216 protein-coding genes, 1 tRNA gene, 1 other RNA gene and 3 pseudogenes (2 of these 221 only partly in view) are annotated in these 224842 nt (G+C 68.1%); 130 read left to right on the top strand and 91 right to left on the bottom strand.

The window, feature by feature from the left end; all coding sequences use genetic code 11:
• Positions 1 to 1435, bottom strand: the 5' portion of a protein-coding gene (gene lnt / locus Q0938_RS04430; RefSeq protein ID WP_299359569.1) for an apolipoprotein N-acyltransferase. It extends 161 nt beyond the left edge of the window; 1435 of the gene's 1596 nt are visible here — the first part of the coding sequence; its start codon is at positions 1433 to 1435; its stop codon lies beyond the left edge, outside the window.
• A 14-nt stretch (positions 1436 to 1449) separates the two neighbouring features.
• On the bottom strand, positions 1450 to 3594 hold the full coding sequence (locus tag Q0938_RS04425) for a DEAD/DEAH box helicase (RefSeq protein ID WP_299359566.1): 2145 nt from the start codon (positions 3592 to 3594) through the stop codon (positions 1450 to 1452).
• Between the two features lie 258 nt (positions 3595 to 3852).
• On the opposite strand from Q0938_RS04425, the gene Q0938_RS04420 reads away from it, so the two are divergent.
• Both Q0938_RS04420 and Q0938_RS04415 read left to right on the top strand, forming a co-directional pair.
• Positions 3853 to 5742 carry a sodium:proton antiporter gene (locus Q0938_RS04420; protein WP_299359564.1) on the top strand — a complete coding sequence of 630 codons (1890 nt, stop codon included), beginning with the start codon at positions 3853 to 3855 and terminating at the stop codon, positions 5740 to 5742.
• 104 nt (positions 5743 to 5846) lie between these two features.
• The gene (locus tag Q0938_RS04415) at positions 5847 to 6293 is read left to right on the top strand and encodes an SRPBCC family protein (RefSeq protein WP_299359562.1); all 447 of its coding nucleotides are present in this window, start codon (positions 5847 to 5849) and stop codon (positions 6291 to 6293) included.
• Positions 6294 to 6320: 27 nt separating this feature from the next.
• On the opposite strand, the gene Q0938_RS04410 is transcribed toward Q0938_RS04415, so the two are convergent.
• Positions 6321 to 7190: a prephenate dehydratase gene (locus tag Q0938_RS04410; RefSeq protein ID WP_299359559.1), complete on the bottom strand. Its 870-nt coding sequence runs from the start codon at positions 7188 to 7190 to the stop codon at positions 6321 to 6323.
• 136 nt (positions 7191 to 7326) lie between these two features.
• Here Q0938_RS04410 and Q0938_RS04405 point away from each other — a divergent pair, with 136 nt between their 5' ends.
• The 6 genes from Q0938_RS04405 (at position 7327) to Q0938_RS04380 (ending at position 15176) form a co-directional block, all read left to right on the top strand.
• Positions 7327 to 7869 (top strand): cytochrome c family protein, encoded by a 543-nt coding sequence (locus Q0938_RS04405; protein WP_299359557.1) that lies wholly within the window; start codon positions 7327 to 7329, stop codon positions 7867 to 7869.
• 145 nt (positions 7870 to 8014) lie between these two features.
• On the top strand, positions 8015 to 9928 hold the full coding sequence (locus Q0938_RS04400) for an extracellular solute-binding protein (RefSeq protein ID WP_299359555.1): 1914 nt from the start codon (positions 8015 to 8017) through the stop codon (positions 9926 to 9928).
• 44 nt (positions 9929 to 9972) lie between these two features.
• Complete coding sequence (locus Q0938_RS04395; protein ID WP_299359553.1) at positions 9973 to 11049, top strand: microcin C ABC transporter permease YejB; 1077 nt, start codon at positions 9973 to 9975, stop codon at positions 11047 to 11049.
• Positions 11046 to 12149 (top strand): ABC transporter permease, encoded by a 1104-nt coding sequence (locus tag Q0938_RS04390; RefSeq protein WP_299359551.1) that lies wholly within the window; start codon positions 11046 to 11048, stop codon positions 12147 to 12149. Before Q0938_RS04395 ends, Q0938_RS04390 begins: the two co-directional genes overlap by 4 nt.
• Complete coding sequence (locus Q0938_RS04385; protein WP_299359549.1) at positions 12146 to 13930, top strand: ABC transporter ATP-binding protein; 1785 nt, start codon at positions 12146 to 12148, stop codon at positions 13928 to 13930. The genes Q0938_RS04390 and Q0938_RS04385 overlap by 4 nt, the downstream gene beginning before the upstream one ends.
• Positions 13931 to 13949: 19 nt before the next feature.
• The gene (locus tag Q0938_RS04380) at positions 13950 to 15176 is read left to right on the top strand and encodes a glycosyltransferase (protein ID WP_299359547.1); all 1227 of its coding nucleotides are present in this window, start codon (positions 13950 to 13952) and stop codon (positions 15174 to 15176) included.
• Positions 15177 to 15193: 17 nt separating this feature from the next.
• Here the strand turns inward: Q0938_RS04380 and Q0938_RS04375 are convergent, their stop codons facing one another.
• On the bottom strand, positions 15194 to 16897 hold the full coding sequence (locus tag Q0938_RS04375; RefSeq protein WP_299359544.1) for a peptide ABC transporter substrate-binding protein: 1704 nt from the start codon (positions 16895 to 16897) through the stop codon (positions 15194 to 15196).
• Positions 16898 to 17102: 205 nt separating this feature from the next.
• On the opposite strand from Q0938_RS04375, the gene Q0938_RS04370 reads away from it, so the two are divergent.
• Positions 17103 to 17783, top strand: coding sequence for a TRAP transporter small permease subunit (locus Q0938_RS04370; protein WP_299359542.1), 681 nt, complete (start codon positions 17103 to 17105; stop codon positions 17781 to 17783).
• 2 nt (positions 17784 to 17785) lie between these two features.
• Positions 17786 to 19726, top strand: a complete 1941-nt coding sequence (locus Q0938_RS04365) for a TRAP transporter large permease subunit (RefSeq protein WP_299359615.1) — start codon at positions 17786 to 17788, stop codon at positions 19724 to 19726.
• Positions 19727 to 19831: 105 nt separating this feature from the next.
• Here Q0938_RS04365 and Q0938_RS04360 read toward each other — a convergent pair whose 3' ends face one another.
• Complete coding sequence (locus Q0938_RS04360; protein ID WP_299359540.1) at positions 19832 to 20956, bottom strand: TRAP transporter substrate-binding protein; 1125 nt, start codon at positions 20954 to 20956, stop codon at positions 19832 to 19834.
• A gap of 262 nt (positions 20957 to 21218) precedes the next feature.
• Here Q0938_RS04360 and Q0938_RS04355 point away from each other — a divergent pair, with 262 nt between their 5' ends.
• The 4 genes from Q0938_RS04355 (at position 21219) to Q0938_RS04340 (ending at position 24711) form a co-directional block, all read left to right on the top strand.
• Positions 21219 to 22088 (top strand): ABC transporter permease, encoded by an 870-nt coding sequence (locus tag Q0938_RS04355; protein WP_299359538.1) that lies wholly within the window; start codon positions 21219 to 21221, stop codon positions 22086 to 22088.
• Positions 22085 to 22903: an ABC transporter permease gene (locus Q0938_RS04350; RefSeq protein ID WP_299359536.1), complete on the top strand. Its 819-nt coding sequence runs from the start codon at positions 22085 to 22087 to the stop codon at positions 22901 to 22903. Before Q0938_RS04355 ends, Q0938_RS04350 begins: the two co-directional genes overlap by 4 nt.
• A gap of 95 nt (positions 22904 to 22998) precedes the next feature.
• Positions 22999 to 24096, top strand: coding sequence for an ABC transporter ATP-binding protein (locus tag Q0938_RS04345; RefSeq protein ID WP_299359612.1), 1098 nt, complete (start codon positions 22999 to 23001; stop codon positions 24094 to 24096).
• A 36-nt stretch (positions 24097 to 24132) separates the two neighbouring features.
• Positions 24133 to 24711, top strand: a complete 579-nt coding sequence (locus Q0938_RS04340) for a DUF4202 domain-containing protein (protein ID WP_299359533.1) — start codon at positions 24133 to 24135, stop codon at positions 24709 to 24711.
• 10 nt (positions 24712 to 24721) lie between these two features.
• On the opposite strand, the gene Q0938_RS04335 is transcribed toward Q0938_RS04340, so the two are convergent.
• From Q0938_RS04335 to radA, 9 genes and pseudogenes are all read right to left on the bottom strand, one after another.
• On the bottom strand, positions 24722 to 25720 hold the full coding sequence (locus Q0938_RS04335) for a LysR family transcriptional regulator (RefSeq protein WP_299359530.1): 999 nt from the start codon (positions 25718 to 25720) through the stop codon (positions 24722 to 24724).
• A 2-nt stretch (positions 25721 to 25722) separates the two neighbouring features.
• A complete protein-coding gene (locus tag Q0938_RS04330) occupies positions 25723 to 26250 on the bottom strand; it encodes an Lrp/AsnC family transcriptional regulator (RefSeq protein ID WP_299359527.1) in 528 nt (175 codons plus the stop codon).
• A gap of 93 nt (positions 26251 to 26343) precedes the next feature.
• The gene (locus tag Q0938_RS04325; protein ID WP_299359524.1) at positions 26344 to 26697 is read right to left on the bottom strand and encodes a DUF1850 domain-containing protein; all 354 of its coding nucleotides are present in this window, start codon (positions 26695 to 26697) and stop codon (positions 26344 to 26346) included.
• A complete protein-coding gene (locus Q0938_RS04320; RefSeq protein ID WP_299359521.1) occupies positions 26694 to 28829 on the bottom strand; it encodes a TRAP transporter permease in 2136 nt (711 codons plus the stop codon). Before Q0938_RS04320 ends, Q0938_RS04325 begins: the two co-directional genes overlap by 4 nt.
• 154 nt (positions 28830 to 28983) lie before the next feature.
• Entirely contained in the window at positions 28984 to 29940 is a 957-nt protein-coding gene (locus Q0938_RS04315; RefSeq protein WP_299359518.1) for a TAXI family TRAP transporter solute-binding subunit, read from the bottom strand.
• Positions 29941 to 30114: 174 nt separating this feature from the next.
• Positions 30115 to 30831 carry a VIT1/CCC1 transporter family protein gene (locus Q0938_RS04310; RefSeq protein ID WP_299359515.1) on the bottom strand — a complete coding sequence of 239 codons (717 nt, stop codon included), beginning with the start codon at positions 30829 to 30831 and terminating at the stop codon, positions 30115 to 30117.
• Between the two features lie 222 nt (positions 30832 to 31053).
• Positions 31054 to 32502 (bottom strand): annotated as a pseudogene (purF, locus tag Q0938_RS04305) (amidophosphoribosyltransferase); the annotation flags it as partial.
• Between the two features lie 118 nt (positions 32503 to 32620).
• The gene (locus tag Q0938_RS04300) at positions 32621 to 33280 is read right to left on the bottom strand and encodes a CvpA family protein (RefSeq protein WP_299359510.1); all 660 of its coding nucleotides are present in this window, start codon (positions 33278 to 33280) and stop codon (positions 32621 to 32623) included.
• A gap of 41 nt (positions 33281 to 33321) precedes the next feature.
• Complete coding sequence (gene radA, locus Q0938_RS04295; protein ID WP_299359508.1) at positions 33322 to 34686, bottom strand: DNA repair protein RadA; 1365 nt, start codon at positions 34684 to 34686, stop codon at positions 33322 to 33324.
• 88 nt (positions 34687 to 34774) lie between these two features.
• Between radA and Q0938_RS04290 the strand changes: the two genes are divergently transcribed.
• The 6 genes from Q0938_RS04290 (at position 34775) to Q0938_RS04265 (ending at position 39489) form a co-directional block, all read left to right on the top strand.
• Positions 34775 to 34918, top strand: coding sequence for a hypothetical protein (locus tag Q0938_RS04290; RefSeq protein WP_299359505.1), 144 nt, complete (start codon positions 34775 to 34777; stop codon positions 34916 to 34918).
• Complete coding sequence (locus tag Q0938_RS04285; RefSeq protein ID WP_299359503.1) at positions 34905 to 36083, top strand: FAD/NAD(P)-binding oxidoreductase; 1179 nt, start codon at positions 34905 to 34907, stop codon at positions 36081 to 36083. Before Q0938_RS04290 ends, Q0938_RS04285 begins: the two co-directional genes overlap by 14 nt.
• Before the next feature lie 93 nt (positions 36084 to 36176).
• Positions 36177 to 36908, top strand: a complete 732-nt coding sequence (locus Q0938_RS04280) for a sulfite exporter TauE/SafE family protein (protein WP_299359501.1) — start codon at positions 36177 to 36179, stop codon at positions 36906 to 36908.
• Between the two features lie 115 nt (positions 36909 to 37023).
• On the top strand, positions 37024 to 38322 hold the full coding sequence (locus Q0938_RS04275) for a lipoprotein-releasing ABC transporter permease subunit (RefSeq protein ID WP_299359500.1): 1299 nt from the start codon (positions 37024 to 37026) through the stop codon (positions 38320 to 38322).
• Positions 38315 to 38998: an ABC transporter ATP-binding protein gene (locus tag Q0938_RS04270; protein WP_299359498.1), complete on the top strand. Its 684-nt coding sequence runs from the start codon at positions 38315 to 38317 to the stop codon at positions 38996 to 38998. The genes Q0938_RS04275 and Q0938_RS04270 overlap by 8 nt, the downstream gene beginning before the upstream one ends.
• Positions 38995 to 39489, top strand: coding sequence for a phosphatase PAP2 family protein (locus Q0938_RS04265; RefSeq protein ID WP_299359495.1), 495 nt, complete (start codon positions 38995 to 38997; stop codon positions 39487 to 39489). The genes Q0938_RS04270 and Q0938_RS04265 overlap by 4 nt, the downstream gene beginning before the upstream one ends.
• Before the next feature lie 39 nt (positions 39490 to 39528).
• Here the strand turns inward: Q0938_RS04265 and Q0938_RS04260 are convergent, their stop codons facing one another.
• Positions 39529 to 39807, bottom strand: a complete 279-nt coding sequence (locus tag Q0938_RS04260) for a hypothetical protein (RefSeq protein ID WP_299359493.1) — start codon at positions 39805 to 39807, stop codon at positions 39529 to 39531.
• 165 nt (positions 39808 to 39972) lie between these two features.
• On the opposite strand from Q0938_RS04260, the gene Q0938_RS04255 reads away from it, so the two are divergent.
• Positions 39973 to 40377 (top strand): c-type cytochrome, encoded by a 405-nt coding sequence (locus Q0938_RS04255; protein ID WP_299359490.1) that lies wholly within the window; start codon positions 39973 to 39975, stop codon positions 40375 to 40377.
• 33 nt (positions 40378 to 40410) lie between these two features.
• Here Q0938_RS04255 and Q0938_RS04250 read toward each other — a convergent pair whose 3' ends face one another.
• The gene (locus Q0938_RS04250) at positions 40411 to 42693 is read right to left on the bottom strand and encodes an adenosylcobalamin-dependent ribonucleoside-diphosphate reductase (RefSeq protein WP_299359487.1); all 2283 of its coding nucleotides are present in this window, start codon (positions 42691 to 42693) and stop codon (positions 40411 to 40413) included.
• Positions 42694 to 42891: 198 nt separating this feature from the next.
• Here Q0938_RS04250 and Q0938_RS04245 point away from each other — a divergent pair, with 198 nt between their 5' ends.
• Entirely contained in the window at positions 42892 to 43245 is a 354-nt protein-coding gene (locus tag Q0938_RS04245) for a hypothetical protein (RefSeq protein WP_299359484.1), read from the top strand.
• On the opposite strand, the gene Q0938_RS04240 is transcribed toward Q0938_RS04245, so the two are convergent.
• The 3 genes from Q0938_RS04240 to thrS form a co-directional block, all read right to left on the bottom strand.
• Positions 43229 to 44725, bottom strand: a complete 1497-nt coding sequence (locus Q0938_RS04240) for a class I adenylate-forming enzyme family protein (protein ID WP_299359481.1) — start codon at positions 44723 to 44725, stop codon at positions 43229 to 43231. The two genes, Q0938_RS04245 and Q0938_RS04240, sit on opposite strands and share 17 nt — an antisense overlap.
• A 180-nt stretch (positions 44726 to 44905) precedes the next feature.
• Positions 44906 to 45112 carry a cold-shock protein gene (locus Q0938_RS04235; RefSeq protein ID WP_299359479.1) on the bottom strand — a complete coding sequence of 69 codons (207 nt, stop codon included), beginning with the start codon at positions 45110 to 45112 and terminating at the stop codon, positions 44906 to 44908.
• Positions 45113 to 45322: 210 nt separating this feature from the next.
• Complete coding sequence (gene thrS / locus Q0938_RS04230) at positions 45323 to 47272, bottom strand: threonine--tRNA ligase (protein ID WP_299359476.1); 1950 nt, start codon at positions 47270 to 47272, stop codon at positions 45323 to 45325.
• A gap of 156 nt (positions 47273 to 47428) precedes the next feature.
• Between thrS and Q0938_RS04225 the strand changes: the two genes are divergently transcribed.
• From Q0938_RS04225 to Q0938_RS04185, 9 genes are all read left to right on the top strand, one after another.
• Entirely contained in the window at positions 47429 to 48196 is a 768-nt protein-coding gene (locus Q0938_RS04225) for an alpha/beta fold hydrolase (RefSeq protein WP_299359474.1), read from the top strand.
• Between the two features lie 33 nt (positions 48197 to 48229).
• Positions 48230 to 49390 carry an isovaleryl-CoA dehydrogenase gene (locus Q0938_RS04220; protein ID WP_299359472.1) on the top strand — a complete coding sequence of 387 codons (1161 nt, stop codon included), beginning with the start codon at positions 48230 to 48232 and terminating at the stop codon, positions 49388 to 49390.
• 107 nt (positions 49391 to 49497) lie between these two features.
• Positions 49498 to 49902 (top strand): DUF1622 domain-containing protein, encoded by a 405-nt coding sequence (locus Q0938_RS04215; protein ID WP_299359470.1) that lies wholly within the window; start codon positions 49498 to 49500, stop codon positions 49900 to 49902.
• 72 nt (positions 49903 to 49974) lie between these two features.
• On the top strand, positions 49975 to 51537 hold the full coding sequence (locus tag Q0938_RS04210) for an AMP-binding protein (protein WP_299359467.1): 1563 nt from the start codon (positions 49975 to 49977) through the stop codon (positions 51535 to 51537).
• On the top strand, positions 51534 to 53138 hold the full coding sequence (locus Q0938_RS04205; RefSeq protein WP_299359464.1) for a carboxyl transferase domain-containing protein: 1605 nt from the start codon (positions 51534 to 51536) through the stop codon (positions 53136 to 53138). The genes Q0938_RS04210 and Q0938_RS04205 overlap by 4 nt, the downstream gene beginning before the upstream one ends.
• A 218-nt stretch (positions 53139 to 53356) precedes the next feature.
• Positions 53357 to 55279 carry an acetyl/propionyl/methylcrotonyl-CoA carboxylase subunit alpha gene (locus Q0938_RS04200; RefSeq protein ID WP_299359462.1) on the top strand — a complete coding sequence of 641 codons (1923 nt, stop codon included), beginning with the start codon at positions 53357 to 53359 and terminating at the stop codon, positions 55277 to 55279.
• On the top strand, positions 55276 to 55995 hold the full coding sequence (locus Q0938_RS04195) for a glutathione S-transferase family protein (RefSeq protein WP_299359459.1): 720 nt from the start codon (positions 55276 to 55278) through the stop codon (positions 55993 to 55995). Before Q0938_RS04200 ends, Q0938_RS04195 begins: the two co-directional genes overlap by 4 nt.
• A complete protein-coding gene (locus Q0938_RS04190; protein ID WP_299359457.1) occupies positions 55988 to 56851 on the top strand; it encodes a hydroxymethylglutaryl-CoA lyase in 864 nt (287 codons plus the stop codon). The genes Q0938_RS04195 and Q0938_RS04190 overlap by 8 nt, the downstream gene beginning before the upstream one ends.
• A gap of 11 nt (positions 56852 to 56862) precedes the next feature.
• Positions 56863 to 57648 (top strand): crotonase/enoyl-CoA hydratase family protein, encoded by a 786-nt coding sequence (locus Q0938_RS04185; RefSeq protein ID WP_299359455.1) that lies wholly within the window; start codon positions 56863 to 56865, stop codon positions 57646 to 57648.
• Positions 57649 to 57664: 16 nt separating this feature from the next.
• On the opposite strand, the gene Q0938_RS04180 is transcribed toward Q0938_RS04185, so the two are convergent.
• Complete coding sequence (locus Q0938_RS04180; protein WP_299359452.1) at positions 57665 to 58366, bottom strand: DUF599 domain-containing protein; 702 nt, start codon at positions 58364 to 58366, stop codon at positions 57665 to 57667.
• 86 nt (positions 58367 to 58452) lie between these two features.
• Here Q0938_RS04180 and Q0938_RS04175 point away from each other — a divergent pair, with 86 nt between their 5' ends.
• The 6 genes from Q0938_RS04175 to Q0938_RS04150 all read left to right on the top strand — a co-directional run bounded on the left by Q0938_RS04175 (position 58453) and on the right by Q0938_RS04150 (position 63711).
• The gene (locus Q0938_RS04175) at positions 58453 to 58692 is read left to right on the top strand and encodes a DUF465 domain-containing protein (protein WP_299359450.1); all 240 of its coding nucleotides are present in this window, start codon (positions 58453 to 58455) and stop codon (positions 58690 to 58692) included.
• Entirely contained in the window at positions 58692 to 60146 is a 1455-nt protein-coding gene (locus Q0938_RS04170) for an FAD-linked oxidase C-terminal domain-containing protein (protein ID WP_299359447.1), read from the top strand. Before Q0938_RS04175 ends, Q0938_RS04170 begins: the two co-directional genes overlap by 1 nt.
• Positions 60136 to 61245: an FAD-binding protein gene (locus Q0938_RS04165; protein ID WP_299359444.1), complete on the top strand. Its 1110-nt coding sequence runs from the start codon at positions 60136 to 60138 to the stop codon at positions 61243 to 61245. Before Q0938_RS04170 ends, Q0938_RS04165 begins: the two co-directional genes overlap by 11 nt.
• A gap of 1 nt (position 61246) precedes the next feature.
• Positions 61247 to 62617, top strand: coding sequence for a glycolate oxidase subunit GlcF (glcF, locus tag Q0938_RS04160; RefSeq protein WP_299359442.1), 1371 nt, complete (start codon positions 61247 to 61249; stop codon positions 62615 to 62617).
• Positions 62614 to 63036 (top strand): VOC family protein, encoded by a 423-nt coding sequence (locus Q0938_RS04155; protein ID WP_299359440.1) that lies wholly within the window; start codon positions 62614 to 62616, stop codon positions 63034 to 63036. The genes glcF and Q0938_RS04155 overlap by 4 nt, the downstream gene beginning before the upstream one ends.
• A 189-nt stretch (positions 63037 to 63225) precedes the next feature.
• Positions 63226 to 63711: an Hsp20 family protein gene (locus Q0938_RS04150; protein ID WP_299359437.1), complete on the top strand. Its 486-nt coding sequence runs from the start codon at positions 63226 to 63228 to the stop codon at positions 63709 to 63711.
• A gap of 76 nt (positions 63712 to 63787) precedes the next feature.
• Here the strand turns inward: Q0938_RS04150 and Q0938_RS04145 are convergent, their stop codons facing one another.
• Genes Q0938_RS04145 through Q0938_RS04130 form a run of 4 tightly spaced genes read right to left on the bottom strand, consistent with a single transcriptional unit; the run spans position 63788 to position 67166 of the window.
• Positions 63788 to 64312: a thioesterase family protein gene (locus tag Q0938_RS04145; protein WP_299359434.1), complete on the bottom strand. Its 525-nt coding sequence runs from the start codon at positions 64310 to 64312 to the stop codon at positions 63788 to 63790.
• Positions 64309 to 64908, bottom strand: a complete 600-nt coding sequence (recR, locus tag Q0938_RS04140; RefSeq protein ID WP_299359432.1) for a recombination mediator RecR — start codon at positions 64906 to 64908, stop codon at positions 64309 to 64311. Before recR ends, Q0938_RS04145 begins: the two co-directional genes overlap by 4 nt.
• Positions 64909 to 64924: 16 nt before the next feature.
• Complete coding sequence (locus tag Q0938_RS04135) at positions 64925 to 65269, bottom strand: YbaB/EbfC family nucleoid-associated protein (RefSeq protein ID WP_299359429.1); 345 nt, start codon at positions 65267 to 65269, stop codon at positions 64925 to 64927.
• A gap of 4 nt (positions 65270 to 65273) precedes the next feature.
• Positions 65274 to 67166 (bottom strand): DNA polymerase III subunit gamma/tau, encoded by a 1893-nt coding sequence (locus tag Q0938_RS04130; RefSeq protein WP_299359427.1) that lies wholly within the window; start codon positions 67164 to 67166, stop codon positions 65274 to 65276.
• A gap of 114 nt (positions 67167 to 67280) precedes the next feature.
• Between Q0938_RS04130 and nudC the strand changes: the two genes are divergently transcribed.
• Positions 67281 to 68261 carry an NAD(+) diphosphatase gene (nudC, locus tag Q0938_RS04125; protein ID WP_299359425.1) on the top strand — a complete coding sequence of 327 codons (981 nt, stop codon included), beginning with the start codon at positions 67281 to 67283 and terminating at the stop codon, positions 68259 to 68261.
• A 43-nt stretch (positions 68262 to 68304) separates the two neighbouring features.
• Here nudC and Q0938_RS04120 read toward each other — a convergent pair whose 3' ends face one another.
• Together Q0938_RS04120 and ffs are read right to left on the bottom strand one after the other, a co-directional pair.
• A complete protein-coding gene (locus tag Q0938_RS04120; RefSeq protein WP_299359423.1) occupies positions 68305 to 68697 on the bottom strand; it encodes a DUF202 domain-containing protein in 393 nt (130 codons plus the stop codon).
• 382 nt (positions 68698 to 69079) lie between these two features.
• An RNA gene (gene ffs / locus Q0938_RS04115) (signal recognition particle sRNA small type) lies at positions 69080 to 69178 on the bottom strand.
• Positions 69179 to 69507: 329 nt separating this feature from the next.
• On the opposite strand from ffs, the gene argS reads away from it, so the two are divergent.
• From argS to Q0938_RS04095, 4 genes are all read left to right on the top strand, one after another.
• Entirely contained in the window at positions 69508 to 71253 is a 1746-nt protein-coding gene (argS, locus tag Q0938_RS04110) for an arginine--tRNA ligase (RefSeq protein WP_299359421.1), read from the top strand.
• Positions 71254 to 71332: 79 nt separating this feature from the next.
• Positions 71333 to 72556, top strand: a complete 1224-nt coding sequence (locus Q0938_RS04105) for an SPOR domain-containing protein (protein ID WP_299359419.1) — start codon at positions 71333 to 71335, stop codon at positions 72554 to 72556.
• A 98-nt stretch (positions 72557 to 72654) separates the two neighbouring features.
• Complete coding sequence (gene nagZ / locus Q0938_RS04100) at positions 72655 to 73626, top strand: beta-N-acetylhexosaminidase (RefSeq protein WP_299359609.1); 972 nt, start codon at positions 72655 to 72657, stop codon at positions 73624 to 73626.
• 31 nt (positions 73627 to 73657) lie between these two features.
• Positions 73658 to 74059 (top strand): group III truncated hemoglobin, encoded by a 402-nt coding sequence (locus tag Q0938_RS04095; RefSeq protein ID WP_299359417.1) that lies wholly within the window; start codon positions 73658 to 73660, stop codon positions 74057 to 74059.
• 78 nt (positions 74060 to 74137) lie between these two features.
• On the opposite strand, the gene Q0938_RS04090 is transcribed toward Q0938_RS04095, so the two are convergent.
• From Q0938_RS04090 to Q0938_RS04080, 3 genes are all read right to left on the bottom strand, one after another.
• Positions 74138 to 74854, bottom strand: coding sequence for a M48 family metallopeptidase (locus Q0938_RS04090; protein ID WP_299359413.1), 717 nt, complete (start codon positions 74852 to 74854; stop codon positions 74138 to 74140).
• 292 nt (positions 74855 to 75146) lie between these two features.
• Positions 75147 to 76328: a VWA domain-containing protein gene (locus Q0938_RS04085; protein ID WP_299359410.1), complete on the bottom strand. Its 1182-nt coding sequence runs from the start codon at positions 76326 to 76328 to the stop codon at positions 75147 to 75149.
• Between the two features lies 1 nt (position 76329).
• On the bottom strand, positions 76330 to 76500 hold the full coding sequence (locus Q0938_RS04080; protein ID WP_299359408.1) for a hypothetical protein: 171 nt from the start codon (positions 76498 to 76500) through the stop codon (positions 76330 to 76332).
• 379 nt (positions 76501 to 76879) lie between these two features.
• Here Q0938_RS04080 and Q0938_RS04075 point away from each other — a divergent pair, with 379 nt between their 5' ends.
• Positions 76880 to 78004, top strand: a complete 1125-nt coding sequence (locus tag Q0938_RS04075; RefSeq protein ID WP_299359406.1) for a Ppx/GppA phosphatase family protein — start codon at positions 76880 to 76882, stop codon at positions 78002 to 78004.
• A complete protein-coding gene (locus Q0938_RS04070; protein ID WP_299359404.1) occupies positions 78004 to 78768 on the top strand; it encodes an RlmE family RNA methyltransferase in 765 nt (254 codons plus the stop codon). Before Q0938_RS04075 ends, Q0938_RS04070 begins: the two co-directional genes overlap by 1 nt.
• 128 nt (positions 78769 to 78896) lie before the next feature.
• On the opposite strand, the gene miaA is transcribed toward Q0938_RS04070, so the two are convergent.
• The gene (gene miaA / locus Q0938_RS04065; protein ID WP_299359402.1) at positions 78897 to 79793 is read right to left on the bottom strand and encodes a tRNA (adenosine(37)-N6)-dimethylallyltransferase MiaA; all 897 of its coding nucleotides are present in this window, start codon (positions 79791 to 79793) and stop codon (positions 78897 to 78899) included.
• A 91-nt stretch (positions 79794 to 79884) separates the two neighbouring features.
• On the opposite strand from miaA, the gene pyrH reads away from it, so the two are divergent.
• The 14 genes from pyrH to lpxB all read left to right on the top strand — a co-directional run bounded on the left by pyrH (position 79885) and on the right by lpxB (position 93492).
• Entirely contained in the window at positions 79885 to 80616 is a 732-nt protein-coding gene (gene pyrH / locus Q0938_RS04060; protein ID WP_299359401.1) for a UMP kinase, read from the top strand.
• 58 nt (positions 80617 to 80674) lie between these two features.
• Positions 80675 to 81574, top strand: coding sequence for an MBL fold metallo-hydrolase (locus Q0938_RS04055; RefSeq protein ID WP_299359400.1), 900 nt, complete (start codon positions 80675 to 80677; stop codon positions 81572 to 81574).
• A 126-nt stretch (positions 81575 to 81700) separates the two neighbouring features.
• On the top strand, positions 81701 to 82264 hold the full coding sequence (frr, locus tag Q0938_RS04050; protein ID WP_299359399.1) for a ribosome recycling factor: 564 nt from the start codon (positions 81701 to 81703) through the stop codon (positions 82262 to 82264).
• Between the two features lie 4 nt (positions 82265 to 82268).
• A complete protein-coding gene (uppS, locus tag Q0938_RS04045; protein WP_299359397.1) occupies positions 82269 to 83009 on the top strand; it encodes a polyprenyl diphosphate synthase in 741 nt (246 codons plus the stop codon).
• Positions 83006 to 83845 carry a phosphatidate cytidylyltransferase gene (locus tag Q0938_RS04040; RefSeq protein WP_299359395.1) on the top strand — a complete coding sequence of 280 codons (840 nt, stop codon included), beginning with the start codon at positions 83006 to 83008 and terminating at the stop codon, positions 83843 to 83845. The genes uppS and Q0938_RS04040 overlap by 4 nt, the downstream gene beginning before the upstream one ends.
• A gap of 1 nt (position 83846) precedes the next feature.
• A complete protein-coding gene (dxr, locus tag Q0938_RS04035) occupies positions 83847 to 85031 on the top strand; it encodes a 1-deoxy-D-xylulose-5-phosphate reductoisomerase (RefSeq protein WP_299359393.1) in 1185 nt (394 codons plus the stop codon).
• Positions 85028 to 86356, top strand: coding sequence for an RIP metalloprotease RseP (rseP, locus tag Q0938_RS04030; RefSeq protein WP_299359391.1), 1329 nt, complete (start codon positions 85028 to 85030; stop codon positions 86354 to 86356). The genes dxr and rseP overlap by 4 nt, the downstream gene beginning before the upstream one ends.
• A 97-nt stretch (positions 86357 to 86453) precedes the next feature.
• Entirely contained in the window at positions 86454 to 88790 is a 2337-nt protein-coding gene (gene bamA, locus Q0938_RS04025; RefSeq protein WP_299359389.1) for an outer membrane protein assembly factor BamA, read from the top strand.
• On the top strand, positions 88790 to 89536 hold the full coding sequence (locus tag Q0938_RS04020) for an OmpH family outer membrane protein (RefSeq protein WP_299359387.1): 747 nt from the start codon (positions 88790 to 88792) through the stop codon (positions 89534 to 89536). Before bamA ends, Q0938_RS04020 begins: the two co-directional genes overlap by 1 nt.
• Positions 89537 to 89550: 14 nt before the next feature.
• Positions 89551 to 90204, top strand: a complete 654-nt coding sequence (locus Q0938_RS04015; protein WP_299359385.1) for a nicotinate-nucleotide adenylyltransferase — start codon at positions 89551 to 89553, stop codon at positions 90202 to 90204.
• 26 nt (positions 90205 to 90230) lie between these two features.
• Complete coding sequence (gene fabZ, locus Q0938_RS04010) at positions 90231 to 90710, top strand: 3-hydroxyacyl-ACP dehydratase FabZ (protein ID WP_299359383.1); 480 nt, start codon at positions 90231 to 90233, stop codon at positions 90708 to 90710.
• On the top strand, positions 90703 to 91506 hold the full coding sequence (gene lpxA / locus Q0938_RS04005; RefSeq protein WP_299359381.1) for an acyl-ACP--UDP-N-acetylglucosamine O-acyltransferase: 804 nt from the start codon (positions 90703 to 90705) through the stop codon (positions 91504 to 91506). Before fabZ ends, lpxA begins: the two co-directional genes overlap by 8 nt.
• Positions 91499 to 92299, top strand: a complete 801-nt coding sequence (gene lpxI / locus Q0938_RS04000) for a UDP-2,3-diacylglucosamine diphosphatase LpxI (RefSeq protein WP_299359379.1) — start codon at positions 91499 to 91501, stop codon at positions 92297 to 92299. The genes lpxA and lpxI overlap by 8 nt, the downstream gene beginning before the upstream one ends.
• On the top strand, positions 92296 to 93492 hold the full coding sequence (gene lpxB / locus Q0938_RS03995; RefSeq protein WP_299359377.1) for a lipid-A-disaccharide synthase: 1197 nt from the start codon (positions 92296 to 92298) through the stop codon (positions 93490 to 93492). Before lpxI ends, lpxB begins: the two co-directional genes overlap by 4 nt.
• A 27-nt stretch (positions 93493 to 93519) precedes the next feature.
• Here the strand turns inward: lpxB and Q0938_RS03990 are convergent, their stop codons facing one another.
• The 3 genes from Q0938_RS03990 to Q0938_RS03980 form a co-directional block, all read right to left on the bottom strand.
• Complete coding sequence (locus Q0938_RS03990) at positions 93520 to 94278, bottom strand: sulfite exporter TauE/SafE family protein (protein WP_299359375.1); 759 nt, start codon at positions 94276 to 94278, stop codon at positions 93520 to 93522.
• A 112-nt stretch (positions 94279 to 94390) separates the two neighbouring features.
• The gene (locus Q0938_RS03985; protein ID WP_299359373.1) at positions 94391 to 95494 is read right to left on the bottom strand and encodes an AI-2E family transporter; all 1104 of its coding nucleotides are present in this window, start codon (positions 95492 to 95494) and stop codon (positions 94391 to 94393) included.
• A 209-nt stretch (positions 95495 to 95703) separates the two neighbouring features.
• Positions 95704 to 98274: a cation:proton antiporter gene (locus Q0938_RS03980; RefSeq protein ID WP_299359371.1), complete on the bottom strand. Its 2571-nt coding sequence runs from the start codon at positions 98272 to 98274 to the stop codon at positions 95704 to 95706.
• Positions 98275 to 98469: 195 nt separating this feature from the next.
• On the opposite strand from Q0938_RS03980, the gene Q0938_RS03975 reads away from it, so the two are divergent.
• Positions 98470 to 99765 carry a universal stress protein gene (locus Q0938_RS03975; RefSeq protein ID WP_299359369.1) on the top strand — a complete coding sequence of 432 codons (1296 nt, stop codon included), beginning with the start codon at positions 98470 to 98472 and terminating at the stop codon, positions 99763 to 99765.
• Between the two features lie 48 nt (positions 99766 to 99813).
• Here the strand turns inward: Q0938_RS03975 and Q0938_RS03970 are convergent, their stop codons facing one another.
• The 5 genes from Q0938_RS03970 to Q0938_RS03950 form a co-directional block, all read right to left on the bottom strand.
• Positions 99814 to 102003, bottom strand: a complete 2190-nt coding sequence (locus tag Q0938_RS03970) for a 3-hydroxyacyl-CoA dehydrogenase NAD-binding domain-containing protein (protein WP_299359364.1) — start codon at positions 102001 to 102003, stop codon at positions 99814 to 99816.
• Positions 102004 to 102014: 11 nt separating this feature from the next.
• Positions 102015 to 103226 carry an acetyl-CoA C-acetyltransferase gene (locus Q0938_RS03965; protein ID WP_299359361.1) on the bottom strand — a complete coding sequence of 404 codons (1212 nt, stop codon included), beginning with the start codon at positions 103224 to 103226 and terminating at the stop codon, positions 102015 to 102017.
• Between the two features lie 10 nt (positions 103227 to 103236).
• Positions 103237 to 103863 (bottom strand): glutathione S-transferase family protein, encoded by a 627-nt coding sequence (locus Q0938_RS03960; RefSeq protein ID WP_299359359.1) that lies wholly within the window; start codon positions 103861 to 103863, stop codon positions 103237 to 103239.
• 159 nt (positions 103864 to 104022) lie between these two features.
• Positions 104023 to 105798 carry an acyl-CoA dehydrogenase C-terminal domain-containing protein gene (locus Q0938_RS03955; RefSeq protein WP_299359357.1) on the bottom strand — a complete coding sequence of 592 codons (1776 nt, stop codon included), beginning with the start codon at positions 105796 to 105798 and terminating at the stop codon, positions 104023 to 104025.
• A 332-nt stretch (positions 105799 to 106130) separates the two neighbouring features.
• Positions 106131 to 106532: a MerR family DNA-binding transcriptional regulator gene (locus Q0938_RS03950; RefSeq protein WP_299359355.1), complete on the bottom strand. Its 402-nt coding sequence runs from the start codon at positions 106530 to 106532 to the stop codon at positions 106131 to 106133.
• Positions 106533 to 106680: 148 nt separating this feature from the next.
• Here Q0938_RS03950 and Q0938_RS03945 point away from each other — a divergent pair, with 148 nt between their 5' ends.
• The 3 genes from Q0938_RS03945 to Q0938_RS03935 are packed head-to-tail and all read left to right on the top strand — an operon-like array spanning position 106681 to position 108923.
• Entirely contained in the window at positions 106681 to 107106 is a 426-nt protein-coding gene (locus Q0938_RS03945) for a PaaI family thioesterase (RefSeq protein ID WP_299359353.1), read from the top strand.
• Position 107107: 1 nt separating this feature from the next.
• Positions 107108 to 107611, top strand: coding sequence for a PaaI family thioesterase (locus Q0938_RS03940; protein ID WP_299359351.1), 504 nt, complete (start codon positions 107108 to 107110; stop codon positions 107609 to 107611).
• A gap of 37 nt (positions 107612 to 107648) precedes the next feature.
• Positions 107649 to 108923 carry an MATE family efflux transporter gene (locus Q0938_RS03935; RefSeq protein ID WP_299359349.1) on the top strand — a complete coding sequence of 425 codons (1275 nt, stop codon included), beginning with the start codon at positions 107649 to 107651 and terminating at the stop codon, positions 108921 to 108923.
• Between the two features lie 70 nt (positions 108924 to 108993).
• On the opposite strand, the gene Q0938_RS03930 is transcribed toward Q0938_RS03935, so the two are convergent.
• A complete protein-coding gene (locus tag Q0938_RS03930) occupies positions 108994 to 109308 on the bottom strand; it encodes a DUF1476 domain-containing protein (protein WP_299359347.1) in 315 nt (104 codons plus the stop codon).
• Positions 109309 to 109439: 131 nt separating this feature from the next.
• Between Q0938_RS03930 and purC the strand changes: the two genes are divergently transcribed.
• The 7 genes from purC to Q0938_RS03895 all read left to right on the top strand — a co-directional run bounded on the left by purC (position 109440) and on the right by Q0938_RS03895 (position 116305).
• Entirely contained in the window at positions 109440 to 110198 is a 759-nt protein-coding gene (gene purC, locus Q0938_RS03925) for a phosphoribosylaminoimidazolesuccinocarboxamide synthase (RefSeq protein ID WP_299359345.1), read from the top strand.
• Between the two features lie 8 nt (positions 110199 to 110206).
• The gene (gene purS, locus Q0938_RS03920; protein WP_299359343.1) at positions 110207 to 110446 is read left to right on the top strand and encodes a phosphoribosylformylglycinamidine synthase subunit PurS; all 240 of its coding nucleotides are present in this window, start codon (positions 110207 to 110209) and stop codon (positions 110444 to 110446) included.
• Positions 110443 to 111204, top strand: a complete 762-nt coding sequence (locus Q0938_RS03915; RefSeq protein WP_299359341.1) for a class I SAM-dependent methyltransferase — start codon at positions 110443 to 110445, stop codon at positions 111202 to 111204. The genes purS and Q0938_RS03915 overlap by 4 nt, the downstream gene beginning before the upstream one ends.
• Complete coding sequence (fdhD, locus tag Q0938_RS03910; protein ID WP_299359339.1) at positions 111201 to 112052, top strand: formate dehydrogenase accessory sulfurtransferase FdhD; 852 nt, start codon at positions 111201 to 111203, stop codon at positions 112050 to 112052. The genes Q0938_RS03915 and fdhD overlap by 4 nt, the downstream gene beginning before the upstream one ends.
• 126 nt (positions 112053 to 112178) lie before the next feature.
• Positions 112179 to 114449, top strand: coding sequence for a ribonuclease R (gene rnr, locus Q0938_RS03905; protein WP_299359337.1), 2271 nt, complete (start codon positions 112179 to 112181; stop codon positions 114447 to 114449).
• 142 nt (positions 114450 to 114591) lie between these two features.
• Positions 114592 to 115884 (top strand): crotonyl-CoA carboxylase/reductase, encoded by a 1293-nt coding sequence (gene ccrA, locus Q0938_RS03900; RefSeq protein WP_299359335.1) that lies wholly within the window; start codon positions 114592 to 114594, stop codon positions 115882 to 115884.
• 214 nt (positions 115885 to 116098) lie between these two features.
• The gene (locus Q0938_RS03895) at positions 116099 to 116305 is read left to right on the top strand and encodes a cold-shock protein (RefSeq protein ID WP_299359333.1); all 207 of its coding nucleotides are present in this window, start codon (positions 116099 to 116101) and stop codon (positions 116303 to 116305) included.
• 287 nt (positions 116306 to 116592) lie between these two features.
• Here Q0938_RS03895 and Q0938_RS03890 read toward each other — a convergent pair whose 3' ends face one another.
• Positions 116593 to 116928, bottom strand: a complete 336-nt coding sequence (locus Q0938_RS03890) for a hypothetical protein (protein WP_299359331.1) — start codon at positions 116926 to 116928, stop codon at positions 116593 to 116595.
• A 264-nt stretch (positions 116929 to 117192) separates the two neighbouring features.
• Between Q0938_RS03890 and Q0938_RS03885 the strand changes: the two genes are divergently transcribed.
• Positions 117193 to 118740, top strand: a complete 1548-nt coding sequence (locus tag Q0938_RS03885) for an AAA family ATPase (protein WP_299359329.1) — start codon at positions 117193 to 117195, stop codon at positions 118738 to 118740.
• A gap of 18 nt (positions 118741 to 118758) precedes the next feature.
• On the opposite strand, the gene Q0938_RS03880 is transcribed toward Q0938_RS03885, so the two are convergent.
• The 3 genes from Q0938_RS03880 to Q0938_RS03870 form a co-directional block, all read right to left on the bottom strand.
• Complete coding sequence (locus tag Q0938_RS03880) at positions 118759 to 119187, bottom strand: SUF system Fe-S cluster assembly protein (protein ID WP_299359327.1); 429 nt, start codon at positions 119185 to 119187, stop codon at positions 118759 to 118761.
• 111 nt (positions 119188 to 119298) lie between these two features.
• Positions 119299 to 120048, bottom strand: coding sequence for a MipA/OmpV family protein (locus Q0938_RS03875; RefSeq protein WP_299359326.1), 750 nt, complete (start codon positions 120046 to 120048; stop codon positions 119299 to 119301).
• A 150-nt stretch (positions 120049 to 120198) separates the two neighbouring features.
• The gene (locus Q0938_RS03870) at positions 120199 to 122061 is read right to left on the bottom strand and encodes an ABC-F family ATP-binding cassette domain-containing protein (RefSeq protein ID WP_299359324.1); all 1863 of its coding nucleotides are present in this window, start codon (positions 122059 to 122061) and stop codon (positions 120199 to 120201) included.
• 191 nt (positions 122062 to 122252) lie between these two features.
• Here Q0938_RS03870 and ndk point away from each other — a divergent pair, with 191 nt between their 5' ends.
• From ndk to Q0938_RS03850, 4 genes are all read left to right on the top strand, one after another.
• Positions 122253 to 122675 (top strand): nucleoside-diphosphate kinase, encoded by a 423-nt coding sequence (ndk, locus tag Q0938_RS03865; protein WP_299359322.1) that lies wholly within the window; start codon positions 122253 to 122255, stop codon positions 122673 to 122675.
• A 127-nt stretch (positions 122676 to 122802) separates the two neighbouring features.
• Complete coding sequence (gene fabD, locus Q0938_RS03860) at positions 122803 to 123732, top strand: ACP S-malonyltransferase (RefSeq protein WP_299359320.1); 930 nt, start codon at positions 122803 to 122805, stop codon at positions 123730 to 123732.
• Between the two features lie 57 nt (positions 123733 to 123789).
• The gene (fabG, locus tag Q0938_RS03855) at positions 123790 to 124527 is read left to right on the top strand and encodes a 3-oxoacyl-ACP reductase FabG (protein WP_299359318.1); all 738 of its coding nucleotides are present in this window, start codon (positions 123790 to 123792) and stop codon (positions 124525 to 124527) included.
• A 158-nt stretch (positions 124528 to 124685) separates the two neighbouring features.
• Positions 124686 to 124922 (top strand): acyl carrier protein, encoded by a 237-nt coding sequence (locus Q0938_RS03850; protein ID WP_299359316.1) that lies wholly within the window; start codon positions 124686 to 124688, stop codon positions 124920 to 124922.
• Between the two features lie 168 nt (positions 124923 to 125090).
• Here the strand turns inward: Q0938_RS03850 and Q0938_RS03845 are convergent, their stop codons facing one another.
• The 4 genes from Q0938_RS03845 to Q0938_RS03830 are packed head-to-tail and all read right to left on the bottom strand — an operon-like array spanning position 125091 to position 129663.
• A complete protein-coding gene (locus tag Q0938_RS03845; RefSeq protein WP_299359314.1) occupies positions 125091 to 126176 on the bottom strand; it encodes a BMP family ABC transporter substrate-binding protein in 1086 nt (361 codons plus the stop codon).
• A 16-nt stretch (positions 126177 to 126192) separates the two neighbouring features.
• Positions 126193 to 127077: an ABC transporter permease gene (locus Q0938_RS03840; protein WP_299359312.1), complete on the bottom strand. Its 885-nt coding sequence runs from the start codon at positions 127075 to 127077 to the stop codon at positions 126193 to 126195.
• The gene (locus tag Q0938_RS03835) at positions 127074 to 128153 is read right to left on the bottom strand and encodes an ABC transporter permease (RefSeq protein WP_299359310.1); all 1080 of its coding nucleotides are present in this window, start codon (positions 128151 to 128153) and stop codon (positions 127074 to 127076) included. Before Q0938_RS03835 ends, Q0938_RS03840 begins: the two co-directional genes overlap by 4 nt.
• On the bottom strand, positions 128137 to 129663 hold the full coding sequence (locus tag Q0938_RS03830) for an ABC transporter ATP-binding protein (RefSeq protein ID WP_299359308.1): 1527 nt from the start codon (positions 129661 to 129663) through the stop codon (positions 128137 to 128139). The genes Q0938_RS03835 and Q0938_RS03830 overlap by 17 nt, the downstream gene beginning before the upstream one ends.
• An 89-nt stretch (positions 129664 to 129752) precedes the next feature.
• On the opposite strand from Q0938_RS03830, the gene dnaE reads away from it, so the two are divergent.
• Positions 129753 to 133229, top strand: a complete 3477-nt coding sequence (gene dnaE / locus Q0938_RS03825) for a DNA polymerase III subunit alpha (protein WP_299359306.1) — start codon at positions 129753 to 129755, stop codon at positions 133227 to 133229.
• Positions 133230 to 133384: 155 nt separating this feature from the next.
• Positions 133385 to 133633: a DUF333 domain-containing protein gene (locus tag Q0938_RS03820; RefSeq protein WP_299359304.1), complete on the top strand. Its 249-nt coding sequence runs from the start codon at positions 133385 to 133387 to the stop codon at positions 133631 to 133633.
• 55 nt (positions 133634 to 133688) lie between these two features.
• Here Q0938_RS03820 and ilvC read toward each other — a convergent pair whose 3' ends face one another.
• Positions 133689 to 134711 (bottom strand): ketol-acid reductoisomerase, encoded by a 1023-nt coding sequence (gene ilvC / locus Q0938_RS03815; protein ID WP_299359302.1) that lies wholly within the window; start codon positions 134709 to 134711, stop codon positions 133689 to 133691.
• A 126-nt stretch (positions 134712 to 134837) separates the two neighbouring features.
• Between ilvC and Q0938_RS03810 the strand changes: the two genes are divergently transcribed.
• Positions 134838 to 135293 carry an Lrp/AsnC family transcriptional regulator gene (locus Q0938_RS03810; protein ID WP_299359300.1) on the top strand — a complete coding sequence of 152 codons (456 nt, stop codon included), beginning with the start codon at positions 134838 to 134840 and terminating at the stop codon, positions 135291 to 135293.
• On the top strand, positions 135290 to 135760 hold the full coding sequence (locus Q0938_RS03805) for an Lrp/AsnC family transcriptional regulator (RefSeq protein ID WP_299359297.1): 471 nt from the start codon (positions 135290 to 135292) through the stop codon (positions 135758 to 135760). The genes Q0938_RS03810 and Q0938_RS03805 overlap by 4 nt, the downstream gene beginning before the upstream one ends.
• A 133-nt stretch (positions 135761 to 135893) precedes the next feature.
• Here Q0938_RS03805 and Q0938_RS03800 read toward each other — a convergent pair whose 3' ends face one another.
• From Q0938_RS03800 to Q0938_RS03790, 3 genes are read right to left on the bottom strand one after another with little or no spacing between them, the layout of a single operon-like run.
• Complete coding sequence (locus Q0938_RS03800; protein WP_299359295.1) at positions 135894 to 137084, bottom strand: UbiH/UbiF family hydroxylase; 1191 nt, start codon at positions 137082 to 137084, stop codon at positions 135894 to 135896.
• A gap of 5 nt (positions 137085 to 137089) precedes the next feature.
• Positions 137090 to 137341 (bottom strand): hypothetical protein, encoded by a 252-nt coding sequence (locus tag Q0938_RS03795; RefSeq protein WP_299359293.1) that lies wholly within the window; start codon positions 137339 to 137341, stop codon positions 137090 to 137092.
• Positions 137342 to 137373: 32 nt separating this feature from the next.
• A complete protein-coding gene (locus Q0938_RS03790; RefSeq protein WP_299359291.1) occupies positions 137374 to 138084 on the bottom strand; it encodes a pyrimidine 5'-nucleotidase in 711 nt (236 codons plus the stop codon).
• A gap of 66 nt (positions 138085 to 138150) precedes the next feature.
• Between Q0938_RS03790 and Q0938_RS03785 the strand changes: the two genes are divergently transcribed.
• The 4 genes from Q0938_RS03785 (at position 138151) to Q0938_RS03770 (ending at position 140944) form a co-directional block, all read left to right on the top strand.
• Entirely contained in the window at positions 138151 to 138798 is a 648-nt protein-coding gene (locus Q0938_RS03785; protein WP_299359289.1) for a GntR family transcriptional regulator, read from the top strand.
• Positions 138798 to 139421, top strand: a complete 624-nt coding sequence (locus Q0938_RS03780) for a DNA-3-methyladenine glycosylase 2 family protein (protein ID WP_299359287.1) — start codon at positions 138798 to 138800, stop codon at positions 139419 to 139421. The genes Q0938_RS03785 and Q0938_RS03780 overlap by 1 nt, the downstream gene beginning before the upstream one ends.
• A gap of 59 nt (positions 139422 to 139480) precedes the next feature.
• Entirely contained in the window at positions 139481 to 140137 is a 657-nt protein-coding gene (locus tag Q0938_RS03775; RefSeq protein ID WP_299359286.1) for an alpha/beta fold hydrolase, read from the top strand.
• Positions 140138 to 140341: 204 nt separating this feature from the next.
• Positions 140342 to 140944 (top strand): HNH endonuclease, encoded by a 603-nt coding sequence (locus Q0938_RS03770; protein WP_299359284.1) that lies wholly within the window; start codon positions 140342 to 140344, stop codon positions 140942 to 140944.
• A gap of 39 nt (positions 140945 to 140983) precedes the next feature.
• Here Q0938_RS03770 and Q0938_RS03765 read toward each other — a convergent pair whose 3' ends face one another.
• The gene (locus tag Q0938_RS03765) at positions 140984 to 141166 is read right to left on the bottom strand and encodes a hypothetical protein (RefSeq protein ID WP_299359282.1); all 183 of its coding nucleotides are present in this window, start codon (positions 141164 to 141166) and stop codon (positions 140984 to 140986) included.
• Positions 141167 to 141280: 114 nt separating this feature from the next.
• On the opposite strand from Q0938_RS03765, the gene Q0938_RS03760 reads away from it, so the two are divergent.
• From Q0938_RS03760 to glmM, 7 genes are all read left to right on the top strand, one after another.
• Positions 141281 to 142360, top strand: coding sequence for a PA0069 family radical SAM protein (locus tag Q0938_RS03760; protein ID WP_299359280.1), 1080 nt, complete (start codon positions 141281 to 141283; stop codon positions 142358 to 142360).
• Between the two features lie 93 nt (positions 142361 to 142453).
• Positions 142454 to 143242, top strand: a complete 789-nt coding sequence (xth, locus tag Q0938_RS03755; protein WP_299359278.1) for an exodeoxyribonuclease III — start codon at positions 142454 to 142456, stop codon at positions 143240 to 143242.
• An 82-nt stretch (positions 143243 to 143324) separates the two neighbouring features.
• The gene (locus tag Q0938_RS03750; RefSeq protein ID WP_299359276.1) at positions 143325 to 145874 is read left to right on the top strand and encodes a putative PEP-binding protein; all 2550 of its coding nucleotides are present in this window, start codon (positions 143325 to 143327) and stop codon (positions 145872 to 145874) included.
• Between the two features lie 206 nt (positions 145875 to 146080).
• Positions 146081 to 146614 carry a cell wall hydrolase gene (locus Q0938_RS03745; RefSeq protein WP_299359274.1) on the top strand — a complete coding sequence of 178 codons (534 nt, stop codon included), beginning with the start codon at positions 146081 to 146083 and terminating at the stop codon, positions 146612 to 146614.
• 107 nt (positions 146615 to 146721) lie between these two features.
• On the top strand, positions 146722 to 147540 hold the full coding sequence (locus tag Q0938_RS03740) for a dihydroneopterin aldolase (protein ID WP_299359272.1): 819 nt from the start codon (positions 146722 to 146724) through the stop codon (positions 147538 to 147540).
• 53 nt (positions 147541 to 147593) lie between these two features.
• Positions 147594 to 148583 (top strand): dihydropteroate synthase, encoded by a 990-nt coding sequence (folP, locus tag Q0938_RS03735; protein WP_299359270.1) that lies wholly within the window; start codon positions 147594 to 147596, stop codon positions 148581 to 148583.
• A complete protein-coding gene (gene glmM, locus Q0938_RS03730) occupies positions 148580 to 149923 on the top strand; it encodes a phosphoglucosamine mutase (RefSeq protein WP_299359268.1) in 1344 nt (447 codons plus the stop codon). Before folP ends, glmM begins: the two co-directional genes overlap by 4 nt.
• A 29-nt stretch (positions 149924 to 149952) precedes the next feature.
• Here glmM and Q0938_RS03725 read toward each other — a convergent pair whose 3' ends face one another.
• The gene (locus tag Q0938_RS03725) at positions 149953 to 151098 is read right to left on the bottom strand and encodes an FAD-dependent oxidoreductase (protein ID WP_299359266.1); all 1146 of its coding nucleotides are present in this window, start codon (positions 151096 to 151098) and stop codon (positions 149953 to 149955) included.
• A 12-nt stretch (positions 151099 to 151110) separates the two neighbouring features.
• Positions 151111 to 151533 carry an RNA polymerase-binding protein DksA gene (gene dksA / locus Q0938_RS03720; RefSeq protein ID WP_299359264.1) on the bottom strand — a complete coding sequence of 141 codons (423 nt, stop codon included), beginning with the start codon at positions 151531 to 151533 and terminating at the stop codon, positions 151111 to 151113.
• A gap of 160 nt (positions 151534 to 151693) precedes the next feature.
• Here dksA and Q0938_RS03715 point away from each other — a divergent pair, with 160 nt between their 5' ends.
• Positions 151694 to 152536: a MoxR family ATPase gene (locus Q0938_RS03715; RefSeq protein WP_299359262.1), complete on the top strand. Its 843-nt coding sequence runs from the start codon at positions 151694 to 151696 to the stop codon at positions 152534 to 152536.
• A 60-nt stretch (positions 152537 to 152596) separates the two neighbouring features.
• Here the strand turns inward: Q0938_RS03715 and Q0938_RS03710 are convergent, their stop codons facing one another.
• The 5 genes from Q0938_RS03710 to pyrC all read right to left on the bottom strand — a co-directional run bounded on the left by Q0938_RS03710 (position 152597) and on the right by pyrC (position 157942).
• Positions 152597 to 153079, bottom strand: coding sequence for a lytic transglycosylase domain-containing protein (locus Q0938_RS03710; RefSeq protein ID WP_299359607.1), 483 nt, complete (start codon positions 153077 to 153079; stop codon positions 152597 to 152599).
• A 235-nt stretch (positions 153080 to 153314) separates the two neighbouring features.
• Positions 153315 to 154490, bottom strand: a complete 1176-nt coding sequence (locus tag Q0938_RS03705) for a multidrug effflux MFS transporter (RefSeq protein ID WP_299359605.1) — start codon at positions 154488 to 154490, stop codon at positions 153315 to 153317.
• Positions 154491 to 154614: 124 nt separating this feature from the next.
• Entirely contained in the window at positions 154615 to 156108 is a 1494-nt protein-coding gene (locus Q0938_RS03700) for a replicative DNA helicase (RefSeq protein ID WP_299359260.1), read from the bottom strand.
• Positions 156109 to 156230: 122 nt separating this feature from the next.
• Positions 156231 to 156902 carry an orotate phosphoribosyltransferase gene (locus Q0938_RS03695; protein ID WP_299359258.1) on the bottom strand — a complete coding sequence of 224 codons (672 nt, stop codon included), beginning with the start codon at positions 156900 to 156902 and terminating at the stop codon, positions 156231 to 156233.
• Positions 156899 to 157942: a dihydroorotase gene (gene pyrC / locus Q0938_RS03690; protein WP_299359252.1), complete on the bottom strand. Its 1044-nt coding sequence runs from the start codon at positions 157940 to 157942 to the stop codon at positions 156899 to 156901. The genes Q0938_RS03695 and pyrC overlap by 4 nt, the downstream gene beginning before the upstream one ends.
• A gap of 150 nt (positions 157943 to 158092) precedes the next feature.
• On the opposite strand from pyrC, the gene Q0938_RS03685 reads away from it, so the two are divergent.
• Positions 158093 to 158398: an antibiotic ABC transporter gene (locus tag Q0938_RS03685; protein ID WP_299359250.1), complete on the top strand. Its 306-nt coding sequence runs from the start codon at positions 158093 to 158095 to the stop codon at positions 158396 to 158398.
• Positions 158399 to 158510: 112 nt separating this feature from the next.
• Here the strand turns inward: Q0938_RS03685 and gap are convergent, their stop codons facing one another.
• The 5 genes from gap to Q0938_RS03660 all read right to left on the bottom strand — a co-directional run bounded on the left by gap (position 158511) and on the right by Q0938_RS03660 (position 163105).
• Positions 158511 to 159512, bottom strand: a complete 1002-nt coding sequence (gene gap, locus Q0938_RS03680; RefSeq protein WP_299359247.1) for a type I glyceraldehyde-3-phosphate dehydrogenase — start codon at positions 159510 to 159512, stop codon at positions 158511 to 158513.
• Between the two features lie 72 nt (positions 159513 to 159584).
• Positions 159585 to 159728 carry a hypothetical protein gene (locus tag Q0938_RS03675; protein WP_299359245.1) on the bottom strand — a complete coding sequence of 48 codons (144 nt, stop codon included), beginning with the start codon at positions 159726 to 159728 and terminating at the stop codon, positions 159585 to 159587.
• Positions 159729 to 159812: 84 nt separating this feature from the next.
• A complete protein-coding gene (gene purB, locus Q0938_RS03670; RefSeq protein WP_299359243.1) occupies positions 159813 to 161123 on the bottom strand; it encodes an adenylosuccinate lyase in 1311 nt (436 codons plus the stop codon).
• A gap of 180 nt (positions 161124 to 161303) precedes the next feature.
• Positions 161304 to 162710: a type I glutamate--ammonia ligase gene (gene glnA, locus Q0938_RS03665; protein WP_299359240.1), complete on the bottom strand. Its 1407-nt coding sequence runs from the start codon at positions 162708 to 162710 to the stop codon at positions 161304 to 161306.
• A gap of 56 nt (positions 162711 to 162766) precedes the next feature.
• On the bottom strand, positions 162767 to 163105 hold the full coding sequence (locus Q0938_RS03660) for a P-II family nitrogen regulator (protein WP_299359238.1): 339 nt from the start codon (positions 163103 to 163105) through the stop codon (positions 162767 to 162769).
• Between the two features lie 144 nt (positions 163106 to 163249).
• On the opposite strand from Q0938_RS03660, the gene Q0938_RS03655 reads away from it, so the two are divergent.
• The 3 genes from Q0938_RS03655 (at position 163250) to tig (ending at position 166470) form a co-directional block, all read left to right on the top strand.
• Positions 163250 to 164857, top strand: a complete 1608-nt coding sequence (locus Q0938_RS03655; RefSeq protein ID WP_299359236.1) for an NAD(P)H-hydrate dehydratase — start codon at positions 163250 to 163252, stop codon at positions 164855 to 164857.
• A 46-nt stretch (positions 164858 to 164903) separates the two neighbouring features.
• Positions 164904 to 164988: transfer RNA gene (locus Q0938_RS03650), tRNA-Leu, on the top strand.
• 147 nt (positions 164989 to 165135) lie between these two features.
• The gene (gene tig / locus Q0938_RS03645; RefSeq protein ID WP_299359235.1) at positions 165136 to 166470 is read left to right on the top strand and encodes a trigger factor; all 1335 of its coding nucleotides are present in this window, start codon (positions 165136 to 165138) and stop codon (positions 166468 to 166470) included.
• A 105-nt stretch (positions 166471 to 166575) separates the two neighbouring features.
• On the opposite strand, the gene Q0938_RS03640 is transcribed toward tig, so the two are convergent.
• The 5 genes from Q0938_RS03640 to rpsF all read right to left on the bottom strand — a co-directional run bounded on the left by Q0938_RS03640 (position 166576) and on the right by rpsF (position 170191).
• On the bottom strand, positions 166576 to 167661 hold the full coding sequence (locus Q0938_RS03640; RefSeq protein ID WP_299359234.1) for a YihY/virulence factor BrkB family protein: 1086 nt from the start codon (positions 167659 to 167661) through the stop codon (positions 166576 to 166578).
• A 105-nt stretch (positions 167662 to 167766) separates the two neighbouring features.
• A complete protein-coding gene (locus Q0938_RS03635) occupies positions 167767 to 168615 on the bottom strand; it encodes a hypothetical protein (protein ID WP_299359232.1) in 849 nt (282 codons plus the stop codon).
• A gap of 246 nt (positions 168616 to 168861) precedes the next feature.
• Positions 168862 to 169464 (bottom strand): 50S ribosomal protein L9, encoded by a 603-nt coding sequence (rplI, locus tag Q0938_RS03630; RefSeq protein WP_299359230.1) that lies wholly within the window; start codon positions 169462 to 169464, stop codon positions 168862 to 168864.
• Between the two features lie 10 nt (positions 169465 to 169474).
• Positions 169475 to 169702: a 30S ribosomal protein S18 gene (gene rpsR, locus Q0938_RS03625; RefSeq protein WP_025061827.1), complete on the bottom strand. Its 228-nt coding sequence runs from the start codon at positions 169700 to 169702 to the stop codon at positions 169475 to 169477.
• 18 nt (positions 169703 to 169720) lie between these two features.
• Positions 169721 to 170191, bottom strand: a complete 471-nt coding sequence (gene rpsF, locus Q0938_RS03620) for a 30S ribosomal protein S6 (RefSeq protein WP_299359215.1) — start codon at positions 170189 to 170191, stop codon at positions 169721 to 169723.
• A gap of 248 nt (positions 170192 to 170439) precedes the next feature.
• On the opposite strand from rpsF, the gene Q0938_RS03615 reads away from it, so the two are divergent.
• Complete coding sequence (locus Q0938_RS03615; protein ID WP_299359213.1) at positions 170440 to 171255, top strand: YceI family protein; 816 nt, start codon at positions 170440 to 170442, stop codon at positions 171253 to 171255.
• A gap of 70 nt (positions 171256 to 171325) precedes the next feature.
• Here Q0938_RS03615 and Q0938_RS03610 read toward each other — a convergent pair whose 3' ends face one another.
• A complete protein-coding gene (locus tag Q0938_RS03610; protein WP_299359211.1) occupies positions 171326 to 172660 on the bottom strand; it encodes a cytochrome-c peroxidase in 1335 nt (444 codons plus the stop codon).
• Positions 172661 to 172806: 146 nt separating this feature from the next.
• Here Q0938_RS03610 and prfA point away from each other — a divergent pair, with 146 nt between their 5' ends.
• The 3 genes from prfA (at position 172807) to Q0938_RS03595 (ending at position 175966) form a co-directional block, all read left to right on the top strand.
• Positions 172807 to 173862, top strand: a complete 1056-nt coding sequence (gene prfA, locus Q0938_RS03605) for a peptide chain release factor 1 (protein ID WP_299359209.1) — start codon at positions 172807 to 172809, stop codon at positions 173860 to 173862.
• Complete coding sequence (gene prmC, locus Q0938_RS03600) at positions 173859 to 174689, top strand: peptide chain release factor N(5)-glutamine methyltransferase (protein ID WP_299359207.1); 831 nt, start codon at positions 173859 to 173861, stop codon at positions 174687 to 174689. Before prfA ends, prmC begins: the two co-directional genes overlap by 4 nt.
• Before the next feature lie 245 nt (positions 174690 to 174934).
• Positions 174935 to 175966: a DUF4167 domain-containing protein gene (locus Q0938_RS03595; RefSeq protein ID WP_299359205.1), complete on the top strand. Its 1032-nt coding sequence runs from the start codon at positions 174935 to 174937 to the stop codon at positions 175964 to 175966.
• A 23-nt stretch (positions 175967 to 175989) separates the two neighbouring features.
• Here Q0938_RS03595 and rsmA read toward each other — a convergent pair whose 3' ends face one another.
• From rsmA to lptF, 6 genes are read right to left on the bottom strand one after another with little or no spacing between them, the layout of a single operon-like run.
• The gene (gene rsmA, locus Q0938_RS03590; protein ID WP_299359203.1) at positions 175990 to 176844 is read right to left on the bottom strand and encodes a 16S rRNA (adenine(1518)-N(6)/adenine(1519)-N(6))-dimethyltransferase RsmA; all 855 of its coding nucleotides are present in this window, start codon (positions 176842 to 176844) and stop codon (positions 175990 to 175992) included.
• Positions 176841 to 177812, bottom strand: coding sequence for a 4-hydroxythreonine-4-phosphate dehydrogenase PdxA (gene pdxA / locus Q0938_RS03585; protein WP_299359200.1), 972 nt, complete (start codon positions 177810 to 177812; stop codon positions 176841 to 176843). Before pdxA ends, rsmA begins: the two co-directional genes overlap by 4 nt.
• A 30-nt stretch (positions 177813 to 177842) precedes the next feature.
• The gene (locus tag Q0938_RS03580) at positions 177843 to 179108 is read right to left on the bottom strand and encodes a peptidylprolyl isomerase (protein ID WP_299359198.1); all 1266 of its coding nucleotides are present in this window, start codon (positions 179106 to 179108) and stop codon (positions 177843 to 177845) included.
• A gap of 29 nt (positions 179109 to 179137) precedes the next feature.
• Entirely contained in the window at positions 179138 to 181471 is a 2334-nt protein-coding gene (lptD, locus tag Q0938_RS03575; RefSeq protein WP_299359196.1) for an LPS assembly protein LptD, read from the bottom strand.
• Positions 181468 to 182664 carry an LPS export ABC transporter permease LptG gene (gene lptG / locus Q0938_RS03570; RefSeq protein ID WP_299359194.1) on the bottom strand — a complete coding sequence of 399 codons (1197 nt, stop codon included), beginning with the start codon at positions 182662 to 182664 and terminating at the stop codon, positions 181468 to 181470. The genes lptD and lptG overlap by 4 nt, the downstream gene beginning before the upstream one ends.
• On the bottom strand, positions 182661 to 183812 hold the full coding sequence (gene lptF, locus Q0938_RS03565) for an LPS export ABC transporter permease LptF (RefSeq protein ID WP_299359192.1): 1152 nt from the start codon (positions 183810 to 183812) through the stop codon (positions 182661 to 182663). Before lptF ends, lptG begins: the two co-directional genes overlap by 4 nt.
• Positions 183813 to 183952: 140 nt before the next feature.
• On the opposite strand from lptF, the gene Q0938_RS03560 reads away from it, so the two are divergent.
• Complete coding sequence (locus Q0938_RS03560) at positions 183953 to 185734, top strand: leucyl aminopeptidase (RefSeq protein WP_299359191.1); 1782 nt, start codon at positions 183953 to 183955, stop codon at positions 185732 to 185734.
• Between the two features lie 4 nt (positions 185735 to 185738).
• Positions 185739 to 186221, top strand: coding sequence for a DNA polymerase III subunit chi (locus tag Q0938_RS03555; RefSeq protein WP_299359188.1), 483 nt, complete (start codon positions 185739 to 185741; stop codon positions 186219 to 186221).
• A gap of 22 nt (positions 186222 to 186243) precedes the next feature.
• Here the strand turns inward: Q0938_RS03555 and Q0938_RS03550 are convergent, their stop codons facing one another.
• Positions 186244 to 186822, bottom strand: a complete 579-nt coding sequence (locus Q0938_RS03550) for a TIGR02281 family clan AA aspartic protease (RefSeq protein WP_299359186.1) — start codon at positions 186820 to 186822, stop codon at positions 186244 to 186246.
• A gap of 203 nt (positions 186823 to 187025) precedes the next feature.
• On the opposite strand from Q0938_RS03550, the pseudogene Q0938_RS19355 reads away from it, so the two are divergent.
• From Q0938_RS19355 to Q0938_RS03530, 4 genes and pseudogenes are all read left to right on the top strand, one after another.
• A pseudogene (locus Q0938_RS19355) lies at positions 187026 to 187184 on the top strand (twin-arginine translocase TatA/TatE family subunit); the annotation flags it as partial.
• A gap of 178 nt (positions 187185 to 187362) precedes the next feature.
• A complete protein-coding gene (tatB, locus tag Q0938_RS03540; protein ID WP_299359182.1) occupies positions 187363 to 187893 on the top strand; it encodes a Sec-independent protein translocase protein TatB in 531 nt (176 codons plus the stop codon).
• A complete protein-coding gene (gene tatC / locus Q0938_RS03535; protein WP_299359180.1) occupies positions 187894 to 188742 on the top strand; it encodes a twin-arginine translocase subunit TatC in 849 nt (282 codons plus the stop codon).
• Positions 188735 to 189583 (top strand): ATP-binding protein, encoded by an 849-nt coding sequence (locus Q0938_RS03530; protein WP_299359178.1) that lies wholly within the window; start codon positions 188735 to 188737, stop codon positions 189581 to 189583. The genes tatC and Q0938_RS03530 overlap by 8 nt, the downstream gene beginning before the upstream one ends.
• Before the next feature lie 131 nt (positions 189584 to 189714).
• Here the strand turns inward: Q0938_RS03530 and dprA are convergent, their stop codons facing one another.
• A complete protein-coding gene (dprA, locus tag Q0938_RS03525) occupies positions 189715 to 190959 on the bottom strand; it encodes a DNA-processing protein DprA (protein ID WP_299359176.1) in 1245 nt (414 codons plus the stop codon).
• A gap of 82 nt (positions 190960 to 191041) precedes the next feature.
• On the bottom strand, positions 191042 to 192460 hold the full coding sequence (gene tldD / locus Q0938_RS03520) for a metalloprotease TldD (protein WP_299359174.1): 1419 nt from the start codon (positions 192458 to 192460) through the stop codon (positions 191042 to 191044).
• A gap of 187 nt (positions 192461 to 192647) precedes the next feature.
• Between tldD and coxB the strand changes: the two genes are divergently transcribed.
• The 11 genes from coxB (at position 192648) to Q0938_RS03465 (ending at position 202197) form a co-directional block, all read left to right on the top strand.
• Entirely contained in the window at positions 192648 to 193493 is an 846-nt protein-coding gene (gene coxB / locus Q0938_RS03515) for a cytochrome c oxidase subunit II (RefSeq protein ID WP_299359603.1), read from the top strand.
• An 18-nt stretch (positions 193494 to 193511) separates the two neighbouring features.
• On the top strand, positions 193512 to 194429 hold the full coding sequence (gene cyoE / locus Q0938_RS03510) for a heme o synthase (RefSeq protein WP_299359172.1): 918 nt from the start codon (positions 193512 to 193514) through the stop codon (positions 194427 to 194429).
• A complete protein-coding gene (locus Q0938_RS03505) occupies positions 194429 to 194695 on the top strand; it encodes a hypothetical protein (RefSeq protein ID WP_299359168.1) in 267 nt (88 codons plus the stop codon). Before cyoE ends, Q0938_RS03505 begins: the two co-directional genes overlap by 1 nt.
• The gene (locus Q0938_RS03500; RefSeq protein WP_299359166.1) at positions 194692 to 195273 is read left to right on the top strand and encodes a cytochrome c oxidase assembly protein; all 582 of its coding nucleotides are present in this window, start codon (positions 194692 to 194694) and stop codon (positions 195271 to 195273) included. The genes Q0938_RS03505 and Q0938_RS03500 overlap by 4 nt, the downstream gene beginning before the upstream one ends.
• Before the next feature lie 29 nt (positions 195274 to 195302).
• Positions 195303 to 196124, top strand: a complete 822-nt coding sequence (locus Q0938_RS03495) for a cytochrome c oxidase subunit 3 (protein ID WP_299359164.1) — start codon at positions 195303 to 195305, stop codon at positions 196122 to 196124.
• A gap of 136 nt (positions 196125 to 196260) precedes the next feature.
• The gene (locus Q0938_RS03490) at positions 196261 to 196932 is read left to right on the top strand and encodes an SURF1 family protein (RefSeq protein WP_299359162.1); all 672 of its coding nucleotides are present in this window, start codon (positions 196261 to 196263) and stop codon (positions 196930 to 196932) included.
• A 25-nt stretch (positions 196933 to 196957) separates the two neighbouring features.
• Positions 196958 to 198346, top strand: coding sequence for a threonine synthase (thrC, locus tag Q0938_RS03485; RefSeq protein WP_299359160.1), 1389 nt, complete (start codon positions 196958 to 196960; stop codon positions 198344 to 198346).
• Entirely contained in the window at positions 198343 to 199608 is a 1266-nt protein-coding gene (locus Q0938_RS03480) for a pitrilysin family protein (protein WP_299359158.1), read from the top strand. Before thrC ends, Q0938_RS03480 begins: the two co-directional genes overlap by 4 nt.
• Positions 199608 to 200189 (top strand): GNAT family protein, encoded by a 582-nt coding sequence (locus Q0938_RS03475; RefSeq protein ID WP_299359156.1) that lies wholly within the window; start codon positions 199608 to 199610, stop codon positions 200187 to 200189. The genes Q0938_RS03480 and Q0938_RS03475 overlap by 1 nt, the downstream gene beginning before the upstream one ends.
• Positions 200190 to 200242: 53 nt before the next feature.
• A complete protein-coding gene (locus tag Q0938_RS03470) occupies positions 200243 to 201637 on the top strand; it encodes an FAD-binding oxidoreductase (RefSeq protein WP_299359154.1) in 1395 nt (464 codons plus the stop codon).
• A 110-nt stretch (positions 201638 to 201747) separates the two neighbouring features.
• Positions 201748 to 202197, top strand: a complete 450-nt coding sequence (locus Q0938_RS03465) for a PACE efflux transporter (RefSeq protein ID WP_299359152.1) — start codon at positions 201748 to 201750, stop codon at positions 202195 to 202197.
• On the opposite strand, the gene Q0938_RS03460 is transcribed toward Q0938_RS03465, so the two are convergent.
• A complete protein-coding gene (locus tag Q0938_RS03460) occupies positions 202198 to 202752 on the bottom strand; it encodes an adenine phosphoribosyltransferase (RefSeq protein WP_299359150.1) in 555 nt (184 codons plus the stop codon). It abuts the gene before it with no gap.
• Positions 202749 to 203345 carry a flavin reductase family protein gene (locus tag Q0938_RS03455; RefSeq protein ID WP_299359148.1) on the bottom strand — a complete coding sequence of 199 codons (597 nt, stop codon included), beginning with the start codon at positions 203343 to 203345 and terminating at the stop codon, positions 202749 to 202751. The genes Q0938_RS03460 and Q0938_RS03455 overlap by 4 nt, the downstream gene beginning before the upstream one ends.
• Positions 203346 to 203489: 144 nt before the next feature.
• Between Q0938_RS03455 and Q0938_RS03450 the strand changes: the two genes are divergently transcribed.
• Both Q0938_RS03450 and Q0938_RS03445 read left to right on the top strand, forming a co-directional pair.
• Positions 203490 to 204086 (top strand): GNAT family N-acetyltransferase, encoded by a 597-nt coding sequence (locus Q0938_RS03450; RefSeq protein WP_299359147.1) that lies wholly within the window; start codon positions 203490 to 203492, stop codon positions 204084 to 204086.
• The gene (locus Q0938_RS03445) at positions 204064 to 204870 is read left to right on the top strand and encodes an EcsC family protein (RefSeq protein WP_299359146.1); all 807 of its coding nucleotides are present in this window, start codon (positions 204064 to 204066) and stop codon (positions 204868 to 204870) included. The genes Q0938_RS03450 and Q0938_RS03445 overlap by 23 nt, the downstream gene beginning before the upstream one ends.
• A gap of 32 nt (positions 204871 to 204902) precedes the next feature.
• Here the strand turns inward: Q0938_RS03445 and Q0938_RS03440 are convergent, their stop codons facing one another.
• A complete protein-coding gene (locus tag Q0938_RS03440) occupies positions 204903 to 205565 on the bottom strand; it encodes a DUF1523 family protein (protein WP_299359145.1) in 663 nt (220 codons plus the stop codon).
• A 173-nt stretch (positions 205566 to 205738) separates the two neighbouring features.
• On the opposite strand from Q0938_RS03440, the pseudogene Q0938_RS03435 reads away from it, so the two are divergent.
• Positions 205739 to 207009 (top strand): annotated as a pseudogene (locus Q0938_RS03435) (acetylornithine deacetylase/succinyl-diaminopimelate desuccinylase family protein).
• Positions 207010 to 207034: 25 nt separating this feature from the next.
• On the opposite strand, the gene Q0938_RS03430 reads toward Q0938_RS03435, so the two are convergent.
• A complete protein-coding gene (locus tag Q0938_RS03430) occupies positions 207035 to 207271 on the bottom strand; it encodes a SlyX family protein (RefSeq protein WP_299359143.1) in 237 nt (78 codons plus the stop codon).
• A 47-nt stretch (positions 207272 to 207318) separates the two neighbouring features.
• Here Q0938_RS03430 and hisS point away from each other — a divergent pair, with 47 nt between their 5' ends.
• The 4 genes from hisS (at position 207319) to Q0938_RS03410 (ending at position 210941) form a co-directional block, all read left to right on the top strand.
• Positions 207319 to 208815, top strand: coding sequence for a histidine--tRNA ligase (gene hisS / locus Q0938_RS03425; protein WP_299359141.1), 1497 nt, complete (start codon positions 207319 to 207321; stop codon positions 208813 to 208815).
• Entirely contained in the window at positions 208812 to 209882 is a 1071-nt protein-coding gene (locus Q0938_RS03420) for an ATP phosphoribosyltransferase regulatory subunit (RefSeq protein WP_299359139.1), read from the top strand. The genes hisS and Q0938_RS03420 overlap by 4 nt, the downstream gene beginning before the upstream one ends.
• Positions 209876 to 210556: an ATP phosphoribosyltransferase gene (gene hisG / locus Q0938_RS03415; protein WP_299359137.1), complete on the top strand. Its 681-nt coding sequence runs from the start codon at positions 209876 to 209878 to the stop codon at positions 210554 to 210556. Before Q0938_RS03420 ends, hisG begins: the two co-directional genes overlap by 7 nt.
• Positions 210557 to 210671: 115 nt before the next feature.
• On the top strand, positions 210672 to 210941 hold the full coding sequence (locus Q0938_RS03410) for a DUF2171 domain-containing protein (protein WP_299359135.1): 270 nt from the start codon (positions 210672 to 210674) through the stop codon (positions 210939 to 210941).
• 125 nt (positions 210942 to 211066) lie between these two features.
• Here the strand turns inward: Q0938_RS03410 and ftsY are convergent, their stop codons facing one another.
• The 3 genes from ftsY to Q0938_RS03395 all read right to left on the bottom strand — a co-directional run bounded on the left by ftsY (position 211067) and on the right by Q0938_RS03395 (position 213796).
• Entirely contained in the window at positions 211067 to 212287 is a 1221-nt protein-coding gene (gene ftsY / locus Q0938_RS03405; RefSeq protein WP_299359133.1) for a signal recognition particle-docking protein FtsY, read from the bottom strand.
• A gap of 229 nt (positions 212288 to 212516) precedes the next feature.
• Complete coding sequence (locus tag Q0938_RS03400) at positions 212517 to 213446, bottom strand: class I fructose-bisphosphate aldolase (protein ID WP_299359131.1); 930 nt, start codon at positions 213444 to 213446, stop codon at positions 212517 to 212519.
• A gap of 161 nt (positions 213447 to 213607) precedes the next feature.
• Positions 213608 to 213796, bottom strand: a complete 189-nt coding sequence (locus tag Q0938_RS03395; protein ID WP_299359129.1) for a heavy-metal-associated domain-containing protein — start codon at positions 213794 to 213796, stop codon at positions 213608 to 213610.
• 54 nt (positions 213797 to 213850) lie between these two features.
• On the opposite strand from Q0938_RS03395, the gene lepA reads away from it, so the two are divergent.
• From lepA to Q0938_RS03370, 5 genes are all read left to right on the top strand, one after another.
• On the top strand, positions 213851 to 215650 hold the full coding sequence (gene lepA / locus Q0938_RS03390; protein WP_299359127.1) for a translation elongation factor 4: 1800 nt from the start codon (positions 213851 to 213853) through the stop codon (positions 215648 to 215650).
• An 11-nt stretch (positions 215651 to 215661) separates the two neighbouring features.
• The gene (locus tag Q0938_RS03385) at positions 215662 to 216534 is read left to right on the top strand and encodes a DUF6602 domain-containing protein (protein ID WP_299359125.1); all 873 of its coding nucleotides are present in this window, start codon (positions 215662 to 215664) and stop codon (positions 216532 to 216534) included.
• 164 nt (positions 216535 to 216698) lie between these two features.
• Positions 216699 to 217013, top strand: coding sequence for a TraR/DksA C4-type zinc finger protein (locus tag Q0938_RS03380; RefSeq protein WP_299359123.1), 315 nt, complete (start codon positions 216699 to 216701; stop codon positions 217011 to 217013).
• Between the two features lie 132 nt (positions 217014 to 217145).
• The gene (locus tag Q0938_RS03375) at positions 217146 to 217688 is read left to right on the top strand and encodes a cytochrome b/b6 domain-containing protein (RefSeq protein ID WP_299359121.1); all 543 of its coding nucleotides are present in this window, start codon (positions 217146 to 217148) and stop codon (positions 217686 to 217688) included.
• A gap of 67 nt (positions 217689 to 217755) precedes the next feature.
• Complete coding sequence (locus Q0938_RS03370) at positions 217756 to 217965, top strand: hypothetical protein (protein WP_299359119.1); 210 nt, start codon at positions 217756 to 217758, stop codon at positions 217963 to 217965.
• Between the two features lie 54 nt (positions 217966 to 218019).
• Here Q0938_RS03370 and Q0938_RS03365 read toward each other — a convergent pair whose 3' ends face one another.
• Entirely contained in the window at positions 218020 to 218796 is a 777-nt protein-coding gene (locus Q0938_RS03365) for an alpha/beta fold hydrolase (RefSeq protein WP_299359117.1), read from the bottom strand.
• 112 nt (positions 218797 to 218908) lie between these two features.
• On the opposite strand from Q0938_RS03365, the gene Q0938_RS03360 reads away from it, so the two are divergent.
• On the top strand, positions 218909 to 219286 hold the full coding sequence (locus tag Q0938_RS03360; RefSeq protein WP_299359115.1) for a hypothetical protein: 378 nt from the start codon (positions 218909 to 218911) through the stop codon (positions 219284 to 219286).
• A gap of 60 nt (positions 219287 to 219346) precedes the next feature.
• Here the strand turns inward: Q0938_RS03360 and glyA are convergent, their stop codons facing one another.
• On the bottom strand, positions 219347 to 220630 hold the full coding sequence (gene glyA / locus Q0938_RS03355; RefSeq protein WP_299359113.1) for a serine hydroxymethyltransferase: 1284 nt from the start codon (positions 220628 to 220630) through the stop codon (positions 219347 to 219349).
• A 136-nt stretch (positions 220631 to 220766) separates the two neighbouring features.
• Here glyA and Q0938_RS03350 point away from each other — a divergent pair, with 136 nt between their 5' ends.
• Both Q0938_RS03350 and Q0938_RS03345 read left to right on the top strand, forming a co-directional pair.
• The gene (locus Q0938_RS03350) at positions 220767 to 221519 is read left to right on the top strand and encodes an NAD kinase (RefSeq protein ID WP_299359111.1); all 753 of its coding nucleotides are present in this window, start codon (positions 220767 to 220769) and stop codon (positions 221517 to 221519) included.
• Between the two features lie 72 nt (positions 221520 to 221591).
• Positions 221592 to 223190, top strand: coding sequence for a peptide chain release factor 3 (locus Q0938_RS03345; protein ID WP_299359109.1), 1599 nt, complete (start codon positions 221592 to 221594; stop codon positions 223188 to 223190).
• 38 nt (positions 223191 to 223228) lie between these two features.
• Here the strand turns inward: Q0938_RS03345 and Q0938_RS03340 are convergent, their stop codons facing one another.
• The 3 genes from Q0938_RS03340 to Q0938_RS03330 form a co-directional block, all read right to left on the bottom strand.
• The gene (locus Q0938_RS03340) at positions 223229 to 223531 is read right to left on the bottom strand and encodes a helix-turn-helix transcriptional regulator (RefSeq protein WP_299359107.1); all 303 of its coding nucleotides are present in this window, start codon (positions 223529 to 223531) and stop codon (positions 223229 to 223231) included.
• A gap of 86 nt (positions 223532 to 223617) precedes the next feature.
• Complete coding sequence (locus Q0938_RS03335; RefSeq protein ID WP_299359105.1) at positions 223618 to 224541, bottom strand: NAD(P)/FAD-dependent oxidoreductase; 924 nt, start codon at positions 224539 to 224541, stop codon at positions 223618 to 223620.
• Positions 224538 to 224842, bottom strand: the final stretch of a protein-coding gene (locus tag Q0938_RS03330) for a membrane dipeptidase (RefSeq protein WP_299359104.1). Its footprint extends 814 nt past the window's final position; only the last 305 of its 1119 coding nucleotides appear in the window; its start codon lies beyond the right edge, outside the window; its stop codon occupies positions 224538 to 224540. The genes Q0938_RS03335 and Q0938_RS03330 overlap by 4 nt, the downstream gene beginning before the upstream one ends.

Here is a 224842-nt window from a genome sequence, read left to right as displayed (position 1 = left end):
CCAGCCCGAGCCGGGCCAGAACCTGTCCCCGCGCATCGATCGCGGCCGAGACGCCCGTGTTCGCGGCCCGCAGCAGCGGCAACCCGGATTCGATGGCACGCAACCGGGCCTGCGCCAGATGCTGATACGGTCCCGACCACGTCCCGAACCAGGCGTCGTTGGTGACCTGCAGCAGCCAGGCGGGCCGGCCCCCGGTCTGTCGCAGATGGCGGGAAAAGACCGCCTCGTAACAGATCAGCGGCTGGACGGCGGGCAGCCCGGTGGGCGAAAGGATCTGCGGGGCGGGGCCCGATGCGTAACCATAGCTCTGCTGCGCCGCGAAGGCGGTCAGGCCCAGACCGGCCAGGGCGTCACCCCACGGGATGTATTCCCCGAACGGGACGAGGTGAAACTTGTCGTAGAGTTCGCCAACCCGTCCGTCCGTCGTGACCTCGACCAGGCTGTTGAACCACGATCCGCGCTCGCTGCGCTGAATTCCCATCAGCACCGGGACGCCGGCGGCGGCGGCGATGTCGGGAAGGATCGGCCCGGCCTGATCCAGGACGAAGGGGGCGGCCGTTTCGGGCCAGACCACGGCCGAGAGCGGCCGGGCGGCTGGCGCCGCTGTCAATGAAAGCAGGCGCTGATAGAACACGCCGCTCCATTCCGGGTCCCACTTGCGCGTCTGGTCCGCATTGGGCTGGACCAGCCGCAGGACCGGTCCGGGGTCCGGCGGCAATGCGGGGTTCAGCCGGGCGAGGCCCGCGAACCAGACCGCCCCGATCAGCGCCGCAGCCAGCGGCAGGCCGCGGGTGATCGCCCTGCCTCGCGAGGCCCGGCCCAGCTCCGGGTCATGTGCAGCCCATGCCGGCAAGGCCGCCGCGCCCATGGTCAGCGCTGACAGCCCGATCGCGCCCACCCACGCCCCGGCCTGCCCCGCCGGGGTCGCGATCCAGACATGGCCGGTCAGCGCCCAGGGCAGTCCGGTGAAGATCCAGCCGCGAATCCAGTCGGACAGGACCAGCATCGCCGCAAAGGCCAGCGCACGGTCGCGCGGCGTGGCGGCGATGTGCCAGGCGACCCACGCTGGCAGCGACCAGAACAGGGCGCCGCCAAGCGCGGTCAGGACAAGCGCGAAGGGCGCCATCCAGCCGTGAATCTCCGGTTGAACCAGGAACGGCTCGACGATCCAGAACATCGCGACGGCGAAGTACCCCAGCCCGGCGAGCGTAGCGCGGCGAAAGGCCGCGCCGGCCGTGGGTGCCGGCCCCATCCGCCAGACGAGCGACGCGAGCGCCAGCACTGTCAGGGGCCACAGATTCCACGGCGCCTGACCCAGGGCGGCGAGAACCCCAAGCGCTGCATCCGGCGCGCCGCGATACAGCATTGCGGTATCGCTGCGCCGGCGGCGCGGCGATCCCGCCGCTGCCGCGCGCGCGTCTGCCGGCGCAGGCATCGGACCTCGGCCCGTCAGTCCTGCGATTGCGGCGCAGCCGGCTCGGCGACACGCCCGGAGTCGCCGGGACCTGCTTCGCTCGGCTGTGGATCTCGCTGCGGTTCCGCGGACGCATCGGGGATCCCCGCGCCGGGCGCAGCGGGGGCACCAGCGTCTGCTGCAGTCGCCGGATCAGTGATTGATGCATCCGTGGACGATGCATCGGCCAGCTGTGAGTCAGGCGTAGGGGCGTCGGCTTTCTTGCGGCTGCGGGTCGCCCGCTTCTTTGGCGCAGGCTTGTCCGCGACCGCCGCCTCGGTGTCCGTCGTGCCTGCCTCGGGTCCGTTGGCGCTGACTGCCGCGGTGTCCTTCGCTGCTTCGGTCGTCTTGCGGGTGCGGGTGCGGCGCTTGGGCTTCGGCGCATCCGCTGCCGAGGCGGCTTCGGGCGCCGGCGCAGTCGTCGCATTTTCTACGTCGGCGGCTACCTCCGCTCGCGCTGGTTGGGGGGAGGCGCCACCTTCCTCGAGTACGCTGCGGAAGCTGGTCATCAGGAAATCGGGAATGTGGCTGCCCATGCCGACGACCGCAGGCCCGCGATCCCGGTCGCCACGATCCCCCCGGCGATCACGGCGATCGTCGCGACGCTCTTCACGCCGTTCCTCGCGCCGCACCGGCTGCGGGGTTGCCGGCCGGTCATCGGCGCGGGTTTCTGCCGGCGCCTCTGCGAGTCCGCTCGACTGCCCGTCCCGTTTGCTCTCGCCCCGGGCGTTCTGCCGCTTCTCGCGGTGCTCGTCCCCGGCTTGCCGCCGCTCAGCCCGTTCCGGCTGATCCACGCGACCGCGGTCGACGGTTGTTTCGACGGCGTCCGGAAGCGCCGGATCCGCGGCGCCGGCTTCGGCCCGGCTGCGCCGATCCTCGCGCTGGTCGTCCTTGCGGTCGCGCGTGCGGGTGCGGCTGGCGCTCCGTCCGGCGGGCCGCCCGGTTTCCCGCGGCTTGCGGGGCGCGGTCTGGGATGCGTCCGACAGGCTGAACCCTTCGGGCAGATCCGCCCGGGGCAGCGTCTGCTTGACCAGCGATTCGATCGACGCGAGATATTTCTCGTCCGACGGGGTTCCGATCGAGATCGCCGTCCCCTGTCGCCCGGCCCGGCCGGTCCGGCCGATCCGATGGACATAGTCCTCGGCATGGCTCGGCAGGTCGAAGTTGAAGATGTGACTGACCGCCGGGATGTCCAGCCCGCGCGCCGCCACGTCGGATGCGATCAGGAACCGCAAGGAACCGTCGCGGAACCCGTCCAGCGTCGCGGTGCGCACCCGCTGGTCCAGGTCGCCATGGATCGGCGCGGCGTCATAGCCATGCGCCTTGAGTGACTTTGCGACGATGTCGACCTCGGTCTTGCGGTTGCAGAAGATGATCGCGTTCTTCAGCCCCTCGCCCTCGGCCTCGATCAGCGCGCGCAGCAACTCGCGCTTCTGCTTGGCCGTCTGGTCCTTGCGGGTGGGGGTCAGCTCGACCAGCTTCTGCGTGATCGTCTCGCTGGCGGTGGCCTGGCGGGCCACCTCGATCCGCTCGGGGGCATTCAGGAAGGTGTTGGTGATGCGTTCGATCTCCGGTGCCATCGTGGCGCTGAAGAACAGCGTCTGACGGGTGAACGGCGTCAACTGGAAGATCCGTTCGATGTCGGGGATGAACCCCATGTCCAGCATCCGGTCGGCCTCGTCCACGACCATGATCTGCACACCCTGCAACAGCAGGTTGCCGCGTTCGAAGTGATCCAGCAGCCGGCCGGGGGTGGCGATCAGCACGTCGACGCCGCGGTCGATCAGCTTTTCCTGATCCTTCATCGACACGCCACCGATCAGCAGCGCCTTTGTCAGGCGGGTGTGCTTGGCGTAGATGTCGAAGTTTTCGGCCACTTGCGCGGCGAGTTCACGCGTCGGGCACAGCACCAGACTGCGTGGCATCCGCGCCCGGGCGCGTCCGCGACCCAGCAGCGTGATCATCGGCAGGGTGAAACTGGCCGTCTTGCCGGTACCGGTCTGGGCGATGCCTAGGACGTCGCGGCCTTCCAGCGCCGGAGGGATCGCCCCCGCCTGGATCGGTGTCGGCGTGTCGTAGCCGGCTTCCTCAATGGCCCTGAGCACCTTGGAGTCGAGCTTCAGGTCGGAAAATTTGGTCATTCAGAGGCTTTCTGCAGGAATCGCAATCGTCCGTTCAGACGCTCACGGTCAAGCCGGAGCGTCTCTGTCGGGACGTCAATATCCGTACGCCCCTCGGCCGCCCGCCGGATGCGGGCCTCGCGCTATTAGACCAAACCTGTGGCCGCGTCAATCTGGCCTCCGGGTGCATAACCGCTTAACGGGCGATCTGCGATAGTGCGGAATCACTGCTGCGGTGGTTCGACTGGCGCAGAACACGAGAAATGGGGCGGAGAAGGCATGGCGACAACGGCAGAAGCGGGACTTTCGGCCATGCAGGCCCTGGCGCTGATCGGCGTGTCAGGGGTCGGGGCGCAGTACCTTGCCTGGCGGTTCCGGATGCCGGCGATCGTTCTGATGCTTGCCGCGGGGCTGGCGCTGGGGCCGGTGACCGGACTGCTGGTCCCGTCCCGTGATCTGGGGTCGCTCGTCGGGCCGATGATCTCGCTGGCCGTGTCGGTGATCCTGTTCGAGGGCGGCCTGACGCTCAGCTTCAAGAAGCTCGCCGATGCGCGGCTGGGGGTGCGGCGGCTTGTCTATATCGGGGGGCCACTGGGTTGGGCGCTGTCCACCCTGGCGCTGATGTGGGTCGGGGGGCTCAGCTGGCAGTCATCTCTCGTGTTCGGGGGCGTGCTGATCGTCACCGGCCCGACCGTGATTGCGCCGTTGCTGCGCCAGGCCAAGCTGGTTTCTCGCCCCGCCCAGGTCCTGCAGTGGGAAGGCATCGTGAACGATGCGCTCGGGGCGCTGGCCGCGGTTCTGGCGCTGCAGATCGTGGTGGTCGTGACCAGCGGGGCGTTCTGGGGGCGGGCCTTGGGCACCGTGGCACTGGGCACGGGATTCGCGTTCGTTCTGGGGCTGGTCGCCGGACGCGGGTTGGTGATCGCCTTCCGCCGGCATCTTGTACCAGAATACATGAAGGTCCCGATCCTGTTCGTGGCGGTGCTCGGCGTGTTTTCGATCGCGGATACTGGGCTGCACGAATCCGGGCTGCTGGCCGTCACCATCATGGGACTGGTGATCGCAAATGCCGACCTGCCGTCCTACTCCGAGATCTACCGGTTCAAGGAACATGCGACGATCCTGCTTGTATCCGGGGTGTTCATCCTGCTGGCAGCGGGCGTGGATTTCGGAATGATCAGCCAGCTGAACTGGCGTGCCGCGGTGCTGATCGCCGTGATCATCCTGGTGGTGCGCCCGGCCACCGTCATGCTGTCGCTGCTCGGGACCAACATGACGATGAAGGAGCGGGTTCTGGTGGCGCTGACCGGGCCCCGCGGGGTCGTTCTGGTCGCCGTGTCCGGGATCTTTGCCGAACGGCTGGTGGCGCAAGGCGTCACCGACGGGGTGCTGGTGGCCCCGCTGGCCTTCGTGCTGGTTCTGACCACCGTGCTTCTGCATGGCTTCACGCTGGCGCCAATGGCCCGGGCACTGGGCCTGACCTCTGGGGACAAGCCGGGCCTGCTGATCGTCGGCGGATCAGCCTTCACCACCGGCCTCGCCCAGGCGCTGGAGAAGATCGACGTGAACGTCCTGATCACGGATGGCAACCGCGATCATCTGCGGCTTGCGCGAGAGGCGGGGATCGAGACGTTCTACGGGGATGTCCTGTCCGAGGCGGCGGAACACAATGTCGAGTTCATCGCCTATTCCACCGTCCTCGTCGCCTCGGACAACGACGCCTACAACACGCTGGTCGCCACCGACCTCGCGCCGGAATTCGGCCGCGAGACGATCTGGCAGCTTGCCCGACACAAGGAGGATCGGCCGCGCCACGCATTGCCCAGCCAGCTGGGTGGGCAGGGGATCGGCGGCAACCGCACGCTGGCGCAGTATCTGGATCTGCTGGCCGACGGCTGGACGTTCCGGACCACCCGACTGACGGACGAATACACGCTGGATCAGTGGCGCGAGGCGCGCCCGGGCGTGATCCCGCTGGCGCAGCTGTCCGGCGATCGCCTGCAGTTCATCACCGATCCTGACGACATGTCCCACGAAGACGGCCTGCAGATCGTGTCGATGATCCCGCCGGAACTGGTCGAGCAGATCCGCCAGGACAGTGCCGACGCCGCGCGTCTGCGCCAGAATGCCAGGCAGGAAGCGAATGACGCCCGCGAGAAGCAAGGCTGATCTGCGTCGCCGTCCCGGTCGGCCGAACCGACGTTGCCGCGGTGCGAGGAGGACGGCTAGATTGGCGACGTTTGAGTAATTTCGCAGCCCAGAGGACCGTCTGCATGAAGTTTTCCACCCGCCACGACAGTGACGTCCCCGCCGAGGCGCTGTTCGATGCAGTCAGCGACTTCGCCCGGGCCGAACGTCTGCTGGTCCGGCGCGGCGCCCAGGTCCGGCGGGTCACTGACGCGGAACTGGCCTGGGACATCGCATTCGACCTGCGGGGCAGGCCGCGTGACCTGCGGTTGGCCGTCACCCGGTTGGATCGACCCGAAGTGATCGCGCTGGAGGGGCGGGGAGAGCTGTTCGACCTGCACCTGGTGATCACGGTGATCTCGCTGGCCCGCAGCAGATCCCGGCTGGTGGTGGAGGTCGAGGCGAAACCCCGGAACCTGCGGGCCCGGCTTGCGATGCAGACCGCCAGGCTGGCAAAGCCGCAGCTGGACCGGCAATTCGCCCGGCGGATCGGCCGCTTCATGTCCGAGATTGCCGCCCGGCCGGTTGGCTGACGCGCTGCGATCGCAGTGCGCCGTCGCTCAGCCGCTCGCCTGTTCGGCCCGCAGCGGATCGGCCGGATAGACCCCCAGGATCGTCAGCTCCGAGGTGAAGTAGCGCAGTTCCTCCAGCGCCCTCGCCACGGCGGGGTCGTCGGGGTGACCCTCGACATCGGCGTAGAACTGGGTGGCGGTGAACACCCCGTCGACCATGTAGCTTTCGAGCTTGGTCATGTTGACGCCGTTGGTCGCGAACCCGCCCATCGCCTTGTACAGCGCGGCGGGAATGTTGCGCACCCGGAACACGAAACTGGTCAGCATCCGGTCATCGCCGGCACGGTTGGCACGCCGGCTTTCGTCGGCTTGGCGCGACATGATCAGGAACCGGGTGGTGTTGTTCTGGCGATCCTCGATCCGGTCGGCAAGCCGGTCCAGGCCGTAGATCTCGCCGGCCAGCGCGCTGGCGAGGGCGCCGCGGTGGCGGTCGCCATGCTGCGCGACCAGCATCGCGCTTCCGGCCGTGTCGGGACCGACGATCGACCGGATGCCGTACTGGCGCAGGAAGTTGCGGCACTGGCCCAGCAGCACCGTGTGGCTCATCGCCTCGCGGATGTCGTCCAGCGTCGCGCCCGGCACCGCCAGCAGGCTGATATGCACGCGCACGAAACACTCGTCGATGATGTGCAGCCCGGATTCGGGCAGCAGGTGGTGGATGTCGGCCACCCGGCCATAGGTGGAGTTCTCGACGGGCAGCATCGCCAGATCCGCCTGGCGCGACCGGACCGCCTCGATCACGTCCTCGAACGTGCGGCAGGGCAGGGCCTCCATGTCCGGGCGGGCGGCGCGGCAGGCCTCGTGGCTGTAGGCGCCCGGTTCGCCCTGGAACGCGATGCGGTTGGTCGAGGCGGTCATCTGGCGCACCTGGTTGCGGGCGACGTCGCGCCACGCCGTTTCTGTGGATGGGCGCGGAACTATACCTTGAACCGGCAAAGCGAAAGGGCATAGATACGGGCAGATTTTCCAGCCTTACCCGACGAGGACCGCAGGCATGTTCAACACGATGACGATCACCAAGGCGGCGGGCGCACTGATCGGCTCGTTGCTGTTCCTGCTGCTGGTGTCGTGGGGGGCGTCGGCGCTGTATCACGTCGGTCCGACCGGCCATGTCGCCGAGGGTGAGGAGCATCCGCAGGCCTATCGGATCGCGGTGGACGACGGCGGCGCCGAGGGCGAGGAAGAAGCGGCCGATGAGGGGCCGGACTTTGCCACGCTGCTGGCGTCGGCCGATGCGGGCGCGGGCGAACGCGTGTTCGGCAAGTGCCGGGCTTGCCACAAGCTCGACGGTGGCAGTGCCACGGGCCCTTATCTGAACGGCGTCGTCGGTCGACCGGTGGCAAGTGTGGACGGCTTCAGCTATTCCGACGCAATGGTGGCGCATGCGGCCGAGGCCCCGACCTGGGAGCCCGAGGCGCTGCAGACATTCCTTGAGGACCCGAAGGGCGTCGTGCCCGGGACCAAGATGGTCTTTGCCGGTCTGGACAAGCCCGAGGACCGAGCCAACGTGATCGCCTATCTGCAGACGGTCAACTGAGCCGTCCAGACAGTCGATCGGCCCAAAAGGCGCGGGACCTTCCCGCGCCTTTTTGCTGTGCACAGGATCGCGAGAGACACTTGCGGTCGGCGGACGGGCCGGCCTAGCCTTGCCCGGTGATGCGGATCGAAAAGGGGGCCGGTGGATGACGCTGCTGCACAGGACAATGCAGGCCGGCTTGCTCGCGATGGCGGCCGGCGTTGCTGCTGTTCCCGTTTCCGCATGGGCGCAGGCCCCGGGTCCCGCGGCGCAGGCTGCGCCGGCCGATGAGGCGACGATCGTGGCGCACGGCGTCTCGGTCTTCGGCGAGTTGAAGCTGCCCGCGGATTTCCCCCATCTCGCCTACGTCAACCCGGATGCCCCGAAGGGCGGCGAGATCAGCGAATGGGCGGCCGGCGGGTTCGACAGCTACAACCCGTTCACGATCAAGGGCCGCGGCGCCGCGCTGTCCACGGTCATGCTGGAAAGCCTGCTGACCGGAACCGCAGACGAGGTCGGGGCGGCCTACTGCCTGCTGTGCGAGACCATCGAATATCCGGAAAGCCGCGACTGGGTCGTCTTCAACCTGCGTCCGGATGCCCGGTTTTCCGACGGCACCCCGGTCACCGCGGACGACGTGCTGTTTTCCTATGAACAACTGCGCGACAAGGGCCTGTCATCCTTTCGCACCGTTCTCGCCCAGCAGGTCGCGGGTGCCGAGGTGCTGGACGACCGGCGGATCCGCTTTACCTTCACGCCCGACTATCCCCGCCGCGACGTGATCCAGGCGGTGGGCGGGCTGCCGGTGTTCTCGCAGGCCGATTTCGACCGGAACGACCGGGACCTGTCCGACAGCTCCTCCGTCCCGTTCGTCGGTTCCGGCCCCTATGTCTTCGACAGCGCCGATATCGGCCGCACCGTCGTCTATCGCCGCAATCCCGACTACTGGGGGCGGGACCTGCCGATCAATGTCGGGCGCCACAACTTCGATCGGATCCGCGTCGAGTATTTCGGCGACTACGAGACCGCGTTCGAGGCGTTCAAGGCGGGCGAGTACACGTTCCGGAACGAGGCCAGCAGCATCATCTGGGCGACCCGCTACAATTTTCCGGCGTTCCAGAACGGCCATGTCGTGAAGGAGGAGCTACCCAGCGGCGAGGTCGCCAGCGGCCAGGCGTGGGTGATGAACCTGCGCCGACCGCAGTTCCAGGATCCGCGCGTGCGCGAGGCGATCGGCCTGGCGTTCAACTTCGAATGGGCGAACGAGACGCTGTTCTACGGCCTGTACGAGCGTGTCGACAGCTTCTGGGACAACTCGCCGCTGGAAGCCACCGGCACGCCTTCGGCCGACGAACTGGCGATCCTGGAACCGCTTGCGGCCGACCTACCGGCGGGCGTGCTGACGGACGAGGCGGTGACCGCGCCGGTCAGCGGCCCGCGCCAGCTGGATCGGCAGAACCTGCGCAAGGCGTCGGCCCTGCTGGACGAGGCGGGCTGGACCATCGACCCCGGATCGCGCGACGGGATGCGGCGCAATGCCAACGGCGAAACCTTGCGGGTCGAATTGCTGAATGAATCGCAGACCTTCGACCGGGTCCTCAATCCCTATGTCGAGAACCTGCGCGCGCTCGGCATCGACGCGGTCCACACCCGCATCGACGACGCGCAGATGGAATCCCGCCTGCGCCGGCACGAGTTCGACATGACCAACCCCAGCCAGCCGCTGGGCCAGGACCTGATCCCCGGTTCCGGCCTGCAGCAGTTCTTCGGCTCGGCCTCGACGGACGACGTCTTCAACGCGATGGGGCTGGCCAACCCGGCGGTGGACCGGCTGATCAGCCTGGTCGAGGCCGCGACCACGCAGGAAGAACTGACCACCCGCGTCCACGCGCTGGACCGCGTCCTGCGGGCGCTGCGGTTCTGGGTGCCGCAATGGTACAAGCCCATGCACACCGTGGCCTACTGGGACATCTTCGCCCATCCGGATGAACAGCCCCCCTTCGCCCTGGGTGAGCTTGATTTCTGGTGGTACGACGCCGATAAGGCGCAGAGGCTGAAAGAAGCCGGGGTGCTGCGCTGATCTGCTGCGGCCGACCGGACAGCTGACGGGGCAGGACGGTCACCATGGGCGCATATCTTCTGCGACGATTGCTGCTGATCGTGCCGACGCTGATCGGCATCATGCTGGTGAACTTTACCCTGACACAGTTCGTGCCCGGTGGCCCGATCGAGCAGATCGTCGCCCGCGTGCAGGGCGAAGGCGACGTGTTCCGCAACATCGCCGGCGGCGGTGATGCCGGTCAGGGCGGCGCCAGCGAGCAATATGCCGGCGCCCAGGGTCTGCCGCCCGAGTTCATCGCGGAACTGGAACGCGAGTTCGGGTTCGACAAGCCGCCGGTCGAACGCTTTCTGACGATGCTGGTGAACTATCTGCGCTTCGACTTCGGCGAAAGCTGGTTCCGGTCGATCAGCGTGATCGATCTGGTGCTGGAAAAGATGCCGGTGTCGATTACCCTGGGATTGTGGTCGACCCTGCTGGCCTATCTGGTCTCGATCCCGCTGGGGATCCGCAAGGCGGTTCGTGACGGGACGCCGTTCGACACCTGGACCTCCAGCACGGTCATCGTGGGGTATGCGATCCCGGGGTTCCTGTTTGCCGTGCTGCTGATGGTCCTGTTCGCGGGTGGATCCTACTGGAAGATCTTTCCGCTGCGCGGGCTGGTCAGTGACAACTTTGCCGACCTGTCGCTGTGGGGCAAGATCGTCGACTATCTGTGGCACATCACGCTGCCGGTCACGGCCGCGACGATTTCCAGCTTTGCGACCCTGACGCTGCTGACCAAGAACAGCTTCCTGGACGAGATCAACAAGCAGTACGTGATGACGGCCCGCGCCAAGGGCCTGACGGAACGAGGTGTGTTGTACGGCCATGTCTTCCGCAACGCGATGCTGATCGTCATCGCCGGGTTTCCGTCGCTGTTTCTCGGGGTGTTCTTCGGCAGTTCGATCCTGATCGAGACGATCTTTTCGCTGGACGGGCTGGGGCGGCTGGGGTTCGAGGCCGCGGTGCAACGCGACTACCCGGTGATCTTCGGGACGCTCTATGTGTTCGGCCTGCTCGGATTGGTCGTCGGGATCCTGTCGGACCTGATGTATGTGCTGGTCGACCCGCGGATCGATTTCGAGAAGCGGGCCGGATGAAGCTGTCGCCCCTGAACCGACGCCGCTGGCGGAACTTCCGCCGCAACCGCCGCGCCTTCTGGTCGCTGGTGATCTTTTCCGCGTTGTTCGTGCTGTCGCTGCTGGCCGAGGTCATTGCGAACGACAAGCCGGTGGTCGTCTCGTACCGCGGCGAGCTGCATTTCCCCGCCTATCGCTTCTATCCCGAAACCGCCTTCGGCGGGGATTTCGGGACCGAGGCGATCTATCGCGATCCCGCGGTACAGTGCCTCATAGTGTCCGGCGGGCGTCAGGAATGCTGGGACGAACCCGAAAACTTCATGGCGTCGGTACGGGCCGGGGGCAGCGATGTGCCCGCGGCCGAGCAGGGCTGGATGATCTGGCCGCCTATTCCCTATCACTACCGGACGATCAACAACGTCGGCACCGCCCCCAGCGCGCCGGATGCCGATCACTGGCTGGGCACCGACGACACCACCCGCGATGTCACGGCCCGCGTCATCTACGGCTTCCGGGTCTCGATGCTGTTTACCCTTATCGTGACCGCTGTCTCGTCGCTGCTGGGGATCGCTGCGGGCGCGGTGCAGGGCTATTTCGGCGGCCGGACGGACCTGATCTTTCAGCGGCTGCTGGAGATCTGGGGCTCGACCCCCTCGCTCTACGTCATCATCATCCTGTTCGCGATCCTGGGTCGCAGTTTCTGGCTGCTAGTGCTGGTATCGATCCTGTTCGGCTGGCCCGCGCTGGTGGGGGTTGTCCGGGCCGAATTCCTGCGGGCGCGCAATTTCGAGTATGTCCGCGCCGCGCGGGCGCTGGGAGTGAACGACGGGACGATCATGTTCCGGCACATCCTGCCAAACGCGATGGTCGCCACCCTGACGATGCTGCCGTTCGTCGTCACCGGCACGATCTCGTCGCTCGCCGCGCTCGACTATCTCGGCTATGGCCTGCCCGCGTCCGCACCCTCGCTCGGCGAACTGGCGCTGCAGGCGAAACAGAACCTGCAGGCGCCGTGGCTGGGGTTCACCGCCTTCTTCACCTTTGCCATCATGCTATCGCTGCTGGTCTTCATCTTCGAAGGCATCCGCGACGCCTTTGATCCGCGCAAGACCTTCCGATGACCGACCCCCGCGACCCCGCCGGGCCCATGCACCCGCCCGCAGACATCGTTCCCCCGGTCGTCCCGACCCCCGGGGCCGCGGCTGCGGTGCCCGCCGAGCCGCCTGACATCGACCGGCAGCAGCGCAGCGCGGATGAGGGCGAGCTTCGTCAGTCGCCGCCCGCAGACGCTGCATCCGATCCTGCTGACGATCTGGTTCTGCAGGTCCGTGACCTGAACGTCAGCTTCAGCCAGGACGGCACCGTGACGCAGGCCGTCAGCGGCGTCAGCTTTGCCGTTCGTCGCGGCGAAACGGTCGCGCTGGTCGGCGAATCTGGGTCCGGCAAGTCCGTCACCGCGCTCAGCACTGTGCAGTTGCTGGGCGACGCGGCGATCGTCCACGGCAGCGTGCTGTATGACGGGGCGGAAATGATCGGCGCCTCGGAGGCGCGGCTGCGGGCGGTGCGCGGCAACGACATCAGCTTCATCTTTCAGGAGCCGATGACCTCGCTCAACCCGCTGCACACGATCGAGAAGCAGTTGGCCGAGAGCCTGGAACTGCATCAGGGGCTCACCGGCAACAAGGCGCGGACGCGGATCCTTGACCTGCTCGACCGCGTCGGCATCCGCGACCCGGAAAGCCGGCTTGCGGATTACCCGCACCAGCTCTCGGGCGGCCAGCGCCAGCGGGTGATGATCGCCATGGCGCTGGCGAACGGGCCCGCGCTTCTGGTTGCCGACGAGCCGACGACCGCGCTGGACGTCACCATCCAGGCGCAGATTCTGGACCTGCTGGCCGATCTGAAACGGGACGAAGGCCTGTCGCTGCTGTTCATCAGCCACGATCTGGGGATCGTCCGCCGGATCGCCGACCGGGTCTGTGTCATGCAGGGTGGCCGGATCGTCGAACAGGGCCCGGTCGAGGACATCTTTCGCAACCCCCGGCACCCCTATACGCGCAAGCTGCTGGCCGCCGAACCGAGGGGCGAGGCTGATCCCGTCGAGTCCGATGCCGCGGAAATGGTGTCGACCGATGACCTGAAGGTCTGGTTCCCGATCCGCCGGGGGCTGCTGCGCCGCACCGTCGGCCACATCAAGGCGGTGAACGGCGCGACGCTGTCGGTCCGCGCGGGCGAGACGCTGGGCATCGTGGGCGAATCCGGGTCGGGCAAGACCACCCTCGCGCTGGCGATCATGCGGCTGATCGAAAGCCGCGGTCCGATCCTCTACATGGGCGAGGACATCCAGCGCTGGTCCTCCGGTCAGTTGCGGCGTCTGCGCCGCGACATGCAGATGGTGTTTCAGGATCCGTTCGGCAGCCTGTCGCCGCGCATGACCATCGCGCAGATCATTGCCGAGGGCCTCGGCGTCCACGGCGTCGAGAAGGGCCGCAACCGGCGAGAGATGGTGGCCGAGATCATGGAGGAGGTCGGTCTGGACCCGGCGGTGATGGACCGCTATCCGCACGAATTTTCCGGAGGGCAGCGCCAGCGGATCGCGATCGCCCGAGCCATGATCCTGCGGCCGCGGCTGATGGTGCTGGATGAACCCACCAGCGCGCTGGACATGACGGTGCAGGTGCAGATCGTCGACCTGCTGCGCGGGTTGCAGCGGAAATACGGCCTGGCCTACCTTTTCATCAGCCACGACCTGCGGGTGGTCCGCGCCATGTCGCACCAAATCCTGGTGATGCGCGGGGGCGAGGTGGTGGAACAGGGGCCCGCCGCGCGGATCTTTTCAAGCCCGGCGGCCGATTATACGCGCGACCTGCTGGCTGCTGCCCTGCACGACCACCGGGCCTGAGGCGCGGGCATCGACCGCCATGCGTATCCTGTTCGTTCACCAGAACTTTCCCGGGCAGTTCCCGCATCTGGCACCGGCACTGGCCGCGCGGGGCCACGACGTGCTGGCGCTGACCGATGCCGGCAACCTGCGCCCGTCTCCGGTGCCGGTGGTCCGCTACGCGACCCCGCCAAAGCCAACCGTCAGTCACGCGCTGGGCCGGACCTATGCGGAGATGGCCGAACGGGGCTGGCTGGCCGCACGCGGCGCCCGGGCGCTGCGCGACCGCCACGGCTATGTCCCCGACGTGATCCTGGGGCATACCGGCTGGGGCGAGACGCTGTTCCTGCGCGAGATCTGGCCCGATGCCCGGCTGCTGGTCTATGCAGAACTGATGTACCGCACCCGGGGTCAGGACGTCGGCTTCGACCCCGAGATCAGCCCCGGCACGGATGAGGGGCGGGTGTCCACCATCGCCCGTTCGGCCCACCTGATCCAGGGTCTGGTCCAGGCGGATGCGGGGATCACCCCCACCCGCTATCAGGCCGACAGTTTTCCTTCGGAGCTGCGTCAGAAGCTGACGGTGATCCACGACGGGATCGACACGGACCTCGTCCGGCCCGACCCGGCCGCGACAATCGCGCTGCCGGACGGGCGGGTGCTGCGGGCGGGCGACGAGGTGGTCAGCTTCGTTTCACGCTCGCTCGAGCCCTATCGCGGGTTCCATGTCCTGATGCGGACCCTGCCAGAGGTGCTCGCGGCACGTCCCCGGGCGCATGCCGTGCTGGTTGGCGGCGATGGCACCAGCTATGGCGCGGCCCCCCCGGGGGGCGGCAGCTGGAAGGCCAGGTTGCTGGCGGAACTGGGCGACCGGTTGCCGGTCGATCGTGTGCACTTCCTGGGCCGGGTGCCCTATGCCCAGTACCTGTCACTGCTGCAGGTGACCCGGGTTCATTGCTATCTCACCTATCCCTTCGTGCTCAGCTGGTCGCTGACCGAGGCGATGGCAGCCGGCGCGCTGGTCGTGGCGTCGGATACCGAACCGCTCCGCGAACTGATCCGGGACGGCGAGAATGGCCGGCTTGTCCCGTTCTTCGACCAGGCGGCGCTGCGGGCCGCGTTGATCCAGGCGCTGCGGGGCGACGACGATGCGCCCCGACTGAGACAGGCGGCGCGGGACACGATCGTCAGCCGGTACGACCTGAAACGGCACTCACTGCCGCGCCAGATCGAATGGGTCGAAGCCTTCGACCCGAGCCACCGCTAACTACACGAGGTCGTCCGCTACTCGGCCGCGCGCCAGATGTCCTGACCGGACCAGCCGCCCATCGGGTCGTCCCACGCCACCCCGCGCAGGTCAGGGGCGATCAGCAGCGGCGTGGCATAATGGAAGATCGGGATGATCGGCACCTGATCCCGCAGGATGCCCGCCGCCCGGGTGTTCTGCGGATCGGGATCGGCGGCGGTGGCTGCTTCGGCTGTGAGCCGGTCGTAGGCGGGATCGGAGAATCCGCCGGGATTGATGCCGTCGCTGCGGAACTGCCGCAGGAAAACGGACGCATCGTTCACGTCCGCACACCACCCCCACCGCGCGAGCTGGAATTCGCCCGTCCTGACTAGATCGGCATGCTCGGTCCAGTCGGCGTGGATCAGGCGAAGATCGACCCCCAGCGGCTTCCACGCGGCGCGCAGCGCAGCTGCCACCGTCTCGTGTGCGGGGGAACTGTTGTAGTGCAGCGTCAGCCGCATCGATGTTTCGGTGCCGACCCCCGCGCCGGCCATCAGCCGCGCGGCCTCGGCCATCCGGTCGTCCTGGGTGCGGGCGGCATCCGGCACGGGCGGTTCGACGAATCCGTCCATGCCCGGGGGCACCCACCCCCATGCCGGACGCTGCCCGCCGCCCAGCGCCGCAACGATCGCCTGCCGGTCGATCGCCAGCGACAGGGCCCGGCGGACAGCTGGCTTCTTCAGCAGGGGCAGCGCATCTTCGCCGACATTGACGATCAGACCGTTGGTGCAGGCGCGGGGCAGTGCGGCGGCCGCGTCTTCCCGTCCCTTCGACCAATCCCCGAACAGCGGCCCGGGGACCGCGAGCAGGTCGATTTCGCCCGCGTCGAAGCGGTCCAGCGCCGCGGCGGCCGCGCCGCCGGTCCGGATCTCGATCTCGGTCAGCCGAACCGAGTCCGCATCGCGCCAGCGTGCGTTGCGGGTGAAGCCCGCGCCTTTCTCGGCGTCGAAGTTTCGCAGCGCGAACGGACCATTTCCGATCAGCCGGTCGCTGGCCGTCCATTCGGCACCGTCGGTGGCCGCAGCTTCCAGGCGCGCCGTCGGCACGGGGAAGGTCCAGACGCGCATCACCGCCTTGTCGATCCAGGGTGTCGGTGTGCGCAACGCCAGTTCCAGCGTGTCGTCGTCGACGGCCCGCACCCCCAGCTCGCTAGGCGGGGCGTCGCCCCGCACCACGGCATCCGCGTTCCGCAGACCCATCAGCTGGGTGAACCATCCGCCCGGCGACCCGAAGGCCGGATCGGCCAGGCGGCGGAAGGCCGTCACGAAATCGCCCGCCGTCAGGGCGGCCCCGTCCGCCCAGGTCACGCCCGGTCGCAGGTGAAAGCGCCAGGTCAGCCCGTCCGCGGACACCTCGTGCCGTTCGGCCATTGCCGGCAGCGGCCGTCCGTCCGGACCGGGCCTGTACAGCCCCTCGAACAGCAAACGGATCGCCTGGTCGGACACCGGGTCGCCCGATTTCTGCGGGTCGAGGGTGCGGATCGGATCGCGGCTCCAGACCGTCAGGCTCTGATCCTCGGCCAGAGTTTCGGGAGCTTCTGCGGCAGCAATGGCGGCAGGCTCCGCGGCCGCTTCGGGCTGCGGCGTAGCCGGTGGCGCTGGCGCTGGCTGGGCAAGCGTCGGGACCGCCACGAGAGCGCTCAGGACCGCTCCAGCCGCGGCGAGCAAGGGATTTCGGAACAGGTGACCCGGATGCGTCATGGCCGTGTTCTAACCCCACGCCGCGGCGACCGCCACAAGCCCGGTGGGCTCACCCGGCGTGATTGGAAAAATCTTGACCGCAGGCGGACAGACGGCCATACGCCTGATCTGCAAATTCCGGATCTCCCTCCGTGCAGAAGACGTGCCGGAAAGGCCGCGCAGGGCACCCGCGAAGATGCACCGGGGAAGGTGAGAGGGGACATCGATGGGCGGCCTTCTGGCCTTTTCGCGCGGCGTCGACCGGATGACGACGCTTATCGGTCGTTGGGTCAGCTGGCTGATCCTCGTCGCGATCCTCGTCAGCGCCGGCAACGCCATCATCCGCAAGGTCTGGTCCATCTCGTCCAACGCGTGGCTGGAACTGCAGTGGTATCTGTACGGGGCCGCGTTTCTGCTGGCCGCCGCCTACACGCTGCTGGAAAACGAGCATATCCGCATCGACATCCTGTATGGCGGTCGCACCCGGCGGACCCAGCACTGGATCGACCTGATCGGGCATCTGCTGTTCCTTATGCCGTTCGTCATCCTGATGATCTGGCTGATGGTCCCGTGGCTGGAACGTTCGATCGCCTCGGGCGAACGCTCGATGAACGCGGGCGGGCTGATCCTCTGGCCGGCCAAGGCCCTGCTGCTCGCCGGCTTCGTGCTGCTGTTCCTGCAGGGCGTGTCCGAGATCATCAAGAAGATCGCGGTGATGCGCGGGCTGACCGAGGACACACAGGCGCCGGTATCGCCGCACAAGGTGGTGCAGATCGACGACAGCGCCCTGGCCGAGGCAGGCTTTGCCAGTCCGGATCACCCGATCACCGACGCGATGATCGATCATCCGCTCGATCACAACCGCAACCAGACCGACCGCGACCGGACCAACGGGGACACGCGCTGATGATCCTGGAACTGATCGCCGAGAACATGGCGCCCATCATGTTCCTGTCACTCGTGGGATTCCTGCTGCTCGGCTATCCGGTGGCGTTTGCGCTGGCGGCGAACGGGCTGCTGTTCTTCGTCATCGGCGTCGAACTTGCGCCGCTGTCGGGGGGCAACATCAACCTGAGCTGGCCACTGTTGCAGGCGATGCCGGAACGTCTGTGGGGGCTGCTGTCGAACGAGACGCTGCTGGCGATCCCGTTCTTCACCTTCATGGGGATCGTGCTGGAAAAGTCCGGCATGGCCGAGGATCTGCTGGACACGATCGGCCAGCTGTTCGGCCCGGTTCGCGGCGGGCTGGCCTATGCCGTGATCATCGTGGGCGCGCTGCTGGCCGCCACCACGGGGGTGGTCGCCGCGTCGGTGATCGCCATGGGGCTGATCTCGCTGCCGATCATGCTGCGCTATGGCTATGACCGCCGCATCGCGTCGGGGGTGATCGCGGCTTCGGGGACGCTGGCGCAGATCATCCCGCCGTCGCTGGTGCTGATCGTCCTGGCCGACCAGCTCGGCCGGTCGGTCGGTGACATGTACAAGGGGGCGCTGATCCCGGGTCTGGTGCTGACCGGGCTCTACATGTCCTACGTGGCGCTGATGTCGATCATGCGCCCGAATTCGATGCCGGCCCTGCCGAAGGAGGCGCGGACGCTCGGCTCCGGCATCCTGTCGCTGATCGTGGCGCTGGTGGCGGCCATCGGGGTCTTCTACGTGGCGTGGTCGTGGCTGCACCCGACCCAGGGGGTCAACGCCGATATCCTCGCCGCCGCCATCGCGGTCATCGTGATCTATGTCGCGGCCCTGCTGGACCGGGCGCTGAAGCTGAACATGATGAGCCGCCTTGCCCAGCAGGTGATCATCGTGCTGATCCCGCCGCTGGCGCTGATCTTCCTGGTGCTGGGGACGATCTTCCTGGGCATCGCCACGCCGACCGAGGGCGGCGCCATGGGCGCGGTCGGGGCGCTGGTGCTGGCAGGGATGAAGGGGCGTCTGGGCGGCGGCGTCATACCGCAGGCGCTGGCGTCTACCACCCGACTGTCGTCCTTCGTGATGTTCATCCTGGTCGGGGCGCGGGTGTTCTCGCTGACGTTCTACGGCGTGAACGGGCATCTGTGGGTCGAACATCTGCTGACCTCGCTGCCGGGCGGCGAATACGGCTTCCTGATCGTCGTTTCGATCCTCGTCTTCCTGCTGGCGTTCTTCCTCGACTTCTTCGAGCTTGCCTTCATCATCGTGCCGCTGCTGGCACCGGCGGCAGAGAGCCTTGGCATCGACCTGATCTGGTTCGGCGTGCTGCTGGGCGTCAACATGCAGACCAGCTTCATGCACCCGCCGTTCGGTTTCGCGCTGTTCTTCCTGCGTTCGGTCGCGCCCAAGGCGGCGTATACCGACAAAGTCACCGGCCTGACGATGGATCCGGTGCGCACCTCGCAGATCTACTGGGGCGCGGTGCCGTTCGTGGTGATCCAGATCGTGATGGTCGCGCTGGTGCTGATGTTCCCGGGCATGGTCATGCACTACAAGGGTGCCCCGATCGACACGTCGAACGTGCGGATCGAGATTCCGATGGGCACGCAGGGCAGCGGTGGGCTGGGCGGTCTCGGCGGGCTGGGCGGACTGGGCGGCAGTCCGTTCGGACAGCCCGCGGCCCCGGCCGGCGGCACGGATGCGGCGCCGGATCCGGCGGGCGCCACGCCCGGCGGGCTGGGTGGTCTGGGCCAGCTTGGCGCGCCGAACTATGGTGGACCGGCGGCCCCGTCCGGCGACGCGGATGGCGGAGACCCGGCCCAACCCGCTGCTGACGATACACCTGCGCCTGCCGCATCCGGTACGGGTGGGCTGGGAGGGCTTGGCGGCCTGGGCGGTCCGCCCCCGGGCCTCGGGTCGGCTCCGCCCGGAAACTGATCCGCCGCCGGCACGGTTTGACGCTTTCCCAAGTCGGCAACATGAGCCTGTAAACGAAACCGCCGCCCGGAAGGGCGGCGGTTCATCCGTTCTGGCGCAAGATCGTTACAGCTTGCCGTTGCGCTGCTGGATCATCATCAGCGTGTCATAGGTATATTCGGCCGTCTGGCTGTACAGGTACCAGTCGTTGATGAACGGCTTCATCGCCTCCCACATGCGCTTGAACTCGGCATTCTCGCCGGCGATCTCGTCATAGACCTCGCGCGACGCATCGAAGCTGGCCATCAGCACATCCTCGGGGAACGGCCGCAGCTGCGCGCCGGTCGAGGCGAGGTTCTTCAGCGACGTCGGGTTCTTGAAGTCGTACTTGGCCAGGGTGTTCTGGTCGGCAGCCTGACAGCAGGTCCGCATCAGCGACTTGTAGATGTCTGGCAGCTCGTTCCACTTGTCCATGTTGATGAACATGCCGACGGTCGGCCCGCCCTCCCAGAAGCCGGGATAGTAGTAATAGGGCGCAACCTTCTGGAAGCCGAGCTTCTCGTCGTCATAAGGGCCGACCCACTCGGCCGCGTCGATCGTCCCCTTTTCCAGCGCCGGATAGATGTCCCCGCCGGCGATCTGCTGGGGCACCACGCCCAGTTTCTCCACCACCCGGCCCGCGAGGCCCGAGATCCGCATCTTCAGCCCCTGCATGTCGGCGATCGAGTTGATCTCCTTCCTGTACCAGCCACCCATCTGCGTGCCGGTGTTGCCGCAGGGGAAGCAGATCAGGTTCTGGCTGGCCAGGAACTGGTTGTAGGCGTCGATCCCGCCGCCGTGGTAATTATAGGCGGCCTTGGCGCGGGCGTTCATCGTGAAGGGCAGATCCGCCCCGCAGGCAAAGGCCGGATCCTTGCCCCAGCTGTAATAGCCGACCGAGTTCGCCACCTCGACCGTGCCGTCGGTCGCGGCATCGATCGCCTGCAGGCCGGGGACGAGCTCGCCGGCTGCAAAGACCTGCATGTTGAACTTGCCGCCGGTCGCTTCCCGCATCCGGTCGGCAACCTCCAGGCCGCTGCCATAGATCGTGTCCAGCGACTTGGGAAACGACGACGCGACGCGCCAGCTGATCGACGGCATCTCCTGCGCGATGGCGGGTGCGGCAAGACCGGCGCCGGCCGCCGCCGCCGCGCCGCCGATCGACGCGCGGCTCAGGAACGTGCGTCGGTCGAATCTGGTGGTGTGGGTCAAGATGAATTCCTCCTCTGTGGCGCGCCGACACTGATCTGGCCGGTCGCGTTCATGCGACGCAGATTGCATTCGGCGTTCGCACCTGTCCACACACGGTTGCCGCGCGCCGCGCAATAACACCGTACCAAGGCCGCGTACCTGCCGCCCGGCTGTCGTGCCGTGCGTCCCCGACCGCCGGCGCGCCGCTAACCAGAGGTGATTGGGCTTTTCCTTTGCCGGGGACTGTGGAATCCATGCCTGACATATTCGGGGCGGGAAACACATGGCCACAGCACAGGGCGCGGGCGCCGGGCAGGGATTGCGCCTGATCGCGCCGCCGCTGCTCTATGCCATCCTGATGCTGGCCATCCCGCTGCTGACGATCCTGGCGTATTCGTTCTTCAGGGACGACTACCTGACGGTCGTCCGTGAATTCACGCTCGACAATTATCGCGCGGTCTGGGCCGACCCGATCTTTCGGGCCATCCTGCTGCGCTCGCTGGCAGTCGCCGGGCTGGTGACGCTGACCACGGTGCTGCTGGCGTTTCCGGTCGCCTATTTCCTGTCGTTCGTGGTGCCGCCGCAGCGCAAGGCCCTGTGGCTGCTGCTGATCACCATCCCGTTCTGGACCAGCTACCTGATCCGGGTTTTCCTGTGGAAGGTCATCCTGGGATATAACGGTGTGGTCAATTCGGGACTGAAGAGTCTCGGGGTCATCGACCAGCCGCTGCAGTTCCTACTGTACAACACCGGCTCGATCGTCATGACGCTCAGCCATGCCTATGCGCCCTTTGCGATCCTGCCGATCTATGTCGCGCTGGAGAAGATCGACCGCTCGCTTCTCGAGGCCGGGCGCGATCTGGGCGAAAGCCGCGCGATGACCTTCTGGCGCGTGACGCTGCCGCTGGCGATGCCCGGCGTGGTCGCGGCGGTGCTGATCGTGTTCATCCCGACGATCGGCGATTACGTCACGCCCACGGTGATCGGCGGCGGCAAGATCCCGATGGTCGCTAACATGATCCAGGCGCAAATGCTGGACATCGACAACAAGCCCCTGGGCTCGGCGATCGCGATCAGTTCGATGGCGGTGGTGACGGCGCTGAGCCTGCTGTTCCTGCTGCTCAACCGGCGCTTCCTGCGGGTGCGGGCATGAGCGTGGCGGGACGAGGGTCCGGGCTGCGCGTCTATGCCGTGGCCTATCTGGTCTTCCTGTACGCGCCCATCGCGCTGCTGCCGATCTTTGCACTGAACGATGCGACGGTGATCGCCTTTCCGCTGAAGGATTTCACCACCCGCTGGTTCGTCCAGATGGTCGAGAATGCCGCGCTGCGGACCGCGCTTCTGAACTCGCTCACCATCGCGCTCAGCGCCGCGGTTCTTGCCACGTCGCTGGGCATCTTCGCGGCCCGTGCCTCAACGCGGTACAGCTTTCCGGCTAAGGGGCCGATCATGGGCCTGATCATGCTGCCGCTGGTTCTGCCGGAAATCATCGTGGCGGTGTCGCTGCTGGTCGTTCTGCTGGCGGCCGGGGTGAATCTGTCGATCTTCACGGTGATCCTTGGACACACGCTGATCTGCATGCCGTTTGCCGTGGCGATCCTGTCCACCGCCTTTGCTAGCCTTGACACGTCGCTCGAGGAAGCTGCCTACGATCTTGGCGAAACCCGGTGGAGCGCGTTCCGTCTTGTCATCCTGCCCTTGGTCATGCCGGGGATCATGTCGGCGCTGCTGATGAGCTTCACGGTCAGCCTGGACGAATTCATCATCGCCTTCTTCCTCGCCGGCAACGAACCGACACTGCCCACCTACATCTTCAGCCAGCTGCGCTTTCCCAAGTCGATTCCGATGATCATGGCGCTTGGCACGATGCTGGTGGCGCTGTCCGTCGTGCTGCTGATGCTGGCCGAGTATTTCCGCCGCCGCGGCGTCGCCCGCACCGGCCGGACCGATAGCGGAGGTTTCCTGTGACGATCCCCCAGCCCTCTGCCCGCGTGGCCCCCGCATCCGCTGCGGGTGCCGCGCCGGCGCGTCGGCCGCGCCCGGACCAGGCGCCCCGCCGGCCGATGATCGAGTGCCGGGGTCTGCACAAGTACTACGGTGACTATCACGCCCTGCGCGGCATCGACCTGACCATCCGCGAGGGCGAGTTCTTTTCGCTGCTGGGCCCGTCCGGCTGCGGCAAGACCACGCTGCTGCGCACGATTGCCGGGTTCGAGGACATCAGTTCGGGCGTGGTCATGATCGACGGCAGGGACATGCGGAACGTTCCTGCCAATGTCCGGCCGACGAACATGGTCTTTCAGTCCTACGCCATCTTTCCGCATCTGACGGTCGCGGAAAACGTAGGTTTCGGCCTGCGCCGCGACCCGCGTTCCCGCGTCGAAAAGGCAGCGGCGGTGGAGGAGGCGCTGGGCATGGTCGGGCTGACCGGGTTTGGCGGCCGTGCCGCCCATGCGCTGTCCGGGGGGCAGCGCCAGCGCGTCGCACTGGCCCGGGCGCTGATCCTGAAGCCCAAGGTGCTGCTGCTCGACGAACCCCTGTCGGCGCTGGACCGCAAGATGCGCGAGCAGATGCAGGTCGAACTGATCAAGCTGCAGCGCCAGGTGGGCATCACCTTCGTCCTGGTCACCCATGACCAGGAGGAGGCGCTGGTTATGTCCGATCGCATCGCCGTCATGTTCGAGGGCGAGATCGCCCAGCTGGACGGACCCGAGGCGCTGTATGCCCGGCCGGCCAGCCGCAAGGTTGCGGATTTCATCGGCGTGATGAACTTCCTGCCCGCCCGGATCATGTCCGAAACCCATGATCACGTCACCGTCGCCGCCCCCGGCCTGGGCACGGTCGACATCCCCGCAGCGAATGTCAGCCGCGTCGATGCGGGCGACGCCGGCCCCAGCATCGGATTCCGCCCCGAGGCCGCGACCCTGCTGGGCGCGGGGGCGACGGCCGCAGGGCGGGTGACCGAAGGGGTGATCGACGAGGTCGTCTATTACGGCGACATGACCTATTACGACGTGATCATGGACGGGACCGATGCCTATGACGGCATCCCGCACGAGGTCCGCATCTCGATGCGCAACGTGTTCGGGCGCGAAGTGCCCGACGTCGGCACGCGAACCCGGGTCAGCTGGTCGCCGGGCTCTCTGGTGCTGTTTCGCTGAGCTTTATCGACAGGAATTCGAGACGGGACCGCAAAGATGAACGACACGCCACTTGCCCGCGCCTTTGCTGCCATTGATGCCGCGAATGCCGCCGATCCCCGGCAGGAAGACGGCCAGCCTGCGGAACTGCTGTACGGTCAGCGGATGACCGCTGAACAGCAGCATCTGTTCCCTGACGCCACCGATCCGCTGCGCATCGCCTGCCGGGGCCAGCATATCGAGCGGTGGATGCTGTCCCGGTCCGCCTATCCCGAGGGGCGCGAGGGTTACCTAACCTGGCGCCGCGATCAGGGGCGGCGGCATGCGGAACGCGTCATGCAGATCATGCGCGCGGCGGGCTACGGGGATGACGACGTCGCGGCCGCGGGACGGATGCTGCGGAAGGAGGGGATCAAGCGCGATCCGCAGGTTCAGGCGCTGGAGGACGTGGCGTGCTTTACCTTCATCCGTCACTATCTTGGCGACTTCGCGACGACCCAGGATCCCGACGCCCTGGTCCGCATCGTGGCCAAGACGGCGCGCAAGATGTCCGCCGATGCGCGGGCGCGGGCCCTGGCTGAATTTGCGATGCCGGATCAGCTTGCCGCAGCGGTGCGGACTGCCGACGCCGCCTGAGCGGGTATCGTCAGAGCGGTGGCGAACTCGTGGCCGGATCGGTGCCGTCCGCCTGGCAAAAGGCCCGCATCAGCGCGCCGATCAGCCATCGGGCCGCGGGGCCGGCGGCGCTGCCCCGCCGGGTCAGCAGCAGCAGGTCGTATCGGGTCTTCGGCGCTTCTGGCAGAGCCAGGTGAACCAGCCGGCCGGCGGCCAGATCGTCGCGCACCAGGTGCAGCGGCATGTTGCCCCAGCCGATCCCCTCGCTCAGCAGCGCATGTTTCGCGGACAGATCCGCAATCCGCCAGGTCCGAGTCGACAGCACCGAAAAGTCGCGCCCCATCGTCAGCTCGGACCAATCCGTCAGGACCACCTGCAGATGGTCGCGGACCATGCCGGGCCGCGCCTGGGCCACGGCCAGCGGGTGATCGGGCGCGCAGACCGGGACCAGCGTGACCGCACCGAGATGCTGCTGCTCGGTGCCCTCGATCGGCTGGACGATTGGCCCGGTGACGGCCAGATCGGCCCAGTCGTCCATCAGCCGCGCCGCCGGTCCCCCCAGTGCCTCGACATGCAGTTGCAGCGGCACCGTCGGAAAGGCGGCCGCGAAGTCGCGCAGCAGTGCGGCGATCACCTGCATCGGCGCCATGACATCCAGCGCCAGCGACAGCGTGGGTTCGACCCCCTGCCTCAGCCCCGCCACGCGGGCGCGCAGCCGGTCCACGTCGTCGCCGATGCGCCGGATGTCGGCCAGCAGCGCCTGGCCGCGTGAGGTCAGGCGCGGTTTGCGCGACCCTTCCCGGTCGAACAGGACCACCCCCATTTCGCCTTCCAGATGGGCGATGGCGTAGCTGATCACAGATGTGGCCCGGCCAAGATGCCGGGCCGCAGCCCCGAAGCTGCCGGTGTCCACGATCGCCAGAAACACCTGAAGCTGGTCGAGGGTCGGTGACAGGGTGGGGTCCGCGGGTCCGCCGCCCTGGCGCCCGCCCGCGTGTGCCGGTCCGGGCGGCGCAGGCGGACGCCGCACGCTCAGCCCTCGATCGGCAGGGCCGTCGTGGATTTCATCTGCTCCATCGACAGCAGGGCGGTCATCGACTGCACGCGCACCTCGGCGGTCAGCGCCTGATAGAACCGGTCATAGGCCCGTGCATTGCGCACCTGCACCTTGAGCAGATAGTCGATGTCGCCTGCCAGTCGGTGGGCCTCGACTACCTCGGGGCGGGCGCGCACCGCCGTCAGAAACCGCGCCGCCCAGTCTGGGTCATGTTCCGCCGTCCGGATCAAAACGAAGAAGCAGGCCTCGAGCCCCAGTGCCTCGGGGTCGAGCAGCGCGACCTGCGCCCGGATCACGCCCTGCTCGCGCATCCGCCGTATGCGGTTCCAGACCGGCGTCCGCGACGCCCCGACACGCGACGCCATCTCGTCCAGCGGCAGGGTGGTGTCCTGCTGCAGCAGGGTCAGAATCTTGCGATCCGTCGCATCCAGGCGGACCGGGCCTGATACGTCCGTGCGGGGCCGGTCAGGGCGGGCGACGGGGTCGCGCGGGTCGGATTCCATGGGCGATGGTCCTGCGGGCTGCGGCAACGGACGGCGTGACGGTCAGCTGGCAGACTGGCCGCCCGGCAGGTTAGTTGTCCGGCGCGGCAGCCGTCAACCGGGGCAGGGTCGCAGGATCACCGGGTTGTCCGGGTCCGCCCCGATGACGTGGCATCCATCATCGGCGCACAGCGTCCAGCCGCCCTGCGTCGCCCCTGACGCGGCGAGCACCAGATGCGGCACGGTGAGATCGGGGGACCAGACCCACCAGCCGTCCTGCCGGGTGGCACCGGCACCCGGCTCCATCCCCGCGCCGGATCCGCGCACCGCGGCGCGGTCCAGGTGCAGACCTTCGGCGGTGACGCTCCAGCTTTCCCGCCAGCCGGTCCGCTCGACCGAGTGGGCCCATTCCAGGGTGAACCCGTTGGCGGCGGCCAGCATCAGCGTCCCGACCAGCAGGCAACTCATGCAAGGCGGCGCTGTCGCCGGGCGGTAAAGAACAGCCAGATGACGAACAGGGCGGACAGCGCAAAGCCGATTTGATCCGTGGCCGGCATGGCGGCAACAAGGGTAAAGGCGGCGATCATCGCCATAGCGCGTTCCAGCCAGTTCAGCGGCCGGCCGATCCAGCCGATCACCGCGATGCCCCACAAGGCGATGGCCATACCTGCCTTTACCACGATGTAGCCGACGGCGGGCCAGTAGCCGATCGCCTCGGCCAGCGGACCGCCATCCTGCAGCATCAGCGCCGGTGTGTAGACCGCCATGAACGGCACGACGAAACCGGCCGCGGCGATCTTGATCGCCTCCATGCTGATCTTCAGCCCGGCCTCCTTGGCGATCGGCGCCGCGGCGAAACAGGCCAGCGCCACCGGCGGGGTCAGGTCGGCGAGGATGCCGAAATAGAACACGAACATGTGGCTGACGATCAGCGGCACGCCCAGTTCCTGCAGCGCGGCGCCGGCGATCGACGAGGTGATGATGTAGTTGGGGATGGTCGGGATGCCCATCCCCAGGATGATGCAGGTGATCATGGTCAGCACCAGGGACAGGAACAGGCTGCCCGCCCCCACCGACACGATGACCGACCCGAAGGTCGACGCCGCGCCGGTCAGCGTCATCGTCCCGATCACGATCCCGACCAGCGCACAGGCGACGCCCACCGGCAGGGCGGTCTTGGCGCCCTCGGCCAGGCTGTCGATGCACATCCGGATGGTTTCGCGGCCACCCCGGCTGAAGATGTTCCACAGGATCAGCGCCGCGATCAGCACGCCGACGGCCCGGACCCAGGTCCCGATCCCGTACTGCGCGAACCACCCGGCGATCAGCCCCACGGCAATCCAGAAGATCACCCGGATGACGCCGGCCGGCAGGCCCAGGGCGATCGATCCGGCAAGGATCAGCGCCACCGTCAGGGCCAGGCCGATCGTGCCCGCATAGAGCGGGGTAAAGCCGGAAAACAGCAGCCAGACCAGCACCGCCAGCGGCAGGATCAGGTACCACCCGTCCTTGAGCGCGCGAATCGGGCTGGGCAGTTCGTCGCGGGACATCCCCACAAGGCTGCGCTTGCCGGCCTCGAGATGGGTCATCCAGAAGGCGCCGGCGAAATACAGGATCGCGGGGATCAGCGCCGCCTTGACGACCTCGACATAGTCGACGCCCAGCGTCTCGGCCATGATGAAGGCGACGGCGCCCATCACCGGCGGCATCAGCTGGCCACCCATCGACGCGGTCGATTCGACGCCGCCGGCGAAGGCCGGGCGATAGCCGAACCTCTTCATCAGCGGGATGGTGAACTGCCCGGTCGTGACCACGTTGGCCACGCCCGAGCCCGAGATCGTGCCCATCATCGCGGACGAAAACACCGCGACCTTGGCCGGCCCGCCCAGCATGTGGCCGACCAGCCCCAGCGACACGTCGGTAAACAGCTTGATCATCCCGGCCTTTTCCAGGAACGACCCGAACAGGATGAACAGGAAGATGTAGGACGAGCTGACATAGATCGGGATGCCGTAGATGCCCTCGGTCCCGTAGGTCATGTGCTCGATGACCTGGCTGAAGTCGTAGCCCCGTGTCTGCAGCAGGCCCGGCGCGTACTGCCCGAAAAAGCAGTATGCTAGGAAGATGCCCGCGATGATCGGCAGCGCGGGGCCCATCATGGTCCAGGCCGCCGCAAACACCGTGATCAACGCGAGGACGCCCATCACCAGATCGGTGCCGGTGGGGCTGCCGGCGCGGATGATCAGCGGCGCGTACTCGACCCACTGATAGACGGCGACCGCCACCCCCGCCGCGGCCAGCACCCATGCCATCGCCTGAACGGCGCCGCTGCGCCGGCGGGCCAGCGCCAGCAGCGGAAAGGTCAGCAGCATCAGGAATCCGACATGGACCGCCCGGACGACCTGGCTCGGCAGGTCGATCGCATGCGCGGCCGTCGCGATCTGAAACACTGAAAACGTGACGGCGATCCAGAACAGCAGCTTGCCCTGGCCCGTCTCCGGAAAGTTGTCGGCAAGTGGATCGTGGATGCCCAGGTCCGGCTGCTGGGGCGGGGGGGCATGTTCCGGCTGCAGGTGAGGAGCAGGACGATCGGTCTGCATCGAGGAATCCCCATGAAGTGTTTGGCTGCGGACAGGCCAGGTCGGCCGGGGTCCCGCCTGCATCACGTTACACCCGCGCGCGGAACGCGCGTAGGGATAATCAACACACCCGGCGCGCATGAATGCGCCGGGTGGTAGCGCTGCGGCAGGGTGCTTACTGCAGCAGCCCGGCTTCCTTGTAGTATTTCTCGGCACCCGGGTGCAGCGGGATCGGCAGCGACTGTGTCGCCTTTGCCGGATCGATCGCCTCGGCGGCGGAATGGGCCGCCTTCAGCGTGTCGATGTTGTCGAACAGCAGCTTGGTCATGCCATAGGCGGTGTCCTCGGACACGTCCGAATGGGTGACCAGGAGGTTGGTCACGGCAACGGTGGCGACGTCCGCGTCCTGTCCCCGATAGGTGCCGGCCGGAATGGTGCCCGGCGCATAGGCGCCGCCGAGCTTGGCCGCGACCTCGGCCGGAACCGACACGACGCTGATCTCGGTCGTGGTCGCGAGATCCTTCAGCGAGGCGACGCCGAGGCCCGCCGACTGCAAGGTCGCGTCCAGCTGACGGTTCTTCATCAGTTCGACGGACTCCGCGAAGGGCAGGTATTCGACCTTGCCCAGATCCTCATAGCTCATCCCCGCCGCTTCCAGGATGGCGCGGGCGTTCAGTTCGGTCCCCGACTTCGGCGCGCCGACCGACAGGCTCTTCCCCTTCAGATCCTCCAGCGAGGTGATGCCCGAATCCTTGGCGGCGACGATCTGGATGAAGTTCGGATAGACGGCGGCGATGCCCTGCAGCTTGTCGAGCGGCTGCGGAAAGCCGGCCTCGGCGTCGCCCTGGGCCGCCAGTTCGACCGAATCGCCCAGCGCAAAGGCGATCTCGCCCTTGCCCTGCTGCAGCAGGTTCAGGTTCTCGACCGAAGCCTTGGTGGACTGCACCTGCGTGCGCACGTCCTCCATGCCCTTGGCATAGATGTCGGCCAGCGCCACCCCCATGGGATAGTAGACGCCCGAGGTGCCGCCCGTCAGCACGTTGATGAATTCGGCCGCCGAAGCGGTGGTCGGGGCGGCACCCAGGCCAGCGGCGGCGATCAGGCCTGCAAGCCCGGTTCGGATCATGTTCATGTAGCTTTCTCCCTGAAGTCGCGTAACGCGGCAATTCCTCGGCTGACGGCCCGTTTCTCTGCCCGGCGGTCAGCCCGAACGGACTGAACCAGACACCGGATCGCAGGGAAAGTCAAAAGCGGGGCATCTGTCCATCCGGCGGTGCCGGAGGAGATCACACATGCGGCAGGTGTGTCAGACCGAGACCCCGAACAGCCAGCCCACCGCCGCGGTGACCGCCATGGCGAACACGCCCCAGATCATGACCCGCAACGTCGCCGGTCCCAGCGGCGCGCCCCCGGTGCGCGCGCCCAGCGCGCCGAGCAGCGCCAGGGACAACAGGGTAACGATCAGCACCGTGGGGATCAGCGCGCCCGCGGGGGCCAGCACGGCCGCCAGCAGCGGCAGGGCCGCGGCGACCGAAAACGTCAGACCGGATGCCATCGCCGCCTGCAGCGGATTGGCCGAGTTGATCTCGTGCAGGCCCAGCTCTTCCCGGACATGGGCGCCCAGCGCGTCGTGCGCGGTTACTTCGCGGGCTGCGGCAAGCGCCGTCGCCTTGCTCATTCCCCGGCCTTCGAAGATGGAAACGAGCTCCAGCAGCTCCTGATCAGGCATCCGCTCCAGCGCCTCGCGTTCGCGCTCGATGTCGGCCTTTTCGATGTCCGACTGCGAGTGGACGGACACGTATTCGCCGGCCGCCATCGACATCGCCCCGGCCGCCAGCCCGGCCACCCCGGCCAGCAGGATCGCGGTGCGGTCGGACGTTGCCGCGGCGACCCCGACCACCAGCGAACTGACCGACACGATCCCGTCATTGGCGCCCAGCACCGCAGCACGCAACCAGTTGGACCGGTTGATCAGATGGGGTTGTTCGGGGTGAGCTGAAAAGCTCTCGCTGTACTCGGTCATGCCGTCGGTTCCATTGCCTCTGCCTGCCTGCTCATATCACGCGCGGCCGGGGAAGGAACCATTGACGCCGCAGCCACGGTTCCGGATCGCGCGGCTACCTGTCGGGACGCGGCCTTATTCGGCGGCCGGCCGCGTCAGGGCGTTCGGGCTCAGCGTGTGGTCGACGGGCTTGTAGCCGGACTGGTCCGGCAACGCCTCGGCATCGCCGCTGACCGGGTCGGTCTTCATCCGGAATCCGCGCTGCAACTGGTCGAACGGTGCCACCGGATAATCACCCGAGAAACAGGCGTCGCAGTACTGGGGCCGGCCGGTGTTCCGGCCCTGTGCCTCGCCCACTGCGCGATACAGCCCGTCCAGCGACACGAAGGCGAGGCTGTCCACCCCGATCCATTTGCGCATGCCCTCGGGGTCCATCTGCGCGGCCAGCAGCTTGTCGCGGTCGGGGGTGTCGACGCCATAGAAGCAGGGCCAGGCGGTGGGCGGGCTGGCGATGCGGAAATGCACCTCGCTCGCGCCGGCCTCGACGATCATGTCCTTGATCTTCTGGCTGGTCGTGCCGCGCACCACGCTGTCGTCGACCAGCACGACGCGCTTGCCGCGCACGAGCGCCCGATTGACGTTCAGCTTGAGCCGCACGCCCATGTTGCGGATCTGGTCGGTGGGCTCGATGAACGTCCGGCCCATGTACTGGTTGCGGATGATTCCCAGCCCGTACGGAATGCCGGATTCCTGAGCATAGCCGATTGCCGCGGGGGTGCCGCTGTCGGGCACGGGGCAGACCAGATCCGCGTCCACCGGGGCTTCGCGGGCCAGCTCGACGCCGATCTGCCGGCGGGTTTCGTAGACCGAGCGGCCGCCGATGATGCTGTCCGGACGGCTGAAATACACATGCTCGAAGATGCAGAACCGCCCGGTCGACGGTCCGAATGGACGCGAGCTTTCGACCTTGCCGCGCGTGATCACGACCATTTCGCCCGGCTCGATCTCGCGCAGGAACTCGGCGCCGATGATGTCGAGCGCACACGTCTCCGAGGCGAGCGCGTAGCCGCCGTCCCCGATCCGGCCGAGCACCAGCGGCCGGACCCCAAGAGCGTCGCGCACCCCGATCAGCTTGGTCCGGGTCATGGCGATCACGCTGAACGCGCCCTCGACGCGGCGCAGGGCGTCCTTCATCCGCTCGGGGATGTTGCGCTGGATCGAGCGCGCCATCAGGTGGATGATGCATTCGCTGTCGCTGCCCGACTGGAAGATGCTGCCGCGTTCGATCAGTTCGCGCCGCAGGGCCACCGCATTTGTGATATTGCCGTTATGGGCGATGGCGCACCCGCCCATCGCGAACTCGCCGAAGAACGGCTGCACGTCGCGGATCGCCGGGCCCTTGGCCCCCGCCGTGGAGTAGCGCACATGGCCGATCGCAAGCTCACCTGGCAGGGTCTCCATCAGCGACGCCTTGGTGAAGTTGTCGCGGACATAGCCGAAGCGGTGGGCGCTGTTGAATCCGGCGTCGGGATCGTGCGCGACGATCCCCCCGGCTTCCTGGCCGCGATGCTGCAGGGCATGCAGCCCCAAGGCGACAAAGTTCGCGGCATCGGCCACGCCGATCACGCCGAACACCCCGCATTCCTCGTGCAGGCGGTCCGAATCGAAGGGGTGGGCAAGGAACGGCTGCATGGGGATCTCGACCTCGGCTGCGCGGTGCGGAGAGCGTCGGGCGTTATCTAGTCATGCAACCGGGCAGAGTCACGCCCTGCACGTGAAATCCGCTGAAACCAGATCCACCCGAGACCGGTCAGGCGTCGGCTGGCGGGACAGTGGCCTGCCCGTCGGTGGCAGGCAGATCAGAGGCAGGCGCGTCGGCGGCAGGCGGGGTCGTGGCGGGGACCTCGCCGTCGCCGACGGGGGCGCAGCCGCGGACCAGCTGTTCGTAGCGCGCAACGATCCAGCCGGGCGCATCGGCCGGGATCTGTTCGTTCATCTGGGCGCTCATCCGCTGGAACACGGTGGCAGAGCGGGAATTTTCCACCATCGCCGCAGGCTGCCCGGGCATCACGCGTTCGTAGACGATGAACGCGATCGCAACCAGCAGGATGCCGCGCGCGACGCCGAACAGAAAACCCATCCCCTGGTCGACACCGCCGAGGGCGGAGCGCTGAACGACGGACGAGAACAGCGGCGTGATCAGCGAGAACAGGACCAGCGCCACGGCAAAGACGACGGCAAAACCGGCGATGGTGGCAAGTTCGCAACTATCCCCGAGAAACCGGTCCAGAACCGGGATCTGCGCGATCATGGGCCGGACCGTGGGGGCGAACAGGAAGGCCAGCACCGCGGCGCCCACCCATCCCAGGATGGCCAGCGATTCCCTCACGAACCCCCGCGCATAGGCGAGGATTGCAGAAAGGATGATGACGGCCGCCACGATGCCGTCGATAAGGGTAAAGCCGTCCATCTCACCGCCTTTGTTGCGGAAATTCCGTCCTGCAAGGGCGGTCATCCTGCGCCGAATGTCTCGCCCACGAAGTTTGTCAGGTCCGACACGCGGTCGACCCGCATGCCGTCGGCGCCGTCGACTTTCTGACCGATGGGCACGATCGCGTGTGAAAAACCAAGTTTCCGCGCCTCTTTCAACCTGTTTTCAGCCTGCGCCACGGGCCGCAATGCGCCCGACAGGCTGATCTCGCCGAAGAACACGGTTTCGGGACCCAGCGCATGATCCTCGCGCGCGCTCAGCAGCGCCGCCGCGATGGCAAGGTCGGCGGCCGGTTCAGCCACCCGCATGCCGCCGGCCACGTTCAGGAACACGTCCAGCCCGGCGAACGGGACGGCGCAACGCGCCTCGAGCACGGCAAGAATGGTGCTGACCCGGCCGCCATCCAGCCCCACCACCGTGCGGCGCGGCGCGGCGAGCGACGAGGGCGCGACCAGGGCCTGAATTTCGGTTAGCACCGGCCGGGTGCCCTCGATCCCCGCGAACACCGCGCTGCCGGGGACGGCTTGCCCCCGTTCGGACAGGAACAGGGCCGACGGGTTGGCGACCTCCGCCAGCCCGCCGCCGGTCATCTCGAATACGCCGATCTCGCCGGACGGGCCGAAGCGGTTCTTGACGGCCCGCAGGATCCGGAACTGGTGGCCGCGCTCGCCTTCGAAATACAGCACCGTGTCGACCATGTGCTCGACGACGCGCGGACCGGCGATCTGCCCGTCCTTGGTGACGTGTCCGACCAGGATCACCGAGACCCCGGTCCGCTTGGCCAGCGTGGTCAGTTCATGCGCGGCGGACCGGACCTGGGCCACGCTGCCGGGCGCCGACTCGACGGCGTCCGACCACAGCGTCTGGACCGAGTCGATCACCGCCACGTCGGGGCGTTCCGCGTCCAGCGTGGTCAGGATGTCGCGCAGTGCCGTACCGGTTCCCAGCCGCACCGGCGCGTCGGTCAGCCCCAGCCGCTGGGCCCGCATCCGCAACTGCGCGCCCGCCTCCTCGCCGGACAGATAGACCGCGCTTGTCCCGGCGCGGGAAAAGGCGGCGGCGGCCTGCAGAAGCAGCGTCGACTTGCCGATCCCGGGGTCGCCGCCAACCAGAATGGCGCTGCCGGGGACCAGCCCGCCTCCCAGAACCCGGTCCAGCTCGGCGATGCCCGAGGGGGCGCGGGGCGGCGCGGGCTCGTTGGCGTTCAGCCCGCCAAGGGGGATCGACCGGCCGCGCTGCGCGCCCAGCCCCCGGCCCGGTCCCTCGCTTAGCGGTGCTTCCTCGACAATCGTGTTCCATTCGCCGCAGGCGTCGCAGCGGCCCGACCATTTCCGGTGGGCCGCGCCGCAGGCGGTGCAGGTGAATGCGGTGACGGATCTGGCCATGCCGGTGCTTGTTGCAGATCGGGACAGGCTGTCGCAAGCGCCGGATCGGCCGCCGCGGCAAGCTGCGGTTGCGTTACCGGGATGCGAGGTGCAAATGCATGCCCACGACGGCCGGGCGACGGCCGCGGAGGCAGAGCTACCTCTGGCCGATCCGCCCGTGCGGCAGCGCGACAGCGGCGCGGCCGGCGTGGATGACGGCACGACGAAAGGACGCCAGCGTGGCATCGGATGACAACACAGGCCCGGTTGTGATCGTGGGGGCGGGGCAGGGCGGTCTGCAGGTCGCCGCCTCGCTGCGCCAGGCCGGGTTCGCCGGACCCGTGGTGCTGATCGGCGACGAACCATGGCTACCCTATCAGCGTCCGCCGCTGTCCAAGACCTATGTGACCGAAGGGCGGGACGAGGCCCTGTGGCTGCGTCCGGAGAGTTTCTTTGACGCCCAGCAGATCGACTATCGGCGGGGCACGCGGGTACTGGCGATCGACCGTGCCGCGCGCCGGGTCGACACCACCGCCGGGCCGGTCGCCTATGGTCAGCTGGTGCTCGCGACCGGCGCGCGCAACGCGCGGCCGCCGATTCCGGGGCTGGATCGTGCCCACGATCTGCGGACGCTGGCCGATGCCCAGCACCTGCGCGACATCGTCCTTGGACCGCAGCGGCGGTTCGGGGTCATCGGCGGCGGCTTCATCGGGTTGGAGTTTGCCGCAGTCGCGCGCAAGTACGGACATCACGTGGTCGTCGCCGAGGCGGCGCCGCGGCTGATGAGCCGCTCGGTTTCCCCGCAAATGTCGGAGGCCTTTGCCCAGCTGCATCAGAATCTCGGCAATGACATCCGGCTGGGGCAGGCGGTGACAGCGGTGACACCGGACGGGATGATCCTCGACAACGGCGAGCGGATCGACGCCGATCACGTCCTGCTGGCGGCGGGCGTCCGGCCCAATGTCGAGCTGGCCGAGGCGGCCGGGTTGGATGTCGACAACGGCATCGTCGTGGACGGACAGCTGCTGACCACCGATCCGGCAATCTCGGCGATGGGCGATTGTGCGTCCTTTCCCGATCCACGCTCGGGGCGGCGGGTGCGGCTGGAAAGCGTGCAGGCGGCGATCGATCACGCCCGGCACATCGTCGCGCGCCTGACCGGGGCAGCACCCGGACCCTACGCCGCGCTTCCCTGGTTCTGGTCGGACCAGGCCGACTGGAAGCTGCAGATCGCCGGGCTTGCCATGCCCGAGGACCGGGCCGAACAGGTGGCCGATCATGTGGTGTTCCGGTTCGATGCTCTCGACCTGCTGACGGCCGTCGAGACGGTGAACGGTCCGCGCGTCCACATGAAGGCGCGCAAGCTGTTGGGAACCGGAATGCTCGATCCCGCGCAGGCTCGCGCGTTGCTGACCTGACCCGGCCCGTGCCCCACCCGCCGCGAAACTCCGCCCGCTCAGGCGAGGCGCTCCGCCGTGGCCCGGCGCGACGGTTGATCGGACGACGCGCGCATGGTTGACGGGTTCGGCGTGGCGATCGCCGCCTTTCTCGCCGGTGGGATCCTGAAGGGGGCGATCGGCGCCGGCACGCCGATCGTGGCCGTGCCGATCATGTCCATCTATCACGGCGTGCCCTTTGCCGTGGCGGTCTTCGCGTTGCCGGGATTGCTGTCGAACGCCTGGCAGGCCTGGCGATTCCGACGGCACATCATGCACCGGCGCTTCATCCTGCTGATGGTCGCGGGCGCCATGCTGGGCGCGCTCGCCGGCACCTTCCTGCTGGCGGCGCTGCCGTCCCGGGTGCTGTCGCTGACGGTGGGCGGTCTGGCCCTGATCTATGTCGTCTTTCGGCTGACCAGCCCGCACTGGCGCCTGGGACGGGGGATCGCGGATGCGCTGGTCCTGCCGGTCAGCCTGATCGCAGGGATCCTGCAGGGCGCGGTCGGGATTTCCGCCCCGGTGTCGCTGACATTCCTGAACGCGCTGGGGCTGTCGCGCCTGGAATTCATCGGCACCGTGTCGGTGCTGTTCATGTCCATGGCGCTGGTGCAGGTGCCGGCGCTGATGGCGGTCGGCCTGATGGACCGCGAGCGGTTTCTGATCAGCGTCGTCGCCAACGTGCCCCTGTTCCTGGGCATGCCGATCGGCAACTGGATGGCACGGCACATGGATGCCCGGACGTTCCAGAACGTCATCCTGGTCCTGCTCGCCGTTATCGCGGCACGGTTGATCCTGGGAAGCTAGGCCGGGACCCGACCGGTCAGCTTGCCGGGCGGCGACGGCCCGACCTCACCACTTTGTCGGCTTGTCTCAACCGCGGCTGCGGGGCAGGGTGCGCCCGCTTCAGGAAAGGCCCCGCATGGCGACCCCGCGTCCGTTTTCGCGCTATGAGTTCATGATCGCCTGGCGATATCTGCGCGCCCGCAAGGCCGAGGGCGGGGTCAGCACGATGACCTGGATCAGCCTGATCGGAATCGCGCTGGGCGTCATGGCCCTGATCGCGACGCTCGCGGTCCGGTCCGGCTTCCGGGCGGAATTCGTCGACACGATCCTGGGCGCCAATGCCCATACCACGGTCTACATGCCCCCGCAGCAGATCGTGAACGACCTGACCGACGAGGTCTATGTGATCGCGGGGCGGATCGAGAATTACGACGACGTGGCCGGCCGGATCGCGGCGCTGCCGGGCGTCGTCCGGGCGGACCCGGTGGTCAAGGGTCAGGTGATGGCGACCGCGCACGACCGCTCGAACGTGGCCGAGGTCTACGGCCTGACTGCCGACGATCTGCGCGCCATCCCCCGCGTTGCGGAACCGGCTACCGGGATCGGCGATATCGGTGCGTTCGACCGGGGCATCGCGATCGGGTCGGGGATCGCCCGCGAACTGGGCGTAGGGCCCGGCGACAAGGTCCAGCTGATCGCACCCCAGGGCGCGCAGACGCCGTTCGGCACGACGCCGCGGATCGTGGCGTACGAGGTCGTGTATGTCTTCACCGCGGGCCGCTATGACATCGACCGGACCCGCATCTACATGCCGCTGCCCGCCGCGCAGGACTATTTCAACCGCGAAGGCGCCGCCGACGAGATCCAAGTCTACGTCGCGGACCCCGAGGCCGTCGACCAGCTGACCCCCGACCTGATGCACGCGCTGCCGGGCAGCATGGTGTGGACCTGGCGCGACGCGTCGGGGTCGTTCCTGAACGCGCTCGACATCGAGGATGACGTCATGTTCGTGATCCTGTCCGTGCTGGTGCTGATCGCGTCGATGAACATCACCTCCGGGCTGATCATGCTGGTCAAGAACAAGGGCCGCGACATCGGCATCCTGCGCACCATGGGCCTGACCGAGGGCGCGGTGCTGCGGGTGTTCTTCCTGTGCGGCGCCTTTACCGGCGTGATCGGCACGATTGCCGGGGTTCTGCTCGGCGTCATGCTGGCGCTGAACATCGACCCGATCATGTCGGCGGTGAACTGGATGTCCGGCGGCGGCGCCTGGGACCCGGCGGTGCGCGGGATCTACGAGCTGCCGGCGCAGCTGCGGGCCTGGGACATCGCGCGCGCGGTCGGACTGTCGTTGCTGCTGAGTTTTCTGGTGACGATCTTCCCGGCCCGTCGTGCGGCAAGGATGAACCCGGTCGAGGCGCTGCGCTATGAGTGAGGTGCTGCGGATGGACGAAATCTCCAAGACCTACAACAAGGGCACACCCGCGGCCGTGTCGGTGCTGCGCGGGCTGGACCTGGGCGTGGCACGCGGTGAGGTGGTGGCACTGGTCGCCCCCTCCGGTGCGGGCAAGTCGACGCTGCTGCACATCGCCGGCCTGCTGGACACGCCGGATGCGGGACGGGTCATTCTGGTGGGTCGGGACATGACCGGCCTAGGCGACCCGGCGCGGACCGCGGCGCGGCGCGAACAGCTGGGCTTCGTCTATCAGTTTCACCACCTGCTGCCGGAATTCAGTGCGCTGGAAAACGTGATCCTGCCGCAGCTCGCGAACGGCGTCCCCGACCGTCAGGCCCGCGACCGCGCGCAGCTGCTGCTTGGCCAGGTCGGCCTCGCCGCCCGCGCCAGTCACCGGCCCGCTGCGCTGTCCGGCGGCGAACAGCAGCGGGTGGCATTCTGCCGCGCCCTGGCGAACCGGCCCGCGCTGCTGCTGGCCGACGAGCCGACCGGCAACCTGGATCCGGCGACATCGGACCACGTCTTCGCGGTCCTGATGGACCTGGTGCGCGACACCGGCCTGTCGGCGCTGATCGCGACGCACAACATGGATCTGGCCGCACGCATGGACCGGGTCGTGCGGCTGACCGCCCAGGGCGTGGACCAGCCGCGATGACCGGTGGCACGCGCAATGCCATGCGAGTTGCCCTAGCGGCGGGCCTGATGGTCACGACCCCGGCAGCGGCCGATCCGTTCGAGCAGTTCGGCACGGCCATGAAGTATGGCCTGCCGCTCGCCGCCGCAGCCTGCGCGGTGGATCGGGACCGCTTGCCCGATTTCGCCCTTCGGGGCGGCCTGCAAGTGGCCCTGGTGCTTGCATTGAAACACAGCGTCGTCGGTCCGCTGGGACAGCGTCCCGGCGGCGGCGGCGGCGGGTTTCCCAGCGGCCACGCGGCGGCGGCCGGCTTTGGCGCCGCCGATCTGGCGCGGCACTGCGTCCGCGACAGCGACGCCGCACGGATCGGGCTGCTCGGGGCGGCGCTGCTGGCCGCGGCCAGCCGGGTGGATGCGGATGAACACACGCCGGCGCAGGCGGCGGCGGGCTCGGCCATCGGGGTGGCGCTGGGTGCCAGCAGCTTCGGCCTGAGCTGGGATGCCTGGTTCTGACCGCCTGCCCGGCCGGCCCCAAGCGGGCTCGCGGGCGGCCTAGGTCCCTTCGCGCTTCACGAACTTGAAGAACCGGCTCTGCTCGCCGTCCTTCGTCTCGTTCTGGTACAGGAACGCCAGGCCACGGTCCTCGAAGGTCTGGAAGAAATCCTCCCACGAGATTTCCGTCAGGCTCTCGTCGGGCTCGGCAAAATCTATCCGCAGAATACCATCGCCGTCTTCGCCTTGGGTGTCCTTGACGACCGTCGGCGTGCCGCCGCGCTCCTCGCACCAGCGGCGGATGGTGAAATGATCGGTTGTCGTTTCGCTGGAGGACATGGCTGATCCCTTTCGTTGCGTCGAGACGCCAACGTGCAGCTCTTAGCAGCGTTCCCGGCAGGCCCACGTCGCGGACCATGCAACCCGCGGCCGCTTCTTGGACGAGGGATTGCGGGCACCGCGCCGGTCCGGCAAGCTTCCCGCAAAGAAATCAGAGGGACAGCCATGAAATTCGCCATCTCGTCCGCGGTCGCGCTCGGCTCTGCCGCGCTGATCGTCGCCTGCACACCCGACGCACAGATCACGACGGGGACAGGTGATTACGCGCAGTTCTGCGCATCATGCCACGGCCCCGGCGGCAAGGGTGACGGCCCGCTTGCTGCCGGGCTGACCCCGCGGCCGACCGATCTGACGCAACTCAGCCGCGCGAATGGCGGTGTCTATCCGCGGCTGCAGGTGATGAACCGCATCGACGGCTACACCATGGGCAAGTCGGACAGCCCGATGCCGCAATTCGGGGAAATGCTGCAGGGCCGGACGGTGATGTTCGATGCCGGCGACGGGATCGAGACCCCGACACCCTGGCGGCTGGTGGCCCTGCAGAAACACGTCGAAACTCTGCAGGAGTGACCGGCCTGGCAGGGAGACTCCCGCGCTATCCCGTCACGCGCACTTGGAATGGCCACAATCGGCGCAGGTGAGGCAGTTTTCCACGCGCCGCACGGACGAACTGCCGCAGGCGGGGCAGGCCGGCCCGCGCGGGCGGCCGGTCGCCGCTTGCGCGGCTGCCGGCTGGTCCGGCCCGGCGGTCGGGTCCGACTTCAGCCCCAGCCCTTCCCCCGCCAACGCGCCGGTGGCGATCATGTGGCGCTCGATGACGCCGCCGATCGCGGCGAGGATCGAGGGCACATAGCGCCCCTCCATCCAGGCGCCGCCGCGCGGGTCGAAGACGGCCTTCAGCTCCTCGACCACGAAGCTGACGTCGCCGCCGCGCCGGAACACGGCCGAGATCATCCGCGTCAGCGCCACCGTCCAGGCATAATGCTCCATGTTCTTCGAATTGATGAAGACCTCGAACGGCCGGCGGTGGCCGCTCTGCACGATGTCGTTGATGGTGATGTAAATCGCGTGTTCGCTGCCCGGGAACTTCAGCTTGTAGGTCGCGCCCTCCAGAGCGGCGGGGCGGTCCAGCGGTTCGGTCAGATAGACCACGTCGGCGCCCCGGTCGGCCTGCGGTGCGGCGTCGGTGGTTTCGCTGACCGACAGCACGCTGCCGGTGACCTCGTTCGGACGATAGGTGGTGCAGCCCTTGCAGCCCAGGTCCCAGGCCTGAAGGTAGACGTCCTTGAAGGCCTCGAAGTCGATGTCCTCGGGACAGTTGATCGTCTTGGAGATCGAGGAATCCACCCATTCCTGCGCCGCGGCCTGCATGGCGACGTGATCGGTCGGGGCCAGCGTCTGGGCGTCCACGAAATGCGCGGGCAAGGGGGCGTCGCCATGCAGGTCGCGCCACATCTGCACGGCATAGTCCACGACTTCTTCCTCGGTCCTTGACCCGTCCTTCTGCAGGACCTTGCGGGTATAGGCATAGGCGAACACCGGCTCGATTCCGGAACTGACATTCCCGGCGTAGAGGCTGATGGTTCCGGTCGGCGCGATCGAGGTCAGCAGGGCATTGCGGATGCCGTGCTGGCGGATCGCGGCGCGCACGTCGTCATCCATCCGCTGCATGAACCCGGACCGCAGATACTCGTCGGCATCGAACAGGGCGAATGCGCCCTTTTCCCGCGCCAGATCGGCCGAGGCGAGGTATGCCGCGCGGGCCACCCGCTTCATCCAAGCGCGAGTGGTTTCCACCGCGTCAGGGGCACCATAGCGCAGCCCGACCATCAGCAGCGCGTCGGCGAGCCCTGTCACCCCCAGCCCGATCCGGCGCTTGGTCGCCGCCTCGCGCGCCTGCGCTTCCAGCGGAAAGCGCGAGGCGTCCACGACATTGTCCATCATCCGCACGGCGGTGGCGACCAGCTCATCCAGCGCGGATTCGTCCAGCCGGGCGGCGTCCGTGAACGGATCGACCACCAGTCGGGCCAGATTGACCGACCCGAGCAGGCACGCCCCGTAGGGCGGCAGCGGCTGCTCGCCACAGGGGTTGGTCGCGGCGATCGTCTCTGCATAGTGCAGGTTGTTGGCTTGGTTGATCCGGTCGATGAAGATCACCCCCGGCTCGGCATAGTCATACGTCGCCCGCATGATCCGGTTCCACAGATCGCGCGCCTGCACGGTGTGATAGACCCGCCCGCCGAACTGCAGGTCCCAGGCGGCGTCGGCGCGCACCGCCTCCATGAAGGCGTCGGTGATCAGCACCGACAGGTTGAACATGCGCAGCCGGGCGCTGTCCTGCTTGGCCTCGATGAACGCCTCGATGTCGGGGTGGTCACAGCGCATCGTGGCCATCATCGCGCCGCGCCGCGACCCCGCGGACATGATCGTGCGGCACATCGCGTCCCAGACATCCATGAACGACAGGGGGCCCGAGGCGTCGGCCGCCACGCCCCGCACCTCGGCCCCACGGGGCCGGATGGTGCTGAAGTCATAGCCGATCCCGCCACCCTGCTGCATGGTCAGCGCCGCTTCCTTGAGCATGTCGAAGATCCCGCCCATGCTGTCGGGAATGGTGCCCATGACAAAGCAGTTGAACAGGGTCACGCTGCGTCCGGTGCCGGCGCCCGCCAGGATGCGGCCGGCGGGCAGGAAACGGAAATCCTCCAGCGCCGCGTAGAACCGCTCCTCCCACGCGGCGGGGTCCGCCTCGACCCGGGCAAGGTCGCGGGCGACGCGACGCCAGCTGTCCTCGACCGACTGGTCGACCGGCTGCCCCTCGGCGCTCTTGAGGCGGTATTTCATGTCCCAGATCTGCTCGGCGATGGGGGCGGCGAAACGGGTCATGGCGGCATCCTGAGCATCGGTCCTGGGGACCGGCCGCGCGACGATGGGGCGAGCGGCCGGGCACCTCTCTTGCGCGATCGGTATCGCGGAATCAAGGCTGCGGGTGGCGACACCACGCGTGCGTAAAGGACATCTTGTCGAAATCCCGTTGCAGGAGAAGAATCAGAAATCGACAGATCAGACTGGGAGGATGCAGGCATGACCCGCGCAGCACTTGCCGTTTTCATGATCGGTCTGGCCGGCGCAGCCCATGCGGCGAGCCACGAAAACAACTCAACCGCACCGCACGCGGACAGCGCCGCGACTCCGTCGATAGATGCATCCGCCGATCCGGATGCCTCGGGCACCCCGCTGACCTACGAGATGTTCGAGACGGCCATCAGCCATGGCGATCTGCCCACATGTCCCGAGGCGCTGGAGGGCGAGCATCGCTTCTGCCGCTTCACGGTGCACAATGATGCGCTGCACGTGTTTGCGTTCAGCGAGGAAGGCGACCAGCCGCTGCTGGCGATCAGCGAATACGCGATGGACGAGATCAGCTTTCCCGACTGACATTGGCGCGGTCGGGCGCATGCGCCGTGCGCAGCGCCCGCCGGTTGATCTTGCCCGTCGGGGTGCGCGGCAGGGCAGGGACGTGGATGAACTCGCGCGGTTGCTTGTAGCGGGCCAGCCCCGCCTCTGACGCGGCGCGCATGGTGGCGGCCGGCGCGGCACCGGTCCAGAACGCGGCGATGATGGTGGCGCCGGACGCGACCGGCAGTTCGGTGGCCGCGACATCGCCCGCGTCGGGCACCGCCGACAGGACATCCTCGACCTCGCCCGGGGCCACGCGAAAGCCGCCCGCGTTCATCATGTCGTCGGCCCGGCCGAGCGTCGAGATGGCGCCATCCTCCGCCTGCACGGCCATGTCGCCGGTCAGGAACCAGTCGCCGCGGAACCGTTCCGCGGTTTCCTCGAGCTGACCGAGATAGCCCAGAAACAGCCCCGGGTCGGAGCGGTGGACCGCCAGCGTGCCTGGTTGCCCGACTGGCGCCGGCGACCCGTCATCGGAGAGGATGGCGACTCGCCGGCCGGGCTGGGGATAGCCGGCGCTGCCGGGTGGCGCCGGCCGGTCGGGGCTGCCGCTGAGAAAGGTCGAGCATTCGGACATGCCCATCGCCTCGTGCAGGTCGCTGCCGGTCCGCTCGCACCACGCCGCGCGCAGGGCCGGGTCCAGCCGCTCCCCCGCCGCCAGGCCGTGGCGCAGCGTCTCGATCGGCGCCCACTCGGCGCGCAGCATGCGACGGAATATCCCGGGGGCACCGGCCAGGATCGTCGCGCCGTGCCGCCGCGCGAGCAGGGGGATCTGCTCGATGGCGGTGCCGTCCGCCGGGATCAGCGCAGTGGCCCCCGCCGCCCACGGGTCCATCAGCCCGGTCCCCAGGGTGAAGGTCCAGTTGAAGGCCCCGGCATGCATCAGCCGGTCGGACGAACGCAGGCCGTACCAGCCGTCGAACATCATCTGCCGCGCAAGGATCGCCCGATGCGCGTGCATCACCGCGCGGGCCTGACCCGAGGTGCCCGAGGTATAGACGATATAGGCCAGCCGGTCCGCGTCTCCGCGATCCCAGTCGGCGGGCGGAAGCGCCGCGAATTCGGCAATGGCCGAGGCGGGCAGCACCGCTGCCTGGCTGCCCGGCAAGGCAATGCCCGTCCCCGCGATGATCAGGTCCGGCGCGATGTCGCGGGCGATCTTCGTGACCTCGGCCTCGGTCAGCATGGCCGATGTGGGCACCGGCACGATGCCGGCGGCGATGCAGCCGAGATAGGCGATCGGAAAGGCCGGCTCGTTCCCGATCCGCAGCAGCACCCGATCACCCGGCCCCATGCCGCGACGGATCAGACCGGTCGCGGTCCCCCGCACGGCCTTGATCAGCCGGTCGTATGACCACCGTTCCGCAGCGGCGTGGCCGACGACGGCCAGGGCCAGCTTGTCCGGCGTGGCCCGCCCGGCCTCGAGAACATGTTCCGCCAGATTGAAATCGCTGCGCATGATCAGGGCCCCGTTCGGTTCACGAGCGATCTCTTCATGCGGTCGCCGCGCCGACAAGGCAAGCCGGGGATCGAATCATCCGGCAAACAAGGGTCAGCGCAAAAACAAGACGGCCCGCATTGCTGCAGGCCGTCGGTTAACTTGATCGTTGCATCCGCCCGGGGCGATGCAGTCCTGCGATCAGAGCAGGCGCAGGTCTGACGCCGAGGCGCGGCCGTCGCGGCCAGACTGCAGCTCGTACTCGACCTTCTGGTTGTCGTTCAGGCCGGTCAGTCCGGCGCGCTCGACAGCAGAAATATGAACGAAGACATCCTTTCCACCATCGTCAGGCGCGATGAAGCCGTAGCCCTTGGTGGAATTGAACCATTTGACAGTACCGGTCGCCATGACCTCTCTCCTTCAGTACTCCCGGCGTGCTCTATTGCACTCCGGGCCGTGCAGCCCTTTCGAAGTCCGGCTGCCCCGTGAAGGGAGGCGGTAGAAAGTCATGCTCACACGGAAAATCATGCCCGATTCCGAAGGAAAAGCAAGCCGATTCCTTTGCACGGTCTCGCACACGTCATAGTTGTCAAGGCATCGAAACAGGAAACCGCACGGTCAGCGCAGATCGGGTGGCGTCGCCTCGGCGCCAAGCGCCGCGACCGCTTCGTCCAGTGCCACGACACGCGATCCCTGCTGATCCAGGCGGCGGATCGAGGCGCTGCGCGTCTCGACCTCCTTCATGCCGATGGCCATGATCACCGGCACCTTGGCCATCGAGTGCTCCCGCACCTTGTAGTTGATCTTCTCGTTGCGGATGTCGGCCTCGGCGCGGATGCCGGCCGCAGTCAGCGCCGCCACCACCTCGCGCACGTAGTCATCCGCGTCGGACACGATCGACGCCACGACGACCTGGCGCGGGGCCAGCCAGAACGGCAGCTTGCCTGCATGGTTCTCGATCAGGATTCCGATAAAGCGCTCGAAGGACCCCAGCGTCGCGCGGTGCAGCATGACGGGCCGATGCTTCTGCCCGTCCTCGCCGACATATTCCGCATCCAGCCGTTCCGGCAGCACGAAGTCGACCTGGTGGGTGCCGCACTGCCAGTCGCGGCCAATCGCGTCGGTCAGCACGAATTCCAGCTTGGGCCCGTAGAACGCGCCTTCGCCGGGGCTCTCCTCGGGTTCGATCCCTGCCGCGCGCGTGGCCGACAGCAGCGCCGATTCCGCCTTGTCCCAGACCTCGTCGCTGCCGGCCCGGACCTCGGGCCGGGTCGAGAACTTGACCTTGAAGCTGTCGAAGCCAAGGTCCCGGTAGATGGCCGACAGGAAGTCGATGAAGCGCTTCGTTTCGCTTTCGATCTGCGCTTCGGTGCAGAAGATGTGGGCGTCGTCCTGGGTAAAGCCGCGGACCCGCATGATCCCGTGCAGCGCGCCCGAAGGCTCGTACCGGTTGCACGACCCGAACTCGGCCATCCGCAAAGGCAGGTCGCGATAGGATTTCAGCCCGACATTGAAGATCTGGACGTGGCCGGGACAGTTCATCGGCTTCAGGGCGTTGACCGACTTTTCCCGGGCGTGTTCCTCGTCCACCTCGACGATGAACATGTGCTCCTGGTACTTCTCCCAGTGGCCGCTTTCCTCCCACAGCTTGCGGCTGACGACCTGCGGGGTGTTGACCTCGACATACCCGCCCGCGCGCTGCCGGCGCCGCATGTAGTCCTGCAGCGCGGTGTAGATCGTCCAGCCGTTCGGGTGCCAGAAGATCTGGCCCGGCGCCTCTTCCTGCATGTGGAACAGGTTCATCTCGCGGCCCAGCTTGCGGTGGTCGCGCCGGGCGGCCTCCTCCAGCATGGTCAGATGCGCCTTCAGGTCCTCGCGGTTGCGGAACGCGACGCCATAGATGCGCTGCAGCATCGGCCGGGTGTTGTCGCCGAGCCAGTAGGCGGCGCTGACATGGGTCAGCTTGAACGCGTCGGCAGGCAACTGGCCGGTGTTCTGAAGATGCGGCCCACGGCACAGGTCCTGCCAGTCCCCGTGCCAGTACATGCGGACATCCTCGCCCGCGGGGATGCGGTCGATCAGCTCCAGCTTGAACGGCTCGTTCGCGGCCTTGTAGTGCTCGACGGCGCGCTGGCGGTCCCACACCTCGGTGCGGACCGGGTCGCGGGCGGCGATGATGCGCTTCATCTCGGTCTCGATGGCGCCCAGATCCTCGGGGGTAAAGGGCTCGGCCCGATCGAAATCGTAGAACCAGCCGTAGTCGCGCACCGGGCCGATGGTCACCTTGGTGTCCGGCCACAGGCGCTGCACGGCCCGCGCCATTACATGCGCAAGGTCGTGCCGGATCAGTTCCAGCGCGGGGCCATCGTCCTTCAGCGTGTTGATCGAGATCGCCCCGCCGTCGGCCAGCGGCCATGAAAGATCAATATGCTGCCCGTCCAGGGTCGCCGAGATCGCACGTTTCGCCAGGCTTGGCGCGATGCTTTCCGCGACCTCGGCCGCGGTCGTGCCGGCCGGGTAGTCGCGGCTGTTGCCATCGGGAAAGGACAGGGTGATCTGGCTGGCCATCAGCGGCTCCTCGTCGGTCTGGCGCCCACGGAACGCCCGGTTGCGGGTATGTCGCGCCGCTGATGAAGTCTTTGCGCCGGGCTGTCAATCGCACGACGGGGCTTTCAAAGCCGCGCCGCAGCGGGGAAAACTCGTGGAAACGGAAAGGAGTCTGCGATGACGGAAACCTATCTGACCGCGCAGGGGCGCCGGCTGGCCTTCGATCTGGTGCCCGGCGGCGCACCCGGAATCGTCTTCCTGCACGGGTTCCGGTCCGACCGGCAGGGGACCAAGGTGCTGGCGCTGGAAAGCTGGTGCCGCGACCAGCGCCGGGGGATGCTGCGCTTTGACCTGTCCGGCCATGGCGGATCCGAGGGCCGCCTCGAATCCTTCGGGATCGGCGACTGGCTGGAGGACGCGACCGAGATCATCGACGCGCTGGCGCCGGGAAGGCAGGTGCTGGTCGGGTCGTCGCTGGGCGGCTGGCTGGCGCTGCTGCTGGCCCGTGCCCGCCCCGACCGCGTCGCCGGGCTGGTGACGATCGCCGCGGCCCCGGACTTTACCACCCGGATGCAGGCCGAGTTCAGCGACGCGGACCATGCCGACCTGTCCGGTCAGGGCTTTGTCACCCGTCCGACCGTCTACGAGGAAGGCGACTACGTCTTTTCGCGCCGGCTGTTCGACCAGGGGGCGCAGCACCGCGTGTTCGGGGTCCCGCTGGACCTGCCGATGCCGGTGCGCCTGTTGCAGGGCACCGCCGACACCGACGTGCCTGTCGACGAGGCGCTGCGGCTGCTCGATCACGCAAGCGGACCCGACATCCGCCTGACGCTGGTCAAGGATGCGGATCACCGGTTTTCCGCACCGGCGCAGCTGGAATTGATCCGCGCCAGCATCGCCGACATTCTGGCGCTTGACGGTCACCGGACGCTGCCGCATAGTTAAATGAACGGCCGTTCAATAACTGCGGAGGGGCAGATGTTCACGCGAGGGATGGAGTTCGATCTGGGCGAGGATGTGAACGCCCTGCGCGACATGGTGCATCGCTGGGCGCAGGACCGGATTAAGCCCATCGCGGCCGAGGTGGATCGTTCGAACGAATTCCCCGCCGCCCTGTGGCGAGAGATGGGCGATCTGGGCCTGCTGGGCATCACCGTCCCCGAGGAATTCGGCGGCACCGGCATGGGCTATCTGGCCCACACGATTGCGGTCGAGGAAATCGCCCGGGTCAGCCCGTCGATCAGTCTCAGCTACGGGGCGCATTCCAATCTGTGCGTGAACCAGCTCAAGCTGAACGGCAGCGAAGAGCAGAAGCGGAAGTACCTGCCGCGTCTCTGTTCGGGCGAGCATGTCGGCGCGCTGGCGATGTCCGAGGAGGGGGCAGGCTCGGACGTGGTGGGCATGAAGCTGCGCGCCGAAAAGCGCAACGGCTACTATGTGCTGAACGGTAGCAAGTACTGGATCACCAACGGACCCGATGCCGATGTGCTGGTGGTCTATGCCAAGACCGATCCCGAGGCGGGGTCCAGGGGCATCACCGCCTTCATCGTCGAAAAGGGCACGACGGGGTTCACCCAAGGTCCGCATTTCGACAAGCTGGGGATGCGCGGATCGAATACGGGCGAGCTGATCTTCGACAACGCCGAGCTCCCGTTCGAGAACGTCCTGGGCCTGGAAGGCAAGGGCGTGCGGGTGCTGATGTCGGGGCTGGACTATGAACGGCTGGTGCTGTCCGGGATCGGCACCGGGATCATGGCCGCCTGTCTCGACGAGGTGCTGCCCTATGCGCGCGAGCGCAGGCAGTTCGGCCAGCCGATCGGGAACTTCCAGCTCATGCAGGCGAAGATCGCCGACATGTATGTCGCGATGAACACGGCCAAGGCCTATGTCTACGAGGTCGCCAAGGCCTGCGACACGGGCAAGGTCACGCGACAGGACGCCGCCGGGGCGGTGCTGTATGCCAGCGAACAGGCGATGGTGCAGGCGCATCAGGCCGTGCAGGCGTTGGGCGGCGCCGGCTTCCTGAACGACTCCGCGGTCAGCCGGCTGTTCCGTGACGCCAAGCTGATGGAGATCGGCGCCGGCACCAGCGAGATCCGGCGGATGCTGATCGGGCGCGAGCTGATGGCGGCGGAGTGACCGGTCGTTTCGCCTGCATTCCGGCCGGGTCGGTCGGCTGCGCTGCGGCTGATCTGTCCGCGCGCCGAGCCGCCGCGACCGGGCCGCGCAGGATCGGGTGAGGCGTGATGGAGGCCACGTCCTTCTTCGACTACGTCCGCGACAAGGGGGTGCTGCATGGCACGCTGCAGCCCCTGGTCGAACTGATCGAGTGGACCGCGACGGCCATAGATCTGTTCGCCATCGCGGTGCTGCTGGTCGGCGCGTTCCGCTTCATCCTGGGGGTTCTGCGGGCCGAGTTCAATCGCCGCCCCGACGAACGGGTGAAGGGGATCAATTCCGAACGGGTCGAGCTGGGGCGTTATATCCTGGCGGGGCTGGAAATCCTGATCGTGTCCGACATCATCCACACCGCGGTCAGCCTGGCGATGGCGGATCTGGTTTATCTGGGACTGCTGGTGCTGATCCGCTCCGTGATATCATTCTTCCTCGAGCGAGAACTCGAGGCGGTGCGACGCGAACTGGCCAGCTGAACGAGACGGGGGAGGGGAAGCCGTGCAGACGCAGGAAACTGGATCGGCCGCAGGCCGCGCGGGCGCGATCTGATGCAGCCATTGCTGCAGCATCATGACTACGACCGGCTGCGGCGCGATTTCGCCTGGTCCCTGCCGGCGCGGCTGAACATGGCTGATCAGGTCTGCGGCGACTGGGTGGCGCATTCGCCGGACCGGACGGCGATCATCGAACATAACGGATCGCTCCACCCCGTCACCTATGGCGAACTTGGCGCACGTGCCGATCGGCTGGCCCATGCCCTGGCGGCGAAGCGGGGCGAGCGCGTGGGCGTGCTGCGGACCCAGTCGGCGTGGACTGCCGCGGCCCATGTTGCGATCTGGAAATCCGGTGCGATTTCGGTTCCCCTGTTCAAGCTGTTCGGAGAGGAGGCGCTGCGCTTGCGCCTCGGCGATGCCGGCATCACTACGGTCATCACCGACCCGGAAGGTCGCGCCCTGCTGGCCCCTTTCGACCTGCGCGTGATCGTGCCCGAGGAGGACGGGCTGCGGGACGCGGGATCGTTCCCGACGGCCGCGACGACGGCCGAGGATCCCGCGGTCATCATCTACACCTCCGGAACGACCGGCAGCCCGAACGGCGCGCTGCACGCGCATCGCGTGCTGACCGGGCACCTGCCCGGGGTCGAGATGTCGCACGACCTGCTGCGGCCGGGCGAGGACGTGCTGTGGACGCCGGCCGACTGGGCGTGGATCGGCGGGCTGTTCGACGTGTCGATGCCGGCCCTGGCGCTGGGCATCCCCGTCGTGGCCGCGCGGATGCCGAAATTCACGGCAGAGGGTGCCGCCGACCTGATCCGCGACTGCGGGGTGCGCAACGTCTTCCTGCCGCCGACCGCGCTGAAGCTGCTCAAGGCCGCAGGCACGACCATTCCCGGCCTGCGCAGCGTCGCATCAGGGGGTGAGACGTTGGGCGCCGAGATCCTGGCCTGGGGGCAGGACGCGTTCGGGCTGACGATCAACGAATTCTACGGGCAGACCGAGTGCAACATGGTCGCCTCCTCCGCGGCGTCGATGTTCCCGCCGCGCCCCGGCAGCATCGGCAAGGCGGTCCCCGGCTTCGACGTGGCGGTGATCGACGCCGACGGCCATCCGACGGATGCAGAAGGCGACATCGCCATCCGCAGGGGGGCGGCGTCGATGTTCCTGGGCTACTGGAACCGGCCCGAGGCCACGGCGGCGAAGTTTCGCGGCGACTGGCTGGTGACTGGCGACCGGGGTGTGATCGAGGATGGCTACATCCGTTTCGTCGGCCGCGATGATGACGTGATCACATCCGCCGGCTACCGGATCGGCCCCAGCGAGATCGAGGACGTGCTGCTGAAGCATCCGGCGGTCGCGCAGGTCGGCGTCGTCGGCAAGCCGGACCCGGTGCGGACCGAACGGGTCAAGGCGTACGTGGTGCTGCGCGACGGCTTCGCGCCGTCAGACGAACTGGCAACCGCGTTGCAGGACCACGCCCGCAGGCTGTGCGCCGCGCATTCCTATCCGCGCGAGATCGCCTTTCTGGATACGTTGCCGATGACGGTGACCGGCAAGGTCATGCGCCGCGAGCTGCGCAAGATCGCGGTTGCCGAGATCAAGGGTGAGACATGAAGCTGAAATCCTCTGCCATCCCCGCCTCGGACGCGTTCCGCAGCAACCGCGCGGCGCATCTGGCAATGCTGGACACGATCCGGCAGGCCGCGGACGCAGCGACCGCGGGCGGCGGGGCGGACGCGCTGGCCCGCCATGTCGGGCGCGGCAAGATGCCGCCGCGGGAACGGGTGGCAAACCTGCTTGACCCCGGCTCGCCCTTTCTCGAAATCGGCGCGACTGCGGCCCATGACATGTACGACAATGCCGCGCCCGGCGCCGGCGTGATCGCCGGGGTGGGGCGGGTCCATGGCCAGGACGTGATGGTCGTCGCCAACGATGCCACCGTGAAGGGCGGCACCTATTACCCGATCACGGTGAAAAAGCACCTGCGCGCGCAGGAGATCGCCGAGACCTGCCACCTGCCCTGCATCTACCTCGTCGACTCGGGCGGGGCGAACTTGCCGAACCAGGACGAGGTGTTCCCCGACCGCGACCATTTCGGCCGGATCTTCTACAACCAGGCGCAGATGAGCGCCAAGGGCATCCCGCAGATCGCCGTGGTGATGGGAAGCTGCACCGCCGGCGGCGCCTATGTGCCGGCCATGTCGGACGTGACCATCATCGTGCGCGACCAGGGCACCATCTTCCTGGCGGGCCCCCCCCTGGTCAAGGCGGCCACCGGCGAGGTGGTCAGCGCCGAGGATCTCGGCGGCGGCGACGTGCACACCCGCCTGTCCGGCGTGGCGGATTACCTGGCCGAGGATGACACCCATGCGCTGGCGCTGGCCCGCCGGGCGGTCAGCCACCTGAACCGCCGCCTGCCGCAGACGGTGGTCTGGCAGTCACCCGAAGCCCCGCTCTATGACCCCGACGAGATCCTCGGCGTCGTTCCCGCCGACCTGCGCACGCCCTATGACATTCGCGAGGTGATCGCGCGGGTCGTGGACGGCAGCCGCTTCGACGAGTTCAAGCCGCGCTTCGGCGAGACGCTGGTCACCGGGTTTGCCCACATCGAGGGATGTCCGGTCGGCATCGTCGCCAACAACGGCGTGCTGTTCAGCGAGGCCGCGGTCAAGGGCGCGCATTTCATCGAGCTTTGCTCGCAACGGAGCATCCCGCTCGTCTTCCTGCAGAACATCACCGGCTTCATGGTCGGACGGAAGTACGAGAACGAGGGCATCGCCCGCCACGGTGCCAAGATGGTGACCGCGGTGGCGACCACCGCAGTCCCCAAGATCACCATGCTGGTCGGCGGCAGTTTCGGTGCCGGCAACTACGGCATGGCCGGTCGGGCCTATTCCCCGCGCTTCCTGTGGACCTGGCCCAACAGCCGGATCAGCGTCATGGGCGGCGAGCAGGCGGCGGGCGTGCTGGCGACGGTCCGGCGCGAGGGGATCGAGCGCAAGGGCGGGAGTTGGAGCGCGGAGGACGAGGCCGAGTTCAAGCGCCCCACCATCGAGATGTTCGACCGCCAGTCGCACCCGCTCTACGCCTCGGCACGGCTCTGGGACGATGGGGTGATAGATCCCCGCAAGACCCGCGACGTGCTGGCGCTGTCGCTGCGCGCCAGCCTGAACGCCCCGATCGAGCCGACACGCTTCGGCGTGTTCCGCATGTGAGCGGCGGGATGGCCGAACCCCACCCGCTGACTGTCCCGGCCGATGCCGCTGCACGCAGCGGCGCGGACGCCTCCTGCAAGAACACCATGCCGCGGGGCGCTTCGCCGGGCTCATCCGGTCCCGCCCTGCCGCGCGCGCTGTCGTCACCATCCCCACGTTCCGCATCAGGTACGGGGCCCAGCCGCCCCGACACCTGCGCGCCATCCGAGGACTGACCGATGTTCAGCAAGATCCTGATTGCCAATCGGGGCGAGATCGCCTGCCGCATCATCGACAGCTGCCGGCGGATGGGCGTGACCTCGGTCGCCGTCTATTCCGACGCGGACCGGGGTGCCCGCCATGTCGCGATGGCCGACGAGGCCGTGCATATCGGCGGCCCCGCCCCAAGGGACAGCTACCTGCGCGGCGACGTGATCATTCAGGCGGCCCTCGATGCCGGGGCCGAGGCGATCCACCCCGGCTATGGCTTCCTGTCGGAAAACCCCGACTTCGTGGACGCGGTGGAGGCCGCGGGGCTTGTGTTCATCGGCCCGTCGGCCCGGGCGATCCGCGCCATGGGGCTGAAGGACGCGGCCAAGGCGCTGATGCAAGAGGCCGGCGTTCCCGTCGTGCCCGGTTATCACGGCGACAACCAGGATGCCGCGGCTCTGGCCGCCGAGGCCGCGCAGATCGGCTATCCGGTGCTGATCAAGGCCGTTGCGGGCGGCGGCGGCAAGGGCATGCGCCGGGTCGAACGGGCTGCGGAGTTCCCCGACGCGCTCGCCAGCGCCATCGGCGAGGCGCAGACCGCCTTCGGCAACCCCGCCGTGCTGATCGAGAAATACGTGACCGCCCCGCGCCACATCGAGGTGCAGGTGTTCGGCGACGGACAGCGGGCCGTGCACCTGTTCGAACGCGACTGTTCGCTGCAGCGCCGCCACCAGAAGGTGATCGAGGAGGCCCCGGCCCCCGGCATGACGCCGGAGATGCGCGACGCGATGGGCGCCGCCGCGGTCCGCGCCGCCGAGGCGATCGGCTATGCCGGGGCCGGCACCATCGAGTTCATCGTGGACGGGTCCGAAGGGCTGCGCCCGGACCGGTTCTGGTTCATGGAAATGAACACCCGCCTGCAGGTCGAACACCCGGTCACCGAGGCGATCACCGGCATCGATCTGGTCGAATGGCAGCTGCGCGTGGCGAGCGGCGAACCGCTGCCCGCCCGCCAGCAGGACCTGCGGATCACCGGCCACGCATTCGAGGCGCGGTTGTATGCCGAGGATGTGCCCGCAGGTTTCCTGCCGGCCACCGGGCGGCTGGCGCATCTGCGCTTTGCCGGGAATGCGCGGAACGAGACCGGCGTGCGGCAGGGTGACAGCATCAGCCCCTGGTACGATCCGATGATCGCCAAGATCATTACCCACGCGCCGACCCGCGCCATCGCGTTGCGGGCACTGGAGCAGGCGCTGGTCGACACTGAGGTGGCGGGGACCGTGACCAACCTGGACTTCCTGATCGCCCTGACCCGGCATGAGGGGTTCCGCCGGGGGGAGGTCGACACCGGGCTGATCGCCCGCGATCTGGACAGCCTGCTGGATCAGGCCGAGCCGTCGCCCGAGACCCGCGCGCTGGCCACGCTGGGCGTAGCGGGCCTGCATGATCCCGACGTGCGCGGCGGAGCCACGCTGTGGTCGCCCCTGCGCCGCACCGTCACCTGGGAAGGCGGCGAGGGCGTCGTCGAGGTTCTGGGTCCGGGCCGCGCCCGCGTCACGCTCGACGACACCACCCACGATGTCGCGCATGAGGGTGGCCGCTGGTGGGTGAACGGCGCGCCGCGGCGGTCGCGGATCGTCAGCCATCCGGCCGGAGTCAGCGTCTTCGGGGGGCGCAGCCTGACCCTGGTCCCGCAGGACCCGCTGGACCGCCAGGCCGAAGCGGCGGGGGGCGGGGTGACGCTGTCGCCGATGCCGGGGCTGGTCAAGGCGGTGTTCGTCGTCGCCGGCCAGCAGGTCCAGGCCGGCGATCGGCTCGCGATCCTGGAGGCGATGAAGATGGAGCACACGTTGACCGCCGCGCGCGACGGGACCGTGGCCGAGGTGCTGGCCGAAGCGGGCGCCCAGGTCGAGGCGGGCGCCCCCCTGATCCGGCTGGAGGATGACGCATGACCGATCCCACCCCGATCGCAGCGCCCCCGCCGGCCGAGGGCGGCCCGGTCCGGGGCGCGGCCGGCGACATCGTGCTGTGGCATGTGCCGATGTCGCGGTCGATGCGGATCCTCTGGCTGCTGAACGAGCTGGACCTGCCCTTTGCGCTGCGGGTCATGGACCTGCGCTCCAAGGACATGCGCGGGGCCGAGTACGAAGCGGTGCACCCCGTGGGACGCGCCCCTGCGCTGCAGATCGACGGCAGCGTGATCCACGAATCCGGGGCGATGATCGAATATCTGTGCGAGACCCGCGGTCCGCATCTGTGGCGCGAACCGGGCAGCGACGGGCGGCTCGCGTGGCTCGACTGGCTGCACTTTGCGGAGACCATCGGCCAGCACATCGCGAACCTGACGCAGAGCCATCTGATGCTGCGCGATCCCGCGGACCGGTCACTGACGGTGATGAAGCTGGAAACCGCGCGGCTGGCCCGCACCCTGCGGTTGGTCGAAGGCACCGTTGCCGATCAGGACTGGTTGATGGCCCAGGGGTTTTCGGGCGTCGACTGCGCCGTCGGCTGGTCTGTCTGGACTGCCGGCCGCTTCGTGCGGCTGCCCCCCGCGCTGCAGGCCTATGTCGATCGCTGCACCGCGCGTCCGGCCTTCCGGGCGGCGCTGCCGCAGGAGGGGCAACCTCTGCTTTACCAGCGCGACTTCTACGAGCTTCCCCATGCCTGATCGCTCGTTCGTCGAGATCGTTGAGATGGGGCCCCGCGACGGGCTGCAGAACGAAAGCCGCCTGATTCCGACGGCAGACAAGATCGCGCTGGTCGACCTCCTGTCCGCCGCCGGGTTCCGCCGCATCGAGGTGGCCAGCTTCGTCAGCCCGAAATGGGTGCCGCAGATGGCGGATTCGGGGGACGTTCTGGCCGGGATCCGCCGTGTGCCGGGGGTGCGCTATACCGCGCTGACCCCGAACCTGCGCGGCTACGAGGCGGCGCGGGCGGCCCGGGCCGACGAGGTCGCGGTCTTCGCCTCGGCATCCGAGGGGTTTTCGCGCGCCAACCTGAACTGTTCGATCGACGACAGCATCGACCGGTTCGTGCCGATCCTGCAGGCCGCCGCCGCCGACGGCATTCCGGTTCGCGGCTATGTCAGCGTCGTGACCGACTGCCCGTTCGACGGGCGGATTCCGCCGGCCCAGGCCGCAAGGGTGGCGGCGCGGCTGTTTGCCCTCGGCTGCGCGGAAATCAGCCTGGGCGACACCATCGGGCGGGCCACCCCCGAGGCGATCGACGCCATGCTGGCCGCGACCCTTGACGAGATCCCGGCCGAGCGATTGGCCGGGCATTATCACGACACTGCCGGGCGCGCGCTGGACAACATCGACGCCAGTCTGGACCGCGGACTGCACATCTTCGATGCGGCAGTGGGGGGGCTGGGCGGCTGCCCCTACGCACCCGGGGCGGCGGGCAACGTGGCCACGGAAAAGGTCGCGGCGCATCTGGCCGCGCGCGGCAGGCCGACCGGACTGGACATGGACGTGCTGCATCGCGCGGCCGTCATGGCGCAGGGGATGAGAGGACAGGGATGAGCGGAACCGGCATGAGCTATCAGACGATCCGCATCGAGACCGACGCGCGCGGCATCAGCACGCTGTGGCTGGCCCGCGCCGACAAGCACAACGCGCTGTCGGCGCAGATGCTGGACGACCTGACCCGCGCCGCCGCCGAGCTGGGGGGCGATCCCGCGATCCGCGCGGTGATCCTGGCGGCCGAAGGCAAGAGCTTCTGTGCCGGTGGCGACCTCGCCTGGATGCAGGCGCAGATGACCGCCGACGCGGAGACCCGGCGTGCCGGGGCGCGGCAGCTGGCGCTGATGCTGAACGCGCTCAACACCCTGCCCAAGCCTCTGATCGGACGGGTGCACGGCAACGCCTTTGGTGGCGGGCTGGGGATGATGGCGGTCTGCGACGTGGCGATCGGCGTGCATGGGGTGAAGTTCGGCCTGACCGAGACGCGACTGGGGCTGATCCCGGCCACCATCGGTCCGTATGTGGTGGCCCGCATGGGCGAGGACCGGGCGCGGCGGGTGTTCATGTCGGGCCGCATCTTCGACGCGGCCGAGGCGCGCGACCTGAACCTGCTGTCCCATGTCGTCGATGCCGAAGATCTGGACGCGGCCGTCGAGGACGAGGTGGTGCCCTATCTGCAGACCGCGCCAAAGGCGGTGGCCGCGGCCAAGGCGCTGACCCGCGCGCTGGGGCCGCGTATCGACCCCGAGGTGATCGAGATGACCATCGAGCGGCTGGTCGAGGTCTGGGAAGACGACGAGGGGCCGCACGGCATCGGCGCGTTCTTCGACAAGCAATCCCCGCGCTGGCAGCGCTGAGCGGGTGGCGGCAGGCTCAGCTCAGCTCGCGCAGGATGGCGCGGCGTGATCCCGATGCGAATTCGCGGCGCAGGGATGTGGTGGTGACGATCGCGACGCCGGTCACCAGCCCCAGCGGGCCCAGCAGCCATCCCATCGCCCCCAGCGCGAAATAGACGGCGCGCAGCCCGATATTGTAGTTGCGCGCGGCGTGGATGTTCAGTTCCGCCGCGGCCATCGCGCGGTTGGGCGCCTGCGGGTGGTCGGGATCGTTCGGAACCGCGGCCATCATGATCGCACAATAGCCGAACAGCCGGTGCGCCCACACGAACTTGAGAAAGGCGTTGGCCACGAAGATCAGGATCAGCAGGATCTTGAGTTGCAGCAGCAGGGCCGGAACGTCGCCTGCCTCCAGCTCGCGGGCGATGCCGATCAGCGGCGCCGTGTTGCCCAGCAGCGCCAGCCCACCCCCCAGCGCAATCATGCAGGCCGAGGCAAAGAACGAGGTGCCCTCGCGCAGGCCCATCAGCGTGTTGCCGTCATAGATGCGGTTGTCGCGGGTCAGGAACGCCTTCATCCAGTCGCGCCGATGGCGCTTCATCAGCACCGAGACGGACGGCCGGAGCCGGGGCGGATGTTCGATGACATGGCCGACCCCGAACCACGCAAGAAACAGCACCGTCAGCGCCAGCAGGTCGGCGGGGCCAAGCGTCAGGGGCAGTCGGTCCAACAGGTTCATGCATCCAGCCCGGCTGTGGCGCTGGCCGTTGCCAGTGCCGTTCCCGCCCTGTATCCTGTGATCATCCCCTTGAACAGGAGTCGGACATGGCCGCACCTCATGCCATCCACGAAGAATTCCCCACCGATGCAGCCGTGATCCACAAGCTGAAGGTCGAAAACACCCGGTTCGCCCGCCTGCTGGACGACTACGACGCCGTCAACGACGAGGTTGCGGGCGCCGAATCCCGCCAGACTCCGATGTCCGAAGAGGCCGAGGCCGAACTGCGCAAGCGCCGGGCTAATCTGAAGGACGAGATTGCCCGACTGATCGGTGAGGCACGCTGATGCAGATGCCCGCGCCCGACCAGTCGGTGATCGCCCGGCGGGGCGCGATCGTCGCCCGGCTGCGGGCCGTGCTGGCGGGTGGCGCCGGCAAGGTCATCGACGACCCTGTCGAGGCGCGGGCCTATGAATGCGACGCGCTGTCGGCCTATCGCTGCCCGCCACTGGCAGTGGTGCTGCCCACGACCACGGGCGAAGTGGCGGCGGTTCTGAAGCTGTGCCACGACGAAGGCGTGCCGGTGGTCCCGCGGGGCGCGGGCACCAGTCTGGCTGGCGGGTCGATGCCCACTGCCGATGCAGTCGTGCTGGGCCTCGCGCGCATGAACCAGGTGCTGGATGTCGATTACGGCGACCGGGTGATCCGGGTGCAGGCCGGCCGCACCAACCTGTCCGTGTCTGAGGCGGTGTCCGAAGCCGGGTTCTTCTATGCCCCCGATCCCTCCAGCCAACTCGCCTGCGCGATCGGCGGCAATATCGGCATGAATTCCGGCGGGGCGCATTGCCTGAAGTACGGCGTCACCACGAACAACCTGCTGGGCGTGACGATGGTGCTGATGGACGGCACGGTGGTCGAGCTTGGCGGGCCGATGGGCGAGACGCCGGGCCTGGATCTGCTGGGCGTCGTCTGTGGCGCCGAGGGGCAGCTGGGCGTGGTGACCGAGGCGACGCTGCGGATCCTGCCAAAGCCTGCGGGCGCCCGTCCGGTTCTGGTCGGGTTCGACAGCAGCGAGACCGCCGGCGAATGCGTCGCCGCCATCATCCGCGCCGGTGTCCTGCCGGTGGCGATCGAGTTCATGGACCGGCCCTGCATCCGCGCGACCGAGAAATTCGCCCGACCCGGCTATCCCGACTGCGAGGCGCTGCTGATCATCGAGGTCGAGGGCACGGACGCCGAGATCGACGAGCAGCTGGCCCTGATCCGCGACATCGCGGCCCGTTTCGATCCGGTCGAGTTCCGCGAGAGCAAGTCCGAGGATGAGTCGCGCCGTATCTGGCTGGGCCGGAAGTCGGCGTTCGGCGCCATGGGACAGATGGGCGACTACATGTGTCTGGATGGCACCATCCCCGTATCTGCCCTGCCACAGGTGCTGAAGCGCATCGGCGAGATGTCGGCCGAGTCCGGACTGCCGGTCGCCAACGTGTTCCATGCCGGCGACGGCAACATGCATCCGTTGATCATCTTCGACGCGAACCGGCCGGGCGACCTTGAGCGGGTCGAGGCGCTCGGCGCCGACATCCTGCGCCTGTGCGTCGAGGCGGGCGGCTGCCTGACGGGCGAACATGGCGTGGGGGTCGAGAAACGCGACCTGATGATCGATCAGTTCGCCCCCGCCGACCTGGAGGCGCAGATGCGGGTCAAGGACGTGTTCGATCCGCGCTGGCTGTTGAACGCCGCCAAGGTCTTCCCGCTGGACAGCTCTGCCAGCCGCCGCGAAACGCGCCGCAATGCGGCCTGAAACCGAGTCCGAGCTGGCGTCGCTGATCCGCGGCGCCCGCACCCGTCTGACCCCGGTGGGCGGGGCCACCCGCCTGCTGCCGGGTGAGGGGCAGGGTGATCGGCTGTCCTGCGTCGGGCTGACGGGGATCACGCTTTACGAGCCCGCGGCGCTGACCGTCGTCGCCCGGGCGGGAACGCAGCTCGCCGAGCTGAACGCGACGTTAGCCGCCGAACACCAGCGGCTGGCGTTCGAGCCCGACGAGGCGGAGGGTTCCACCATCGGCGGGGTCATTGCGGCGAATGCCAGCGGACCGCGCCGGGTCAAGGACGGCGCGGCGCGCGACAGCCTTCTCGGGGTGCGCTTTGTCGACGGGCAGGGCGAGGTGGTGCGAAACGGCGGCCGGGTGATGAAGAACGTCACCGGCTATGATCTGGTCAAGCTGATGGCAGGCAGCCGCGGCACGCTGGGCGTGCTGACCGAGGTCAGCCTGAAGACGCAACCGATCCCCCCCTGCGTGGTCACGCTGATCCTGGCCGGACTGGCACCCGATCAGGCGGTCGACGCGATGACGGCGGCGCTGACCGGACCCTGGGACGTGACCGGCGCGGGACGCCTGCCGGGCGGCGATACCGTCCTGCGGCTGGAAGGGCTGGAAGGATCCGTCAGGATCCGCACCGAAACGCTCGTCCGCAGGTTGGGCGTGTTCGGAACCGTCGAGGTCGCGGACGGCGACGCCGCATTCGTCGCGCTGCGGCAGGTCCGGCGCGAGATGATCGCCGCGGCGGGGGACGGGCAAGGAAACAACGGCGAGGGCGGCCGGGCCGTGTGGCGGATCGTCTGCCGCCCGTCACAGGCGCCGGCGGTGCTGCACGGCCTTCCGGGACGCAGCGCCGTCGACTGGGGCGGCGCGCTGATCTGGGCGGTCAGCCCACGCGGCTGGGTGCCGGACCTGCCGCAGGGTGCGTTTGCCACCCGGGTCCATGGCGGACCGCCCCTGACGGTGCCGTTGCCCGCGGCGGCGATCGCGAGACTGAACGACGGGTTGCGCGCCCAGTTCGATCCTCGCTCGATCCTTGCAGGGGCAGGGGTCGAGCGGATCGCCGGCGCAGGGAGCTGAGATGCAGACGAACTTCACCGAGGCGCAGCTCCAGGATCCCGGCATCGCGGAGTCCAACCAGATCCTGCGCACCTGCGTCCATTGCGGATTCTGCACCGCGACCTGTCCGACCTACCAGGTGCTGGGTGACGAACTCGACAGTCCGCGCGGCCGCATCTACCTGATCAAGGACATGCTGGAGGCCGGGCGCCCGGCCGACGAAAAGACCACCCTGCATCTGGACCGCTGCCTGTCCTGCCTGGCCTGCATGACCACCTGCCCGTCGGGGGTCGACTACATGCATCTGATCGATCACGCCCGGGTGCATGTCGAAGAAACCTACCGGCGGCCCTGGCGCGACCGGGCCTTGCGGGCGCTGCTGGCCCGGGTGGTGCCCTATCCCCGCCGTTTCCGGCTGGCGATGCTGGGCGCGCGGATGGCACGGCCCTTTGCGGGGCTGCTGCCGGATCCACGGTTGCGCGCCATGGTCGGGATGGCGCCCCCGCGCCTGCCGCCGCCGTCCCGCAACGACGAGCCGCAGACATTTCCGGCACTGGGCGAGCGTCGGGCCCGGGTCGCCCTGCTGACGGGCTGCGCGCAGCGGGCGCTGAACACGGACATCAACGATGCCACCATCCGGCTGCTGCGCCGGGCGGGCTGCGAGGTCGTCATTCCCCGCGGTCTTGGCTGCTGTGGCGCGCTGACCCACCACATGGGCAAGGAGGCGGCGGCGCTGGAGACCGCGCGGGGGACCATCCGGGCATTTCTGAGCGCCGATGCCGACCAGTCGCTGGACGCGATCATCATCAACACCTCGGGCTGCGGCACCACGGTCAAGGATTACGGCCACATGTTCGCGCATGATCCCGACAGGGCAGGCGCCGAACGGGTCGCATCGCTGGCGCGCGACATCACCGAGTTCCTCGACAGCCACGGCCTGCCCCCGATCACGCGTCCGGGCGGCACATTACCCGAGGCTGCTAAAACCAGCCCGCCCGGTTCTGAGCAAACCGACGGAGACGGCGGGCTGCGTGTCGCCTATCACGCGGCCTGTTCCCTGCAGCACGGCCAGCGGATCGTTGCGGCCCCGAAAACGCTGCTGAGCCGCGCGGGCTTCCGCGTGGTCACCCCGGCGGACAGCCATCTGTGCTGTGGATCGGCGGGAACCTACAACCTGCTGCAACCGGAATTGTCGGGCGCGTTGCGCGACCGCAAGGTGGCGACGATAGAGGTTCTGGGCGCCGACGTGGTCGCCGCCGGAAATATCGGCTGCATGATCCAGATCGGGTCCGGCACGGACCTGCCGATCGTCCACACGGTCGAGCTGCTGGACTGGGCCACGGGCGGGCCGTGCCCGGCCGCCCTGTCCCCGGCGCCGGGAATGGTCGCGTGACGCCGCCCCTGATCGGAACGCTGGAATCGGCGCTCTATGCCGACGATCTGGACGCCGCCGAGGCCTTCTGGACCGGGATCATCGGCCTTGACCTGATCGTCCGGGTGCCCGGCCGGCATGTCTTCCTGCGCACCGCCGGCGCGCCGAACCAGGTGCTGTTGATCTTCAACCCGACCGCGACGGAACGCCCGCCGGAGCCGGACGCAAGACTGCCGGTGCCCCCACATGGCGCTCGCGGTCCCGGGCATGTTGCACTGGCTGCCGGGGCCGAGACGCTGGACGCGTGGCGCGCGCATCTGGAACGGAACGGCGTCGCCATCGAGGCGGATTTCCGGTGGCCGAACGGCCGCCGCTCCGTCTATTTCCGCGATCCCGCTGGCAACTCGATCGAGATCGCCGACCCGGCCATCTGGGACTGAGCGGACCGCCGAACGGCAGGCCGCGTCGACGTCGCCATTCCGATCAACTATCTGTGAAGATCGCCTTGACGGCGCCGCACGGCGTCCCATCTTTTTCCGTGTCGGAGGGCCTGATGGCGCCGGCACACCGCCCGCCCGGGTTGTCCGGGGGGCATCTGAATCACATCGCTTAACTCAAGGATGCGAGACATGCGTAACATGGACCTTACCCCCCTCTATCGCGCCTCGGTCGGCTTCGATCGCATGGCGGACCTGATGGACCGCGCCCTGTCGGCCGACGTCGCCGCGCCGACCTATCCGCCGTACAACATCGAAAAGACCGGCGAGAATGCCTATCGCATCTCGATCGCAGTGGCCGGCTTTTCTGCCGATGACCTGTCCGTCGAGATGAAGGACGGGGCCGTGATCGTCTCGGCCCGCAAGACCGAAGAGGATGATTCGCGCACCTACCTGCACCGCGGCATCGCCACCCGTGCGTTCGAGCGCAAGTTCACGCTGGCGGATCATGTCCGCGTAAACGGCGCAAGCCACGTGGACGGCATGCTGCATATCGATCTGGTCCGGGAAGTGCCCGAGGCGCTGAAGCCCCGCAAGATCGCCATCTCGAAGGCGGATGGGCAAACCGTCGAGACGACGGCCAATGACGTCGAGCAGGTTGAAAAGCTGGACAGCTGAGCCGCTGATCGGCTGACTTGTCTCTGCAGATGCGACGCAGCGCCCGACGGGCGCTGCGTTTTTGTATGTGCCCGACCTAAGCCTGGGCCGGCCGGCGCAGTCCCATGACACGGCCGACCTGCGGCGGGACCGGCATGGACTGGTGCGCGCGCGCGAGGTCTGTCCAGCGCTGCGCCACGTCAGGGGCCCAAGGGGCCACGCGCCGCGTCGAAAGATCGGCGTGCAGGATCAGGTTCTCGGTGATCGCGGCCACGAAACCGTCCTCTGCCTTATCGCCCCCGGCCCCGACCCGCCGCATCGTCTGCACATAGTGCAGCCGCTTGGCGTCGGCACCCAGCACCTGCAGCGAGACCTGCACCCGGTCGCCGGCATTCAGTTCCTGCAGGTAGTGGACATGCGCCTCGGCGGTGAAGACCGACAGCCCGTCGCGGCGGGCGCGCTCGGCCCCCATGCCGATTCGATCCAGAACGCTGTCCAGGGCCTGGTCGAACAGCACGTGATAATAGGCCATGTTCAGGTGACCGTTATAGTCGGTCCATTCGTCGCGCACGGTCTGTTCGGGCGCGACCAGCGGTTCGCTCGGCTGGATGAAATCGGTCACAGGTTCCTCCTTGCCCGCAGGGCGGCGGTGATGGTGCCGTCGTCCAGATAGTCCAGCTCGCCACCGATCGGCACGCCTTGCGCCAGCCCGGTGATCGCGACCGCCGACCCGGACAGCGCGTCGGCGATGTAATGCGCGGTCGTTTGACCCTCGACGGTCGCGTTCAGGGCCAGGATGACCTCGGTCACCGCCTCGCGGCCGATCCGGTCGATCAGCCGGGGAATGCCCAGATCGTCGGGTCCAACCTCGTCCAGCGCCGACAGGGTCCCGCCCAGCACGTGATAGCGCCCCGCGAACGCGCGGCCACGTTCCAGCGCCCACAGGTCGGCGACGCTTTCGACCACGCAAAGCTCGCCGGTCTGGCGGGCCGGGTTGGTGCAGATGTCGCACAGCTCGGCCTCGCCGATATTGCCGCAGATCGCGCATTCGCGGCTGTTCTCGGCGACCCGTCCCATCAGCGACGAGAGCTGCGCCATCTGGCCGCTGCGATGGCGGATCAGCGCCAGCACGATGCGTCGCGCGGAACGCGGACCCAGCCCGGGCAGGCGCGCCATTTGCGCGATCAGCGCCTGAATGTCGTTGCTGCCCTCGGGCATCGAAAAGCCGGTCGCGTCAGAACGGCAGCTTCAGGCCAGGGGGCAGCCCCATGTCGCCGGCCAGCCGCTGCGTTTCCTGCTGGGCGCGGTCCTGGGCGCGACGCTGCGCATCCTTGATCGCGGCCAGGATCAGATCCTCGACCACCTGCTTTTCGCTGGCGACAAAGATCGACGGGTCGATGTCCAGCGCCGTCAGGTCGCCCTTGGCCGTCGCTGTCGCCTTGACCAGACCCGCGCCGGCCTCGCCCACCACGGTGATCGCATCCAGCGACTTCTGCAGGTCGTCGACCTTGCCCTGCATGTCCTTCGCGGCCTGCATCATCTTCGACAGGTCGCCCATCCCGCCAAACGGGTTCTTCATGCGTTCACTCCTCATCCTCGAACGGGTCCCATTCCTCGACGGCCGCGACGGGGCCTTCGGGGTGGGCATGCAGGTCGTCCGGCCCGCCTTCCGTGGCCGGGTCGGACGTGGCCGGTGGTTTCTCGTGCCGCACGGTGATGGTGGCATCCGGCACCACGGCCAGGATCGCCTGCACCACGGGGTTCTGGCGGGCAAGCTGAACCTCGGCCGCCTGCCGTTCGGCGCGCTGCTCGGCGATCGTGGGATCGCCGCCCCGGTCGACGACGGACACCGCCCAACGGGTGCCGCCCGTCCAGCCGCGCAGCCGGTCCGCAAGTCGCGCCGCCAGGTCGCGGGGCGCGTCTTCCGTGGGCTGGAACTCGATCCGGCCGGGCGCATAGCGCACCAGCCGCAGATGCTGCTCGACCTCGAGCAGCAGGCGCATGTCGCGCATCCGGCGGATCAGCTCCACCACCGACAGGAAATCGGGATAGCCCGCCAGGGCATCGGGCAAGACCGCCGGCACCGGATCGCCCGCAGGCAGGGCGGTGGCGGGGGCGCCACCCGTGCGCGGTCCGGACATCCGCACCGCGGACGCCGGGATTGGGGGTGCGGCTTGCGCCGGCGCCGGCGATCCAACCGCCGGGGCACTTGCGCGACCGGGCGTCGCGGCGGAGGCATGGGCCGGCGCGGGGGACACCGAGGATGGCGCGGGTCCGTGCCCCCGGGTGAAGTCGCCCGCCACCTGTGCTGCCTGGACCTTGCGGATCAGCGTCTCGGGGTCGGGCAGATCGGCCACATGTGTCAGCCGGATGACCGCCATTTCCGCGGCCATCATCGGGTTCGGAGCGGCGGCGACCTCTTCCAGCGACTTCAGCAGCATCTGCCACAGGCGCGTCAGCGCCCGCATCGCGATCCTGTCCGCCATGTCGCGGCCGCGGCTGCGTTCGTCCGGGCCGACGGTGGGATCCTCCGCCGCCTCGGGGGTGATCTTGACGATGCTGACCCAGTGGGTGATTTCCGCCAGATCGCGCAGCACGGCCTGCGGATCGGCGCCGCCTGCATATTGCGATTGCAGTTCGGCCAGGGCTTCGGCCGCCGCGCCGCGCAGGATCATGTCGAACAGGTCGAGCACCCGGCCGCGGTCGGCCAGGCCCAGCATCGTCCGCACGTGCAGCGCCGTCGTCTCGCCCCCGTCGCCGACACTGTGGCTGATCGCCTGGTCCAGCAGGCTGGTCGCGTCGCGGGCCGAACCCTCGGCAGCGCGGGTGATCAGCGCCAGCGCGTCTTCCGCGATGCCCGCGCCCTCGGCAGCGGCAATCCGGCGCAGCAGGCCGATCATCACCTCGGGCTCGATCCGGCGCAGGTCGAAGCGCTGGCAGCGTGACAGGACCGTCACCGGCACCTTGCGGATCTCGGTGGTGGCAAAGATGAACTTCACATGCGGCGGCGGCTCTTCCAGCGTCTTAAGCAGTGCGTTAAAGGCGCTGGTGGACAGCATGTGCACTTCGTCGATGATGTAGATCTTGTAGCGGGCCGAGGCCGCCCGGTAATGCACGCTCTCGATGATCTCGCGGATGTCGCCGACTCCGGTCCGGGATGCGGCATCCATCTCCAGCACGTCGACATGCCGGCCCTCCATAATGGCCGTGCAATGCTCGCACACTCCGCAGGGCTCGGTGGTGGGCCCGCCCTGACCATCCGGGCCGACGCAGTTCATGCCCTTGGCAATGATCCGCGCAGTGGTGGTCTTTCCGGTCCCGCGAATGCCGGTCATGATGAAGGCCTGCGCGATGCGGTCGGCCTGGAACGCGTTTTTCAACGTGCGGACCATGGCGTCCTGCCCGACCAGATCGGCAAAGGTCTCCGGCCGGTATTTGCGGGCCAGGACCTGATAGGCAGGGGCTGTGTCGGGCATCGACGTCTCCATGACCGCGACAATCTAGGGGTCCGGCAGGCCGAGGTAAACCGGCGCTTGCGGCGCCGGTCGCCCTGCGGCACGGTCGCCGCCGGCAAACCGCGGGGTGAGACGATGCAGGTGCAGGCACAGGACTGGACGCTGGCCTTTTGCGGGGCGGACCCAGAGCTGCGGGAAACGGACGTTCCGCCGTCCGAACCGGCCTTTGATCGCGCCGCGCATCTGCGGGCGGATGATCGCTGGCGGGGGCAGGCCCGGGTGTTGCCGGTCTGGCGGGGCAAGGTGCTGGTAACGTCCGGCGGGGCGCTGGCCTGGCTGGACCCCGGTCATCCGGCGCTCGCCGATGCCGAGCCGCCGATCCTGCTGGGAACGTCGGGGGGAGATCCGGTCGCCGCGCAGGACCTGTCTGCTTGGGCGCCGCCCAACCTGCCCGAAACCCAGCTGTTCCTGGATCCGACCGAACAGCACCACCCGGACATTCCGGAGGCCCGGTTCGTCGAACTGCGGGGCATGCTGACGACGCTGCCGGGGGCGGATGGTGAACTGGCCGCCACCGGGCGGGCGCTGACCGGCTGGCATGCCGGGCACCGGTTCTGCCCGGCCTGCGGGCATGACACTGCTCCGGCGCAGTCCGGCTGGCAGCGGCGCTGCGCCTCCTGCGGGGCGGTGCAGTTTCCCCGCACCGATCCGGTCGTGATCATGCTGATCGAGCGGAACGACCGCCTGCTGCTGGGCCGGTCGCCGGGGTGGCCCGAGGGGATGTATTCCTGTCTCGCCGGCTTTGTGGAACCCGGCGAGACGGTCGAGGCGGCGGTGCGGCGCGAGGTGGCCGAGGAAACCGGCGTGGTGGTTGGGCCCGTCCGCTACGTGACCAGCCAGCCCTGGCCCTTTCCGGCATCCCTGATGCTGGGCTGCGTGGGCGAGGCGCTGACCGACGACATCCGGATCGATCCGGTCGAGCTGGACGACGCGATGTGGCTGGACCGGGGCGAGATGGCGCAGGTGATGGCCGGTGCGCATCCATCGGTGCGCGCGCCACGCAAGGGTCCGATCGCCGGCTGGCTGATGGCGCGGTGGCTGCGGGGAATGGTCTGACCGCCGTCATGTCGGTGCCTCGCGCCGGGCATGATCGGGCGTGTCACAGCAGCACCAGGATCACCGCGATGGCAACTGCGCCGATGCTGAGCATCACGGCCTGCAGCAGCATCCGGTTGGGCTTCTGCGGCTTGACCTGGTGCGCGTTCAGGCGCCTCAGCATCTTGCGGGTCCGCCACGCCGCTGAGAGGAACATCGCGATCGCTGTGCCGACAAAGATCATCGCCGCCAGTTTGGGCGCCCAGGTCGGCTCGAACGCCCTGAACACCGCCTGAAGACCGATTGCGACGCCGAGCGAGGCCATGCCGGTCCGCATCCAGCCGGCGAAGGTGCGTTCGGCCGCCAGCGTGGTCCGATCCTCGGCCCATTCGGTGCGCTGTTCTGCGCGGCTGCCGTCGTCCGGGGTGTCGTCCTGGGGCGCGGGGTTGTCGGTCATGAGGCCGACTCGGGTCGCACGATGGTGGTGTTATCCCCGCACGATTGATCCGGGTAGACGCGGATGGAACGGCTGAAAAACGGCGCGGCTTTCATGGCATCAGCCTATGACCGATGCTGTTCGGCGCGCAACGTGCATGACCTTCGGCGACCGGCGGGTCCGATCGCAAGTCTTGCCGGCCCGACCCATAAGAAACGCGCCCGCATGGGGGGCGAGACTCCTCATTCGACAGAGGGGCGCCCCGGTCGACTACACCATATCGACCTATCTCGATGCGCCGATCCTCTGACCCTTCATGCGCGCGCCCGGCCGAGCGCAAAAGAGCAGGTTTCGTCCGCAGGATCGACGACCCCGTCAGGTTTACATTCGGGAACTCGGGGGAGGGTGAGAGGCTGGACAACGACCCAAGCGGGGCTCGTTACGGCTGCTTCCTTCCGGACCTGACCGGGTTGGCGAGGCGCTCGCCCGCGCCAACCTCTCGACCCCCAGATAAGCTGGCGGCGCATATGATGCAACCCTCCCGGCCAGCAACTCCCGTGGCCTGCCGATGGACGCGGAAATTGAACACGCGACGTAGCGCTGGCGCCTGAGTGCCGGCAGGCGACTGCATTGAAGCGGCACCCGCCTTTGCACGGACGGTTAAGGCCAGACTGCGGATCGCCCCGGAACGGCGCCACGTTCCCGCGGCGGCACCCCGTCGCGGCGGCCGCATGACGGATGCAGAAGCGCTGCGTTGATCCGCGGTGCCCGCCCGGTTGCGGCGCAGCGGGGCATTCGCTATCGCGTCCGTCAGCAGACAGGACGACATTGATGAATCTTTTCGCCGATATCCGCGCCCTCGTGACCGAGGCGCTGGCTGCCATGATGGGTGACGGCACATTGCCGGCCGGGCTGGACCTCGCCAATGTCGCGGTCGAGCCGCCACGGGATCCCGCCCACGGCGACATGGCCACCAACGCGGCCATGGTTCTGGCGAAGCCCGCGGGGATGAAGCCGCGCGATATCGCCCAGGCGCTGGCATCCCGGCTGACGGCGGACCCGCGGATCATCTCGGCCGAGGTGGCAGGACCCGGCTTCCTGAATCTGCGGGTCGCCGCGGAGAACTGGCAGGACGTGATCCGAGCGGCGCTGCGGCAGGGGCCGGATTACGGCCGCGTTCCACCCGGTCGGGGTGACCGCATCAACGTCGAATTCGTCAGCGCCAACCCGACGGGGCCGATGCATGTGGGGCACATGCGCGGCGCCGTGTTCGGCGATGCGCTGGCCAACCTGCTGGAATTTGCCGGCCACAGCGTCACCCGCGAATACTACATCAACGATGGCGGCGCGCAGGTCGACGTGCTGGCGCGCTCTGCCTTCGAACGATACCGCGAGGCGCACGGGCTGGATCCCCAGATTGCCGAGGGGCTGTACCCGGGCGACTACCTGATTCCGGTCGGAGAGGCGCTGAAGCAGCAGTTCGGCGACAGCCTGCTCAACCAGCCGGAGTCCGAATGGCTGGTCACCGTACGAGACATCGCCACCCAGGCCATGATGCAGATGATCCGGGACGACCTGGCGCTGCTGGGCGTCAGCATGGATGTCTATTCGTCGGAACGGGCGATCTATGGGACCGGCCGGATCGAGGCCGCGATCGCGCGACTGGATCAGGCCGGGCTGATCTACGAGGGGGTGCTGGAGCCCCCGAAGGGCAAGCTGCCCGAGGAGTGGGAGGCGCGTGAACAGACCCTGTTCAGGTCCACCGCGCACGGGGATGACGTGGACCGCCCGGTGCGCAAGTCGGACGGCTCATGGACGTATTTCGCGCCGGACATCGCGTATCACTGGGACAAGATCAATCGCGGTTTCGACCAGCTGATCGACATCTTCGGCGCCGATCACGGCGGCTATGTCAAGCGCATGCAGGCCGCGGTGGCCGCGCTGTCGGACGGACGGGTACCGCTGGACGTCAAGCTGATCCAGCTGGTCAGGCTGTTCCAGAACGGCCAGCCCTTCAAGATGTCCAAGCGCTCCGGCACCTTCGTCACGCTGCGCGACGTGGTGGAGCAGGCGGGCGTGGACGTCACCCGCTTTCACATGCTGACCCGCAAGAACGACGCGCCGCTGGATTTCGACTTTGCCAAGGTTCTGGAACAGTCCCGCGACAACCCGGTCTGGTACGTCCAGTATGCCAGCGCGCGGGCCCACAGCGTCACCCGCCGCGCCGCCGAGATGGGCGTCGACGTGGGCGATTCCGCCCTGGCGGCGGCTGATCTGGCCGGGCTGGACCATCCGGCCGAGATCGCGCTGACGCGCAAGATCGCGGAATGGCCTCGCACCGTCGAGATTGCGGCGCGCGCCCATGAACCGCACCGGGTGGCGTTCTACCTGTACGATCTCGCCTCGGACCTGCACGCGTTGTGGAACCGCGGCAATGACGAGCCGTCGTTGAGATTCGTGCAGGATGGTGATGTTGCCACAACAGCGTCCAAAATCGCCCTGGTCCGTGCCGTCGCCGTTGTCATTTCGGCGGGTCTAGGTATCTTGGGCGTCACCCCGGTGCAGGAAATGCGTTAGATAAGGCGCGACCTGCCAGGGCCGAATGCGAGCAGTCAACGGACAAGCCGGGTCAACCGGCAAGAAGGCAGGACAGAACATGACAGTGGTGGATTTCCGTTCCGGCGGATACGACGGCGCGCATCACGGGGCGCCCTATGACGATCATGCCTTTTCCGGCGTTCATGCCGGTCAGGACTGGGCCGACGAGGACTGGAACGAAGGCCGCTTTGTCACCGATCCGACGGCGCCGCTCACCGAACGGGACACGCTGATCGGTCGGGTGGCGCGCCTGACCCACTACCTGGGGGCGCTCGTCTCGGTCCTGCTGATGCTGTCGCTGGTGGTCTGGGGCTATCGGCTGGTGGTTCGCGACGTGTCCGGCGTGCCGGTGATTCGTGCCGTGCAAGGCGAATCGCGGATCGCCCCGGACGAACCGGGTGGCGAACTGACCGACCGCAGCGGCCTGGCGGTCAATGCCATTGCTGCCGGCGCCGAGGCAAACCCCACCGCCGAAGTCGCGATCGCGCCCGCCCCTACGGCGCTGGCGGCGGACGACGTGCCGATGGGCGAACTCGGTGTCGCCGCGCGGGAGACCGCGACGACCGAGGAAATGCCAGCAAACCCGGACGAGCAGGCGTCGATCGCTGTCGCGGATGCGGAAGCGGCCGCCGCGGCGGACCGCGCGCGCGCGACGGCCGACGCGGCCATTGTCGAGGAAACCGATACCGCCCTGCTGTCGAACGCCCCGCCGGCCGAAGCACCCGTCAACGAGGCGGTCACCGACCTCGACGGCGCGCAGGCGCAGGATGCGGCGATCACCCAGGCCCTGACCGAGGCGGGTGTCGAGACCGCGCCCGCCGCACTGGCCCGGTCGTCCCGTCCGGCCGCGCGACCGCGCGCCGTGGCGACCGCGCCCGCGGCCGACGCTCCGGCACCGGCCCGGGCGCAGGCTGCGGCCGCCGACGTGCCGCCGCCTCCGTCGCGGACCCGCGATCAGGCTGCGGATGCAACGCCGGTCGAAACTGTTCGGGCCGATGATCCCGGTCCGGTGGCATCGGCCAGCGTGAGCGCGGGCGCCCCGCTGGTCCAGATCGGGGCCTTCGACAGCGACGCGATTGCCAGTTCCGAATGGGGCCGCATCGCCAGCCGCCACGGTTCGCTGTTCGCCGGCAAGGCACCGGTCGTGCAGAAGCATGTGGCAGGCGGACGGACCTTCTGGCGGCTGCGGGTCGCGGGATTCGACAGCCGCGACGACGCGCGCAAGTTCTGCGCGTCTCTGATCGAGACCGGCACCGACTGCATTCCCGCGCTGGCGCAGTGAGCGGCGCCGCCGATCGGACCATAACGCGACCCGCCGCCCCGTCGTCCCGCGACGGGGCGCCTGCGTTCGGTACGGCCGCGTCTGTCCATGGCGCGACCATCCTTGGCGTCGAGGGGCTGACGCTCGGTCCCGACGAGCGGGCATTCCTGCGCGAGGCCGATCCCTGGGGCTTCATCCTCTTCGACCGGAATGTCGACAACCCGGCGCAGCTGCGCCGGCTGACGGATGATCTTCGCGATGCGGTCGGCCGCGCTGCCGTGGTGATGACCGATCAGGAAGGTGGCCGGGTGCAGCGGCTGCGCAGCCCGCACTGGACAGACTGGCCCGCGCCCCTGGACAGCGCCGCCGACGGCGCCCGGGCCGTCGAGTTGCGGCACCGGCTGATGGGCGGGGAACTGCGCGACTCGGGCATCGACTGCACGGCCGCGCCCTGCCTCGATATCGCCCGCGCGGAGACGCATCCGTTCCTGCGCAATCGCTGCCTCGGGCAGGATGCGGAAACCGTCACCCGGATGGGGCGCGCCGCCGCTGCCGGGCTCCTCGCCGCGGGCGTCCTGCCCGTCGTCAAGCACATGCCGGGCCATGGCCGGGGCCGCGTGGACAGCCACCATGAGCTGCCCTGCGTGGACGTGCCGATGGATGAGCTGGAGGACACCGACTTCGTCCCGTTTCGGGCCCTGTCGGATCTGCCGATCGGGATGACGGCGCATGTCCGGCTGACCGCGCTCGACGACCGGCCGGCGACGGCATCCCCGCCCGTGATCACCCTGATCCGCGAAAGGATCGGTTTCGGCGGTCTGCTGATGAGCGATGATATCGGCATGAACGCGCTCGCGGGCAGCCCGGCGGAACGCGCCGCCGCCGCGCTGGCCGCCGGCTGCGATCTGGTGCTGCATTGCAACGCGTCGCGGGATGAATTCGCGGCGGTGGTCGCCACGGTCGGGTTGATGACCCCCGCTTCTGCAGCCCGCGCGGCGGCGGCGTTGGACCAGCGCCGATCACCGGATCAGACCGACCCGGCCGCGCTGCGCGACGAATTGCAGCGGCTGGTTCAACCCGCCCGCGGTTGATCCGGGCGGGGACGGGGGCCACATTGCGGGCATGACGATGCCGCCCCGCTTTCCGCTGACCGCCGCGCAGATCGACCGCGTCGTGACCGTGTTCTACGCCGCGGTTCGTCGACACGAGGTGCTGGGTCCGGTCTTTGCCGCCCATGTCACCGACTGGCCAGCGCACGAGGCGCGGATCGCCAGTTTCTGGCGCAACGCGATTCTCGGCGACCGCAGCTATGACGGCAATCCGATGCAGGTCCATCGCGCTGCGGGCGATGTGCGCCCCGAGCATTTCGAACACTGGCTGGCGCTGTTCGACGCCACGCTGATCCGGACCCTGCCGCCGGACACCGCGCGGTCCTGGTCGGCGCTGGCCCACCGGATCGGCGCGGGGCTGCGCATGGGGGTGCGCGCTTCGGGTGCGGCCGACGGCCCGCCGCTGCTGCGGTGATCAGTCCGACCCTGGGGGCGCGCGCAGACTGATGACTAGGCGGATGCCGTCGCGACGCGCGGGACGGCGGCAGGATCGTCAGTTGGGGGCCCGATCGGAATCGCCGCTGTGGCGTTGCTGCCAGCGCTCCTCGAGCATCTCGATCGCGGCGATGCGGCGATCGGTCGCCGGATGCGACGCGAGCCAGGCGACCGGTCCCCTGCCGCCCGATCCGGTCAGCTTGCCCAGACGTTGCAGCAGGGATTTCTGCGGTCCGGTGCCCAAGCCCGCCTTGACCATCAGCGCGGCGGCAAACGCATCGGCCTCGTACTCGTCCTGGCGGGACAGGCGGGCGGCGACGGCACTGGCAACCAGCGCGCCGAGCCAGTGCCCGATCCCCGGCAGGAACCGTCCGAGCACGCCTGCCAGCACGGTGCGGATCACGTTCTGGCCGGCAAAGTCGAGCATGCGACGTCGAGCATGACCATGGGCAACGTGGCCCAGTTCATGTGCGATCACCGACGCCAGCTCGGCCTCGGTGACGCGATCCCGGGCCAGCTGGTCCAGAAAGCCACGGGTCAGGAAGACCCGACCATCCGGGGCCGCCAGCCCGTTCACCGGCGCGATCTCGTAGACGAAGGCGCGGACCGGCGGCAAGTCCATGGCGGCGCCCAGCCGGGCCAGCATGTCCTTCATCCGCGGTTCGTCCAGCGGTGTCGATTTGCTGTCAAGTTCGTGCTTCAGCCGCCAGGCCGAAAACAGCCACATGCCGACGGCGTAGAGGACGATCAGCAGGATCGGCAGGAACTTGATCATGGACCTGATGTGGGCGGTCGGATGTCCGGCGTCAATCGGTGCTGCGGGACGACCGGGCCGCCACTCCTGTGCAACTGCGGTGCGGCGACCAACCCTAGCGCAGATCCGGCGCGGTCAGCCGCCGCCTGCAGGTTTGCCCCGAATGCCATGCTGGACTTGAATACACGGCCACCCAGATCAGCGCGCCCGCCAGAATCGCCGCCGTAAAGCGGCCATGCAGGAACCTCGCAGCGCCAGAATGGCCAACGCCCTCACCGCCGCGGGGAACATCCGGTCTGCCCCGGACCGGACATCACCCGAGCACGCGCATCGCGCGGGTCAGCCCCTCGAGCGTCAGCGGCATCATCTGGTTCTCGAACAGCGCGCCGATCATGCCGATCGACGGCGTGTGCCCCCACAGCCGTTCGGGCACGGGGTTCAGCCACACATGGTCCGGCCATGTTTCGGCGGCGCGCCGCAACCACAACTCGCCGGGTTCCGGATTCCAGTGTTCGTTCGCGCCCCCGGGCGCTACGATCTCGTACGGGGACATCGAGGCATCGCCCACGAAAATGCATTTGTAGTCGCGGCCGAACCGATGCAGCACGTCCCAGGTGGGCGTCTGCGCATCCCAGCGGCGACGGTTGTCCTGCCACACGCCTTCGTACAGGCAGTTGTGGAAATAGTAATGTTCCAAGTGCTTGAACTCGGCGCGGGCCGCGGAGAACAGCTCGTCGACGATCCTGACATGGTCGTCCATGCTGCCGCCCACGTCCATGAACAGCAGCACCTTGACGGCGTTGCGCCGTTCGGGGCGGGTCTGCACGTCGATATAGCCGTGATCGGCCGTGGCCCGGATCGTTCCGGGCAGGTCCAGTTCCTCTGCCGCGCCATGCCGCGCCCATTCGCGCAGGCGTTTCAACGCGACCTTGATGTTGCGGGTGCCCAGTTCGACGCGGTCGTCGAAATCGCGGAATTCCCGCTTGTCCCAGACCTTGACCGCACGCCTGTGACGGCTTTCGTGCTGGCCGATCCGCACCCCTTCCGGGTTGTACCCGTAGGCACCGAAGGGCGAGGTGCCGGCGGTCCCGATCCACTTGCTGCCGCCCTGATGACGCTTCTGCTGTTCGGCCAGGCGTTCGCGCAGCTTTTCCATCAGCGCCTCGAAGCTGCCGGTGCCGTCGACCTGCGCCTTTTCCGCGTCGGTCAGCAGCTTTTCGGCCAGCTTCTCCAGCCACTCCCGCGGCAGGGCGGTCTCGCTGACGAGGGCCTCGACCGGGACCGTCTCCAGCCCCGCAAAGCTTTCGGAGAAGGCCCGGTCGAACCGGTCGATGTGACGTTCGTCCTTGACCAGCACAACGCGGGACAGCGTGTAGAAATCATCGACCGACCAGCCGGCGATCTCCGCCTGCATCGCGCCCATCAGGTCCAGCCATTCGCGCAGGCTGACCGGAACCCCCTGCCGGCGCAACGCATCGAGGAACGGCCTGAACATCTCAGCCCCTCATCAGGCGGTCGATGATGATGGTCAGGAACAACCCGAGTACGGCAAAGCCCAAGGCGTGGGCGGCGGCATATTGCATCCGGTCCTTGCCGTTGCCGCCGATGCTGCGGGCCCGACGGTCGCCAAGAAAGGCGCCAAGAATGATGGCTGCGACGATGATCATGCGATGCTCCGGGCTTGGCGCGGTCTAGGACACCGATGCCGCTGCTGCAAGCCGGGCCGCCGTGGCATCGGACCTAGCGACGACCAGCAGGGCCGCTCTCCGGTGCCGCGAGCCTGCCCTGCATGAAGCGATGCCAGGTGAAGGGGCACGCCCGTTCCTCACGGGAGGCCAAGGGCGCGGTCTCGCGGAACGGCATGCCGGCCTGGCACACTTCAGTAACACGGCCGCGGTCGCAGCGCCGCTGTCGAATTTCGCATAGAAGGGGGCCGGCAGGCCCCCTTTTTCGTGTCCAGCTTGTGCAAGGCCGGCTTGTGCAAGGGTTGAACCCGACGCGGGCCGTGGCTACCTTCAAGGCAACTCACTATCGGAGGGCGTTGCGATGACGCCCAGGCGTCCTGCGGGTGCGGACGCGTTCCCGAAAACATCGGTCGAGCCTGCCGCCGCCCGCCAGCCTGACGAGAGCACGCTCTATGCGGCTCTCGATCTAGGCACGAACAGTTGCCGGATGCTGATCGCCCGCCCTTCGGGCAGTCAGTTCCAGGTGATCGACAGTTTCTCCAAGCCCGTTCAGCTTGGGCTTGGACTGGAAGCGTCCGGGCGGTTGTCGCGCCAGTCGATGGCGCGGACCGTGCATGCGCTGCAGGTCTGCCGGCGAAAGCTGGAAAACCACGGCGTGATCCGGATGCGACTGGTGGCGACCGAGGCATGCCGCCGGGCCCGCAACAGCCGGGATTTCATGCGCACCATCCGCCGCGAAACGGGGCTGCCGATCGAGATCATCCAGCCGGAAGAAGAGGCACGGCTGGCGGTCATATCCTGCGCTCCGCTGGTCAGCGCCCAATCCGAACAGCTGCTGATCGTCGACATCGGCGGCGGTTCGACGGAACTGGTCTGGATCGATGTCAGCGACGTCGAGCCGCGCGAGCGCGCGCGGGCCATCATGGCGCTGGGCGATGGCTTCAGGGATCCGAAGCCCGGCGCCGCCCGCGTCGTCGACTGGATCAGCGTCCCGCTAGGCGTGGCCACGCTGCGCGACCAGTTTGCGGATGTCGAGGACGACTCCGGCCGGTTCGCGCTGATGAGCTGGCACTTCGAGGAGATGTTGAGCGACTTCCTGCCCTATGTCACCGCAGGACGCGCGGCCGACAATTTCCAGATCATCGGCACCTCGGGGACGGTGACCACCGTGGCCGCCAGCTATCTGGGCCTGAAACGCTATGACCGGACAAAGGTGGACGGGCTGACCATGACCACGACGCAGATCGACAGGGTGATCCGCGATTACCTGCTGCTGGGCCCAGAAGGCCGGCGGGCCGATCCCCGCATCGGCCGCGAACGCCACGCGTTGATCATGTCGGGTGCCGCGATCCTGCAGACGCTGATGCGGATCTGGCCCACGAACCGCTTGTCGGTGGCGGATCGTGGCCTGCGCGAAGGGCTGCTGTATGCCCAGATGGTGCGGGACGGGGTGCTCAGGCCAGAAACCCTGCAGGGGGTCGCCTGATGGCTGACGGACCGAAAAAGCCGGGTGACCGGGTCCGCAAGAGCTCTGGCCGCGGTCAGCGCGACCTGCGGGTGCGAGTCAAGTCGGCCAAGGGCCGCAAGCTGTCCAGCACGCTCTGGCTGGAGCGGCAGCTGAATGATCCCTACGTGACCCGCGCCAAGCGGGAAGGCTACCGGGGCCGGGCCGCCTACAAGATCCTCGAACTGGATGACAAGTACCGGTTCCTGGTGCCTGGGGCACGGGTCGTGGATCTGGGCTGTGCCCCCGGCGGGTGGTGCCAGGTCGCTGTCCGTCGGGTCAACGCGCTCGGTGATGTCAGCGGTCAGGCCCGCGGCACGGTGCTGGGCATCGACCTGCAGGAGGTCGACCCCATCCCGGGTGCGGACATCCACCGCCTGGACTTCCTGTCCGACGATGCGGACGCCAAGGTGAAGGCTTGGCTGGGCGGGGCGGCGGACGTCGTGATGTCCGACATGGCGGCGTCGGCGTCGGGGCACAAGAACACCGATCATATCCGGATCGTCGCACTGGTGGAGGCCGCTGCGGCCTTCGCCTTCGATGTGCTGGTACCCGGCGGCACCTTTGTCGCCAAGGTCCTTGCCGGTGGGGCGGAGACCGGTCTGCAGACCTTGCTGAAACAGCGCTTTGACAAGGTCGCGAACGTCAAGCCGCCGGCGAGCCGCTCGGACTCGTCCGAGAAATTCGTCGTTGCTCAGGGATTCCGCGGTCGCTTGCCCGAGGAGGCGGCAGCCCAGGTGTCCTGACACGGCCCCGGCGTGCTGGTGGGTTTCGCACATGCACCGGGCGCCATGCATGTGCGGCGCCTGACCGAAGCGCGGGTGACCTTCGGACGGGCCGGTTAGGGCACTGCGCCTCAGTTCCGCCGCTTCGGTCAGCCGTCATATGGCGCTTCGATGCGCGTCCAGTCGCGCATCCGGTTGCGGAACCAGATGCGCTGAGATTTGGCATACTGCCGGGTCGCCACGACAGACTGCTCCCGCGCGTCCTCCAGGCTGCGCCTGCCCTGCAGGTATCCGGCCAGTTCCGCCGCGCCGATGGCGCGGGCCCATTGGGCCCGCGGGTCCCAGTGCGGCAGCATCGCCGCCACTTCGTCCAGCGCCCCTTGCTGCACCATCAGGTCAAAGCGCTGCGCGATGCGGCGGGCCAGGCGATCGCGGTCGACATGCAGCACCAGACGGGTCGCGTCCTCGGGACCAATCAGCGGGGGCGGCGTGTCCGCCTGCCAGTCGGCCAGCCCGCGTCCGGTCGCGGTCAGCACCTCCCACGCGCGCTGGACACGGGCGGGGTTGCGCAGGTCCAGACGCGCACGGGTGCGCGGGTCCAGCGCCGCGATCATCTCCTCAAGCCCGCCGTCCGCCAGCCAGGTGTCGCCTTGTGCACGGACACCGGGCGGCACCGGCGGGATCACCGCGAGTCCGCGTGTAAGCGCGGTGTGGTACAACCCTGTTCCGCCCACGATGATCAGGCGTTGTCCCGTTTTCAGCAGTGTCCCGATCTCGGTCAGCCAGTCGCCCACCGAATAGCTCTGGTCCGGATGCACGTGCCCGTACAGCGCGTGGGCGGCTGCAGCCTCATCCACGGACGAAGGTCGCGCGGTCAGCACCCGCCAGCAGGACCACACCTGCAATGCGTCGGCGTTGACCACGATGCCACCCTGAGAGCGCGCGAGTGCCAGCGCCAGCCCGGATTTGCCGGACGCGGTCGGCCCCGCAATCAGCACGTGTCGGTCCGGATCGACGCGGGAGGCAAGCTCGTGGCGATCAGGCATGGCAAGGCACTTGGTTGAACACCCATTCGCTTTGCGACATTTTGCGCCCCGACGGAACAGCGCGCAGCGCGGCAGGGGATTCAGGACGATGATGGACAAGGCACTGATCGCCCCGGCGGGTTATTCCCGGGTGCTGCTGAAGATCTCGGGCGAGGCGCTGATGGGCGATCAGGGCTACGGCCTGCATCCGCCGACCGTCGCCCGCATCGCCGACGAGGTGGAATCGGTACACAGGCTGGGCGTCGAGATCTGCATGGTGATCGGCGGCGGCAACATCTTCCGCGGGCTGCAGGGCAGCGCCCAGGGGATGGAGCGGACGACTGCCGATTACATGGGAATGCTGGCCACCGTGATGAACGCGCTGGCCATGCAGTCGGCGCTGGAGGCCAAGGGCATCCACACGCGCGTGATCAGCGCGATCCGCATGGACGAGGTCGCGGAGCCCTACATCCGCCGCCGGGCGGTGCGTCATCTGGAAAAGAAGCGGATCATCATTTTCGCCGCGGGCACCGGAAACCCGTATTTCACCACCGACACCGCCGCCACGCTGCGCGCGTCGGAGATGAATTGCGAGGCGATCTTCAAGGGCACCAAGGTCGACGGCGTCTACGACAAGGACCCCAAGTTCCACGCCGATGCAAAGCGGTACGAGCGGGTGACCTATGACGAGGTGCTGCAGAAGCACCTGGGGGTGATGGACGCCAGCGCGATTGCCCTGGCCCGCGACAACGACCTGCCGATCATCGTGTTCTCGCTGGACGAGCCGGGTGGTTTTCGCGGCATCCTCGCGGGGCAGGGGACATCGACGACCGTGCACGGCTGAAACACCGGAACCTTCCATTCCGCCGGATGTTGCCCATCAGCAACCAGCGGAGGTGGACATGGCCGAACAGATCCCCCTGTCGGATGGGGCTGTCGCCCTGCAGCCGGAACTGGATGCGGCGCGCAACGACCATACGCACGAGGTCGCACCGGATCTGGCCTATCGGCGCATCGCGCTTGTCAACGTGGTGTTCTGGGGTCCGGCGGGCGCCGGTGACCGGGAATGGGTGCTGATCGACACGGGACTGAAGGGAAGCGCACCGCTGATCCGCAGTGCGGTCTTGGCCCGGTTCGGCGAAAGGTCACGTCCTGCCGCCATCATCGTGACGCATGGCCATTTCGACCATGTGGGCGCGCTCGAGCAGTTGGCCGAGGAATGGGACGTCCCCGTGTTCGCCCATCCGCTCGAGCACCCGTATCTAGACGGCCGCGCCGGCTATCCACCGCCGGATCCCGGTGTGGGGGGCGGCCTGCTTGCCCGGCTGGCCGGTCTTTATCCGACCAGCCCCGTCAATGTCGCGAGGCGCCTGCGAGCTCTGCCCGAGGACGGCAGCGTGCCGTCGATGCCGGGCTGGCAGTGGATTCACGTGCCTGGCCATTCGGTGGGCCAGATCGCCCTGTGGCGCGAAGCGGACCGGGCATTGCTTGCGGCCGACGCGTTCTGCACGACCGGGCAGGAATCGGCCTATGATGTCGCGGTTCAGGAACCGCAGATGCACGGGCCGCCCATGTATTTCACCATCGACTGGGAGGCGGCGGAGGAATCGGTGCGGAAACTTGCCGCATTGGAGCCGGAACTGGCGATCAGTTTCCACGGACAGCCGATGCGCGGGCCCGAAATGCGGGCAGCCCTGCACCAGCTCGCCCGCACGTTCCGGTCAGTGGCCCTGCCCGGCCAGGGCCGGTATCTGGCCGAACCACGCCGCGCCGAAGACGGAAGCGCCTACGAGCCGACGTGAACTGCGCCTGTGGTCGGCGCAGCATAGGTCCGCGGCAAATACGCCAACCTTTCTGCAAAGGGTTTGCTAAGCCTGTCGGCGCCGCTACAAGCGCGAGAACAGGCAGTACCGGCAAGGGCAGGCAGAATGGCCGACGACATCGAGATTGACACCGACGACCTGGAACGCCGGATGAGGGGCGCCATGGACAGCCTGCGCCACGAATTCCAGTCTCTTCGGACCGGTCGGGCCTCGGCCTCGATGATCGATCCGATCATGGTCGATGCCTATGGTGCAATCACGCCGATCAACCAGGTCGGCACCGTCAACGTCCCCGAACCGCGCATGGTGACGATAAACGTCTGGGACAAGGCGCTGGTCGGCAAGGTCGAAAAAGCGATCCGCGAGAGCGGCCTCGGCATCAACCCGCAGCTGAACGGCACAATCATCATGCTGCCCATCCCCGAACTGAACGAGGAACGGCGGCGCGAACTGACCAAGGTTGCTGCCCAGTACGCCGAACATGCGCGCGTCGCCATCCGCAACGTCCGGCGCGACGGCATGGACCAGGTCAAGAAGGCCAAGGCCGCCGGGATGGCCGAGGATGACCAGAAGTTCTGGGAGTCGGCCGTGCAGGACCTGACCGACAAGGCCATTGCCGAGGTCGACAAGGCGCTTGAATCGAAACAGGCCGAGATCATGCAGGTCTGATCGGATGGCCGTCGAGCTTGCCCCGCAACTGACATCCGCGACCGCCGAAGGGGCGGCCCGCCCGCGCCACGTTGCCATCATCATGGATGGCAACGGACGGTGGGCCAGCGAACGCGGATGGCCGCGCCTCGTGGGGCACCGCCGCGGTGCCGAACGCGTCAAGCAGATCGTGCATGCCTGCCCGCTGATGGGGGTGGACTGGTTGACGATCTACGCATTTTCGACCGAGAACTGGAAGCGGTCGACAGCCGAGGTGCTGGGCCTCATGGGCATCTTCGCGCGCTACATCAAGCGCGAGGCCGATGCGATGGCGGCGGAAGGCGTGCGGATGCGGTTCATCGGCGATCGCGAGCCGCTGGACCCCAAGCTGCGCGGGCTGATGGACAGCATCGAGGTCCAGACCGCCGGAAACCGCCGCATGAACCTGACGGTGGCGATCAATTATGGCGGACGCGCCGAACTGACCCGCGCCTGCGGCCGACTGGCCGGCCGGATCGCCAGGGGCGAGATCATCGATCCGACCGAGGCCGATCTGGCCGCCTGTCTGGATACGGCGGGCCATCCCGATCCGGATCTCGTCATCCGGACCTCGGGCGAAACCCGGGTCTCGAATTTCCTGCCGTTCCAGGCCGCTTATGCGGAATATGAGTTCACCACCACGTTGTGGCCGGATTTTACCCCTGATCACCTGGAACGGATCCTCGCCAGGTTCGGAATGCGCGACCGGCGTTTCGGGGCTGCATGACGGATGATGGTTCGTCGCCCCGCCGCATCCCGACCGCGGGACGCTGGGGCGATCTGACCCGCCGGCTTGGGTCCGGCATCGTCGTCGCCGTGCTGGGCCTAGCGGTGCTGGTCGCGGCCGGGCTGTGGCTGCGCCTCGCGGTTGCGATGCTGGTTGGCGGTCTGATGTGGGAACTGGTCCGCATGACGACCTGGCGTTACGCCGAGCTTCATCCCCGCGGGCATCCTTATCTGATCGCCTTTTTGGCGGCCGTCGCCTTTCTGATTGCGGTGCTGGCGCCGTTGCCTTGGGGGCCGATGGTGCTGCTCGTGCCGTTGCTTGCCGGCTGGCGGGGCGTCCATGTCTCGCACCGGGTGGCCTATGTCGGGTTCGCCGCCGCCTTCTTCCTGGCCGCGCTGCAGCTGGTCTGGGTGCGCGAGATCTCGGGTCTGGCCACCACGATGTGGATCGTCCTGACGGTCATCCAGTCGGACGTTCTGGGTTATTTCGTCGGACGCGCCGTCGGCGGCCCGAAGTTCTGGCCGACCGTGAGTCCCAAGAAGACGTGGAGCGGGACGGTCGCCGGGTGGGTTGGAGCGTTTGTTCTGGCCGCGGGTCTGCTGGCAGCGGGCCGCGCCGACTGGACCATCCTGATCCTCGGCCCTCTGATCGCCTTCGCCGGGCAGATGGGCGACATCGCGGAGAGCTGGCTGAAGCGTCGCATCGGGGTCAAGGACAGCTCGAACCTGATCCCCGGCCATGGCGGCGTGATGGACCGGTTCGATGCGCTGATCGCGGCCCTGCTCGTGTCGTTCTTCGCCGGCCTGCTCACCGCCCTGCCGCAGCTGGGGGCCTGACATGCGGAGCGTGTCCGTGTTCGGCGCGACCGGATCGGTCGGTGAAAGCGCCTTTGACCTGCTGATGCGGGCCGGTGGGTCGGAAGCCTATCACACCGTCGCGCTGACGGGCGGGCGCAACGTCGCGCGGCTGGCGGAAATGGCCCGGGCGCTGCGCGCGAAAATCGCGGTGATCTCCGACGAGGCGCTGCTGGGCGCCCTGCGCGACGCGCTGGCCGGGTCGGACGTGCAGGCGGCTGCCGGCGAAAGCGCGATCGACGAGGCCGCCCAGCGACCCAGCGACTGGACATTGTCGGCAATCGTGGGCTCCGCAGGGCTCACGCCGGGCCTGCGCGTCGTGCAGCGGGGCGGCACGCTGGCGCTGGCAAACAAGGAAAGTCTGGTCGCGGCGGGGCCCCTGCTGATGGCGCAAAGCCGTCGGCATGGCGCCACAATCCTGCCGGTCGATTCCGAACACTCGGCGCTGTTTCAATGCCTTGACCAAGATAACGTCGACCGCGTCGAGCATGTGACCATCACAGCCTCGGGCGGCGCGTTTCGGGATTGGCCGCTGGACCGTTTGCACAGTGCGACTGTCGAACAGGCGTCCAGTCACCCGAACTGGGCCATGGGACAGCGGATCACGATCGACAGTGCCAGCATGTTCAACAAGGCGCTCGAGGTGATCGAGGCGCATGAGTTCTTTGCGCTCGACAACGATCGCATCCGGGTGCTGGTCCACCCGGAATCGATTATCCATGCGATGGTGACCTATGCGGACGGGGCGACGCTGGCGCATCTGGGTCCACCCGACATGCGTCACGCGATCGGGTACGCGCTGCACTGGCCCGACCGCGCGCCCCTGCCGGTCGCTCCGCTGGATCTCGCCGCCCTGGGGCAGCTGACCTTCCGCGCGCCGGACGAGGTGCGCTGGCCGGCGCTGCGGCTGGCGCGCGAGGTCATCGCCCAGGGTGGCGCGGCAGGCGCGGTGTTCAACGCGGCCAAGGAACAGGCGCTGGACGACTTCATCGCCGGGCGCATCCGGTTCACGGACATGGCGCCGGCGGTCGAGCATGCGCTGGACAGGGGCGCGGGTCGCCCCCATTTCGGCACCAGCCCGGCCGAACTCGACGCGGTGCTGGCCTGGGATCAGGCCGCGCGTCGGGATGTCGCGGCCTGGATTGCCGAAAGGGGGCAGGTGGAATGACCGAGATCATCAGCCAGATGGGGGGACTGGTCTGGACCGTGCTGTCCTTCATCGTCGCGTTGTCGATCATCGTCGGCATCCATGAATACGGGCATTACATCGTCGGGCGCTGGTCGGGGATTCGCGCCGAGGTGTTTTCGCTGGGCTTCGGTCCGCGCCTGTGGTCGCGGCGGGACCGGCGCGGCACGCTGTGGCAGGTCGCGGCCGTTCCGCTGGGCGGCTTCGTGCGGTTCCTGGGTGACGCCGACGTCGCCAGCGCCGGACCCGGCCGGCCGGTCGATCCCGCGCTGCGCCGCCAGACGCTCGAAGGAGCGCCGCTCTGGGCAAGGATCGCGACCGTATCCGCCGGACCGGTCGCGAACTTCATCCTGGCCACGATCCTGTTCGCCGGCGTGCTGGTCTGGCAAGGGGTTGCGGTCGATCGGCTCGAGGTGGGCGAGGTCGCGCTCTCGCCGCCGGGGGTGGTGAACGAGCTGCAGGCCGGTGATGAGATCCTGGCCGTGGCGGGCCGCCCCGTCGCCGGCTGGGCGGACGTGTTCGCGCTGTCCGAGACGCTGCCGGCCGCGCCGCAGCATGACTGGACGGTGCGCCGGGACGGTGCCGAGATGACCGTGCGCGGTCCTGATCCTGCGCCGGCCCGCGTGTCCGGCGTGGCGCCGCGCAGCGCGGCGGCTGCGGCCGGGCTGCAGGCGGGGGACGTCATCCTGGCGATTGACGGCGAGCCGGTGCACCGCTTCGCCGATCTGCGCGACCGGATCGAGGCGGCAGAAGGCGGGCCGGTGACGGTGCGGATCTGGCGTCCGGACGAGGGGGAGGCCGACGTCACGCTGGCACCCCGCCGCCAGGACCTGCCGGCGGGCGACGGGTACGAGCAGCGATGGCTGATCGGCATCACCGGAGGCGAGGGCTATCTGACCCCTGCCGTTCGCAGCCCCGGTCCGTTCGAGGCGCTGTCCGCGGGTCTGCAACAGACCTGGAACATCATTGCCGGATCGGTTTCCGGTCTGTGGGCGATGATCTCGGGCCAGATCGGCAGTTGCAACCTGGGCGGCGCCATCTCGATCGCGGAAAGCACCAGCCACGCGGCAAGCTCGGGGGCGGGGAACTTCATCTGGTGGATCGGTGTGCTGTCCGCGGCCATCGGCTTTCTGAACATTCTTCCGATCCCGGTTCTGGACGGGGGACATCTGGCGTTCTTCACGTGGGAGGCCCTGACCGGACGTCCGCCGTCCGAGCGTGCGCTGCGCATCCTGACGTCGATCGGGATGGCGGCGATCCTGTCACTGATGCTCTTCGGTCTCTCGAACGACATTCTGTGCCCGTGAGGCCGGGCTTTGTTTTGACAGCACTGGCACGCCCCATTAACGATTGACAAAAATGCGACCGGGATAACCGGCGCACGGCTCAGCATGAGGGGCAGCCATGACGGACAGGATATTCGGCAGGGGCGCGGTGGCCCTGGTTTCCGCCTTGGCATTGGCGCCGGGGCTGGTGACGATGCCCACCCCCGCCTTCGCGTACAGCTTCAGCAACGTGCAGATCGAGGGGAGCGGGCGGATCGAACCGGCGACCATCCTGTCGATCGCCGATCTGGGGCAGGGCACGGAACTGACCGCCGGCGATCTGAACGACGCCCAGCAGCGCCTGCAGCAGTCCGGCCTGTTCGAGACGGTCGAACTGATGCCCCAGGGCAACACGCTGGTGATCCGCGTCGCCGAGTACCCGACCATCCGCGTCATCAGCTTCGAAGGCAACCGCCGGGTTGATGACGAGCGCCTGGCGGAGATCGTCAGTTCGACACAGAACCGCGTGTTCTCGCCTGCCCAGGCCGAACAGGACGCGCAGCTGATCGCCGCGGCCTATGCGGCCGACGGGCGGCTGGCCGCCCGGGTCGACCCGCGGATCATCCGCCGTGAGGACAACCGTGTCGATCTGGTGTTCGAGATCCGAGAGGGCGATCTGACCGAGATCGAGCGGATCGGCTTCACCGGGAACCGTGCCTTCTCTGATCGTCGCCTGCGAAATGTCCTGCAGACCAAGCAGGCCGGCATCCTGCGCAACTTCATCCGCCGGGATGTCTATGCGCCGGATCGCATCCAGCTGGATCAACAGCTGCTGACGGACTTCTATCGGTCCCGCGGCTATGCGGATTTCCGGGTGCAGGCGGTGGCGCCGGAAATCACCCGCGAGCGCGACGCGTTCTACGTCACCTATAACATCTACGAGGGCCCGCGCTTCACCTTTGGCCGCGTCGATACCGTCAGCGAGGTGCCTGGCGTCGATGCGGCATCCTTCGCGGCGCAGAACCGGGTGCAGCCGGGTCAGGTCTACAGCCCCCAGGCGGTCGAGAACACGATTCGGCGGATGGAAACGGTGGCGATCCAGCAAGGGCTGAACTTCCTGACCATCGAACCCCGGATTACCCGGAACATGCGGGATCAGTCGCTGAACCTGACCTTCGCCCTGACCCGCGGGCCCAAGGTCTTCGTCGAACGAATCGACATCGAGGGCAACACCACGACGCTGGACGAGGTGATCCGCCGCCAGTTCCGGACCGTGGAGGGCGACCCCTTCAATCCGCGCGAGATCCGCAACGCGGCCGAGCGGATCCGGGCTCTTGGCTATTTCGCCGATGCGCAGGTCGAAAGCCGCGAGGGGACGAGCCAGCAGCAGGTCATCGTCGACGTGAACGTCGAGGAACAGCCGACCGGCAGCCTGTCCTTCGGTGCAAGCTATTCGGCCAGTTCCGGTATCGGGTTCAACGCGTCGCTGCAGGAGCGCAACTTCCTGGGCCGCGGGCAGGAGGTCGGGCTGGGCTTTTCGACCGCGTCGGGGTCGCAGAACTTCAGCCTCGACTTTGTCGAGCCGGCCTTCCTCGGCCGTGACCTGCGGGCGCGGTTCTCGGCATGGTACCTGACCACCGACCAGCTGAACGCCGACTACAACACCGAGGCCGTCGGGTTCCTGACCGGGCTGGAGTTCCCTGTCAGCGAGAACGGCCGGGTCGAGCTGCGCTATCGGCTGGAAGAGGACGAGATCAAGGATGTCGATCCGATTGCGGTCGAGCCGGAAAACGGTGAGCTGGGGGGATCGTCGCCGATCCTCTACCGCGAACAGGGGGCGCGGCTGGCCTCGTCACTGGGCTACACCTACAGTTACGATACCCGCCGCACCGGGCTGGATCCGCTGACCGGCTGGAAGTTCAACCTGACCCAGGATTTCGCGGGCATCGGCGGGGACGTGAAATCCGTCACCACCACGGCGCTGGCCGGCATCGAGAGCACCGCCTGGCGCGAGGAGGTCGTGCTGCGGGCCGAGATCGAGGGCGGTGCGGTCAACATGCTGGACGACCAGGTCAGCCGCGTTACCGACCGGTTCAGCGGCAATGGCCGGGTTCGCGGCTTCGAGCCGAACGGCTTCGGTCCCCGGGATCTGGCAGCCCCGAACGAGGATGCGTTGGGCGGCAACTTCTACTGGGCGGCGCGGGCAGAAACCCAGTTCCCGCTGGGCCTGCCCGAGGAATACGGCATGTCCGGCGGGCTGTTCGCCGATGTCGGCTCGGTCTGGGGGCTGGACGACACGGCGGGGGCCGACGGGGTCGAGGTGGACGATTCCATGCGGGTGCGCGCCTCGGTCGGGGCGTCGCTGTTCTGGACCACGCCGATCGGGCCGCTGCGCTTCAACCTGGCCAAGGCGGTGAAGAAGGAAGACTACGACGAAGAACAGGCCTTCGACCTGACGATCTCCACCCGGTTCTGATGCGCGGCGCGGCGGCGATCACGGTCTTGGCGATTGCCTGCGGCGCGCCCGCAACCGTCGCCGCGCAGGATGCGCAGGCCGATGCGGCGGGCCCGGCGAGTGGGACTGCTACCCCCCAGCCTGCACAAGCGCCGCAAGGTGATCTGAGCAACGCGATCGTCACCGTCGATCAGGAGGTGATGTACCGACAGTCGGCATGGGGGCGGCGCGCCGAGGCCACGGTGGCGGATCGCCTGCGCGCCGTGGTCGAGGAAAATGACCGGCTATTCGCCCAACTCTCGGCCGAGGAAGCGGCCCTGACCGAGGACCGCAGGACGCTGCCGCCCGATGAATTCCGCGCCCGCGCCGCGGCATTCGACGAGCGGGTCACGGCGATGCGGCGCCAGCGCGAGGCGGCGTCGCAGCAGGTGGCGGCTCTGGCCGAGGCGGAACGTGCCGCATTCTTTGCCGCCGCGATTCCGGTCATCGGCGCGCTGATGCGCGAACGTGGCGCGCTGCTGGTGCTGGATCCCCGGACGGTGCTGATGTCTGCCGAATCCATCGACATGACCGAGGCGACGATTGCGCGTCTGGACGATCAGATCGGCGACGGGGCCGGGCGGGTGGCGTTGCCCCCCCTGCAGGCGCCAGCCGAAGAGGGTGCGGATGACGGTACAGCCGACGCAGCGGATCCCGCGCTGGCGCCGACCGCGGATGCCGTCGCGCCGGACAGCGCGCAGGCCGCGTCGCCCGCCACCGGCAACTGAGTCGGACGGCCTCGGTGAACGACCGGGCAGGCCTGCCAGTCGCCGCGATCGGCCAGCGGATCGGCCTGCTGGGCGGCTCCTTCGACCCCGCGCACGATGGCCATGTCCAGATCAGCGAAATGGCATTGCGCCGCTTTCGCCTGGACCGCATCTGGTGGCTGGTCAGCCCCGGCAATCCGCTCAAGCGGCATGGGCCGGCCAGCCTGGCCGACAGGCTCCGCACTGCCCGCGCGCTGACCGCCGATCCGCGGATCGTGGTGACCGACCTGGAGACGCGGCTGGGTACCCGGCTCACTGCGGACACCTTGCGGGCCGTGCAGCGTCACTGGCGTGGCGTGCGGTTTGTGTGGCTGATGGGATCGGACAACCTGGTCCAGTTCGATCGCTGGGACCGGTGGCGCGAGATCGCCGCGCGGATGCCGATCGGGGTGATCGCCCGGCCCGGATCACGGCTGCCGGCACGGATGTCGCGCGCGGCCTCTGTTCTCGACCGCCATCGCCTGCCGGAATATCGCGCGGCCGAGCTGCCGATGCACGACCCGCCAGCCTGGGTGCTGATCAACGTCCCCATGTCGCGTCAATCCTCCAGCGCCATCCGCGCGAGCCTTCGCCTGTCCGATTCACCCTGCAGGCAGCCCAGCTTGCAAATGCTGCATCAGCAGCGATAGCTGGGACCGATGAACCGGAGGACATGATGGCCGCGACCGAGCGTACCCCCGCCCCACAGACCGAGGCCGATCTCGCCTTGATCAAGCGGATCATTCCGCACCGCTACCCGTTCCTGCTGATCGACAAGGTCCGCGGTGTCATTCCGGATCAGCATGCCGTAGGGATCAAGAACGTCACCGCCAACGAGCCGCATTTTCCCGGACACTTCCCGGATGCCCCGATCATGCCCGGAGTGCTGGTCGTCGAGGCGATGGCCCAGACCGCCGCAGTGCTGGTCGGCATCAGCCTGAACGTCATCGACCGCAACCTGCTGACCTATTTCATGTCGATCGACAACTGCAAGTTCCGGGGCATGGTCGTGCCCGGCGACGTCTTGGAGCTGCATGTCGACGTCAAGCGCGCCGGCGGCAAGATCTGGAAGTTCCAGGGCCGCGCCATGGTCGGCGACCGGCGCTGCGCAGAAGCCGACTTCACCGCCATGATGGATCTTCCGGCGCATGGATGATGCGCAGATCCATCCTACGGCCCTTGTCGAGCCGGGGGCGGAGCTGGGGCAGCGGGTCCGGATCGGTCCGTTCTGCCATGTCGGACCGCAGGTCCGTCTGGATGACGGCGTTGTTCTGAAAAGCCACGTCGTGATTGCCGGGGACACGCGCATCGGCGAGGACAGCGTAGTGTTTCCGTTCGCCTGCATTGGCGAGGCCCCGCAGGATCTGAAGTTCCGTGGCGAAGACACGACGCTGCGGATTGGTGCCCGCAACCGCATCCGCGAATATGTGACGATGAACCCCGGCACCGGCGGCGGCGGCGGCGTGACCCAGGTCGGGGATGACGGGCTGTTCATGGCGGGCTGCCATGTCGCCCATGACTGCCGCATCGGCAACCGGGTGATCCTGGTGAACAACGTGGCCATCGCTGGTCACTGCGTGCTGGACGACGACGTGATCGTGGGCGGGCTGTCGGGCGTTCATCAGTTCGTCCGGATCGGACGCGGGGCGATGATCGGGGCTGTGACGATGGTCACGGCCGACGTGCTGCCCCACGCGCTGGTGCAGGGGCCGCGCGGTCATCTCGACGGGCTGAACCTGGTGGGGCTGAAGCGCCGCGGCGCGAGCCGCGCCGACATCGCCGCCCTGCGCGATCTGCTCGGGACGCTGGACAGCGGATCCTTTCGCCAGACCGCGCGTCAGCGCGCCGCGGAAGACGTGTCGCCGCTGGAACGCGAGGTCCTGGACTTCATCCTCGGGCCGTCGGATCGCAGTTTCCTGACCCCCAGCCACGAGCGCCGATCCGGTGCCTGACCGCACCGCCGTCATCGCCGGAACCGGCGCGCTGCCGCCCCTGATCGTGGCAGCCCTGGATACGCCGGCGGTCTTTGCACCCGAGGGGGTCGCGGTCGGCGTACCCGCGCAACCCTTCCGGCTGGAACGGCTGGTGCCGCTGCTGGACAGGCTGATCGATGATGGGGTGCGTCGGGTCGTCTTTGCCGGCGGAGTGCGACGGCCGCGGCTGGATCCCCAGATCTTTGACAGTCGCACAGCGACGCTGTTGCCCCGGATCCTGGGGGCCATCCAGTCCGGCGACGACGCCGCCCTGCGGGAACTGATCGCGATCTTCGAGGAGTGGGGGCTGACTGTCGTGGGCGTCCAGGACATTCTGCCCGAGCTGGTGCCGGACGCGGGTTTGCTGGCTGGCGATCCCGGCCCGGCTGATCGAAGGGACGCGGATCGTGCCGCGCAGATCCTGTCGGAAATTGGAGCGCTGGACATCGGGCAGGGGGCGGTGGTGGTGCAGGGACTCTGCCTCGCGGTGGAAACCTTGCCCGGCACGGATGCGATGCTGGAGTTTGCGGCCAGGCATGCGCACCTGCGTCCGGACCCGGCCGGGTCGCGTGGCGTGTTCTACAAGGCGCCCAAGCCGGGCCAGGACCTGCGGATCGACCTGCCGACCCTTGGGCCCGACAGCGTGGCCGCGGCGGCGCGCGCGGGACTGGCCGGCATCGCGTGGCAGGCCAGCGGGGTCATTCTTCTGGACCGCCCCGCGATGATCGAGGCCGCGGTGGCAACGGGGCTGTTCCTGTGGGCGCGGGGATGACCCCCGCCGGACCGGAACCCGGCCAGCAGGGGACCGGGCTCAAGGTCTTTGTCGTCGCCGGTGAGCCGTCTGGCGATCTGCTGGGCGGGGCCCTAATAGCGGGCCTGCGGACACTCGACAGCGGCGTGACCTTCCGGGGCATCGGCGGGGACGCGATGGCCGCGCAGCAGCTGAACTCACTGTTCCCGATGCACGAACTCAGCGTCATGGGCCTATGGGAGGTGTTGCCGCGGTACCGTGCGCTGCGCCGCCGGATCGCCCAGACCGCAGCGGCAGTGCTGGACTGGCGTCCCGACGTGCTGATCACCATCGACAGTCCAGATTTCGGCCTGCGCGTGGCCCGCCGCGTGCGGGCCGCCGATCCGGGGATCCGCACGGTTCACTATGTCGCGCCCTCGGTCTGGGCGTGGCGTCCAGGCCGCGCGGCCCGCATGGCCGAGGTGATCGATCACGTGCTCGCCATTCTGCCCTTCGAGCCGCCGCTGATGCAGGCCGCAGGGATGACCTGCGATTTTGTCGGACACCCGGTGGTGAGCGAACCCCTGGCCTCGACCGGTGAGGCGGCTGCGTTTCGCCAGGCGCACGGCATCGACGCCGATGCGCCGCTGGTGCTGTGCCTGCCTGGATCGCGCCGGGGCGAGGTCACCCGCCTCGGTCCCCGGTTCGACGAGGCGCTGATCCGCCTGCGCGACCGGGTGCCAGAGACGCGCATCGTCCTCCCCACGGTGCCCGGGGTCGCGGCGCTGGTCCGTGACATGACCAGGCGCTGGCCAACGGCCCCGGTTCTCGTCGAGGATGCGGTCGACAAGCGCGCGGCATTCGCTGCCGCCGACCTGGCGCTGGCGGCATCCGGTACGGTCAGTCTGGAACTGGCGGCAAACCGGGTTCCGATGGTGATCGGCTATGACATGGCGCCGGTGAGCCGGATGCTGATCGGCTGGCTGCTGCGCACCGACACGGTCACGCTGGTCAATCTGGTCAGCGGCACAAGGGCGATCCCGGAATACCTGGGCCGCAACTGTCAGCCCGGTCCGATGTCGCTGGCGCTGCTGGACCTGCTCGAGGATCCCGAAGGGCGCGCCGAACAGCTGGCGGCGATGGACCTGACGATGGAGCGCCTGGGCCGCGGGGGGGAGCCGCCGGGCCTGCGCGCGGCGCGGTCGGTGCTCAAGGCGGTCAGCGGGGCGAAGTGACCGAGGCGCTGGACCTCGCCCGACCGCCTAGCCGCCATTTGCCAGTCGCATGAAGAACACGGCCGTCATGCCGAAGCCCACCACGGCAATCAGCGCCCGCAGCGCCGGCACCGGGAGGCGTCGCGCGACCGGTGCACCGAGGAAGCCGCCGAGGATGGTGCCGACGCTCATCACCAGACATTCGAGCCAGACGATCTGCCCGCCGACCGCGAAGATCGCGGTCGAGATCACCGACAGGGCAAAGCTGAGCCAGGTCTTCAGCCCGTTCATCGCATGCAAGTCGGTCATGCCCCACAGCGCGAACAGGGCCAGCAGGATGATCCCGAGCCCGCCGTTGAAATAGCCGCCGTAGATGGCAACGGGCATCATCGATCCGGCACCGAATGCCGCCACGCCCCCGCGAAACCGCGACGCCATGGTCCGCACCTGCGGTCCGAACACGAACACCAGCGTCGCGATCATCAGCAGGAACGGGACAAGCAGGGCGAAGGCCTGGTTCGAGGAGACCAGCAGCAATGCCGATCCGACCGCGCCTCCGACCATGGTCCACAGGGTCAGCCGCACGACGGTGGCGCGGTCGATGCGGGCCAGGTCGCGCCGGAATCCCAGGGCAGATGCGAGATACCCCGGCAATGCCGCGACGGTGGTGGTCGCATTGGCCGCGATGGGGGGAACCCCGGTAAAGACCAGGGCGGGAAAGGTGATGAACGTCCCTCCGCCTGCCACGGCATTCAGCATGCCACCGATGAACCCTGCAACGACCAGCAGCAACAGCTCGAGACCCACGACGCATCCATTCCCTTCAGCCAAGCCGCGCGACCCTGCGCGTTTCCGGATCGGGAGGCAACGGCAACCAGCAGGGCGGGCACGGCAAAACGCGCGTCCCGCCGGGCGTGGGTCACGGGCGGTGCGTCACGCGCGTGCGGTGTCGGCGGGTGACGGCATGCCGCAGGGAGGGCGTGCCACCTGACAGCAATTCGCCCCACGGGCGTGTGCGCGGAAATTCACCCAGCACGATCAGGAAGCTCGCGGTCAGGGGCACGGCCAGGACGGCACCTGCCGCCCCCCACAGCGTGGCCCAGAACGCCACCGCCATCAGTACCACCAGCGGGCTGAGATTGAAGGCGCGGCCCATCATGCGCGGCTCGATGATGCTGCCGATGATGACCTGCACGAGGGTCAGCAGCGCGGCCGTCGTGCCAGCCGTCGCAAAGGAGCCCGTCTGCGCCATCGCCAGCAGCACCGGAAACAGCACGCCCAGCACCGACCCGACATAGGGGATGTAGTTCAGCAGCCCGATGAGGATCGCCCAGAAGGCCGCGAACTCGATGCCCAGCGACACCATGACCAGATAGCTCACCCCGCCCAGGATGGCGTTCACCAGGGTCTTGACGCCCAGGTAGCGGCCGATCCGGTCGTTGATGCGGGCAATCACCTGAAAGACCTGGCTGCGTCGTTCCGGATCGCGGATTGCCACGGCAAGCCGACCGGCAAGGGCGTGGCGCTCCATCAGCATGAAGCCCGCGTACAGCACCACGAGGAACAGCGTGGTGCCCAGCCCTCGCATCGCGCTCAGCGTCGGGCCGATCCAGGCGCGGAAGTCGATCTGGTCGAAGGTCGCCTGCCGCACCCTTGCCCAGTTCGGCTCGTCCTCGATCCGCAACCAGAAGGCCATGCGCGAGACGATCTGGTCCAGGTTCTCCTCGTAGCGCGGCATCGCCGCCGCGATCTGGGTCAGGTTGTCGGTCAGCACGGCGAAGAAGACGAAGACGATCAGCGCGAACCCGATCAGCGCCGCCGTGGTCAGCATCCAGCGTGGCAGGTGGCGCAGCAGTGGCAGACGCCCCAGCCCTGTCGCGGACGCGGTCAGCACATAGACCACGATCAATGCGACCAGCAGAGGCAGGATCAGCGACTGGCCGATCCAGAGCAGCCAGCAGCACATGATTGTCAGCGCCGTGGCATAGGTCGCGGTGCTCAGGCTGACATGGTTGCCGTTCATGTGCGCTCCCCTCAGGCCACAGATAACCATCTACCCCGCCGCGGTCACCGTGCAGGGTTCGGCTACGACGAAAAAATGAACCGCTCGGGTTGGGCCCTTCGTCCGGTGAGCGACGTTGCGGCCCAATGCGCTGTCGCGAGGCGACAGGGTGGGAGGTGGTGTTGCGGTAGACCTCCCTGCAGACCGTCGCCGGGAAACCGCGTTGCCCTTCAGCCGACGCGAGACGTGGCCCCCTGCAACGCCGGCGTTGGTCGCGTCCCCGCAGCCGACGCCGCGCCTTTCTGAGGAGGCCAGAGTTCGCCCAGTTCGACACCGCGTTTTTCGGCGCTGGCGCGCACCGCGGCCTGCAGCGCCTCGCTGCGGTTCAGCAGGTTCCGGAAACGTCCTTCGTCCAGCACAAGCAGCGTGGAGGGGGCAATCGCGCGGACATCGGTCCTGATCGGCCGCCGCAGCAGGACGGTCATGTGGCCGAACATCTCGCCGCGTCCCAGCCGCCAGCTCATGCCCGCGCTTTCCAGCTCGACAGCACCCGATGCGATGAAGAACACGTTTCCCGTCGGGCTGTCCTTGCGCACCACGACATCGCCTGCATTGGCGTAGCGCGTCTCGAGCGCCCGGGTGAGCCGCTTCAATGCGGTGGGATCCAGATCCGAGAACAGCGGCAACTGCCGGACGAGTTCGGCCCGTTCCAGAGCGATGTCGAGATCCGGCCGTTCCTCGGTTGCGCGCCGCCGCACCGCCAGATCCTGCATCAGCTTGGTAAACACCTCGGCCCCGATGATCCCGTCCTCGCGCATGATCACGTATTCCCGTTCCTCGATCCGGAGCCCGGTTCGCCGGATGAACCGACGCTCCAGTTCTTCGGCGTAGCCGGGATACTGAAGCCGCAGGCCGTCCAGCGAGGTATCGACGGCATCGCGGCGACGATGCAGAAGTTCGTGCAGCAGGTCCGCGACGCGACGGCCGTGGATGCGCCGGATGCGGGTGTCGATGAAGCTGCCCAGATCCCGCAGGATCAGGGTCTGCGCCAGCAGGAATTCGAAGCGATCCGCCGTAAGGCGGCTCAGCGGCTTTGCCAGACGCAGCCGGTTGTGCAGGAACACGGCCAGCCGGAACGCCCAGCCATAGGCCACGCTGCGGCGGGCGGCCTTCTGATAGCCGTAGCGTCCCCCGGTTCGCGTGGCCTCGATGATGCGATCGGAGTTGAACACCAGCTGATCGGCCATCCGCGCCGAGACCGTCCGGTCCTTCAGCCGCGCGATGACCCGTTCACGTTCGGCGCCAGCCAGGGCGATCAGGCCCAGCGTCACCCGGTCGCGGTCCAGGATCTCGGCGTTGCTTTCCGCCCGCTTGACGGCGCGGGCCAGCCGGTCGCCGAACTGCTTGGCCTCGGACCGGACGATGTCGTGGCTCAGCTCGTAGCTCTCGGCGGTGCGGGCCAGATCCTCGCGCACCGTCTGCAGCGCCACCGCGACGACCTGCCGTGACAATGCGTCGTCCAGCGGGGAAAGACGGTCCAGACGCAGCCAGCCGATGACCTTGCGCAGGGTCGTCCCCTGGACGATCAGCGTGTAGAGCGTGAAGCCCGTGGCAAGGATGCCGACCATCCGCTTGACCTCGATCGGCACGCGGAAGCTTTCCGTGACCGCCAGCGCCAGGGCCAGCGTCACCGCCCCCCGCAAGCCGCCCCACAGGATCGCGATGCGATAGGGCCGTTCGACCACCGGCGACAGTCGCAGCCCGGTGAGCAGCGGCAGCAGTCCGAACAGGATCACGGCCCGGGCCAGCAACGCCGTCACCACCACCACCCCGATCAGGATGATGTCGTCGAGGCGAAGGCTTTCGAGCAGCCGCGGGATCAGCAGCGCGGCCAGGATGAAGATCAGCGCCCCGGCCCAGTGCGCCAGAAGGTCCCAGACCTCGCGCAGGTTGATCCAGGATTGCGGCGACAACCGGCCCGGCCCGGCCAGGTTCAGCGTGATCCCCGCAACGACGACGGCGATCACCCCGGACGCCCCGATGACCTGTTCCGCGCCGATATACGCGAGGTACGGCAGCGACACGGAAATCGAGATCTGCGCCAGTTCGTACTGGCCGAACATCGACATGATCCACAGGATGGCCCGCGCCGCCAGCCAGCCAAACAGCGCGCCGCCCAGCATCAGGGGGGGGAACTGCGCGATCGCGGCCCACAGGGGCGGGTCGGGAATGCCGCGTATGACGAAGCTCAGGAACAGGCCGAACAGGGCGATGGCGGCAGCGTCGTTCAGCAGGCTCTCGCCCTCGATGATCCGCGCCAGGCGACGCGGCGCCGAGATCGAGCGGAAGATCGAGACCACGGCAGACGGATCGGTGGTCGAGACCAGCGCACCGATCAGCAGACAGGCGGCGAGCGGCAGGGCGCTGGCCCATGCCAGCGCATAGCCGACCGAGACGGTCGCGACCACCACCGCCACGACGGCGAGAACCAGGATCGGAACCCAGTCGTCCGCCATCCGCCTGATGTTCATGCCAAGCGTCGCCTGGAAGATCAGGGTTGGCAGGAAGACGTAGAGGAAGACGTTGGACCGGATGGGCAGGTTGATGATCGCTGCGGACACCGGGTTCAGCGCGTCGGTCAGGTCGGTGCGCAGGAAGAAGATCGCGCCCGCGCCGATTGTCAGCCCCAGGACCGCAAGGATCACGGTGTAGGGCACAAGCAGCCGCGCTGCCAAAGGTTCGGCGATCCCGATGACGAGAAACAGCGACGCGATGATGGTGGTGATGACGATGATGTCCATGATTTTCAAGTAACCCGATTCCGCCGCGGCGTGTAGATCGGATTTCCGGGCGCAATGCCCGCGACGCGCTGAATTCGACGGTGTGCCCCGAAAGACACGCCTGTGGCGAGGCCAGCACGACCCCCGACTTTACCCGCGGCGGTCGCTGCGCATAATGACCCTCTCGCCGGAAGCGTTCGGGATAGCCGTGTACCCATGAGCCCGACCCTGATCATTGCCAGCGACCTTTCCGATCGTTCCGATCTGGCGCTTCAGGCGGCCCCGTTCTTCGCCACGCGGATGGGGGCCGGCCGGATCGTCCTGCTGCATGTGGTGGATGATGTCGGCGGCGAACCCGTCGCCGCCGCCGAGATCGAGATCGAGGGGGCCGAACTGCTGCGCGAGGCGCGCCGGCTTTCCGGCGTCGCGGTCGAGACGCGGGTTCTGGTCGGAACCCCCGACGAGGAAATCCTAAGCCACGCGGATGAGGTCGCGGCCGGGCTGATCCTCGTCGGCGCCCCGCGATCCCGCCGGTTCCTGGACCGGATGCGCGGCACCACGGCGGACCGGCTGATGCGCCGGGGCAGGTGTCCGGTGGCGATGATCATCGCACCGCTGCCGGTGGTGCGTCCGACCGTTCTGTTCGCCACGGACCTGACGCCGCGTGCGGATCGCGCCCTGCAGGTCAGCGCGGATCTGGGTCTCACGCGCGACGTCGCGCTGCGCGTCCTGTCAGCCGACGAGATGCTGGTCGCCCCGGCCCGCGGCGCGGATGCGGCCGGCGCTCAGGACATGTTTGGCGGCCTGATCCGGCGCAACCCGGACCTCGAAACGAGGCTGCGGCGGCACTATCATCCGCAGCAATTCGCCGGCGGCAGTGTGGACTACATCGCCGCGCAGGGGTCCGCCGTCAGCGCCATCCGCCAGGTGGCGCGACACTGCAGGGCGGATCTGGTCGTCATCGGCACACGCGGGCGGGGCGTACTGGCCAGTCTCGCCTTCGGGAGCACGGCGTCCGAACTGCTGGGACGTCCGGTCACCAACCTTCTGATCGTTCCCGACACCACCGCGGTCGAGCGGGTCCTGCCGCCCAAGGGACCGGTCATCGCCGCGATCGATCCGGCCAGGCTGGCGTGGCAGCAGCCCGTGCTTTCCCGCGCGGTCGAGGCCGGCGCCGCCCGCGGCGCGCCCGTCCACGTGCTGGCGGTCCTGGACGGCGCGCTGTCCGCGCGGGCCTCGACTGCGGATCGCCTGTCGCTGATCGCCGCCGACCTCTCAGCCGTCAGGACGCGAGTCGCCGCCTGGCTGGAGACCTGCGGCACGGGCGACGAGGTGCTGGAGGTGGTGTTCGGGCACCCTGACGAGGAAATCGTGCGCGCCGCGGACAGGCATGGCGCCCAGGCGATCGTTCTCGGGACCTCCAGTTCCGGGCGGAGCTATGGCGGCGTTGTGGAGCGTGTTCAGGACAGCGGCGCCTACGAGACGATACTGAGCGACACGATCGAGCCATAAGTATCGGCGGCCCTGCGGACCGGGCGCGAAGCCCGGCCCGCGCCGCACTCAGGCGGCCTTCTTCTGGTCCGGGCCGAAACGGCCATAGAAGCTCTCACCCCGCTCCGCCATCTCGCGCAGCAGGGCCGGAGGGGCGAAGCGGTCGCCGTGCCGATCGGACAGCGCCTCGGCGATCTCAACGGCGCGCGGGGCGCCCAGCATGTCGAGCCAGCCGAACGGTCCCCCGGTCCAGGGCGCGAACCCCCAGCCGAGGATGGCGCCCACGTCGCCCTCGCGGATGTCCTCCAGCACGCCGGCCTCCAGCGCCCGGACGGCTTCCAGCGCCTGCACCATCATCAGGCGATGCTGCACCTCGGTCAGTTCCGGCTGGTCGTCGGCACGCGGGAACCGGTCGTCCAGTCCCGACCACAGGCCGGTCCGCTTGCCGGCGTCGTCATAGGCGTAGAACCCGGCCTTTGACTTGCGGCCCATGCGGCCCTGATCGGCCATCCAGAACAGGACGTCGTCGACATTGCCATCCGGATAGTCGTTGCCCATGGCGGCGCGGGTCGCCTTGGCGATCTTGACGCCCAGGTCGATCGACGTCTCGTCGATCAACTGCAGCGGCCCCAGCGGCATGCCCATCATCTTGGCCGCATTCTCGACCAGGGTGGGGTTCACGCCTTCACCCACCATCCGCACCCCTTCGTTGATATAGGGGATGATGCAGCGATTGGCGTAGAAGAACCGTTCGTCGTTCACCACGATCGGGGTCTTGCGGATCTGGCGGACGAAATCGAGCGCCTTGGCCACGGCGCGGTCCCCGGTTTCCCCGCCTTTGATAATTTCCACCAGCGCCATTTTGTCGACGGGGCTGAAGAAATGGATGCCGATGAACTGGTCGGGCCGCTGCGAAGCGCGCGCCAACTCCGAGATCGGCAGAGTCGAGGTATTGGTGGCGAAGATCGCGTCCGCGGGAATGACCGCCTCGGCCTTGCGGGTGACGTCGGCCTTGACGTCGATGTCCTCGAAAACCGCCTCGACGATCAGGTCGCAGCCGTCCAGCGCGGCATAGTCGGTGGTGGCCAGGATGCGGCTCAGGACCTCGGCCTTCCTCGCCTCGGTCACCTTCTTGCGCTGGATGCCCTTGTCGAGCAGGGATTCTGAGTGGGCCTTGCCCCGATCGGCGGCGTCCTGCGCGGCATCGATCAGCACCACCTCGATCCCCGCAGTGGCGCTGACATAGGCGATGCCGGCGCCCATCATCCCGGCCCCCAGGATGCCAACCTTGCGGACCGTCTGGTCGGGCACGTCGGGTCGGTTTGCGCCCTTTTCCAGCGCCTCCTTGTTGATGAACAGGCTGCGGATCATGTTGGCCGAGGACGGGTTCATCAGGACATGGGTGAACCAGCGCGCCTCGATCCGCAGGGCGGTGTCGAACGGCACCAGCGACCCTTCGTATACGGCGCTGAGCAGCGCCTTGGCCGCCGGATAGACGCCCATCGTCCTGCCCAGCACCATCGCGTTGGCGCCCAGGAAGGTCATGAAGCCCGCCGGGTGATAGGGCGTGCCGCCGGGCATCTTGTAGCCCTTCTGGTCCCACGGCTTGACGAGGTCGGCGTCCGAGGCCTGCAGCACCCAGTCACGGGCGCTGCCGACGGGATCGTCCACCACCTCGTCGATCAGGCCCGCGGCCCTGGCCTTCTTCGGATCGTTCAGCTTTCCTTCCAGCAGGATCGGGGCGGCGGCCATGGCGCCCATCTTGCGCACCAGTCGCGTCGTGCCGCCGGCGCCGGGAAAGATGCCGACCATGATTTCCGGCAGGCCGATCTTGGCCTTGGCGTTGTCGGCCGCAAAGATCCGGTGGGTGGCGAGCGGCAGTTCGAGCCCGATCCCCAGGGCCGTGCCGGGCAGGGCGGCCGCGATCGGCTTGCCGCCCTTCAGCGTCTTGGGGTCCATGCCGGCGCGCTCGATCTTGCGCAGCAGGTTATGCAGCGACATGACCCCGTCGAACACGGCCCGGGCGCCGCCCGCGTCCTTCATGCCGGCGATCACGTTCAGGTCCATGCCGGCGGCAAAGTCCTTCTTGCCACTGGTGATGACGATGCCTCTGACGGCGTCGTCGGACAGGGCGGCGTCGATCAGGCCGCCCAGCTGCTGCGCGCCCTCCATCGACAGGACGTTCATCGACTTGCCGGGGACGTCCCAGGTGATCACGGCGACGCCGTCGTCGCCCTTGTCCATGGTGAAATCGGTCATCTCGATTCTCCTCACACCCGCTCGATGATCGTGGCGGCGCCCATGCCGGACGCGACGCACAGGGTGGCCAGACCGGTTTCCTTGTCCTGCCGTTCCAGTTCGTCCAGCAGCGTCCCGATGATGATCGCGCCGGTGGCGCCCAGCGGGTGGCCCAGTGCCATCGCCCCGCCATTGACGTTCACCCGATCGGGCGACACCTGGAACGCCTGCAGAAAGCGCAGCACCACGGCGGCAAAGGCCTCGTTCACCTCGAACAGGTCGATGTCGCCGATCGACATCCCGGCCTCGCGCAGGATCTTGTCGGTAACGGGGACCGGCCCGGTCAGCATGATCGTCGGATCGGTGCCGATCTTGGCCGTGGCGCGGATGCGGGCGCGCGGTTTCAGGCCGCGCGCCTCGCCCCATTCCCTGGTCCCCACCAGCACTGCGGCGGCGCCATCGACGATGCCCGACGAGTTTCCGGCGTGGTGGATGTGCCGGATCTCGGGAAGATGCGGATATTTCAGCAGCGCCACCTTGTCGAAGCCGGGCATCACCTCGCCCATGTCCTTGAAGCTGGGCTTCAGTGCGGCAAGAGATTCCAGCGTGGTGTCGGGGCGCATGTATTCATCCCGGTCCAAGATGGTCAGCCCGTTCTGGTCGGTGACCGGGACGACCGACTTGTCGAAGCGTCCCTCGTCCCAGGCCTGCTTGGCGCGCCGCTGGGATTCCACCGCCAGCGCATCGGCCTCTTCCCGGGTGAACCCGTACTCGGTGGCGATGATGTCGGCCGAGATGCCCTGAGGCACGAAATAGGTCTTCATCGCGACGCTGGGATCGACGCCGATCGCGAACCCGTCGCTGCCCATCGGGACGCGACCCATCATCTCGACCCCGCCCGCCAGATAGGCCTGACCGGCGCTGCCCCTGATCTGGTTCGCCGCCAGGTTCACCGCCTCCATCCCCGAGGCGCAAAAGCGGTTGATCGACAGGCCGGGGATGGATTCGTCCAGGTCGGACAGCAGCACGGCTGACCGTGCCAGGCAGCCGCCCTGTTCCATGACCTGGGTGGCGTTGCCCCAGATCACATCCTCGACCGACTGCCCGTCCAGCCCGTTGCGATCCTTCATGGCGTTCAGCAGGCGGGCCGATAGGGCCAGCGAGGTGACCTCGTGCAGGCTGCCGTCGGGGCGGCCCTTGCCGCGCGGGGTCCGAGCGGCGTCAAAGATAAAGGCGTCGGTCATCTGGTCTCCTTCACGCCCGGTCGGCAGGGCTGCCGGGCATCAGATCATAGGGGTGTTTCCAGCCGGGCAGGGCCGCGATGCGGTCCAGCCAGGCGCCCATGCGGGGCCAGTCGGCGCGGTCGAAGCCGAACGGCTCAGGATAGAACAGATACCCGCAGCAGGCGAAATCGGCGATCGTCGGCTCGGCATCGGCGACCCAGTCGCGGCCCTCCAGATGCCGCTCCAGCACCTTGTAGGACGCCCGCAGCCGCCCCTGCAGATAATCGATGGCGCCCGCAGGCCGCTTTTCCGCCGGCAGAAAATTCATCAGGAACCGGGCCGGACCGGCCTGGCCGGACAGACGGTGGTTGTCGAAGAACATCCAGCGCAGGACCTCATTGCGGTCGCGCCCCAGGAACTTGCCCGTTCTTTCGGCGACATGGAGCTGGATGACGGCCGACTGGGTCAGGGTCAGGTCGCCTTCGCGAAAGACCGGGACCTCGCCCATCTCGTTCAGCCCGATGAAATCCGGTCCGCGTGTTTCGCCGCTGAAGAAGGCGACCTGGACCGGCTCCCAGTCGTAGCCCGCCAGTTCCAGCGTCAGCGCCGCCTTGTAGGCGTTGCCGGATTCGCCAAAGCACCAGAGTTTCGCGGTCATCCCGCCCTCCCCACTATTCATCGCCCTTCAACACTCCGCCGAAACGCGGCTCCCCCATGGGAACCTTGCCGCAATTGATCGCAGATGTGCCATAGTCTGGAAAGACGAGGGTCTGATTGGAACCCGGCCCGGCACACTGCCGCAAACGAACGACGATCTTCAGAACCGATCGGCGGCCAACGCCATGACCGTATCCGAGCCCGAGGATATCCGCGCCAGATGCGTGGCCGTGATCGGCAGTTGCCGCGCCATGTAGTAGCGGCCGGTGGTCAGCTTGTCGTTCAGGAACGCCGCGTCGCCTTCGCCGGCGTCCAGCATGGCCTGCGCCGCCACCGCCATCTGTGCCCACATCAGCCCCAAGGCCGTGTGGCCGAACAGGTGCATGAAGTCATAGCTGCCGGCCAGCGCATCGTTGGGGTTCTTCATGCCCCGTTCCATGAAGAACATCGCGGCCGCCTGCAGGTCCTTCGACGCGGCCTTGAGCGGGTCGAGGAAGTCGGCCTTGAGCGTGGCATTGCCCTCGTGCGTCCTGATGAAGGTCTTCACCAGGTCGAAGAACGCCATGACATGCCTGCCGCCGTCCTGCGCCAGCTTGCGGCCCACCAGATCCAGCGCCTGGATGCCGTTCGCCCCTTCGTAGATCATCGCGATCCGGGCATCGCGCACGAACTGCGACATGCCCCATTCCTCGATATAGCCGTGGCCGCCATAGACCTGTTGCGCCTGGACGGTGCCGTCAAAGCCGCGGTCGGTCAGGAAGCCCTTGATCACCGGAGTCAGCAACGACACGAGCCCGTGCGCGGCCTGATCACCCGCGTGGCCCTTGTCGATCATGTGCGCGGCCCAGAAGGCGAGCGCCCGCGCCCCTTCCAGGAACGACCGTTGGTCCATCAGCATCCGCCGGACATCAGGGTGGACGATGATCGGATCCGCGGGGCCCGCCGGGTTCTGAACGCCGGTCACGGCGCGGCCCTGCAGCCGGTCGCGGGCATAGTCGACGGCGTTCTGATAAGCCGCCTCTGCTGCCGCATAGCCCTGCAGCCCCACGCCGAGCCGGGCCTCGTTCATCATCGTGAACATGGCGCGCATGCCCTTGTGCAGGTCGCCCAGCAGCCAGCCCCGCGCCCCGTCATAGTTCATCACGCAGGTGGCGTTGCCGTGAATGCCCATCTTGTCTTCCAGCTTGCCGACGGACAGCGGCTGGCGCTCGCCCAGGCTGCCATCCTCGTTCACCAGGAACTTGGGCACGATGAACAGGCTGATGCCCTTCGTGCCCTCGCCGCCGCCCGGCGCCCGGGCGAGCACCAGGTGGATGACGTTCTCGGACAGGTCGTGGTCGCCGGACGAGATGAAGATCTTCTGTCCGGTGATGCTGTAGCTGCCGTCGTCCAGCGGTTCGGCCCGGGTGCGCAGCAGCCCCAGATCGGTCCCGCAATGCGGTTCGGTCAGGTTCATCGTCCCGGTCCAGTCGCAGGACACCAGCCTGGGCAGGTAGGTCTGCTTCTGCGCGTCAGTGCCGTGCGCGTGGATCGCCGAATAGGCGCCGTGCGTCAGCCCCTGATACATGTTGAAGGCGAGGTTGGCGCTGACAAAGATCTCGCCGGTCGCGACGCCCAGCACATAGGGCATGCCCTGGCCGCCATAAGACGGGTCGCAGTCGAGCCCGGTCCAGCCGCCGGCCTTGACCTGCTCGAACGCCTCCTTGAAACCCGCGGGTGTGCGCACCACTCCGTTTTCCAGGACGCAGCCTTGTTCGTCGCCGACCCGGTTCAGCGGCTCCAGCACGTCGGTCGCGAGCTGGCCGGCGGCGTCCAGGATGGCGGCGGTGAAGTCGCGATCCAGTTCGTCATGGCCCGGCAGGCCGGAGTCGGACAGTTTCAGCACGTCGTGCAGCAGGAACTGCATGTCCTGAACGGGGGCGGTATAGCGGGTCAAATCGCTCTCCTAATGGATCGGTTGCTGGCGACCCTCGGCCGGTCAGCACATGTCTGGTCCGGGGCGCAGACGGCGAAACTGACTACGTCTCCGGTATGCGCGCGGGCGTCGGGGCAGGTCCGCAGGATCGGCGCAATCGGCGCAATCGGCGAAGGGCGTTACACGCGCACTGGACCAGGCATGCGGCTGATGTTCGATATCGTCCCCGCGGGAATGCTTCCTCTGGGCGGCAATATACGTGGCTTCCCCCGGTCGCGAACACCGAACGTGGCGTCACCGTCGCGCGCGTCGGAGGTGCCGTGCTGCCGCCTTCTGCCTGCCTACGGGGCAGGTCAGCCGGACGACCGGTCCGACTTGTCCATCTCGTCCAGCAGACGGGCGGTTTCATTGCGCAGGTCGCGCAGGTCGATCATCGCCGCATCCAGGTCGCTGCGCTGCTTTTCCAGCACCTTCAACTGCCGGTCGGCGCTGTCGAGCCAGACGAGATACTGTTCCCGGGTGCCCTTCTGCTCATAGATCAGCAGCCACTGACGGATTTCCTCCAGCGAAAAGCCGAAACGGCGGCCGCGCATGATCAGCTTCATGCGCGCGATTTCCCGGGGTCCGTAGAACCGCGACCGACCTTCGCGCCGCGGGCTCAGCAGTTCGATGTATTCGTAGTAACGAAGCGTGCGGGGCGTCACGTCGAATCGCGCGCACATCTCCTTGAAGCTGATATAGGAGTCACCCGGCATGACCGCTCCGCCCGTTCCGTCGGACGCTAGCCCTGTTCGAGGCAAAGCTCAACCAGGGCTAGGCGGCCCGGCCTTCGGATGATCGTTGCGCTTGCGTCCGTCGCGATGGCGTGGGTAATCCGGACCGACACAAGCCGGGGACAGGCAGATGCCGCAGGACGACGAGCGCGCCAAGATCGCCAAGCAGTTCATGGACGGGCTGCCGCATGTCAGCGCGCTGGGGGCGCGGCTGACCGGTTTCGGCGACACCCGGGCCGAGATCGAGATGGAGTGGCGGGCCGACCTGGTCGGCGACCCGCGCACGGGCGTGATCCATGGCGGTGTCGTGTCGGCGCTGATGGATACCTGCGGCGGCGCGTCGGTGATGGCGCATCCGGATCTGCCGAACGGCACCGCGACCATCTCGCTGCGCATCGACTACATGCGGTCCGCAACGCCCCGGCAGAAGCTGCGGGCCCGGGCCGAGTGCTTTCACATCACCCGCACGGTCGCGTTTGTCCGCGCCATCGCGCTGGATGACGACGAGGAGCGGCCGGTCGCGACCGCGACAGGGTCCTTCACGGTGGAACGCTGACATGGCCGACCGCAACGAGCCGCTGGACCGGATCAAGTCGCGCCGCAATGCCGCGGTGGCGGCCATCGTCGACCGCGTCCCGTACATCACCTGGCTGGGCATCAGGTTCGACCGCCGCGGCGACGAACTGACCGCCGTCCTGCCGTTTTCGGAGAAGCTGATCGGCAATCCCGCGCTGCCGGCCCTTCACGGCGGTGTCACGGCGGCCTTTCTGGAAATCGCGGGTCTGGTCGAACTGACCTGGGCGTCCATGTGGGACGACATGGAATCGGGGCGGTTCGTGCCCGACGCCACCTTGCCGGGCACCGCCCCGCGCCTGGCGAAGACAATCGACTTTTCCGTGGACTACCTGCGTTCGGGGTTGCCGCGGGACAGCTATGCCAGGGCGCGGGTCGTGCGGCTGGGCCGGCGCTATTCCAGCGTTCAGGTCGAGGCGTGGCAGGACAATCGCGGCCGGCCCTTTGCGCAGGCGAACGGGCATTTCCTGATGCCGCAGGGTGGCTGATCCTCCGACGCCCTCTGCCGCGCTGACGAATCGACGGGTGCTGGCGATCGCACTGCCGATCGTGCTGTCGAACGCGACCATTCCGATCATGGGCGCAGTCGACACCGGCGTTGTCGGCCAGCTCGGCCGGGCCGAGCCGATCGGCGCGGTGGGGATCGGCGCCGTCATCCTCGTGTCGCTCTACTGGGTGTTCGGGTTCCTGCGCATGGGGACCTCGGGCCTGGTGGCACAGGCCCACGGGGCAGGGGACGAATTCGAGTCCGGCGCGCATCTGCTGCGTGCCCTGACCATTGGCTTTGCCGCCGGGCTGCTGCTGGTGCTGATCCAGGCACCGCTGGTGGCTGCGGCCTTCCGGTTGGCGCCCGCCTCGGCCGAGGTCGAGACGCTGGCGCGTGACTATCTGGCCATCCGCATCTGGGGGGCGCCGGCGACGATCGGCATGTATGCGCTGACCGGGTGGCTGATCGCGGTGGAACGGACCCGCGCCATACTTGCGGTGCAGATGCTGATGAACGGCGTCAACGTCACCCTGGACCTGTGGTTCGTTCTGGGGCTGGGGTGGGGCGTCACGGGCGTGGCCTGGGCGACGCTGATTGCCGAATGGTCCGGGATCGCCTTGGCCCTGTGGTTCGCCCGCGCGGCCATCGTTGCAGGGCTGCGCCGCGGCGGGCTGTGGGCGCGGTCCGGGCTGATGCGGCTGGTCCGGGTCAACGGCGACATCATGATCCGCTCGGTGCTGCTGCAGGCGTCGTTCACCAGCTTCACCTTCCTGGGCGCGGCGCAGGGCGATGTCGCGCTCGCCGCCAACCAGGTGCTGCTGCAGTTCCTGCAGCTGACCGCCTATGCGCTGGACGGCTTTGCCTTTGCGGCCGAGGCGCTGGTCGGACAGGCGGTGGGTGCCCGGCGTCCCGGTCGGGTCCGCGTGGCCGCGCGCCTGACAGGCTGGTGGGGACTGGGCGGCGCGCTGGCGCTGGGGTTGGTCTTTGCCGTGGCGGGGGGGCAGATCATCAATCTGCTGACCACGTCGACCGAGGTGCGGGACACCGCCCGGCGGTATCTGCCGTGGCTTGTGGCCGCGCCGGTCATCGGCATCGCCAGCTGGATGCTGGACGGCGTGTTCATCGGCGCGACCCTGACGCGCGAGATGCGCAACGCGATGCTGTTGTCCGTGATCGTCTATGTCGCGGCGGTGATGGTGCTGCCCGGAATGATGGGCAACCACGGATTGTGGGCGGCGCTGATGATCCTGAACGCGACGCGCGGGGTGACCATGGCCAGGCTGTACCCGAGGGCCGAGGCTGCAGCGGCCTGACCGGCAAACAGTTGCGCGCCGGTCCCCGGGCGATCGCCACGGAAGCCCGGCGCGGGTCAGATGCGGTGGTTCAGATTTCCTCGGCGATCTGCTGACGCGCGACGCCGCGCAGTTCCGCCATCTTGTTGCGGATCGTCTGTTCATCGGCCCGGTCGCCCAGATCGGCCCTCAACTTGCGGAACACGTCTTCTTCACCGGGTTCCTCGAAATCCGAGGTGACGACGGTCAGCGCATAGGTGCGGGCGTCGTCGCCGGTCTTGCCCAGCAGTTCGGCCGCCCATTCCCCCAGCAGGCGGTTGCGGCGCGCCTCGGCCTTGAAGCGCAACTCGGCATCATGGGCGAACTTGGACTCAAACGCGTGTTCACGGTCGTCGAAGGTGGTCATTGGTGGCCTCCAGTCACGGTTGTTGCTGATATGCCCACCGGCGGGGCATCCCGCAACCCCGGACCGCCGCCCGGCCATTGCCCCGAATGCCGCTTGTGGCCTATAGCGCGGATATCAAGAGGGATGGGACCATGGCACCACGCCGCAAGAAGATCTACGAGGGCAAGGCCAAGATCCTGTACGAAGGCACCGAGCCCGGCACGTTGATCCAGTATTTCAAGGACGACGCCACCGCCTTCAACGCCCAGAAGCGCGCCACCATCGAGGGCAAGGGCGTGCTGAACAACCGCCTGTCCGAGTTCTTCATGAACGGGCTGACGAATATCGGCGTCCCGAACCACTTTATCCGCCGCATCAACATGCGCGAGCAGCTGATCCGCCAGGTCGAGATCATCCCGCTCGAGGTGATCGTCCGCAACTTCGCCGCCGGCTCGATCTCCAAGCGGCTGGGACTGGAAGAAGGCACGCCGCTGCCGCGCCCCATTGTCGAATACAGCTACAAGAACGACGAACTTGGCGATCCGATGGTCAGCGAGGAATACATCGTGGCCTTCGGCTGGGCGACCCAGCAGGATCTGGACGACATCGTCAGTCTGGCCCTGCGGGTCAACGATTTCCTGTCGGGCGTGTTCTACGGCGTCAACATCAAGCTGATCGATTTCAAGATCGAGGTCGGACGGATCTGGGACGGCGATTTCATGCGGCTGATCGTGGCGGACGAGATCAGCCCCGACAGCTGCCGGCTGTGGGACGTCAAGACAGACCAGAAGCTGGACAAGGACGTCTTCCGCCGTGACCTGGGCAGCCTGACCGACGCCTATACCGAGGTGGCGCGTCGTCTGGGCGTGATGCCCGCGGCGCCGGTTGCCAAGCCCACCCTGATCAACTGAGGTCCGCCATGAAAGCGCGCGTCACCATCATGCCCCGCACCGGCGTCCTGGACCCGCAGGGCGAGGCGATCCGCCACGCGCTGGGCGGGCTGGGCTTCAAGGGTGTGACGAGCGTCCGGCAGGGCAAGGTGATCGAACTGGACCTGGAGGCGACCGATCCCGAGGCGGCGAGATCCGAGGTGGCACGCATGTGCGACCGGCTGCTGGCCAACAGCGTGATCGAAAGCTATCGCGTCGAGCTGCTTTGAGCGGTGCCGACGCGACCGATCCGGGGGCACATTTCCTGGCCGGCGCAGAGGATTATGCCGCCTTTCGTCCGGGCTATCCGCCTGACCTGACCTCCGCACTTGCCGGACTGGCGCCCGACCGCGCGTTGGTGGTGGATGTCGGCTGCGGGTCGGGGCAGCTGACTCGCGCGCTTGCCCGGCATTTCGACAGCGTTGTGGGTGTGGATGTCAGCCAGGCCCAGCTTGCGGCGGCCGATCCGGATCCCCGCATCCGCTATGTCCAGGCCAGCAGTGACGCGCTGCCGGTGCCGGACCGGTCCGCGGCGCTGATCACCGCCGGGCAGGCTGCGCACTGGTTCGATCTGCCCCGCTTCTACGATGAGGTCCGGCGTGCGGCGCGGCCGGGCGGCGTGGTCGCCCTGATCAGCTATGGTCCGCTGCGGCTCAAGGGGCCGTTGGCGGACCTGTTCGACCGCTTCTACGGGACCGAACTGCGGCCGTTCTGGCCCCCTGAGCGGCTGCATGTAGATCGCGGCTACCGCGACCTGCCGTTTCCCTTCCTCGAGCTTTCGCTGCCGCCGTCCTCGATGGACCTGGCATGGCCGCTGGACCGGCTGTTCGGGTATGTCCGCAGCTGGTCGGCGAGCAAGGCTGCGATCGCGGCGGGTTCAGCCGATCTGATCGACAGGTGGGAGGCGGGGGTCCGGGCGATCCTGCCTGTCGGCGCGGTTGTGAAAGCGAGATCCGAACTCGCCACCCGAGTGGGGCGGATCGAATGACGACCGGTAGCGATTCCATCCGGCCGTCCGGTCCCCTGCGGCGCTGGCGCGATGGGGGCTGGATGACCGCCGACGCGACCCCCGCCGCGCCGCGCTGCCCGGAGGAGGCCGCGGTTGCGATCGTGATCGACGGCGCCTCGCAGGCCGTGCTGATGGCGACGCCGCATGATCTGCACGACTTCGCGGTGGGGTTCGCCCTGACCGAGGGCCTGATCCGCAGTCCCGACGACGTGACCGGGTTCGAGACTGTCGATGTGGAGCCCGACATTGGGGCGCTGGGCCGGCTGACCGCCGTTGAGGCGCGGCTGTGGCTGCGGCCCGGGCTCGCATCCGGACTGGCAGAGCGTCGGCGGGCGATGGTGGGGCCGGTCGGCTGCGGTCTCTGCGGGGTCGACAGCATCGCTGCGGCGCTGCCTTCGATCGTTCCGGTCCGCTCGGATGCACGATTCGCACCCGGGGACGTGCTGAGCGCCATGCAGGCGATGGCCACCGGGCAGCGTCTGTGGCGCGACACCCCGTCGATCCACGCGGCCTGCCTGTGGCACCCGGACGCGGCGCTGGTGCGCGAGGATGTCGGCCGGCACAACGCACTGGACAAGCTGGCCGGCGCCGCCGCACGCTGTGGCATGTCGCCAGCCGGCGCGATCGTGGCGATGAGTTCGCGGCTGTCGGTCGATCTCGTGCAGAAGACCGCGCGTGTGGGCGCGCCGGTCCTGGTCGGTGCGGGCGTGCCGACGGAACTGGCGGTGGCCTGGGCCGAGGCGGCGGGAATCACCCTGATCGGACGGGCCCGGAATGGCGGCTTCGATCTGCATACCCACCCTGACCGGATCGGCGAGGCCGGGTGATCGCGAGGGCGTTCGGCGGCCCCCGCACTTGCTTGGTCCTGGCGCCGTGCGCGTCGCCGTCCGGAACGACCGTGCCGGTGACGATCGGACCTGCCACCCGTCCCGGCGCCATGCTACGGTGCGCGCATGATGAACATTCCGTCCCGCCAGCAGATCCTCGACTGGATCGCAGAAAACCCCGATGCCACCGCCAAGCGCGACATCGCCAAGGCCTTCAACATCAAGGGCGCGGAGCGGATCGACCTGAAGCGTGTGCTGAAGGAACTCGAGGAAGAGGGCCTGCTGGAACGCCGCAGGCGTACCTACCGCGACGCCGAACGTCTGCCCCCCGTCACCGTGCTGGAACTGCTGCCGCCAGACGCGGACGGTGACATCTTTGCGCGCCCCCTGGAATGGCAGGGCACCGGCCCGATGCCGCGGGTGCTGTTCGCGCCGCGCCAGTCCGATCCGGCGCTGGGTGGCGGCGAGCGGATCCTGGCACGGTTGATCGAGACCGACGGCGAGGATCACCAGTACCAGGCGAGGCTGATCCGCCGGATCGGCACTGCACCCCACAAGGTTGTGGGCATCTTCCGAAAGGAAGCCGAAGGCGGTCGGATCCTGCCGATCGACAAGGGTGTCGACCGGCAGTGGCGGGTGCGCCCGGATGCAACCCAGCAGGCCCGCGATGGCGAGCTTGTCGAGGCCGAGCAGACCGGACCCAAGGACCGGCTGGGGATGCCGTGGGCCCGCATCGTCGAGCGGCTGGGGGATCCATCGGCGCCCCGCGCCGTCAGCCTGATCGCCATCCACCAGCACGGCATCCCTGACGACTTCGCCGATGACGCGATGGCCGAGGCCGATGCGGCGCGGCCGGCGACGATGACGGGACGCGAAGATCTGCGCCACGTGCCGCTGATCACCATCGACCCTGCGGATGCCCGCGACCGCGACGACGCGGTTGCGGCGATGCCGGACGACGATCCCCGCAATCCCGGGGGCATGGTGCTGTGGGTGGCGATCGCCGACGTGGCCCACTATGTCCGGCCCGGAACCGCGCTGGACCGCGAGGCGCGGCTCCGGGGAAACTCGACCTACTTCCCCGATCGGGTCGTGCCGATGCTGCCCGACATCCTGTCTGCCGACCTCTGCAGCCTGCACGAGGCCGTGGACCGCCCGGTCGTCGCGGTGCGGATGCGCCTGGACGAACGCGGCGAGAAGATCGGCCATGATTTTCACCGGGGAATGATGCGCAGCCTCGCCTCGCTCAGCTATGAGCAGGCGCAGGCGGCGGCGGACGGAAACCCGGACGAGACGACCGCGCCGCTGCTGGACGAGGTCATCCGGCCGCTGTGGAAGGTCTACGCGCTGCTCAGGTCGGCACGCGCGCGCCGCCAGCCGCTGGACCTCGACCTGCCGGAACGCCGGATCGAGCTGACGCCGGATGGAAGGGTGAAATCGGTCAACTTCCGCGACCGCTACGACGCGCACCGGCTGATCGAGGAATGCATGATCCTGGCCAACGTGGCCGCCGCCGAGGAGCTGACCCGGCTGCGCCGGCCGCTGCTGTTCCGGGTGCACGAGGAACCCAGCCCCGAAAAGCTGGACGCGCTGCGCAAGGTGGCCGAGGCGTCAGGCTTTGCCCTGCCGCGCGGCCAGGTGCTGCAGACCAGCCAGCTGAACCGGTTGCTCGGCCAGGCCGAGGGCACGGATTTTGACGAGCTGATCAACATCAGCACGCTGCGGTCCATGACGCAGGCCTATTACCACCCGGCGAATGTCGGCCATTTCGGCCTGGCGCTGAAAAGCTACGCCCATTTCACCAGCCCGATCCGGCGCTATTCCGACCTGATCGTCCACCGTGCCCTGATCTCGGCGCACGGCTGGGGCAGCACTGGCAAGAAGGGCGACGGGCTGTCGCAGGGCGACATCGACACGCTGGAACAGACCGCAGAGCATATCAGCGAAACCGAACGCCGCAGCATGGCGGCGGAACGCGACACGACCGACCGCTATCTGGCCGCCTATCTGGCCGAACGCGTCGGGTCCGAGTTCACCGGCCGGATCAGCGGCATCCAGCGGTTCGGCGCCTTCGTGAAGCTGGACGAGACTGGTGCCGACGGGCTGCTGCCGATCCGGCAGATCGGTAACGAGTATTTCCACTACGACCGCGATGCCCAGACCCTGGTGGGCGCCGACACCGGCACCCGGCTGGGGATCGGTCAGCGCGTGACGGTGCGACTGGCCGAGGCGGTGCCGCTGACCGGCGGACTGATGCTGGAACTGGTCGAGCTTGAGGGCGAGGCGGTCGTGCAGGGCCCCGCCGGCCGGCGGGGCAAGGCGTCAAGGCGCAAGCCCGGCAAGACTGCCAAGGCGGGCGAGGCTCGGGCGCGGAAGCTGCGCCGGATCCGGCGCTGAGGCCTTTTCCCATCGCGCGCGAGTGATAATAATCTTGCGCGAAGGCGGCTGCGGACGGTTGCATAATTTCGGCGAGAGTTCTACGCGATGGAACGGACGCCCGCGATTCTGCATTGCGGCATGAACTTGCAAGGACAGACCCATGGCCCTGGACGCCCCGACCACCATTGCCCCCTATGACGCCCCGGAAAAGGACCTGTACGAACTGGGCGAGATGCCCCCGCTCGGCTATGTGCCGAAGCAGATGTACGCGTGGGCGATCCGCCGCGAACGCCACGGCGAACCGGAAACCGCCATGCAGGTCGAGGTTGTCGATACATGGGAGATCGATAGCAACGAGGTGCTGGTCCTGGTGATGGCGGCGGGCGTCAACTACAACGGCATCTGGGCGGGGCTCGGGCAGCCGATCAGCCCCTTCGACGGCCACAAGCAGCCCTATCACATCGCAGGCTCGGACGCGTCCGGGATCATCTGGAAGATCGGCGACAAGGTCCGCAACTGGAAGGTGGGCGACGAGGTCGTGATCCACTGCAACCAGGACGACGGCAACGACGAGGAATGCAACGGCGGCGACCCGATGTATTCGCCCACCCAGCGGATCTGGGGCTACGAGACGCCGGACGGGTCATTCGCCCAGTTCACCCGGGTCCAGGCGCAGCAGCTGATGCCGCGCCCGCGCCATCTGACCTGGGAAGAATCGGCCTGCTACACGCTGACGCTCGCCACCGCGTACCGGATGCTGTTCGGCCATGAACCGCATGAGCTGAAGCCCGGCATGAACGTGCTGGTCTGGGGGGCATCGGGCGGGCTGGGATCGTTCGCGATCCAGCTGGTCAACGCGGCGGGCGCCAATGCAATCGGCGTGATCTCCGAAGAGGACAAGCGCGACTTCGTCATGGGGCTGGGCGCCAAAGGTGTGATCAATCGCAAGGACTTCAACTGCTGGGGTCAGCTGCCCACAGTGAACACGCCCGAATACAAGGAGTGGTTCAACGAGGCGCGCAAGTTCGGCAAGGCGATCTGGGACATCACCGGCAAGGGCAACAATGTCGATATCGTCTTCGAACACCCGGGCGAGGCGACCTTCCCGGTCTCGACCCTGGTCTGCAAGAAGGGCGGCATGGTGGTGATCTGCGCCGGGACCACCGGGTTCAACTGCACCTTCGACGTGCGCTACATGTGGATGCACCAGAAGCGGCTGCAAGGCTCGCACTTCGCCCACCTGAAGCAGGCCGCCGCCGCCAACAAGCTGATGCTCGAGCGGCGCATCGATCCGTGCATGTCCGAGGTCTTCCCGTGGGCCGAAATTCCTGCGGCGCACACCAAGATGCTGCGCAACCAGCACAAGCCCGGCAACATGGCGGTTCTGGTCCAGGCGCCGGCGACCGGCCTGCGCACTTTCGAGGATGCCTTGGAGATGGGACGCCGCAACTGAGCGGGAGGGCAGGGTTGGGGCTCTGCCCGCAACCGCGCTTGGGAGCGGATCACTGCATCCCGCCCCTTGCGTTTTGCGCGCCGCTGGTCCATATGGGGTCGGCAAGCTCTTGTTTCGTTCGACCTGTCTCCGTTTTCGGCCGCAGTTTCTCGATACAATCTGACTGCGCCGGCCACCGCATGTCGCGGATGGCATGTCAAAAGGAGATATCACGATGGCCAGAGGCACCGTGAAATGGTTCAACACCACCAAAGGTTTCGGATTCATTGCCCCGGAAGGCGGCAAGAATGACGTTTTTGTCCACATTTCGGCCGTTGAGCGCGCCGGCATCCGTCAGCTGAATGACGGTCAGGCCGTGACCTTCGACCTGGAATCCGGCCGTGACGGCCGCGAATCGGCGACCAATCTGGCTCTTGCCTGAATTTCGCAGATTTCGTCTGATCGGGGGCGGCCGGAAACGGTCGCCCTTTTTCTTTGCGCGCACCGCCGCGGGCGACCCGGTGCCCGGTCGCGGCCGAAACTCTGCGGAGGCGGGCACACCGATCTGGCGTTCCCGTCCGATCACGGGACGAACACGCGCCGTTCTTCCCGAGGCTCGCCGACGAAGACGATGAGCCGCGAAGGTCAGACCCGCTGGCGGCTGCGTTCACCTTGCACGTCAGCGGCGCTTGCGCGGCACGCTCCTCCACGCTGCCGCCCACGCGCTGCTCAGTAATTGGCCGGCGGGTCGCTGGCCGGAAACGATTCGTCCGCCATCTCATCCACCGAATCCCAGCCTCTCGGCGGGTCCCGCATCGCGTCCTGGCCGGCCGGACGGACGAATTCATCGGCGGCGTCATCGGCCTCCGCCGCGGCCTTTGGCGAGATCGCTGCGAAATGGCGCCGCGAGGGGCCCGAGCCACCGGCACCACCTGCACGTACCCGGCGCTGTTGATCGGCGCTCAGATAGTCGCTCCGGTTCATCGCCCACGCCGCCAGTGCGCCCAGGCCGGCGACCACGAGATACGGCAGGATCGATCGCTGGCGAGTTCGATATCGTGGCATTCCGGGTCCCCTCTCATCCGTTTGATGTCCCGCTCTGGTGCCTGCCGGACAGGAACTCCGCCCGGCGGTTGCAGCAGAGACAACCGGCCAACGCGCCGCACCGACCAAAGGATCCGGCCCGCGTACGGGTGCCGGGATCCGGCGGCCGTGGAATGTCACGTTTCGACGCATGATCGTGCCCTGCCGGTTCGTGCCGTGACCCGCCTAGGCAACCTTTCTGCTCGTGCGGGTTGCCGCGCTGCCGGGGGACGCTAGGATGCCGCGATGCCGGGTGCCCCCCTTTTGAAGAACGCGAATGCGCTGTCGCCCGACCAGGCCGATGCCTGGGACGCGCTGGCCGACATTCTGGCGCAGGCGGGCGTCGACCTGACGGCGGAAGAGCTTCGGCCGCCCCAACCCGGCAAGGCGCGGGTGATGGCGGTGCTGGGCAAGGCGGGTTCGGGCAAGACGCTGCTGCTGGCCGAACTGACTCGCGCGCTGCGGGGTGCCGGGGTGCACATCGTGACCGGCGACCACGAGGCACGGCGGCGCAAGGATCGCCGCAGCGTTGCGGTGCTGGCCCCGACCAACAAGGCGGCGTTCGTGCTGCGGACCCGTGGCGTGCCGGCGACCACGATCCATCGCATCCTGTATACCCCGGTCTATGACCCCGAGTACGAGCGGCTTGCCGAATGGCTGGTCGGCACCGGCGATCGCCCCGCGATCCCCGATCTGACGGACGACGCGCTCGACCGGGCCTGGGCCTTCTATCAGCGCTACGGTTCGATCCCCGGGGCGTTGGCCGCCGCGGGCCTGCGCGGATCCGATTTCATCCAAGGCTGGAAGCGCCGCGACGAGGCGCTGGACATCGGGTTGATCGACGAGGCGTCGATGCTGGACGAACGTCAGTTCGACGATCTGCGCGAGATATTCCCCGTGCTGGTGCTGTTCGGCGATCCCGCGCAGTTGGCGCCGGTCGGGCAGTCTGGCGACATGGTGTTCGACCGGCTGGCCACGTCGCAAAAGCTGACGCTGAACCGCATCCACCGCCAGGTCGAGGGCAACCCGATCCTCGACCTCGCGCACGCGCTGGGGGACGATAGCGTCGATTTCGCCAGGTTCGAGGATCTGGTCCGCGACGCGGCGTCTCGCGACGACCGGGTGATCTGGGCGGAACGCGTGGAAAGCGACCTGATGGCGCGCAGCCCCGTGCTGGTCTGGCGCAATGCAACGCGGGTTCGGCTGATCAGCGCCTTTCGCGCGGCACATGGCGCGCCGGGCGACGCGCTGCTGCCAGGCGAGCCGCTGATCTGCGACGGGATCGAACTGCCGCTGAAGCACCGCAAGAAGCGGATAGATCTGGAAGCCCGCGGGCTGATCAAGGGCGCGCAGGTGATCTATCTGGGGCCGGGCAAGAAGCCGGGCTTCGCCCGGCTGCACGTGATCGGCGCTGACGAGCCGCGGATTTCAGCCGCGTCGATCATCAAGATCGAGACGCCGGACGTGGATGATCCGTTCATCGCTTCGGCGGCGCGGATGGGGGCGGCGTTCCTGCACGGTGCGGCGGTCACGATCCACAAGGCGCAGGGCTCGCAGTGGCCCGACGTTCAGGTCTTCGCCCCCGACATCGCCGCGGCGGCCTGGTCGAATCGGACCGAGGCCGGCCTGCCCCTGTGGAAACGTCTGGCCTATGTCGCGATCACCCGGGCGCAGGACCGGCTGTTCTGGGTGACACGGGCGCGGCTCGCCCGGCCGCAGTCCGGCCTGTCCATCGACGATCTGACAGTGGAACCTGCGCCGCTTGCCCTGGCACCCGAGGCCGCCGGCGTGTGACCGGCGCACCCCCGGCTGTCACATGAAGCCGAGTTCCAGCCGCGCCTCGTCCGACATCATGTCCATGCCCCATTGCGGCTGGAACGTCATCTCGACATCGACCTGGCGCACACCCGGCAGCGGCTCGACCGCGTCGGCGACCCAACCCGGCATTTCGCCAGCCACGGGGCAGCCGGGCGCGGTCAGCGTCATGACGATCCGCACCGCGTTCTCATCATCGATCTGGATCGTATAGATCAGGCCAAGATCGTAGATGTTGACTGGAATTTCAGGATCATAGACGGTCTTGCATGCCTCCACCACCTGCTCGTACAGCGGATGGTCGACCGTCGATGGCGCGATCAGCGGGGTGCCCTCTGCCTGATCAATCCCGGTCGCGGAAACCTGCGGCGGCGCGGACGGGGTTTGCGCCGGTCGCGCCTGCGCGGAAGAATATGCATCGTCCATGGTGCTGACCCCAGCTCGTTATTCCCGAGCAATTATATAAGGGTTCAGGCGCCGCAGGAAAACCCCGATTGAGACCGCCTTTGCAGCGGGCCGGTGACCCGGCGCCAAGCGTCAGAAGCGGAAGTTGAACCGGTGGACCAGCCCGAGCCGGACCGACGGCTGCGCGGTGTCCTGAATGAACGGCGCGTCAGCGGCGTCGCCCGTCAGTTCGGTGTAACGCGCCTCGCCCAGCACGGCCAGGCTGTCGGTCAGCGCATAGCGCCCCTCCAGCGACAGGGCATGAGAATAGATGCCGCCATCCGGTGCATGGCCCGGCACCAGCGGGTCCGCCGATGCCACGCCGAAATAGCGGTCGACGAATTCCTCGTTGCCGAAGCCTGCCTCGGCCCCCGCCCACAGTGTCAGCCGCTCGCTGGGGCTGAATCGGTACTTGGCACCGACCTCGCCGACGATGCCCTCGTGACCGCCGAAGCCCTTGCGGGCCGCCACATAGCCGAACCCGTTGCCAAGCGAATATTTCAGCTGCGCGCCCAGTTCGCCTGCTGCATCGATGTCGGGCAGCCCGGCAAGGGCCGGGCTGTCATCCGCGTCCCGCGCCGCGCGATAGGCGAATGACGGCGAGATCGCCAGACCGTCGGCCGAGCCGTCGCGGGTCAGCGCCTGCCCCGGCCGGGTCAGGTCGACATTGCGAAAGATCACCCAGGGCGATGCGTCGCGCTCGTCCGACCCCATCCAGTCCGGCCCGTAATCCGCGCCGAGGCCGACGTCAGCCGCGAAGCCCCAGCCATCCTGCGCCTGTGCCGGTGCCGCCATGACCGAGGCGGCAAGCAGGATGGCCGACATCGGCAGCAGATTGGTCATCGAGGGGGGCCTCTTCAGGGTGTGCTTGCGAATGGCATGCATCGCGCGCGACGCGATTCCAAGCCGCGCGCGCACCGCCCCTTTCAATTCCGCTCCTGTGTTGCGGATTCGCTGCGGCGTGGCGCCGCTCCTGCTTCGACTGGCATGCGGTCAGGCGCCGCGCTCGGCCGCCTCCAGCCGTTCCAGTGCCGTCAGCCACAACTCTTCGGCGCGGGGCAGGGCGGCTGTTGCCTCGGCGTGCTTACGCCCCCATTTCTCGGCCTCCGCAGGATTGTCGTAGAGTTCCGGATCGGCCATCTTCCCCGCGATGCGGTCCAGCATCGCGGTCAGCTTTTCGACCCGTTCCTCGCTGCGTCTGACCTCGGCCCGCAGATCCAGGATCCGGTCGCGCGCACCGCGCCGGGGCGACGGGCGCGACGGTGCCACAGCGTTGCCCGGCGGCTCCCTGCCGTCCTCCCCGGACAGCAGCGAGGCGCGGTAGCTGTCCAGATCATGCGGATAGGGGGCGACGCCCCCGGCGGCGACCAGCCACAGGCGGTCGGCCACAAGTTCCAGCAGGTGCATGTCGTGGCTGACCAGGACCACCGCGCCGGTATAGCTGTTCAGCGCCTCGGTCAGCGCCTCGCGGCTTTCGATGTCCAGATGGTTCGTCGGCTCGTCCAGGATCAGCAGATGCGGTGCGTCGATCGTGGCCAGCAGCAGCGACAGGCGTGCCTTCTGCCCCCCCGACAGCGCGCCCACGCGGGTTTCGGCCTGCGCCTCCATCAGGCCGAACCCGGCCAGTCGGGCGCGCAGCCGGGCAGGTGCCTCATCCGGGCGCAGGCGCCGCACATGGGTCAACGGGGTATCGTCCAGGTGCAACTCATCCACCTGATGCTGGGCGAAATAGCCGACGCGCAGTTTCGAGGATCGGGCGATGCTGCCGGAAAGCGGATCGAGCCGTCCCGCCAGCAGCTTGGAGAGCGTCGACTTCCCCTGCCCGTTTCGCCCCAGCAGCGCGATGCGATCGTCCTGGTCGATGCGCAGGTCCAGCTGCCGTAGCACCGGTGTGCCCTCATAGCCGACCGAGACGCCGTCCAGCGCCAGAATCGGCGGGGACAACTGGTCGGGCTGCGGAAAGGTGAAGCGGTGCAGCCGCGCCTCTTCCGGCGCGGTGATCGGCTCCATCCGGGCCAGCGCCTTCAGCCGAGACTGCGCCTGCGCGGCCTTCGTCGCCTTGGCCCTGAATCGATCCACGAAGCTTTGCAGATGGGCGCGGCGGGCGTCCTGCTTCTTCGCCTCGGCGGCCTGCAGGGCGCGACGCTCGGCCCGCAGTCGCGCAAACGCGTCGTAGCCACCGGTATACAGCGTCAGCTTCTGGTTCTCGACATGCAGGATCGATCCGACCGCGCGGTTCAGCAGGCCGCGATCATGGCTGATCACGATCACCGTGTGCGGATAGCGCGCCAGATAGCCTTCCAGCCAGAGGGCGCCTTCCAGATCGAGGTAGTTGGTCGGCTCGTCCAGAAGCAGCAGGTCGGGACGCGCGAACAAGACCCCCGCCAGCGCCATCCGCATCCGCCATCCGCCGGAAAAATCGGCGGTGGGGCGCTGCTGATCATCGGTCGAGAACCCGAGCCCCTGCAAGATCGCGGCCGCCCGTCCCTCGGCCGACCACGCGTCGATGTCGGCCAGGCGCGTCTGTATCTCGGCGATGCGGTGCGGATCTGTGGCGGTCTCGGATTCGGCCAGCAGGGAGTGGCGTTCGGTGTCGGCAGCCAGTACGCTGTCCAGCACCGTGTCCCGGGTGGCCGCGCTTTCCTGCGCCACGCCGCCGATCCGGGCCCGCGCCGGCAGGGTGATCGACCCGCCATCCAGCGCAAGCTCGCCGCGGATCAGCCGGAACAGCGTCGTCTTGCCCGCGCCGTTCGGTCCCACCAGCCCGACCTTGTGCCCGTCGGGGATCGCCGCGGAGGCATTGCGGAACAGCGAACGCCCGGCAATGGAGTAGGATATGTCGTCGATGCGCAGCATGGCGGGGCATTGCCCCAAGCCCGTGCCGCGGTCAACCGCGGCCGCCGGCAGTCGTGGGGCACGCCTGCGTCATCGTGGGGTGCGGCCCGAACGTTGGATACGTCGGGGCATCGGCCCGGCGCGCGGGTTCCATACCCGTGTTCCACGTGATACCGCGCTGCCGACGCAACACCCGTAGGACCAAGGACATCATGGCCGTCGAACGTACACTTTCCATCATCAAGCCGGATGCGACCAAGCGCAACCTGACCGGCAAGATCAACCAGAAGTTCGAAGATGCAGGGCTGCGCATCGTCGCCCAGAAACGCATCCACCTGACCCCTGAGCAGGCCGGCAAGTTCTACGAGGTGCACAAGGATCGCCCCTTCTTCGCCGAGCTGCGCGATTTCATGGCATCGGGTCCGGTCGTGGTGCAGGTTCTGGAAGGCGAGAATGCCATCACCAAGAACCGCGAGGTCATGGGCGCGACCAACCCCGCCGATGCCGCCCCCGGAACGATCCGCAAGGAGTTCGCGACGTCGGTCGGCGAGAATTCCGTGCACGGATCGGATGCACCCGAAACCGCCCGGGAAGAGATCGCCTTCTTCTTCTCGGGACTCGAACTCGTCGGCTGAGCCGCCGGCAGAGTTTCCGACATCGGGGCCGTCCTGGGGGCGGCCCTTTCTTTGCCGGCGCGGCGCCGCGACGCGGTTGCCTGCCCCGGCCCCAGCGGCTATCCCGTCCGGAACAGGACAGGGTGGCATGATGCGGGCATTCGTTTTTCCGGGGCAGGGTGCGCAGACGATCGGGATGGGCAAGGCTCTGGCCGACAGCTATCCCGCTGCCCGCGCAGTGTTCGAGGAAGTCGACACCGCATTGGGCGAGGACCTGTCCCGGCTGATCTGGGATGGCGACATCCAGACGCTGACCCTGACGCGCAATGCCCAGCCCGCCCTGATGGCAACCTCCATCGCCGCGCTGCGAGCGCTGGAGAGCGAGGGATTTTCGATTGCCGACACAGCTTATGTGGCCGGCCACAGCCTGGGCGAATATTCGGCGCTATGCGCCGCGGGGGCGCTGACGCTGTCGGACACGGCGCGTCTGCTGGCGATGCGCGGGACCGCGATGCAGGAAGCGGTTCCGGTCGGTCAGGGCGCGATGGCCGCGATCATGGGGCTGGACTTTGCTGCGGTCGACCAGCTTGCCCGCGACGCGGCGGGCGACGAGGTGTGTCAGGCCGCCAACGACAACGATCCCGCACAGGTGGTGATTTCCGGGCACAAGGACGCGGTCGAGCGCGCCGCGGCGCTGGCCAAGGAACGGGGCGCCAAGCGCGCGGTGATGCTGCCGGTTTCGGCGCCGTTCCATTGTTCGCTGATGCAACCTGCCGCCGCCGTGATGGCGGATGCGCTGGCCGGGGTCGAGATCAGCGAGCCGGTGGTGCCCGTGGTGGCGAACGTCTCGGCCGAGCCGGTGACGATGCCGGGCGCGATCCGCCGGCTGCTGGTGGAACAGGTGACCGGGGCGGTGCGCTGGCGTGAATCGGTCGGGTTCATGAGCGATGCGGGCGTGACCGAATTCTGGGAAATCGGCGCCGGCAAGGCGCTGTCGGGCATGATCCGTCGGATCGCCCCGGGCGCCGAGACCCGTGCGATCGGCACCCCCGACGACATCGCGGCGCTGAAAGGCTGAAAGGCCGGTCCCCGCCGGGTGCGGGGGCGCGGCTTTCCGATCTGAAAGGAAGACAGGATGTTCGATCTGAGCGGAAAGACCGCGCTCGTCACCGGCGCGTCGGGGGGCATCGGCAGCGCGGTTGCGGCGACGCTGCACGCGGCCGGCGCCGCGGTCGTGCTGTCGGGCACGCGCGAGGCGCCACTGCACGAACTGGCCTACCGGCTGGGCGAACGGACCCATGTGGTCACCGCCGATCTGTCCGATCCGCAGGCGGTCGAGGCATTGCCGAAGAAGGCGGCCGAGGTTGCGGGTCGGATCGACATCCTCGTCAACAATGCCGGGATCACCCGCGATAACCTGTTCATGCGCATGTCGGACGACGAATGGGCGCAGGTGCTGGACGTCAACCTGACCTCGTCGTTCCGCCTGGCCCGCGCGGTACTGCGCGGCATGATGAAGGCGCGCTGGGGGCGCATCGTCAGCATCACCAGCGTGGTGGGGACGACCGGCAATCCGGGCCAGGGCAACTACGCCGCGGCCAAGGCGGGTCTGGTTGGCATGTCAAAGAGCCTGGCCTACGAGGTGGCCAGCCGCGGCATCACGGTCAACTGCGTGGCGCCGGGGTTCATCGAGACGGCGATGACCAACAAGCTTGACGACGACCAGAAGGCGCGCATCCTTGCCCAGATCCCGGCCGGGCGGATGGGATCGGCCGACGAGATCGCCGCGGCCGTCCTGTATCTGGCCAGCCCGGCCGCCGGTTACGTCACCGGCGCGACCCTGCATGTGAATGGCGGGATGGCGATGATCTGAGCCGGCCGGCGTTCATGAATCCACTACAGGGAAAGCAGTTGCAGAGCGCGACGGCGTTGCTATATGCCCGGACCAAGGCCGCAGGGGATCCGCCCGCGGCTGCAACCGGCCAAGGCCGGCCAGATCCGGGCGGAAGGCCCGCAACTGAGGAATGAGACATGAGCGATATCGCTGATCGCGTGAAGAAGATCGTTGTCGAACATCTGGGCGTCGACGAGGACAAGGTGACGGAAGGCGCTTCGTTCATCGACGATCTGGGCGCGGACTCGCTGGACACGGTCGAGCTGGTCATGGCGTTCGAAGAGGAATTCGGGATCGAGATCCCGGACGATGCCGCCGAAACCATCCAGACCTTCGGCGATGCGGTGAAGTTCATCCAGGGCGCGACTGCCTGATTTCGATTACCCGCGCCGGGCGCACAGGCCCGAACGCAAGCGGCGCCCCGGAAGGGGCGCCGTTTTCCGTTTTGGACAGCAACTCAGCGTGGATGTGTGTCAAACAATCTCTTGGCCGTCACCCGGGGCGACGGCCAAGCCGGCCGATGCGCCGCCGGGATGTCCGTGTCACTGGGGCAGTTCCGCGGTGATCCCTTCGACAAAGAAGTTCATGGCTGACAGATCCTCGTCGCTCGCGGCTTCGCCCTCGGCCAGCCACGCGCTGCCGTCGGCCTTGTTCAGCGGGCCGGTGAACGGGTGATACTCGCCCTTGGCGATGCTGTCGGCCAGCGCCTCGGCCTCTGCCTTCACCTCGGCGGGGACCGCCTCGGTGATCTCTCCGATCTCCACCTCGCCGTCACCGATGCCCAGCCAGACTCCCTCGGCCGTCCAGGTGCCGTCGAGAACCTGGCCGACGCGCTCGATGTAATAGGGCGCCCAGTTGTCGATGATCGAGCTGACTCGCGGGGTCGGCTTGAACGCGGCCATGTCAGAGGCCTGCCCGAACCCGATCGCCCCGGATTCCTGCATCTTCGCCATCGGGGCGGTCGAATCGGTATGCTGCAGGATCACGTCGACGCCCTCGGCCAGCAGCGCCGCCGCCGCGTCGGATTCCTTTGCCGGGTCGAACCAGGTGTACGCCCAGACGACCCGCATCTCGACGTCGGGATTGACCTTGCGGGCGTGGATGAAGGACGAGTTGATGCCCTGCACCACCTCGGGGATCGGGAACGACCCGATATAGCCGATCTTGTTGGACTTCGTCATGTGCCCCGCGATGGTGCCCATCACCGCCCGCCCCTCGTAGAACCGGGCGTCATAGGTGGCGACGTTGTCGGCGCGCTTGTACCCGGTCGCGTGCTCGAACTTCACGTCGGGGAATTTCTGCGCCACGTTGATCGTCGGGTCCATGAATCCGAAGCTGGTCGTGAAGATCAGCTTGTTGCCGGCGAGCGCCAACTGGGTAATCGCGCGCTCGGCATCGGCTCCCTCCGGCACGTTCTCGATATAGGTCGTCTCGACGCGGTCGCCGTATTCCTCTTCGACTGCCTGGCGGCCAAGGTCGTGCTGGTAGGTCCAGCCACCATCGCCGACCGGGCCGACATAGATGAAGCCGACCTTCAGCGGTTCGTCCTGCGCGCGCGCCGGCAGGGTCGCGGACAGCGACGCCACCGCAATGGCTGCCGCGGTGGTGATCAGGGTTCTGCGGTTCATGAGGTCTCCTCGGGGTTCAACGGATTGCGTGAAAGGGCTTGCCCAGCGACCCGGGCCCGCCGGCGCCGCCCGACCGGGCGTATTTCTGCCGGGCCGAGATCAGCACCAGCACCAGGATCGTCGCCACATAGGGGGCCATGCTCAGGATATGGATCGGCACCGCCGATCCCGCCGCCTGCAGCCGCAGCTGCAGCACGGTGACCCCGCCGAACAGCCAGGCCCCGGCCAGCACGCCCCAGGGGTTCCAGCCCGCAAAGACGACGATCGCCAGGGCGATCCAGCCTGCGCCGGCGGTCATGCCCTCGGTCCACTGCAGGACGGTCGCCAGACTCACATAGGCGCCGCCCAGACCAGCCAGTGCGCCGCCGGTGGAAATGGCCGCGACCCGGATCGCCCGCACCTTGTAGCCCAGGGCATGGGCGGCATCGTGGTTCTCGCCGACCCCGCGCAGGATCAGCCCGGCGCGGGTGCGGTTCAGGAACAGCCAGATCAGCGGTACCAGCAGCAGCCCGAGCCAGATCACCGGATTGACGCCCAGCGGGCCACCGGGCATCTGCGGGGCCTTCACGCCCTCGTAGGGCCGGCCGAACATCGCGGTGAGGCCCAGCCCGAACAGGGTCAGCGCCAGACCCGTCGCGACCTGGTTGGTCATCAGATACTGCGTCAGGCCGGCGAACAGCATGGCCAGCGCGGCGCCGGCGACCGCCGCGGTCAGAAACCCGGTCGCCGGGCTGCCGGTCGCATGCGCCCCGGCGAAACCCGCCAGCGCGCCGGTGATCATCAGCCCCTCGACCCCCAGGTTCAGGACCCCGGCGCGTTCGACGATCATCTCGCCCAGCGCCGCCAGCAGGATCGGGGTCGCGGCCGACAGCAGCAGCAGAAAGGTGGTTGCATCGATCACGCCCGTGCCCCCCAACGGATGCGGAATCGGGTCAGGGTGTCGAAGCCCAGCAGAAAGAACAGCAGCATGCCCTGGAAGACCTGCACGGTTGCAGCCGGCAGTTGCAGCATCATCTGCGCCAGTTCCCCGCCGATATAGGTCAGCGCCAGCAGCAACCCGGCCAGCAAGATGCCCAGCGGATGCAGGCGTCCCAGAAAGGCCACGATGATGGCCGTGAACCCGTAGCCCGACCCGAAGCTGTCGGTGATCTGTCCCGCGGGACCTGCAACCTCGAACAGCCCGGCCATGCCGGCCAGGGCGCCCGACAGCCCCAGGCAGAACGCCACCAGGACGCCGGGGCTGACCCCGGCGAACCGGGCGGCGCGTGGTGCGAGGCCCGCGGCCCGGATGTGAAAGCCGCGGATATGGCGGGCGATCAGCACCCAGCTGGCAAGGACCGCGACGGCGGCGGCGACCACGCCCCAGTGCACGCCGGTTCCGGCGATCAGTTCGGGGTTCGCGGCGGCAGAATATTGCTGCAGGTTGCGCGAGCCCGGCATGCCGAACCCTTCGGGGTTCTTCAGCGGGCCGAACGCTGCCCAGGCGGCTAGTTTCTGCGCCACATAGACCAGCATCAGCGACACCAGGATCTCCGACGCGCCGAACAAGTTGCGCAGCATTGCCGGGATCATCCCCCAGGCCCACCCGCCCGCCGCCCCGGCGAGGACCATCGCGGGAAAGATCCACAGCCCGGGCGCGGGATAGGCCGCCAGTGCCACGGCGGCCCCGCACATGCCGCCGATGATGTACTGGCCCTCGGCCCCGATGTTCCAGATGCCCGCGCGGAACCCCAGCGCCAGCCCGCAGGCGATCAGGATCAGCGGACCCGCCTTGACCAGCAGTTGCGGTCGGGAATAGGCGGCGGCCTGCCCGAACAGCGGGTCCCAGAAGATCATGCGGATCGCCGCAAGCGGGTCGTGTCCCATCAGCGCGAATAGCACCGCGCCGGCGATCATGGTGGCGCCCACCGCCATCAGCGGGGTCGCCACCTGCAGCCACAGCGGCGCTTCGGGGCGCGGGTCAAGCCGCAACGACATGCGCGGCCTCCATCCCGTGGGCGCCACCCAGCATCAGGCCCAGCGCGTCCAGCGTCAGTCCCTCCGTCGGAACCGGGGCGGACAGACGACCTTCGTTCAGGGCGGCCAGCCGGTCGGACAGTTCCAGCAGTTCGTCGAGATCCTGGCTGATGACGACCACGGCGGCGCCGCGGGCCGCCAGGTCCAGCAGCGCCTGCCGGATCGCCGCGGCGGCGCTGGCATCCACCCCCCAAGTGGGCTGGTTCACGACCAGCGCCCGCGGCTCCTGCAGGATCTCGCGGCCGATCACGAATTTCTGCAGATTGCCGCCGGACAGCGCCATCGCCGCGGTGTCCGGGCCGGGGGTCCGCACATCGAAAGCCGCGATCACCCGTTCGGCAAAGCGCCTTGCGGCGCCGTGGTCGATCATGCCGCGGCGTACCAGGGCCTGGCGGCCGGCGGCGGTCAGCAGCGCGTTCTCGGCCAGGCTCATTTCCGGGACGGCGGCGTGGCCCAGCCGATCCTCCGGCGCGGTCAGCAGACCGGCCTGCCGCCGCGGCTCGGGACCCAGCGTCGACAGGTCCTGCCCTGCCAGCCGCACGGTGCCGGGCCGGCCGATGGTTTCCCCGGACAGGGCGGCGATCAGCTGCTCCTGCCCATTGCCCGCGACGCCGCCGATGCCGAGGATCTCGCCCGCGCGCACCGCGAAGCCGACGTCGCGCAGCCGGGTCCCCTCGACCCCCGTCGCCGAACTGAGCCCAGCCACCTCCAGCACGACCGGGCCGGCCTGCCGTCCGCTGCGGTCGACGACCTTCAGCTCGGCGCCGACCATCAGCCCCGCCATCTCGCGGGCGGAATGGTCGCGCGGGCTCAGCGTGCCGACCACGCGACCGTGGCGCAGGACCGTGGCGCGGTCGCACAAGGCCCTGATCTCGTCCAGCTTGTGGCTGATATACAGGATTGCTGTCCCGACGGTTGTCAGCTGACGCAGCGTGTCGAACAGGATGTTCGCTTCCTGCGGGGTCAGCACGCTGGTCGGTTCGTCCATGATCAGCAGTCGCGGGTGGCCCAGCAGGCAGCGCACGATCTCCACCCGCTGGCGCTCGCCGGCGGAGAGGCTGGCAACCCGCCGCCGGGGATCGAGCGGCAGGCCGTAATCGGCGCTGACCCGTTCGATCCGCTCGGCCAGCTGGCGCCGGGGGGGCGGGTCATCCATGCCCAGGGCGATGTTGTCGGCCACGCTCATCGCGTCGAACAGCGAGAAGTGCTGGAACACCATGCCGACGCCTGCAGCCCGTGCGGCGCGCGGGTCGGACGGGGCATGGGGTTGGCCGGCCAGCCACATCCGCCCCTCGTCGGGCTGGACCAGGCCATAGATCATCTTGACCAGCGTCGACTTTCCCGCGCCGTTCTCGCCCAGCAGGGCGTGGATTTCGCCCGGGGCAACAGAAAAGGACACATCGTCGTTGGCGCGCACGCCCGGATAGGATTTTCCCAGACCCTCGGCCCGGAACAGATCGGATTCGGTCACGCGCCCCCCTTGCCCGCCTTTATCCATTGATAACCGTTTTCAACGATCGGGCAATTGCGCTGCGGGGCCACCCGGCTATGTTCGCGCGCATGGTTAAGACCGTCCCCCGATTCATCCACCTGCGCTGCCATTCCGAACATTCGCTGCTGGAGGGCGCGATTCCGGTCAAGAAGCTGCCGGCGCTTGCCGCGCGGCACGACATGCCTGCGGTGGCGCTGACCGACACCAACGCGCTGTTCGCCGCGCTGGAATTCTCCGTCAAGGCGATGGACGAGGGGGTGCAGCCCATCGTCGGGTGCCAGATGACGCTGGACGCCGGCGACGCCTGCGGTCCGGTGGTGCTGCTGGTCCAGGACCAGATCGGCTGGACAAACCTGATGGCGCTGTCGACCTGCCTGTATGTCGAACCGCCACGCGACCACCCGCATGTCACCATGGCGGAACTCGCGGCCCGGTCGGACGGCCTGATCTGCCTGACCGGCGGGGCGACCGGTCCGCTGGGGCAGCTTGTCGCGGCGGGCAAGACGGATCAGGCCCGCGCGCATCTGGCGGCGTTGCAGGCGATGTTCGGCGACCGGCTGTATGTCGAGCTGCAGCGCCACATGCAGGATAACGGGCAGTTGCTGCCGGCCGAGGCCGCAGCCGAGGGCGGCATGATCGACCTCGCCTATGACATGGATCTGCCGCTGGTCGCGACCAACGACGTCTATTTCGCCGACCCGAAGATGTTCGGCGCCCACGACGCGCTGATCTGCATCCGCGAACGAGCCATGGTGGACCAGTCGGCGCCGCGCCGGCGCCTGACCCCGAACCACCACTTCAAGTCCGCCGAGGACATGGCGATCCTGTTCGCCGACCTGCCCGAGGCGATCGAGAACACCGTGGAGATCGCGCGCCGCTGTGCCTTTGCCGTTGCCCGGCACAAGCCGATCCTGCCCCGCTTTGCCGATGACGAGGTGAACGAACTGCGCCGCCAGGCGCACGAGGGGCTGACCGCACGACTGGCCATGATCCCCCACGCGGTCAGCGTCGAGGAATACCGGGCGCGGCTCGACTTCGAACTGGGTGTGATCGAGCAGATGGGCTTTCCCGGCTACTTCCTGATCGTCGCCGACTTCATCAAGTGGGCCAAGGCGCAGGGCATTCCCGTCGGGCCCGGCCGCGGGTCGGGGGCGGGCAGTCTGGTTGCCTATGCGCTGACCATCACCGACCTGGACCCCTTGCGCTACAATCTGCTGTTCGAACGGTTCCTGAATCCGGAACGCGTTTCGATGCCGGATTTCGACATCGATTTCTGCATGGATCGGCGCGAGGAGGTGATCGACTACGTCTGCCAGAAATACGGCCGCGAGAAGGTCGGGCAGATCATCACCTTCGGCGCGCTGCTGTCCAAGGCGGCCGTCCATGACGTGGGTCGGGTGCTGGGGATGGGCTTCACCCAGCGCGACAAGCTCAGCAAGATGATCCCGGTCGAGGGCGTCAAGCCGGTCAGCATCACCAAGGCGCTGGCCGACGAGCCGCGCCTGCGCGAGGCAGCGGCGGCCGAGGAAAACGTGCGCCGCATGCTGGACTATGCCAGCCAGGTCGAAGGGCTGCTGCGCAATGCCTCCACCCATGCCGCGGGCGTCGTGATCGGCGACCGGCCGCTGGACCAGCTGGTGCCGCTGTATCGCGACCCGGGGTCGGACATGCCGGCCACGCAGTTCAACATGAAATGGGTGGAACAGGCGGGGCTGGTCAAGTTCGACTTCCTCGGGCTGAAGACCCTGACCGTCATCCAGAACGCCGTGGACCTGATCCGCGCCGGTGGCCGGCACCTGCATGTCGGCGCCGATGGGCGTCAACTCTATGACCCGCCGCCGGGGGCCGTGGACGAGATCAACCTGATCCCGCTGGATGACGAGGCGACCTACCGGCTGTTCGCCAGCGCCCGCACCGTCGCGGTGTTCCAGGTCGAAAGCTCGGGCATGATGGACGCGCTGCGCCAGATGCGGCCCACCTGCATCGAGGACATCGTGGCCCTGGTGGCGCTGTACCGGCCCGGGCCGATGGAAAACATCCCGGCCTATTGCCGCGTCAAGAACGGGCTGCAGGCGATTGAATCCATTCACCCCACGATCGATCACATCCTGGCCGAGACGCAGGGCATCATCGTCTATCAGGAACAGGTGATGCAGATCGCGCAGGTCATGGCCGGCTATTCGCTGGGCGGTGCCGACCTGCTGCGGCGCGCCATGGGGAAAAAGATCGCCGAGGAAATGGCCAAGGAACGCCCCAAGTTCATCGAGGGCTGTGCGGCGCAAGGAATCGACGGCAAGAAGTCCGGCGAGGTCTTTGACCTGCTGGAGAAATTCGCCAATTACGGGTTCAACAAGTCGCATGCTGCGGCCTATGCGGTGGTCAGCTACCAGACCGCCTGGCTGAAGGCGAACCATCCGGTGGAGTTCATGGCCGCGGTGATGAACTGCGACATTCACCTGACCGACAAGCTGGCCGTGTACCGGCGCGAGGTTGACCGCATGGGGATCGAGGTGATCCCGCCCAGCGTGAACCTGTCGCAGCCCACCTTCTCGGTCACCGGCGGCCGGATCGTCTATGCGCTCGGCGCGCTGAAGAACGTGGGCGTGGAGGCGATGCGGACGCTGGTCGCCGCGCGCGGCGACAGACCCTTCGCCGATCTCGTCGATTTCGCCCGACGCGTCCCGATGCGCCAGATCGGCAAGCGCGCGCTGGAAATGCTGGCGCGGGCCGGTGCGTTCGACGAGCTGGACCCGAACCGCGCGCGGGTGCTGAAATCCCTGGACGCGCTGGTGGCGTGGTCCAGCGCGGTGCAGCAACAGGCCGTCTCGTCCCAGAATTCGCTGTTCGGCGGCGGCGAGGATCTGCCGCCACCGCGTCCCGCGCTGGCCTCTGTCTGGATGCCGGCCGAGAAGCTTGCCGAGGAACGGGCGGCGATCGGGTTCTATCTGTCGGGACACCCGCTGGACGACTATCTGCCGGCGCTGCGCCGCAAGGGGGCGCTGACCGTGGCCGAGGTCGAGGCGGCTGCGGTGGACGGTCCGCTGGTCGCCCAGATCGCCGGAACGGTGGCGGCGCGGACGGAAAAGAAATCCGCCAAGGGCACGCGCTATGCGTTCGTGACCCTGTCGGACCCGACCGGGCTGTACGAGGTGACGGTGTTTTCGGATCTGCTGGACAGCAGCCGCCAGTATCTGGAGCCCGGCGCGAACGTGCTGCTGACGGTCAATGCCGAGCCATCCGGCGATCAGGTCAAGATGCTGGCCCGCGCCGCCGTCCCGCTGGAGGACGCGGTGGCCGATGCAGGGTCCGGCAAGCTCGCGGTGGAAATCGCCGATGCGCCGACAGCGGCGGCCGTGCTGGACCGGTTGCGAACCGTCAGCGCCGAGATGAGCGTGTCGTCCCGCGGCCGGGGACCGCTGCTGATGCGGGTTCGGGACGGGAACACTGTCTATGACATCGAGGTGGGGCAGAACGTGCCGGTGACGCCGCGCATGCGACAGGCCCTGCGCGCGGTCGAAGGCGTGATCGACGTCACGGAGGAATAGCCTGCGCTTGTCCTTCGCCCGCGGCGTGGCTTGTCCCTGCGGGTGAAGCTACCGCGTCGGTTGCGACGCATGATCCGGATGCGCGCGGTTCCGCTTGCCTGTGGCTTGTGCGCTTGGCACTGTGGCGTCCAGATCACAGTCGAAGGAGCCCGCCGATGATCCGCCTGCTGCCCCTGATGACGCTGTCTCTTGCAGCCTGCGGAGGCGGCGGGGCGACCACCTCCACGTCGACTTCGTCATCTTCCTCGACCGCGATCGTCGATCCCGCGGCGCTGTACTGCGCGGGCGTCAACGGCACGGTGATCCAGCGTGTGGCCGCGGGACGGCGCGCCGATCTGTGCCGATTGCCGGATGGCCGGACGGTCAGCACCGCCGACCTGCTGAACAGCCACAACAACCTCTAAGGAAAAAGGGCGCCGTTGGCGCCCTTTCCGTCATCATCGTCGCTGTCGCGCCCGATCAGTTGCGGGCGCGGTCGACCATCTTGCCCTTGCTGATCCAGGGCATCATGTCGCGCAGCTTTTCACCGACCTTCTCGATCTGGTGCTCGTCGTTGATGCGGCGGGTGGCCTTGAAGCTGGGCTGGCCGACGGCGTTCTCGGTCATGAAGTCGCGGACGAACTTGCCGGTCTGGATGTCGGCCAGCACCTCCTTCATGCGACGCTTGGTTTCCTCGCGCGGCAGGATGCGGGGCCCGCTGACGTACTCGCCGTATTCGGCCGTGTTGCTGATCGAATAGTTCATGTTGGCGATGCCGCCCTCATAGATCAGGTCGACGATCAGCTTCACCTCGTGCAGGCACTCGAAATAGGCCATTTCCGGCTCGTACCCGGCCTCGACCAGGGTCTCGAACCCCATGCGGATCAGTTCGACCAGCCCGCCGCACAGGACCGCCTGTTCGCCGAACAGGTCGGTCTCGCATTCCTCGCGGAAATTGGTCTCGATGATGCCCGACCGGCCACCGCCGATGGCGCTGCAATAGGACAGGCCCAGGTCCATCGCCTTGCCCGAGGCGTCGTTGTGCACCGCCACCAGGCACGGCACGCCGCCGCCCTTGACGTATTCACCGCGCACGGTGTGGCCCGGGCCCTTGGGCGCCATCATGATGACGTCGACGCCGGGCTTGGGCTCGATCAGGCCGAAATGCACGTTGAGCCCGTGCGCGAACGCGATTGCCGCGCCCTCGCGCAGGTTGTCGTGGACGTGCTTGCGGTAGGTTTCCGCCTGCAGTTCGTCCGGCATCGTGAACATGATCAGGTCCGCCCATTTGGCGGCCTCGGCAATGCCCATCACCTGCAGCCCCTCACCCTCGGCCTTGGCCTTGCTGGGCGACCCCTCGCGCAGGGCGACCACGACGTTCCGGGCGCCGCTGTCGCGCAGGTTCAGCGCGTGCGCGTGGCCCTGGCTGCCATAGCCGAGAATGGCGATCTTCTTGTCCTTGATCAGGTTCACGTCACAGTCGCGGTCATAGTAAACGCGCATCGTTTTTCCCCTTCGTTGCTGAAGCGGTTCTAGACGCAGGCGAACGAAGTTAGTGGACAAAAATATGCATCTTTCGGTCCTCGTGCGTGACTGCTATGTGCCGGGATGGCCTAACCCGAAAAAATCATGCCTGATGCGATCGACAGGCGCATCCTGCGCCACCTGCTCGTCGACCCGGACATCCCGAACGAGGCGCTTGCCGTCCGTGCGGGGGTGACCTCCGCAACCCTGTGGCGGCGACTGGAGAAGCTGCGGGCCACCGGCATCATCCGCGGGACCGAGGCGGACATCGACTGGCGCAAGCTGGGCTTCGAGGTCGAGGTCTCGCTGCGCTTCACCCTCGACAAGACCAACCCCCGTGCCTTCGACGAGTTTCAGGCCGCGGCGCGTGCGGTGCCCGAGGTGACCGAGATCCAGTCCTTCCTGGGTTCCGTCGACTTCCGCCTGTCGGTGATCGCCCGTGACATGGCACACTGGCAGCAGGTCTACCGGGACAGCATCCTGACCCTGCCGCACGTCGCCGACAGCGACGCCCTGATGCTCGTCTCGACGATCAAGAACAGGGCGGAACTGCCGCTGTGAGCGTCTTTTCCCCAGACAGGGTCGACTTGGCCATCCTGCGCATGCTGGCGCGGGACGCGACCTGCGGTGCAGCCGAGGTGGGGCGCGCCGTCGGCCTGACCCAGCCCGCGGCCTGGCGGCGGATCCGGCGGTTGCGGGACGCCGGGGTGATCCGCGGCTGGCGCGTGATCGTTGATCAGGCCGCGCTGGGCTTCGGCGTCACGGTGTTCCTGGGGATCCGCCTGGCCGCCAAGGGCCGCATCGATCTCGAGGAATTCGAGCGCGCGGTGACCGCCATCCCCGAGGTGCAGGTGGTGCAGCACGTGCTGGGCCGCTTCGACTACCGGCTGCGCGTCACCGCCCGCGACATCAGCGATTTCGAACGCATCCTGCGGCGCCGCATCATGACCCTGCCCGGCGTGGGGCAGGTCGAGGCGAATGTCATGCTGTCCGAGGAACGCCGCCCCGGCCCGCTGGGCGCAGACTGAAGCCGCCCTGCCTGTGCGCCGGTGGTCCGGTGAGGGACATGCATGGAAGTTTCATCCGGGCGCCGCGCAGCGATATGGCCGAGATGAAGGCGCGGAGTGCCGATCTGCAGCGGTGCTCTTGGCGGCCTGCACGTCAGCGCAGGCCCAGTCCCGCCTTCATCATTAACCGACGCACCGGCGCCACACCGTACAGCCCGCCCAGCGCCGCAGCGCGCAGGTCGCGCAAGGGTTGTGCCCGCACCATGCTGGCGCGGTTCAGGGCATCGATGCCGATCAGGCGCGCCAGCGCCTCGGGGCGGCGGGTCCGATGATAGCGATCCAGACTGTCAAGGCTGCCGGGGTCGGCGGCAGACAGGTCGACAAGGGCGGACAGGTCGGCCAGGCTCATGTTCAGCCCCTGCGCGCCGATCGGCGGAACGACATGCGCCGCCTCGGCGATCAGGGCGGTGCGGGGGCCCGAAAACCGGTCCGCGATCTGACTGATGATCGGCCACTCGGTCAGCCCCGTCGCCTGCGTCAGATGGCCAAGGACGCCGGCCGAGCGCTCGTTCAGCTCGGCCTCGAATGCGTCGCGGGACAGGGCGCGCAGCCGGGCGATTTCCGCCCCGCGCTCCATCCAGACCACGGCAGAGGCTGGTTGGCCGTTACGGTCGGGCAGAGGCACCAGCGTGAACGGACCGCCGGAGCGGTGGATCTCGGTCGAGACATTCTCGTGCGGCAGCGTGTGGGTGACCGCAAAGGCGAGCGCCTTCTGCCCATAACGGATGGTCCGGACCCCGATCCCCAGCGCCTGCCGCACCGGGGAATGGCGCCCATCCGCCGCCACGACCAGCCGGGCCGCGACCGTTGTGCCGTCGCTCAGCCGGACCACCGCCGAGTCGTCCCGCGCCGTCAGCCCGGCGGTGCCGATGCCCGGACGGAAGGTGACGAGGTCCATGGACGTCAGCATGTCCCCGATTTCGCGCCGCAGCAGCCAGTTCGGCAGGTTCGACCCGAATGGTCGGTCCGAGATGTCGGCGGCATCGAAGGCCCGGGTCAGCCGCGCGACCGGCTGCCGGCCGCCCGCATCGACGATCCGCATGACCTGCAGCGGCGTCGCATGTGCGGAAAGCCGGTCCCACAAGCCGATCCGGTCGAGCAGATCGATGGACGGCTGCAGGAATGCGGTGGTGCGCAGATCGGCCCCCGCGGCGTCTTCATCCGTTACCGGAGGAGCGGGGTCCACGCAGAGCACCCGCCAGCCCGCGGCCCCAAACGCAACAGCGGCAATCAGCCCGGCGATGCCCCCGCCGGAGACGAGAACATCGAACCGCTCGGCCGACACGCGGGCTAGAACCCGGCCGCGTAGGCCAGCAGCAGGGCGAACATGACGACCGTCCCGATCAGCCCGGCAATGCCCAGTGCGGGCAGCCCGAAGATCATGACCGCCAGGATGACGACGACCAGCACGGCGAGGACCAGCAGATACAGCATCTTGGCGATGCGATGCTCGCGGGCGGTCTGCAGATGCGTGTCATCGGCCGGCGGCTCGCCCGCTTGCGGCGTGGCCAGGGCGGCAGAGGGGTGATCGGCACTCGACATGGGAAACCTTGATCCTTGGGGCGCGTCCGCGCTCAGCTTGCCACGTTCGGACCGGCCGGGGCAAGCGGCGCAAGAAAGCCGGCCAGGTCGTGGGTGCGATGGTCGACATGCGTACCGTGGACGTGATCGGCCGCCAGTTCGTCCGGCCCGTGTCGTCCGGCACCGACCAGAATCGTGCGCATCCCCAGCGAATGCGGCACGATCAGGTTGCGCGGGTCATCCTCGAACATGGCGGCGCGGCGGGGATCGATGCCTTGCAGCGCCAGGACTGCGGCAAAGGATCGCGGATCGGGCTTGGGGTGGAAACCGACCTCCTCGATTCCGCACACCGCCTCGAAGCAGGTCAGCCCGCGGCGGGCCAGCACCTTGCCGGCATAGGCCGCATCGGCGTTGGTGTGGACGATCTTGCGTCCGGGCAGGGCGTCGATCGCGGCGGCCAATCCGGGGTCCGCCGGCAGCACCGAAAAGTCGATGTCGTGCACGTCGCTCAGATAGGGCCGCGGGTCGATGGCGTGTTCCGCCATCAGCCCGGCCAGGGTCGTGCCGTGCTCGCGCCAGTACCGGGTGCGCAGGCTGTCGGCCGCGGCGTCGTCCAGGCCGAGTTCACGGGCGACCCACGCCGTCATCCGGAGCTGGATCTGGTCGAACAGCCGGATTTCGGCGGGGTAGAGCGTATTGTCCAGGTCGAAGATCCAGACATCGACATGGGCGAACTGGTCGGCGATGGCGCGCGTTGCGGGCATGCCCAGCGCACTAGCGCTCTGCCGCGATGCTTGCAATCGGGGCGGCAGAGGCGAAAGTGGGCGCCCATGAAGGACGCCTATTCCCTGATCCTGTCGGCCATCGACAATGGCACCTATCGCCCTGGCGACCGGCTGGTGGAATCCGAACTGGCCGAGCGGTTCGGGGTCAGCCGCACCCCGGTCCGCGAGGCGCTGCAACGGCTGGAAACCCAGTCGATGCTGACCCGCGACGGGCGCAGCCTGGTCGTGGCGGCGCTGGACCACAACCAGCTGACCGAACTCTACGCCGTGCGCACCGAACTCGAGGCGCTTGCAGCGCGGCTTGCCGCGCGGCAGGCCAGCCGGGAGGAGGTCAAGGTGCTGGGCGCGATGGTGGACGAGGATCAGGCCATCCTGGACGATCCGCAGGCGCTGGCGCGGGCCAATCGCCGCTTTCACCACCAGATCCACCTGGCGTCGCACAATCGCTATCTGGTGCAGCAACTGGACATCGTGCACCGCACCATGGCGCTGATGGCGAGTTCGTCGCTAGGGGTGCCCGGGCGCGGGGCGGATGCGCTGGTCGAACACCGGGCCATCGTTGACGCGATCGCGGCGGGCGACGCCGACGCGGCCGACGCGGCGCTGCGCAGCCACATCTCGCGGGCCTACGAGACCCGGCTGCGCCAGGGTGCGCGCGAGTGGGCGGCCACCGTCGAACAGGACCGGCGCTGATGCGGGTGATCGAAAGCATCGCCGATCTGGAAGAGGGGATGGCACATCTGACTGCGGTCTGCCCGACCTGGGCGCGTGTGCTCCCGGATCTGGACCCGCTGCCGTTGCGCCGGCGCAGCGACGGGTTTGCGGCGATCCTGGACGCCGTGGTGTCGCAGCAGCTGTCGACCCATGCGTCTGACGCCATTGCGGCCCGGCTGGCGGCAGCCGGTCTGACCACGCCGACGGCCATCGCCGCGGCGTCGGACGACGAACTGCGCGGCTGCGGCCTATCCGGGCAGAAGATCCGCTATCTGCGCGGGATCGCAGCGGCCGAACCGGACTGGGACAGCTTGCGCCGCCTGCCCGACGACGTGGTCGCGGCCACGCTGGTGGCCCTGCCTGGCATCGGGCGTTGGACCGCGGACATCTATCTGAAGTTCGCGCTGGGCCGGGCGGACGCATTCGCGGCGGGTGATCTGGCGCTGCAGGAATCGGCACGCCTGCTCTATGACCTGCCGAGTCGCCCCTCGGCCGCGGCACTGACGGAGCTGGCCGAGCCGTGGCGTCCCTGGCGCGCGGTGGCGGCTCGGGCCCTGTGGGCGCACTATCGGGTGGCAAAGGGCCGGCAAGGTATCCGATAAGGAGCGCGCCGTCCCGGCCGCGGGCACCGGCCGAAGGATCAGTACCGAGGGGACATTAGATGGTGCGCAAGCTGCAGTCGGGCCGGCGGGGACCGGACAGGGCGACGTCAGTGGTGGTGCTGCTGCACGGCTACGGCGCGGACGGGGCCGATCTGCTGGGGCTCGCGGATCCGCTGTCCCCTTATCTGCCCGACACCTGCTTTCATGCGCCTGATGCGCCTGAACCCTGCGTCAACAATCCGATGGGCCGGCAGTGGTTTCCGATCCCCTGGCTGGACGGGTCCACCGAACAGCAGTCCCGGCAGTCGATGGTCCAGTCGGTCGCCGACCTCGACGCCTATCTGGACGAGGTTCTCGAGCGGGAAGGGCTGGCCCCGGACCGGATGGTCGTGGTCGGGTTCTCGCAAGGGACCATGATGGCGCTGCATGTCGTGCCGCGTCGCGCCGATCCGGTGGCCGGCATCGTCGGCTTTTCGGGCCGGCTGCTCGCCCCCGAACTGATGCACGAGGTCAAGGTCCGCCCGCCGGTCCTGCTGGTGCACGGCGATCAGGACCCGATGGTCCCGTTCGCGTCGATGGGGCTGGCGGGAGACGCGCTGACCGGCGCAGGATTCACCGTCTACAGCCACGTGATGCCGAATACCGGGCACGGGATTTCCCCCGATGGGCTCGGTGCGGCGCTGACGTTCATCCGGGACCGCCTGAACGCCGCCTGACGCGCTGCGCCGACGGCATCTGTCCGCGACGCATCGTTCGCCCTGCGTCTCTCACCAGGGTGGGCGTCATACCGCCGTCATCTGCTTGCGCCAGGGTGGACTGGCGCAGGTGCAGGGGCTTGCCTGCGGGAAGGTCACGGATATAGTCGCTCCACGTCTTGTGACGGCGATCGACAGCAGCGCAGGAAGGGCCACAGACCCCCGATGCTCGACCATGATCACACTGCGCTCGAATTTCGCAGCCAGTTTGTTCGCGATCCGTCTTCGCTGCGCCGCAATCCGGCGCTGGTCCTGAATGCCGATTATCGTCCGCTGAGCTACTATCCCCTGTCACTCTGGCCCTGGCAGGAGGCGGTCAAGGCCGTGTTCCTCGACCGGGTAACAATCCTTGCCGAATACGACGAGGTGGTGCGCAGCCAGCGGGCCGCGATGCGCATGCCGTCGGTGGTGGTGCTGAAGGACTACGTTCGCCCCCAGAAGCGCGTGGCCTTCACGCGCTTCAATCTTTTCCTGCGGGATGAATTCTGCTGCCAGTATTGTGGCGCGCGCGGCGATCTGACCTTTGATCACGTGGTGCCGCGGTCGCGCGGCGGCGTGACCAGCTGGGAAAACGTGGTCGCCGCCTGCGCCCCCTGCAATCTGCGCAAGGCGAACAAGAGCCTGCAGAAATCCGGCATGCGGTTGCGGCGCACCCCCGAGCGGCCCAGCACCGAGCAGATGCACGCGATCGGCCGGCGGTTTCCGCCGAACCACCTGCATCATACCTGGATGGACTTTCTGTACTGGGACGCTGAACTGGACAGTTGAGCCGCGATCACATCCATCTAGGGATGAGCCCTGCTTGGGTCAGGCCCCCGGTGTGTGGTGCGGCCCGTCGCCGGTCCGGGTCAGGTGCACCACCGCAGCGCCGACCAGTGCCACCAGCGCCAGAACCTGTGCGGGCACACCCGCCCACAGCGCAACCCACAGGGTGGCGGCGGCAACCAGGATGATCGCGGCAAGCATCAGCAGGAAATGGGGCAGGGGCATCCGATCCTCTCTCGTCACACCCCGAATATGGGCAGCGCCGCGACCGGATGAAACCCCCCTTTTGTGGCAGCAGCGGGCTTGAACGATGTTCTCTTTATGTTCTAGTCTCTGCGCATGTTACCGCCTGCTGACCATGACGAACTGCTGAAGGCGCGGGGGGCGGCGCATCGCCCGGCCGGCCGGTTCGAACCGTTCCACGCGGTCCGGGAGGAGGACGGCTGGGACACGCCGCCCGAACCTCGGGTGCTGGAGACGCAGATCGTGTCGGAGCGACCGCGCCGCATCATCACTCGCAACCAGTCCCCCGACGTGCCGTTCGACCGCTCGGTCAATCCGTATCGCGGCTGCGAACATGGCTGCATCTACTGTTTCGCGCGGCCCTCGCACGCCTATCTGGGCCTGTCGCCGGGGCTGGATTTCGAAACCCGCATCACCGCCAAGCCCGATGCCGCCCGGCTGCTGGTTGCCGAGATCGCGCGGCCGACCTACGCGGTGGCGCCGATCGCATTTGGTACCAACACCGACCCGTATCAACCGGCCGAATCACGGCTGGCCATCATGCGGTCCTGCCTGCAGGTCCTGCATGACTGGAACCATCCGCTGAGCATCGTGACCCGGGGCCGCACGATCCTGCGGGATCTCGACCTGATCGCGGCGATGGCGGCCCGCGGCCAGGTTGCTGTCGGGGTCTCGGTGACCACGCTGGATCCGGCGCTGTCGCGGCAGATGGAGCCGCGCGCCCCGGCCCCCGCAACCCGGCTGCGGATGATCCGCGCGCTGGCCGATGCCGGGGTTCCGGTCAGGGTGATGGCCGCGCCGATGATCCCTGTGCTGACTGCGCACGAGGTCGAATCGATCCTGGCCGCCGGGCGCGAGGCCGGCGCGACCCTCGCCAGCATGATCCCGGTCCGCCTGCCGCTCGAGGTGGCGCCGCTATTTCGCGACTGGTTGCAGCGCCACCACCCGGGCATGGCCGATCATGTGATGACGCGCATCCAGGCGATGCGCGGCGGGCGCGACAACGACCCGCGGTTCTTCACCCGCATGAAGGGGGAAGGGGTCGAGGCCGATCTGCTGCTTCAGCGATTCCGGGTGGCGCGCAAGCGGCTGGGCTTCGCCACCCAAGCTCCGCCGCTGGATGCCAGTCGCTTCGGCCCCCCGCCGCGCGCAGGGGACCAGCTGTCGCTGTTCTGATCCCGAAGGGGCCTGCCGCGCCCCTCGGCCAAGCTGACACGCCATGTCTTGCGCGGCCTTGCCGGCGCGGGCGCTGCTGCTAGGGTCGCTGCCATGAAGATCGCGAGTTTCAACATCAACGGCATCAAGGCCCGGCTGCATCAGCTGACCGCCTGGCTGCCGGACGCGCAGCCCGATGTCGTCGTGCTGCAGGAAATCAAGACTGTCGACGAAGGCTTTCCGTCGTCCGTGATCGAGGATCTGGGCTGGTCGGTGTGGACGCACGGGCAGAAAAGCTGGAACGGCGTCGCCATCCTGGCACGGGTTCCTGTCGAGGATGTGCGGCGCGGCCTGCCTGGCGATGACAGCGACGAACAGGCCCGGTTCATCGAGGCCACGGTGATCGGCGAACGCTGCGCGGTTCATGTGGCGGGGCTGTATCTGCCGAACGGCAACCCTGCACCCGGTCCGAAATACGATTACAAGCTGGCGTGGATGGAGCGGCTGCGCCAGCATGCCGCGAACCTGCTGCGCACCGAGGCGCCGGTGGTGATGCTGGGCGACTTCAACGTGATCCCCGAACCTCGCGACGCGGCCCATCCGGAACGCTGGGCCGATGACGCGCTGTTCCTGCCGGACACCCGTGCCGCCTATCGCCGCATCATCCATCAGGGCTGGACCGATGCGATTCGCATCCGCACCCCGCAAGTCACCCGGGGCCCCTTCACCTTCTGGGATTACCAGCGGCAGGCGTGGGAACGGGACAACGGCATCCGGATCGACCACGCGCTGCTGTCGCCGCAGGCCGCCGACCGGCTGCGCGATGTCGGCATCGACCGCGACCAGCGGGGGCGCGACAAGCCCAGCGACCACGTCCCGATCTGGGTGGACCTCGACGCCTGACCTGGGGGTCGCGGCGTTTCGCGCTTGCGGCATCGCCCCCCCCGCGCATACGCTGCGCCCCGTCATGGACAGCGCTGCGCCCTTGCCCCGATCCGACCGCGAGCCGGGGCCCGACATCGTCGAGATCACCCCGTCGGCACGGATCGAAACCGCACGGCACGGCTGGCGCGCCAAATGCCTGCAGCGATTGATCCGCATGGACCTGCCGGTGCCCCGGACCATGGCCATTTCCGTGGAAGCGGTGCGCGGCATCGCGGCCGGACGAATGCTGGACAGCGCCGCGTTGGGGCGCCTGATCGCCGCGGCCGACGGGCTGGTCGGTGTGCGCCCGTCTGCCGTCGACCCGGATTGGGGCGGTCCGGGCACCGTCCTCAATGTCGGGATCAACGACGAATGCCACGCCCAACTGGCCCGCACTCGCGGTAGTAGCGCCGCCGATGCGATCTATCGGGGCTTTGTCCAGTCCTACGCCATTCACGTGGCGCGGCTGGACCCCGACATGTTCTCGGACCCCGACGCCAGCCTGAAGGACACGCTGAAAGCCTTCGAGGAAGAGACGGACGAGCCGTTCCCGCAGGACCCGAGCCGTCAGCTGGCCGAGGTGCTGCGGTCGATGGCGCGGGCCTGGGACGGACCCACGGCGCGGCTGCTGCGGCAGGCCAAGGGGGCGCCGGCGGATGCGCCGCTGGGGTTGGTGGTGCAGGACATGGCACTGGCGCTCGGGCCCGGGATCACCGGGTCCGGCACGATCCAGTTCGTCGACGGCGTCACCGGCAGCCCCAGCATGACCGGCCGGTTCCGGGGCCAGTCGCAGGGACGCCAGCAGGGGTCGGATGCCGAGACGCTGTTTCTGATGCGCGATCCCCGCGGTCCCTCGCTCGAGGACGTGGCGCCGCGGGTGTTCGCGGATCTGGTCGATTTCGGCAAGGCCGCCCGCGAGCGGCTGCGGGAGGAGATGCAGGTCGAGTTCGTCGTGTCCGACAGCAAGCTGTCGCTGATCGATGCCACCCGGGTGGCGCGATCGTCACGCGCCGCGGTGCGCATCGCCGTGGCGCTGGCCCGGGAAGGCATCATCACCCCGGAAGAGGCGGTGATGCGGGTGCAGCCCCGGGCGCTCTCGGATCTCCTGCACCACCAGGTTGATCCGCGCGCGCCGCGCGACCGGGTGGCGCGGGGCATCGCCGCCAGCCCCGGCGCCGCAACGGGACGTATCGTCTTCACCGCCGCGGCAGCGCAGGCCAGCGCCGCGCGCGGCGAGGCCTGCGTGCTGGTTCGCCGCGAAACCGTGCCCGAAGACGTCCGCGGCATGCACGCGTCCGTCGCCGTGGTGACGGAACGCGGCGGGATGACCAGCCATGCGGCGGTGATCGCGCGCGGGCTGGGGCTGCCCTGCATTGTGGGCGCGACCGGCCTGACGATCGACCCGCGCAGCCGTACGATGCGGGTCGGCAGCCGGGTCCTGCGGGAAGGCGACGAGGTGACGGTCGACGGCACCTCGGGGGACTTGCTGGCCGGTGCGCCTGACATGCTGGAACCGGCGCTGGATGACGCATTCACGCAGTTGCTCGACTGGGCGGATGCGGCCTGTTCGATCAGCGTCCGTGCCAACGCCGACACGCCCGAAGATGCGCGCATGGCACGGATGTTCAACGCCCAGGGCATCGGCCTGTGCCGGACCGAGCACATGTTCTTTGACGCCGCCCGCCTGCCGGCCATGCGCGAAATGATCTTCGCCGACCAGCCGGAGGATCGGCGCCTTGCGCTGGACCGACTGCTGCCGATGCAGCGCGACGATTTCACCACCCTGTTCGAGATCATGGAAGGGCTGCCCGTCACCATCCGCCTGTTCGATCCACCCCTGCACGAGTTCCTGCCGCATGACCGCGAGGGGATGCGGGAGCTGGCGGAATCGCTCGATCTGCCCCTGTCGGACGTGCTGCGCCGCATCGAGGCGCTGGACGAATTCAATCCGATGCTGGGGATGCGGGGCGTGCGACTGGGCATCGTCGTGCCGGAAATCTATGACATGCAGGCCCGCGCCATCTTCGAGGCGACGGTTGCGGCCCAACGCGGCGGTGGCGGGGTGGTCCCCGAAATCATGATCCCGCTGGTCAGCGCGATGCGCGAGGTCGAACTGGTCCGCAACCGGGTCGAGGCGGTGGCAGCGGCGGTACGGACCGAGACGCGGTCCAGCTTCGATTATCGTCTGGGCGTCATGGTCGAGACCCCGCGCGCCGCCCTGCGCGCCGGCGACATTGCCGAGCATTGCGCCTTTCTGTCGTTCGGCACCAACGACCTGACCCAGATGACCTTCGGGCTGTCGCGCGACGACGCGGGACGGTTCATGGGCAGCTATGTCGGGCAGGGGGTCTTTGAAGAAGATCCGTTCCACATCCTCGACCAGGAAGGCGTGGGCGAACTGGTCCTGATCGGCGCGCAGCGCGCGCGCGAGCGCAAGCCCGAGATCACCATCTCGGTCTGCGGGGAACATGGTGGAAACCCCGAGTCCATCGCGTTCTGCATGCGCGCCGGGGTGGACTACGTCTCGTGCTCACCCTTCCGCGTGCCTCTGGCGCGACTGGCGGCGGCAAGGGAATCGATTCTGCTGCGAGAAGCCGCCAACCCGGGCTGAAGCGAGCGCGACACCGCACGGTCGGGTTGAGCGTCGGCGGCGTTCTGCCCAGTGTCGCTGATCGGCTCGGCAGGTTCCCGCCCGAAACGGTCAGTTTCGGCAGCGATCGGGGTTCTGCGCCGGTGGGTGGTGGAAGCCGACGTCGGGATTTCCCATCAGCGTCGCTGTAGCCCGGCTGCCACCGGGATCAATCGAACAGGACTTCCATGCCCAAGCTGCTCTCTTGGCTGGCGCCCCTCTGTGTGTGTGCTGCCGCCATCCCGATGCTCGTCTCCTCCGCCAACGCCGACACCCGCAATGTTGTTCCCGGCCCGGAACGCCTGATCCAGGCAAGCACCGGAAAGTCTGCAGGCGGCGCTTCGCTGAAATGCCTGTCCGAGGCAATCTATTTCGAAGCCCGCGGCGAACCTCAGGCTGGTCAGCGTGCGGTGGCGGAGGTGATCCTGAACCGGGTCGACGATCCCCGCTTTCCCAAGTCGGTCTGCGGCGTCATCAACCAGCGGGGCCAGTTCAGCTACAAGGGTAACAGCACCCGCATCCGCAACAGTGCCGCCTATGATCGGGCCACCCGGATCGCGCAAGAGGCGCTGTCCGGGGCGCCGCGGACGCTGACCAGTGGAGCGACCTATTTTCACACCACGAAGGTGAGCCCGTCCTGGTCCAAGCGGTTCACCCGCACCACCCGGATCGGCGCCCACATCTTCTATCGCCAGGGCGGCCGTCGACTGGCGTCGAACTGATCAAGTCGGTCGCCGGTGCAGATCGGTCCCGAACACAGGCTCTGCAGCGGCTTGACTGCGTCGACCGGATCTTGCGCCCGTCGGCGATTCTGACCAAGAGCCTGCGGATGGACCAGCCCGACCGCATCCATCTGCGCGATCACCTTGTCGAGGTCGAGATCGGCGCGTTCCAGTCCGAGCGCGGCGTGGTCCAGCGGTTGCGGTTCAGCCTGATCGTGGATCTGGTCCGGCCGGACCGTGGTCACGGCGATGACGACGATCCGCCCACCGGCAGCGACGACCAGGTGGACCGGATCCTCAGCTATGACGTGCTGACCCGCGCGATCGACAATGCGATGGCCGAGCGACGCTATGATCTGCTGGAAACGCTGGCAGAACGGATCGCGGCCGAAGTGCTGGCCAATCCTCGTGCAGCGCGGATCGAGGTGACGATCGAGAAGCTGGATCGCGTTCCGGGCGCGCTGGGCATCACCATCGCGCGACGTCGGGGAGAGGTTCCCACCCGCACCGCGCCGGCCGCGCCGGTGGTCGTGCTACGCCTGTCCGACCGGCCGCTGCCCCCCGACGCCGAGATCGTTGTGCCGGATACACCCGGATTGCCGCTGCCAGAGGGGGGAAATGCCCGCCGCATCGCGCTGCTGGCGTTGGATCAGGCGGCCTGGGCGCTGGCCGCACGACTCGAGGTAACGGTCGCCGACAGCCTGACCGAACTGGAATGGGCGGCGACCGCGCATCATCCGGTCGTCTGGGCGCCGGCGCGGATGGCGGCGGATCTTCCGGGGGTGCCCGCCCAGCCTGTTGCCTTGGCGCTGTGGCTGGCACGTCGGATGGGGGCGCGGCGGCTCGACGTGATCCAGTCCGAAAGCGCGCCTGCCCCGGACCTGCCGGCAGATCCCGGCGTTCCGGTGCGCATCCTCTCGGGCTGACGCGTAATTATGCGCACTACCAATCGAACGCTGCTCGGAGACCTGGGGAACCAATGACCCGGCACAGCTATTATCGACCCATCCCCGACCCCGAAGCGGGTCGCTGGCCGCTTGCCGGGGGGTGGGTGCGCTTCAGCCGCCTGGAACGCCTGCGTCGGGGTGAGCCGCCGGAGATCGTCGACAGCCCGCCTGACGACGTGCTGGCCCGCCTGACCGCCGCGCGGCCACCCTGCCTGGATCTCGACCTCGACAGGCCGCGGTTGATGGGGGTCGTGAACGTCACCCCGGACAGTTTCTCGGATGGCGGGCGTCACGACAGCACTGCTGCGGCCGTCGCCCATGGCCGGGCCCTTGTGGCGGCAGGTGCCGACCTGCTGGATATCGGCGGCGAGTCCACCCGTCCGGGCGCCGTCGAGGTGCCCGCCGAAAAGGAGATCGCAAGGATCGTCCCGGTGATCGCGGCGCTGGCGGGTGCCCGGATCAGCGTCGATACGCGCAAGTCCGTGGTGGCAGGGGCGGCGCTGCAGGCCGGTGCCGGGCTCGTCAACGATGTCTCGGGGCTGGATTTCGACCCGGGAATGGGACCGGAACTGGCCGGAACGGACGCCATGGTCTGCCTGATGCACGCGCAGGGTCTGCCTCAGACCATGCAGGACAATCCTCGCTATGACGATGTCGTGCTGGACGTCTACGACGCGCTGGCCGACCGGATCGACCGCGCCGTGGCGGCGGGCATCCGGCGGGATCGGATCATCATCGATCCGGGCATCGGTTTCGGCAAGACGCAGGCCCACAACCTCGCCATCCTGCGGCGGATCGGGGTCTATCATGGCCTGGGCTGTCCGGTGCTGCTGGGGGTGTCGCGCAAGCGGTTCATCGGCACCATCGGCGGAACCGAGCCCGCGGACCAGCGTGATCCCGGCACCCTGGCACTGACACTTGCGGCCGTCGCGCAGGGGGTGCAGATCCACCGTGTCCATGACGTGGCGGGCATCAAGCAGGGCCTGCGCCTGTGGCAGGCCGTGAACGAGGCAGAGCAATGACCAGAAAGCTTTTCGGAACCGACGGGGTGCGGGGACGTGCGAACAGCTACCCGATGACCGCAGAGATGGCGCTGCGCCTCGGTTCGGCCGCGGGGCAGTTCTTTCGGCGCGGCGATCAGAACCGTCACCGCGTGGTGATCGGCAAGGACACCCGGTTGTCGGGATACATGCTGGAAAATGCCCTGACCGCGGGGCTGACCTCGACCGGCATGAACGTCCTGCTGCTGGGGCCGGTGCCCACCCCGGCGGTCGGGTTCCTGACCCGGTCGATGCGGGCCGACGTCGGCATCATGATCTCCGCCAGCCACAACCCGGCCGAGGATAACGGGATCAAGTTCTTTGGCCCCGACGGCTTCAAGCTGTCTGACGAGGCAGAAATGGCGATCGAGGCGTTGGCGGCAGCGGAACCGAAGCTGGTTCCGCCGAACGAGATCGGGCGCGCCAAGCGGATCGACGACGGGCGCGGCCGGTACGTCGAGTACGCCAAGACCACGTTCCCGCAGGGTCAGCGGCTGGACGGGCTGAAGGTGGTCATAGACTGCGCCAACGGCGCCGCTTACCGGGCCGCCCCCGATGTGCTGTGGGAACTGGGCGCCGAGGTGATCCCGCTTGGGGTCAAGCCGGACGGGTTCAACATCAATGACGGGGTCGGATCGACTCACACGGCCGCCTGTGTCGCCGCGGTGCGCGCCAACGGGGCCCATCTGGGGATCAGCCTTGATGGTGATGCCGACCGCGTGATGATCGTCGACGAAACGGGCGCCGTGGCCGACGGGGACCAGATCATGGCCCTGCTGGCTGGCCGCTGGGCTGCTGCGGGCAAGCTGCGCGGCGGCGCGCTGGTTGCCACCGTGATGTCCAATCTGGGGCTCGAACGCTATCTGCAGGACCGCGGGCTGCGGCTGGAACGCACCGCCGTTGGCGACCGCTACGTCGTCGAACGGATGCGGGGCAGCGGGTTCAACCTGGGTGGCGAACAGTCGGGCCACATCGTCATGACCGATTACGCCACCACCGGCGATGGGCTGATCGCGGGGCTGCAGTTCCTCGCGGCGATGGCGGATACCGGACAGCCGGCCAGCGCCTTGGTGAGCCAGTTCGCACCGGTGCCGCAGCTGCTGAAGAACGTGCGCTATGCCGCAGGCGCCGATCCCCTGTCCGCCGACGCGGTGCGGGCCGAGATCGCGGCCGCCGAGGCCCGGCTGGCCGGCAACGGCCGCGTACTCATCCGCAAGTCGGGAACCGAGCCGCTGATCCGGGTCATGGCCGAGGCCGAGGACGAGACGACACTGCACGAGGTCGTGGACGGGATCGTCGCGGCGGTCGAGCGGGCCGCCTGACGGCGAGGCCAGCCAGTCGCCGCTGGGCGTCAGCCGTCAGCGATCCTCGCGGAGCTGATCGCGGTGGGATCGTGGTCGAACACCCAGGCGTAACGATCGAACAGCAGCCGCGGCGCGGCGGCCGACGCGAGCCGCAGCGCCGTGTGGGCGACGCCGCGTCTCGCCCCGCCCAGATGATAGTTGCGGGCATTGTCGTTTGCGGCGGCAACGATCCTGGCGGCGCGCGGACGCCGCAGCGCCTGGTACCGGACCAGCGCCGCGGATTGATCCGGACCGGCGGCCAGACAGGCGGCCAGCACCCAGGCATCCTCGATCGCCATGCAGGCGCCCTGGGCGAGAAAGGGTAGCGTCGGATGCGCGGCGTCGCCCAGGATCACGCGCGCGCCGTCCTGCCAGGTCTCGGCGACCTGATGGCGGAACAGTCCCCAAAGCCCGCATTGTTCGACCCGCGCCAGCCAGCCTGGGACGGGTCCGCCGAAGCCGCGGAACGCCCGCCGCAGGTTGTCGGGATCGTCGGTCTGGACCCAGTCCTCGGCCGTCCAGTCCGCCCGCTCTTCCACGGCAACGATGTTGCGTAAGCCGTGCGCTAGCGGATAGCTGACCAGATGACGCCCGGGTGCCATGAACACCTGGGCTCGATGCGCGGCGTCCGGTTCCAGCGGGATCAGCGCCCGCCACGCCACATGCCCGGTAAAAAACGCGCGCTGCGGTCCGTTCAGCGCCGTCCGGACGCGGGAATGCAGCCCGTCGGCCCCGATCAGCAGCGGCACCGTCGGCAGGTTGTCGATCTCGGTTCCCAGGTGAACGGACACGCCGGCCGTGCGGGCGGCGTGTTCCAGCAGGTCAACCAGCCGGGCGCGGTGCACGCTGCGGAATTGGGCGTCAGGGCGGTGGCGTGCGTAGTCCAGCCGGGCCACCTCTGCCCCATCGCTGCCGTTGCGCAGCTGAACGCCGGACAAGGGGGCCGAAATGGAGGTGAACTCCCGGTCCAGCCCCAGCGCAGTCAGGACGCGTCCGGCGTTGGGGCTGATCTGGATGCCGGCGCCCACCTCGCGGAACGCACCCGCGCGTTCATGTACGGTGACATCGGCGCCGCGCTGCGCCAGCGCCAACGCTGTGGTCAGGCCCGCGATGCCTGCCCCGACGACCGTGACGGGGCGGCCCTGCAGCGTCACGCCAGCCGAACCTCAGTCCTCGCGGTGAACGCGCTCGCGGCGTTCATGCTGTTCCTGCGCTTCCAGCGTCATCGTGGCGATGGGGCGGGCGTCCAGCCGTCGCAGGCTGATCGGCTCGCCCGTCATCTCGCAATAGCCGTATTCACCTGTCTCGATCCGGCGCAGGGCGGCGTCGATCTTGCTGACCAGCTTGCGCTGTCGGTCCCGGGTCCGCAGTTCGATGGCGCGGTCGGTTTCCTCGGAGGCGCGATCGGCGATGTCGGGCACGTTGCGGGCGCTGTCCTGCAGCACCTCGAGAGTCTCGGCCGACTGGTCCTGCAACTCCTGTTTCCAGGTGGTCAGCTTGCGACGGAAATATTCAAGCTGCCTCTCATTCATGAAGGGCTCGCCCTCGGCGGGACGATAGTCGTCGGGCAGGAAAGTCTGGCGCTTCATGGCTCCTCCGCCTGGCGGGACGTCGCACCCGCAGCAGGTCGCGCCCCAATAAGACATGAGGCGCGGGTTGGAAAGGGTTGCGTTCGGATCGGCCGGTCACAAACTTGCAGGTCGCCTGCACCGGCAGTAGGGTCCGCGCGGCCATGCGAAAGGATCCCCCATGCAGTTCCGGTCCACCGACAGCTACGTAGCACCGCCTGATCTGGCGATTGCGGTGAACGCGGCGGTGACGCTCGAACGGCCGCTGCTGGTCAAGGGCGAACCGGGCACCGGCAAGACCGAACTGGCCCGGCAGGTGGCCGACAGCCTGTCCCTGCCGATGGTGGAATGGCACGTCAAGTCGACGACCCGGGCGCAGCAGGGGTTGTACGAATACGACGCGGTCAGCCGGCTGCGCGACAGCCAGTTGGGCGACGAACGCGTTCATGACGTCGCCAACTACATTCGCAAGGGCAAGCTGTGGCAGGCCTTCGAGGCACCGGGCAAGACGGTGCTGCTGATCGACGAGATCGACAAGGCGGATATCGAGTTTCCGAACGACCTGCTGCAGGAACTCGATCGGATGGAATTCCACGTCTACGAGACGGGCGAGACGATCCGGGCCCTGCATCGTCCGGTCGTGATCATCACCTCGAACAACGAGAAGGAACTGCCGGACGCGTTCCTGCGCCGCTGCTTCTTTCACTACATCCGCTTTCCGGACGCCGAAACGCTGAAGCGGATCGTCGAGGTGCACTATCCCGGCCTCAAGGGACGGCTTCTGGACACGGCGCTGACCCAGTTCCTGGAACTGCGCGAGGTCCCGGGATTGAAGAAGAAGCCCTCGACCAGCGAATTGCTAGACTGGCTGAAGCTGATCCTGGCCGAGGACCTGTCGCCCGAGGATCTGAAACGGCCGGCCGGCGAGATGCTGCCCAAGCTGCACGGGGCGCTGGTCAAGAACGAACAGGACGTGGCGCTGTTCGAACGGCTCGCCTTCATGGCGCGGCGCCAGGCACGATAACCCAGCCGGACGCGGTGGAGGGAACTGGGCCGCGCAGGCGTCGTACATCTGGGCCGGCGCTCAGCGCAGGCCGGTTTCCTCCAGCAGGCCCTTGCGCTTGGCCTCGTAGTAATAGCCGCGCGAATACCATTTCACGGCATCGTCGAAATCGCCGCCCGCCACCAGATAGGCGCCGCGCAGGTACTTGACGCCATAGGTCAGGTTCATTTCCGGGTCCAGAAGACCGGCGGGTGAGCCCGAATAGCCCATCCCCCGCGCGGTGGCCGGCAGCATCTGCATCAGCCCGTAATAGGGTCCGTTGCGGGCGTCGGGGCGGTGCCGGCTTTCGCGGATCACCACCCGGTGGACCAAGGCCTCCGGCACGCCGTAGCGGGCCGAGTACTTGCGGATCAGCCGGCGGAGTTCGGGCGTCTCGTTCGGGTGCAGGTCTGCGGCGCCGGCGCGTGGCGCGGTCAGGTACATGCGGTCGGTGGACTTGCCCCCGCCGCAGGCCGCCAGCGCGGTCAGCATGACCAGCGCGGTCAGGCGCGAAATGTTGCGGATCATCACTGCCTCATGCGTGTTTTTCGTTATGATTGCCCGCAGACTACCCGATCAGCGGGGTAAGGTCACCGGCGGCGTCCTTCACGGCTGAGTGCACCAGACCGGATCCGGCCGCACGGATGCCCGTGGTGGAGCAACCCTCCGGCGGGATATGGCGGGTTCAGGTGGGACGTCGGCTTCCATGTGGGTTGCGGGCGCATGCGATGCAGCATCCCTGCACCGGGTTAAAATGTCCTTAACGCAACCGCATCACCGTCAGGATGGAAAGCAGAGATCCCAAGGCCGAGGCAACCATGATCACCAGCAGCGGCGTCGCCCCGGCGCCGGGCACCAAAAACGCGCCTGCCAGCCCGGCCAGACCGGCGCCACCCGCGACCGCGAGCGCGCCCCCAAGGCCGCTGGCGGTACCGGCAAGCTCGGGATGCGCGCTCATCATCCCGGCGTTGGCGTTGGGCAGCACCAGACCGTTTCCCAGTCCCATTACCGCAACGGCACCGAAAAAGGCCAGCGGGTGGTGCAGCCCGGACAGGTCCGCGATCAGCGAGATCGACAGGGCCACGACGCAGATGATGCAGCCGGTCAGGATCATGGGGTTCATGCCGAACTTCATCGACCACCGCCCGGAGGCGAAATTCCCCAGCATGTAGCCGATCGACGGGGCGGCGAACCAGTAGCCGACCTCGGACGGGCGCAGGTTGAACACCTGGTCGCCAACGAACGGCGCCCCGCCCACATAGGCGAAGAACGCACCCGAGGATGTCGTCGCGGCCAGTGCATAACCCCAGAACCGCGCCGAGCGCGCCAGAACCGGATAGCTGGCGATCTGCTGGCGCATGCTCAGCCCGCTGCCGGTGGCGGTCTCGCCCATGTCGACCCAGACCAGGGCCATCATCGCCAGGCCGGCGACCCCCATGAGGACGAAGGTGGCACGCCACCCCAGCGCCTCGTCGATGACCCCGCCGAGCACGGGCGCGATCATCGGCACCACCGACATGCCCATCGTGACATAGCCGATCCGGCTGGCCGCCGCGTCGCCGGCAACCATGTCGCGGACGATGGCCCGGGACAGCACCATCCCGGCCGCCACCGCAGCCTGGATCATCCGGAACACCAGGAAGAGGGTGGCGGTCTGGGCGAGCAGCGTTCCTAGCGTGGCCAGCAGAAAGATCGCGAGGCACCACAGCATGACCGGCCGCCGCCCCCAGCGGTCGCTGAGCGGACCGACCAGCAGCTGCACCACCGCCGAGGCCGCCAGATAGGCCGTCACCGACAGTTGCATCAGCGCATAATCAACCCCGAAATCACGGGCCATGCCGGGAACGGACGGCAGGAACACGTTCATCGTCAGCGCGCCCATGCCGGACAGCAGGATCAGCGTCAGGATGTGCGGCGGCGTCCGCGCCGCCGTCAGCCCGGCCAAGCGGCGCCTCCCATGGCGGCTAGGGCGCGGGCCCCGGGCTGCGACGGGCGGACTGCCCTGTCGGCGAGCCCGCGTGCGAGCGGCTGCCGGTCGGACATCAACGGCACGGGCGGGTTCACCCCCATTGCGCCACGTGGTGCTTTTCCAGATTGCCGAACCGGGTGAATCGCCCCTCGAAGCTCAGCTCGACCGTGCCAATCGGCCCGTGACGCTGCTTGCCGATGATGACCTCGGCCTTGCCATGCACCTGTTCCATGGTTTGCTGCCACTGGGCCATCTTGTCCAGTTCGTGGTCAGCGGGCTTTTCCCGCTCCTTGTAGTATTCCTCGCGGAACACGAACATGACGATGTCGGCGTCCTGTTCGATCGACCCGGATTCGCGCAGATCGCTCAGCTGCGGGCGCTTGTCCTCGCGGTTCTCCACCTGACGCGACAGCTGCGACAGGGCGATCACCGGGATGTTCAGTTCCTTGGCGATTGCCTTGAGACCCTGGGTGATCTCGGACACCTCGTTGACGCGGCTGTCCTTGGCGGATGCCGCCCGCAGCAGCTGAAGATAGTCCACGATAAGAACGTCAAGCCCGCGGGTCCGTTTCAGCTTGCGGGCGCGCGCCGCCAGCTGGTTGATGGGCAGTGCGGGGGTGTCGTCGATGTAGAGCGGGCAGTTCTGCAGGTCGTTCGCGGCCTGGACAAAGCGGCGGAACTCTTCCTCGCTCATGTCGCCGCGCCGGATCAGTTCGCTGGGCACCTCGGATGCTTCGGACAGGATCCGGGCGGCAAGCTGTTCGGCCGACATTTCCAGCGAGAAGAAACCGACGACCCCGCCATCGACGGTGCCGTGGGTGCCGTCCGGCAGTTCGCCCATCCGGTGAGTGCGGGCGATGTTGAAGGCGATGTTGGTGGCCAGCGAGGTCTTTCCCATCGACGGGCGGCCGGCCAGGATGATCAGGTCGGACTTGTTCAGCCCACCCATCTTGGCGTCGAGATCGGTCAGGCCGGTGGACACGCCCGACAGCTTGCCGTCCCGCGCGTAGGCCGCGTTGGCGGCATTCAGCGCGCCGGTCACGGCCTGCAGGAACGACTGGAACCCGCGCTCGGCGACGCCCTGTTCGCCCAGCTTGTACAGGGTCTGCTCGGCCGTCTTGATCTGTTCCTCCGCGTCGTCGTCGATCGCGACGGTCGCCGCCCGGGCGGCAATGTCGTTGCCCAGCACGATCAGCTCGCGCCGCAACGCGAATTCCCGGATCATGCCGGCATAGTTTCGCGCCGCATAGGACGACACCGCCGCGCCGGCCAGTCGGGCCAGATAGGCCGGCCCGCCCAGGTCCTTGAGCCCGGCGTCATGTTCCATGAAGGCCTTGATCGTGACCGGGCTGGCCAGCGCGTTCTTGGTGATCCGCTCGGCGCACAACTCGAAGATGCGGCGGTGAACCGGATCGAAGAAGTGCGCCGGCTTGATGATCCGGGTGACGGAGTCGAACACGTCGTTGTTGGTCAGCAGGGCGCCCAGCAACTGCTGCTCCGCCTCGATGGAAAACGGCACGGCGGCGCCCTCGGTGTCGTCGCCCAACGGGGCGCTGCGTGGTGCGAGCACGCGAAGCTCGGTCATGTCGGAGTCCCTGCTCTTGTGTGCCGGGACTATCTCACGCGGCCGTCAGAGGGTCCATCTGGATATGCTGTGGATAAATCCCTGCCCACCGTTGGTTGCGTTCATGCCGCAGTGCTCGCCGCTCAGGCGTGGGCCGCCTGCCATGCACGGGGGTCTGACAGGAAGCTTTCGACCTCCGACAGGGTCGCGTCGTCGAAACTCGCCTGCGCTCTCGCCTCGGCCAGCACATCCCACCAGGTGCACAGGTGGTGCAGGGTCACGCCATGCGCCGACAGGCGTTCGGTCGTCTCCGGAAAAATCCCGTAGTAGAAGATCACGGCAGTATGCGCGCAGCTCGCGCCGGTGTCGCGGATCGCATCGACGAAGCTCAGCTTGCTGCCGCCGTCCGTCGTCAGGTCCTCGACCAGCAGCACCCGCTCGCCTTCAGCCATCGCGCCCTCGATGCGGGCATTGCGCCCGTATCCCTTGGGCTTCTTGCGGACATAGCTCATCGGCAGGCCCATGCGCTCGGCCATGAACGCGGCGAAGGGGATGCCCGCGGTTTCGCCCCCGGCGACGTTGTCGAAGGCCTCGAACCCGGCGTCGCGCATCACCGTCGCAGCAAGGAAGTCCATCAGCGTCCCCCTGATCCGGGGAAAGGAGATCAGCTTGCGGCAATCGATATAGGTCGGCCCCTTCGCGCCCGAGGCATAGGTATAGGGTTCCGCGGCATTGAAATGCACGGCGCGGCTTTCCAGCAGCATCCGCGCGGACAGGCGCGCGATTTCTTCGGCCGGGGGAAAGGGCAGGGTCATGCGGGATCCTCGACATGCCAGTGGAGCGGAAAGCCTGGATCGAACACGGTGACGCGGTCCTGATCGGCGCGGATCTCAGCAGGGGCGCCGGCCGGATCGGCGCGGCGGACCAGCGTGATCCGGTCCTCGTTGGCCGGATATCCATAGAAGGTCGCGCCGTTCAGGCTGACGAATTGTTCCAGCCGGTCCAGCGCCGCTTCTTCCTCGAATACCTGGGCGACGATGGGCAGCCAGTTCGGCGCGGTGAAGCAGCCCGCGCAGCCACAGGCGCTTTCCTTGGCCCGGTCCGGGTGGGGCGCGCTGTCGGTGCCCGAAAAGAACCGCGGATCGCCGCTGGTGGCGGCGGCGCGCAGGGCCAGCCGGTGGGTTTCGCGCTTGGCGACCGGCAGGCAGTAGTAATGCGGGCGGATGCCGCCGGCGAGAATGGCGTTGCGGTTGATGACCAGATGATGGGTGGTGATCGTGGCACCGATCGCATCGTTGGCACGGACGTAATCGACACCCTCGCGGGTGGTGACATGTTCCATCACCACCCGCAGGCCGGGCGTCGCCCGCCGGATCGGGTCCAGCACGCGGTCGATGAACACGGCCTCGCGGTCGAAGATGTCGACCTCGGGGTCGGTGACCTCGCCGTGCACGCAGAGCGGTATGCCGGCCGCGGCCATCGCCTCGAACACCGGGCGTACCCGGTCGAAGTCGCGCACCCCGCTGGCCGAATTGGTGGTGGCCCCTGCCGGGTAGAGCTTGACCGCGGCGATGATCCCGTCGCGGTGACTGGCAACGACGTCGGCCGGATCGGTGGTTTCGGTCAGATACAGGGTCATCAGCGGCTGCAGCGGCGCGCCCGCGGGCAGGGCCGCGCGGATCCGGTCGCGATAGGCTGCCGCGTCGGCGCCGGTGACGACCGGCGGCACGAGATTGGGCATGATGATCGCGCGGCCCAACCGGGCCGAATGTGGCGCGACCGCGGCAAGCATCGCTCCGTCGCGCAGATGCAGGTGCCAGTCATCGGGGCGACAAAGCGTCAATCTGTTGGTCATGAGGTGCATCTATATCACCGCGACCGGCGTTGACCAGTCCAGCGGCCCAGCGTGCGCACCACCCGCACCTGTCGCAACAACCACTTGGCAAAGCTATGCTGCCTGTGCAGCATGATGCCAATTGAGCAGCATAATTACAAAGGAATGATGATGTATAACCCGACCTTCGACATGGCATCCGGCGTCAAGCTGTGTACCGACATGTTCCGGATGTACGCCGATTCCCAGTATGTCATTGGCCTGCGGGTGGCGGGTATGTGCGGGATGCTGCCACACGCCTCGACCGAAAACATCCGGATGGTGACGGAGAAGGGCGATGCCGTGGCGGAGTCGATCGGCGCGGCGCTGCGCGAGGTATCACGGGGGGCGCGGTCGGATCAGGTGATGGCGGCGGCGCTGAAACCCTATGGCAAGCGGACCCGGGCGAATGCCCGTCGTCTGGGTGGCCGCCGCTAAGGCTGCACCCCGACGCTGCGGGCAAGAGCCGGCGCGTTCTTGGCCTTTGACCAAAATGAAAAAGGCCCGGCAAAGTGCCGGACCTTCTGATCTGTGCGAAGGGCGGGGCGGATCAGATCAGCTTGCCCATCGCCACGGCGGTGTCCGACATCCGGTTCGAGAATCCCCACTCGTTGTCGTACCAGGTCAGGATGCGGACCAGCCGCCCTTCCATCACCTTGGTCTGGTCCATGTGGAAGACCGACGAATGCGGGTCGTGGTTGAAATCCGACGAGACGAGCGGCTCATCGGTATAGCCCAGGATGCCCTTCAGCCCGCCGTTCGCGGCGTCCCTGATCGCGGCGTTGATCTCGTCGACCGAGGTGTCGCGGCTTGCCTCGAACACCAAGTCCACGACCGACACGTTCGGGGTCGGAACCCGGATCGCCACGCCGTCCAGCTTGCCCTTCAGTTCCGGCAGCACCAAGCCCACCGCCTTGGCCGCGCCGGTCGAGGTCGGGATCATCGACAGGGCCGCGGCGCGGGCGCGGTACAGATCCTTGTGCATCGTGTCCAGCGTCGGCTGGTCGCCGGTATAGCTGTGGATCGTGGTCATGAAGCCGCGATTGATGCCGATCGCGTCGTTCAGCACCTTGGCAACCGGGGACAGGCAGTTGGTGGTGCAGGACGCGTTCGACACGATGATGTCGTCGCTGGTGAGCGTGTCATGGTTCACGCCATAGACGATGGTCTTGTCCGAGTTCTCGGAGGGTGCCGAGATCAGTACCCGCTTGGACCCGTTGTCCAGATGCGCCCGGGCCTTGTCCTTGCTGGTGAAGATCCCGGTGCATTCCATCACCACGTCCACGTCCGACCAGGGCAGGTCCGCCGGATTGCGTTCGGCAGAGACCTGGATCGGTCCGCGACCCACGTCGATCGCGTTCCCGGACACCTTCACCTCCTGCGGGAAGCGCCCGTGCACGGAATCGTAGCGCAGCAGATGGGCATTGGTCTCGACGGGGCCGAGATCGTTGATCGCCACTACCTCGATGTCCGTCCGCCCCGACTCGACGATCGCCCGCAGAACGTTGCGTCCGATCCGGCCGAAACCGTTGATCGCCACCTTAACCGCCATCTTCATACTCCTGCTGAAACTTGAATGCTCCATGCCGAAAACCGGCGGGAAATGCAAATCCCCCGGCCGGTGTCAGTTCCAGAAGGCCACCCATTCGATCAGATCGGCGATGGCCTTGGCCGCGCGCAGCGGCAGGTCCAGATGCAGGACCGTCGCGTCCAGCACGAACATGGCTAGAAGCAAGACGACCAGAACGAGGGTGATCGCATTCGTCATCCTGGACGACGCCCGCCGCGGCGCATCAGCCCGGCCGCGCCGCCGCGTCCGGCGGCAGTGGGTGGCGTGTGCCGGATCGGTCGGTCACGCCGGGGCGCCGAACACGCGGGCAAAGATCGTGTCCACGTGCTTGGTGTGGTAGCCAAGATCGAACTTTTCCTCGATCTCGGCGGGTGACAATGCCGCCGTGACCTCGGGGTCTGCCAGCAGTTCCGTCCTGAAATCCGCGCCATGCTCCCACACCTTCATGGCGTTTCGCTGCACCAGCCGATAGGCGTCCTCGCGCGACACGCCGGCTTGGGTCAGGGCCAGCAGCACCCGCTGGCTCATCACCAGGCCGCGGAACCGGTTCATGTTGGCCAGCATGTTTTCGGGATAGATCACCAGCTTGTCGATCACCCCGGCCAGTCGGTTCAGCGCAAAATCCAGATGGATCGTCGAATCGGGCCCGATGCCCCGTTCGACCGAGGAATGGCTGATGTCGCGTTCGTGCCAGAGCGCCACGTTTTCCATCGCCGGGATCACCGCCATGCGGACCAGCCGGGCCAGACCGGTCAGGTTCTCGGTCAGGACCGGGTTGCGCTTGTGCGGCATCGCCGACGAACCCTTCTGGCCGGGGCTGAAGAACTCCTCGGCCTCGAGCACCTCGGTGCGCTGCATGTGGCGGATCTCGACGGCGATGTTCTCGATGCTGCTGGCGATGACGCCCAGGGTGGCAAAGAACATGGCGTGGCGGTCGCGCGGGATGACCTGCGTCGAGATCGGCTCGGGGCGCAGGCCCATCATCCTGCAGACATGCTCTTCGACTGCCGGGTCGATATTGGCGAAGGTGCCGACGGCACCGGAAATCGCGCCGGTGGCGACCTCCTCGCGCGCGCCTTCCAGCCGCGCCCTGTTCCGCGCCATTTCGGCGTAGAACCGCGCGAATGTCAGGCCCATGGTCGTCGGCTCGGCATGGATGCCATGTGACCGGCCGATGCGGACGGTATCCTTGTGTTCGTGGGCGCGGCGCTTCAGCGCGGCCAGCAGCTTGTCCATGCCCACCAGCAGGATGTCGGCGGCGCGGACCAGCTGGATGTTGAAGGTCGTGTCCAGGACATCACTGCTGGTCATGCCCTGATGGACGAATCGCGCGTCGTCGGCGCCGATATGCTCGGCCAGATGAGTGAGGAAGGCGATGACGTCGTGGCGGGTGACGGCCTCTATCTCGTCGATGCGCGCCACATCGAAGGTGACGTCCTTGGCCCGCCACACGGCCACCGCGTTTTCCCGCGGGATCACCCCCAGGTCGGCCTGGGCGTCGCATGCATGGGCCTCGATCTCGTACCAGATGCGGAACTTGGTTTCGGGCGACCAGATCGCGGTCATCTCGGGGCGGGCATAGCGGGGGATCATCGGTGCCTCATTCAGCAGGATGACGCCCGCTTAGCGCCCGAAGGGGGCCCCCTGCAACAGCGGGCGGCGAGTCGCCGCGGGCGGCGACGCACCGGATCGGGCGCCAGGACTCGGCGGGACGGAAGAACGAACGCCCCGGCACGCTTGCGCCGGGGCGTCCCTGACGGAAGGCGCGGTCGATCAGCAGCTGTAGTACATCGCGTATTCGACCGGGTGCGGCGTGTGTTCGAAGGCGTAGACCTCTTCCCACTTCAGCTTGAGATAACCGCTCAGCTGATTCCGGGTGAACACATCGCCCTGCAGCAGGAAATCCATGTCCCGCTCCAGCTCCTCCAGCGCCTCGCGCAGCGATCCGCAGACGGTCGGGATTCCGGCCAGCTCCTCGGGCGGCAGATCGTACAGGTCCTTGTCCGAGGCTGGACCGGGATCGATCTTGTTGCGGATGCCGTCCAGCCCCGCCATCAGCAGCGCCGCGAAGCACAGATAGGGGTTCGCCGAGGGATCGGGGAAGCGCGCCTCGACCCGCTTGGCCTTGGGCGACTCGGTCCACGGGATGCGCACGCAGCCCGAGCGGTTACGCGCCGAATAGGCGCGCAGCACCGGCGCCTCGAAGCCCGGGATCAACCGCTTGTAGCTGTTGGTCGAGGGGTTGGTGATCGCGTTCAGCGCCTTGGCATGCTTCAGGATGCCGCCGATGAACCACAGCGCCTCCTGGCTGAGATCGGCGTACTTGTCGCCGGCGAACAGAGGCTTGCCGTCCTTCCAGATCGACATGTTGACGTGCATGCCGGACCCGTTGTCGCCCTTCATCGGCTTGGGCATGAAGGTCGCCGACTTGCCGTACGCGTGGGCCACGTTGTGGATCACGTACTTGTATTTCTGCATGTTGTCGGCCTGTTCGACCAGGCCGCCGAAGATCAGCCCCAGCTCGTGCTGGCCCGACGCGACCTCGTGGTGGTGCTTGTCGGTCTTCATGCCCATGCGCTTCATCGTGGTCAGCATCTCGCCGCGCAGGTCCTGGCTGGCGTCGATCGGGTTCACAGGGAAATAGCCGCCCTTGTGGGCCGCTCGGTGGCCCGTGTTGCCCATCTCGTATTCTGTGTCGGTGTTCCAGGCGGCGTCGACCGCATCCAGTTGGAAGCTGACCTTCTGGGGCGTTACGGAATAGCGCACGTCGTCGAAGACGAAGAACTCGGCCTCGGGCCCACAATAGAACGCGTCACCGATACCGGTCGATTTCAGGTAGGCCTCGGCCTTCGTCGCCGTCCCGCGGGGATCGCGTTCGTAGGGCTCGCCCGTGTCGGGCTCGACCACGTTGCAATGCACGCACAGCGTCTTTTCGGCGTAGAACGGGTCCATGTAGGCCGACGCCGGATCGGGCATCAGCTTCATGTCCGACTGGTCGATCGACTTCCATCCGGCGATCGACGAGCCGTCGAACATGAAGCCTTCTTCAAAGAACTCATCGTCGATCAGGCTCACGTCCAAGGTGACGTGCTGCAGCTTCCCTTTCGGATCCGTGAAGCGGACGTCGACATAGGCGACCTCTTCCGTCCTGATCAGATCCAGAACCTCGTTGACCTGCATGGTCGCTCCTCTTTCTCTGGCCGCCGCGGCAGCCGGTCAGTGTTCGTGTGGTGGGATCAGACCGCGTCTTCGCCGGTCTCGCCGGTGCGGATGCGGATCGCCTGCTCGACGGCCGACACGAAGATCTTGCCGTCGCCGATCTTGTCGGTCCGCGCCGCCGAGACGATGGCGTCCACCGCCGCATCGACCTGGTCGTCGGCCAGGACCATCTCGATCTTCACCTTGGGGAGGAAGTCGACGACGTATTCGGCGCCGCGGTACAGTTCCGTGTGCCCCTTCTGGCGGCCGAAGCCCTTGACCTCGATGACCGAAAGCCCTTGCACACCCACCTCTTGCAGCGCTTCCTTCACGTCGTCTAGCTTGAACGGCTTGATGATCGCCTCGATCTTTTTCATCGCCTGCACTCCTTGCTGCGTCGGGTCACCTAGACCGGGCCGGGCCCGCCAAGGCAATGTCGGACGCACAGGGTTTCCGGCCAGACCATCGTACCGGCCGAGAGTTGCCCAGCAAACAGGCAGAGTGACCGTAAGAGAGGCAGCATGCAGATCCGCCTGAGCCAGGTTCTGACGCCCGAGCGAATGCGCAAGGCCGAGGCCGCCGCGATGGATAGCGGCCAAGTGACCGGGCTGCAGCTGATGGAACGCGCCGGGGCGGCGGTGGCCGGTCACATCCGTCTGCGCTGGCCCCGACCTGCCCAGGTGACGGTGCTGTGTGGTCCCGGAAATAACGGCGGCGATGGCTACGTGATCGCGCGACATCTTCAGCAGGCAGGCTGGCGGGTGCGCGTGCTTGGCATGGCCAACACGCCCGGTCCGGACGCGGCCGAGATGAAGCGACAATGGTTGCGCATGGGTGGCGTCGAGCCGCTGACCGCGGCCAACCTGCAACAGAACGCCGATCATTTGCACGTGGTCGTCGACGCGATCTTCGGCATCGGGCTGACCCGCCCGCCCAAAGGCGAGATCGCCGCGGTGCTGTCCCTGTTGGCGGACCCGCGCGCGGGTGGAATCGGAAACCGCATTGTGGCTGTGGACTGCCCCTCGGGCTTGTGCCTGGACAGCGGTCGGTATCTCGGCACGGTGGATGCGCGACGACCGGCCGCGCGGCTCACCGTGACGTTCGACAGCCCGAAGCCGGGGCATCTGCTGGCCCAGGGCCCCGCCGCCTGCGGCGAACTGGTGATCGCCGATATCGGGCTGCGGTCCTGGCGTGACCAAGAGGTGGACGGGCCGAATGCGGCCGGTCTGGCTGCGATATGGCCGGAGTTCGACGGCGTCGATCACGACGTCCCCGACCAGACAGAGCGCACCCCCGCCAACATGCTCGGCTCGCTTGCCAAGGTGGGATCGCGCGGCGCCCACAAGTTCGATCATGGCCACGCGCTGGTGGTGGCAGGGGGCGCGGGCCGGGGCGGTGCCGCCCGGCTGTCCGCCCGTGCTGCGCTGCGGATCGGGGCCGGCCTGGTCACGATTGCCGCTCCCGCCGCCGCGCAGGCGGAACATGCAAGTCGCCCTGACGCATTGATGCGACGGTCCGTCGATGACGCGGGTGACCTTCATGCCCTGCTGGGGGATGGCCGCGTCACCGCGCTGTGCATCGGCCCAGGTTGCGGCGTCGAGCGGGCGGGTGAGTTGTTGCCGGCGGTGCTGGCGTGCCGGCGGGCCTGTGTTCTTGACGCCGACGCGCTGACCGCGCTGGCAACCATTCCCCGTGACCGGTTGCATGACCGATGCGTGCTGACCCCGCACGGTGGCGAATTCGCGCGGCTGTTCCCCGATCTCGCCGCGCGACTGGCCGAGCCCGCCCTGCACGGACCCGCCTTCTCGCGCGTCGACGCGGCGCGCGCGGCTGCCGGGAGGTGTGGCGCCGTGGTGCTGCTGAAAGGTCCCGATACGGTCATTGCCGCGCCGGATGGCAGGGTGCGCATCCATTCCGCATTCGACGTTCCGTGGCTGGCGACGGCAGGATCGGGTGACGTGCTGGCCGGCACCATCACCGGGCTGCTGGCCCGCGGGCTCGATCCGGTCGAGGCCGCGTCGCTGGGAGCGCTGGTTCATGCGCAGGCGGCGCGGGGCTTTGGCCCCGGGCTGATCGCCGATGACCTGCCGGACCACATTCCGGCCGCGCTCTCCGCGCTGGGCGTGTGATCCCCCCTCGCGCCTCCCGATCGATGCTGCTAACGTCCGCGACCGAGCGGGTGTGGCGGAACTGGTAGACGCACCAGATTTAGGTTCTGGCGCCGCAAGGCGTGGGGGTTCGAGTCCCTTCACCCGCACCATCCCGCGGATCGGGGCCGCAGATCGCAAGGGCTGCCATCCCACGCGCCGCCGCATCGGCTTGCGTGCCTTCGCCCCGATGCCTAGAAGGGCGGTCGAATTTCCCGCCGTCCTCGTGACGGCGTGTCGAGCTTACAAAAGGAACGCCCATGCAGGTCACCGAAACCCTGAACGAAGGACTGAAGCGCGGCTATCGCTTCACGCTGCCCGCCGCCGACCTGGCCGCCGAGGTGGACCGGCAGCTCGCTGAGGCCCAGCCGACGGTCGAGATGAAGGGCTTTCGCAAGGGCAAGGTGCCGATGGCTCTGCTGAAGAAGCAGTTCGGTCCCCGGGTTCTGGGCGATGCGATGCAGAAGGCCATCGACGATGCGCTGCGCACCCATCTGGAAGGGTCGAACGCGCGGCCCGCGATGCAGCCCAAGATCGAGATGGAAAACGGCGAGACGTGGAAGGAAGGCGACGATGTCGTCGTGAACGTCAGCTACGAAAACCTGCCCGAGATCCCCGAGGTCGACCTGTCCGGTGTGGAACTGGAGCGGCTGGTCGTGAAGGCCGAGGAGTCCGCCGTCACCGAGGCGCTGGAGAACCTGGCCAAGAACGCCCAGAATTTCGACGGCAAGCCCGAGGGCGAGGCCGCCGAGCAGGGCGACCAGGTCGTCGTCGACTTCAAGGGCTTCGTCGATGGCGAAGCGTTCGAGGGCGGCGAGGCCGAGGGTTATCCGCTGGTGCTGGGATCGGGCAGCTTCATCCCCGGCTTCGAGGATCAGCTGGTCGGCGCCAAGGCAGGCGACGCGGTCAAGGTCGACGTGACCTTCCCCGACGATTACGGCGCCCCCCACCTGAAGGGCAAGGAGGCGGTGTTCGAGACGACCGTCCACTCCGTCAAGGCACCCAAGCCCGCCGAGATCAACGACGAACTGGCCAAACGGTTCGGCGCCGATGATCTGGAAGGCCTGAAATCGCAGATCTCCGAACGGCTCAAGGCCGAATACAAGGGCGCGAGCCGCGCGGTGATGAAACGCGCGCTGCTCGACCGGCTGGACGAGCAGGTCAAGTTCGAGCTGCCCGAGGCGCTGGTCGACGCCGAGGCCGCGCAGATCGCGCACCAGTTGTGGCACGAAGAGCATCCCGAGGAGCAGGGCCACAATCACGGCTCCATCGAGCCGACCGAGGAGCACCGCAGCCTGGCCGAACGGCGGGTCCGTCTGGGCCTGCTGCTGGCCGACATCGGCCAGAAGAACGAGGTTCAGGTCAGCGACCAGGAGATGACCCAGGCGGTAATGCAGCAGGCGCGCCAGTTCCCGGGTCAGGAGAAGGCGTTCTTCGAGTTCATCCAGCAGAACCCGCAGGCGCAGCAGCAATTGCGAGCGCCCCTGTTCGAGGACAAGGTCGTCGACCTGATCTTCGACAAGGTCAACGTGACCGACAAGGAGGTCACGAAGGACGAGCTGGAAAAGGCAATCGAGGCGCTGGACCAGATCTAGGCATCACGCCCCGCCGATCCCGGTGTCGGCTGCATCACAGTCTGAAACGGAAAGGCCGCCCACCTGGGCGGCCTTTCCTGTTTTGCTGGAACGGCGCCGGAGTCGTCACTTCTTGTCGGTGCTGTCTTCCAGCGGGACGCCATTTTCCAGCTTGATCTGGCGTTCGGCTTCCGAATTCAGTTCGGCACCGACCATCACCACCATGGACGCGATCCACAGCCACATCATCAGCACGACTGCGGCGCCCAGCGATCCGTAGGTCTCGTTGTAATTCGCGAAATTGGCGACGTACCAGGAAAACAGCAGCGACGCGACGACCAGTCCGAGGGATGCGAGGATGGCGCCCGGGGTGACCCAGTGCCATTCCGGGTTTTCCTTGCTGGGACCGAATCGGTAGAGGACCGCGAGGGCCAGCAGCAGCACTGCCAGCATGAACGGCCAGCGGAGGAGGTTGACGATATCCTCGACGACCGACCCCGCCGCGATGATCTTCAGCACCGCGGGCAGGACGGTGATGGCCGAGATCAGCAGGATCACCATGACGATCGCGCCCAGGGTCATGGCCAGCGAGACGACGTTGAGCCGGATGAAGCCCCGCCGTTCGGTTTCGAACCAGGCGACGTTCAAGGCGGCGATCAGTGCCTTCATCCCGCCATTGGCCGTCCACAGCGCCAGGACGATGCTGACGATCCCGGCCAGCGACAGCGCCGTCTTGGGCGCGGAGACGATCGATTCGATCTGCGTGGCGATCAGTTCCACCGCACTGGCCGGCAGGAACCGGGCCAGCAGGTTGATGTTCTCGGAAATGGTCTGCCGATCGGCGACCCATCCATAGATCGACACCAGCGCGGTGATGGCGGGAAACAGCGCCAGCAGCCCGAAGAACGTGACCCCGCCGGACACCGACGTGACCCGGTCGCGGCCGATCTCGCTGACGGTCCGCTTGGCCACCGCGACCCAGCTCGACCAGCTCAGCTGCCACGGGGACTCCGGCGCGCCAGGGATCCGGGGCGGCCCTTCTGCATCAGATGAAGTCACCTCGGAGTCACCCGATGCAGACGCAGCCGGACCGGACCGGGCGCCGGTCTCACTCCCCTGCTGCGGCGGCAGCCCCTTCCGCTCTCGCCACCCCTCGGGCAGGTCGCCGAACAGCGCGTCATAGACATCAGGGGCGGGACGGGGGTCTGGCATTGTCGATCCTCTTGCACGCGTCCCCCGCGCGCGCCGGGCACGGCGCGGGGTTCGACAGGGATGGTCGGCGCCGGGTGCGAGCACGCGTCGCAACCGGTCAAGGGTTCAGAGCGTATGGGTGCGCGCGTCGTCAGGCGTACCCGCGGCCGATCCGCCCGGCTGTGCGGCCTGCGCGTTGTCGCGCAGGTCGACGACGTCATTGCGCCGGGTGCGGCGGAAAGACCCTGCGTCAGCCGACCGGCGACCCTGCCGGTCGCCATCACCCGACGCGTCGGTGCTGACCATGCTGCGGATCTGGTCGGCGGTGCTGTGGAATTCCTGCATCACCCCCTGTGCCTGTTGCGCCACCTGGCGGAACCCCGCCATCGCGGCCGACAGCGAACCGACGACGCTTTCCGCGCCGTTGCTGAGCCGTTGTGCGGTGTGTTCGATCTCGTCGATCAGGCTCATCTGCGGTGGCCGGGGCCGGCGCGAGGGGCGGCCTGCCTGCGCGCGGATGCCGCGGGTATGCTGCTCCATCTCGGCCTCGCGGCGGCGCTGCCGCTCGCGCATCCGCTCGCGCTCGTCCTCAGACATGCCTGCAAAGCGCGGGGCGAGCGAGCCATGCGGGCGCCGGCGCGACGATTCATAGTATTGTTCGCGCGCCTTGTCAGCGGCGCGATCCGCGCCGCGGTCCAGCTCGTCATTGCCGGTCACCAGATCGGCCACCTTGCGCACCGCCAGAACGCTGCCGGCGGTCACCGCGGCCGCCGCGACGGCCGCCCCGCCCCAAACAAGCACCTTGCTGGTCAGGGATGGCGTGGGATAGGCGCGATCACCATCCAGCGAAACATTCCCGTGCGGCAGCGACCTGCGCGGCGCGTAGGGCGAGGGTTCGTAGACTTCCTGGCTGCGGTCGATCGGTGCGCCGAAACGGGGCCGGTTCTGATCGTCGAAGCTGTCGGAGGTGGACATCGGCATTCCTTTCACGAGACGGCGGCGCGCAATGGGCCGCGAGGATGGTTGTCAGGCAAACCCGGAAACACCGCGTTACGTTCCACCCGCGGGGCCGGCATCGCGCGGGGCTCCCGCCAAGGACCGTTCGGCGCTGGTCCCGTCGCCGACTTGACATCACAACTGCTCCACGCGCCAGCACTGCGCCATGCGAAAAGGCCACGCCGGTAGCCGGCGCGGCCCTGTTCTTCAACGGATTGGTGAGGCTCAGGCGTCGCTGTCGCGGGGTCCGCGGCTGTCCTCGTCGTCGTGCCCGGCCGATCCCAGATCGTCGAACAGTTCGGAGATCTCGAATTCGGCGGCAGCGTCCTCTTCCGCGGCGAGATCCTGGATCGACTTCCCGGACGCCTGCAGCTCCGCTTCGTCGGCAGAACGGGCGACGTTCAGGGTGATCTCGGCCTCGACCTCCGGATGCAGCGTGACGCCGATCCTGTGAAGGCCCAGTTCCTTGATCGGGCCGCTCAGCACGATCTGCCGTCGTTCGACCTGGAAGCCTTCTGCCGCGGCTGCATCGGCCACGTCGCGCGGCGTGACCGAGCCGTACAGCGCACCGGCATCCGAGGCCGAGCGGATGATGACGAAGCTCTGGCCGTCCAGACGGTTGGCCATCTTCTGTGCATCGGCCCGGGTTTCATCGTTGCGCGCGGCGAGTTCGGCCTTCTTCGCCTCGAAGGCAGCGATGTTGGCGTCGTTTGCGCGCATCGCCTTGCCCTGCGGCAAAAGGAAGTTGCGGGCAAAGCCCTCCTTCACCTTCACCACTTCGCCCATCTGGCCCAGCTTGGCCACGCGTTCCAGCAGGATGACTTGCATGGGTCTCTCCTTACTTCACTGCGTAGGGCAGCAGGGCGAGAAAGCGGGCGCGCTTGATCGCACGGGCCAGTTCACGCTGCTTCTTGGCCGACACGGCAGTGATCCGCGACGGAACGATCTTGCCGCGCTCGCTGATATAGCGCTGCAGCAGGCGGGTATCCTTGTAGTCGATCGCCGGCGCGTTGTCGCCCGAGAAGGGGCAGACCTTGCGGCGGCGGAAAAACGGTTTGGTCGCCATGGTTTTGCTCCTCTACGCTCAGTTCCGGTCGCTGCGGTCTTCGCGGCGTTCGCCCCGGTCGTCGCCGCGGTCGCGCCGTTCGCCGCGATCACCCCGGTCGCCGCCGCGATCTCCGCCACGGTCGCCGCGGTCGCCACGCGGGCCGCGGTCACGGCTGTCGCGCTCGTCGCGCTTCTGCATCTGGATGGACGGGCCTTCGCCGTGCTCATCCACCTTGACGGTCAGAACCCGCATCACGTCGTCATGCAGGCGGGCCAGACGCTCCATCTCCTGCACGGCGGCCGAGGGCGCGTCGGTGCGCAGAAAGGCGTAGTGCCCCTTGCGGTTCTTGTTGATCTTGTAGGCGAGCGTGCGGACGCCCCAGTATTCGCTGTCCCGGACCGTTCCGCCGTTGTCGGCCAGTACGGTCGAGAAATGTTCGATCAGCCCTTCGGCCTGCGTGTTCGACAGGTCCTGGCGGGCGATCAGCACATGCTCGTAAAGCGGCATGTCCAATCCTTTTCGTTTCGGGCGCACTTCATAGGCGGGTGATCCCATCCGCGCCCCGCCACGAGAGGCTGCGCCGATTGCATGATGGCGGAAGGATGCGGTCTTATACAGGCGATCCCGCGCCGTGCAAGGCCGATCGCCGCCGCCTATGCGGATCGGATCACTGGCTGCCGCAGGGGGCAGACGGGAACGCCCCGTCCGTCCGCACGTTGGGGCGCGACCGCAACTTTCCGCCGTGGAGGCGCCCGATGATCCCCAAGACGAGCCCGCTCATTCCCGCCCTGCTCCTTGCCGTCGGGCTCGCCGGGCCGGCCCTGGCGCAGACGGCTGCCGCGCCCGCCGCCGATCCGGCCGCCGGGGCCCAGTCGCAGGAGGCGGGCACGGCCGCCGCGGGGGCGGCCGTGCCATCTACCGCATCATCCGACACCGGCACCGACAGCGGCGCTGCCGACCCGGCAACCGACAGTGCGTCCCGACCCGAGGACGCCGCTGCGGTGTCATCGGACGCCGGGCCTGGTGCCGAGAGCCCTGCCATCGATCCCGCGGCACCGGCGGGCGAATACGTTTTCGACCAGTCGCACAGCCAGATCGTGTTCAGCTATGACCACATGGGCATGTCGACCAGCCACGGGGTGATCCGCGGCGTGGCGGGCACCATCACGCTCGACCCGGCCGATCCGGCCAACAGCAAGGTCGAGGCGCTGTTCCCGCTGTCGTCGATCCAGACGATCGCCCCCGAACTGGACGAGCATCTGGGCACCGAGGACTTCTTTGCGGGCGCTGCACCGGCCACCGCGATCACCTTCACCTCGACCAGCGTCGAACAGACCGGGCCCACGACCGCACGCGTGACCGGCGACCTGCTGCTGAACGACGTCACCCGGCCCGTGACGCTCGACGTGACCCTGCGCAAGCTCGGCGCGCATCCGATGACGGGCCAGCCCGCGGCAGGGTTCGACATCACCGGCACGATCAATCGGTCCGACTTCAACCTGGGCGCCTTTGCCCCGGCCGTCGGGGACGAGGTCGATCTGCAGATCTCGGTGGAGGCCGCCAAGGGCTGACGCTCGTCCGTGTGAAGTGCATCGACAAGGGCGTCCAACAGAGCAGCCCTTGTCCTTGACCGACAGCAGGTCAGTTCGGTGCCGGTGCAGTGTCAGCCCCGGCGTCCGCCTGCGCGTTCGCGGGGGCGGCGGTGTCGGCCCCCTGCGGCGCGGTTGCGTCGACCTTGGCGGGCAGGTCGATCGGGGCGGGCAGGGGCGTTGCCGCGGCGCGCACGGGAAGCGTGGGATGCACCACCTGCGGCTGTTCGCCGGTCAGCGTCGCGAGGAACGCCGTGATATCCGCGGCCTGCTCTTCCGTGAGTTCGGTGCCGAGCTGCGCGGTCGACATGATCTTGACCGCGTCCGGGAGGTTCCAGACCTTGCCCGAATGGAAATAGGGCGCGGTCAGTTCGACATTCCGCAGCGGTGCGGCCCGGAAGACGTATTCGTCATCCGCAGTGCTGGTGACAGAGAACCGCCCCATGTCATCTTCCGGGCGGACCTCGTCGTCCGGAGCCTCGACCAGCCCGAACGGATAATACCCCTCTCCGCCGAAGTTGATGCCGGCGTGACAGGTCGCGCAGCCGGTGTCCATGAACGCCTGCAGGCCGCGCTTTTCCCGGTCGGTCATTGCGCCGTCAGTTCCCTGCAGCCACTGGTCGAACCGCGAGTTCGGGGTCAGCAGCGTCGCCTCGAACGCTTCGATCGCGTGCGCGAAGTTGTCGAAGGTGATCGGCTCGTCCTGCCCGGGGAACGATGCCTCGAAGGCGTCGACATAGCCCGGCATCGACCTGAGCGTCTCGATCAGGTTCTCGGGGGTGTTGTTCATCTCGACGCCCGCCTGCACGGGCCCCTTGGCCTGTTCGGCCAGATCCTCGGCGCGGCCGTCCCAGAACTGCGCGACGTTGAACACCGCGTTCAGCATGGTGGGAGAGTTGCGCGGCCCCTGCTGCCAGCCGTGACCGATCGAGGTTTCCAGCGCATCGGTTCCGCCCATTCCGATGTTGTGGCAGGACTGGCACGAAAAGACCCCGGATTTCGACATCCGCGGGTCAAAGAACAGCATCGCGCCGAGGTCGATCTTGGCACGGGTCATCGGCGCGCCGTGCGGCAACTCGGCTGCGAGCGGGATCGGGTCGAACAACTCGTTCGCCGCGTCCCGCAGTTCGGCGTCGGGCGAGGCCGCAAGGGCCGCGCCCACGGCGGCCGCCTGCGGATCCTCGTCGGATGGCGGTGTCACCCGCGTCCCGGCGACAGCCGCTTTCGTGGCGTCACGGTCCGCCGAGTCGGGCACGGCCGTGGATTGTTCGGCCGGCGCCGCCATGTCGACGGGTGCGCCGTCGGGGGGCGCCGTCGTCTGCGCCAGAACGGCGTGGCCCGGCGCTATCAGGGCCGCGCCGAGATAAAGGAAATGGCGAATATGCATGGCTGGTCCTCGTCTCTGCCTTGCTCGGGAAGTGGCGTTAACTATCCTTGACGAAAACCTTCGCAGTTCCATGACACAGATCAACGTCGGCTGAGCCGGGGGTGCGGTGCCTTGTTCCCTCAGCATCCCGGGGGTAAGCCGCGCCCATGCTTCCTGCCGACCGCCTTGACCGGATCACCCAGCGCTTCGACTACCTCGAGGCGCGGCTGCACGCGGGTCCTGCGGCCGAGGAGATCGCCGGCATCAGTCGCGAATATGCCGAGCTGAAGCCGGTTGTCGCCCAGATCGCGGAATGGCGGGCGATGGAAACGGCGCTGGCGGATGCGCAGGCCCTGCTGGCCGATCCGGACATGCGCGAACTGGCCGAGGACGAGATCGCCCGCTTGCGGGCCGGGCAGCCCGAACTGGAACAGGCGCTGCGGCTGGCGCTGCTGCCACGCGACGCGGCGGACGCGCGGCCGGCGATCCTGGAGATCCGCCCCGGCACCGGCGGGGACGAGGCGGCGCTGTTCGCGGGCGACCTCCTGCGGATGTATCAGCGCCATGCCGAGGCGCAGGGCTGGTCGTTCCAGGTGCTGGAACTGTCCGAATCGGAACTGGGCGGGGTCCGCGAGGCGGTGGTGCGGATCGAGGGCGAAGGTGTCTTCGCGCGGCTGAAATACGAATCGGGCGTGCATCGCGTGCAGCGGGTCCCGGAAACCGAGTCGGGCGGCCGCATCCACACCAGCGCCGCGACCGTCGCCGTCCTGCCCGAGGCGGCGGAGGTGGAAATCGACATCCCCGCCTCCGAGATCCGCATCGACACGATGCGGGCGTCGGGTGCAGGGGGGCAGCACGTCAACACGACAGACTCGGCGGTGCGCCTGACCCACCTGCCGACCGGGATCGTCGTGACCTCGTCCGAGAAGTCACAGCACCAGAACCGGGCGAATGCGATGGCGGTGCTGCGCGCGCGGCTCTACGACATGGAACGGGCCCGGGCCGACGCCGAACGCTCGGCCGACCGGCGCAGCCAGCTCGGCTCGGGTGACCGCAGCGAACGGATCCGGACCTACAACTATCCGCAGGGGCGGGTCACCGATCACCGGATCAACCTGACACTCTATGCGCTCGACCGGATCATGCAGGGCGATCTGGCCGAGATCATCGATGCGCTCACCGCCCATGACCAGGCCGTCCGGCTGGCCGCGTCCGAGGGATGACCGGCACGGCCGCTCCACTGCTGGCCGCGACAGCCGCGCGGTTGATGGCGGCCGGGGTGGACGACCCCCAGAATGACGCGCGGCGGCTGGTCGCCCACGCGCTGGGAATCGCGCCGGATCGCCTGCGCATGCATGATCTGCCGGTCACACCCGATCAGTCGGCCGCGCTGGATCGGGCCGTGGCTGCCCGGCTTGCGCGTCAGCCGGTCAGCCAGATCGTCGGGTATCGCGATTTCTGGCGGCATCGATTCACCGTCACGCGCGACACGCTGGATCCGCGACCGGAAACGGAAACGCTGGTCGCGGCAGCGCTCGACCTGCCGTGGAGATCCGTGCTGGATCTTGGCACCGGCACCGGGGCAATCCTGCTGTCGCTGCTGGCCGAGCGGACGGGCGCATCCGGCACCGGGACCGACCTGTCGGCGGCCGCCCTGCAGGTGGCCCGGGCGAATGCCGACCGGATCGGGGTTGCTGCCGACTTCATCCAGGCGGACTGGTTCGCCGGCGTGAGCGGGCGCTTTGACCTGATCGTGTCGAACCCGCCCTATATCGCCGAACCCGAGATGGCCGCACTGGCAGCGGAGGTGCGCGACTGGGAACCACGCATGGCGCTGACCGACGGGGCCGATGGTTTGGGGGCCTATCGCAGGATCGTTGCCGCGGCGCCAGCGCATCTCACCCTTGGGGGATGGCTGCTGGTGGAGATCGGGCCAACCCAGGCGTGCGAGGTGACCGCGCTGATGCAGGCGGCGGCCTTGGGCGACATCCGCGTCATGCGGGATCTGGACGGACGCGACCGGGTGGTAAGCGGCCGTCCGCTTGCCTGAGCACCGAGTCACGCTAAAATGCGCGCAAATCGCGGTTTTGCGCTTGTCAGCCCGGCGGGTGCGTGATTAGTCGCGTCTGTGACGGGTCGATAACGCCCGCACGGGTCTGCCGAACAGCATGTGCATGACTGGCGCGGTACGCGCGCCGATGCGGGACACCATCCCTGCCTTCGCGCATCACGGCGACGACTCGGAACCCCAATCAAGTGCCTGTTGGCCCGTTCGGACGAACAATCGAAAAACCGATGAGATCATCCAAATCCCGTTCGCGTAACAAGTCCCGCGGCCCTCGTACGCTTGGCAACGTCGTCAATCGCGTCTTCGACAGCTCCGGTCCCGAGGGCAAGGTGCGTGGCACCCCCCAGCAGATCATCGAGAAATACCTGACCCTGGCCCGCGACGCGCAACTGTCCGGCGACCGCGTGGCCGAGCAGAGCTTTTTCCAGCATGCCGAGCACTACACCCGGATGCTGGGCGAGGCGCAGCGGGAACAGGCTGAGCGCCAGCAGCAATCAGGCGGTCAGCAGGGGCAGGGCGGATCACAGGCGGACGACCGCTCGGATGACCGTCAGCAGGGGCAGAATGGCCACGGGATGAACGGCCATGGCGGTCAGAGCGCACAGGCCTTCCAGAGTGGCGAGCGCCGGTCGGACAGCCGCAATGAGCGCCGTGACGATCGGCGTGACGACCGCCGCGAGGCCCGCGATGAACGACGAGATGATCGCGGCGAGAGTCGGCGGGACGATCGGGGTGAGGCGCGCCGCGACGGCGCCCGCAGCGACAGCCGCGGCGACCAGCCCATGGTAGCGCAGCCTGATCAAGCAGCGGATCGCGGCGATCGCACCGATGAGCGCGCCGCCGACCGCCGCGGGCAGAGCCGCGACAATGCGACCGACACGACTGCGGATCGTCCGAAGTCCGCGCCGCGTGATGCGGGACGCGACACATCCGCCGCCAGCGCCACTGACGCGCCCGCCGACGAGGCGCTGCGGATCGGACATGGCGATGCAGCCCCGGCCTTTCTGAGAACCTCCGCCGAGCCCGCGACTGCCGACAGCGAGCCTTCGCCGTCCAGCGCCGCCGGGATTCCCGAGGCAATCGGTGCGAAACTCGACGAAGGCCCGGTGACGACGCCCGAGGCCGCCGAGGCGCCGCGTCCAGCACGGGCTCCTCGCACCCGCGCCGCGGCTGGCGCGACGCCACGCCCGCGTCGCAAGAAGGCCGAAAAGCCGGAGTCGGACGGTCCAGGCGAGCCGGGCAGCGAGGGCGACGCGTAACGCCGGCGGACCGCAGGGCCGGGTCAGGCGACCTGTCGCGCGGCCGCCAGGGCGCGGGCCAGGGCACAGAACCGGTCCAGACCCACCTCTTCGGCGCGCGCCGTGGGCGCGATGCCGGACGCGACCAGCAAGGCCTCGATCTCGGGATGCACGCTGCGCAGGGATGCACGCAGCATCTTGCGCCGCTGATTGAAGGCTGCAGCGGTCAGTTCCGATAGCACCCGCGCGTCCGCCGGATAGCGTGGCGCGGGAAGTGCCGTAAGTTGCACCACCGCCGATTCGACCTTGGGCGCGGGCACGAACGCCTGGGGCGGCAGCGTCAGCACGATCTGCGCGTCGCAGCGCCATTGCGCCAGCAGCGCCAGACGGCCATAGGCCTTGCTGCCGGGTCGCGCCACGATCCGCTGCGCGACCTCTTTCTGGAACATCAATGTGAGGGACTGCCAGAAAGGCGGCCAGTCCGCGGGCGTCAGCCAGCGGACCAGCAGTTCCGTCCCGATGTTGTAGGGAAGGTTGGCGGCGATCCGGATCGGTGGGGTCAGATGCGCCAGCGGGTCGACCTGCAGCGCGTCGCCCTGGATGATCGTCAGCCGTCCCGGATAGGCATCCGCGATTTCCTGCAGCGCCGGGATGGCGCGTGCATCCTTTTCGATGGCCAGAACGTGCCGGGCACCCTCGGCCAGCAGGCCGCGGGTCAGCCCGCCGGGGCCCGGGCCGATTTCCAGCACATCGCTGCCGGTCAGGTCCCCCGCGGCCCGGGCGATGCGTGCGGTCAGGTTCAGGTCGAGCAGGAAGTTCTGGCCGAGCTGCTTGCGGGCGCGCAGGTCATGGCGCGCGATCACCTCGCGCAGGGGGGGTAGCGAGTCGATGGCGCTCATGCCCGGGCTCGGGCGACGGCCATGTCCCACGCCATCCGCAGCGCCGCGATGGTGCTGGCCGGATCTGCGATTCCGCGGCCGGCGATGTCGAACGCGGTGCCGTGATCCGGCGAGGTCCGGACGAAGGGCAGGCCCAGGGTGACGTTGACGCCGCCCGCGAAATCCAGCGTCTTGATCGGAATCAGCCCTTGGTCGTGATAGGCGCAGATGGCAGCATCCCAGCGGGCCCGGGCGCTTGCGTGAAACATCGTGTCCGCCGGCAGCGGGCCCAGTAGCGTCATTCCCTCGCCGCGCAACGCCTCCAGCGCGGGAATCATCCAGTCGATCTCGGCCCGACCCATGGTGCCGCCCTCGCCGGCATGGGGGTTCAGCCCGGCGACCGCGAGCCGCGGCCGTTCGATCCCGAAATCACGGATCAGCGCCGCGTGGGTGATGCGGAGGGCGCGGGTCAGCGCGTCGCGCGTAAAGGCTTCGGGCACCTGGTCCAGGGGAATGTGGATCGTGGCCGGGACCACCCGGCAGGGTGGCTCGACCGTGGTCGACGCCAGCATCATCGCCACATCGCAGCCGCCGGCCAGATGGGCGAGGTATTCGGTATGGCCGGGGAAGGGAAAATCCGCCCCCTGCTTCAGGGCCTGCTTGCTGATCGGCAGCGTGCAGATGCCGCCGGCCGCGGCGCTGCGCGCCAGGTCGACTGCGCGGGCGATCACCTCGATCACCCCGGCGGCGTTGGCTGGATCGGGCTCCCCCGGTTGCGCCGGACGTGCAAAGCGGTGCACCAGCACCGGCAGGCTGCCGGCGGGCACTGGCTGCGAAGGCGCGTCCACTGCCTGCCACGCGGTCCCACGCGGCAGATGGTCGGGATCGCCGATCCAGACCACCGGCACGCCCGCATTCAGGGCATGCGGGGCCAGTTCCGGACCGATTCCGGCCGGTTCGCCGCAGGTCAGAACGATCGGCGCGGGCATCTCAGCAACGCCGGCGCCGCAGAGCGGACGTCACGGCTGGCGCACTAGCGCATCGGCGCGCAACTCGGCGAGATACGCGTCGGCGGCCTCGTTGATCTTGCGATTGTAGATCTGCTCGCGCATCTGGTCACGGGGCGTGAGAGGGGGAAAGGATGGGTTGCCCGTTTCCGCGACCTCGCTCGTCCCCTCGCCGGAAGCGGCATCGGCCTCGCCGGCAAGCAGGGTCGGGGTGCGGCTGCACAGCATAACCAGCGTGGCGCCGGCGCCATAGTCGATCACCGATCCCTCGTCCGGGTCCAGCGTGGACAGCCGCTGCGCGACGTCCGTGGGCACGGCGCCCAGCGGGGACGTCTGCCGGCTGACCGGATCGAGCGCATAGCGATTGGCCTGCACGTGCACCTGGTCGCAGCTGTCCGCCACGGCAAGGATCCGGGCCCCCTCGGCGGGCGACGGCAATGCCATCGTCAGATAGTCAACGGTCTGTTCCGTGGCGCCGGGCCGCAGCCGTCCACGGCTGTCACGCAGGTAAAACAGCACCACCGCGCCGGGCACGCTGAGCGGCTGGGTGATCTGACCGGGGCTCAGCGCCTGGATGACCGGCTGCAGCGAGGGCGGCAGATCGGCAAGCGGGGTCCAGTCCAGCCGTCCGCCGCGGCCGGCGGTCGGGGTCGCCGACCACTGCCGGGCGGCCGCGGCAAACGCCTCCTCGGACCGGATGGTGCGTGCCATTTCCTCGGCCCGCGCCAACACCTGATCCTCGGAGCCCGGTGGTGCGGGCATGATCAGTTCCGACAGCAGCACCGCATCGGTCAGCGGGGTTTCCACCTCGCGCTGCAGTGCCTGATCGATCTCGCGGTCGCTGACCTCGATCCGGGGCACGACGCGCTGGCGCACCACCTCGCGCCACGCCACCCCGGCCGTGACGAAGTCGCGGAAGACTTGGCGCTCGACACCTTCTTCGGCCAGTGCGGCCATGAACTCGTCGACGCTCATGTTCGCGCGGCCTGCAAATTCGGCCAGCCCGGCCTGCAGCCCCTCGTCGGTGACGCTGATCCCGATCAGTTCGGCGGCCTGCATCTTCAGCCGGTCGTTCACCAGTTCCCGCAGCGCGGTTTCGCGGCTGGCGTCGGGCGCACGCAGCAGCTGCATGAAGCGGGTGCGCTGATCCAGGTCGTACCGGGTGACCGCGGCGTCGTTGACGTAGATGACCGGGGCGAACAGTCCCTGTGCCAAACCTGGCAGGGCCGTGCTGCCCAGCATCGCGACCAGCGCCGTCGCCCGAATGATCTGCCGCATGTACTGCCCCTTTTCGATCGCGCGCCAGACTAGCGCAGGCAGGAACGGCGCGCCACCTGTCCCGGGGCCTCTGCCTGCCGGCCGAAGCCACCCAGCTGGACGGACAGGCCGAACCGGGTGTCGGGCGACACGCTTTCGGACTCGGTCAGCCGCCGGGCCACCGACATGTCCACCGTGATGCACTCGTTGCGGTACTGCAGGCCGAGTTCGGTTTCCCGCGTGCGGCTGGCGGCAAAGTCATAGCGGGCATCCGTCGTTGCCCACCAGCCGGGCGCGATCTGCAGGCCGGTTGTGGCCGACAGTTCCGAAACATCCCGCTCGCGCCCGGGCTGGGCCTCGGCATCGATCCACAGATATCCGGCGCTGATCTGCACGCCCGGGCGCAGCAGACCCAACCGCAGCTCGTCGCTCGACATGTCGAATCCGTCGTCGAACAACGCCCGGTTGGAAACGGCCAGTCCCCGTCCGTCCGCATAATGCGCGGCCAGCAGCCAGTCCGATCTCCTGCCGCTTAGCGGCCCGCCCAGATCGCCGTCCCCGTCGGCGCGCAGCACCCGTCCCGCGGTCAGCCCCAGCGACCAGCCGGTCGGATCGATCCGCGTCCAGCCGATCCCCAGATTGGCGCGCAGCCCGGTCTCCCGCCGGTCCCAGCCGGGCGAGCGGTTCAGCGAAAACAGGTTGCCCTCGTCGAACTCGATCAGGGTGCTGTCCTCGTTCGGGACCTCGTCCGCCGCCTTGCGCTCGGGCGTCCAGATCAGCTGCGCCACCGGTTCCAGCATGTGGGTGGCGTTCGACGACCGGGCGATCAGCGGCCAGCGCAGTTCGGCCGCCACGGTCGGATCGACCCGGGCGACCGAGCTGTCGAACCGGCTATCCTGCAGGATCCGGAACAGGTCCGCATCCACCCGTGTCTGCACGCTGCCGACCACCCCCAGGGGCAGCACCTGCTGACGCCGCCAGTCGGCCGCGACCGAGCCGCGCAGCATGTCGCGGCCGATCTGATCGGTGTCGGAGGAACGGCGATGGGCATGGACCGACCACTCCAGCCAGCCGCGTCCACCGATCGGCGCAGGCGGCGAAAAGGCGCGCTGCCAGGTCGTGTTCGCGACGAGCCCCGGCGAGGTCGCATCGTCCTCGTCATCGCGGAGGGTCTGATAATTGCCGACCCGGGCATTCAGCATCCGGTCGCGACGATACCGTTCCAGCGTCACCCCGCTCCACAACCGATCCGCGTCGGTGATGTCGTAGTCGAGCAGATAGGCCCGATCGGACGCGGTCTGCAGCTGCGCCGTCAGGCTGTAGTCCCGCGGCAACGCGAAACGCGCGGCGCCGAACAGATAGCCCCGCGTCTCGTCGGGAAGGATGTCGTCGCGGCTGATCGCGCCGTTCCATTCGGTGACGCCATTCGCGAAGGCTTGGCGATAGCGCAGCTCGACCGTCGCGGTGCGGCTGACCGCCAGATAGGGCGTGACCGTCAGGTCGGCATGATCGCCCATGGTGATGAAATAGGGCAGCTTGACGCCGAGCCCCAGCGCCGAGGTGGTGCGTAACCGTGGCCTCAGAAAACCCGTCATCCGTTCGACCGTCGGGTCCGGCGCCGTCAGGACAGGCAGGATCCCGAGGGGCAGGCCGAAGGCGCGGAACTGCGGCCGGTCGAACGAGATGCGCCGCGTCTCGGCATCATGGGTGATGCGGCGGGCGCGGATTTCCCACAGCGGCGTCGGATCGCTGGCGCAGATCTGGCAGGACGAGGCGACCACATGGGTCAGGGTGGTCATCCGCCCCTGTCCGGTCCGTCGCACCTCGGCGGCGGCGAACTGGATTTCCCTTGCCAGCACCAGCCGGGCGCCGCGCAGGATCCCGTCCTGCAGATCCTCGTCCAACTCGGCCCCGTCGGCGATTAGGATCGTCTCCTGATCCCCGCCGGCCTGATCCGGGCGGGTCAGGTGGATCGGGCCATCGATGGTCAGCTGTCCGCTGCCGCCGTCATAGACCACGCGCGAGGCGATCAGTCGGGCGCCGTCATACCACATCACGACCCCGCCCGTCGCGGTCAGCACCCGGTCGCCGGACAGGTCGACATGATCGGCGAGCAGCGTGGCGCCCTCTTCCGCCGCATAGTCCGGCACGGCCGCATCGGTCGGCGCCGGCCCGGACACGACCACTGGTCGGGCGAGCGGGCGGGTGGTGGCGACCGGCAGCATCGGCGCTGCGGTCCCGTCTGCCAGCGGTGCGGTGGTGACGTCGCCCTCGGTCGGCGCCAGCGCCGGTCCGGTGCCCCGGAACACCTGCGCCATCGCCTGGTGCGGCGACATGCAGGTGGCGGCCGCGAGCAGGGTGAGGGTCAGTGCAGCGGTTCTCATCCGTCCTCCAGCCGCAACAGCAGCGCGAGCGCCAGCAACGCCGCGACCGCGGGCGGGGCCAGCGCCGCCAGGGCCGGGGGGACCTGACCCGACTCGCCCAAGACTTGCGCCAGATTGCGCAGAAAGAACAGTCCGACACCGGCGACAAAGGCGCCAAGCACCAGCACCCCCACCCGGCGCCCCCTGACCGGGCGCATGGTGAAGGCCGCGGCAACCAGGATCATCGCCCCCATCAGCAGCGGTCGCGCCAGTTCCATCTGCAGCCAGACGCGGTGACGAAGCGCAGAAAAGCCGGCCCGTTCCAGCCCACTGATGAAGCTGGCCAGCTGCCAGATCGGCACCGCCTCCGGGGCACCGAACCCGTCCCGGATCCGGTCTGCAGTCAGGTCGGTAGGCAGCCGCAGGGCGGGTCCGGACAGGGCGGCAGCCTCGGGGTTGGGCGCCTCGAGCGGCCATTCCTTGACCCCGGTCAGCAGCCACGACCCACGTTCCAGCCGCGCAGCCTGCGCTTCGATCCGGCGCGTCGGGCCGGTGCCCCGGTCGAAGACGAGGAAGGTCGCGTCATACAGGGTAGTCGCATCCGGGCTGGCCCGGGTGGCACGGATCACCACCTGGCCCGCTGCCTGCTCACCGGTCGCGGGCAGATCGGCTGGAGCCTGTCGAGCCGTGGGGCCATCGGATGCGTCGGCGGGCCCCCCGGCGCGCGTGCGCGCGGTCTGGCCCGGCAGCCCCTGGCGCAGCCACACCGCGCCTTCGCCCAGGCTGACGGTCTGGGTTCCCCCGGTGTGGATGCGGGCCACCATGGCGTCGAAGCGTTTGGTCGTGCCGGCGACGATCGGGTTCAGCACGCCGACCGCGACGAATCCCGCGATGACGGCGCTGATGGCCGGGGCGGCCAGCGACCGCATCCCCGACCGGCCGGAGGCGCGGATCGCCACCATCTCGGACGACCGCGACAGGGACAGGAACAGTGCGATGCCGGACAGGAGCGTGATCAGGGGCAGGATGGAATAGAACCCGCCGGCAATGTTCAGTGCGGCCATGGCGGCGGTGCCGGGCAGCCCCACCCCCTGAGGGCCGAAACGGCGGATCTGTTCGATCAGGTCGATCAGGAACAGGATCGCCAGGAAAGCACCCGCGATCACCGCGAACTGCCGCAGCCAGCGCCGCGCGAGATAAAGCTGCAGGATCACGCCACACCTCCTGATCCCGCAGCAACCGGGACGGCCCTGCGCCGCCAATGCCGACGTCGCCGCGCGGCCCAGAACAGGGCCGAGGCCGCCATCGCAGCCCCGGCCAGGGGGGGCAGGTACAGCAGCGGCCAGCGCTGCGGGGCTGCCGCTGCGGCGCTGGCGGCCGCGGTGGACAGCATCTGCACCAGGATCAGGGCCACCACTGCGCCGATCACTTGCCGCCACACGCCGAATCGTGAGAATCCGCCCAGCAGCAGCATCGCAAACCCCAGCATGGCCGCGACCGGTGCCATGAGCGGCTGGGACATGCGCTCGTGCCCTTCGGCCCGGGCGCGGGCCGGGGTGGCACCGGTGGCATCGAGCAGCTGGGCGTCGGGGAAGAGCAGCCGCCGGGTGGAATAGTCCCGCAGGTCGCGCCCCTTCGGGTCGGCCGAGATCATGGTGCCCAAGTCGTAGGTCAGATCCTCGAACATGGTGACCGACAGCTGCCGCTGCCCGCCGTCGCGTCGCAGGGTCTGGACCATCCCCTGCTGCATGATCAGCCGCGGTCCCGCGTCGCCCCGGATCACCAGGGCTTGCGACGCGGAATAATCGCTGACGCTGTCGGGATTGCGCGCGTCCTGCAGAAACAGGTCCAGCAAGCGGCCATCCGCATCGATGTCGCGGATGAACAGCGTCAGGCCGTCGCCCGGGTACTGGAACTGCCCGGCCCGCAGGAACCGTGCGGTGACATTCTCGGCGACGTCGGCCTGCCGGTCGGCAAGGCGGCTCCGCGCCAGCGGCACCAGCCCGTGCACCAGCACCGCAACCATCAGCGCAACCAGAAGCCCGAAGACCAGCACCGGCCGGGCCAGCCGCCAGGGCGACATGCCTGCGGCCTGCATCGCCACCAGTTCGGATTCGCTGGCCATCCGGTTCGTGCCATAGGCGGCCGCCGCGAACGCCGCCACGGGCAGCACCAGCGAGATCGCCAGCGGCAGCGTCAGCACGGTGAACTCCAGCACCACCAGCGCCGTCTGGCCGTCCTGGATCAGCTGTTCGAACAGGCGGACCGCCCGGTTGATCCAATAGACCGACACCAGCACCAGCCCGAAAAACCCGAACAGGCCAAGGAACTGCGACAGGATGTACTTGTCGATGCGGGTCATGACCTGTCAGGTGGCGAGGGCGCCGGCACCGTGCCGGCCTTTCCTGAATAGCCGCAGTCACCTTGCGGGAAAACCCTGCGCTCTGGTCAAGCTGCAGGGCGACGGATACGGTCCGGCGACTTTCAAGAAAAGGCTGGCGCATGTCACACCCTGTCGAGATCCGCTTTGTTCCCGCCGACGAGTCGGCGTTGTCGGCTGCCCTGTCCGGTCCCGGACGCGTGGTGTTGCTGATCGGGGATCAGGGACGACCCATCGGCAGGCTGCCGCGCGGCCTCGGCCGCGTCGCCCGGCGCGCCCTCGCATCGTCGGCCTGGGGCAAGGTCAAGCCCGGCGAGTCCATCGATCTGGCCTTTCCCATGGGGATGGAGGCCGATGCCGTGCAGCTGGTCCACCTGCCGCGATCCGCGGATGTCGTGACAGCGCGCAAGGCGGGCGCCGCGATCGGGGCGCGGATGGGCAAGCACCGGGTCACGGTCCTGGCCGGCAACCACCCGCAGGTGGCCGAAGTCGCGCGCGGCATCGCGTTGCGCGGCTACGATTTCACTGTGCACAAATCTAATCCGGCCGAAGGCCCGGACGCCGACGTGGCCGACACCGGCGCCGACCAAGAGAATGGCGCCGAGCGCGCGCCGCAGACCATCAGCCGCACCGGCGCCGTCGCGGATGCCGCCCTGGGTGACGCGATGCAACCCGGCGGTGATACGGTGCCAGAGGACACGACCGCGGGCCCGGTCGAACCGCCCGAACCGGATCGCGCCAGCGTCACACTGGTCGTGGCGGACGCGGACGCGGCCCGCGCGCAGGCCCGGGACGGGCTGGCCGCGGCCGCCGGGGTGTTTCTTGCCCGCGACCTCGTCAACGAACCGGCGAACGTGTTGACCACTACCGACTTTGCCGAACGGTTGCTCGAACTGGGCGAGCTAGGCATGGACGTCGAGGTGCTGGACGAGGACGCGCTGTCGCGCCTGGGCATGCGGGCGCTGCTTGCGGTCGGGCAGGGCAGCGAGACCCCCAGCGCGGTAGTGGTGATGCGCTGGCAGGGCGGCGGCGACGAACCGCCGCTGGCCCTGGTCGGCAAGGGGGTCGTGTTCGACACCGGCGGCATCTCCATCAAGCCGTCTGCGGGGATGGAGGAGATGACCATGGACATGGGCGGCGCCGCGGTCGTCGCCGGGGTGATGCGGACCCTGGCGCTGCGGCGCGCCCGCGCGAATGTCGTGGGTCTGGTCGGTCTGGTCGAGAACATGCCGGACGGACGCGCCCAGCGGCCCGGCGACATCGTCCGGTCGATGAAGGGTGACACGATCGAGGTGATCAACACCGACGCCGAGGGCCGCCTGGTTCTGGCCGACGTGCTCTGGTACGCGCAGGACCGGTTCGAACCGGCAGCGGTCATCGACCTGGCGACGCTGACCGGGGCGGTCATCATCGCGCTGGGGCACGACCATGCCGGCGTCTTCTCGAACGACGACGGGCTGGCTGACCAGCTGCTGAAGGCCGCCGCGGCCGAGGGCGAGGGCGCCTGGCGCCTGCCATTGGCCCCCGCCTATGACGAGCTGATCAAGTCGCGCCTGGCCGACGTCAAGAACACCGGCGGCCGGGCAGCAGGATCGATCACCGCGGCGCAGTTCCTGCAGCGGTTCATCCGCAAGGGAACGCCCTGGGCCCATATCGACATCGCCGGGGTGACGCTGCCGCCGGGCGCAACCCCGCTGGCGCCCAAGGGCGCGACTGGATGGGGGGTCATGACGCTGGACCGGTTGATCCGTGACGGGTTCGAGCAGGTCGGATCAGACCAGGATGCGCCGGGACAGCGCCCTTCGGGACAGCGCCCGTCCGGGCGACGGGCGGGCCAGCAGTCCCGCGGCACACGATCGTCGGGTCAGAGCCGGCGCGGACAGGACCCATCGACCCGGGACTAGGTCCGTGGGCAACGCGCTGTTCTATCACCTGACCCGGTCCCCCGCGGAATCGCTGCTGCCGGCCCTGATCGGCAAGTCGCGCGCGGCGGGCTGGCGGATCGAGTTGCGCGGGGCTGATCAGGCCCGGATGCAGCGCCTGGACGAGTTGTTGTGGCAGGGCGAAGGCTTCCTGCCTCACGGGCTGGCTGGCGGACCGCATGACGCGCGTCAACCCGTGCTGCTGACCATCGCGACGGGTGCGGCGGACGGAACCGCGCCGGATGACGACCGCATGGCGCCGAATGACCCGGCCTGCCTCATCATCGTGGACGGGGCCGCGGTAAGGGCCGAGGAATGCGTGGGGATGGACCGGGTCTGCATCCTGTTCGACGGCAACGATCCGGCGGCGGTCGAACAGGCCCGTGGCCAGTGGCGGGCGCTGACCGCGGCAGGGCTGACTGCGGAATACTGGTCCGAGGCCGACGGCCGGTGGGAGCGAAAGGCCTGACCGCGCTCCCGGATCGTGGGACTCAGCGCTCCAGGATCATGCGGTCACCCTCGAACCCGACGCGGGCGAAGCGACGCAGATAGCTCATCCCCAGCAGCGACCGATCGAGTTCCCCGCGCAGCACGATGGCCGGCACCCGTTCGTCAGAGATGTCGCCGATGCTGAAGCGGTCGATTACGACCGACGCCGTCTCGACCACCCCGTTGGCGGTCTGGGCGACCCCGGCAAAGGCCAGGTCGTCGAGCGCGATGCCGACCCGCTCCGCGTCCTTCTGCCGCAGCGCGACCGCCGAGGCGCCGGTGTCCACGACGAAGCGCACCGGAACATCATTGAGATGGGCGGTCAGGTGGAAATGCCCGTCGCGGCTGACCGGTACCTCGATGCGTCCGGTGCCAAGCATCTGCTGGCGGGGCGCGATCCGGTCCCGGACATCCCCCCACAGCCCGGCTGCAGCGACAACCGCAATAAAGATCAGCCCCCAGGCGAGCGCATGGCGGGTGGTCTGCCCGGGCCGATGCCGGAAATCGACGATCAGGAACGACCCGATCGCGACCAGCAACAGCACCAGATAGGCCAACCTGCCGAAATCATCGCCGATCATCGGACGCCCTGCCGGCGGAACTGATCCAGGTCGCCGCGATGCCGCAGCGTTGCCCGGGGTCGCGCATCCGCAGCTGCGCGCGACCGGCGAAAGCCCCGGCGACAAGGCGCCACATGCCACCCGCTCTGCCCTTTGCAAACGGGCGCGACACGCATAGATAAGGCCCGTTGGAGGGCCGCTTTCGGCCCGCAGAGGAGCTTGTGATGCTGAACAACATCGGACTTCCCGGTCTGTTGCTGATCGCCGTTGTTTTGCTGGTCCTGTTCGGCCGCGGCAAGGTCTCATCCCTGATGGGCGAAGTAGGCAAGGGGATCACCGCCTTCAAGCAGGGGGTGAAGGACGGGTCTGACGAGATCGAGCGCAGCGCCGCCGAGCCGGGTGCCGCACCGGACGCCCGGATCACCAGCGATCGTTCGCTGGACCGGACTGCGGACGACGTGCAGGCTGCGGCCGATCGGGCCCGGGTGCGCGCCGATGCCGCGCTGCGGGACGTTAGCCCGCGCGACGACACCACGCCGCGCAGCTGAGCCGCCGCCTGTCATGCTCGACATCGGGTGGAGCGAGCTGCTGCTGATCGGAATCGTGGCGCTGATCGTGATCGGCCCCGAGGATCTGCCGCGCATGTTCCGCGCCCTTGGCCGGATCACGGCACGGGCGCGAGGCATGGCGCGTGAATTCAGTGCCGCCATGGACGACGCCGCGCGCAGCAGCGGGATCGACGACGCGGCGAACTCGCTGCGCGATGTCAAGGCGATGACCTCCAAGAAGGCGCTGGGACTGGATGCGCTGGATCGCGCCGCCGAGCGGTTCGAGAAGTGGGAGCCGAAGATGCCGCGACGCGAGGCAGGGCTGCAGCCCGACCCCGCCGATCCTTCGGTGCCCGACGCCGCTGCGCCCGCGATCGCCCCGGCATCCGCCTTGGCTGCAACACGGAATCCCGGCCCGGCAGCCACGACCGAAGACGACGGGCAGGCCCCGGGTGCCGCCACGAATGACACCGCCGACGTCGCCGCCGAATCCGGGCGCCGCCGTCTGCACGCGGTCCGCCGTTCCGAACCGAGAGACCTCTGAGTGACCGCACCTGGCAAGAACGAGATCGACGACAGTTCGGCGCCTCTGATCGAACATCTGCGGGAGCTGCGAACGCGGCTGATCTGGTCGGTGCTGGCGTTCATCGTCGCGATGGTGATCAGCTACACGGTCTGGAACCCGATCTACAATTTCCTGACCCAGCCCATCTGTCATGCACTCGAGACCCGCGATCAGGATTGCGGCCTGATCCTGCTGAAGCTGCAGGAAGGGTTCTTCGTCGCGATCCAGATCTCGTTCCTGGGCGGCTTCATGCTGGCCTTTCCGATCATCGCCTATCAGATGTGGCGGTTCATCGCGCCGGGTCTGTACCGGTCCGAAAAGGCGGCCTTCCTGCCGTTCCTGATCGCCTCGCCGGTGATGTTCCTGCTGGGCGCGGCCTTCGCCTATTACGTCATCCTGCCGATGGCCTATGACTTCTTTCTGGGCTTCCAGCAGGGGCCGCTGGACCTGCCGGACGATCCGGCCGTGGCTCCCGAACCGGGGCCGCCACTGGCCGGGATCGTGTTCCAGGGCTCGGTCAGCGAATACCTGTCGCTGACCACCAAGTTCATCCTGGCCTTCGGGCTGTCCTTCCAGTTGCCGGTGGCACTGACGCTGCTGGGCCGGGCCGGGCTGGTGTCGTCCGAGGGGCTGGCCTCGGTCCGGCGTTACGCGATCGTGGTGATCCTGCTGATGGCGGCGCTGGTCACGCCCCCGGACATTGTCAGCCAGATCGTGCTGTTCGCGGTGATCTACGGTCTCTACGAGGTGTCGATTCAGCTGGTGCGCCGGATCGAGCGCAAGCGCGAAGCGCGGTTGCGCGCCGAAGGGCTGTGGATCGATGACTGAACTGGCGGCCGAACCGCTGTCGCGCATCGCCGCGGCACTGGAACGGCTGGCACCCCCACCGGTGCCGGCGCCGACCTTCGCCGAAGCCGACGCCTATGTCTGGCAGCCCGACCGCGACCGACTGCAGCCGGTGGAGCGGGTCGCGCGGGTGCCCCTGTCGGCCTTGGTGGGAATTGATCGCGCCCGTGACACGCTGCTGACCAACACCTTGCAGTTCGCGCGCGGTCATGCGGCCAACAACGCCCTGCTATGGGGCGCCCGGGGGATGGGAAAGTCGTCGCTGGTCAAGGCCGTGCATGCCGAGGCGGTCGCCCGCGACCTGCCCCTGGTGCTGGTCGAGATCGCGCGTGAGGACCTGGATTCGGTCGGGCGGCTGCTGGCGATCCTGGGGCGGTCGGACCGGCGGTTCGTGCTGTTCGCCGACGACCTGTCCTTCAGCCACGACGATACCCAGTACAAGTCACTCAAGGCGGTGCTGGACGGCGGCATCGCGGGGCGCCCCCCGAACGTCATCCTGTATGCCACCTCGAACCGCCGGCACCTGATGCCGCGCGAGATGATCGACAATGAACGCGCGAGCGCGATCAACCCCGGCGAGGCGATCGAGGAAAAGGTGTCGCTGTCGGACCGTTTCGGCCTGTGGCTTGGGTTCCACCCCTGCGACCAGGACGAGTTCCTGGCGATGATCGACGGGTATTGCGCGGCCTACGGGCTGCAGGTCGATGCGGCGACCCTGCGCGCCGAGGCGATCGAGTGGCAGGCGACCCGCGGCGCGCGGTCGGGCCGCGTCGCGTGGCAGTTCTTCACCGATCTGGCGGGTCGGCACGAAATGGCGCTTTGACCAGCGCTGGCAGGCAATCCGGCGAACCGGCCTGCAGTTCGGAGCGCGCGGGCGGTGATGCGGGTCCTCATCTAAGCTGGGCCGTTCGACACTGACTCATCCGGCGGTCCGCTGGGCCGGTCACGCGGGCCTCAGGCCAGCGCGACCCTGCCGCCGGGCAGCCGGGCGACACGCCCGGCGAGTTCCAGGTTCAGTACGGCCGCGCCCATCGCCGCTGCCGTGACACCGAGATCGCGGATCAGCATGTTCTCGTCGGTCGGGCTTGGGCCCAGCAGCGTGAGGATCCTTTGTTCCAGCCCGGCGGCGGCGTCCGGAGCGGTGCCCTTCGCCGGTGCAGATGAGGTGTTCGCCTGAGACCCTGACTCCTCTTGTGCGCGCACCTCAGCGTCAACCCCGCTGTTCAGCGCCGACCTTGCCCCACGAGCGACGGCCTTTTTCCCGCTCGAGCCTTCGCTCTTGGCGAAGGACGGCAACTCGTAACCGCTCTCCAACAGCGCGGCCAGGACATCCTCGGCGTTGCGCACCAGGATCGCGCCGTCGCGGATCAACGCGTTGCACCCTGATGCGCGGGCATCCATCGGGTGCCCCGGCACCGCCATCACCTCTCGTCCCTGGTCGAGCGCCTGGCGCGCGGTGATCAGGCTGCCGGATTTCTGCGCCGCCTCGACCACGACGACCGCCCGCGACAGCCCCGAGATGATGCGGTTGCGCAGCGGGAAGTGCCGGGCAACCGGCGCCACCCCCGGCGGCTGCTCGGACAGCAGCGCCCCCGATTCGCCGATGCGATCGGCCAGTGCCGCATTCTCGGCGGGATAGATCACGTCGATCCCGCCCGCCATGACGGCGATGGTGCCGGTCGGGCAGGCGGCCTCGTGCGCCGCCGTGTCGATCCCGCGAGCAAGCCCCGCCACCACGATCTGCCCGGCCTCGCCCAGTGCCCGGGCCATGCCGCGCGCCATGCGCAGCCCCAGGGATGACGCATTCCGCGCCCCGATCAGGGCCAGCGCCGGCCTTGCCAGCGCTGCGGGATCGCCGCGCAGCCACAGCACCGGAGGTGCGTCGTCGATACCGCGGAGCAGGGCGGGATAGGCGGGATCGTCGCACCGGATCAGCCGTGCACCGGCACGACGGCCCGCGCGCAGTTCGGCGGTGGCCTGGGCGGGCGGGCAGGGGGCATACCCGGTCAGACCGGCTGCGGCGGCAATGCCGGGCAGTGCGTCCAGCGCCGCGGCGATGCTGCCATGCTGGGCGAGCAGGCGATGAAACGTGGCCGGGCCGACCCGGCGGGAACGGATGAGACAGAGAAAGGACAGGTCGTCTTCTTCCGAGGTGGGGGGAATGGGGGGGGTATCGGAATCCAAGGATCCGGTCCTCATCACCTGCTCTGCCTCATCCGCATGTCCGTTGTGCACCTGAAACGGTTAACGGGCGGTTAGCTGCGGGCGAAGAAGTGGAAGATCAGGCGGCCGAGCCGCCGACCGTCAGCCCGCCGATATGCAGCGTGGGCAGCCCGACCCCCACCGGCACCCACTGGCCCTGCTTGCCGCAATTGCCGATGCCGGGATCGAGCGCGAGGTCGTTGCCGATCGCCCGCACGTGCTGCAGCGCCGTCGCCCCGTCACCGATCAGGGTGGCGCCGCGAATCGGGTCGCCCACCTGGCCGTTGCTCACCCGATAGGCCTCGGTGCAGGAAAACACGAACTTGCCGTTCGTGATGTCCACCTGTCCGCCGCCGAACCCCACCGCGTAGATTCCGTCATCCAGCCCGGACAGGACGGTTGCGGGATCAGCGGTCCCGTCCAGCATGAAGGTGTTGGTCATGCGTGGCATCGGCTGGTGGGCGTAGCTCTCGCGCCGCCCGTTGCCGGTCGGCGCAACGCCCATCAGCCGCGCGTTCTGACGGTCCTGAAGGTAACCGACCAGGACGCCGTCCTCGATCAGGACGTTCCGGCCCGGAGGGGTGCCTTCGTCATCGACACTGATCGAACCCCGGCGGTCGGGAATGGTGCCGTCGTCGACAACCGTGACACCCGGCGCGGCGACCCTCTGTCCGATCAGTCCGGCAAAGGCCGAGGATCCCTTGCGGTTGAAATCACCCTCCAGCCCGTGACCTACGGCCTCGTGCAGCAGGATGCCCGGCCAGCCGGGCCCCAGGACGACATCCATTACCCCTGCGGGGGCGGGAACCGCACGCAGGTTGACCAGCGCGATGCGGAGCGCTTCGCGCACCTCCGCCTGCCAGTGGTCGGGATCGATCAGCGCCGACAGCCCGAACCGGCCGCCGCCGCCGGTGCCGCCGCTTTCGCGCCGGGCATTCGATTCAACGATCACGGACACGTTCAGCCGCGACATCGGGCGAATGTCGGTGACGACCCCGCCCTCGGGCCGCAGGATCGCAATTTCCTGTAGGGAGGACGCCAGCGCCGCGGTCACCTGCACCACGCGCGGATCGAGGTCGCGGGCGTATGCGTCAATTTCACGCAGGGCGGCCACACGTCGGGCAAAGGACACCCCCTCGACAGGATCCTCGCCGGTATAGAGCGCCCGGTCCGGGCCGGCCGGCGCATCGGCCAGGGTGCCGCCGCCATTTCCCACCGCCAGCCGCGCGGTGTCCGCAGCGTCGCGCAGGGATTCGAGCGTGATCCGGCTGGAATGGGCGTAGCCTGTCACCGGTCCACGCACGGCGCGCAGGCCAAACCCCTGAGCGACATCATAGCTGGCGTTGCGCAGGCGGCGATCGTCCAAGACCAGCGACTCGGACCGATTGCGTTCGACGAACAGCTCGCCGTCATCCGCGCCGTCGGTCGCGGCGCGCAGGACGGCCAGCGCCCGGTCCGGATCGATCAGCTGCTCGAAGGGAGAGAATGCGTCGCTCATCGCGGCAGACGGGTATGGGTTTTCGGCGCCGATGTCGATAGGTTTGGCTTGTTCAGCGCCACCGTATGTGGTTTCGGAAGGCGATGAGTTTCGCTGGGTCGGCGATCGCCACGCGGCCAGGGACGACAGGATACGGGGACAGACAATGGCAGGATGGGCTATGCGCGGCGGTGCGGCAGTTGGTGCGATGATCGCGGCGGGATGGACGTTCCGGGCGGCGGCACAGGACAACCTGGGCGAACTGCCGGTGATCGGACGCCCCGTCAACGGCGCCACCGGGTTCCAACCCGCGGTCACCTCGATCGCCGTCGAACAGCAGTCGCTCGACCTGATGGTGCTCTACATCATCAGCGCGATCACGCTGCTGGTCTGTGCCCTGCTGATCTGGTCCATCGTGCGGTTCAACCAGCGCTTCAACCCAGTGCCCGCACGGTTCACCCACAACACCCCGGTCGAAATCGCGTGGACGCTTGTGCCGGTCCTGATCTTGATCGTGATCGGGGCGTATTCGCTCCCGGTGCTGTTCCGCTCGCAGGAGATGCCGAACGATCCGGACGTGGTGATCAAGGCGGTCGGGCACCAGTGGTACTGGTCCTATGAATACCCCAACGATGCGATCGCCTTCGACTCCCTGATGCTGGAACAGGATGCCCTCGCCGAATACGGCTATGACGAGGCCGATTATCTGCTGGCGACCGACACCGCCGTGGTTGTTCCGGTGGGCAAGAAGGTCCTGATGCAGATCACCGCCACCGACGTGATCCATTCCTGGGCGATGCCCGCCTTCGCGATCAAGCAGGACGCCGTGCCGGGACGGATCGCGCAGGCCTGGTTCCAGGTCGATCAGGAGGGGGTCTATTTCGGCCAGTGCTCCGAACTCTGCGGCATCAACCACAGCTACATGCCGATCACGGTCAAGGCGGTCAGCCAGGACAAGTATGACGCGTGGCTGGCCGAGGCGCAGACGACCTTTGCCGCCGATGCATCCGACGTCCTGCCGTCCGAGAACATTCGGCTGGCGTCCGCAGACTGATCCGGGGGACCACGCGACGTGACCGACATCCGCGCATACGAGGGGCAGGCCGAGCCGGCGTTCGGCGACTATGTCGCGCTGCTGAAGCCGCGGGTGATGTCGCTGGTCGTGTTTACGGCATTCGTCGGGCTGTGGATCGCACCGGTCGAGACGAACCCGTTCATCGCGTTTTGCGCGGTGCTGTTCATCGCGCTGGGGGGCGGCGCGTCTGGCGCGCTGAACATGTGGTACGACGCCGACATCGACGCAGTGATGCGTCGGACCGCGCGCCGGCCGATTCCCTCGGGTCGGATCAGCGGCGACGAGGCGCTGGGCCTGGGCCTGTTCCTGTCGGGCCTGTCGGTGATGATGCTGGGCCTGGCGGCGAACTGGTTCGCCGCGGCGTTCCTGGCGTTCACGATCTTTTTCTATGCCGTGGTCTACACGATCTGGCTGAAGCGCTGGACGCCGCAGAACATCGTGATCGGCGGGGCGGCCGGTGCGTTCCCGCCGATGATCGGCTGGGCCTGCGCGACCGGCGGGATAGCCGTCGAATCGCTGCTGATGTTCGCGTTGATCTTTTTCTGGACGCCCCCGCATTTCTGGGCCCTCGCCCTGTTCATGAAGAACGACTATTCCGACGCCGGCGTCCCGATGCTGACGGTGACCCACGGGCGACAGGTCACGCGACGCCACATCTTCGGCTATACGCTGGTGCTTGCGCCATTTGCGCTTGCGCTCGGGTTCACATCGGTCGGCGGGCCGTTCTATCTGGCCGTCTCGCTGGTCCTGAACGGCCTGTTCATCCTGGGCGGCTGGCGCATCCTGCGCCGTGACGAAGAGCAGGCGGCAGCCGACGCCTATGCGGTCGAACGCGCGTTCTTCAAGCTGTCGCTGTACTACACCTTCCTGCATTTCGCGGCACTGCTGGTGCAGCATGGCATGGGGGGCTGGTGATGGCGCTGCAGGTCGAACACGAGATCCATCGTCGGCGTCGCGGCCGGAACATGGGGCTGGGGCTGGTGCTGATCGCGTTCGTCGCGCTGGTGTTCGGCCTGTCGGTCGTCAAGATCAAGAACGGCGGCATCATCGAGGGGTATGACCACCAGCCACGCACCTCGGACCTGCCGCTGGACCCTGCCGCACCGCTCGCAGACCCGCCTGCGGCCCCGGTTGCCGCGCCCGGCACCCCCGCTGCGGCAACGATGGAGGAGCGACCGTGAACCCGAACACCCGTCTTCTTACCCGTCTGGTCGGGGTGGTCGTCGTGATGGGCGCGTTGTCCTGGGCTGCCGTGCCATTCTATTCCTGGTTCTGCCAGGTCACCGGCTTTGCCGGCACACCCAGCGTCGCGGAACGGGCCCCTGACCAGGTGCTGGACGAAACCGTCCGGGTGCGGTTCGACGCCAATGTCATGCCGGACATGGGCTGGACGTTCCGCCCGATGCAGGCCGACATGACCCTGCGCATCGGCGAGACCGGGCTCGCCTATTACGAGGCGGTCAACATCTCCGACGAGGCGATCACCGGCACCGCGACCTACAACGTGTCGCCCGACGCGGCCGGCTATTTCTTCGACAAGATCGAATGCTTCTGTTTCACCGAGCAGACCCTGCAGCCGGGTGAGCGGATCGAGATGCCGGTGACGTTCTTCGTCAACCCCGAGATCGTCGACGACCGCGATGCCAAGACGATCCGCGACATCACCTTGTCCTACACCTTCTACCGGCAGGACCAGCCGGAGCAGCGCTCGGCCAGCGCGCCGCAGGTTGCCGCGACGCCCGCCAGGGCCGTGAACTGAAACCACCGACCACAGCAGGGAGCCCGCGCATGGCGCACGCGAAAAACCACGATTACCACATCCTCACACCGTCGCTGTGGCCGTTCATCGGGGCGATCGGCGCCTTTGTCATGCTCACCGGTGGCGTGTTCTGGATGAAGGGCGAGACCCTGATCGGCGGCCTGCCGGTCTGGTGGCAGTTCGCGCTGGGCCTGCTGGTGGTGCTGTACACCATGTATGGCTGGTGGAGCGACGTCACCCACGAGGGCAACACCGGCGACCACACGCCCGTGGTGCGGATCGGCCTGCAATATGGCGTGATCCTGTTCATCATCTCCGAAGTGATGTTCTTTGCCGCCTGGTTCTGGGCCTTCTTCAAGCATGCCATGTACCCGATGGGCGAGATGAGCCCGATCAAGGACGGGATCTGGCCGCCCGAGGGGATCGAGACCTTCGACCCGTGGCACCTGCCGCTGATAAACACGCTGATCCTGCTGTTGTCGGGCGTCGCGGTGACCTGGGCCCACCACGCCTTCGTGCACGAGAACGACCGCCGCACGGCCATCAACGGGCTGATCGTGGCGGTGATCCTTGGCGTCGCCTTCACCATCCTGCAGGCCTACGAATACAGCCACGCGGCGTTCGGGCTGTCCGACACGGTCTATGGCGGCGTGTTCTTCATGGCGACCGGGTTCCACGGGTTCCACGTGATCATCGGCACGATCTTCCTGTTCGTGGTGATGCTGCGGATGAGCCGCGGGCAGATGACTCAGGACAATCACATCGGGTTCGAGGCGGCCGCCTGGTACTGGCACTTCGTCGACGTGGTGTGGCTGTTCCTGTTTGCCGCGATATATATCTGGGGCCGTTGATCCGACCCTTCTCGTCTGTGGCGCGCGCGGGTTGCGGCCCGCGCGCATTTTCGTTTCGGTGCAGCCCCGTGAGCAGTTCCAGCAGCCCCTCCGATGCACCGGCAAGGGTGCCCACGACCCACGGGGCGACGACCTGATGCGCCGGATCATCGCCCCCCTGATCCTCGGCATCGTCGGCACCGCCATCCTGATGAGCCTCGGGTTCTGGCAGCTGCAGCGCCATGAGTGGAAGCAGGCGGTGCTGGCCGAGATCGCCGAGGGCATCGCCGCCGCGCCGGTGGCGCTGCCGGCGACGGTCGACCCCACGATGAAGTACCAGGCTATCACGGTCACCGGCACGACGACCGGCGCCGAGATCTTGGTGCTGTCGGGCACGCGCGAGCGGGGCGGCGGGTACAACGTCATCTCGGGCTTCGTGACCGATGACGGCCGGCGGGTGATGATCGATCGCGGCTTCGTGCCCCAGGATGCGCGGCACGACCCCAGGCCCGCGACCCGTATGCGGGTCAATGGCAACCTGCACTGGCCCGACGAACTGGGCAGCGCGACCCCGGCCCCCAACCTTGACGAAGGGATCTGGTTCGCCCGCGACGTGCCGGCGATGGCCGCGCAGCTGGATACCGAGCCGGTGCTGATCGTCGCGAGCGCGGTCGGCGGCGATGCGCAGGGCGTGACCCCTATCCCCGTGTCGATCACCGGAATTCCCAACAGTCACCTGTCCTATGCCGTCCAGTGGTTCCTGCTGGCGGCAACATGGGCGGGGATGACAGGGGCGCTGATCTGGCGTATCAGGCAGCGCCGGTTCTGACCTGCTGCCAGCTTCAGGAATTTGCATGAACTACATCTCGACCCGCGGGACTGCCCCGATCCTCCCTTTTGCCGAGGCGATGATGACGGGACTGGCCCGGGACGGGGGGCTGTACGTCCCCCATTTGGTGCCGCAGATGACGCCGGACGACATTGCCGGGCTGGAAGGCGTGCCCTACGAGGAAGCCGCGTACCGGGTCATGCAGCCCTTCGTCGCCGAAAGCTTTTCGGAAACGGAACTGCGCGACGCAATCCGTCGCGCCTATCAGGGCTTCCGCCATGCGGCGCGTGCACCGCTGGTGCAGCTTGGTCCGGGTCATTTCCTGCTGGAACTGTTCCACGGCCCGACGCTGGCGTTCAAGGACTTCGCGATGCAGCTGATCGGCCAGCTGTTCCAGATCGCGCTGTCGCGCGAGGGCCGGCGGATCACGATCGTCGGCGCGACCTCCGGCGATACCGGCAGCGCGGCGATCGAGGCGTTTCGCGGCCTGCCCAATGTCGATGTGTTCATCCTGTATCCGCATGGCCGGGTCAGCGAGGTGCAGCGCCGGCAGATGACCACCCCGGACGAGGCGAATGTCCACGCGCTGGCGATCGACGGGACCTTCGATGACGCGCAGGCACGGTTGAAGGACCTGTTCAACGACCACGCGTTCCGCGACGCGACGGGGCTCGCCGGGGTGAACAGCATCAATTGGGCCCGCGTGCTGGCCCAGGTTGTCTATTACTTCACCGCGGCGGTTTCGCTCGGGGCGCCGCATCGCGCGGTCAGCTTCACCGTGCCGACCGGCAATTTCGGCGACATCTTCGCGGGCACGATCGCGCGGCAGATGGGGCTTCCGATCGACCGGCTGGTGATCGCGACCAACCAGAACGACATCCTGGACCGCGCCCTGACCACCGGAGACTACCGCGTGGGCCGGGTCGAACCCTCGATCTCGCCCTCGATGGACATCCAGGTCAGCTCGAATTTCGAGCGCGCGCTGTTCTACGCGCATGACGGGGACGCCGGCGCCGTGGCCCAGTTGATGGAGGAGCTGAAATCCGGCGGCTTCCGGATCAGCCAGGGGGCGCTGCAGCATCTGCGCGAACTCTACGACTCGGGCAGCGTGTCGGAACCCGAGACCATCGCCACCATCGCCCGGGTGCGCGCCGCAACCGAACAGATCGTCTGCCCCCATACCGCCGTGGGCATCGAGGTGGCGAGCCGTCACCTGCGGCCCGGCACGCCGATGGTCACGCTGGCGACCGCCCACCCGGCCAAGTTTCCCGATGCGGTCGAACAGGCGATCGGCCTGCGCCCGGCGCTGCCGCCGCACATGGGCCGGCTGTTCGATCTGCCGGAACGGGTCAGCCGGGTTGAAAACGACAAGGATGCGCTTAAGTCGCTGATTCTCGAACGGAGAACAGCTTGAGCGACGTCCAGATCACCACCCTTTCGAACGGGCTGCGCATCGTCACCCGCACCATGCCCGGCCTGCATTCCGCCAGCGTCGGCGTCTGGGTCGGTGCCGGAGGGCGCGACGAACGCCCCGACCAGAACGGGATCGCGCATTTCCTCGAACACATGGCCTTCAAGGGCACGGCGCGGCGCACCGCCCTGCAGATCGCCGAGACGATCGAGGATGTGGGCGGCTACATCAACGCCTATACATCCCGCGACGTGACCGCCTATTATGCCCGGGTGCTGGCCGCGGACGTGCCGCTGGCCATGGACGTGATCGGCGACATCGTCCTGAACCCCGCCTTCGATCCGCGCGAGATCGAGGTCGAGCGCGGCGTGATCCTGCAGGAAATCGGCCAGTCGCTGGACACCCCCGACGACGTGATCTTCGACTGGCTGCAGGAGGCGGCCTACCCGGACCAGCCGATCGGCCGCACCATCCTGGGCCCCGCGCAGCGGGTGTCGGGGTTTTCGCGCGACGATCTGGCCGGCTTCGTGGCCGAACATTACGGACCCGGGCAGATGATCCTGTCGGCGGCCGGCTCGGTCGATCACGACGTCATTGTCGCGCAGGCGGGCGAGATCTTCGGGCATCTGTCGCCGGTGATCGGCGGCACGCGCGAACCCGCCCGCTGGCAGGGGGCCGAATCGCGCCGCATCAAGCGTCTTGAGCAGGCCCATTTCGCCCTCGCCTTCGAGGGGCCGGGTTATCGGGCGGACGATTTCTATCCGGCCCAGATCTGGACCGCGACGCTGGGCGGGGGCATGTCGTCGCGCCTGTTCCAGACCCTGCGCGAGGAACGCGGCCTCTGCTACACGATCTTTGCGCAGTCCGGTTTTCACGACGACACCGGTATGGTGACGATCTATGCCGGCACGTCGGCCGACCAGATCGCCGATCTGGCACATCTGACCATCGACGAGATCCGGCGCGCCGCCGACGACGTCTCCGAGGCAGAGGTCGCGCGCGCCCGCGCCCAGTTGAAGGCCAGCCTGCTGATGGGGCTGGAAAGCCCGTCCTCGCAGGCCGAACGCATGGCCCGGGCGCTGGCGATCTGGGGTCGGGTGCCCGACGCGGCCGAGGTCGCGGCCAGCATCGACGCGGTCACCGCCGCCGACGTGCGCGACCATGCGGTGCGCGCGATCGCCGCCGCGAGGCCGGCCCTGGCGCTTTATGGTCCGGTTCGCAAGGCGCCGACGCTGGACAGGCTGGCAGAACGGCTTGCCGCCTGATGTTCCGGCGCCGCAGCGCCCCTCGGCTGATCACCGACAGGATGGTGCTGCGGCTGCCCGCCCATGGCGATTTCGGCGCCTGGACGGCGCTGCGGCTTGAAAGCCGGGTGTTCCTGACCCCATGGGAACCGGTCTGGCACCAGGATCATCTGACTCGGCGATCCTTCACCAACCGGGTCTACTGGGCGCATCGCGCCAGCCGCAAGCTGACGTCGCTGCCCCTGTTCATGGTCCGTCACGACGGCGTGCTGCTGGGCGCCATTACCCTGGACAACATCCGCCGGGGACCGGCGCAGATGGGGACGCTGGGCTACTGGATCGGCGCCCCGTTCGCGCGGCAGGGCTACATGCGCGAAGCCATCGCGGGCGTGGTGGCGCATGCCTTCGGGTCCTTGGATCTCAGCCGCATCGAGGCCGCCTGCCTGCCGGAAAACACCGCCTCGCGCGGGGTGCTGGAAAAGGTCGGCTTCAAGTACGAGGGCGTGGCCCAGAGCTATCTGCAGATCAATGGCCGCTGGCGCAACCACGTGCTGTATTCCATCCTGCGCAGCGACCGGCGCGGCCGCACCGAGGCGCGCTGACCAGCGGGCTTCGGCCCGCGTGAACCGATCAGGCCCGGTTGCAGGAGGAGACGATGCTGAACCCCGCCGACGACGCCTTGGCCGCGCTGCTGCCGCCGGATGTCCTGCGCCCGCTGGAGGATCGCTATCTCGACGATCCGCGCGGCCGCTATCGGGGGCAGGGGGGGCTGGTGGCGGCGCCCCGCACCGTGGACGAGGTGGCCGAAGTGGTGCGGGCCTGCGCCCGGGCGCGGGTGGGCATCGTGGCGCGCGGGGGCGGCACAGGGCTGGTCGCGGGCGCGGTGCTGCCCGAAGGTCCGGTCCCGCTGATCCTGTCGCTGGAGCGGATGACGCGGATCCGCGACCTGTGGCCGGACGAGGACGTGATGGTGGCCGAGGCCGGCGCCACGCTGCAGCAAGTCCGCGACGCGGCGCAGGCGCAGGACCGGCTGTTCCCGCTGGCGCTGGCCAGCCAGGGCACCGCCCAGATCGGCGGCATCCTCGCGGCCAACGCCGGCGGCGTCGCGGTTCTGCGCTGGGGCAATGCCCGGGCGCTGTGCCTGGGGATCGAGGCGGTGTTGCCCGACGGCAGCGTCATGCGGGACCTCAAGCGGCTGCGCAAGGACAACACCGGCTACGACATCCGCGATCTGCTGATCGGGGCCGAGGGAACACTGGGGATCATCACCGCCGCGTCGCTGCGCCTGGTGCCGCGCCCGGCCCAGGTCGCCACGGCGATGCTGGCGGTCCCCGACCCGGCGGCGGCGCTGGCGCTGCTGAACCTGGCCAATCGGCGGCTGGCCGGCGGCGTGACCGCGTTCGAGCTGATCGGCGGGCAGGGGCTGCAGTTTCTGGCCGAAACCCTGCCCGAGATCCGCCAGCCGCTGCCTGGGGTTGCGTGGTCGGTGCTGATCGAACTGTCGCTGCCGGCCGATCTGCCGGCCGATCAGGCGCTCGAGGGCCTGCTGACCGCGGCGATGGAGGCGGGGCTGGTGACCGACGGTGCGTTGGCGCAATCGGGGACGCAGGCCGCCGAGTTCTGGTCGCTGCGCGAACATCTGCCCGAAGCCAATCGCCGGGTCGGGGCGATCGTCAGCCACGACATCAGCCTGCCCCTGTCCGAGATCGCCGGCTTCATCGACGATGCCGGCGCGATGCTGGCGCGGATGGGCGACCTGCGGATCAACTGCTTCGGCCATCTGGGTGATGGCAACCTGCACTACAACGTCTTCGCGCCCGCCGGGCAGTCGCGTGACGCGTATGACGCCCTGCGCGCTCCGATCCAGGAGGCGGTGCACCAGATGGTCGTGGACCGGAACGGATCGTTTTCGGCGGAACACGGCGTCGGCCGGATGAAGGTGGCCGATCTGGCCCGCTGGGGCGACCCGGCGCGGCTGGCCGCCATGCGGGCGATCAAGGCCGCGCTCGACCCGCTCGGGATCATGAACCCCGGCGCGGTGCTGGCCTGACATCGGCATTGCCCCCGCCCGGTTCCGGCCTATATCGACGGGCAGATGGACGATCTCCCCATCCTTGGGAGGCAGCGGAACGGGACGGCCCGTCGAAGAACGGACCAGCCATGCGCACCACTTCCGACCGTATCCGCCACGCCATCCTGTTCGAGGTGTTCGGACTGATCCTGATGGTCGGCGGCGCCACGCTGCTGACCGGGTTAGACCTGCACGCGCTGGGCGTGATCGGCGTCGTGTCCTCGGTGGTCGCGACCATCTGGAACTATGTCTACAACTGGCTGTTCGACCGCGCGATGCTGCGCCTGCGGGGCAGCGTGGCCAAGACCCATCCGATCCGCGCCGTCCACGCCGTCCTGTTCGAGGCCGGGCTGCTGGTCCTGCTGCTGCCCTTCGTCGCCTGGGTGCTGGGCGTGACGCTGTGGCAGGCCTTCCTGCTCGATATCGGGATCGCGGCGTTCTACGTGGTCTATGGCTACGGCTTCAACTGGGCCTATGACCGGGTCTTTCCGCTGCCGGCGACCAGCCCGCCGGCCCCTTCGCGCGGGTCGGCCGCCTGATCACGCGCCGTCGAATTCGCACAGCACATGCACGTCGACGCCGGTGCGCTCGACCACGCCGCGGCCGCCCAGTTCGGGCAGGTCGACGACAAAGGCCGCGCCGACCACCTCGGCACCCAGCCGCCGGCACAGCCGGATCCCCGCCTCGGCCGTGCCGCCGGTTGCCAGCAGGTCGTCCACGATCAGCACCCGGTCGCCCTGCGCCAGCGCGTCGTCATGGATCTCCATCACCGCCTCGCCGTATTCCAGCGTGTAGGCCTGGCTCAACACCGCGCCCGGCAGCTTTCCCTTTTTCCGGATCGGCACGAAGCCGGTGGACAGCTGGTGCGCGACCGCGCCGCCCAGCACGAAACCGCGGGCCTCCAGCCCCACGACCTTGTCGATCCGCATGCCCGCATAGGGCGCCAGCAGCTGGTCGACCGCCATGCGGAACCCCCGCGCGTCGGCGAACAGCGTCGTCACGTCGCGAAAGATGATGCCCTCGTGCGGGAAATCCACGATGTTGCGGATATAGTCCTTGACCGTCTTCTGCACTTGCCGCGGCGCGATGCTCATGGGCGTTCCATCTCGAAGGTGTCGGTGACGCGGGCATAGTCCTTGTACCCCATCCGGGCCAGCCAGCCGGTCGCGCGCAGGTCGAAGCGGCCGTCGACGATGCAGTCGTCGCGCAGATGGATGCCGGTGACGACGCCCAGCACCAGCCAGTTGGCCTCGCCGGCCTGCCGCATGATCCGCGTGGCCCGGCATTCCAGCGAAGCGGCCGCGTCGCGCACCCGCGGGCAGTCGATCGTGTCGCACTCGGCCTCGGCGATGCCGGCGGCGTCGAATTCGTTCACCCCGGCTGGAAAAGCCGCAGTCGAGGCGTTCATCTGGTCCTTCAGCGCGTGGTCGGCGATGTTGACGCAGAACACCCGCGTCTCGGCGATCTGCGCGACCGTGTCCTTGGTACCGGCGCGGTCCTGCTTGGCCCCTGTGGACGCGAACATCACCTGCGGCGGCACATAGGCGGTGGCGTTGAAGAACGAATAGGGGGCCAGGTTGTCGCCCAGCCGCCCGCGCGTGGAAATCCAGCCGATCGGCCGGGGGGCGACGATGGCGTTCCACGGGTTGTGCGGCATGCCGTGGCCGTTTTCGGGGCGATAGAACATGGCGGGGGCGACCTCCTCGTTGCGGGCGCATACTGGCGGGCCGGGACCGGCGCGACAACACCGGCCGGACCGCCGCCGGCGTTTTTCCGGTTGATCGCCGCGGCCCGGGTGATAACCACGCCGCCACCCGCGAAAGGGGACCGGATGTACGAGCTGTGCCCCGAAACGGACCAGGACACGCCCGAGATCGAGGCGCTGATGGACCTTTGCTTCGGGCCGGGGCGCACCGCGCTAAGTTCGTACCGGCTGCGCGACGGGGTCCCGATGGTCGCGCCGCTGTGCCTGTGCCTGCGTGACGGATCCGACGCCGTGGTCGCCGCGATCCGGTTCTGGCCGGTGCGGGTGGATGACCGGCCGGTGCTGCTGCTGGGGCCCGTGGCCGTGCATCCCACCGTTCAGGGCGAGGGGCTGGGCGGCCTGCTGATGCGCGAAAGCCTGTCGCGCGCGGCCGCGATCGGGTGGCAGCGGGTGATGCTGGTGGGTGACGCCCCTTATTACGCGCGGTTCGGGTTTGCCAAGCTGGACGGCGTGGTGATGCCCCCGCCCACCAATCCCGAGCGGGTGCTGGGGCTGGAACTGATCCCCGGCGCCTGGGTTGATGTGCGCGGTGCCGTGGTCCGCGAGACCTCGCCGCAGGTTCACGCCGCGCTGGCCGAGATCGACGGCTCTGCACCGCCGCCGGCCTGCACCGAGGTCCACCCGTTGAAGGAGCCCGCCCATGACCGCACCCGACCTGCCTGATCGCCAGACCATCCTGCCGCCGATCACCGATCCGACGGTCCACGCCGAGATCGACCGCCTGGCCCGTCGCTATCTGGCCGCCGGTGGTCTGGGGATGGAAATCTTGGCCACGATCGGGGGCAGCGCCCAGACCGTGATGGAACGGCTGCCCGGGTTCGTGCGGCATCGCCTGGACGACATCACCCTGTCGGGGCTGAACCGGGCGGTCTACGCGGCCGGCCGGTCGCGCCGCATGGTCCGCGACCGCGGCGACTGGTTCAACCGCCTGGCCTCGACCGTGTCAGGCGCCGCCGGCGGGCTGGCCGGGCTGCCCGGCGCGATGGTCGAACTGCCGCTGACCATCACCATGCTGCTGCGCGGGATCCTGGAGATCGCGGCCGAACACGGGCTGGACGCCGACAGCGACGAGATCCGGATGGAGGCGCTGCGCGTCTTTGCCGCCGCCGGCCCGATGGCCGATGACGACGGCACCGATCTGGGCCTGCTGGCCGCCAAGCTGTCGATCACCGGCCAGACCGTGCAGGGGCTGATCGCTCGCATCGCGCCGCGCCTGTCCGCGGTGCTGGGGCAGAAGCTGGCAGCCCAGGCGACCCCGATCTTCGGCGCGGTCGCCGGCGCCTCGATCAACTACACCTTCGCCCGCTACTACCAGGAACTGGCGCGGGTGCATTTCGGGCTGCTGCGCTTGTCGCAGGAATCCGGCCTGCCGCGCGAGGCGCTGACCGAGGCGATCCGCCTGCGCATCGAGACGCTGCGCCACGACAGGCCCCGGCGCCGCGCCTGACGGGCTGCCCAGCTCTGCCGCGCCGGGGCGTCTCAGCGCCCGCGCAACCCGTCCCACCAGCGCCGCACCCGGCCGCCCGCCGGTCGCATCGGCGCCACCTGCCGTACCGTTGTCGCGCTGCTGGGATCGTGCCGCACCTGGACGACCCGACGCGGCGCGTGGCGCCCGCGGAACCGGTTCCACATTCGCCAGATCGCCAGCAGCGCCGCGCCCATCAGCCCCAGGATCAGCATCGCCAGCCAGTTCAGCGGCCGGTCGTTGGGCCCCGCCACCGGATCGATGGAGATCGCGTTCGGAAAGATCGTCCACCACGGGATGCGCCAGCCATAGGCGGTTATGCTGACCCATTTCGGGTTGGCCGCCGTCGAGACCTGGTCGGACGCGACCGCGTGTAGGTTGGAACTGTCGTACTTGAAATAGGGCGGCCAGATCCAGCCGGTGTCCTCGTTGCGATAGACGAAGGGTTTGCCGCCGGGCCGCACCGCCGCGATGTAACGGACGTCGCGCCGCCCGTCGGAGGTTTCCACGGTGCCGGTCCGGGGCGAGGCATAGAAGATCGCGTTCGGACCCAGGTCAGTGATCTGGTTGTAGACGTTGGTGATCCGCACCGTGTTCCGCGACGGCAGCGCGTAATCCAGGAACAGGAATACCAACACACCGAACACGACGCCGGTCGTGACCTGGACAACGCGCATGCGACAAGCTCCTCGAACTGGCGGCGACCGGCACCCCGCCGGGGAACGCGCCAAGGTTGTGCGGCGTTCCCAGCGCGACCTGCGGCCCTCATGCGTCAGCCCGCGTCCGGAGGCAATGGCGTGATCGCCGCGGCCCGTTGCGCCCGGGTCCTGCCGGGCCTAGCCTGCATCCCATGACCGACCTGTCTTGCGCCGTCGCCGATCGCCGCGCCGATCTGATCCGCCTGACCCAGGACCTGATCCGGATCCCCACGCTGAACCCCCCCGGCCTGCACTATCGCGACATCTGCGACTATCTTGCCGCCCGGTTGGAGCCGCAGGGCTGGCAGGTCGAACTGGTCCGCGCCCACGGTGCGCCGGGTGACAGCGAACGCCACCCGCGCTGGAACCTGATAGCCACCCGTGACGGCGGCCGGCCTGGCGATTGCGTCCACTTCAACAGCCACCACGACGTGGTTGAGGTCGGCCACGGCTGGACCCGCGACCCCTTCGGGGCCGACCATGACCCAGAAACGGACCGCATCTACGGCCGCGGCGCCTGCGACATGAAGGGTGGGCTGGCCGCCAGCATCATCGCCGCCGAGGCGTTTGTCGCCACCCGCCCGGACCACCGCGGCCGCGTCCAGATCAGCGCACCGCCGATGAGGAATCGGGCGGGTTCGGCGGGGTGGCGTTCCTGGCCGAGCAGGGCCGGTTCGCCGACGTGCAGCACGTGATCATCCCCGAACCGCTGAACAAGGACCGGATCTGCCTGGGGCATCGCGGCGTCTGGTGGGCCGAGATCGAGACAAGGGGCCGCATCGCGCATGGCTCGATGCCGTTCCTGGGGGATTGCGCCGTGCGCCACATGGGCGCGGTGATCGACGAGATGGAACGCACGCTCTATCCCGCGCTGGCGTGCCGGCACACCGCGATGCCGGTGGTTCCCGAAGGGGCGCGGTCCTCGACGCTGAACATCAATTCGATCCATGGCGGGGCGCGCGAACCCGACGCCGACTATACCGGCTTGCCTGCGCCGTGTGTCCCCGACCGCTGCCGCATCGTCATCGACCGGCGGTTCCTGATCGAGGAGCAACTGGACGAGGTCAAGGCCGAGATCCGCGCCCTGATGGAACGGGTCCGCGCCGAACGCCCCAGCTTTTCCTACGAGATCCGCGACCTGTTCGAGGTGATCCCCTCGATGACCGACCGGGACGCGCCGGTGGTGCGCACCACGGCTGCCGCGATCGAACGCGTGCTGGGGCTGCAGGCCGGCTATGTGGTGTCGCCCGGCACCTATGACCAGAAGCATATCGACCGGATCGGGCGGCTGCAGAACTGCATCGCCTATGGCCCCGGCATCCTGGACCTGGCGCACCAGCCGGACGAATGGATCGGGGTGCAGGACATGGAGGACAGCGCCAAGGTCATGGCGCTGGTGTTGGACGACCTGCTCGGCGGCTGAGGGGCCGCCGGATCGCGTGGGCGCCTTACCAGTGGGGCGGCCGCTGGTCGGCCAGCGCGATGCTGCCCTCTTCCGCCTGCTGCTCGGCGGCGCGTTCCATCAGCAGCCCGACATGCCGCGCCATTCGCCGGATCTCGGCATCTTGCCGGGCGACCACGTCGGACAGGTCGTCCACTGTGCGCTGAAAATGCGCCAGGCGTTCCTCGATGGCCTGCAGCGCATCCGCGCCCTGCACCTTGTCGCCGCCCTCAAACTTGTCCATGTCCGACCCTTCCGCTAAGCGGTCCCCGCGACCGACAAGGACTGCCGATGGCCAAGGACAGCAAACCCCGACGCCCCCGCGCCGAGACCCCAAAGGGGTTTCGCGACTATTTCGGCGCCGAGGTGACCGAGCGCAAGGCGATGCTGGACCGGATCGCCGCCGTCTATCATCGCCACGGCTTCGATGCGCTGGAAACCAGCGGGGTCGAGACGGTCGAGGCGCTGGGCAAGTTCCTGCCCGACGTGGACCGCCCTAACGCCGGCGTCTTCGCCTGGCAGGAAGAGGCGGTGCCCGGGATCGGCAAGGGCGATGGCGGCGCGGGCGACTGGCTGGCGCTGCGCTATGACCTGACCGCGCCACTGGCCCGCGTCGCTGCGCAGTACCGCAACGACCTGCCGTTTCCCTATCGGCGCTATGCGATGGGTCCGGTCTGGCGCAACGAAAAGCCCGGGCCGGGGCGCTATCGCCAGTTCTACCAGTGCGACGCCGACACGGTGGGCGCCGCCAGCGTCGCCGCCGACGCCGAGATCATCGCCATGCTGGCCGACGCGCTGGAGGCGGCGGGGATTAGCCGCGGCGACTATCTGGTGCGGGTGAACAACCGCAAGGTCCTGAACGGCGTGATGGAGGCCGCGCAGGTGGGGGCCGATCAGGCCGCCGACGTGCTGCGCCAGATCGACAAGTTCGACAAGGTCGGGGCGGACGGCGTGCGCGCGCTGCTGACGACCGGCCGCACCGATGCCTCTGGCGCGGAAATCGAGGGCGTCGGCCTGACCCCGGCACAGGCCGAGCCGGTGCTGGCATTCCTGACCTCGCGCCGCGACACCACCTCGGCCACCCTGACCAACCTGCGCGCCGCGGTCGGCGCCTCGGCGATCGGGGCCGACGGTGTCGACGAGCTGGCGCAGATCGCCGCCCTGCTGGACGCCATGGGCCTCGGCCCCGACCGCGTCGTCATCGACCCGTCGGTAGTCCGCGGCCTCGGCTATTACACCGGGCCGGTGTTCGAGGCCGAGCTGACCTTCGAGATCCGCGACGACAAGGGCCGCACCCGCCAGTTCGGGTCGGTCGCCGGTGGCGGCCGCTACGACGACCTGGTCGAACGCTTCACCGGGCAGAAGGTCCCGGCCACCGGCGTCAGCATCGGCGTCGACCGCCTGCTGGCCGCGCTGCACGAAAAGGGTCTGGCCGGGGCGGACAGCGCCGGTCCCGTCGTGGTCACCGTCATGGACCGCGACCGGATGGCCGAATACCAGGCAATGGCCGCCGAGCTGCGCGCCGCCGGAATCCGGGCCGAGGTCTATCTGGGCAACCCCAAGAACTTCGGCAACCAGCTGAAATACGCGGACCGGCGCGGCGCCCCGGTGGCCATCATCCAGGGCGCCGACGAATCCGCCCGCGGCGTGGTCCAGGTCAAGGACCTCATCCTGGGTGCCAGGATCGCCGCAGAAGCTTCTGTCGAGGAATGGAAATCCCAGCCCGCCCAGGTCGAGGTACCGCGCCCCGACATGGTCGGCGCCGTGCGGGACATGCTGGCCCGATGATCCCCCGCACCGCCAAGGCCGCGGTTGGCCAGCGGCTGCTGGCCGCGTTCCGGGACGCCGGCGCGGTCGAGGTCGCGCCCGACATCCTGCTGCCCGCCGACACCCTGCTGGAGCTTTATGGCGAGGATATCCGGGCCCGCGCCTACCTGACCACCGACCCGATCCGCGGCGAGGTCGTGCTGCGCCCCGACTTCACGGTGCCGGTGGTCAGCATGCACATGGCCGCCGGCGCCGAACCGGCCCGCTACTGCTACCTGGGCGAGGTGTTCCGCAAGCAGGACCACGGCGACACCCGCCCCGAGCATCCGCGCGACAACGAATACCTGCAGGTCGGGTATGAGCTGTTTTCCCGCGATCCCGACGCCGACGCCGAGGTCTTCGCCCTGTTCCACCGGCTGCTGGCACCGCACCGGCTGGCCGCCACGATCGGCGACATGGACCTGCTGCTGGATGCCGTGGCCGGGCTGCCCCTGTCGCCCGAACGCTGCGCCATGCTCGCCCACCACATCTGGCGCCCGCGTCGCTTCGAACGGCTGCTGGACCGTTTTTCGCGCCCGCTGGTGCCGCGCAGCTTTGCCGTCAACGGGGCGCCCTGGACCGGCTTGCGCAGCGAAGCCGAGATGGCGGCGCGGATCGCCCGGCTGGAATCGGCGCGCGCCGAACCGGTGCTGCCCGGCATCTGGCGGGAGCGTCTGCACAGGCTTTTCGCCCTGACCGGGGCTGCCCCGCAGGCGCTCGACGAACTGCGGGTGCTGGCCGACCACATCCCCGCGATCGCCGAGGCGGTGGACCGGCTGGCCGCACGGCTGGACGCGATCGCCGCCCGCGGCATCGATCCGGCCACCATCCGGTTCGAGGCGAGCCACGGCCGCACCACCATGGAATATTACGACGGCTTCACCTTCAGCTTCACCGCGACGGCGCATCCGGACTGGCCGCCGGTCGCATCGGGCGGGCGCTACGACGCGCTGACCGCGGTGCTGGGCCTGCCGGCGGGCAAGCCGGGCATCCCGGCCGTCGGCGGCATCGCCCGCCCCGGGCTGCTGGCCGAGTTGGACCCATGCTGAAGCTGGGGGTGCCGTCCAAGGGACGGCTGATGGATCAGACCTTCGGCTGGTTCGCCGAGCGCGGGGTGCGCCTGTCGCGCAGCGGCTCCGACCGGGAATATGCCGCCTCCGTCGACGGGATCGACGGGCTGGGGCTGGTGATGCTGTCGGCGGGCGAGATCCCGCGCGAACTCGCCGCCGGGCGCATCCAGCTGGGCGTGACCGGCACCGACCTGGTGCGCGAGAAGCTGGCCGGCTGGCGGTCCGACGTGGTCGAGCTGGCGCCGCTGGGGTTCGGCGAGGCCGATCTGGTGCTGGCGGTGCCCGCCTGCTGGCGCGACTGCGAGGATCTGGACGACTTTGCCGCCATCGCCCGCGATTTCCGGCAGGCGCACGGCTTCCGCCTGCGGATCGCCACCAAGTATCACCGGCTGGTCCGCGCCTTCCTGTCGGACCACGAGGTCGCCGATTACCAGCTGGTCGACAGCCAGGGCGCGACCGAGGGCACGGTGGCCAACCTGACCGCCGAGGCGATCGCCGACATCACCAGTTCGGGCGAAACGCTGCGCGCCAACCACCTGAAGATCCTCCCCGACGCGCTGATCCACGCCAGCCAGGCGACCCTGTTCGCCGCCCGGTCCCAGATCGGAACCGCGCCTCTGCACGCGGTGATGTCCCGGCTGCGCCTGACCTGACCGACTTTCGTCGCGGTGGCACCGGTCAGGTTCGGTGGACCCCGACCGCACCGCCGTGCGTTCCCCCGTGCAGAGGCGTGCGCTTCCGCACGCCGCATGAAATCGGAGGATCATCATGGTCGAAGCGAACCAGATCATCGAACATATGGACGTCGTGGGCGCCGACGGGGTGCATGTCGGCAAGGTCGATCACCTGGATGGCGACCGCATCAAGCTGACCCGCACCGACGAGGCGCACGGCCAGATGTCGTCCCACCACCATTATCTGCCGCTGTCGCATGTCGCGTCCGTGGATGGCGGCCGGGTGTGGCTGTCGGCCGACGCGACCAATGCCCGCCAGCTGTTGCAGGAAAAGGACGGCTCGCCCGTCGACCATAGCGCCTGATCGGTCGCTTGGGGATTGCCCGTCCGGGGATATCTGGACCGTTCTGTCGGCAGGGCGGTTCAGATGCTCCCGGCCGGCACCCGGACAACGGCTTCGTGCCGCCCCGGCCTGCGCGGCTCAGGCGATCACAGCCCAACCAGCGCGGTGGCGAACTCGCGCGCGTCGAACGCGTCCAGATCGTCGATCTGCTCGCCCACGCCGATCGCGTGGATCGGCAGGCCGAACTTGTCGGCCAGCGCCACCAGCACGCCGCCGCGGGCGGTGCCGTCCAGCTTGGTCATCACCAGACCCGATACGTCCGCCAGCCGGCGGAACGTTTCGACCTGTGACAGGGCGTTCTGCCCGGTGGTCGCATCCAGCACGAGCAGCGTGTTGTGGGGGGCGGTCGGGTCCTTCTTGCGGATCACCCGGACGATCTTGGCCAGTTCCTCCATCAGGTCGGCGCGGTTCTGCAGGCGCCCGGCCGTGTCGATCATCAGCAGGTCGGCGCCGTCCGCCTCGGCCCGCGTCATCGCGTCGAAGGCCAGGCTCGCCGGATCGGAGCCCTGCGCGGCGACCATCACCGGCACCCCGGCCCGCTGCCCCCAGACCTGCAGCTGTTCGACCGCCGCGGCGCGGAACGTGTCGCCAGCGGCGATCACCACCGACTTGCCGGCGGCGCGGAACTGGCTGGCCAGCTTGCCGATCGTGGTCGTCTTGCCCGACCCGTTGACGCCCACCACCAGCACCACCTGCGGCTTGCGCGGATACAGCGGCAGCGGTCGAGCGACCGGCTGCATGATCCGCGTCACCTCGTCGGCCAGCGCCCGTTTCAGTTCCGTCGACGTGACGCGCCGGCCCATCCGTCCCTCGGCGATGTTGGCGGTGACCCGCAGCGCGGTGTCCGTCCCCATGTCCGCCGCGATCAGCATGTCCTCCAACTCCTCCAGCATCGCGTCGTCCAGTTCGCGGCGCGGCTCGGCGGGCGCGGTCTCGCCGCGCCCGAACAGCCGGCCCATCAGCCCCGGCCGGTTCTCGGCCGGCCGGTCGGCGGCGGGGTGAGCGGCAGGCTGGGCGGCGGGCGCAGTGGCGGGAGCCGGGGCAGTGCGTGGCGCCGCAGGGCCGGGCGCGGTCGGGGGGGCTGACGTCGGGACCGACGCGCCCTGGTCGGCAACCGGCTCGGCGGGTGGCGGCGCCGCGCTGGCGAGTTGAGCCGTGCCGCCCGGCGCGTCGGCCTGCGGGGCAGCGGCGGTATCCGGTTCCGCCACCTCGTCCGTCACCTTGTCCGCCACCAGGCTGTCCAGTCCGCCGCCGATCTTCGACGACGACTTGGTCAGACGCTCGCGCAGCTTGGAAAAGAACGACATGCCGGACCCCCTTGGCGGTTTGGGCCTACCTAGGCGCTTGGCGGGCCAAGGGGAAGGCCGGCACCCGGACCGTGCCGCCGCCCGTCAGCAGCCGGCCTGCGGCCTCGGGGGACGCTGATGACAGACGGGCGGCGGGTTTCCCCGCCGCCCGACTGCAGAACGATGCATGAAAACTGCATGGAACGCTGCATGAACATGCAGCAATCCGGCAGCTTCGGCCGGATGCCGGTCAGCCGCGGCCCTGGTAGATGTCGACCAGCTTGCCCAGCATGGTCAGCGCATCCTCGCGCGACCGCTGGAAGCTGTTGCGCCCGATGATCGAGCCGTTGCCGCCGCCGTCGCGGATCGCCCGCGCGTCCTCGTATACCGCGTCCTCGCCCTTGGCCGCACCGCCCGAGAAGACCACGATCCGCCGGCCGCCGAATGCCGCCTGCATGCAGTGCGCCACCCGTGCCGCCGGGGTCGAGATGTCGATGCCCTGTTCCTGGTAAACCTTCTTGGCGTCACGGTTTTCCAGGTGATCTGTGGACAGCTTGATCTTGATGACATGGGCGCCCAGCAGCGCCGCGATCTGCGCGGCATAGGCGGCGATGTCGATGGCCGTCTCGCCGTCCTTGCTGATCGCCTCGCCGCGCGGATAGGACCAGATCACCGTCGGGATCCCGACGCTCGCCGCCTCGGCGCGCATCTCGGAAATCTCCTCGAACATGTCCAGCGCCATGTCCGATCCCGGATAGATCGTGAACCCGATCGCCGCGCAGCCCAGCCGCAGAGCGTCCTGCACGGTCGCCGTCACCGCCTGGTTCTTGCCCGCTGTATCGCTCATCAGGCTGTTGGCGCTGTTGCATTTCAGGATCGTCGGGATCTGTCCGGCGTAGGTGTCGGCCCCGGCCTCGATCATGCCCAGCGGCGCGGCGTAGGCGTTCAGGCCCGCGTCGATCGCCAGCTGGTAATGGTAGTGCGGGTCATAGCCCAGCGGGTTCTTGGCGAAGGATCGGGCGGGTCCGTGCTCGAAACCCTGATCCACGGGCAGGATGATCATCTTGCCGGTGCCGCCCAGCCTGCCGTTCATCAGCATGCGGGCCAGATTGCCCTTTACGCCCGGGTTTTCGCCCTCGTAGTTGGCGAGGATCTTCTTGACGGTATCGGTCATCTGCATCGGTAACAGGCTCCGGACTGGGAAAGGATGGTTTCCCTTACCAGACCGGGCCCGTGGGAAAAGGCCTTTTGCGCTAACGGCCGGGTCGGCCGACCGGGCAAAGGCAGGGCGCGAGAGGTTCTCACCGGATCGTGCGGCCGGTCAGATCGCCCCCCGCGCGCTCAGTCCAGCGGCTGCGCCGTATAGCCGGCCTCGCGAATCACCTCCATCGCCCGGGCGGCGCCGAGCTGATCGACCTCGACCACCTTGGACTGCAGATCCGCCCGTGCCGTGCCGCCGGCCGCGCCGATCGCCTTTTCGATCGCGGCCGTGCAGTGGCCGCAGGTCATGTCGTTCACCTGAAAACGCATGCGGGGTCCTTTCAAATTGACCGGCGCGGGTTTCCCGCGCATATCCGCGCCATCATGACCGACCTGCCTCTCATCCGCAATTTCTCCATCGTGGCGCATATCGACCACGGCAAATCCACGCTGGCCGACCGGCTGATCCAGCTGACCGGGACCGTCGCCGAACGCGACATGAAGGCCCAGATGCTCGACAGCATGGACATCGAGCGGGAACGCGGCATCACCATCAAGGCCAACACCGTCCGCATCCTGTATCCGGCCCGCGACGGCCAGACCTACGTGCTGAACCTGATCGACACGCCCGGTCATGTGGACTTCGCCTATGAGGTCAGCCGCTCGATGCGGGCCGTCGAAGGCTCGCTGCTGGTCGTCGACGCCACCCAGGGGGTCGAGGCGCAGACCCTGGCAAACGTCTACCAGGCGATCGATGCGGGCCACGAGATCGTGCCGGTGCTCAACAAGATCGACCTGCCCGCGGCCGAGCCCGAGCAGGTCAAGGCGCAGATCGAGGACGTGATCGGCATCGACGCCTCCGACGCAGTCCCGATCTCGGCCAAGACCGGCCTCGGCATCCCCGACGTGCTCGAGGCGATCGTCCAGCGCCTGCCGCCGCCGACGGGCGACCGCGAGGCGCCGCTGAAGGCGATGCTGGTCGACAGCTGGTACGACGCCTATCTGGGCGTCGTCGTGATGATCCGGGTAATGGACGGGGTGATCCGCAAGGGCGACCGCGTCCGGATGATGCAGACCGGCGCCATCTACGGCATCGACAAGCTGGCGGTGCTGACCCCGCGGATGGTGGACATCGCCGAACTGGGTCCCGGCGAGATCGGCGTCTTCACCGCGTCCATCAAGCAGGTCCGCGACACCCGCGTCGGCGACACCATCACCCATGAGCGGCGCGGCGCGACCGAGGCGCTGCCGGGGTTCAAGCCCGCCCAGCCGGTGGTGTTCTGCGGGCTGTTCCCGGTGGACGCCAACGATTTCGACGCGCTGCGCGACGCGATCGAGAAGCTGGCGCTGAACGATGCGAGCTTCACCTACGAGATGGAGACCTCGGCCGCGCTCGGCTTCGGGTTCCGCTGCGGCTTCCTGGGCCTGCTGCATCTGGAGGTGATCCGCGACCGGCTGGAACGCGAATACGACCTGGACCTGATCACCACCGCGCCCAGCGTCGTGTTCCGGCTGTTCATGCGCGACGGCGAGATGCGCGAGCTGCACAACCCCGCCGACATGCCCGACCTGACCCTGGTCGACCATATCGAGGAGCCGCGGATCAAGGCCACGATCATGGTCCCCGACGACTATCTGGGCGACGTGCTGAAGCTGTGCCAGGACCGCCGCGGCATCCAGCTGGACCTGACCTATGCCGGCAGCCGCGCGATGGTCGTCTATGACCTGCCGCTGGCCGAGGTGGTGTTCGATTTCTACGACCGGCTGAAATCGGTGACCAAGGGCTATGCGTCCTTCGACTACCAGATTTCGGAATACCGCGAGGATCTGCTGGTCAAGATGTCGATCCTGGTCAACGACGAACCGGTGGACGCGCTGTCGATCATGGTCCACCGCGACCGGGCCGAGGCGCGCGGCCGGGTGATGGTCGAAAAGCTCAAGGAGCTGATCCCTCGCCACATGTTCAAGATCCCGATCCAGGCGGCGATCGGCGGAAGGGTGATCGCCCGCGAGACGCTGGCGGCGCTGCGCAAGGACGTGACCGCCAAGTGCTATGGCGGCGATGCCACGCGCAAGAAGAAGCTGCTGGAGAAGCAGAAGGCCGGCAAGAAGAAGATGCGGCAGTTCGGGAAGGTGGAGATCCCGCAGAGCGCGTTCATCTCGGCGCTGAAGATGGATGGGTGAGGGTATTTAGAATGATTAACTTGTCTGATGTGTTTGCGGCGAGCGAAACGATATTGAGCGCACGAATCGAACAAATCAGGGCCAGCCTCACCCACGCCGGGCTAAAGGGTGGAGCAGTCGAGGAGGCAGTAAGGAATCTACTCCAAGATTACTTGCCACAAAACATCGGCATAGGTAGCGGGGTCGTCGTTGACTCGGCGGGACGACAATCCAACCAGATAGACATTATCCTGTACGACGCCCACAAGACTCCATCGTTTTTTCGTAGCGGGGATGCAGGGATATTTCCAATCGAATGTGTGTACTTCGCTATTGAAGTGAAATCCAGCCTCAGCGCTGCGACGTTCCTTGAGTGCGAAAAGAATATGGAAAGCTTTAAGGGGCTTGAGAGAACGGCATACTATCCTGCGTCTGGGCCGATCTCTCACTCGCTCGAAGTATTTTCCGGGTATCCAGGGTCAACTTGGGATCCGATATACCTTGTTTTCGCGCTTAGTACCGACGTGGCGCATCGAACCCTGATTACGTATCTGGAAAATCATCGTAAGTCGAGGACGGACATACGACGTCAGATTGACTCTGTTTATGCTCACGGAGCAGGGCTGTTGACGAACGTCACATTGGTACCGCCGAAGTCGTTCAGATTTAATTTGACGCCAGACTCAAAGTCCTTAGTTGGTTTGATAGAGTCGCATCCGCTTCTCACTTTTTTTACTTTGTTTAGCCGCTACTATAATCAGGTCGAAATTCCGCTCGGCTTCGACTTCACGAAATATTCTCTGCCGTGCATCTCCGCTTCGCCGTCGTGCGTTATGAACACCAGCCCGAAAAACTTGGCTGCAATAGATGAGGTGAACGAGATTGGAGGGCTCTTCGTTCTGTAATCGCAAAGAGTCGAGAGGAAGCCGTAACCGTCGGGTGCGTGTTCCTTGTGCACCATCACCAGCCACCGCTCCGTGCGTTTAAGCACGGCACCACGCACCGTCACCCGCCACTTGACCCCACCCCTTCACCCCGCCACTCTCCGCCGAACCACCGGAGACAGCGCATGACCCCTGAAACCGCAAAGAACATCCTGCTCGCCCGTCGGGACGAGCTGCTCGGCAATCTCGACCGGATCGGGGACGAGCTGGACGAGCCGGTGCCGAAGGATTGGGAGGATGCGGCGTCAGAACGGCAGGGGGACGAGGTGCTGTCGGCGCTGGGACATTCGGACCAGACCGAGCTGCGGCGCATCGACGCGGCGCTGGCCCGGGTCGAGGCGGGGGAATACGGCCACTGCGTCACCTGCGGCCAGGAGATCGCCGACAAGCGGCTGGAACTGCTGCCCGACACGCCGTTCTGCGGCAACTGCGCGCGCTGATCCCCGCCGCCGGGAGCGCGCCACCCCGGGCCCCGGCGCGGGGGCCTTGACCGGCCGGGGCGGACGGCAGGATGATGCGCCAGCCGGTCCTTTCGGGTCCGCGCCCAGGCAGCCAGCAGAAAGATCGCATCCATGCGCCAGCCCGCCTCTCTCGTCGCCCGCCGCACCGCGGGCTATTCCGGCATCCAGATCACCCTGCACTGGACGATCGCCGTGCTGATCCTTGGCCAGTTCCTCAGCGGTGACGCGATGTCCGGGTTTTTCGAACGGATGGTCGAGACCCGCGAGGCCGAGCTGGCCGAGAACGTCTCGATGGGCGTGGGCGCGACGCTGCATGCCGTCATGGGCGCGCTGATCCTGATCCTGACCGTCGCCCGCACCGCGCTGCGGTTCGTCCAGGGCGTGCCCAACCCCACGCCGGAAAGCCCCGGCTGGGACCGGGTGTTGTCGGTCTGGAACCACCGGGCGCTGTACCTGATGCTGTGGCTGACCCCGATCCTGGGCGCCTCGGCCTATCTGCTGGCCAGCGAGCCGGCGGGCGAGGCGCACGAGACGGCCAAGACCATCCTGCTGCTGCTGGTGCTGCTGCACATCGCCGGCGCCGCCTATCACCAGTTCATCTTGAAGGACAACCTGATCGCCCGCATGATGCGGGCGGTCCGCAAGGCGGTCTGATCAGGATCGATGCCCCGCGCCGCGGCCCGGGGCAGTCTTGCGCCCACATGATGCAAAGGAGCGCCGGATGCCGCGTCTGTTCATTTTGCTGCTGTCCATCTCGGTCGGGACGCTGGCCGGGATGGGGGTCATCGTGGCCCTGGTGATGGGCTATTACGACTGGCGCGCGATCCTGCTCGGCGCTGCGATCGGCGCGGTCCTGGCGATCCCCGTCACGTGGTTGGTCGCCCGTCGCATCCAGGCGAACGACCCCAAGGACAGCGTCCACGACGTCTGACGCGGCCCGGGGCGAGGGCCGAGCCGCCCCCGGATCACGCGGGGTCCCGGCCGATCAGTCCAGGAACCCGGCCACGATTTCGGCCACCTCTGCGGGGCGTTCGGCGTGCAGCCAGTGTGATGCGTTCGGGATGCGCTCGATCCGGGCCGACGGAAAGGCTTGCCGGATCGCGTCCTCGTACTCCGGCCTGACGTAGTCGCTGTCCGCGCCTCCCACGACCAGCACCGGCCCGTCGAACCGCATGCCCTGGTGGCCCGGCCAGCCGGTCAGATTGTCCATCTGGTCGCGCAGCACCGGCAGGTTCAGTTTCCACCTGGGCGGCTGCGCCTTCACGTCCAGCGACTGCAGCAGAAAGGCGCGGACGCCCTTGTCCTCGATCTTCCCTGCCAGCGCCGCATCGGCTTGCGAGCGGGTCGAGACCTGCGACAGGTCGATGGATTGCAGCGCGTCGATGACCTCGTTCTGGGTGTGCCCGTAGGCGACCGGGGCAATGTCCAGCACCACCAGCCGGCGCACCCGCTCAGGCCGGGTCAGCGCCAGCCACATCGCCGCCTTGCCCCCCATCGAATGGCCGACGACATCCGCCCGGCCGCCGTGGTCGTCGATCACGCGCGCCAGATCGCCGGCCAGCGCGTCATAGCTGTGATCGGGATCGTCGAGGGAATCGCCGTGGTTGCGCATGTCGACCGACAGCACGCGTCGGCTGTCCGACAGATGCCGCGCCAGCATCCCCAGATTGCGCGCCTGGCCGAACAGCCCATGCGCCAGCAGCACCGGCGGCAGGGCGGGATCGGGCGCATCGGGCCCGCTGACGACAACATTGAGCTTCATGGGGGACGTCCTGTTACCACGGCGCTGCACTTGCAGGGTCCTATTCCGGCTGGCGAGGCCGCGCCAGCGATCTTATGCTGCGCGCCGAGGCGGAATGGACGGGAAGGCGGCGATGGACGAGTTGCAGCGCATGGCCGACGAGGTGGCAGGGCTAATGGCGTCCCGGCTGGGCGGCGCCCGACGGGGGCGGCGGCCCGACCTGGCGACGATGATCCGGCGGCGCGGCCAGGCGCTGCCCCGCCGTCATCGCAAGGCCGCCGATCTGCTGGCGCGCAGCGTGTCCCACGCCTCCGCGCCCCGGATCGCGCGGCAGATCGACATGGGGTTGGTGCGCGACTCTCATCGGCAACTGGTCGAATATCTGCGACCTCTGGGCAGCCGGCGACGGCTGGTCGAGGGGGCGACCAACATCGCGGCGTCGGTGGTGTTCGGCCTGCTGATCCTTTCGGCCGGTGTGATCTGGCTCCTCGTCCAGCGCGGACATCTGTAGGCAGTTCGCCAGGTGGTCGCGCTGGCAGGCTTGCGCACCAGTGCGCCCCCACCGGGCCTGTCAGAGATCCGGATACAGCGGGTAGCGGGCGCACAGCGCCTGGACTTCTGCCGCGACGCGCGCCTCGACCTGGGCATTCCCTTCGGACCCGTTCGCGGCAAGACCGTCCACCACCTCGACGATCCAGCGGCCGATCTGCCGGAACTCCGGCTCGCCGAAGCCCCGCGTCGTCCCCGCGGGTGAGCCCAGCCGCACCCCCGACGTGACCGTCGGCTTTTCGGAATCGAACGGGATGCCGTTCTTGTTGCAGGTGATGTGTGCGCGTTCCAGCGCGTCCTCGGTCTGGTTGCCCTTGACCCGCTTGGGGCGCAGGTCGACGAGCATCAGATGCGTGTCCGTGCCGCCGGTCACGATATCCAGCCCGCCCTTCATCAGTTCGTCGGCCAACGCTTGCGCATTCCCCACCACCTGGCGGGCATAGTCCTTGAAGCCGGGAGTCAGCGCCTCGCCGAAGGCCACGGCCTTGGCAGCGATGACATGCATCAGCGGCCCGCCCTGGATCCCGGGGAAGATCGCCGAATTGACCTTCTTGGCGATGGCCTCGTCATTGGTCAGGATCATGCCGCCGCGCGGGCCCCGCAGCGTCTTGTGGGTGGTGGTGGTGGCGACATGGGCGTGGGGAAAGGGCGACGGGTAGAGGCTCGCGGCCACCAACCCTGCGAAATGCGCCATGTCCACCAGCAGCCACGCCCCGACCAGATCGGCGATCTCGCGCATGCGGGCAAAGTCGATGATGCGCGGAATGGCGGACCCGCCCGCGATGATCATCTTGGGGCGATGTTCGCGGGTGAGTTGTTCGACCTGATCATAATCCAGCTGGCTGTCCTGCTGGCGCACCCCGTACTGGACCGCGTTGAACCACTTGCCCGACTGGTTCGGTTTGGCGCCGTGGGTCAGGTGGCCGCCGGCATCGAGGCTCATCCCCAGGATGGTGTCACCCGGGTTCAGCAGCGCGGTGTAGACGCCCTGGTTCGCCTGGCTACCGCTGTTGGGCTGCACATTGGCGAACCCGCATCCGAACAGTTGCTTCGCCCGTTCGATCGCCAGTGTCTCGGCGATGTCGACATAGGCGCAGCCGCCGTAATAGCGCCTGCCCGGATAACCCTCGGCGTATTTGTTGGTCATGACCGAGCCCTGCGCCTCGAGCACCGCCGCGGACACGATGTTTTCCGATGCGATCAACTCGATCCCGTCGCGCTGACGGGCAAGCTCCTTGCGGATGGCGTCGAAGATCTCCGGATCGCGGGTTTGCAGCGGTTCGGTGAAGAAGGCGTTGTGGGTCATGGCATCCCTCCGGGCTTTGCGCCCGTCTAGCGGCTTTGCCGCGGGGGTTCCAGATTGTTCGGGCGACGCAGGCGGCCCGGGTCGGACAGGAACATGCGCCTTGCCAACCCCTTGGCGGGGTGCATGGATGCGCGGGATGACGCGGATCCATTTCACATCGAATGACACCGAAATGGCGCTGTCCGCACTGGGGCGGCTGATGGCCCGCTATGGTCAGGCGCCGATCGGGCAGTCGGATGTGATCGTCGCGCTGGGGGGCGACGGCTTTCTGCTGGCCACGCTGCGCCAGAACTCCGGCCTGCCGGTCTATGGTATGAATCGCGGCACCATCGGCTTCCTGATGAACGATTACGCCGAGGAGGATCTGGTGGGCCGGATCGGCGCCGCCGAGGAAACCCGGATCAATCCGCTGGCGATGGTCGCGCTGTCCGATGACGGGCACGAGCATCGGGCCCTGGCGATCAACGAGGTCAGCCTGCTGCGGGCAGGTCCGCAGGCGGCCAAGCTGCGAGTAAGCGTGAACGGGCGGGTCCGCATGGACGAGATGATCTGCGACGGTGCCATTCTGTCCACGCCCGTCGGGTCGACGGCGTACAACTATTCCGCCGGCGGACCCATCCTGCCGATCGGGTCGGACGTGCTGGCGCTGACGGCGATCGCCCCGTTCCGTCCGCGACGCTGGCGCGGCGCGATCCTGCCGAAACACGGCGTGGTGCGGTTCGACGTGCTGGAGCCGCTGAAGCGACCGGTGATGGCCGATGCGGATTCGCGCGGTATCGAGCGGGTCGCGTGGGTCGAGATCCGGTCCGAACCCGCGATTTCCCACCGCGTCCTGTTCGATCCAGGCCACGGGATGGAGGAACGGCTGATGCGCGAGCAGTTCCTGTAGCAAGAGGCCGGGCTTCGTTGTCGAATCGGGGCGGCGTTTGCCTTGGCCGGAGCTTCGCGATAAGGCCCGCCCATGCTGGACAATCGCCCCCAACTGCCGCCCGAGATCGCCCGCCGCCGGACCTTCGCGATCATCTCGCATCCCGACGCGGGCAAGACGACGCTGACCGAAAAGTTCCTGCTGTTCGGCGGGGCGATCCAGATGGCGGGGCAGGTGCGCGCCAAGGGTGAGTCGCGGCGCACCCGCTCGGATTTCATGAAGATGGAGCAGGACCGCGGCATTTCGGTCAGTGCCTCGGCGATGTCCTTCGACTTCGGCCCGTATCGCTTCAATCTGGTGGATACGCCCGGCCACAGCGACTTTTCCGAGGACACCTATCGCACCCTGACGGCGGTCGATGCCGCGATCATGGTCATCGACGGGGCAAAGGGCGTCGAGAGCCAGACCCGCAAGCTGTTCGAGGTCTGCCGCCTTCGCGATCTGCCGATCCTGACCTTCTGCAACAAGATGGACCGCGAAAGCCGCGACACCTTCGAGATCATCGACGAGATCCAGGAGAGCCTGGCGATCGACGTGGCGCCGGCCAACTGGCCGATCGGCAGCGGGCGCGAGTTCCTGGGAACCTACGACCTGCTGCACGACCGTCTGGAACTGATGGACCGTGCCGACCGCAACCGCGTCGCGGAGACCGTGGCGATCAGCGGGCTGGACGACCCCAAGCTGGCCGAGCACGTGCCGGCCGAGTTGCTGGCCCGGCTGCGCGACGAGGTCGAGATGGCACGCGAACTGCTGCCGGCCTTCGATCGCCGGTCGTTCCTGGAAGGACATCTGACTCCGATCTGGTTCGGCAGCGCCATCAACAGCTTCGGGGTCAGGGAACTGATGACCGGGATCGGCGAATACGGCCCGCAGCCGCAGCCCCAGAGCGCCGCCGAGCGGCAGATTTCGCCCGAGGAGGAAGCCGTCACCGGGTTCGTGTTCAAGGTCCAGGCCAACATGGACCCCAAGCACCGGGACCGCGTGGCGTTTGTCCGGCTCGCCTCGGGCCATTTCGAACGGGGCATGAAGCTGCTGCACGTGCGCTCGAAAAAGCCGATGGCGGTGTCGAACCCGGTGCTGTTCCTCGCCGCCGACCGCGAGCTGGCCGAGGAGGCCTGGGCCGGTGACATCATCGGCATCCCCAACCACGGCCAGCTGCGCATCGGCGACGGGCTGACCGAGGGCGAGATGCTGCGTTTCACCGGCATTCCAAGCTTTGCGCCTGAGCTTTTGCAGACCGTGCGCGCCGGCGACCCGATGAAGGCCAAGCACCTGGAAAAGGCGCTGATGCAGTTCGCCGAGGAAGGCGCGGCCAAGGTCTTCAAGCCGGCGATCGGGTCGGGCTTCATCGTGGGGGTCGTGGGCGCCCTGCAGTTCGAGGTGCTGGCCAGCCGGATCGAACAGGAATACGGGCTGCCCGTCCGTTTCGAGACGTCGCAGTTCACCAGTGCCCGCTGGGTTGCCGGGCCCAAGGATGCGGTCGAGACCTTCGCCGCGGCGAACCGTCAGCATATGGCCACCGACCACGATGGCGACCTGGTGTTCCTGACGCGGCTGCAATGGGACATCGACCGGGTGGTCCGCGACCATCCGGCGCTGAAGCTGACCGCCACCAAGGAAATGATGGTCTGAGCGTCGGTCGTCCGCCAGTCAGCGGAAGGCGGTAGGCCTCAACCCCGCTTTCGCTCCCATTCACCGGCTGCGGCTTCGAGGGCCGGAAACAGCCGAGCCTGCACGTCGCCGGGCAACTGGGCAAAATCGCCGTTCATGAGGAAGTTGAAATCGATCCGGTGCGCCCGGTGAAGATACTGCATCACCTCACGATTGGGGTACGTCGCCCCATTCATCGCATTGCTTAGCACCGTATGGGATATGCCCGCCGCGCCTGCCAGATCCTGATGTTTTTCCAGACCCGTCAGCATGAACGCGGCGCGCAGACGGATCGCACAGGCCGCTAGACCGATGTCGTTCAACCTCGCCAATCGTGTTTTTCCGTCCAGATCCATGAGCCCGAATATCGCGCTGCGGCCTTCCCGCCCAGAGGAATACCGCCGATCGTTCAGTCGTCCGGCAGGGCCTCGCCGTCGGCCCGCCGCAGATCGTTGTGGATGGCAACCGCTGCGCGCGCGCCCATGCCCATCGCAACGCTGATCTGGTCCAGCCCGTCGACCGCGTCCCCGGCGGCATAGACGCCCCTGACCGAACAGCGCTGGTGTTCGTCGGTGACAAAACACTGGCCGTCCGACAGCTCTGTCCCCAGGCCTGCCCCGAGCGCGTTGCGGGTGTTGGACCCGAGCGCCGCGTACAGCGTATCCGTCCGGATCGTGCGACCGTCGTCCAGGGTCAGCACCACCTCGTCCCCCGACAGGTCAAAGCCGCTGACCGGCACCCGCTCGACCCTTATCCCGGCCTCGTCGGCTTGCTGCTGCGTGAACGCGTCCAGATCGGCCGAGTTCAGCGCCAGCAGCAGCACGTCATGGCTGTAGGTGCGCAGGAACATGGCCTCGGCGACGCCATGGCGATCGGCGCCAAGAACACCGATCCGCTTGCCGGTCTGCTCATAGGCGTCGCAGATCGGGCAGTATCGCAGCAGGCCCCGCGCCACCGCGTCGTCGTGGACGTCCTGCGCGAGTGGCGGGCGCAGGTTCAGGACTCCGGTGGCCAGCAGCACCGTGCGGGCACGGACCGGGCCGCTGTCGGTCTGGCCGTGGAACAGGTCACCGTCGCGCCGGATGTCCGTCACCTCGCCCGGCCTCAACTCGGCGCCGTAGCGCGCGGCCTGGATGCGCATGTCCTCGAGCAGGTCGCGGCCACGCACCCCGTCAGGATAGCCGGCGTGATTATGCGATCTGGGGATCAACGCCAGCCGGCTCTCATCCTTGTCCACCACCACCACGCTGCGATGGAACCGGCCCAGATAGATCGCGGCGGTCAGGCCGGCCGGTCCGCCGCCGACGATCAGGCAGTCGTAGCTGTCGGTCATTCTGCTCCTCGCCCCTGCTGCGTGACGCCGGCGCCTTTCATGGCGCCGGGCAATATCCTGTCTTCCCGCGCACCGTCCCAGGTACGTTCCAGCACGCCGACCCAGTTCCGCCAGCAGATCCGTTCGAGCAACTCGTCGGCATAGCCGCGGCGACGCATCGCATCGACAAGGGCGGGCAGGGCCCCGGCGTGGGGCAGGTCGGATGGCAGCAGCGCGCCGTCGAAATCGGCCCCCAGCGCGACGCCGCCTTCACCAAGCAGGCCGAGAAGGTGGTCCAGGTGCCGCAGCATCAGGTCGATTC

It is taken from the genome of uncultured Paracoccus sp. (assembly GCF_947496875.1).
GTDB lineage: Bacteria > Pseudomonadota > Alphaproteobacteria > Rhodobacterales > Rhodobacteraceae > Paracoccus.
This window is presented reverse-complemented; position numbering and strand designations above follow the sequence as displayed.

What these genes read in the sequence shown, in the direction of transcription:
- Q0938_RS04425 (WP_299359566.1), bottom strand. Translation starts at nt 3,594, where the DNA reads ATGACCAAATTTTCCGACCTGAAGCTCGACTCCAAGGTGCTCAGGGCC.
- Q0938_RS04420 (WP_299359564.1), top strand. Translation starts at nt 3,853, where the DNA reads ATGGCGACAACGGCAGAAGCGGGACTTTCGGCCATGCAGGCCCTGGCG.
- Q0938_RS04415 (WP_299359562.1), top strand. Translation starts at nt 5,847, where the DNA reads ATGAAGTTTTCCACCCGCCACGACAGTGACGTCCCCGCCGAGGCGCTG.
- Q0938_RS04410 (WP_299359559.1), bottom strand. Translation starts at nt 7,190, where the DNA reads ATGACCGCCTCGACCAACCGCATCGCGTTCCAGGGCGAACCGGGCGCC.
- Q0938_RS04405 (WP_299359557.1), top strand. Translation starts at nt 7,327, where the DNA reads ATGTTCAACACGATGACGATCACCAAGGCGGCGGGCGCACTGATCGGC.
- Q0938_RS04400 (WP_299359555.1), top strand. Translation starts at nt 8,015, where the DNA reads ATGACGCTGCTGCACAGGACAATGCAGGCCGGCTTGCTCGCGATGGCG.
- Q0938_RS04395 (WP_299359553.1), top strand. Translation starts at nt 9,973, where the DNA reads ATGGGCGCATATCTTCTGCGACGATTGCTGCTGATCGTGCCGACGCTG.
- Q0938_RS04390 (WP_299359551.1), top strand. Translation starts at nt 11,046, where the DNA reads ATGAAGCTGTCGCCCCTGAACCGACGCCGCTGGCGGAACTTCCGCCGC.
- Q0938_RS04385 (WP_299359549.1), top strand. Translation starts at nt 12,146, where the DNA reads ATGACCGACCCCCGCGACCCCGCCGGGCCCATGCACCCGCCCGCAGAC.
- Q0938_RS04380 (WP_299359547.1), top strand. Translation starts at nt 13,950, where the DNA reads ATGCGTATCCTGTTCGTTCACCAGAACTTTCCCGGGCAGTTCCCGCAT.
- Q0938_RS04375 (WP_299359544.1), bottom strand. Translation starts at nt 16,897, where the DNA reads ATGACGCATCCGGGTCACCTGTTCCGAAATCCCTTGCTCGCCGCGGCT.
- Q0938_RS04370 (WP_299359542.1), top strand. Translation starts at nt 17,103, where the DNA reads ATGGGCGGCCTTCTGGCCTTTTCGCGCGGCGTCGACCGGATGACGACG.
- Q0938_RS04355 (WP_299359538.1), top strand. Translation starts at nt 21,219, where the DNA reads ATGGCCACAGCACAGGGCGCGGGCGCCGGGCAGGGATTGCGCCTGATC.
- Q0938_RS04350 (WP_299359536.1), top strand. Translation starts at nt 22,085, where the DNA reads ATGAGCGTGGCGGGACGAGGGTCCGGGCTGCGCGTCTATGCCGTGGCC.
- Q0938_RS04345 (WP_299359612.1), top strand. Translation starts at nt 22,999, where the DNA reads ATGATCGAGTGCCGGGGTCTGCACAAGTACTACGGTGACTATCACGCC.
- Q0938_RS04340 (WP_299359533.1), top strand. Translation starts at nt 24,133, where the DNA reads ATGAACGACACGCCACTTGCCCGCGCCTTTGCTGCCATTGATGCCGCG.
- Q0938_RS04330 (WP_299359527.1), bottom strand. Translation starts at nt 26,250, where the DNA reads ATGGAATCCGACCCGCGCGACCCCGTCGCCCGCCCTGACCGGCCCCGC.
- Q0938_RS04325 (WP_299359524.1), bottom strand. Translation starts at nt 26,697, where the DNA reads ATGAGTTGCCTGCTGGTCGGGACGCTGATGCTGGCCGCCGCCAACGGG.
- Q0938_RS04320 (WP_299359521.1), bottom strand. Translation starts at nt 28,829, where the DNA reads ATGCAGACCGATCGTCCTGCTCCTCACCTGCAGCCGGAACATGCCCCC.
- Q0938_RS04315 (WP_299359518.1), bottom strand. Translation starts at nt 29,940, where the DNA reads ATGAACATGATCCGAACCGGGCTTGCAGGCCTGATCGCCGCCGCTGGC.
- Q0938_RS04310 (WP_299359515.1), bottom strand. Translation starts at nt 30,831, where the DNA reads ATGACCGAGTACAGCGAGAGCTTTTCAGCTCACCCCGAACAACCCCAT.
- Q0938_RS04300 (WP_299359510.1), bottom strand. Translation starts at nt 33,280, where the DNA reads ATGGACGGCTTTACCCTTATCGACGGCATCGTGGCGGCCGTCATCATC.
- radA (WP_299359508.1), bottom strand. Translation starts at nt 34,686, where the DNA reads ATGGCCAGATCCGTCACCGCATTCACCTGCACCGCCTGCGGCGCGGCC.
- Q0938_RS04280 (WP_299359501.1), top strand. Translation starts at nt 36,177, where the DNA reads ATGGTTGACGGGTTCGGCGTGGCGATCGCCGCCTTTCTCGCCGGTGGG.
- Q0938_RS04275 (WP_299359500.1), top strand. Translation starts at nt 37,024, where the DNA reads ATGGCGACCCCGCGTCCGTTTTCGCGCTATGAGTTCATGATCGCCTGG.
- Q0938_RS04270 (WP_299359498.1), top strand. Translation starts at nt 38,315, where the DNA reads ATGAGTGAGGTGCTGCGGATGGACGAAATCTCCAAGACCTACAACAAG.
- Q0938_RS04265 (WP_299359495.1), top strand. Translation starts at nt 38,995, where the DNA reads ATGACCGGTGGCACGCGCAATGCCATGCGAGTTGCCCTAGCGGCGGGC.
- Q0938_RS04260 (WP_299359493.1), bottom strand. Translation starts at nt 39,807, where the DNA reads ATGTCCTCCAGCGAAACGACAACCGATCATTTCACCATCCGCCGCTGG.
- Q0938_RS04255 (WP_299359490.1), top strand. Translation starts at nt 39,973, where the DNA reads ATGAAATTCGCCATCTCGTCCGCGGTCGCGCTCGGCTCTGCCGCGCTG.
- Q0938_RS04250 (WP_299359487.1), bottom strand. Translation starts at nt 42,693, where the DNA reads ATGACCCGTTTCGCCGCCCCCATCGCCGAGCAGATCTGGGACATGAAA.
- Q0938_RS04245 (WP_299359484.1), top strand. Translation starts at nt 42,892, where the DNA reads ATGACCCGCGCAGCACTTGCCGTTTTCATGATCGGTCTGGCCGGCGCA.
- Q0938_RS04240 (WP_299359481.1), bottom strand. Translation starts at nt 44,725, where the DNA reads ATGCGCAGCGATTTCAATCTGGCGGAACATGTTCTCGAGGCCGGGCGG.
- Q0938_RS04235 (WP_299359479.1), bottom strand. Translation starts at nt 45,112, where the DNA reads ATGGCGACCGGTACTGTCAAATGGTTCAATTCCACCAAGGGCTACGGC.
- thrS (WP_299359476.1), bottom strand. Translation starts at nt 47,272, where the DNA reads ATGGCCAGCCAGATCACCCTGTCCTTTCCCGATGGCAACAGCCGCGAC.
- Q0938_RS04225 (WP_299359474.1), top strand. Translation starts at nt 47,429, where the DNA reads ATGACGGAAACCTATCTGACCGCGCAGGGGCGCCGGCTGGCCTTCGAT.
- Q0938_RS04220 (WP_299359472.1), top strand. Translation starts at nt 48,230, where the DNA reads ATGTTCACGCGAGGGATGGAGTTCGATCTGGGCGAGGATGTGAACGCC.
- Q0938_RS04215 (WP_299359470.1), top strand. Translation starts at nt 49,498, where the DNA reads ATGGAGGCCACGTCCTTCTTCGACTACGTCCGCGACAAGGGGGTGCTG.
- Q0938_RS04210 (WP_299359467.1), top strand. Translation starts at nt 49,975, where the DNA reads ATGCAGCCATTGCTGCAGCATCATGACTACGACCGGCTGCGGCGCGAT.
- Q0938_RS04205 (WP_299359464.1), top strand. Translation starts at nt 51,534, where the DNA reads ATGAAGCTGAAATCCTCTGCCATCCCCGCCTCGGACGCGTTCCGCAGC.
- Q0938_RS04200 (WP_299359462.1), top strand. Translation starts at nt 53,357, where the DNA reads ATGTTCAGCAAGATCCTGATTGCCAATCGGGGCGAGATCGCCTGCCGC.
- Q0938_RS04195 (WP_299359459.1), top strand. Translation starts at nt 55,276, where the DNA reads ATGACCGATCCCACCCCGATCGCAGCGCCCCCGCCGGCCGAGGGCGGC.
- Q0938_RS04190 (WP_299359457.1), top strand. Translation starts at nt 55,988, where the DNA reads ATGCCTGATCGCTCGTTCGTCGAGATCGTTGAGATGGGGCCCCGCGAC.
- Q0938_RS04185 (WP_299359455.1), top strand. Translation starts at nt 56,863, where the DNA reads ATGAGCTATCAGACGATCCGCATCGAGACCGACGCGCGCGGCATCAGC.
- Q0938_RS04180 (WP_299359452.1), bottom strand. Translation starts at nt 58,366, where the DNA reads ATGAACCTGTTGGACCGACTGCCCCTGACGCTTGGCCCCGCCGACCTG.
- Q0938_RS04175 (WP_299359450.1), top strand. Translation starts at nt 58,453, where the DNA reads ATGGCCGCACCTCATGCCATCCACGAAGAATTCCCCACCGATGCAGCC.
- Q0938_RS04170 (WP_299359447.1), top strand. Translation starts at nt 58,692, where the DNA reads ATGCAGATGCCCGCGCCCGACCAGTCGGTGATCGCCCGGCGGGGCGCG.
- Q0938_RS04165 (WP_299359444.1), top strand. Translation starts at nt 60,136, where the DNA reads ATGCGGCCTGAAACCGAGTCCGAGCTGGCGTCGCTGATCCGCGGCGCC.
- glcF (WP_299359442.1), top strand. Translation starts at nt 61,247, where the DNA reads ATGCAGACGAACTTCACCGAGGCGCAGCTCCAGGATCCCGGCATCGCG.
- Q0938_RS04150 (WP_299359437.1), top strand. Translation starts at nt 63,226, where the DNA reads ATGCGTAACATGGACCTTACCCCCCTCTATCGCGCCTCGGTCGGCTTC.
- recR (WP_299359432.1), bottom strand. Translation starts at nt 64,908, where the DNA reads ATGCCCGAGGGCAGCAACGACATTCAGGCGCTGATCGCGCAAATGGCG.
- Q0938_RS04135 (WP_299359429.1), bottom strand. Translation starts at nt 65,269, where the DNA reads ATGAAGAACCCGTTTGGCGGGATGGGCGACCTGTCGAAGATGATGCAG.
- Q0938_RS04130 (WP_299359427.1), bottom strand. Translation starts at nt 67,166, where the DNA reads ATGCCCGACACAGCCCCTGCCTATCAGGTCCTGGCCCGCAAATACCGG.
- nudC (WP_299359425.1), top strand. Translation starts at nt 67,281, where the DNA reads ATGCAGGTGCAGGCACAGGACTGGACGCTGGCCTTTTGCGGGGCGGAC.
- Q0938_RS04120 (WP_299359423.1), bottom strand. Translation starts at nt 68,697, where the DNA reads ATGACCGACAACCCCGCGCCCCAGGACGACACCCCGGACGACGGCAGC.
- argS (WP_299359421.1), top strand. Translation starts at nt 69,508, where the DNA reads ATGAATCTTTTCGCCGATATCCGCGCCCTCGTGACCGAGGCGCTGGCT.
- Q0938_RS04105 (WP_299359419.1), top strand. Translation starts at nt 71,333, where the DNA reads ATGACAGTGGTGGATTTCCGTTCCGGCGGATACGACGGCGCGCATCAC.
- Q0938_RS04095 (WP_299359417.1), top strand. Translation starts at nt 73,658, where the DNA reads ATGACGATGCCGCCCCGCTTTCCGCTGACCGCCGCGCAGATCGACCGC.
- Q0938_RS04090 (WP_299359413.1), bottom strand. Translation starts at nt 74,854, where the DNA reads ATGATCAAGTTCCTGCCGATCCTGCTGATCGTCCTCTACGCCGTCGGC.
- Q0938_RS04085 (WP_299359410.1), bottom strand. Translation starts at nt 76,328, where the DNA reads ATGTTCAGGCCGTTCCTCGATGCGTTGCGCCGGCAGGGGGTTCCGGTC.
- Q0938_RS04080 (WP_299359408.1), bottom strand. Translation starts at nt 76,500, where the DNA reads ATGATCATCGTCGCAGCCATCATTCTTGGCGCCTTTCTTGGCGACCGT.
- Q0938_RS04075 (WP_299359406.1), top strand. Translation starts at nt 76,880, where the DNA reads ATGACGCCCAGGCGTCCTGCGGGTGCGGACGCGTTCCCGAAAACATCG.
- Q0938_RS04070 (WP_299359404.1), top strand. Translation starts at nt 78,004, where the DNA reads ATGGCTGACGGACCGAAAAAGCCGGGTGACCGGGTCCGCAAGAGCTCT.
- miaA (WP_299359402.1), bottom strand. Translation starts at nt 79,793, where the DNA reads ATGCCTGATCGCCACGAGCTTGCCTCCCGCGTCGATCCGGACCGACAC.
- pyrH (WP_299359401.1), top strand. Translation starts at nt 79,885, where the DNA reads ATGGACAAGGCACTGATCGCCCCGGCGGGTTATTCCCGGGTGCTGCTG.
- Q0938_RS04055 (WP_299359400.1), top strand. Translation starts at nt 80,675, where the DNA reads ATGGCCGAACAGATCCCCCTGTCGGATGGGGCTGTCGCCCTGCAGCCG.
- frr (WP_299359399.1), top strand. Translation starts at nt 81,701, where the DNA reads ATGGCCGACGACATCGAGATTGACACCGACGACCTGGAACGCCGGATG.
- uppS (WP_299359397.1), top strand. Translation starts at nt 82,269, where the DNA reads ATGGCCGTCGAGCTTGCCCCGCAACTGACATCCGCGACCGCCGAAGGG.
- Q0938_RS04040 (WP_299359395.1), top strand. Translation starts at nt 83,006, where the DNA reads ATGACGGATGATGGTTCGTCGCCCCGCCGCATCCCGACCGCGGGACGC.
- dxr (WP_299359393.1), top strand. Translation starts at nt 83,847, where the DNA reads ATGCGGAGCGTGTCCGTGTTCGGCGCGACCGGATCGGTCGGTGAAAGC.
- rseP (WP_299359391.1), top strand. Translation starts at nt 85,028, where the DNA reads ATGACCGAGATCATCAGCCAGATGGGGGGACTGGTCTGGACCGTGCTG.
- bamA (WP_299359389.1), top strand. Translation starts at nt 86,454, where the DNA reads ATGACGGACAGGATATTCGGCAGGGGCGCGGTGGCCCTGGTTTCCGCC.
- Q0938_RS04020 (WP_299359387.1), top strand. Translation starts at nt 88,790, where the DNA reads ATGCGCGGCGCGGCGGCGATCACGGTCTTGGCGATTGCCTGCGGCGCG.
- fabZ (WP_299359383.1), top strand. Translation starts at nt 90,231, where the DNA reads ATGGCCGCGACCGAGCGTACCCCCGCCCCACAGACCGAGGCCGATCTC.
- lpxA (WP_299359381.1), top strand. Translation starts at nt 90,703, where the DNA reads ATGGATGATGCGCAGATCCATCCTACGGCCCTTGTCGAGCCGGGGGCG.
- lpxB (WP_299359377.1), top strand. Translation starts at nt 92,296, where the DNA reads ATGACCCCCGCCGGACCGGAACCCGGCCAGCAGGGGACCGGGCTCAAG.
- Q0938_RS03985 (WP_299359373.1), bottom strand. Translation starts at nt 95,494, where the DNA reads ATGAACGGCAACCATGTCAGCCTGAGCACCGCGACCTATGCCACGGCG.
- Q0938_RS03980 (WP_299359371.1), bottom strand. Translation starts at nt 98,274, where the DNA reads ATGGACATCATCGTCATCACCACCATCATCGCGTCGCTGTTTCTCGTC.
- Q0938_RS03975 (WP_299359369.1), top strand. Translation starts at nt 98,470, where the DNA reads ATGAGCCCGACCCTGATCATTGCCAGCGACCTTTCCGATCGTTCCGAT.
- Q0938_RS03970 (WP_299359364.1), bottom strand. Translation starts at nt 102,003, where the DNA reads ATGACCGATTTCACCATGGACAAGGGCGACGACGGCGTCGCCGTGATC.
- Q0938_RS03965 (WP_299359361.1), bottom strand. Translation starts at nt 103,226, where the DNA reads ATGACCGACGCCTTTATCTTTGACGCCGCTCGGACCCCGCGCGGCAAG.
- Q0938_RS03960 (WP_299359359.1), bottom strand. Translation starts at nt 103,863, where the DNA reads ATGACCGCGAAACTCTGGTGCTTTGGCGAATCCGGCAACGCCTACAAG.
- Q0938_RS03950 (WP_299359355.1), bottom strand. Translation starts at nt 106,532, where the DNA reads ATGCCGGGTGACTCCTATATCAGCTTCAAGGAGATGTGCGCGCGATTC.
- Q0938_RS03945 (WP_299359353.1), top strand. Translation starts at nt 106,681, where the DNA reads ATGCCGCAGGACGACGAGCGCGCCAAGATCGCCAAGCAGTTCATGGAC.
- Q0938_RS03940 (WP_299359351.1), top strand. Translation starts at nt 107,108, where the DNA reads ATGGCCGACCGCAACGAGCCGCTGGACCGGATCAAGTCGCGCCGCAAT.
- Q0938_RS03930 (WP_299359347.1), bottom strand. Translation starts at nt 109,308, where the DNA reads ATGACCACCTTCGACGACCGTGAACACGCGTTTGAGTCCAAGTTCGCC.
- purC (WP_299359345.1), top strand. Translation starts at nt 109,440, where the DNA reads ATGGCACCACGCCGCAAGAAGATCTACGAGGGCAAGGCCAAGATCCTG.
- purS (WP_299359343.1), top strand. Translation starts at nt 110,207, where the DNA reads ATGAAAGCGCGCGTCACCATCATGCCCCGCACCGGCGTCCTGGACCCG.
- fdhD (WP_299359339.1), top strand. Translation starts at nt 111,201, where the DNA reads ATGACGACCGGTAGCGATTCCATCCGGCCGTCCGGTCCCCTGCGGCGC.
- rnr (WP_299359337.1), top strand. Translation starts at nt 112,179, where the DNA reads ATGATGAACATTCCGTCCCGCCAGCAGATCCTCGACTGGATCGCAGAA.
- ccrA (WP_299359335.1), top strand. Translation starts at nt 114,592, where the DNA reads ATGGCCCTGGACGCCCCGACCACCATTGCCCCCTATGACGCCCCGGAA.
- Q0938_RS03895 (WP_299359333.1), top strand. Translation starts at nt 116,099, where the DNA reads ATGGCCAGAGGCACCGTGAAATGGTTCAACACCACCAAAGGTTTCGGA.
- Q0938_RS03890 (WP_299359331.1), bottom strand. Translation starts at nt 116,928, where the DNA reads ATGCCACGATATCGAACTCGCCAGCGATCGATCCTGCCGTATCTCGTG.
- Q0938_RS03885 (WP_299359329.1), top strand. Translation starts at nt 117,193, where the DNA reads ATGCCGGGTGCCCCCCTTTTGAAGAACGCGAATGCGCTGTCGCCCGAC.
- Q0938_RS03880 (WP_299359327.1), bottom strand. Translation starts at nt 119,187, where the DNA reads ATGGACGATGCATATTCTTCCGCGCAGGCGCGACCGGCGCAAACCCCG.
- Q0938_RS03875 (WP_299359326.1), bottom strand. Translation starts at nt 120,048, where the DNA reads ATGACCAATCTGCTGCCGATGTCGGCCATCCTGCTTGCCGCCTCGGTC.
- Q0938_RS03870 (WP_299359324.1), bottom strand. Translation starts at nt 122,061, where the DNA reads ATGCTGCGCATCGACGACATATCCTACTCCATTGCCGGGCGTTCGCTG.
- ndk (WP_299359322.1), top strand. Translation starts at nt 122,253, where the DNA reads ATGGCCGTCGAACGTACACTTTCCATCATCAAGCCGGATGCGACCAAG.
- fabD (WP_299359320.1), top strand. Translation starts at nt 122,803, where the DNA reads ATGATGCGGGCATTCGTTTTTCCGGGGCAGGGTGCGCAGACGATCGGG.
- fabG (WP_299359318.1), top strand. Translation starts at nt 123,790, where the DNA reads ATGTTCGATCTGAGCGGAAAGACCGCGCTCGTCACCGGCGCGTCGGGG.
- Q0938_RS03850 (WP_299359316.1), top strand. Translation starts at nt 124,686, where the DNA reads ATGAGCGATATCGCTGATCGCGTGAAGAAGATCGTTGTCGAACATCTG.
- Q0938_RS03845 (WP_299359314.1), bottom strand. Translation starts at nt 126,176, where the DNA reads ATGAACCGCAGAACCCTGATCACCACCGCGGCAGCCATTGCGGTGGCG.
- Q0938_RS03835 (WP_299359310.1), bottom strand. Translation starts at nt 128,153, where the DNA reads ATGTCGTTGCGGCTTGACCCGCGCCCCGAAGCGCCGCTGTGGCTGCAG.
- dnaE (WP_299359306.1), top strand. Translation starts at nt 129,753, where the DNA reads ATGGTTAAGACCGTCCCCCGATTCATCCACCTGCGCTGCCATTCCGAA.
- Q0938_RS03820 (WP_299359304.1), top strand. Translation starts at nt 133,385, where the DNA reads ATGATCCGCCTGCTGCCCCTGATGACGCTGTCTCTTGCAGCCTGCGGA.
- ilvC (WP_299359302.1), bottom strand. Translation starts at nt 134,711, where the DNA reads ATGCGCGTTTACTATGACCGCGACTGTGACGTGAACCTGATCAAGGAC.
- Q0938_RS03810 (WP_299359300.1), top strand. Translation starts at nt 134,838, where the DNA reads ATGCCTGATGCGATCGACAGGCGCATCCTGCGCCACCTGCTCGTCGAC.
- Q0938_RS03795 (WP_299359293.1), bottom strand. Translation starts at nt 137,341, where the DNA reads ATGTCGAGTGCCGATCACCCCTCTGCCGCCCTGGCCACGCCGCAAGCG.
- Q0938_RS03790 (WP_299359291.1), bottom strand. Translation starts at nt 138,084, where the DNA reads ATGCCCGCAACGCGCGCCATCGCCGACCAGTTCGCCCATGTCGATGTC.
- Q0938_RS03785 (WP_299359289.1), top strand. Translation starts at nt 138,151, where the DNA reads ATGAAGGACGCCTATTCCCTGATCCTGTCGGCCATCGACAATGGCACC.
- Q0938_RS03780 (WP_299359287.1), top strand. Translation starts at nt 138,798, where the DNA reads ATGCGGGTGATCGAAAGCATCGCCGATCTGGAAGAGGGGATGGCACAT.
- Q0938_RS03775 (WP_299359286.1), top strand. Translation starts at nt 139,481, where the DNA reads ATGGTGCGCAAGCTGCAGTCGGGCCGGCGGGGACCGGACAGGGCGACG.
- Q0938_RS03770 (WP_299359284.1), top strand. Translation starts at nt 140,342, where the DNA reads ATGCTCGACCATGATCACACTGCGCTCGAATTTCGCAGCCAGTTTGTT.
- Q0938_RS03765 (WP_299359282.1), bottom strand. Translation starts at nt 141,166, where the DNA reads ATGCCCCTGCCCCATTTCCTGCTGATGCTTGCCGCGATCATCCTGGTT.
- Q0938_RS03760 (WP_299359280.1), top strand. Translation starts at nt 141,281, where the DNA reads ATGTTACCGCCTGCTGACCATGACGAACTGCTGAAGGCGCGGGGGGCG.
- xth (WP_299359278.1), top strand. Translation starts at nt 142,454, where the DNA reads ATGAAGATCGCGAGTTTCAACATCAACGGCATCAAGGCCCGGCTGCAT.
- Q0938_RS03745 (WP_299359274.1), top strand. Translation starts at nt 146,081, where the DNA reads ATGCCCAAGCTGCTCTCTTGGCTGGCGCCCCTCTGTGTGTGTGCTGCC.
- Q0938_RS03740 (WP_299359272.1), top strand. Translation starts at nt 146,722, where the DNA reads ATGGACCAGCCCGACCGCATCCATCTGCGCGATCACCTTGTCGAGGTC.
- folP (WP_299359270.1), top strand. Translation starts at nt 147,594, where the DNA reads ATGACCCGGCACAGCTATTATCGACCCATCCCCGACCCCGAAGCGGGT.
- glmM (WP_299359268.1), top strand. Translation starts at nt 148,580, where the DNA reads ATGACCAGAAAGCTTTTCGGAACCGACGGGGTGCGGGGACGTGCGAAC.
- dksA (WP_299359264.1), bottom strand. Translation starts at nt 151,533, where the DNA reads ATGAAGCGCCAGACTTTCCTGCCCGACGACTATCGTCCCGCCGAGGGC.
- Q0938_RS03715 (WP_299359262.1), top strand. Translation starts at nt 151,694, where the DNA reads ATGCAGTTCCGGTCCACCGACAGCTACGTAGCACCGCCTGATCTGGCG.
- Q0938_RS03700 (WP_299359260.1), bottom strand. Translation starts at nt 156,108, where the DNA reads ATGACCGAGCTTCGCGTGCTCGCACCACGCAGCGCCCCGTTGGGCGAC.
- Q0938_RS03695 (WP_299359258.1), bottom strand. Translation starts at nt 156,902, where the DNA reads ATGACCCTGCCCTTTCCCCCGGCCGAAGAAATCGCGCGCCTGTCCGCG.
- pyrC (WP_299359252.1), bottom strand. Translation starts at nt 157,942, where the DNA reads ATGACCAACAGATTGACGCTTTGTCGCCCCGATGACTGGCACCTGCAT.
- Q0938_RS03685 (WP_299359250.1), top strand. Translation starts at nt 158,093, where the DNA reads ATGTATAACCCGACCTTCGACATGGCATCCGGCGTCAAGCTGTGTACC.
- gap (WP_299359247.1), bottom strand. Translation starts at nt 159,512, where the DNA reads ATGGCGGTTAAGGTGGCGATCAACGGTTTCGGCCGGATCGGACGCAAC.
- Q0938_RS03675 (WP_299359245.1), bottom strand. Translation starts at nt 159,728, where the DNA reads ATGACGAATGCGATCACCCTCGTTCTGGTCGTCTTGCTTCTAGCCATG.
- purB (WP_299359243.1), bottom strand. Translation starts at nt 161,123, where the DNA reads ATGATCCCCCGCTATGCCCGCCCCGAGATGACCGCGATCTGGTCGCCC.
- glnA (WP_299359240.1), bottom strand. Translation starts at nt 162,710, where the DNA reads ATGCAGGTCAACGAGGTTCTGGATCTGATCAGGACGGAAGAGGTCGCC.
- Q0938_RS03660 (WP_299359238.1), bottom strand. Translation starts at nt 163,105, where the DNA reads ATGAAAAAGATCGAGGCGATCATCAAGCCGTTCAAGCTAGACGACGTG.
- Q0938_RS03655 (WP_299359236.1), top strand. Translation starts at nt 163,250, where the DNA reads ATGCAGATCCGCCTGAGCCAGGTTCTGACGCCCGAGCGAATGCGCAAG.
- tig (WP_299359235.1), top strand. Translation starts at nt 165,136, where the DNA reads ATGCAGGTCACCGAAACCCTGAACGAAGGACTGAAGCGCGGCTATCGC.
- Q0938_RS03640 (WP_299359234.1), bottom strand. Translation starts at nt 167,661, where the DNA reads ATGCCAGACCCCCGTCCCGCCCCTGATGTCTATGACGCGCTGTTCGGC.
- Q0938_RS03635 (WP_299359232.1), bottom strand. Translation starts at nt 168,615, where the DNA reads ATGTCCACCTCCGACAGCTTCGACGATCAGAACCGGCCCCGTTTCGGC.
- rplI (WP_299359230.1), bottom strand. Translation starts at nt 169,464, where the DNA reads ATGCAAGTCATCCTGCTGGAACGCGTGGCCAAGCTGGGCCAGATGGGC.
- rpsR (WP_025061827.1), bottom strand. Translation starts at nt 169,702, where the DNA reads ATGGCGACCAAACCGTTTTTCCGCCGCCGCAAGGTCTGCCCCTTCTCG.
- rpsF (WP_299359215.1), bottom strand. Translation starts at nt 170,191, where the DNA reads ATGCCGCTTTACGAGCATGTGCTGATCGCCCGCCAGGACCTGTCGAAC.
- Q0938_RS03615 (WP_299359213.1), top strand. Translation starts at nt 170,440, where the DNA reads ATGATCCCCAAGACGAGCCCGCTCATTCCCGCCCTGCTCCTTGCCGTC.
- Q0938_RS03610 (WP_299359211.1), bottom strand. Translation starts at nt 172,660, where the DNA reads ATGCATATTCGCCATTTCCTTTATCTCGGCGCGGCCCTGATAGCGCCG.
- prfA (WP_299359209.1), top strand. Translation starts at nt 172,807, where the DNA reads ATGCTTCCTGCCGACCGCCTTGACCGGATCACCCAGCGCTTCGACTAC.
- prmC (WP_299359207.1), top strand. Translation starts at nt 173,859, where the DNA reads ATGACCGGCACGGCCGCTCCACTGCTGGCCGCGACAGCCGCGCGGTTG.
- Q0938_RS03595 (WP_299359205.1), top strand. Translation starts at nt 174,935, where the DNA reads ATGAGATCATCCAAATCCCGTTCGCGTAACAAGTCCCGCGGCCCTCGT.
- rsmA (WP_299359203.1), bottom strand. Translation starts at nt 176,844, where the DNA reads ATGAGCGCCATCGACTCGCTACCCCCCCTGCGCGAGGTGATCGCGCGC.
- pdxA (WP_299359200.1), bottom strand. Translation starts at nt 177,812, where the DNA reads ATGCCCGCGCCGATCGTTCTGACCTGCGGCGAACCGGCCGGAATCGGT.
- Q0938_RS03580 (WP_299359198.1), bottom strand. Translation starts at nt 179,108, where the DNA reads ATGCGGCAGATCATTCGGGCGACGGCGCTGGTCGCGATGCTGGGCAGC.
- lptD (WP_299359196.1), bottom strand. Translation starts at nt 181,471, where the DNA reads ATGAGAACCGCTGCACTGACCCTCACCCTGCTCGCGGCCGCCACCTGC.
- lptF (WP_299359192.1), bottom strand. Translation starts at nt 183,812, where the DNA reads ATGACCCGCATCGACAAGTACATCCTGTCGCAGTTCCTTGGCCTGTTC.
- Q0938_RS03560 (WP_299359191.1), top strand. Translation starts at nt 183,953, where the DNA reads ATGTCACACCCTGTCGAGATCCGCTTTGTTCCCGCCGACGAGTCGGCG.
- Q0938_RS03550 (WP_299359186.1), bottom strand. Translation starts at nt 186,822, where the DNA reads ATGATCGGCGATGATTTCGGCAGGTTGGCCTATCTGGTGCTGTTGCTG.
- tatB (WP_299359182.1), top strand. Translation starts at nt 187,363, where the DNA reads ATGCTCGACATCGGGTGGAGCGAGCTGCTGCTGATCGGAATCGTGGCG.
- Q0938_RS03530 (WP_299359178.1), top strand. Translation starts at nt 188,735, where the DNA reads ATGACTGAACTGGCGGCCGAACCGCTGTCGCGCATCGCCGCGGCACTG.
- dprA (WP_299359176.1), bottom strand. Translation starts at nt 190,959, where the DNA reads ATGAGGACCGGATCCTTGGATTCCGATACCCCCCCCATTCCCCCCACC.
- tldD (WP_299359174.1), bottom strand. Translation starts at nt 192,460, where the DNA reads ATGAGCGACGCATTCTCTCCCTTCGAGCAGCTGATCGATCCGGACCGG.
- coxB (WP_299359603.1), top strand. Translation starts at nt 192,648, where the DNA reads ATGATCGCGGCGGGATGGACGTTCCGGGCGGCGGCACAGGACAACCTG.
- Q0938_RS03505 (WP_299359168.1), top strand. Translation starts at nt 194,429, where the DNA reads ATGGCGCTGCAGGTCGAACACGAGATCCATCGTCGGCGTCGCGGCCGG.
- Q0938_RS03495 (WP_299359164.1), top strand. Translation starts at nt 195,303, where the DNA reads ATGGCGCACGCGAAAAACCACGATTACCACATCCTCACACCGTCGCTG.
- Q0938_RS03490 (WP_299359162.1), top strand. Translation starts at nt 196,261, where the DNA reads ATGCGCCGGATCATCGCCCCCCTGATCCTCGGCATCGTCGGCACCGCC.
- thrC (WP_299359160.1), top strand. Translation starts at nt 196,958, where the DNA reads ATGAACTACATCTCGACCCGCGGGACTGCCCCGATCCTCCCTTTTGCC.
- Q0938_RS03475 (WP_299359156.1), top strand. Translation starts at nt 199,608, where the DNA reads ATGTTCCGGCGCCGCAGCGCCCCTCGGCTGATCACCGACAGGATGGTG.
- Q0938_RS03470 (WP_299359154.1), top strand. Translation starts at nt 200,243, where the DNA reads ATGCTGAACCCCGCCGACGACGCCTTGGCCGCGCTGCTGCCGCCGGAT.
- Q0938_RS03465 (WP_299359152.1), top strand. Translation starts at nt 201,748, where the DNA reads ATGCGCACCACTTCCGACCGTATCCGCCACGCCATCCTGTTCGAGGTG.
- Q0938_RS03460 (WP_299359150.1), bottom strand. Translation starts at nt 202,752, where the DNA reads ATGAGCATCGCGCCGCGGCAAGTGCAGAAGACGGTCAAGGACTATATC.
- Q0938_RS03455 (WP_299359148.1), bottom strand. Translation starts at nt 203,345, where the DNA reads ATGTTCTATCGCCCCGAAAACGGCCACGGCATGCCGCACAACCCGTGG.
- Q0938_RS03450 (WP_299359147.1), top strand. Translation starts at nt 203,490, where the DNA reads ATGTACGAGCTGTGCCCCGAAACGGACCAGGACACGCCCGAGATCGAG.
- Q0938_RS03445 (WP_299359146.1), top strand. Translation starts at nt 204,064, where the DNA reads ATGACCGCACCCGACCTGCCTGATCGCCAGACCATCCTGCCGCCGATC.
- Q0938_RS03440 (WP_299359145.1), bottom strand. Translation starts at nt 205,565, where the DNA reads ATGCGCGTTGTCCAGGTCACGACCGGCGTCGTGTTCGGTGTGTTGGTA.
- Q0938_RS03430 (WP_299359143.1), bottom strand. Translation starts at nt 207,271, where the DNA reads ATGGACAAGTTTGAGGGCGGCGACAAGGTGCAGGGCGCGGATGCGCTG.
- hisS (WP_299359141.1), top strand. Translation starts at nt 207,319, where the DNA reads ATGGCCAAGGACAGCAAACCCCGACGCCCCCGCGCCGAGACCCCAAAG.
- Q0938_RS03420 (WP_299359139.1), top strand. Translation starts at nt 208,812, where the DNA reads ATGATCCCCCGCACCGCCAAGGCCGCGGTTGGCCAGCGGCTGCTGGCC.
- hisG (WP_299359137.1), top strand. Translation starts at nt 209,876, where the DNA reads ATGCTGAAGCTGGGGGTGCCGTCCAAGGGACGGCTGATGGATCAGACC.
- Q0938_RS03410 (WP_299359135.1), top strand. Translation starts at nt 210,672, where the DNA reads ATGGTCGAAGCGAACCAGATCATCGAACATATGGACGTCGTGGGCGCC.
- ftsY (WP_299359133.1), bottom strand. Translation starts at nt 212,287, where the DNA reads ATGTCGTTCTTTTCCAAGCTGCGCGAGCGTCTGACCAAGTCGTCGTCG.
- Q0938_RS03400 (WP_299359131.1), bottom strand. Translation starts at nt 213,446, where the DNA reads ATGCAGATGACCGATACCGTCAAGAAGATCCTCGCCAACTACGAGGGC.
- Q0938_RS03395 (WP_299359129.1), bottom strand. Translation starts at nt 213,796, where the DNA reads ATGCGTTTTCAGGTGAACGACATGACCTGCGGCCACTGCACGGCCGCG.
- lepA (WP_299359127.1), top strand. Translation starts at nt 213,851, where the DNA reads ATGACCGACCTGCCTCTCATCCGCAATTTCTCCATCGTGGCGCATATC.
- Q0938_RS03385 (WP_299359125.1), top strand. Translation starts at nt 215,662, where the DNA reads ATGATTAACTTGTCTGATGTGTTTGCGGCGAGCGAAACGATATTGAGC.
- Q0938_RS03380 (WP_299359123.1), top strand. Translation starts at nt 216,699, where the DNA reads ATGACCCCTGAAACCGCAAAGAACATCCTGCTCGCCCGTCGGGACGAG.
- Q0938_RS03375 (WP_299359121.1), top strand. Translation starts at nt 217,146, where the DNA reads ATGCGCCAGCCCGCCTCTCTCGTCGCCCGCCGCACCGCGGGCTATTCC.
- Q0938_RS03370 (WP_299359119.1), top strand. Translation starts at nt 217,756, where the DNA reads ATGCCGCGTCTGTTCATTTTGCTGCTGTCCATCTCGGTCGGGACGCTG.
- Q0938_RS03365 (WP_299359117.1), bottom strand. Translation starts at nt 218,796, where the DNA reads ATGAAGCTCAATGTTGTCGTCAGCGGGCCCGATGCGCCCGATCCCGCC.
- Q0938_RS03360 (WP_299359115.1), top strand. Translation starts at nt 218,909, where the DNA reads ATGGACGAGTTGCAGCGCATGGCCGACGAGGTGGCAGGGCTAATGGCG.
- glyA (WP_299359113.1), bottom strand. Translation starts at nt 220,630, where the DNA reads ATGACCCACAACGCCTTCTTCACCGAACCGCTGCAAACCCGCGATCCG.
- Q0938_RS03350 (WP_299359111.1), top strand. Translation starts at nt 220,767, where the DNA reads ATGACGCGGATCCATTTCACATCGAATGACACCGAAATGGCGCTGTCC.
- Q0938_RS03345 (WP_299359109.1), top strand. Translation starts at nt 221,592, where the DNA reads ATGCTGGACAATCGCCCCCAACTGCCGCCCGAGATCGCCCGCCGCCGG.
- Q0938_RS03335 (WP_299359105.1), bottom strand. Translation starts at nt 224,541, where the DNA reads ATGACCGACAGCTACGACTGCCTGATCGTCGGCGGCGGACCGGCCGGC.